Source organism: Paraburkholderia sp. GAS206C (assembly GCF_050435645.1).
In the GTDB taxonomy this organism is placed as follows: Bacteria; Pseudomonadota; Gammaproteobacteria; order Burkholderiales; family Burkholderiaceae; genus Paraburkholderia; species Paraburkholderia phenazinium_B.
Window position 1 is genome coordinate 1 of the sequence record NZ_JBNDKR010000004.1, and the last position, 230,686, is coordinate 230,686.

The following is a 230,686-nucleotide window of genomic DNA, read 5'->3' on the forward strand; positions in this document are numbered from 1 at the left end:
GGTGCTCAAAAGCCCTCTAACATAGATATTTCTGAACCTTAAAACCGGACATTTCTAAAAAGTCCCAACCCCGACATCTGAAAGAAGCCTCGACATTGTATGTAGCAACAATATGAGAATGTCGTGTTTCAGCAAGATACAGATGTCGTGTTTTGCGGCAGGTGCCATGCTGGATGCTTCCGGTCGGACTGCGGGAGCCCAGCATGCGTCAAATCGAACTGGTGACATTGAACATGCGCGAACTCGACCGGTTGAAGGTGGTGCAGGCGATTGTTGAGATGGGACTGAAGCCCGGGCGCGCGGCGGAACGGCTTGGGCTGAGCGTGCGGCAAGTCGAACGCCTGGTGCAGCGCTACCAGGCTGCGGGTGTTGCCGGACTGGTTTCGGGCAAACGCGGTCGAGCGGGCAACCATCAATTGCCGGATGGAATGGCTCGACGCTCGCTGGCCATCAAACCGAATCCCGCAGCTAACGACGCCCTGTTTGCCCACCAGTTCCCACTCGATATCAGGGCAATGTAGGCGTTGCCACATGCCCGTACCTGACAGGGCTTTAGGTACGGGCAAACGCCGCCACACGACAGCGCCGCCGAATTTGCGCTAGAAGAGTCCTAGTCTCGCTCACAGGACAGAATTTTGCGAGGTTGACTGCATAAACACAAATCTGCTGCGTCCATTTTCCAGTCCGTCGTACAGAACTTCCACGCAGACTTCTGTATGCCTCAAATCCTTTGAACCATACACATCGAAATATCTTGCGTAGCCATACATGAATATACGAATCTCTCTCTTTTTAAGCCGCTCAATATCGACCGCCTCGAATTGCTGGGGAACCGACGTGACTAGAGATTCCGGAAATAAAACCCCCTGCTTTACATTAATTTCCGTCCCCTCATACTTAAAACTCGGCTCACCATCTTGGAGCGATATTACCTTATTTGAAGAAAACAAAATTACATCTCGTGCAGGCGTCTTTCCGGTATTCTTCCATCTAAAATTAAATTGCGTGCCATTATGCAGTTGGTTATTACGATCAACCGCATTCTGAAATTCGACCGGTTGTATATCAACAACTGAAACCCAGGCCCGTTCAGCCATCATGTAGGCATCGACTGTATGTTTAGCAGCCTCCGCTGCCAGCTTAGCTGCCAACGCCGATTCGTCTGCTGTTTTTCCTGATGATTTCGCTTCAATCCAGAGCCGCGTGGTCGTTCTGGATAATTGAATCGTATAAATTGCAAGAACAAGAGTAAAAAGGGCAATAGGATCATTGACTAACTTCAGAAGCCACGCATTAAATCCGACAAAACCTGTCTCCGTACCATTTAAATCCGACCCAAGCGGATCTCCATTCGAAATAGACTGTTTGCTTTTTCTTAATCCTTCGACTTCGTGATTGCCGCCTGCAGAGGGAGACGGCGCGGGCTGCCCCTCGACTTTATTGGACTCACCGATTACCGACGCAGGAATATCTTGCGGATCAGCGGAAGCAATATTAGCCAGCAACAATAGGGCAATTAAATATATTTTCACGATTTATAATTTTCCCAGTTGGCGTTAAGCAAAATCATTGATTATTCAGCTGAGTCAATTGTCAGTCGTCCGCGGTGTGGTTCACACCGTCGAAACACCGATACTCGACGTCCGCGATCCCGTCAAGCATTCGCACACCCGCCTCGAAGGGTTCTGACCTAGTAGAACCGAGTCAAAGTGCGCTCAACGAAGCCTTTAACAACGTCGGCAACTTCGCCGTGTCGCCAACCAACTCACGCTCGATATTAAAGCAACGTTGGCTGTCGCGCCGCACCGACTGCGCTGAGCCTTCCGGGTAGTAGTCGACGGAAGCACGCATAAGTCGTTAGACTCGCCTAAGCAACGTTGTCTTGCCCGACCCATTATCCCCATAGAAAATAGCCACATCGTCTACGGTACGAGTCGGAATTCGTAAACCTCCCTTCATGGTTGGTCGTCTGCGTATCCGAGTCATGCAGCAGGCCACCAAGCACCCTATTTCGCCATCCTTCATGCTCACGGTCGTGGTCATCTCGCGCGTGTTCTTCGTCGGCGAGTTATTCACGCCAGTAGTCGTCGGCACGAAGCTCGATATCTGCTCATCGAGCTTGACCTGTATCGCGTCGGCCATCACTGCAGGCTGTACCGCGAAGATCACGCCGGCATCCTGATAATCGACCGACCGGACCGGTGTCCCCGTCGCGCCCAGGTAGCTGATGCTGCCAGGCGTCGGCACCTGTGCCCTTCCTCCTATGACCACCTCGCCGTGATCGGTCACGGCGAGGTGGTCGAGCACAAGCGGCTGGGTCACGCGCGGCAGGTGGCGCAGCGCGATGACCGGCGCGCGACCTCGACCGGACACCCGCTACGCACGATGTCAACGTCCGTTCGGCTCCGAAGTTGCCGTCGATCTTGAGTTCAGTGCGCCGGTCCCTGCCGATCTGATGCACGCCGAAGCCGCGCCGCTGCCTGCCAGCGGTCCGCAAACCGCCAGCCCGTTCCAGGGCTGGCGTCACTCACCCCCACGGATCAGGGTTGGCGTTTGCCGCGGCCACCAGCGGGTTTGCCAGCCGGCTTACGAGAACCCGCTGCTGGCTTGCTGGCGGCTTTGCTGCGTGGCTTCTGCACGCCGAACGGGTTACCGCTGGACAAGCTCGTGCCTTTACCCGCGGCCACACCGCGCTGCGCCGCAGGTTTGTGTTCGTTTTCGCCACTTTGCGGGCGCGGTTTTTTGCCAAACACTGCCATGCCGCCCGGCGCAGCTTGCGGCGCTTTCGGCTTCTTGGGCTTTTTCGGTTTCTTGATGATCTGGCCCGTCGCGCTAGTTTGCGGCACACGGTGTTCGGCTTCAAAACCCGGCTCTTCTTCACGAGGCAGCGTTTGGCGGATCAGCGCTTCAATCGCGGCCAGTTGCGGCGCTTCATCGGCGCACACAAGGGACACCGCCACGCCGCTAGCGCCCGCTCGACCGGTACGGCCAATACGGTGCACATAGTCTTGCGCCACGATCGGCAGATCAACGTTGATCACCAGCGGCAGGTCGTCGATATCCAGCCCGCGCGCAGCCACATCGGTGGCGACCAGCATAGGTACTTCGCCCGTCTTGAAGCGCTCCAACGCACGCAGGCGCGCGGATTGCGGCTTGTCGCCGTGGATGGTGTCGACCGCATAGCCCGCTTCGTCCAGCATGGCCGCGAGGTAATCCACGCCATTGCGGGTTTTGACGAACACCAGCGCGTGCTCCCACTTGTTCTCAGCCACAAGGTGCATGAAAAGGTCAGGCTTGTTCTTTTTATCCACCGGCACCACCCACTGCTTGATCCTGGCGGCCGTGGCATTGGGCGGGCTGACGCTGATATTGACCGGGCCGCGCAGAATGTCCGCCGCCATGGCGCGGATGTCATCGGTAAACGTGGCGGAGAACAGCAGTGTCTGGCGCTGAGCGGGCAAGGCAGCAAAGACAGCGTTGAGTTCACGCGCAAAGCCCAGATCCAGCATGCGGTCGGCTTCATCCAGCACCAGCGTTTGTACTTGATCAAACTGCACTGCGTTCTGGCGATTGAGATCTAGCAAACGGCCTGGCGTGGCAACGAGCACGTCCACGCCTTTGCGCAACTTCATCATCTGCGGGTTGATACTGACGCCGCCGTAGGCGGCCAGAAATCGTAAGTCGAGGCCTTTGCCGTAATCGATAAAGCTTTGCAGCACCTGTTCGGCCAGTTCACGCGTGGGCACCAGCACCAGAACACGTGCGCGGTTGCTGGACACCGCCGGGCCGTGTTGCGCTAGCCGTTGCAACAGCGGCAGCGCAAAACCCGCCGTCTTGCCAGTGCCGGTCTGTGCCGCGGCCATGACGTCCTTGCCACTGAGCACAGCAGGAATCGCCTTGGCCTGCACCGGCGTAGGTGTCTGGTAATTGAGGTCCTGTACATTACGCAGCAAGAGATCGATCAGGCCAAGCGAGGCAAAAGACATCGGCGTATTCCGGGCTAAAGCCGCAATTCTAGCGCGACGAAACCCATTCCTTAACTCGCAATTCACATGCAGCGCCAGCCTCCAAGGTATGCGCCGGCCCATGCGATTCAATCTCAAAGTACGGCAACGCCGGTGCATTGAACACTTCCATCGGAGCGCCATGCAGGTACCGCGCATCAGCAACTACGTCGAAGCTTCGCAGCAGACGACGCGACCGGCCGCGCAACCCCAGCGACTCAAGCCAGTTGCTGCGCGAGCGTCCTGGTTAGTGGCGTAGTGACGTTTCCCGTGTGCCGTGTCGTGACCGACTCGATCAGGACGATCCAGCATTCCTCTTCTGCTACGGGATTGTGCAGCACGCCACGCGGCACGACGTGCATGTTCCCTTGCGCCAGGGGCACCACACGCCCATTCTCATACTCCATGCGCAGATTGCCGCGCACGATATAGAACAGTTCGTCCTCGCCGTCGTGGCTGTGCCATGCAAGCTCGCCACGCACCTTCGCGACCTTGACATATTGGTCGTTGACCTGTGCCACGACCTTCGGCGACCAGAACTCGTGTATCGAATCGAAGGCAGAAAGCAGATCAAAGGATTCGGCAAACAACATCGTGTTCATCTTTTTCATCTCCACATTGGAATGATTGACACCGCGAGCAAAATCGCCATCGATACGTTCAAAAGCCGCCATTGCGCCGGTGTCTTCAATAGCCGTGCAAGCAGCACACCGGCAGCACACCAAAGACACAACGACACGGACGCGGCCAACACGAACGCGCCGCCAAGCAGCGCCGCGAGATGCAGTGGCCCTTCTGCCAACATGGCGAACGACGCCGCTGCCCCCAGCGCCATCGCCCAAGCCTTGGGGTTGAGCAAAAGTAAGCCCGCACCGCCTATGAAGGTAGTCGGCAGTACGACGCCGTCATTCGTCGCAGGCGCCCCGCTACGCGCGATTTTTATCGCCAGCCAGAGCAGATAAGCAGAGCCGATGGTTTTCATGCCGGTCTGCAGGAATGGCGCGGCAAGCAGGATGCCCGCCAGGCCGGCTGCCGCCGCCGCTGCCAACGCGCCGAGCCCTACCGCAATGCCCGCGAGCAGAGGTGTGGAACGGACGAACCCGAAGCGTGCGCCCGACGCAGTCGCGAGCGTTGTCGCGCCGCCCGGTGAAATCGTGGCGACGGTGACGAAGAGGAAGAGCGGTGCGATCGATAGAGCAGACATGGCGATCCCTAAATGAGACCGCAGTGTAGGCAACCGCTGGGCATTAGTGAAACGAAGAATACTGATGCCATCCATTACGGGACATAATGTCTGTATGAACAGGAATCTCGACATCACCCTCGTCCGCACGTTCGTGACGGTGGCCGACACCGGCAGCATGACGGTCGCGGCGAATATCCTTCATCTGACGCAAGGCGCGGTCAGCCAGCAGATCAAGCGGCTGGAGGAAACCTTCGATTGTGTCCTGTTCGAGCGCGACGGGCGCCGGCTCGAACTATCGCCCGTCGGCGAACGTTTTCTCGGCAAGGCGAAGCGCCTGCTCGGCATGAACGACGAGATCTGGGTCGACATGACGGCGCACCCGGTGTACGGCAAGCTCAGGGTTGGCGTTCCGTATGATCTGGTCGGAACGCACTTTCCACCGGTGTTCAAGGCGTTCGGCGAGGCTTATCCGAACGTCGAGGTATCACTGGTGTGCGCCACGTCTCCTGAACTGAGCGACGCAATGGACGTCGGTTCGCTCGATCTCGCGGTCGTAGAGGAAACTGCTGGTGTGGCGAGCGGCGAATGCCTGCGCGTCGAGCAGCTCGTGTGGGTCGGCGCGCGCGGCGGAAACGCGCATCTGAAACGGCCACTGCCTATCTCGATGGTCGCCGATTCCTGTGGCTTCAGGCCGGTGGTGCTGGCGGCACTTCGCGACCAGGGCATCGAATGGCGCACCGTGTTCGAGAGCGGCAACCTCGAGGCCACCACCGCCACCGTACGCAGCGACCTGGCTGTTACCGCATGGCTCGCCTCGACCATCCCCGCCGACCTCGAGATTCTGAGTGGCGACGATGATCTCCCTGGCTTGCCAAACTTTTCGATTAATCTGCGCCTGCCGTCAGTCGTGCCACCTGCTGCGCAGGAGTTTGCGCGGTATGTGCGCGAGCGGTTGGTGCGGATTTCATAATCGACCAACTGAACTTGGGGCAAGTCATCGCCGCAGCAAGCGGCTGCTTACGGAAGCACTTCGTTCGGCGTAGCGCTGAACGAAATGAACCGGGCAATGGACCACTTGCCATCGGGCTGCCGTTTGAAAATGTCCATCCCCGCTTCGGTACTCACGCTCGACTTGCCCCCCTTCTGCGCAGTAAGTGTCCAGAACAGCCGAACTATGGCGATATCCCCGGAAACAATGATCTCGCGAAGATCGGGACTGTCGTAGTGAAGTTGCAACTCAGGTTTTGCCAGCACAGCCTTTAGCCGCCCGCAGAGCGCGTCCCGGCTACCATCAGGCGCCTCGGGAACGGTCGAAATCAGATCGGGGGCGAACAGGTCGCAGACCCCTGCAGCATCGCGAGCGTTGAACGCCTCCGTCCAACGCTGCAGCCGATTCGTGATGGCGGCCGTGTCTGAATCCACGTCCGCGCGAGCTGAAGTCGCCGCGCCGACGGCGGTGAACACGATGGCCATCGCCAGCAGTAATCTGCTCATGGGAGGTCTCCAATCAATCGGTCGCGACGGGCGAATGCAGCAGCAGCTTGCCCGATGACAGGCGAATCACAGTCATTCGCGTGCCGACGTGCAAACCGATGAAAGAATGATGAACCGAAGCGGTTCAGATATTCCTCGCCAATTCCTGAAGCACCGGCGTCACCCCCGACAATGTAAATCAGAACATTCTCGACGGTTACGTTCGCTACCGTCAAACGAGTACTAACCCGAGTGATCAAGAGTCTGCACGCTGCCTTCACTGCGATTGCCCGCGTTCGCAAACCTCAGCCTCATCTCTACCGCACACGCCCTTGCACACCCTCCCCCTGGTGAAACCTTTATCCCCTTAGGGAAAAGCAACAGTACTGCTGAAGACATTGCGCATATCTTCCGGAAATTTGTTTGCGTACGCTGCATTTCGGATCGCTCGTTGGCGACCCTCGCAATGCTCAAACACACACAGAACCGTCTTACACGGCTGAACCCCGAATACAGGAGAACCGAATGGCCGCTTCAACCAGCAGCACGCCTCTGCGCAAGCGCTATACATACGAATGGTATGTGGTATTGATTTGCATGCTTGCGTATGTGTTTTCTTTCGTCGACCGGCAGGTGCTGGCGCTGATGATCGAGCCGATCAAAAGAGACCTGCATTTGAGCGACACGCAGTTCAGCCTTTTGCACGGCTTTGCGTTCTCTCTGTTTTATGCGGTCATGGGCATGCCGCTCGCGTATCTCGCGGACCGCTTCGTGCGCCCGCACATCATCGCAACCGGGATTGCGTTGTGGAGTCTTGCGGCCGCCGCATGCGGGGTCAGCCAGACCTTCGTTCAAATGTTCCTGGCACGCCTAAGCGTGGGAGTGGGCGAAGCAGCGCTATCGCCTGGCACCTATTCGATGTTGAGCGATTACTTTCCTAAAGAGAAGCTCGGACGTGCGGTGGCCATCTATTCGCTCGGCTCGTTTATTGGCGGCGGCATTGCGTTTCTGATCGGCGGCTATGTCATTCATCTGCTCAAACAGGTAACCACCCTGTCCGTGCCCCTGCTTGGTGATATCCACTCATGGCAGCTGACGTTCGTAATTGTCGGCTTGCCTGGTTTTCTGGTGGCGTTGCTCTTTATTCTCACCGTGCGAGATCCGCAACGTAAAGGACTGGTTCAAGACAGCACGGGCCTGGCGAAGCGCGTATCGATGCTGGACTCTCTGCGCTTTATCTGCGAGCACGGCAAAACGTTCGCATGCCACTACCTCGGCTTCTCGTTCTACGCCATGACACTGTATTGCCTGATGAGCTGGACACCCGCATTCTATATGCGCCGCTTTGGACTGTCGCCGGTCGAAGCTGGCTACACGCTCGGCGCGATCCTGTTGATCGCCAATACCACCGGCGTGTTTTGCGGCGGCTGGCTCAACGACTGGCTGATGAAGAAGGGCCGCGCGGATGGGCCGATGCTCGCGGGCACCATCGGCGCAATTGGCATGCTCGTGCCGGCTGTGATGTTCACGCAAGTGAGTAACCTGACGTTATCGCTAGGCTTGCTGGTACTGGCAATGTTCTTCGCCTCGTTCCCAATGCCGACTTCCACCGCCGCGATGCAGACGCTCTCGCCCAATCAGATGCGTGCGCAGATTTCTGCTGTTTTCCTGCTGATTTCCAACCTGATCGCACTGGGGATCGGCACGACACTTGTGGCACTACTGACCGACCAGGTATTCGGTTCGCCGAAAATGGTGGGCATGTCGATGTCGGCCGTCAACCTCATTGCGACGCTGCTCGCAATCGGCCTGCTGTGGCTGGGCTGCAAACAGTTTCGCCTGAGTATTGCCCGCGAAGCCGGCAAGTCAACCGTGGCAAAGGTCAACGAGCCCTTTGCCACAGGCTCAAGGATCACGGCAGATACGCCAGTCTGACGGCACCCCAATGCCGGCCATTCACTTTGACCGGCGAGCTTGCCTCTTTCATCACGACGTTGCTTCCGTTGCCCATCTGTCTTCTATAGGGCATCCAGTTTTCGTCCAGCCTGCTTTCGAAACCTTGTCACTCACTCGCCCCACCCTGCCTAAAGAAATCTTTACGCGGGGTGTTAGTGCTACTTATATGCACAAAATTGACGTGAGACTACATTCAATGCCAGCCCAACATGTATCTCCCTCCTCCCTTCACGTGCCGCAAAATGAACTCGATAGATAGCATCGACCTGAATCTGCTGCGCGTGTTTCACGCCATTGTCGAAGAGCGCAGCCTGACGCAGGCGGGCGAACGGTTGACCCTTTCGCAGCCTGCCATCAGCTATTCATTGGGGCGCTTGCGCACACTCTTCAACGACCCGCTTTTTATCCGTACCCGTTCCGGCATGCAGCCAACCCCTACTGCGCTGGAACTGTCGGAGATCGTCGGGCGCGCTTTGGATACGGTACGCGAAGCCATGCGCCACGCCGAACGGTTCGACCCGGTCATCAGCGCGCGAACCTTTCGTCTTTCCCTATCGGATGCGGGCGAGCTTGCCTATTTACCGCCCATCTGCGAAGCGCTCGGTCAGCGCGCGCCACATATAAAGTTGCAGGTGGGTGCAACGCCCATTGATGAAATCGACGAGGCGATGCGTGCGAACCGGCTCGATTTCGCAATCGGTCATTTGCCGCGCCTTACCGCCACGACAAGCCACCTGACGTTGTTCGAGGAAACCTATGTCTGCATGACGCGTCGGCGGCCGGGCCTGCCTCGTAGCGCGACGCTGACGCCACAGCAGTTCAACGAAGCGGCTCACGTGCGTGTCACGTCGATCGAGCACAGCCACCATAGCGTTAACGACGCGCTTCGTGCCCAGGGCATTCATCCCACGGTGGCACTTGAACTGTCGCGCTTCGCATCGGTGCCGAACGTGCTTGGAGTGACCGATTGGTACGCCACGCTGCCGCGGCGCCTCGCGCATATCTTCAATCGCGACGGGCAGTTCGCTATCTATGAACCACCCGTGCGATTGCCTGGCGCCGCCGTGACGCTGCACTGGCATGCCAATTTTGACAAGGACGAAGGGAATCTGTGGTTACGCCTGTTGATGGCAGAGATCATCGGCAAATTTCAGGCGCTTTGAGTTTCCCATGCATCAATAACCTCGCCGTCTATCAGAAGAGGTGTCGCATCCCCACGCGCACAAGAGTCTGATTGCCATCCGACGATGCTGCGCCCGTGCCGATAATCCACGCTTGCGCCGTAGCAGGGTCGCCGCTTGCGCGCTGATACACCGCGCTGAGGTACACATCGGTACTTTTGGACAACCCATAGTCGAGCGTCAGGTTGAACTGATTCGCCTTGTTGCCATCCAGCACCTGATTCCCCTTCATGTAGTCGTATGAAACTCCGATGCTCGCGAATGTCGTGAGCGGATAGGTCCCGCCGACTTCGAACACATTGATCTGCGCGCCGGTGAACGTGTTCAGCGTGTTCGTGTAGAGCACGTCCGCCCATCCGTCGAGTACTGCAATCCGGCCACCGAAGCCGAAGTTCCGGATGCCGCTGTTGCCGTTGTTGATCGCGGCGTATTTCACCATCGTGTAGGCGGCGTCGATGGAGTACGTACCCTTGATAAAGTCCGCCCCGAAGCTGTAGGCACTGCTGTTGCCAAGCGATCCCGCCACGCCCCCAAACTCATACATCCCGCCGACGGTCAGCCCGTCGATCGACGCCGACTGATAGCGCAATGAATTGTTCAACCGTTGCGCGCCCGCGGTACGATCGAAATCGAAGTCGCCGGTTGGGACCAGTGGTTTTCCCAGCGCCGCGAAAGGACCTTGCCGCAGGTTGTTCATCGACACGAGGGGCAGCTCGGGGCCAAGCCGGTTTTTCGACAGCGAAGTAAACATGTAGTCATACTGATTTCCGGCCGTCAGCGCCCCCCAACTGACGCTTTCCAGGCCCACCCATGATTGACGGCCGAACTCGGTTCCATCGAGCGCACCAGTGCCCATTTCGAACTGCCCTTCAAGCTTGAAGATCGCCTTCAGACCACCGCCAAGATCATCCACACCGGTGATACCGAACAGGTTGGGCGAGAGCATGCCCGTAGCAAGCGAGATGTCGCGGCTTCCGCCTTGATTCGACACCGAGGTGATACCGACATCCATGAGCCCGTACAGGGTGACCGAACTCTGCGCGTGCACTGCAGATGCGCCGCAGGTAGCGCAGAGCGCGCCAAAAAGCAGTTTCTTCATCGAAAAATTCTCCACCTTCAAGTATGTCGGCCTTCAGTGAGGACCGTCTTTAGATTTTTTAGGGCACAGCGCTACATGGGGACTCCCGCCTCGAAACTGTCATTTCAAAGCGGGAATTCTCGGCAGTCTCCTTCAGTACAATCAGCTATCCTTATTAATAATGGAAAAGCGTGATCTGCCGACCCGTCGATCTGGCTCTGCTTGCGTACAACATTGCAGCATCGCTTCAGATTCAAGGTGCACCCAGTGTGGAGGCACCGTATATATCGGTCAAATCGATCGAAAATATTTCAAGTTATTAGGCCGACAGATATCAGGAATGCGGGAGTATTGCGTGTCCCTCCCTGCCGCTTAATATCCATCGCACTTATTTAACAACCAATTTTTAATCGATTTGCCTGATTCACCAGATAGCTCTACGCTTGCCGAACTACCGCATGCAGCGTTGCATGCGGCCTGCTTACTTCTCGCCTCAAGCGCCCAGCAAGACCATGGAAACAACCACACTCAGCGTTCGGGTCGACGCTGTTCACGACGAAGCAAGCGATATCCGCTCGTTTAGCGTCTCGCGTATCGACGGCCTGCCGTTCGATCGCTACGAACCGGGCGCGCATATCGATGTGACGAGCCCTGCCGGCGTCACACGTCAGTACTCGTTGTGCGGCGACCCGGCGCGGCACGATGTGCACACTTTTGCGGTCAAGCGCGAGACGCAGTCGCGAGGGGGTTCCCGCTCGCTGCACGACGACGTCAAGGTCGGTAACGAACTGACGATCGGCGCTCCGCGCAATCTGTTCCAGTTATGTCCCGACGCCGGCGACCATGTGTTGATCGCGGCGGGCATCGGTATCACGCCTTTGCTCAGCATGGCGTATCAGCTAGTCCAGCAGCATGCTCCGTTCGTCCTGCACTACTTCGCACGCAGCGAGCAACACGCCGCCTTTCTGCCCCTCCTGTCGAGCGCACCATTTGCCGGTCACGTGCAGTTTCACTTCGGCGTCGAACGTGACAAACTGGATGCGGTGTTGAGCTCATGTATCGCCGATGCCCGCGAAGGCACGCATCTCTACACTTGCGGGCCCGCGCCGTTCATGGACCGCGTGGTCGAGATCGGCTCAACTCGTCTGAGCGAGGACGCGGTTCATCTGGAACGCTTCGCAGCGCCTGTGGCCGCCGGCAATGTCGAAAGCGGCCTTGACACGTTCGAGGTCAGGATTGCAAGCAGCGGCGCTACCGTGCGTGTCGATGCATCTACGTCGATCGTCGACGCGTTGGCGGAAATCGGCATCGAAGTGGAAACGTCGTGCGGTGAAGGCATCTGCGGCACCTGCATGGTCGACGTCGCGAGCGGCGAGCCGGAGCATCGTGACCATTGTCTTAGCAAAGCGGAGCGCGCAAGCGGCAAGGTGATTTGCTGCTGCGTATCGCGCTCGAAATCGGCGGTACTGGTGCTCGACCTTTGAGTTTTCGATCGACATGACCAATCCACCTGGCCACACCACGCAACCAGGCACGCCGCACGAGTAACGCCACTCTGGCCGCCTATGCAAGCGGCAGCGAGAAACAGCACTCGAGACCGCCTTGCGCGACGGGTTTCGCCCATATCTGACCACCATGCCGCGTCACGATGTTCTTGCACAGCGTCAAGCCGATGCCGTTGCCGCCCACCTTCGACGAAGAAAAGCCGTCGAACAGGCGCCCATGAGCATCGGCAGGCACGCCAGGCCCGCGGTCGATCACCTGCACGAGCGCCTGGGTGCCGTCCTGCAGGGTCGCCAGATGCAACTGGCGGCGCGGCAAAGGCATGTGCGCGAGCGCATCAATGGCGTTAAACGCAAGGTTGAGGATCACTTGTCCGATCAGGATCCGCTCGCAAAACACCGGCAACGGTTCGCTCGCCTGCTCGATGGAGACCGTGACATTGGCATCTTTCGCACGCAACTCGATGAAATACGCAACATCGGCCAGCACCTCGCGCAGATCCGCGTGCGATTCGATCGGCTCACGTTTGACGATATATTCGCGCACGCTCTTGATGATCAGGGCCGCGTGCTCGGCTTGCCGGTCGGCGCTGCGCAATCCCCAGATCGCATCGTCGGGCGGACCCGGCTGCGCGAGACGGCGAATCGCGCCTTCAATGAAATTGCGTATCGCTGCCAGCGGCTGGCTCAGTTCGTGAGCAATCGCGGTCGCCATTTCGCCCAGGGCGTTATAGCGGCCCGCATATTCGAGCATGCGAGCCTCCGTGCGGCGGACCTCCTCGATCTCGACATCGTCGGTAATGTCGCGAAAGTGAATCAGACGGCCGTTGAGATCGTCTTCGATCTCGATGTGCCGGCACGTAATGCGCAACCAGCGAATCGCGCCATCCCGACGCGTAATGCGATAGCGCTGTGGCTCCGATGGCCGCAGGCGGGGCGCATTGTCGAGCTGCGCGATCAGACGGTCGCGGTCCTGTTCGCTGCAATAGTCGAGCACCTCCCCCATTGCGGACTGTTCATCCATGCCGAGCACACGACGCCCCGATTCGCTGATGAACTCCACCCGGCCCTGCAGGGTGAGCACGGCGACGCCTTCGCCGAGATCCTGCATGAATTCGCGCAGCCGAGATTCATAGCGACGCAGTTTCTGGCGCAGTGCCTCTTCGGCGCTGATGTCGCGAAACTGCACCATCACGACGTCGCGCTCGCGCAGCGGCACGTACGTCGCGATCGCTTCCGACAGCATGTCGACGCCGGTTCGCGAGCGGTAACACCACTCGTAGACCTGCGGGCCGTTGGAAATCGAGCGATCCATCGCACCGACACCGATTTCCCGGCGATATTGCGGCGCAGGCCGCGTCATGTCGGGCGCCTTCAGCGGCAGCAACTCGTCAACCGTGAAGCCAAGCGCATCGCAGGCGGCACGATTGGCCCACACAATCGCCTTCGTCCTGGCGTCGTGCAGCAGCACACACAGCGTGAGTGCTTCCAGCAGGCTACGAAAGTCTTCTTCGGCAGGAAAGGTCATGATCCACAGAGCGCACAACAGCGCGGTAGGTGTATGCCGTGAACCATAACATTTCCTTGTGCCGGCACCATCTGAAGATTTCTTTAGGGCGTACGGGGGCGCTACCTAAATGGATGTACTGCGCCCCAATTGAAGCGTGCTTTCTACTTTTCTAGACTGGGTCCATGTTGGCACGGCGCATTCCGCCCGATCTGCACGCCGTGTTTCTAGTTCTGTTTTCACCCGAGTTTGTCATTCGCGACCCAAGGAACCCCTCATGTCCGCCATCGATAGCGCCCTCTCCGACGCTGTGGCCCCGAGTGCCCCTGCCGCACACCCGTTGTCCCCGAAAGACGGTAGACGCACGACTGCCACCGCCTCGTTGCCGCTCGATCAGGTGATCGCCGAGATCGCCGCCCATCGTGAGGAGTTCGAACGCCTGTCGCATGTCCCGCGCGAAGTGATTGCGCTGCTCAAACGGGCCGGTGTGTATCGCGCCGGCACGCCGCAGCGTTTTGGCGGCGATGCGCTGGCGCCCGGCGCTTTCCTGCAGATCATTGAGCGCATCGCGGTAGCCGATGGCTCCACGGCCTGGGTGGCAAGCTTCGGCTCCGCCAATGTATATCTCGCCGCACTCCCACTCGAAACCCAGGCGCAAATCTACGCCGACGGTCCCGATCAGGCGTTCGCGGGCGGTCTGTTTCCGGTGCAACCTGGGCAACCGGTCGAAGGCGGCTGGCGCGTTAATGGCACGTGGAAGTTTGCGAGCGGCTGCAAGGGAGCCGACTGGCTCGGTGTGGGCATCGGCGTGGGCGGCCCCACTGGAGGCAAACCGCGCACGGCCGTATTCCGGCCGCATCAGGTAGACATCGTCGAGAACTGGAATGTGGTCGGCATGCAGGCCACGGGCAGTCACGACCTGCGCGTGACCGACCAGTTCGTACCGGAAGCATGGACCTTCGTGCGCGGAGGCGAGCCCACCGTCGACGAACCGCTCTACCGCTATCCGACGATCGCCTATGCGGCGCAAGTGCTGGCCGTAGTGAATCTGGGCCTTGCGCGCGCGGCGCTTGACGTCGCCAACCAGATGTCGGGCGGCCGCAAGACGACCACTGGTGCACCGCAACTGGCAGATCGCGCTTACTACCGGATCGAGCTGGCCAAGGCGGAAGCGCAGTTGCGCTCGGCTCGCGCGTTCTTCTACGACACGACCGACGACGTGTGGCAGTCGATCCTCGCCGGCAACCCCGTCACCCCCGAACAGGTAAGCCTGCTGCGCCTGTCGGCCACGCACATCGCCCGTGAAGGAGCAGACGTCGTGCATCGCGCCTACCGTCTCGGCGGAACGCCTGCCATCTATCGCACCCATCCGCTACAGCGGCTATTGCGCGACTCGATGGTGGTCACGCAACACGCGTTCTTGGGCGAGGGCAACTTCGACGGAGCAGGTGCGGTGTTCGTCGGCGTGCCGCCGATTCCTGGCTACCTGTAAGCGGTTCCTGCACCACGCGGCGCCATGCGCCGTGTTTCTATCATTTCATCTCTAACGAGGATTAACCCGATGTCGGACAGTCAATTGCTGCCGCTGCGTGTGCTGTTTTGTTGCGGCGTCACGCAAAATTTCTTCGATCTGCCGCGCGAAAAAATCGGTGAGGTCTGGCAGGCCTACGGAAAAATGCTGGCCGCTGTCGAAGCGATGGAAGGCGTCAAGGTGCTCGGCATCATGGATGACGATCGCCTGACGGTCGGCAACGCGGAGAACGCACCGTGGACCTTCTACATCATGGCCGACGTCGCCGACTTCGATACTGCCGTCGCGGTATGCAACCTGTACCGCACGACACCGGTCGGCGAATACAACCTGTGGCGCTACGGCAAAATCGAGGCGCGGGTTGGACGTGCGCTGGCCGTGCCACCGGTTGCCGTGGCTGCCCCGTAAGCCGAGGCCTACGCAATGAAGCGGCATCGTAGTTGCTGTCAACGTGCACGCGTCCCGTACGTTGTGCAGCGCCTTTTCCTGGAGCTGGAAAAATGTCGACCAGAGTAGTCCTTGTCACCGGCGCGGCCGGCGGTCTCGGTGCCGTCATCGCCGCCCGCTTTCATGCCGCGGGCTATCGTGTTGCGATCGGCGACATTGCACACGACGCCGCTCAAGCCCTCGCGCGCGATCTCAGCGCCGACGGCTCGAGCGCCTGTGCACTCGAACTGGACGTCACGTCGAAAGCGGCGTTCGAGGCTGCTCGCGACGCCTTGATAGACCGTTGGGGACGCATCGATGTGCTCGTGAACAACGCGGGTGTCTCGAAGGTCGTCCCCGTGATGGACATCAGCGCCGAGCAGTTCGATCAGGTTATTAACGTTAATCTGCGTAGTGTGCTGTTCGGCTGCCAGGTATTCGGCGCACACTTCGCCAACGTCGGCGCGGGGCGTATCGTGAATGTCGCATCGCTTGCCGGACAGAATGGCGGCTCGGCCACAGGCGCCCACTATGCTGCGGCCAAGGGCGGCGTGCTGACACTCACCAAGGTCTTCGCACGCGACCTCGCCGCAGCCGGGGTCACCGTCAACGCGATCTCGCCGGGCCCAATGGACCTGCCCATCGTGCACCAGAGCGTACCGGCCGACAAACTGGCCGCCGTGATCGGCAATATTCCGGTGGGCAAGCTGGGATCGGCAGATTACGTCGCGGATATCGCAGCGCTGCTCGCGGCCGAAAACGCGTACTTCGCCAACGGCGCGTGCTGGGATGTCAACGGTGGCCTGTTCATGCGATAGACGGGCCTTCCGATGCGGTGTGGCGTGGTGTGGTGTGGTGTGGCGTCGCAGCGCCATAAAACGCCGACGGGCGCGCTCAGCGTTGCTTATCGTCGGCCGGCGCGTCCTGATCCCAGACGGCCATCACATCGCGCACCAGTTGCGCGATCGATGGCGCGCCAACCTTGTCCTTGATGCTTGCGCGGTGCACGTCGACCGTTTTTACGCTAATCGAAAGATCGGCGGCAATGCGCTTGCTGCCTTTCCCTTCGACTACACCACGCAACACCTCCTTCTCGCGAGCAGTCAGTGAGTCGATCCGCCGACGTAACTCGCGGTGTTTCTGGCTTGCATCGTGACGCTGCGTAGCGAGCTTCAATGCACGCTGTACGCGGTCGAGCATCTGCTGGGAGTTGTACGGTTTCTCGACAAAATCGATTGCGCCGTTTTGCAGCGCGCGCACCGACATCGGAATGTCGCCATGCCCACTAACAAAAATGATGGGCAGCGTTGCGCCCTGTCGCTGCAGTTCTGCCTGCACGTCAAAACCGCTAGCCTGCGGCATGCGTACATCGAGCACCAGACAGGCGGCTACTCGCGAATCGAAGTCGCGCAGAAACTCGGCAGGATTGGCGAACCCGACGGAGCGGATACCCACCGACTCCAGAAGCCATGACAGCGATGTGCGCATACCGTTGTCGTCATCGACGATGTACACGATTGGGGTCGGCGAAGTCATTGGCTGGCTCAACGGTTGGAAGGAAAAGCAGAACACCAGAAAAACACTCGCGCCACGTTTGACGCTATTCAATGATAACCAGCGAAAAAGGAGCATGACAGAAATATTCGCGGATCTCTTTGCGCCCGGTGTTCAGGTTGTGCGTCGCACAAGCTTATCCGCTGCACCTCAGATTGCCACCTGGTAAAAGCTTTAGAACACTTAGGGAAGACAGCGAGCGGGATGTCACTCTCACGCATTTTTTTCCGTTCGTGCATCACGTACGCTTGCTGCACTGATGATTAGTTGACCCATACAGTACGCACGGTCCACTCCGTTTCAATCTGCTCGCACGAAGGCTGCTCATGCTGCAAACCGATTTGCCAAACCAGGACGCCGACGCCCGCAAACAGTTTCGTCAGGCCATGGCCCACCTTAGCGCGGCCGTCAATGTGATTACAACTGCCGGCGCGCTCGGACGTTGTGGCATTACGGCGAGCGCCGTGTGCTCCGTGACCGATACGCCGCCCACAATGCTCGTTTGCCTGAACCGTTCGAGCGCGATGCATGCGACTTTCGAAGGCAACGGCAAGGTCTGCGTCAACGTGCTGCCGGCCGAGCATGAGATGCTCGCCAAGCACTTTGCAGGTCAAACGCAGGTGCCGATGGAAGAACGTTTCGGCTGGCCGATCTGGGACGATGGCCTGGCGGGTGTGCCCGTGTTGCGCGACGCGCTCGCGAGCATCCAGGGAAGAATTGTCGAACTGAAAGAGGTCGGCTCGCACTCGGTCATGTTTGTTGAAGCCACCCGGATCTGCGTGCGCGACGACGGAGACGGACTGATCTACTTCGACCGGAGTTTCCACCGCATCAGGCGAGCGCAAGCGGCCTGAGCGGCTTGTCCCCGCCTGACGGTTCGTCTGCCCTTCGCCCTCCCCTAACCGGCTGCTGCCGCAGCCCGCGACATGCACGGAGTAGTTTCAATGCTTGAGTTCACCAGCGTACTAACAAACGACAATGTTCGGTTGAATGTGGTTCAGAGCGGAAACCCGCGCGGGTCAGCCATTGTGTTCATCCACGGCATCTCGCAGTCGTGGATGTCGTGGATCGCCCAGTTGACCGACCCCTCGCTGCGCGCGAAGTACAGGATGGTGGCGTTCGATCTGCGTGGTCACGGGACGTCACAGGGTTCTTACGCGGCGGTGGACGGCGTAAGTGCCCGGCCCGGGGCGCAGATCGATACAGCACACGGCGACGGGCAGCCTGGGAACGCGACTGCGCTGGCAGCGGCCGATCTGCATGCGGTAATCGACGGCCTGGGCCTGAGCGCGCCAACGGTGATTGGCTGGTCCTACGGCGGAACCGTGCTGCAAGACTACATTGCCGCACAAGGTGGGCTGGCTGGCATCGGCAAGGCCGTCCTGCTGGCAACCTCCCCCGTCGTCCTCGCGCCGGGGAATGCCGATGGGGGCGCCGATACCGTGTTTAGCGCCGGCGCCATCACGACGCTGTTGAAAACGACACCGATCAATCCCTATACGGGGGAACTCAACAGTCATACTGACATTGCAGCAGGACTGACCGGCTTCGTCGAACTGTGCTACCAGGACGAGCTATCGCGAGCGGCGCCAGGCGAGGCACAGGTACAAGGTGTCACGGGGTTCAATCTGTTCACTCCCGCGGCAGTACGGCTCGCCATTATTGGCCGCGTGTTCGACCACCGCCCGACGCTTGCAGCCCTGAGCGCAGGCGACAAAGCCCGCATCCGGATCGTTTCGCCACAAGGCGATAAGGTGCTGCAGGCCGCCCGTATCGATCACTACTGGCAGGAAACTGGACTTGCGCTCGACGCTGTGGCTGGCGAGGGTCATCTTTTCCATTGCCGTAATGCTCAGACGTTCAATACCATGGTGGCTTCCTGGGCTGGTTAGCGTTGCTAACTATTTGCGATGCACTTCCGGACCAGGCTCCGCCATGTCGCCAGGAGAAAGGCAACTCACCCTCATTCCTGGGTCGGTCGCCTCTATGTCGCCTACCGGAATCGCTCGGGACGAAACGGATAGGGATCGGCAACAGGCGTTGCGCCAGTCATCATTTCCGCCAGCAGGCGGCCTGACACGGGGCCGAGTGTCAACCCGTGATGGTTGTGGCCAAACGAGAACCAGAGCCCGCGATGACGAGGTGCAGCTCCGATAACCGGCCGCATATCCGGCGTACAGGGACGCAGGCCAAGCCAGGGCGCGTTGTCCAGCCGCTGGCCGAGGCCGAAGATGGGTCGGGCAATTTGCTCCGCCCGACCCAGTTGAATGCCCGTCGGCGCCGCCTCACGTCGGGCGATCTCCACGCCGGTCGTCAACCGCAGGCGTCCTTGCATGGGCGCGATCACGTAGCCTTTCTCCGTGTCGACAAGCGGCACGGAGAGCATCGCCCGGGTGGGCTCGTAATGCATGTGATAACCGCGCTTCGCCCGCAGCGGTATGCGATAACCGAGCGGTGCGAAAATCTTGTCGGACCATGGTCCGAGGGCTACTACAACCTCCCTGGCGCTGACCATGCCTTGCGATGTCTGCACGGTCCATGCGTCGGCCTGCTGGCGCAGCGTGGTCGCCTCGCCGGTCAAAAGCTGGCCGCCACCTTCCTCGAACAGTCGCGCGTAGCCCTTCGTCAACGCGCCGGGGTTGGCAACGCTCGCCGGATCTTGCCAATGCAACGCGCCACTGAATCCCGGTGCGAGACCGCATTCGCGCGCCTGGAGTGCGGCGGCATCGAGCGGCGTCACGCGCAATCCATGGGTACGCGCTTTCGCTTCGGCTACTGCGGATTGCCGTTCAAATTCTGCCTCCGTACGGAATGCCTCGAGCCAGCCGCCGTGATGCACGAGGCTGGCAAGGCCTGCGCGTGCGATCAACGCATCGTGTTCGACGACGCTTCGCCGGATCAACGGAAACATGTCACGCGCAGCAGCTTCGAGGCGGCTCGGGGACGACTCCCACCAGAAGCGCGCGAGCCACGACGCAAACGTCGGCAGCGCCTTATAGTCCCAGTAAAGGTCCGTCGATTGATTGCGCAGATAGCGCAGCAGCGTAGCGGGATGGCGTGGAAAGGCGTACGGGACCACAGACGAACTTTCGATCAGCCCGGCATTGCCGAAGCTGGTCTCCTCACCCGGGCCGCGCCGGTCGACGAGTGCCACGCGGCGTCCGCGATCCTGCAGATGCAGCGCGCTCGACACGCCAACCATTCCGGCTCCCAGCACGATCACATCGAAATCCATACGCCCGCTCCAATGCCATGCCACTCATTACTTCGCGATGATGTCGCGCTTGTGCGTCAACGACAACATCTCCGTGTTCGAGGACATGAAGCATCTCATCGATCGCGCGGTTTCAGGCGCCGGAGTGCTGCCAACTACGTTGCCAACGTTCCTGGCATGGAACGGCGATCCGCCCCGCTCATTGACGGCTCGCCGCTCCAACCTCGAGCAGCGCCAGCGCCGGCCGCACGACTCCCTCCAGCAGCGCACGGTCCGGCCTGGTCCGGGCAAGCACCCGTATGCCGAGATGAACGCCCAGCAGCAACCGCGCAAGATCGTCGGCGGACTGTGCAGTCGAAATCTCGCCGGCCTGCTGGCCGGCGTGCACACAGCGCCGGAAAAACGCTTCTACGGCCACCAGCACGTTGGCGATCGTCGCCTGAAAGCCCGCGTCGTGTGGCGCGACCTCGAGCGCCGAATTCACCAGCAGGCATCCCTTACGATCCCTGTCGCTAACCGAGCGTTCGACAATCTCCCGAAAGAACGCCCTGATGGCATCGAGCGGCGGCAGGTTGACCTCGAATCTCGACACCCGGTCGCCGAAGCTTCTTGCAATGTAGTGTGTCAACGCCCGCTCGAACAACGAGCGTTTGTCCCCAAACGCGTTGTAAAGACTTGCCCCCGTTATTCCCATGCACTGAGCGAGATCCCGCACAGTAGTCGCCTCGTAGCCATAGACCCAGAACTGGTGGGCGGCGGCATCGAGGACCTCATTTTCATCGAATTCCCGTGGTCGAACCATGCTCCCTCCAGCCATCGTGTCGCGTCTCGCCGGTCGCGATTGCAACGTCACATACATTGCGATATTCTAAATCATCCGATCTAAAATAACCTGATGTGATGGCAAAGCTCCTTTGCCATCACACCACAGCCATCACGCATCCATCTGGCGGCCTGAGAACGCAAGGCACAGGAACATCATGACCGTGTACTCCGCAGAGGAGCGTCTGAGAACATTGTTTGTCGCGGGCCTTGCAGGCGACGCATCGCAGTACCGCGCATTCCTGTCCGAACTGACGCGTCACCTGCGAGGCTTTCTTCGCAAGCGGATTCCGCAACTTCACGACGACGTCGAGGATCTCGTCCAGGAAATCCTGCTAGCCGTGCATAATGCACGTCATACGTACCGTCCGGATGAGCCGCTGACCGCGTGGGTCCACGCGATCGCGCGTTATAAACTTATGGATTTCTTCAGAACGCGTGCGCGACGGGAGTCGTTGCACACGCCCCTTGACGAGCACGATGACATTTTCGCCGAGGTCGACGACGAACCGGCCAACGCCCGCCGCGATATCGGGAAACTGCTGGACCACCTGCCGGACAAGCAGCGGCTCTCGATCGTGCACGTCAAGCTGCAAGGACTTTCGGTTGCGGAGGCCTCCCGGTTGACGGGGCTATCGGAGTCGGCCGTCAAGGTCAGCATCCACAGGGGGCTCAAGGCTCTGGCCACATACGTCCGGAGAATCGCATGAGAACGGATGATCTCGTCGGACTGCTCTCGACCGGCATCACGCCCGTAAAACGTGGCACTGCGGGCCGTCGGTTCGGCATCGCCCTGCCGCTCGCCGCTATTGGCGCGACGCTATTGATGGCTACGGTATTTGGCATTCGCCCCGATCTGGGCGCCATCGTCAAAACCGCGATCTTCTGGGAAAAGCTCGCGTTCCCGCTATGCATCGCAATCGGCGCCCTGGTTGCGACCGTGCGGCTGGCACGCCCCGGCGCCAGGATTGGAGCCGGATGGCCTGTCATGGTGACGCCGGTGGTCATCGTCTGGATTGCCGCAATGGTGGTCGTCGTCAGTGCCGCGCCGCAATACCGCTTGCCGGCGATACTCGGGCAGACCTGGCGCACCTGCCCATTCAATATCCTCCTGCTGTCCGTTCCGGGTTTCATCGCCATCTTCTGGGCGGTCAAGGGACTGGCTCCTACCCGGCTACGATTGGCTGCCGCCATCTCTGGCCTGCTGGCGAGCTCGACCGCCACGGTCGCGTACTGCTTTCATTGCCCCGAGATGAGCCCCGCGTTCTGGAGCGTCTGGTACGTGGCCGGCATGCTGCTTCCAGTCGCGCTCGGGGCCGTTCTGGGCCCCAAACTGCTTCGGTGGTAGGCGACGGTAATCGACACCGGGAATGCTCTGCCGGCTCGTTGATCGGGCCGCCTGCTTTCGTCGCACCGTAGCGCCGAATGCAAAAAAATAAATTTTCCCTGTAACCGGACATCTCCAGATCACGAATTAGATGACGTATCCAGCACGGGTACTCCTCTATTTCAACTTCTGGAGAATTTCCATGTCCGCCAAAGCCACTGTCAGCTCCACCCTGCTCGCCGGCGTCGTCGCAAGCCTGCTCGCTTCGGCCGCCCATGCAGCACCGCTCACCAGTGCGGAAGCTAGTGCCGCTGTCGCCGCTCACAAGGAAAAGTGCTACGGCGTCGCCCTGAAAGGTCAGAACGACTGCGCCGCCGGTCCCGGCACCACCTGTCAGGGTACGTCCGCGATGGATTTCCAGGGCAACTCATGGAAGTTCGTTCAGGGCGGCACCTGCACGAATATCCAGGTGCCCGGTGGCGGCCACGGCTCGCTGACTCCGCTGAAGTCCTGATCCTCCCGACCGCAAAAGCCAGCACAGGACAGGAGGCGGCCATGACCGATTTCACCCGAACGACGCATCTCGGACCCGACGGGCGCGGCCGTCCTCCTCATGCACCGGCCGCCGTGCAGCACCTTGTCGGTACCAGTTTCAAGCACGAACATCTTGCCGATATTTTCGCGGACGGACTGAAAGACGGCTTCTTCGAAGTCCACGCAGAAAACTATATGGGGGCTGGCGGTCCGCCGCATCGGCTGCTTGCTGCGATCCGCGAGCACTATCCGCTCTCGATCCACGGTGTGTGCATGTCGATCGGCGGCCCTGGCGCGCTGGATGCGGCTCATCTCGCGCGCTTTCGCGATCTGGTTGTACGCTACGAACCCGCGCTGGTGTCAGAGCACCTCGCATGGTCCTCACATGGCGGCCAGTTTTTTAACGACCTGCTGCCTTTGCCGTACGCAAAAGAAACGCTCGAGCACGTGTGCGAACACATCGAGCAGGTGCAGAACGCGATCAAACGCCCCATCCTTCTTGAGAATCCGTCGACCTATGTCGCTTTCGCGTCGTCGACGATGAGCGAAACCGACTTCATCCGCAGCGTCGTTCAACGCACCGGTTGCGGCTTGCTGTTGGACATCAATAACGTTTTTGTCTCGGCAACCAATCACGGCTTTTCAGCCGCGGCGTATCTCGACGAATTGCCGTTTGATCAGGTGGGCGAAATACATCTGGCCGGACATAGCGAGCAACGCGACGACGAAAACGAACTGCTGCTGATAGATAGCCACGACCGCGCTATTTCTGAGCCCGTCTGGAATCTGTATAGGGATGTCGTATCGCGTACTGGACCAAGGCCGACGCTGATCGAATGGGACAGCAACCTTCCTGCCTGGCCCGTGTTGCGAGATCAGGCCATGACCGTCCGGCAGATCATCGTCGAACACGAGACGTCACTCGCGGAAGCGCCTTGCCATGGAGGTTGAAAATCGTCGGTGCCTCTCGTACGCGTTACCGCCCCCAGTCGGTACGCGGTACATGGGGTATCTGTTGTTCCTCGTACAGCCGGTAGACAAGCTCAAGCATTTCCCGAATGTCGCGCGACTCGTCCAGCGCACGCATGCTCATTATGATTGGTGATACAAGCGTGGGGTCGTCCAGTTCCTTGTAGCTCACGTCGTCACGCTTGAGGCCATATACGCTGCTGGGAACGACAGCAATTCCTTCCCCCGCGGCTACGAGACCCAGTGCAATCTGTAGCTCCCGTACTTCGTATATCCGGCGCGGCTTGAGCGCACGGTCGTGGAAGGCCGAAAGCACCTGGTCTGCATAGCTGGGTCGCGGCGCCTTGGGGAAAATAATCAGCGTCTCGTTGACCAGATCTCCAAGCGCGAGGGCTGGCTTGACGAGAGAAAGTGGATGCCCCTCGGGCAGCGCCACAATCATCTTCTCCTCACGAAGAATCACCCGGCGGATATTCGCATCCTCATGACGGATACGCCCAAATCCGATATCGATTACGCCGTCTTTCAGCGCTCTGAACTGGTCCATCGTCGACATCTCGTGCAGACTGAGTTCGACGGTCGTGTTCTCGTCGCGGAAGCGCCGGATGATTTTCGGCAGCATTCCATACAACGTCGAACCCACAAAACCGACCGAAAGGCTGCGCTCGATGTTGCCCACGCGCCTCGTCATGGATTCCAGTTCGGCTGTCTGAGCCAGCACCTGCACTGCGTGGGAATAGAAGAACTTGCCCGTCTCGGTCAGCTTCAGCGGACGCGAGTTGCGCTCGAATAGCTGCACGCCAAGGATCTCTTCCAGTTGTTGTATCTGACGACTCAGTGGCGGCTGGGCGATATGCAACCGCTGCGCCGCACGCGTGAAATTGCGCTCCTCGGCAACGGCCACGAAATAGCGAAGGTGTCGCAACTCCATCTCTATACCTCCAGGATATAGCCCGATACCCAATCAGTGTTGGACGGTGCCTTTTGGCGTCCATTATTCTGCATTCACAGGGCGTTTCGTAACCCGATTATACCTTTCAGGCATTCTGGGCCACCTTGCATCAAGGGTTAACCCGGCAAAAAACATTCAGGGCAAGGACAACCAGATTGTCCTTCGCCTGGAGCACGCATAGAGGAGCACACATGTCAGCCATCATCGACAAAGCCAGACAGCTGGATGAGCTGCTGCACACCGCTGTTCAGGAGGACAAAGGAAGTGGCGTATTCCGTTGCCGGCGCGACATCTTCACCAACGCCGATCTGTTCGAGCTCGAGATGAAACACATCTTCGAGAACAATTGGGTGTACCTGGCGCACGAAAGCCTGATTCCCAACCACAACGATTACTACACCACGTGGATTGGCCGTCAGCCCGTGGTTGTCACTCGCGACAAGAGCGGTGAACTGCACGCCGTCATCAACGCCTGCGCGCACAAGGGTGCGATGCTGTGCAGACGAAAGCACGGCAATAAAGGCAGCTTCACCTGTCCGTTCCACGGCTGGAGTTTCTCCAATACAGGCAAGCTGCTGAAGGTGAAGGATGCGAAGACCACCGAATATCCGGTGCAATTCAATACCAATGGCTCGCATGACCTGAAAAAAGTCGCTCGTTTTCAGAACTATCGCGGCTTCCTTTTCGGCAGCCTTAACGCGGACGTTTTGCCGCTGGAGGACTACCTCGGAGAGGCCAGGATCATCATCGACCAGATCGTCGACCAGGCGCCAGACGGACTCGAAGTACTGCGCGGCAACTCCTCGTACATCTACGACGGTAACTGGAAGATGCAAATGGAGAACGGCTGTGACGGCTACCACGTCAGCACCGTGCACTGGAACTACGCCGCGACGATGGACCGGCGCAAGGTCGATGGAACCAAGGCAGTGGATGCGAACGGCTGGAGCAAATCGGTAGCGGGCGTGTACGGGTTCGAACACGGCCACATCCTGCTGTGGACCAACACGATGAATCCCGAAGTGCGCCCCGTCTACCAGCATCGCGAAGAAATCGCGGCGCGCATCGGTGAAGCGAAGGCGAAATTCATCGTCGGCCAGACCCGGAACCTGTGCCTGTATCCGAACGTGTTTCTGATGGACCAGTTCAGTACGCAGATTCGCGTAGTGCGCCCGCTCGCCGTGGACAAGACCGAAGTCACCATCTTCTGTTTTGCGCCGAAGGGTGAAAGTGCTGCCGAACGCGCTACGCGGATCCGCCAGTACGAGGACTTCTTCAACGTCACGGGAATGGGCACCGCAGATGACCTCGAAGAATTTCGCGCGTGCCAGGCCGGTTATGCCGGGACCGCTGCGTTGTGGAACGACCTTTCGCGCGGCGCGCCGTTGTGGGTCGACGGCCCGGACGAGAATGCCCGGAGCATGGGTCTCAAGCCGCTTGTTTCAGGCGAGCGTAGTGAGGACGAGGGGCTCTTTGTGTGCCAGCACGAATACTGGGTGCAAGCGATGAACCAGGCACTGAAGAAGGAGCAAGAGGAGGCGCTGACATGAGTTTCGACTACCAGACAATCTGCGCCACCCTGTACCGTGAAGCGCGTCTGCTCGATGACCGTCAGTGGGACGAGTGGCTGGCCTGCTACGCGGAGGACGTTTCCTACTGGATGCCGGCATGGGACGACGACGACCAGCTTACCGATGACCACGAGAGCCAGATCTCACTGATGTATTACCCGGATCGAGGTGGCCTTGAAGACCGCGTGTTCCGCATCAAGACCGAGCGCAGCGGTGCATCGATGCCTGAACCGCGCACCAGCCACAGCGTGACGAATGTGGAAGTGATGGCCGAACGTGGCAATGAAGTCGATGTGCGCTACAACTTCAACACGCTCAATCACCGCTACAAAACCACTGACCATTTTTTCGGCACGATGTTCGTCACCTTGCGAAAGGCCAATGACGACCTGCTGATTTCCAGCAAGAGAATCGTGCTGAAAAACGACTACATCCGCCAGGTGCTCGACATCTATCACGTTTGATTGGCATGTCGGGACGGGTGGGAAATGAAGGAGACAACATGTCCAGCTACAACATTGCCCTGAATTTCGAGGACGGCGTGACCCGTTTCGTGGAATGCAATGCCGGCGAAAAAGTGCTCGATGCGGCCTTTCGCGCGAGGATCAACCTGCCGATGGATTGCTCCGATGGCGTGTGCGGCACCTGCAAGTGCCGCGCCGAAAGCGGCCAATACGATCTGGGCGACGATTATATCGAGGACGCCCTGAGCGACGACGAGAAGAACAGCGGTCTCGTCCTCACCTGCCAGATGGTGCCGCAAGGCGACTGCGTGATTGCGGTACCAGCATCGTCCCATGCCTGCAAGACCGGGCAGAGCCGGTTCGCCGCGACGGTATCGAAGGTCGAGCAGCACAACGATGCTGCCGTCGTTCTCGAACTCGAGGTGGAGGCAACGGCACCGGCATTTCTGCCGGGCCAGTACGTCAATATCGATGTTCCCGGCAGCGGCCTCCATCGTTCGTATTCCTTTTCGTCGGCGCCCGGTGAATCAAGAATCAGTTTTCTGATCAAAAAGATCCCCAATGGCGTGATGAGCACCTGGCTCGAATCGGCACAGCCAGGCAACAAGGTGGAGCTGACCGGGCCGCTTGGCAGTTTCTATCTGCGTGCCGTGCAGCGCCCGTTGTTGTTCCTCGCCGGCGGTACGGGCCTGGCGCCGTTTCTGTCGATGCTGGAAGTGCTGGCGCGCGCCGCTACGCAACAGAAGGTTCACCTCATTTATGGCGCGACGCGGGATCTCGACCTGGTGCAGGTCGATGCCATTGAATCGTACCTGGAAAAGTTGCCGAATTTCACCTACAGCACCGTCGTGGCCAGCACGGACTCGGCCCATCCCCGCAAGGGCTGGGTGACGCAGCACATCCCGGCAGAGGCCTTGAACGATGGCGATGTCGACGTCTACCTGTGTGGGCCACCGCCGATGGTCGATGCAGTCCGCAAGTATTTCGACGACAACGGCATGAAGCCCAACAGCTTCTACTACGAGAAGTTCACGCCGAACGCAGCATCGGGGACCCCATGAGCACGCAACGATTTGCCGGCAAGGTCCTGGTGGTCACCGGTGCAGCACAGGGCATTGGTCGCGCTGTGGCACTTCGTGCGGCCGCCGAGGGCGGCAAGGTGCTGTTCGTCGACCGCGCCGACTTCGTCTGCGAAGTGGCCGCCGAAGCGAACGGCGCTGACACGGCGGGATTCGTTGCCGACCTCGAAACGTATGAGGGCGCCGCATCTGCGATGGCTTTTGCGGCGCGGCAGTTTGGCGGCATCGATATTCTGGTCAACGGTGTCGGTGGTGCGATTCGCATGCGTCCGTTCGCCGAGTTCGAACCCGCACAGATTGACGCGGAAATTCGCCGCTCACTCATGCCGACGCTGTACGCCTGCCATGCTGTGCTGCCTCACCTGCTTACGCGCGGTAGCGGAACCATTGTCAATGTTTCATCGAACGCCACGCGGGGTATCCGCCGCGTGCCGTATTCGGCGGCCAAGGGTGGTGTCAACGCGATGACGCAGTCGCTGGCAATGGAATACGCGGAGCACAACATCCGCGTCGTCGCTACTGCGCCTGGCGGGACCGACGCGCCTCCCCGGCGCGTTCCTCGCAATCTGGCCGGCGACAGCGAGCAGGAAAAAGTCTGGATGGGCGATGCGGTGAAGCAGGTTACCGACTCGACCTTTTTGAAGCGCTACGGCAGCATCGACGAACAGGTCGCGCCCATTCTGTTTCTCGCTTCGGACGAGGCGAGCTATATCACCGGTACGGTGCTGCCGGTCGCGGGCGGCGATACAGGCTGACCGACAGGTGCACTTCCGTCTTCTCTAACGGCACCGGGAATGCTCTGCCGGCTCGTTGATCGGGCCGCCTGCTTTCGTCGCACCGTCGCGCCGTAGCGCCGAATGCAAAAAAATAAATTTTCCCTGTAACCGGACACCTCCAGCGCACGAATTAGATGACGTATCCAGCACGGGTACTCCTCTATTTCAACTTCTGGAGAATTTCCATGTCCGCCAAAGCCACTGTCAGCTCCACCCTGCTCGCCGGCGTCGTCGCAAGCCTGCTCGCTTCGGCCGCCCATGCAGCACCGCTCACCAGTGCGGAAGCTAGCGCCGCTGTCGCCGCTCACAAGGAAAAGTGCTACGGCGTCGCCCTGAAAGGTCAGAACGACTGCGCCGCCGGTCCCGGTACCACCTGTCAGGGTACGTCCGCGATGGATTTCCAGGGCAACTCATGGAAGTTCGTTCAGGGCGGCACCTGCACGAATATCCAGGTGCCCGGTGGCGGCCACGGCTCGCTGACTCCGCTGAAGTCCTGATCCTCCAGACCGCAAAAGCCAGCACAGGACAGGAGGCGGCCATGACCGATTTCACCCGAACGACGCATCTCGGACCCGACGGGCGCGGCCGCCGTCCCCATACGCATGCTACTGCGCAGGAGCTCAGCCATGCAGCCTGAAAACCGTTCGCTCCGGTACGCCGCAGCGTTTGCACCGGGACTGATTGACCCAGCGATCGCGGCGCCTGAAGACCTGGTCGCCGCAGCGGGGAAGCGTGTGGTCAAGCGCTATAACGTCTATCGCAACAACGTGACGGTCAGCCTTATCGATGCACTGGCCGCCGTCTACCCCGCTGTGCAGAGAATTACCGGCGTCGACTTCTTCAGGGCCATGGCCCGTTTCCATATCCGCGCGACGCCTCCCGCTTCGCCGCTACTGTTCGAGTATGGGCGCGACTTTCCTGCGTTCATCGAATCGTACGAATACGCCCGCGAAATGCCGTGGCTTGCAGACACGGCGCGCATCGAGCGCGCGTGGCTGGATGCCTATCACGCGGCCGACCTGCCTGCACTCGCCACCGAGGCGTTCGGCAATATCGAACCCGCGGCGCTGGCCGGGTTGCGTTTCAGGCCGCATCCCGCGGCGCAGATCGTGCGTTCGGTCTATCCCGCTGTCACCATCTTCGCGATGAATCGCACTGAAGGTCCTGTTTCCGCGGTGCATTCGAACGAACCTGAAGATGCGCTCGTGACGCGGCCGGGATACGACGTCATCGTTTCCCGCCTGCCGGCGGGAGGTGCCGCGTTCCTGATCGCCCTTCTCGCGGGCGAGTCACTCGGCGAAGCAGTCGCGTCTGCGTTTGAAGAAGCCCCTTCCTTCGATCTCCATGCCAACCTGGCAGGGATGATCTCGGCGGGCGTATTTTCCGCCGTTCAACTTGGAGATTGACCCAAATGACGTCCGACACCCAACAGGCAAAACCGCCATTTCCAGGTGCGGTGATATCCGCGATTGCCATGGCGAAGAGGTTCATACAACATCTCGCGCAACCGTGGCTCGTGCAGTTCGTGCTTCGGATTGCGCTCGCCGTTCCTTTCTGGAAGTCAGGCATCCTTAAGTGGCACGGCTTCCTGCAACTGAACGACACGGCAATCGACCTGTTCACGCAGGAGTTCCAGTTGCATCTCCCTGGCGGCCCCTATCCGTTTCCCGCCCCTGCGGTTTTTGCGTTCCTGTCGGGCTGCGGCGAGGTAACGTTCCCGGTATTGCTCGTGCTGGGCTTCGGAACCCGGTTCGCCGCCGCCGGCCTGATACTGATGACATGCATCATCGAACTGACCGTCCCGGAAGGCTGGCCGATCCATCTCACGTGGGTGGCCATGGCACTGGCTATTGCCGCCTGGGGACCGGGCCGCATATCCATCGACTATCTGCTGGGTGACAGGTCGTTCAGGCCCTGACCCGAAGTTTTCATCGAATCGTTAGGCTGTTCTCCATTGGACACCATGAGAACTTCAGATCTGATACTCAGGCTGACCGAGCGTCTGACGACGATCGATCCGGACGCCGTTTCGAAACGGCTCAACCGGTCGCTGAGCGTGGGTCTTGCCGGCAGCACGGCTTTGCTAGTGGTCATTTACGGCATCCGCAGCGACATGCCGCAATTGCTGTTGACGACGATGTTCTGGATAAGACTCGCGTTTCCGGTCGCGATACTCATCACCGCGTTGAAACTCGCCGGGCGTCTTGGACACCCCGGCGTACCCGTCAAGCTGGCGTGGTTCGCGGTTGCGCTGCCCTTCGTTGCTGTGCTGCTCGTTGCTTCGTTCATGCTGCTCGCGACTCCGCGCGGCTATCGGCTGGAACTGATGCTGGGCACAACATGGCGAGTCACCACGGCCAATATCGTTCTGCTCTCCTTGCCTCCGCTTGCAGCCGCGATGCACGCCATGAAGGGGCTGGCCCCGACCCGCCTCGCGCTTGCGGGCGCCGGCGCTGGGCTGCTCGCCGGCGCGCAGGGTTCGCTGGTGTATTGCCTTTATTCCTCGGAGATGTCCGTGCCGTTCTGGGGTATCTGGTACGTACTAGGTGTTGTATTAACCGCAGGCATCGGTACTGCATTTGCTCCGTTCTACTTAAGGTGGTAGCCGGGCAAGCCTAAGGGCAGGCCACGCCACAGGAAAGCGGGTCTCGAGATCAATACGGGTTGCACGCGCTGACCGGACAAGGAGTCAACGCCTGTTGCAGCCCATACGCAAAGGATAAATCGTGAAGGCTATTGGTCACCTCAGGATCGGCGTTCGCCTTGGAATCGGATTTGGCGCGACGCTCGCCCTGCTATGCCTCGTAGGCGCGCTTGGACTCGCGCAGGCTTCCCGCATTTACGACGGCACGCAGGAGCTCGCAACCGATCTCCTTCCCAGTGTCCAGCGGCTGGGCGATATCCGGGCGCTCGCCGACGAGGTCCGCCAGGCTTCCCTGAGTTACCTGATCGCCACCAGTTCCGCCGAGCGTCAGTCGCAGCGGTCGAAACACGACGCCGCGCTGAAAGAACTTTCGCAGGTGTGGCCCCAGTACGAGGCGGTGGTCGGCTCTGCCGAGGAACTGCAACTCTCGAACCAGATCAAGGCAGCATGGACCTCCTACCTTGCGCTGGACAAACGGTTAAACGAGTTCTCCGACAGCGGAGATGAACATTTCAGCGACGCCCGCTCATTCGCCGGGGGCGAGTCTTCGAGCGCATTCAGCAAGGTCACCGCACTCATTGCGCAGGATATTGCCCTGAACAGTCAGGGCGCAAGCGACTCCAGCGAGCAGGCTGCGGACGCCTTCCATAACGCCTCGCTGTTTACCGGCGCGCTGACCGGAATAGCGATCCTGTTGAGCCTCGTGATTGCGTTCGTCATTACCCGCTCCATTACGGTTCCCATTGGCTCGTCCGTGAAGATTGCCCAGACGGTCGCGCAAGGCGATCTCACCTCGCAAATCGAAGTGAGCGGCAAGGACGAAACGAGCCAGCTACTGCGAGCGCTCAAACACATGAACGAAAGACTCGCCGAACTGGTAGGCCAGGTGCGTTCGGGCAGTGACAGCATCGCGACGGGCGCTGCGCAAATCGCAGCGGGCAATGCCGATCTGAGCCAGCGGACCGAAGAACAGGCTGCGTCGCTCGAGGAAACCGCAGCAAGCATGGAGGAACTGGCTTCCACCGTCCGGCAAAACACCGAAAGCGCCCGGCAAGGCAACGCACTCGCGGCAAACGCGTCCGATATCGCGCAGCGTGGTGGCGACGTCATGGGCCGAGTAATCGGCACCATGCAGACGATATCGGAAAGCTCGGCCAGGGTGACCGATATCATCGCGGTGATCGAGGGTATCGCCTTTCAGACCAACATCCTCGCGCTCAACGCATCGGTCGAGGCGGCGCGTGCGGGGGACCAGGGGCGCGGTTTTGCTGTCGTCGCTGCAGAAGTGCGGACCCTCGCACAACGAAGTGCCCACGCTGCCAAGGAGATCAAGGAGCTCATTACACACTCGGTCGAGCGTGTGAAGGCCGGTTCGAATCTCGTCAACGAAGCTGGCGCGACCATGGACGAAGTCGTCCGGGCGGTCAAGCGTGTCTCCGACCTGATGGGAGAGATTACGGCGGCATCGCTAGAGCAGGATGCCGGTATCGAACAGGTCAATATCGCCGTGGCTCAGATGGACCAGGTGACGCAGCAGAACGCTGCGCTGGTTGAAGAAGCCTCGGCCGCCGCGCAGTCGGTGTCGGCACAATCCAGCACGCTGCGCGAGGTCGTGTCGATCTTCAGGCTAGGAGCGGAGCCTGCGGTGAACAGCGCGTCGCTCGCGTAGCATCACTCGTCCCGCGTTTGCGCGGTTGGTCCCGAAACTGTATCTACGCCTTCCAGCCTCCACCCAGGGCCTTGTATAGTGTGATCAGATTGCTCAGTTCTGCAAAGCGGTCGTTGACCAGTTGCTGCCTTGCCGTATACAACGTGCGTTCGGCATCCAGCAGGACCAGAAAACTATCGGTCCCCGTGCGATAACGGGCTTGCGCCAGATCGTCGTAGTGCGTCGAAGCCGCCACGTACTCGCGATCCGCCGCCACCTGGTCCACGTAGGTGGCGCGCCCGGCCAGCGCGTTCGCCACTTCCTTGAAGGCAGTCTGAATCGCCTTTTCGTAATTGGCGACTTCGATCTGCGTCTCTATCTTCGCCGCGTCGAGCGTGGCCCGATTGTTCCCGTAATCGAAGATGGGCAGCGTCACCGTAGGTGCGAAGGTCCATGCGCCGGTCGCTGCCTTGAACAGGCCCGACAGCGCGGTGCTGGACGTCCCCGCCGCCGTCGTCAGCTGGATAGATGGAAAGAAAGCCGCGCGGGCCGCGCCTACGTTCGCGTTAGCAGCCTTCAGCGTATGTTCCGCTTCGACGATGTCGGGGCGCCGGGTCAGCAGGTCGGACGGCACACCGGCACTCATAGGCGGCAACTGCGAGGCTTCCAGCGCTTCGCTGTGAAGCAGTCCGTCGGGAATCGGGCAGCCGATCACCGCCACCAGATTGTTGAAGTCCTGCGCCACCGCACGCTGGTCGGCGATCAGGCTCGAACGCACGCTTGCATACTCGGACTCAGCCTGCCGCACATCCTGCATTGAGGCCGTACCGATCCGCTCGCTTTGCAGATTCACCTGATAGGTTTGCCGGTCGGCTTCGGCTGTTGCTGTCGCCACCTCGAGCAGCGATTGATCGGTCAGCCACTGAAAATAATCGGTTGCGACGGTCGCAATCAGGCTGATGCGCGTGCTGGTCTGCGAGGCGTCAGTCGCCAGATATTGCTCGAGCGCCTGATGCTTGAGGCTGCGTAGACGCCCGAAAAAATCGACCTCCCAGGAAGTCTCGCCAAGCGTCACGCTGCTTTCTTTCGTGGTAACGCCGATCTCGCGATAGTTGTCCACCGCTCCTGTTGCATCGATTGTCGGCAGGAGTGCCGAACGAGCGATGCGGTATTGTGCCTCGTATTGGGCCACCTTCAGCGCAGCCACCCGCATGTCGCGATTGTTTTCAAGCGCCAGCGCGATCAGATTCTGCAGCGCGGGATCCTGGAAGAAGGTGTGCCAATCCACGTCTGCTGCGAGAGGCGCAGGGGATTGCGCAGCCACGCCGGCCCCGGAGGCTGACGCACTGGCCGCCACGCCCGCCGCATCCGTCCAGGCCGCCGCCACTGGCGAAGGCGGGCGCAGGTAGTCAGGCTCCAGGGTGCAGGAGCACAGGCTGATGACGCATAACACGCTGCCAAGAATATGCCGCTTCATTGCTCGGTCTCCGCCGGGTTCGTCGTGTCGGGATGCAACTTGCGCTCCTTGAATACCTTGCGCACCAGAATAAAGAAGAGCGGCACGTAAAAGACTGCCAGCAGCGTCGCGCCAAGCATGCCGCCCGTCACTGCCGTGCCGATCGCACGCCGGCTCTCGGCGCCGGCGCCACCGCTGAAAACCAGCGGCAATACACCGAACACGAATGCAATCGAGGTCATCAGGATCGGCTTGACCCGCAAGCGCGCCGCTTCGAGTGCCGCATCCATCAGATCGCGGCCCTGTTCGTGCAGCTCCTTGGCGAATTCGATGATCAGAATTGCATTCTTGGTGGCGAGGCCGATCGTCGTGAGCAGTCCTACCTTGAAGTAAATATCGTTGGGCATGCCCCGCAGCGTCACGGCAAGCACTGCGCCCAATGCGCCGAGCGGCACCACCAGCAGGACCGCGAATGGCATGCCCCAGCTTTCATACAGGCCGGCCAGACACAGGAACACGATCACGATCGAAATGCCGTAGAGATACAGCGACTGCGAGTTGGACAGGACCTCCTGATAGGATTGGCCGGTCCATTCCACGGAAAACCCCTTGGGTAGTTGCGCGGCGATTTTCCCGATCGCCTTCATCGCGTCGCCGGTACTTGCGCCCGGCCCTGTCTGCGCGGTCATTTCCATCGCCAGCATATGGTTGTAGCGCTCGATCTGCGGCGACCCGAAAGTCCAGCGGGTGGTCGAGAAGGCAGAAAACGGCACCATCTGGCCATCGAAATTGCTCGGTCCGGAACCGGAGACCAAAACAGCTCCGTCCGCCGCGGCGGTACGCACATACCATTGCCCGATATCGTCCGGCATCATCCGGTACGGCGCATCAGCCTGCACGAACACGCGCTGGATTCGCCCCGTGTCGATGTAGTTGTTCACGTAGGACGAACCGAAGGCGATTTCGAGCGTGTTGTTGATGTCGGCGATCGACAGACCAAGCGCGCTGGCCTTCTCACGATCGATATCGACATGGAACTGCGGCGTGTCATCCAGTCCGGCCGGATGCGTCATCGCCAGTGCGGAATTTTTTGCGGCGAGACCCATCAACATGTTGCGAGCCTGAAGCAGCCGCTCGTGTCCCAGCCCCGCCCGATCCTCGACCTCGAAATCGAGGCCGCTCTGGTTGCCGAGGCTAGGAATCGCCGGCAGGTTCACAGCAAATACCTGTGCGTCGCGCAAAGAGGCGAAATGGGCATTCGCGCGGTTCAGGATTGCATGCGCCTGCTGATCGGTGCCGTCACGCTGACTCCAGTCCTTCAGGCTGACAAACAGGATCGCATTGTTCTGGCCTTGTCCATTGAAGCTGAATCCATCGATCGCCAGTACCTTGTCGGTGCCTGGTTCATGATGCAGAAAGTAGTCCTCAGCGAGCCTGACCGTGCGGTCCGTCACGGACAGCGGCGTGCCGACCGGCGTCGACACCAGCACCACCACGACCCCTTGATCCTCGTCGGGCAGATAGGATGTGGGCAGCCCGCTCATGAGCCAGGCGAGTGCCGCGACGATCACGACGAAAAGAAACAGGAAGCGCAGCGGACGCGCGAGAAAAGCAGCCAGCCAGCCGCGGTAACGTTCAATGCCATGCTCGATAAAGCGGGCAATCCGCCCGCTGTGAGCGGCATCGCCGGCGCTGACCGGCTTGAGCAGCGTGGCGCATAAGGCGGGCGTCAAGGTGAGCGCCAACAGCAACGAAAGCACCATCGCCGCCACGATCGTGACGGAGAACTGACGGTAAATGCCTCCGGTCGCCCCGGAGAAAAAGGCCATCGGAATGAACACCGCGGTCAGCACGGTCGTGATCCCAATCAGTGCACCGGTGATCTGCTTCATGGCCTTGCGTGTCGCTTCGCGCGGCCCCAGACCTTCTTCGCGCATCATCCGGTCGACGTTCTCGACCACCACGATGGCGTCGTCGACCAGCAAGCCGATCGCCAGCACCACGGCGAACATCGAGAGCACGTTGAGCGACATGCCCGCGACCCAAAGCACGATACAGGTACCAAGCAGCGCAATCGGAATCACTACGGCCGGAATCAGCGTGGTGCGCACACTGCGCAGGAAAACCAGCATGACGAGAAACACGAGGACCACCGATTCGATCAGGGTCTTCATGACGTCCACAATCGAGATCTTCACGAACGGTGTCGTGTCGAACGGGTAGTCGACGTCGACGTCCGCGGGTAGTTGCGGTTTCAGCTCGTCCACGCGTGCGCGCACGGCCGCCGCCACCGCCATCGCGTTGGCGCCTGTGGCCAGCTCGATGGCAAGCGCTGCGGCCGGCCTGCCGCCCATGCGGGACACGATGTCGTAGGTGTCGCCGCCAACCTCGACGCGGGCAACGTCCTTCAACCGCACCTTGGCGCCGCTGCTATTGACGCGCAGCAGGATGTCGCCGAACTGGTCAGCAGTGCGCATCAGGCTCGATGCGGTGATCGTCGCGTTGATCGCCTGGGACGCGGTCGCCGGCGTCCCGCCCAGTTCGCCAACCGAGGTCTCGACGTTCTGGTTGGCGATCGCGGTCGTCACATCGCTCGCCGTCAAACCGAAGCTATGCAGCTTGATCGGGTTCAGCCAGATGCGCATCGCGTGCTGCGGGGAGAACAGGTTCACACCGCCGACGCCGTTGATTTCGGTGATAGGGTCCTGCAACTGACTCGCCAGCAGATTGCCGAGTTCGATCGAGTTTAGCCGTCCACTTCGCGAAGACAGCGACACCACCATCAGGAAACTGCTGCTTGCCTTGGAAATGTTGATGCCCTGCTGCTCGACCACCAGCGGCAACAACGCGGACACCTGGCTCACCTTGTTTTGCACCTGCATCTGCGCGATGTCGGGGTTGGCCCCTGGATCGAGCGTCAGTGAGATCGTGGCCTGGCCCGCATTGCTGCTGGTGGACGACATATAGAGCAGATGGTCGATGCCGCTCAGACTCTGCTCGATCACCTGCGTGACGTTGGCGGCCACCGTATCGGCCGAGGCGCCCGGATAGGTCGCCACGATCTGGATCACGGGAGGCGCGACCGACGGATATTGTTCGATCGGCATCGTGCGCAGCGCCAGCACGCCAGCGATCATGATGACGAGCGCGATGACCCAGGCCAGTACCGGCCTATCGATGAAAAAACGTGCCATTTCGTCCCCGCTTAACTGTGTACGGCTGCACTGCTAGCCGCGGGAGCGTTGGAAGCCTGGGTGTCGGTCACCTTGACCGGCGCGCCATCCTGAAGCTGGTTGGCTCCGCTAATCACCACCCGATCGCCGGCCTTCAGGCCCTGCGAAACGATCCACCGGTCGCCGTAGGCCGTATCGGCCTTGACGGGCGCCTCATAGGCCTTGCCATCGTGACCGGCCACCCAGACCGTCGCCCGGCCGTCCGCGGTCCGCGTGACGGCCAGTTGCGGAACCAGCATCGCCTGCTCATCGACGCCCTCTTCCAGCTCGGCCCGCACGAACATGCCGGGCAACAGTTCGTGCTCCGGATTGGGCACGACCACACGCAGAATGACCGATCCGGTAGTCTGATCGACGGTGATGTCCGAGAAGGCCAGCGTCCCCGGCTGCGGATAGTCGGAACCGTCCTCCATGACGATGTGCACAGTTGCGCCCTGGTTACCCGCCTGCTTCAGACGGCCAGCGTTGAACTCCTTTCGGAGTCTTAACCAGTCGACGCTCGGACGGGTCACGTCGAGATACATACGGTCGATGGTCTGGACCGTGGCGAGCGCCGTAGTTTGCTCCGCGGTGACGAGGGCGCCGGCGGTCACGCTGGACACGCCGATCTGTCCCGAGATCGGACTCGTGATGCGCGTATAGCCGAGATTGATGCGCGCGGATTCGAGCGAGGCTCGATCAGCAAGCACGTCAGCCTGATCTTCGTTGACGACGGCGATGGCGTCGTCGTAATCCTGCTTGCTGACGCCGTTAATCTTGACCAGTTCCGCAAAGCGACTCGACTTCGCCTTCGCGTCCGACAACGTGGCTTCGGCCTTCGCGAGTACACCCCGGGCCTGATCATAGGTGGCCTGATACATCGCCGGATCGATCTGATAGAGCGGCTGGCCAGCCGTTACCTCAGCGCCTTCGGTAAACAGACGCTTTTGCACGATGCCGGAAATCTGCGGACGCACGTCGGCCACATTGAGGGCAGACAGGCGTCCTGACAACTCGGTCCGCTCGACGATTTTTTGCGGCGTCATGACCAGAACGCCGACTTCGGTTGCAGATGCGGCGTCGCCCGCGCCGCCGGCCAGATGTTTGCCGCAGCCACCGAGCGCCAACAGGAGCAGCATCGCAGCGAGGCATGAAGCTGGGCGCAGCGAAACTCGCCCGTACTTGTCAGAACACGCGAAAAGAACCATATCACCTGCTCGCTTTTACTTTCTTTTGACTGAATGAAAAACGACCGGATCCCGATACCCAGGATCCTTTAACCGTTCTCCGCTACCGCGCCGCCTTACTGCCCCAGGACGCCGTGAACCTCGTCGACAAAACTGCGCCATTCCGCCCGCATTTCGAGTAACCGGCGACGGCCGATGCCGGTCAGCGAGTAATACTTGCGCGGCGGTCCCGAGGCCGATTCGACCGTATAGGTCGACACCCACGCCTCGGCCTGCAGACGCCGCATCAACGGATAGATCGTGCCCTCGCCCACCTCCATCGCAAGCGAGAGTGTCGATGCCAGTTCATAGGCGTAACTATCCCCGCGGGCCAGAACAGCCAGCACGCACATATCGAGCGCCCCTTTCTTCAATTGCGTTTTCATCTATGTCCGGAGGAATAATGCATAACAAGGAACCTTGCTATGCATAATACATGAGCCGGGCCGAAACGCCTGTTGCAACTGGGCGTGACAGTATCAGCCTCTATTTGTTTATGCAAGGTACCGATCAAAAATCATGCATACGGTCTGCTTACGGAAGATTAACAAGACTTTCGGGCGATGGCGTATCCGCTCATCCTCTTCCGAGGATGGTTGGGGACGCTAACCATCCCATCCGAAAGTTTTTCTATTTCCTAAGGCAAGATTTGCTCGATAGTCGATGAACGGCAGAGGCGTCATACTCCGTCGTCAAAACACGCCCCACTCAAGGACCAGGCAAATGAATCGACGAGCCGTAAGCCTCATGACGATCACCGCTATTGCATGCACGATCGCGACCGCCAGCCACGCAGCGGACGATCAGAAAGACAGAATAAAAACCGCGGTCGACCACGCCATGGCACCCGTCATCGCGCACAACGGCATTCGCGGCATGGCGGTCGGCATCGTCGATGGCGATGAGCACTACGTGTTCAACTATGGCGTGGCCTCGACGGAGACAGGAAAACCGGTGACGAACGAAACCTTGTTCGAGCTCGGTTCGGTCAGCAAGACGTTGACGGCGACATTAGCGTCGTACGCGCAGGTTCGCGGCTATCTGTCTCTGTCTGACCCGACGAGCAGGTTCCTGCCGTCGCTGCAGAACAGCCCCTTCGGCAACGTGACGCTCCTCAATCTGGGCACGCACACTCCCGGCGGCCTCCCCTTGCAGGTGCCCGACAACATCAGCAACAATGAACAGTTGATGCAGTATTTCAAGGCGTGGCAACCGGCCTACGCGCCTGGTACCCATCGGACTTACGCCAATCCCAGCATCGGAACACTCGGTTTGATCGCGGCAAAAAGCATGGGGCAAGATTTTGACGGGCTGATGCAAGGTCAGCTGTTTCCCGCGCTCGGCATGAAAGACACCTACATCAAGGTACCTGCGGCGAAAATGCCCGACTACGCGCAGGGCTACGCAAAAGATGGCGCACCGATCAGGATGGCGCCAGGCGTGCTGTCTTCTGAGGCATACGGTATCAAGACGACCGCCGCGGACATGAATCGCTTTGTCGAAGCCAACATGAATCTGATTCGTGTGAACGAAAAACTGCAACACGCGATTGCCAATACGCACATTGGCTACTTCAAGGCAGGGCCCATGACACAGGACCTGATCTGGGAACAGTATCCGTACCCGGTCACGCTCGAGTCGCTTCTGTCCGGCAATTCGCCGGCGATGATCTTTAACGCAACGCCGGTTACCGAAATAAAGCCACCGCAAGAACCACAAAACAATGTCTGGATCAACAAAACCGGCTCGACGAACGGCTTTGGAGCCTACATTGCCTTCATTCCGCAGAAGCGACTGGGGATCGTGATTCTCGCCAACAAGAACTTCCCGATTGATGAACGAGTCACCGCCGCATACCGGATTCTCACCTCGCTGGAGAACAGCGAACGTTGAGAGCTTTCGCCGCGGCCTTCTCATCCTGAAGAGATACCATGAATTCACCCATAGCATTCAAGGCGGCTGAGCAAACCATGTGGCGACTAGTGCAGCGCTACACAGGTCGGGTGGGATATCGGCGCGGTGTGAAATCCGAAGGGCTATCGCTGAGTCCGCCGGTCATTGACTGCTCCGGATGGACCACCCTGCTCCTGACGCAGGCCATGCAGGCGGAAAACGAAGCGGCGGCCCGGGCAGTGTTCAGCGCGGACGACATGCTGGCGTTGCATGCCTGGTCGGATCGGATCATCGAGGAGATTGGGACACGCACGGGGTTCATTCTTGAGGCACGCAAGATCACAGCCGACACCTTCCCTCGATACGCCACGATTGGGCTGAAAATGGGTGAGCCCGAGTGGGCAAACAACCATCCCCGCTCACGCGGAATCACCCACATCGTTCAGGTGGTGTGCAGCCCGGAGGACAGTGCACAGTTCGTTTCGGAGTCCTACGGCGGATCCGTCTCTCCGGGGATAAGCCTCACGCCGCTGACGGGGTGGCTTGCTTCATCAGAAAACCATCTCCGGGCCGGCGAAATGTGGGTTGTCGACCCTTTCCGGCTGGCCTCGAAAGCTCAAGGCTGAAAGACAGCGATGTTGTCCTTCAACCACTCCGTCAACGATCGCGGCGCTTTTCCCGTGAGTTCCTCGACCGTCGACGTCGTCTCTCCCAGCACAGACTCGCGGAACATCTGATCAAGGCCCAGCAGCAGATCGACCGCAAAAGGAGGATGCCCCGCTGCGAGCAAGACCTCTCGTTGTTGTGCAGGAGTGCGATTAATGTAGGTAACCGATCTATCGAGCAGGCGCGACAGTTCCTCGGCAACCTGCGCCATGGTCCATGCCCGAGGACCGGTCAGGTGGTACGCGCGCTGCGATTCGGGTTCGATATCTTCCAGCAGGGCAACGCGCGCGACGTCGGCTATGTCGCGCGTATCGATGAAATTCGCACGCCCTTCCTTTGCCGCGCCGCCCCACGAACCGGCGGCCACACCCGCGCCCGCATACTTGAGAAGATAAACAAAAGCACTGGGGCGCAAAACAGTAGACGCTACCGGTTGATGCGCCAGGTGCGCCTCGATCTGCATGTGCCAGGCAAACGGAATCAGTCGGCTGGCGGGCCCAAGGGCGGACAGCTTGACGATATGCCGGACACCCGCGGCAACGGCGGCATCGATCAATGCAATCTCGTTGTCGACCTGCCGGCCCGAGGTGCCTTGCGAGATGAACAACCGGTCGACACCACGCAACGCTTCCCGCAGGGTGTCCGGGCGTTCAAAGTCGACACCAACCGCCGTCGCACCGGCAGGCAATCGTGCGCCATCGGGCTGGCGCGTGAGCGCCACGAGTTCAACCGGATCGGCGGCGAGCAACGTGCTCAACGCCAAACCAACGCGACCTGTGGCCCCGGCAATGGCGATCCGCGGCTTCTGTGTATTCGGGACTGGATGACTGGACATATCGGTGCCTTTTGGAGGTATCATGGAACGAACGATCCAAATATCTTGGAACGATCGTTCCCATAATGGAATGATCGTTCCTGATTGTCAACCTGTTTTGTCAACGAGGACCGAGTGAGCGGAAAACCGCAATATGACGAAGCCGCAGTCATCGACGCGGCACTGGAAGTTTTCTGGCGCCACGGCTATGCGGCTGCGTCGATCAATGATCTTTCGGAAGCCACGGGTCTGTCCCGATCGAGCCTTTATCAACGCTTCCAGGACAAGGACGGCCTGTTCCAGGTGGTGCTTGCGACCTACACGGACCGGGTGCTAAGGAGGATGAATTCGACCGAGGGCAGCACAGGACGCGCTCGCCTCGAAGCATTGCTGCGTGGACTTCTGCCGGGCGTCCGGCAACGCCCTCCGGGCTGCCTGCTGGCGAGGAGTTGTGCCGAACTCGTCGACCTGTCCGAAGCAGGACAACAGGCAGCCGTCGTCGGCATGAACGCGCAGCGCGAGATGTTGGCGAATCTGTTGCGCGAAGCGATCGCGAATGGCGAATTGCAAGCTGACGCGGATGTCGATGCCCTGGCCTGGCACTTTCTCGGTGTTTCCCAGGCAGTGCTTAACCTGCCTCAGGCGGGCGCAAGTACAGACACCCTGGACCGTATGATCGACCTCGCCATGCTGGCGTGGCCGAGCGCGCGTGTAGCCAGAAAGCAAGCCGCAGCTCGAGGCAAAAACAAACCTCGAACAGCGCCTCGCCGACCCAGTTGAACGCAGGGCATTCCAGCGTAAAAAGCTGGCCACCGGTGTGCCTCACAGCACACCGGTGGCCTTCGTCTTTACTACGGCTACGCTAGTTCACGATCGGACATGGCACCCAGCGCCGGATCGCTAGTGCCTGCGGCGGCGCTCTGGTGAGCGAGGCCGCTGCCCATCGCCGGATCGCTGATGCTCGGCCGGCCGGTTTCGACGCGGCCCGCGAAGCGCCGCGTGAAACCGCTCGCAGTGGCCGTGAAGTCGTACCAGCCGCCGAGTGCCGCCATTTCCCAACGCTGCACGGTCGACCGGCGGGGCGGCACGAATAGCGTCTGCGGACGCAGGAACGCGCTCGCATAGGCATTGGCCGCCAGCGTCACCTGCACGTCTTTCGAACCGTTGTTGGTAAAAGTCGCCGACACCGCACCGGTCAGCGCCTCGTAGCCAACCTCGATTTCCACCTGTGCGCCCGTGAGCGCGTTGCCGCTGAACTGGCGCACGAAGCCGTTCGGCCCATACACCCACAGGTTGTAATTGCCGCTCGTGCTGGCGGTCCATGCGCTGTCGTGCAACTGCTTGCCGGCTTCGACGGTATAGCGCCGCGGGATCGTACTGAGATTGTTCTGGTCATAGACATGGAATACCGCGCCCTGCTTGCCGGTATTGCTGAACAACAGCTCGATCGTGCCGTTCGGCGACACGCGCGCGTTGGTGTGCAACTCATAGGGCAGCGCACGCGACGGCCGGAACCCGGGTTCCTGGAACAGCGGCTCGGGGGAGCTCGGCGGCGTGACCGCCGGCAGCGCCTGCTGCGCAGCGTCGAAGGCCGCGGTGTTGGCGGTGCTCGGCAGCCGCGAATAGGTAGAAGCATTCGCGTCCGGACGCCGGAAGTCGAAGCAGCCGGTCAGATCGCCTGTGATCGCGCGGTTCCACGGGCTCACGCTCGATACCGTAATACCGAAGCGCTTCTCCAGGAACATCGCCATCGACGTGTGCGAGAACACTTGCGAATTGACCCAACCGCCGGCGCTCCACGGGGAGATGACGAACATCGGTACGCGTCCGCCCAGGCCCCACGGCCGCACCGAACCGCTGATCGTGTCGGCGGATTCCAGATAGGTCGAATACAGTGCGGGTGTCGTTGCAAAATACTCACCGGCTAGCGGCAGCGTCGAGCCACCCATGACGTTGCCGCTCGCGTCGTAAGACGGCACCGCTGGGCGCAGCGCGTGATCGAAGACGCCGTCTTCCTCGTCGTAGGTGATGAAGAACGCGGTCTGGCTCCAGACGGCCGGATTGGCCGTCAGCGCGTCCAGCACCTGCGAGATGAAATTCGCGCCGTCGCTCGGGAAGTAGCTCGGGTGCTCGGAGACGTTCGGCGTCGGCAGGATCCACGAGACCTGCGGCAGCGAGCCGCTCTTCACGTCGTTCGCGAACGACGTCACAAAATCGGGGCTGCCGGTCATGCCGTTGTTGTAGATGGTCGAGCCCGGCTGTGCAGTACGGAAGCTTTCGAATGCGAGGCAGCCGTGCAGCAGGCCACCCCAGTTGTTGTTCGGATCCTGGTAGATCTTCCACGTCACGCCGGCCTGCTGCAACAGTTCCGGCAGCGTCGGCCACGTGAATGCCGTGCCGCCATAGGTGTACTGATACGGCGGGGTCGTGGCCGAAATCGTGCCCCCGACCGAGCAGCGCACGTTGGTCGCTTCGGCGTTGGCATCGGTCGAATTGATGCCGCTGCTGCCAAGCTGCGGATTGAAGTTCGAGCCAGAGAAAAACGCGATGCGGTTCGGATCGGTCGGCGCGGTCAACTGGCAGTGATACGCGTCGCACAGCGTGAAGGCTTCGGCCAGCGCGAAGTGAAACGGAATATCGGCGCGCTCGTAGTAGCCCATCGAGTACTGCGACTTCCAGTACGGCCAGTGGCCAAATTGCCCCTGGCTCCACGCCGCCTGCCCGGTGCCATAGTCGTGCGGACAGTCGGCCACACCCATCGCGTTCATCGTCGCTGTATTGAGGTGAAACGGCGGGATCACCGTGGTAGTGCTTGCACCAGGCGCTGACGACGCCTCCTGCCACACCGTCTGGCCGTTCGGCAGCGTGACCGGGAAGCGATCGCCAAAACCGCGCACGCCCTTGAGCGTGCCGAAGTAGTGATCGAAGGAGCGGTTCTCCTGCATCAGGATCACCACATGCTTGATGTCCTCGATCGTACCGGAACCATAGTTGGCCGGAATCGCAAGCGCCTTGCGAATCGATGCCGGCAGGATCGTGGTGGCCGCCAGTGCGCCAGCGGTGTTCACCGAGCGGCGCAGAAAGTTGCGGCGGGAGTCGTTGTGCTGGGTGGACGGAGTCGGGGTGTCGTCGTTCTGTTCGATTTCGCTCATCACGTGTCTCGACGTAGTAGGGACGGGCAGCACCCGGCACTCCGGGCCAGCGTGGCTTGCCGGCGGATTACGGGGCGCAGTCAGGACCGGGAGCGCTGTCGTGCTCGACGCTGGGTGGAAAGGCTGCCGCGCCCGATCTCCTGTTCAGGTTACGAGGCCTTCGTGACAGATGAGTGAAGTTTATTTATCGAATATGTTTCCACTTTTGAACATTATTCAATTTTGCTTCCACCGCCCTTCCCTTCAGTAACGCTTCAGCGACAGGACATCGAAGGTGTGGCGAATGGTATCCACGGAGCGCTCGTAATCCGCTAGCGCGAGACAGGCAATCAGCGTGTCGACGATCGCGAGTTGCGCGATCCGGCTTGCCATCGCCTCGGTGCGAAAGTGCGTCTCGCGCGCCATGGTCGTGAGCACGATGTCGGAATACGCGTGGATGGGCGAGCGCCCGAAGTTGGTGATGCAGATCGTGCGCGCGCCCGCTTCCTTCGCCAGCCGGGTGCTGGCAACCGTCTCGTGGGTGGCGCCTGAATGCGAGATGGTCAGCGTGGCAACACTCGAATCGCACAGCGACGCACTCACCGCCTGGATATGCGGGTCGACCGCGACGCGCGCATCGAGACCGATGCGCAGCAGCCGGTAATGCGCGTCCTCGGCGATCGGCGCCGAGCTGCCGACACCGTAGATTTCGACGCGCTTCGCACTGCGAATCGCCATGACGGCCTGCTCGAGCGCATGCACGTCGAGAGTCGCTTCGGTTTCGTGCAACGCCTGGACGTTCGAACTGAAGATCTTCGCAACCACGGCCGCCGTGCTATCGCCGCGCGCCACGTCCTCGTGAATCAGTTGCACCGGCTGCACGATTTCCTGCGCGAGCACGATTTTCAGCTGCAGGAAACCCTTTGCACCGAGCGTCTTGCAGAAACCTACCACGCTGCCTTCGCTCGCGCCGACGCGCTCGGCCACTTCGCTGACCGACATATGCACGACTTCGTGCGGGTATTCGCGGATGAAATCCGCAATGCGCCGGCTCGCGGCGCCATAGGTCGGATAAAGCTGTTCGATGCGCGACAGGATGGCCGACACGGTGATCGCGTCGGCCCGCGCTGCTGGGTTGTTTGCCACACGGTTTCCTTGCAGGGGGCGTCGATAGTGCAAGTATGCCCCCGACAATACAACGCATCACTTCGGGTGGTAGCCGTCGTTTAACGTGCCGATAAACGCGATGATGTCCTGGATATCCTGATCCGTCATCGCAGGCTTGTCGGTCGGCTTGACATCGAATGGCGCGTCGGCGAAGTCGATGTTGGGCTGGTATTGCTTGGGCACATCGTCGAACATCACCACCTTGCCCGACGCATCGTGCGAGTAGATCTTCTCGGGATTGGTATTGCGCAGGTTGTAGAAGTCCATCACGTGCTTCAGGTCGTGATAGACGCCGTTGTGGAAGTAGATGTGGCGTGCTGCACTATTGCGTAGCGTCGGCGTGAGGAACATCGAGCAATACTGCGTTTGCTGCGCCAGATCCTTGCGGATCGGACCGCACAAGCCGATGTCGAAGGCCTTCGGATCGCGGTTCTGCGCCAGCTCAGGGTTGCGCGGTACAGCAAGCGCTTCGTATTGCGTGTCGGTGAAAAGCGGCGGCAGGTTGTCCGCAGTCGGCGCACTCAGGTGGCAGCCGGCGCAGTTGGCCTTCTTCGGATCGTTGAACAGATGCAGGCCTCGCAGTTCCGTTTGCGTCAGACGTGCCTTGCCTTGCAGCCAGTAGTCATACTTGCTGGTGAACGCGTGGAACGACGGTTCCTCGAACTGATAGCGGCCCACTGCGAACATGGCTTCTGCCGTGAAGCGTTGCGGATCCTTGAGGATCTGCGGACCGAAAAGCTTTTCGAATGTTTTGACGTAAGGCGCCTTGGCAAGTTTGGCGGCCACGTCCTCCACGTTTGTATTGGCCATTTCGTTCGGATCGAGCAGCGGTCCGATGGCCTGTTTTTGCAACGTATCGGCACGGCCATCCCAGAACAGGCCGCCCTGCGGCACCATCGCCGGAGCAGCGGGCGCGAGGCCCGCGACCTTGTCCGCACGCTGCACGCCCTTCGCGGCCGAGGCAAGCGCAGCGAAATCGGGCGGCGCCTCGGCATCCGCCGCATCAGGCCCGATGCTGAAAACCGCCTGACGGTACAGGTAGGCGAGCGAAGGCGGCGGACGGTAGCCCGGCCGGTCCAGATGCGGACCGCCCAGCTGCACGGACAGATCGTTTGGCGGTCCGTACGAATGCGCCGGGCTGTGGCACGACGCACACGACTGCTTGCCCGACGCGGACAACGACGTGTCGTAGAAAATCTGCTGGCCAAGTTGGGCGACAGCACTCAGAGGAGCAGACGGCGGCAAAACCAGTTGCACCGGATGCGGGTTCGCGCCGGTGATACCTCCCACGAATTCACCTACGGTGTCGGGCATCTGCTCGGGGTAGGCGAACGCGTAGCCGACCAGGCCCGCGACGGCTAGCAGCACGACCACACATCCTGCCAACAGGGGCCCGCGGCCGCGTGGCCTGCTTTGTCCGGGTGGCTGGGGGGCAATGGTTGATCCGGCTGATGGCGAAGTGGACTGTGGACTCGTAGACATGTGAATGTAGTGAGAAACGCAGAGGTATCAAAAACGCATAGGGCCCGGCCTAAGCCGGGCCTCTCCAAAAACACTCGTCCCGGTAGCGTGAGCTACCGGGACGTGAACCGGCTATAAAGCGTGCCGGCTTATGCTGCTTAGACTGCCGGTGCCACTGAGGATGCGGCCGCCGGCGGCGTGGCAACCTTCGTACCCAGGTTCTGATCGAGGAACAGCGTCGGATTCGGCGTCGTCGTCGAGAAGTTGAACAGGCTCATGATGCTGCCTGCGCTGGCATCGTTCGAACCCTGGCCGATACGCGTACCATTCAACCAGTTGTCTTCGATGAAGCGCACCACCGATGCCTGTGTGATCAGCGTATGGTCGACGTAGTTCGGCTTGGCATACGGCGAGATCACGAGCAACGGAATGCGCGTACCCGGGCCGCAGCGGCCGTTCACTGCACCACCGTTGATACCCACGCCCTGCACCGCGCCCGTCGCGTTACACACACCGGCGCTGACGATCTGGTCGGCACCCGTCACGCTACGTTCGTTGTCCGAGCTATTACCGGCGCTTTCCACCGTGGTGCTGTCGAACGACGAGGTCGTCGGCGTAGCGAACTGGTGGTCGTACCAGCCGTCCGAATCGTCATAGGTAACGATAACGGCGGTGTTCTTCCAGTCCGGCTGCTGCTCGAGGAAGTTCACCACGCTGGTCACGAAGGCCTGCTCGTCGAGCGGATCGGAATTACCTGGGTGCGCATCGGCAATCGAAGGTGCCTTCAGGAAGCTGACCGACGGATAGTTGCCGGCGTTCACAGCGGCAAAGAAGTCGTCCACGTCGTACTGGTGGTGCACCGGCGTCGCCGTGCTATCCAGCGGATCGGTATGACCGATCACCGAAACCGAACTCGGACGCGTGTGCGCCAAGTTCTGCGTGCTCGCGTAGTACTGGAACCACGCATGATGCTGAACGTAATCGGCTTCGTTCGCGCCTAACACGCTCGAGAAGGTCGTCCGCTTGCAGCCCGTCGTACCGTTCGGGTTGACCGTGGTCAGGTTGAACCCGCCCATGAAGCCGCCCCAGGTGATGTTGGCCGAATTCAACAGATCGCCAATGTTCTTCGAGGTCATCGTTGCCGTCGCCGTCGAAGCCGAATCGGCCGCAACTGTACAGGCATCGCCAGTCGGATCCAGGTCACCGATCAGCGTCCAGCCGCCCTGCAGGTCATAGACCACGTTGGACGACGGATTGGCCGACGCGCTGGCCGCTACCACCGCGCCGTTTTTCGTAACCACGGCACCATTGTGCTGGCCCGACACCACGGCGATCGCGCCCGGCGTCGAAGGACCGTACGTGTCCGTGTACATGTTGTCGCTCATCGCGAAGTTCTGCGCGTAGTTCCACAGAGCCGTCACGGTATTGCCGTCGTAGTAACCCATTACGAGGCCGAGCGTGCCGAATTCACCAGTCGTGCCCGTCGCGTTGTTACCCGTGTTGAGCGGGAACAGGTCCATCTTGCCGTTGTCGGAAGCGAGCTGTTCCGCCGTGTAGCCGTGGTTCTGACCTTCCGTGCCGGCCTGGGTACGGTCGAGGCGGAACGGATTGATATTGGTGCCAGCCGGGTTCGCCGTGTTGGAGACCGTGGGATTCGCAGTGAGCAGCGCCGTCGTCAGACCGTTGACCGTCGGCGTGCCGGCTGCCGCGGTGAACGTCGGTTCGCCCGAGGGGTTCGTTGCGTTCGGGTAAGTGCCGAAGTAGTGGTCGAAGGATTCGTTCTCACCGAAGATCACGACGACGTGCTTGATCGGCGTCGCGGTATTCAGTGCATCCTCTGCCGACGGCGCTGGCGTGTTGTGGCTGCTGCTGCCGCAAGCCGCCAGCGTCAGCATCGTCACCGCCAACGAAATCGGCAACAGGGGTTTTCTACGTAACATATGGGGCGCTCCGGATATTCTGCGACGGATCCATCGTTTGGGGATAGGAAGCCGCTTTGTTAAAGGAGTACAGCGTGTTATCAGCTCGATTACGCCGACGCATTGGAGCATTCGAATATGAACGTTTTATAAACGCACTGAAAGATACGTACCCGAAGCGGACGATTGGCTGAAATCACAGGTAATCGGAAGTTCATCGAAAGCATTTTGTATTATTTCGGTTGTGCGAACCGGCTGGGCCTTGATTCACCTGCATCGCACGCACAAGCTGCGTGCACTCGCAAAGGCAACCGGATACAGGGCAGCGGCCCGCTCTTTTTCCAGGCGAGTTTTAGCCTGGTTTATTACGAAATTGTGATCGACAGATCCGGATTAATCGAAGACAGTATTTCGTCAATTCCGTGAATCGCCGGCGCTGGCCGGTCAACGAACGCGCCGCCGCGCGACATGGCATACCGCAGATGAACAACGACCGCTTTCCGGTATCAGTTAAAGGCGTGGCATTCAGCGCGCCCGGCCAGGTCATCCTGCTGCTGAACGAGCGGCAGGAGTGGGAGCTGCCCGGCGGCCGGCTTGAAGTGGGCGAAACTCCCGAGCAGGCCGTTGCCCGGGAGTTCGAAGAAGAGCTGGCGGCAACCGTCACGCCCTGCAGGATTCTCGATAGCTACCTGTTCGAAGTGATCCCCGAGCGCTTTGTATTTATCGTGACGTATGGATGCCGGATCGAAGGGACGTTCTCGCCTTCGATCAGCGAAGAGCATTTGCAGGTGGGGACCTTCGACGTGGATGCATTGCCGGAGCCGCTTCCCTCGGGTTACCGCCGCTCGATTCTTGCGTGGCACGCGCAAATCTAGTTTCAGATCACGTCGACCGGCGCGCGCCACGTTTGCGGACTGCTCCACGACAGACGTTTCAGACGAGCGTGATCCGGGTTCGCGGCACGATGTTTGAACGCATCGCCAATTGCACCACGCGGCGACACTGTCCGGCCGCCGGCATTGAGCCGTCTGACGATTTCGGCAAGCGTGCCGTCGGCCTGCCACTCGTCAAAGCGACGCACGCAGGTCGGGCGTGATGGATACCGGCCGGGCAGCCTGGACCAGCCATGCCCGGTCGATAGTCCCCACAGCACCGCATTGACCACGGTGCGCGGCTCCACTCGCCGTCTTCCTGAGCGCTCGGGCGGCACCACTTCGTTGCAGAACAATCCCTCGATCAGGGCCCATTCGCTGTCGGTCAACTCCTCAAACTGGCTCATGTCGTTTACTCCAGCCAGACGCCGTCGAACCGGTGGCTTCCGAGCGGCGAAAATACGAGCCCTCTCACGCGCTTCGATGCAGGCAACGACACGATCGAATGTGCGATCGGCGTATAAGGCACCTGCTGCTTGAAGATTACCTGGGCCTGCTCATAAAGCGTCGTGCGTACTGCGGTGTCGGAACTCGAGCGCGCCTTGACGATCAAGGCATCGAAGCTGGGATCGCACCACTTCGACACGTTGCTGCCGTGCACCGCATCGCAACCGAGCAAGGTGCCGAGCCAGTTGTCGGGGTCGCCATTGTCGCCCGACCAGCCGTAGAGGATCGCGTCGTGCTCACCGCCCTGCTTCGCGCGGCGATTGTATTCACCCCACTCGTAGCTGACGATTCTGGCGCGCACGCCGATGTTCGCCCAATCCTGCTGGATGAGTTGCGCCATCAACTGCGCATTCGGGTTGTAGGGACGCTGCACCGGCATCGCCCACAGCGAGATGTCGAAACCGTTCGGGAAGCCCGCCTGCGCCAGCAATGTCTTCGCCTTCGCGGGATCGTACGGCGCATCCTTTAACTGTTTGTCGTACGACCATTGGGACGGTGGCATCGGATTGGTCGCGATGGTCGCGTTGCCTGCGAAAACGGCCTTGATAATGGCGGGCTTATCGATCGCCATATCGAGCGCGCGCCGCACTTCGACGCGGTCCAGCGGCGTGTGCTGCGTGTTGTACGCAACAAAGCCTACATTGAAGCCCACGCCTGTAATCAAGGTCAGGTCGGGGTTGCGTTTGATCACCTCCAGATCCGCGGGACGTGGGTACACCGACACCTGGCATTCGCCGCTCGCGAGCTTCTGGGCCCGCACACCTGGGTCGGGCGTAATGGCAAAGATCAGGTGCGCGAGTTTCACGTCTTCCGGGCGCCAATAGTCGGGATTCGCGTCGTAACGGATCAGGGCATCCTTCTGATAGGAACGGAACACGAACGGACCGGTGCCAACCGGCAACTGGTTGATATCGGCCTCGCGATGCGCAGCGCTCAGTTGTGCTGCGTATTGTGCGGACAGAATCGATGCGAAGCTCATCGCGACATTGCGCACGAAGATCACGTCCGGCTGTTTTAGCTGGAAGCGCACCGTGTAGTCGTCCACTTTGTCGATCCGCGCGAGGTTCCTGTCGAAGCCCAGATCGCTGAAATACGGGAAACTCGTCGGATAAGCCCGGCGAAACGGATCGTCGGGATTGAGCATGCGGTTGAAAGTGAACAGCACGTCATCCGCGTCGAAATCGCGAGTGGGCTTGAACCACGCCGTCGTATGAAACTTCACACCATGCCGCAGATGAAACGTGTACGTCCGCTGATCTTCGGACACGTCCCAGCTCGTCGCGAGCGCTGGCTCGAGGTCGAGCGTGCCGGGGCGAAATTCCACCAGTTCGTTGTAGACCGCGCTGCTGCTGGCGTCGAAATCGGTACCGGTTGTGTGCTGGCCCGGGTCGAACCCAGCCGGACTGCCCTCAGTGCAGAACACCAGGGTCTTGCTGCCGGCTGCATACGCCGGCGCGGCAACCGGCAGTGTCGCCGTCAACAGGCTGAATGATGCGATGCAGAGGGATATGGACGCAAGCGCAACGCGCCGCACAGCAAGCGCTGATTTTTTCAAGGAACGGTTGATCATTGATAGGTTGGGTAGAAAACGCTACAGGTACTTCTCGAACAGATATCCCGGCGGCTGGTCCTCACCGAAGTCGTGTGCGGACAGCAAGGTATAGCCATTGGTCTGATACAGCGCAATGGCCTCTGGCTGACGCGGTCCGGTGCTGAGGAACACGCGCGTATAACCCAGACGAACCGCATGCGCCTCCAGTTCGATGAGAATGCGCCGTGCGAGACCCTGACGCCGATGCTTGCGGCTCGCCCAGATGCGTTTGAACTCGGTAGTGCCCGGGTCGGCATGGCGCATGAACGCGCCACCCGCTATGGCCTGCCCGTCTCGCAGCAAAAGCAGGAACGCACCGTACGGCGGCGCGAAAGCCTCCACGGGATAGCGCTCCATCTCTCTCGCGATCTCGTCGGTGTCGATCAGACCCGCGTAACGACTGCTGTATTCGTAGGCGAGCTCTTCGAAAAGAGGACGCGCCAACGGGTCGTTCCCCAAAACATAAATGAGGCGGTCGTCGGGCACGGTGTGAATCTGTGTCGGAACAGTGGCAACGGATGTGGCTTGGGCTTGTGTCATAAGGTCAATCAATCGATACGGCAATATGTGTGGCTGCTACGCCGCGACAGGTTCTCGTGCGGCCTCGGGCCGCCAGCCCAGTTCAGGTGCGATGCGAATCACGAAGTCCTCGAGGATCTGCTGATAGTTCTCAAACGGAAGGTCGTAGGGCAATTCGAGGCGCAGTTCGCGAACCTGTCCAACGACCGGATCTTCAAGCAGGCGCGCGACGATCTCGTCTGCAGTACCAACCAGATCGGGCGCAAACAAGGTGCGGCGCTCGCCATGCGCAGTCAAAGTGCGTGCGTGGCGTCCCTCGGCGAACTCTCGATATCGTTGCCGCGTCCTGGCATCGGCGCCATCGGTCGGCACGATCACGCGGCCCAGCGCGATACGCGGCGAGCGCGCTTCGCGCCAGTGCGAGTGGAACAGTTCGAGCTGGCGCAGCTGCGCTTCGCGGTAATCGTCAGTTCCCTCACCGGTTGTGATGTTGCCGATCAGCAGATTGAAGCCATTGCGGCCGGCCCATTCGATCGAGCGTCGCGAACCGCCGCCATACCAGAGCCGCTCGGTGAGACCCGCCGCATAGGGCGTCACGCGAGGCCGCACGCGGCCCGCCGCCGATTCGATGAAGGTGTCTTCCGCGCCGAGCCATTCACCGGCGAGATTGCGGCGCAGACGCTCGACTCGCGCATGTGAGAAGTCGATCAGTTCGGGATTCGCATCGAAAAGCCGTTCACCGAGCAGGATGCCGTGCGCCGGGGCACCTGCGCTGAGCCCGATGTTGAGGCGGCCGCGCGACAGCACATCGACGGTGGCAAGGTCCTCGGCAAGACGAAATGGATTCTCGTAGCCCATCTGGATGACCGCGGTGCCGAGGCCGATCCGCGTCGTACGCTGGCTGGCAGCCGCGAGGAAAGTCGCCGACGAGGAGACCGCTCGTTCCAGGTGGCGCTGACGCACCCACGCGCTGTCGTAGCCAAGCGCCTCGCCGACGCCAAACAGTTCCAGCGTCCGCTCGAAACCGGCGAGCGGCGCATCGTCGGCATAGTTGCCCGGCGTGAGGAAAGCAAGGTGATCAATGCGGACCGCACACATAAATGCCCTCTCTGGTTGTTCTGGCTAGTAAGCGCCTTCGATCACGCATCCGGAAAGCCGGCAGGATTGGTCTCGGAGTGCTCGACGGCCTCTGTTTGCAGGCCCCAGCGCGCGAGCGCCGCGCGATACTGGCCGCCGCGGATCAGCCCATTGGTCGCCGCCGTCAGCGCCGCCGCAAGGCCACTGCCCTTGCGGCTCGCGATCGCGACGTCCGCGTTGTTCGGCCAGCCCGCGTTGACCGTGCCTACCTGGCGGATCTGTCCTTGCGTCGCGGCCTCATAGGCGAGCGTCGGATCTGGATTGAAGATGGCATCGGCGCGGCCCGACAGCAGCGCCAACCGGTTAGCGGCGCTGTCGTCGTAGTACTGCAGGCTCGCCTCTTTCAGCCCATGTGCGGTGTTCCTCTGATTCCATTCGAGCAGGATCCGCTCCTGGATCGTCCCGGAACTGGTGATGATGCGCAGCCCCGCGATATCCTTCGGTTCACGGATCGACCTGATGGCGCTGTCCGACTTCACATAGAACCCATGCAGACCCAGCCTGTACGTCGTAAAGTCGAACTTCTGCTTGCGTTTCTCGGTGACGCCGACGTTCGAGATCACCGCGTCGTATTTACCTGACGCGAGACCCAGCGGCCAGTCGGGCCACGCGACAGGCACCAGCAGCAGACGCAGGCCGAGCGCATCGGCGACGAGCTGCGCGTAATCGGGATCGGAGCCCACGATGCTACGGGCGTCGGTCGCGTACGTCGCGATAGGCGGATCGAACGGCGCTATCGCCACCGTGAGCACGCCTGGCGTCACGAAGCGATAGCCTGCGAGCAGGCGCTGCGCGTCCAGGTCCCTGGGCGCGCGGATACGCTCTTTCTGCTCCGGGCTGAAGTCGTAAACCTGTGTTGCCGCATACGCTGGTTCGGCAGACCATGCAAACGGCAACGCAGCCAGCGCGGCCATCTCCATCATGAACGTCCGTCGGCCGGTCATCAGTGATCCTAAGCCGTTGTGTTTCATTCGTCGCATACGCTCACAGCACCTTCGAGAGGAATTCACGCGTGCGAGCCTGCGCCGGATCGCCAAGCACGCGCGACGGCGGCCCCGCTTCGACTATGCGTCCACCGTCCATGAATACGATCGTGTCGGCGACCTCGCGCGCGAAGCCAATTTCATGCGTGACAATGATCAGCGTCGTGCCCGAACGTGCAAGCTGGCGGATCACGTCAAGTACCTCGTTGACCAGCTCCGGATCGAGTGCGGACGTCGGCTCGTCAAACAGTAGTACTTTCGGTTTCAGTGCAAGCGCACGCGCAATCGCCACACGTTGTTGCTGACCGCCCGATAGCTGGCGCGGCCATGCATCGGCCTTGTCGCCGAGTCCTACGCGCGCGAGCAGTGTGCGCGCCTCAGCCTGGGCCTGCGCGCGCGGCACACCTGAGGCCAGCGGCGCCTCGATGACGTTGTCGAGCACGCTCAGGTGCGGAAACAGGTTGAAGCTCTGAAACACCATGCCGACATCCGCGCGTCGCCGCTGCAGGATGTCCTTCTCCTTGAGCTCGTAGAGCGTGCGTCCGTCGCGGCGATAGCCGATCAGCTCGCCGTCGATATCAATGAAGCCATCGTCCACGCGTTCGAGGTGGTTGATCGAGCGCAGCAGCGTCGATTTGCCGGAGCCCGACTGACCGAGAATCACGGTGACGCTGCCCGAAGGAAACGCCAGCGAAATGTTATCGAGAACCTTTAGGGTGCCGAAGCTCTTCGAGACATTATGGATGCCCACCTTGCCGCCGATCCGCCGCTGCGCCCAGCCGGCTTTGCCCGCTTCGCTGCTGGATTCGCTGCTGGTTTTTGCCCCAACGCCAGATCGGCTCCCAAGCTCGCCTGCGCTTTCACCAGGTGCAGCGCGCGCATTACGCCACCGGCCGAACAATGCAGTCAACGGCGACAACGCCACCTGCTCGCGCGTCGCACCGCGGGCATAGTACCGTTCGATGTGAACCTGAATCGCCGACAACACCGTGAGGATGATCAGATACCAGATCGTCGCGACCATCAGCAGCGGAATGACTTCCAGATTGCGGTGATAAATGATCTGCACCGTATAGAACAGATCCGGCATCGCGAGGATGTAGACGACGGAGGTGCCTTTCGCGAGACCGATTACATCGTTGAACGCTGTCGGCAGAATGGCGCGCATCGCCTGTGGCAACACGATACGACGCACCTGGCGGCCACCCGGCAGACCCAGCGCCGCACCGGCCTCACGCTGCCCGTGGTCGACGGAGAGAATCCCACCACGGATAGCCTCGGCCGAAAACGCCGCGTGGTTCAGCGTGAGTCCAAGCACGGCCGCGAAAAACGGACTGATCAGATCGGTGGTCGATTCATTCAGTAGTGCAATATGCGTAAACGGAACCCCGATCCAGATCGTCTCGTACAGATAGCCAAGGTTGTTTAACAGCAGCAACAGCACGATCGGCGGGATCGAACGGAATAGCCAGATAAACGCCCACGCACAGCCGGCCAGTAACGGCGAACGCGATACTCGCGCCAGTGCAAGCGGTACCGCGAGCGTGAAGCCGAACAACGCGCCGAGCCCCGTCAGCACCAGCGTACGTCCTAGCCCCTCGAGCACGGGGCCAGCAAAAAACCACTGCGCGAAGACGCCCCAGCCCCAACGCGGATTGCCGAGTACCGAATTCGCCACGATCGCGATCAGCGCGATCGCCAGCACGGTTCCTGCCGTGCGCGCATGGTGCCTTGCGGGAACGATCCGATAGTGCGCGTATTCGGGACCTGCTGCGTCGTCACTTGCGTGGCCTGCGTGAGCCGTGCCGGGAAACCGCTGGGTGGTGTCGCTCATGATTCTGCCCTCCTGCCTCGCGCTACGTCAGTCATGCCGTTTCCGCGGCAGCGTAGCGGCTTTCGCGTCGCGGCAACCCAAGATGATCACGCAGCGTTTGGCCGGCCAGCGTGCGGCTATAGCGGCCACGCGCCTCCAGCGCCGGGATCACATGGCGCACAAAGTCGTCGAAACCTTCGGCCTGCACCGGGAAACCCAGGATGAAACCATCGGACGCACCGGCGTCGAACCAGCGAATCAGTTCGTCCGCGATCTGCTCGCCTGTGCCGATGAATTGCGGCTTCGGTGTCGTCACTTCCAATGCGACCTCGCGCAAGGTCGAGCCATTCTTCTTCGCTTCGGCCTTGATGCGGTCGGTGGTCGAACGGAAGCTGTTTTTGCCGAGGTCACCCAGCTCGGGGAACGGCTCGTCAAGCGGGTATTGAGTGAAGTCGTGATGTTCGAAGAAACGGCCCAGATAGGCGAGCGCCTCCTCTATCGAGATCAGGTCGCGGATCACGCGGTACTTCGCTTCCGCCTCCTCTGCGCTCGCGCCGACGATCGGCCCAATGCCCGGGAAGATCTTGACATCGCTCGCCGCGCGCCCGTGCTCGACTGCGCTCTGCCTCACGCTCTCCGCGAACGCCCGCGTTTCTTCGAGCGATGGCGAATGGGTAAACACCGCATCCGCATACTTGCCGGCAAGCGCAATGCCGGAATCCGATGAGCCTGCCTGGAAAATCACCGGCTGTCCCTGAGGTGAACGCTGGATATTGATCGGGCCCGCCACCTCGAAGAAGCGGCCCTTATGGTTGAGCGTATGCAACTTCTCGCGATCGAAGAAACGTCCGCTCTCGCGGTCGCGCACGAATGCATCGTCATCCCAACTGTCCCATAGTCCCTGCACCGCCTCCAGATATTCGTCGGCGATCTGATAACGCAGTTCGTGATCGGGATGCTCGCCGCCATAGTTCTTCGCGGAGCCTTCGAGCGGCGAGGTCACGACGTTCCATCCCGCGCGTCCGCCGCTAATCAGGTCAAGCGAAGCGAACTGCCGTGCTACCGTAAACGGATGGCTGTACGAAGTCGAGAGCGTGCCCGCCAAACCGATCTTCGAGGTGGCGGTCGCCAGCGCCGACAGGATCGAAATCGGCTCGAAACGGTTCAGGAAATGGGGAATCGACTTCTCGTTGATATAAAGGCCATCGGCTACGAAAGCAAATGCAACGCCGTTGGCCTCCGCCTTCTGCGCGATACCCGTGATGAAATCGAGGTTGACGCTGGCATCGGCGGGGCCAGCCGGATGCTTCCAGGAATTCATATGGCCGCCTGCGCCATGCAGCATGATGCCGAAAGTGAGATTTCGCTGGGTCATGATTGGATCCGGTAAACGAAAATGAGCGTGAATGTAGGAGCGGTCAGACGCGCTCGGCCTGTTCTACAGGGGATAGTGCTTCGAACGAAGCGAGTCGCAGCGCATAGTCCGCTACGGGGGTGTCGATTACGAATTCCTCGATGCCGAAGCGCTCGTGCAATGCGTCGAGTTCCTGATGCACATCGTCTGCGGTACCGGTAACGACGTGCGGATGCAGTTCGTCGAGGCGGTAATCGCTCACGCCGGTTTGCCGCGCGAACTCCGCTGCGGCCTCGGGGCTGGGAAGATTCACGCTCTGCCCTGTGGCGAGCCGCAGTTTGAAAATACGCAATGGACCAACATGACGTTGAGCCTCTGCTTTGGACTCCGCAGCAAACGCGTAGAGCGCGAGCAGCGGCGTACGTCCTGTCGCGTCGCGGTACGTATCAATGGAGCGGCCGATGCTGTCGCTATCGCCGTTAAAGTGACCGGCATAGCAGAATTGCCAGCCGTGTTTCGCGGCAAGCGCAGCACTTTCCGGGCTGCCGCCTAGCAGGATGCCTTGCGGCGCTTCGGGCGGCTGGGGCAACGCGATTGCTCCAGCCAAAGGATGATCGACGTCCACGCCCGCTTTGAGGAACGCGTCCAGTTCGGCGAGCTGATGGGCGAAGTCAGGCTTCTTTGTCTTGTCGTGAAACCATTGAAGCGCGCGCGTCGTCAGCGGCAAGCCGCCCGGCGCCTTGCCGACGCCCAGGTCGACGCGGCCCGGCGCCAGAGACGCGAGCACGCGGAACGCTTCGGCCACCTTAAAAGGGCTGTAATGCTGCAGCATCACGCCACCGGAACCCACGCGGATGCGCGACGTATGCGCGAGCAGATGGGACACCACAATCTCAGGCGCGGAACTGGCGAGCCCTGGCGCGCCATGATGCTCTGCAATCCAGTAACGCTTGTAACCCAACGCTTCCGCACGTTGCGCGAGCCGGACGGTAAAGCGCAGCGCGTCGTGAGCATTCGTTCCGTCGGCAATCGGACTTTTGTCGAGAATTGAAAGGGAATAGGACATATCGATACCTCCCCGCACACTAAAACTTGCGCGGGAACAGAGTTACGGGAAACTTGCCGGGTGACATCCGCTTGTTCCATTATCGCCATCGCAAGCCGATGTCGTTCGAGCAAATTTTGCTATGCATATGATGAATTACGTCAGAACGTGTAGCGGGCACGCAGATAGTAGAAACCGCCGTCCTCGCCGATCGTCGAAGCAAACGCATCGTATTGCGCGCCTTCGAGCTGAGCCTGGTACGGGAGCTTCGACGGATAGACGTTGAACAGGTTGTTCGCCCCCGCCGCTATCTGGAATCGCTTCGTCACGTCGTACCGGACCTCGAGGTCGGTGACGTATCGCGCTGCGTTCTCGAAGTGGATGAACTGCGTCGTCGAGAACGCATTAGGCCCCACGATGTAGGTTTCCTCGCTCGAGGTCGACCCAAAGCGCGTCTCGTGCAGACTCACGCCCCACTTGTCGAGATGCCAGGTGCCGCCGATGATGATCTTGTTCTTCGGCGTCGCCGTGGTCAGCCACGCGATCTGCTGCGCGTTGAGTTCTGGTTGACCATTCGCCCCGTTCGCCACGTGCGTGACCGACGTTGTATTCAGGTTCACACCGAGATCCCAGTCCATCTGTCCATATGCACCAAAGCTGGTGTGCCAGGTGCCGGACAGGTCGAGGCCACGGGTACGCGTACTCGCACCGTTCGTGAAGTAGCTCGCAGACACCGCTGACGCTGGCACCGAACTCGGCACCGACAACCCTGCGGCCTCCATTGCTGCGATCGCCGCCGCGCCAGAGGCCGTGCCGCCTTCGACGATCCGGTTGCGAATGTCGATCTGGTAAGCGTCGATCGTCACATTGAGGTTCTTGACGGGCGTCAGCACGAGGCCGATGTTGTAGTTGGTCGACTCCTCTGGCTTCAATGGCTGCGCGCCGATCAGCTTCGCCGCTGCCGAATTGGCCGCCAGAAGGCCGCTAACCGATGCCGGCGATTCGTTGACGTTGCTGTAGTACTCCTCGGCGAGAGAGGGAGCCCTGAATCCGGTACTGACACTGCCGCGCACTGCAATCTGCGGCGTGAAGTCGTAGCGCGTCGAGATCTTGCCGTTCGTCGTGTCGCCGACATCGCTGTAATGCTCGAAGCGTCCCGCCAGATCGACCGTCCACTTCTGCGTCAGGTGGGTCGAGAGGTCGATATACGTGCCGAGCACGTTGCGTGAGTTGTCGCTGGCGCTAACAGGCGCAAGCCCCGGCAACGCCTGTGCTCCACCTAACAGATAGGAATACTCATCGCCGGGCCCCACGCTGTAGGTCTCACGCCGCTGTTCAAGACCAAACGACACGTTGACCGGTGCCGGCAGCAGCGGCAGTTGGAACGCCCGCGAGAGATCTAGGTTGTTCGTCAGTTGCGTGTTGCTGACGGTGGCAAGGTGGAAACTGGTCGGCGTAAATCCATCCGCCGCGTACAGTGCGGTGTTGGCCGAGTTGACCAGGCCTATGCCTTCATTGTCGCCGCCGTAGGTCGTGCTCAGATCCCAGGACCAGCCGAACAGATTCTGGCCTTTGGCGCCCGCGGTGACGGAATAGTCGTTTTCGTTGACCGTCTCAGTGGGCACGAAGCCGCCGGGATACACCTGCGGCAACACCGAAGGCGGACGATAGTTCTGGTAAGCCTCGGCATCGCGGTGAGCGTAGGTGCCAAAGCCATACAGTTCGACGTCGTCGCCGAGGTAATACCCCGCATTGAAGCCCACTGACTCCCGTGTGCTGGCCGGGTCGCCCTCGATCGGGTTGTAGTAGCCATGCCCCGGCTGGAAGGTTCCGAAATAATCGTCGGGACCGGTGCGGACCGTGTGATTCTGGCGGTCATATTCTGCTGCGAGGTCGAGAAAGCCATGATCGCCGAGATTCAGGCCGATATTGGCGGACTCGCCATTCTTGAAGCCGTCGCCGTCGTAAGTCTGGCCGCTTGTCGTCTGCAGCGAGCCCCCGTGCGAGGCCGACTTCAGGATGATGTTGATCACACCGGCAATCGCGTCCGATCCGTACTGCGCCGAAGCACCGTCACGCAGGATTTCGATGTGATCGATCAGCGCGACCGGGATCATGTCGATATCGACGCCCGTCGAACCCTGGTTGAGACCACCGTCGAGCGCGATATTGGCTGTCGTATGGCGACGCTTGCCATTCACCAGCACGAGCACGTGGTCCGGCGTCAGGCCGTGCAGCGACAGCGCATCGGTCAACTGCGCCGTATCGCCAGCATAGGTCTCGCGCGTAATTGACGGCGACAGTTTGACGAGTGCGTCCCGCAGGTTGTTCTGCCCGGTGGACTGCAACTGCGCGCCGCTGATCACGTCGATCGGGGTCAGGCTCTGGCTCGCCTTTGTACTCGTGCGTGTGCCGGTCACGACGACGGTGTCCTGCTGCACGGTACCGTTAGCGACAGCGTGTTTCGCTGCCGGAGCGGTTTTCTCGGACTGCGCCGCGTTAGGGACTGTTGCCGCGGGCTGGGCTCCGGCCGCGGTCGCTGCGGCATCGCTCGCCTGCGCCGGCGCAGTTGCGCCCTGTGCCCATGCCGCGCCGTTGCATGTAATCGCCAGAACAGCGGCCGAGAGCAACTTTATACGAACTCCGGTGGCGGCCGCGGCAGCCTCATTTTTCCTGTTTTTCTTGCGCATCGAACTGTCCGTTGGTGGTAGGCGAAGACAACGCTCCGCCACACCGGCTGATTTCAGCAGTGCGAGGAGCAATCTATTAGTTCTTAGTAATACTGATGAGATACGGCGAAGAGATAAAGCAGAGCTTCATCCGGGCAGCTCGCGCTGCCTGTCCAAGCTAGCTTTTCGGCAGACCTGGCGGATTTGTCCGGGCCTTGTCGATCGCTTCGGAGCCCAGACTCCAGCGGTCGAGAGCCTGAGTGTATTTCCCGCTGCTAATGAGGTCGTTCAGCAGCAGCGTGAGCGGCGCAGCGAGACCGCTACCCTTGCGGGTGGTAATCGCGACATCGGCCAGGATCGGCCAGCCGCCGCTGATAGTACCCACCGCCCGTATGCCGCCCTTCTGCGCGGCCTCGTAGGCGAGCGCCGAGTTAACGCTCAGAATCACATCGGCACGTCCCGAGCGCAGCGCCACATCGCGCACGGCGATGTCGTCGTAATACTGAACCTGAACCGGCTTCAGACCATGCGCGACATTTTCCTTGTCCCACGCGAGCAGGATCTTTTCCTGGTTCGTTCCAGAATCGGTAATGACACGCAGTCCTGCGACGTCCTTCGGTTCACGGATCACCTTGATCGGGCTCGAATCCGCTACGTAGAACCCGAGCACATCGCGACGATAGGTCGAGAAGTCGAATTTCTCCTTGCGCTCTTCGGTCACGGTCACGTTCGATAAAACTGCATCGACCTTGCCCGACTGCAAGGCAAGCGGCCAGTCTTCCCAGGCAAGCACCACGATTTTCAGCTTGCGGCCGAGGCCGTCAGCCACCAGTTGCGCGAGGTCCGGGTCGAATCCGACCACCGTCTTTTCGTCCGTGGCGTACGCGCCAAGCGGCGGCCACGCGACTGCCATACCGATCACCAGTTCGTCCTTGGAGGCGAACTGAAACGAAGGCGGCACGGCCTTGATCGCCGCCGCATCAGGCGTGGCCCGGACACGATCGTGCTGATCCGGGCTCAGATTGAACGTGCTCGCGGCCCACGCCGCACCGGCCACGCCCAGTGCCAAAGCGAAGAACGTTCCGGCCACTGCCAATAAGACTTTCCGACTTTGCTTCATCACTTGATATGCCTTGTTGAAATAGACGATCTGATCGACGGGCAATACGCGTACTTTCCTACCGGCGGCCGAGCGGCCCAGGGTGGATCAGATCGCGTAGCGAATCGGTGCGGCCCGGCTCCAGCAAATCCTTGCCGAACGGAAGACGAAAATGGATCTCCGGTGCGATCGAACGATCGAACAGGGCTTCGTAGCCGGTATTGGTATAGAGTCCAGCAGCCTCCGGCTGCCGGAAACCGGTAGTCAGATACACCCGGCGATAACCCTGGCGTATCGCCCGCGTTTCGAGCTCCTGAACGACGCGGCGCGCGAGACCCTGACGCCGCTGACTCGCATGGGTCCAGATGCGCTTGAGTTCCGCAGTCGTCGCGTCATAGCGCTTGAAAGCACCGCCGCCGACCGTCTCTCCGTTGCGCAGGATCACAATGAACGCCCCTTCGGGCGGCACGAACAGTTCGGCCGGATAGCGTGCGAGCTCTTCGCTCACCGTGGCAGACCCGGCGGCCCGAAACTCGCTATAGCGGGTGGTGTACTCGACATTCAACGCATCCAGCAAAGGCTGCGCAACGGGATCCAGCAATGTGGTATCGATGATTTCGTATGTCATAGCAGACAGGGGAATCGTGTTTCCCCTTTTTTGTTGAATCTTTTTTCCGTCCGACCTTGATGTCCGTCGAATTAAAAAGAAGATAACAGGCTGCTATTGAGGATCGAACCAAACAATTTACGTATGGTTATTCCAGGGAGTCCATATATATAATTCGCGCTGCATTAACGGATTATTCGATCGAGAATAAAGCGTTAGAATTGCCGCAATATTGGCGGACTATTTATTTCGGATTGCTTTCAAACGGGTTCGGCGAGATGGAATAGACAGTCGCCACGCTCGACTGCGGCCGGCACGCGCTTGCAGACAACCTCGCCCGCTGCCGCGAAGAACGTCGTGACCGGCTCACGCAGCGGCGTATCCGGGAAATGAATGCGTGCCGCGGGCTGGCCGGTCACGACCTGGTCGCCGAGTTCGACGAGCGGCTCGTACACGCCGCGATCGTAGGCATACACGTAATGACGTGAGCCGGACACAGTAAAGAAGCGTGTTTGTGCGGGTGGCCCGTCGGGCACGAGCGGGCCGCTCAGCAGTCCGATGAAACCCAGCAGACTCAGCAGGCCTTGCCGCGCATCGCGCAGCAGCCTGGCCTGCACGGTACCGCCGCCTCCGAGTTCAGTGAGAATGGAGATGGCGCCCTGGCGGCGCGCTGCGGTCGCTGCATGGACGGGATTCGGCCGATGCAAAAACGCTCGCGGTAAGCCGAAAGCGGCGAGCAACGCTTTGAGCCGCTCCTCTTCCTCAGGATCGCGCGGCTCGATGGCCAGCATATTGGCGCCGTCGTAGAGCAGCGAACTGCCGCCCGAATGCACGTCGATCAGATATTGCGAGCGCGCTAGCAGCGTGTGCTCGATGTAATCGGCGATCGCCGCCGTTGGCGAACCTTGGGCATCACCTGGAAAACTGCGGTTCAGATTGCCGCCATCGAGCGGCGAAGTCCTGAGACCCGCCGCAGCGGCCGGAAAATTCGCCATCGGCAGGAAAATCAGTTGACCGCGCACCCACTGAGGCTCGATCTCGCGAATCAGGCTGGAAACGAGTACCTGTCCTTCGTATTCGTCGCCGTGGTTGCCACCCATGAGCAGCACGACGGGGCCATCGCCGTTGCGCACCGACGCGATCGGAATCGGCACCCATCCGTACGCGGAGCGATGCACCGAATAAGGCAGGCGCAGATAACCGACATGACGTCCATCGGCATCGAGATCGACTTCATTGTGGATGGTGCTCATCGGGTTCCCTCGTTGCCTCACGCGGCTCGCGCATGGCGGTTGACCGGTCGTCGAAGTCCCAGATTATCGCGCAACGTGCGGCCCTCGTATTCGCTGCGGAACAGGCCGCGTCGTCTGAGTTCGGGGATCACGAGTTCGACAAAATCGTCCAGCCCGGCCGGCAGGACCGGCGGCATGACGTTGTAACCGTCGGCACCGCCTTTCACGAAGCGATCCTCGAGTTGATCGACAATCTGCGCTGGCGTACCGACGAGTTGCCAGTGCCCTCGGGCACCCGCTACCCGCAGATACAACTGCCGGATCGTCAGATTCTCGCGCCTCGCCAACTCAAGCGTCAACAACTGACGGCTCTTGCTCGCGTTCGTCTCGGGCAATTCGGGGATCGGACCGTCGAGCGGATAGCCCGATAGATCAAAACCGCCCGTCAGCCCTGACACTAGTGCAAGACCCACCTTTGGATCAATCAGCGCCTGCAACTGCTCGAATTTCTCCCGCGCCTCGCTTTCGCTGCGGCCCACGATGGGAAACACGCCAGGCATGATTTTCAGGTCGTCCGGGTGCCGGCCATATTGTGCGAGGCGCCCTTTGACGTCCGAATAGAAATCGATGGCGTCCTCGAGCGTCTGCTGCGCTGTGAAGATAACCTCGGCCGTGCGGGCCGCAAGGTCGCGCCCCGCCTCCGACGATCCAGCCTGCACGACGACCGGATGCCCCTGCGGCGAACGGGCTACATTCAGCGGGCCCCTGACCTGGAAGAAGCGCCCCTTGTGATCAAGGACGTGTCGCCGTTCCGGATCGAAGAAGCGCCCTTGATCCTTGTCGCGCAGGAATGCATCGTCCTCCCAACTGTCCCACAGACCCCCTACTACCTCGGCAAATTCGATTGCGCGCTCGTAGCGCTCCGCGTGATCGAAATGCTTGTCGCGGTTGAAGTTCTTTGCCTCATGCTCATTGGACGAAGTGACCAGGTTCCATCCCGCGCGCCCGCCGCTGATGTGATCGAGCGACGCGAATTTGCGGGCGATGTGGTACGGCTCGTTGAAGCTGGTGGAGGCCGTTGCAACCAGACCCACATGTTCCGTGACGGCCGCCAGCGCGGATAGCAACGTAATCGGTTCGAACTGCGCGACGTAGCTGTGCGCCGTGCGGCTGAGAAACTCCACATTGTCGCCACGCGTACCGACACCATCCGCGAGAAACACCAGATCGAATTTTGCCGCTTCCGCCGCCTGGGCCAGCTTCACGTAGTGCCTGAAATTGACGCCAGCATCGGCCTGCGCTTCGGGATGACGCCATGCTGCGATATGGTGTCCTGAGGGATAGAGAAAAGCGCCGAGGCGCAATTGGCCAGTGCGTTGGGTCATGGTGATGGACGGAGAAAATGAGGAATCGACGGGCGGCCCTAGGCGCTCTTTTGCCAGACACGTCCGTTATCGGGGCGCGCGAGCCCGAGGTGCTCGCGCAGCGTGCGGCCTTCATAGTCGGTGCGAAAAATGCCGCGCTGTTGCAGGAGCGGCACGACGCCATCGGCAAAATCCTGCAGGCCGCCCGGCAGAACGTCGGGCATCAGGTTAAAGCCATCGGCGGCGCCGGCGTTGAACCAATGCTCGATGTCATCGGCGATCTGCTCGGGAGTCCCGACGATCACGCGATGCCCACCGCCGCCCGCAAGCGAACGGATCAGCTCTCGCACCGTATAGCCATGCCGCCGGGCCTGCGCGATGGTTGCGTGAAAGAAGGTATGGTTACCATTGCCGCCACCCGGTAGCGTGAGATTGTCGGGTAGTTGCTCGTCGAGCTTGAGTTTGTCCGCGGGAATGCCTAGTGTGCCGGCGAGGCGCGTCACACTGTAGCTCCAGGGAATCAGATCGACCAGTTCGTCGCGTCGCCGCAAGGCTTCGCTTTCCGTGGCGCCGATAATGGTCGTCAGGCCTGCCAACACCTTCACTGCATTGCGCCCATAGCTTGCTGCGCGGGCCTTTAGCTCGCGGCCATAGGCGAGCGACTCTTCAAACGACTGTGAGGCAGAGAATACTGCTTCAGCATGGCGTGCCGCGAGGTCGCGGCCATCTGGCGATGCTCCGGCCTGCACGAGTACCGGATGCCCCTGCGGCGAGCGCGGCAGGTTCAACGGCCCCTGCACATCGAAATATTTTCCGCGGTGGGCGACGGGATGAACCTTGCCGGTATCGACGAAATGTCCACTGGTTTTATCGCCGATGAACGCGTCGTCTTCCCAGCTATCCCAGAGCGCCTTGACCACCTCGGTGAACTCGGCCGCGCGCGCGTAGCGCTCGGTGTGGTCGGGCACCGCCTCGCGGCCGAAATTGCGCGCCGAGGCCAGGTCGGCTGTCGTGACGACGTTCCAGCCGGCGCGCCCTGCGCTGACGTGATCGAGCGTCGCGAAACGCCGCGCAATGTTATACGGCTCGTTGTAGCTGGTCGATGCCGTTCCGATCACACCGATGCGCGAAGTAGCAGCCGCGATGCTCGCCAGCAGCACCGTCGGTTCGAGCGCGGTGATCGGACGAAAGTTAATCTGATCGGCAATCGACGCGTTATCGGCGAGGAACACGGCATCGAATTTCGCTGCCTCGGCAATCTGCGCGACGCGGACGTAATGACCGACATCGATGAACGCGTGCGGATCCGCCTCCGCGATTCGCCACGCTGACGGGACGAAACCGGAGTGCAGGATATTGATGTTCAGATGCAACTGGCGCGGCGCGCGCCGGCCGGCAGCGTGGCTCATGAGAAAGTCTCCGTAGCGGGATCGTCTTCGCTCGCCTCGCGAGCGCAAGTGCAAGCGGCGTGTAACGCAGCCCCGCAACCGGCTCGACTGCGCGGACCGGTGGAGGGCCCGCCAGACAGCGTCAATGGACCTTCGGGAAGCCGTGACGTTCGGCGAGCAGCGCAAGAATGCGGTTGGTGTCGGTGACGAAACGCTTGCTGCCTAGCGTCTGCGCGTCGTCGGGCACCGGCGCCTCGTCGCCGAGGATCAGCACGGGCAGGCCCTGATGATCCGCATCGAGCGCCTGGATCGCCACCTCGCGTGGACGCGCAAACGGCAAACGCTGGATGTCGAGGCTGGCGCTCTTCGATGGGTCGCTTGCAAGAAGCCCTTCGATGGGCGCGCCATGGGGGCAAATGAAGCGCTCGCCAGGATGCTTCGGATCGGTAAAGCCCGGTTCGAGGAGTAAGAGAAGGTCTCGGCTCATGATGTGCGGCGGATCCATAGGGGATGAGTCGAACGATTCTCAACCCTCGAACGGCATCACGCCACGAATAAATCTGCACAAGGATATGCGGCCAGCAACTTAAGGAAATCAAAACCGATTCGCAAGCAGCTAGAACACCCGTCCCTCGGTCAGATGTGTGGTCACGCCGTTCAGTTCGTAATCGCCGATCACGCGCGCCTTGTGCAGCAGTGGGTTGTGACTGAAAATCGTGCGCAGGTTGCGCCAGTGACGGTCGAAGTTATGCGAGCGCGCCGTGGCCGACGCTCCGCCGACTTCGAACAGACGTTCGCCTGTATAGAGCGCGAGTTTGCTCACGACCAGTTGGGTCTTGGCCGTGGCGAGCGCACCTTCGAGCACCAGTTCTTCGGCATTGCTCACGCCTTTGCGGATCGCGTTCGCCGAGCGGTCCAGCGTGCGCGCATTTTGCTGCACCAGGGCGTCGATTGACAGACTATGCGCTGCGAGGTCGCCGATCACCTGTTGCACGAAACCATCCTCGCGCGCCGAGGGCGCAGGGCTATGCAACACGGGCCGGCCGAACTGCGTCACGTAGCGTCGCGCATCGGCCACGATGTTGCGCACAATCCCGGCAGCCACTGCCACCAGATGCAACTGCCGCAACGCGCCGCCGTGCCGTCCTGCCAGCGTGGTGCTCCCACGTGCAGCGATTTCATGCGTATAGACGCGCACATTGTCGAGCACGAGACCGCCGCTTGCCGTCATGCGCTGGCCCATGCCGTCCCAGTCATCGAGAACCTGCAGACCTTCACGTGTCACCGGAATCACGATCTGCATGGTCTCGTCATTCTCATCCTGCACGTTGATGCGCGCATAGTCGGAAAACGCGGTTCCCGTCGAATAGTATTTGCGACCCGACACGCGATAATGTCCGCCGTCGCGTACCAGTCTGGTGGTGATTTCGCCAGGACGTGCGGTTCCGAGTTCAGTAGATGCTCCGCCAAAGATCGCACCCTTCTGCAGGCGTTCGATCTGAATATCGTTGAACGTGGAGCGCGGCGAGAGCACCAGCGACTCGGTCAGGTCGTAATGAATCCGCAAGGCGTGCGCCACATTGGACTCATGCGCAGCCAGAGTGGTGACGACATGAAACAGGTCTTCCAGCGTCCCGCCTAAACCGCCCCACTCCAGCGGAAGACGCAAGACACCCAGCCCCGACTCGCGAAACAGCGCGAATGCGTCAAACGGCAACTCACGCCTGGTTTCGCGCTGCGCGGCGTCTTCGCCGATCGCTTCAGCCAAAGCCGGCAACGCGGATAAAGCCGCCTGGAGCCGCGACTGTGCGGCGGTGTCGTTGGAGACCTGCATGCCTTCATTCCTTTTTGAAAACGCACGGACCGGGCGTGTCCGGCTGCAAGGCGGCGATCGAAACGATCGAGCCGCGGATTCAGTTTGCCGAAGCAACGGGTCAGTATAGGAATGTGATGCGCAGCGCAGAACCACAGATTTGAGCTATGGATATGCGTGAGTATGGATTGGAGGGCGTTGCAGGTGCCGTCAGCTCGCGTTCGGCGCTTTGGCGTGATCGTCGCCCATGCGTTCAATGAACCGCTCGGCCGCTAACGTGAACGAGTGTTGCCAGATCTGCTCAGCCAAAACGAAATCCTTGTCCTTGATTGCCTTTGCGAGCGCCTCGATCCTCTCGAGCGCGTCCTTCTCGCGATCTGTATAGGTCATGCTCAACAGATTGTTGAAGCGCACCACCTCGGCCGTCAACTCCTCGAAATAGCGCGCGGTCTTCTCCAACTGGCTCGCCTTGACAATAGCGTCCTGAAACTCAAGGTGATTGTTGATCGAGGCGTTCTGGTCCGGCTCCTTGGCAAAGCGCAATGCGTTGCGCGTGAGCCGCTCGAGATCGCGGATGACGCTGCCCGTGAGCAGTTCAGGTTTCGATGCCAGCGCGCGCAGTGCAATCGTCCCTAACGCCGAGCGGATTGCATACACCTCGAGAATGTTTTCCGGATTGATCTCGGCGACGATTGCACCACGGTTGGGCCGTACTTCGACGAAGCCCTCCCGGCTAAGACGCTTCAGCGCCTCCCGCACCGGGTGCCGCGAAACGTTTAGCTGGTCTGTCAACCGGCTTTCAATCAGCCGGGTGCCTGGCGCAAAACGCCCCGAGACGATCGCGTCCCTGATCTGCATCGCGGCATACTCGACGCTATCGAGCGCCACTTTCGGAGCGAGGCCGCCCACCTGTGCCTTTGTTTTCAGAACCACCGCGAGATGCCTTTAAAAAATGTCGATAATCGACATTGTACGGCAGTTCGGCAACAGCGCAGATAGCGAGATTCAACGCCTTCAGGCGCCACGTGGGACGCCAAAAATCAGATCCGACACCGGCGGCCGTATCAACTCCAGCCGCCATCCACCACAAAGCTCTGGGCGCTGCACATGCGGCTGTCGTCGGAGGCGAGCCAAAGCGCCATCCGCGCGATATCGTCCGGCATGACCAGATCCTTGAGGCACTGACGCCGTTGGATTTCGGCCTTGCCTTCGTCTGTGACCCATAGTTCGAGTTGCCGCTTCGTCATCACCCAGCCGGGCACGAGCGTATTCACGCGGATTCCGCGCAGACCGAGATCCCGTGCGAGGCCGCGCGTCAAACCTTCGATAGCCGCTTTGGCCGCAATGTAGATCGGCATCCCGCCAAGTCCTACGCGCCAGCTGAAGGAGCCGACATTGACGATCGACCCGCCGCCGGAGCGGACCATGCCGGGCACGACCGACTGCGCGCAAAAGAACAGGTGCCGCAGATTCAGCGCGATGCGTTCGTCGAAATATTCGACCGAGACGCTTTCCAGGTCGTGCCGCTCATCGTGCGCGGCGTTGTTGACCAGCACCTCGATATCGCCATGCTGTGCGCAATGACCGGCGATCGCGCTCTGCACTGCGGCTATATCGCAAAGATCGACGTGCAAAAACACCGGTTTCCTGTTTTCAGGCGCGTCCAGCTTGTCGAGCAGCCAGCGTGCCGCCGCTTCATCACGTTCGATAAACACAACCCGTGCGCCCTGGCGCCAGAACTGCTCGACGTGCGAGGCACCGATGCCTCCACCGCCGCCTGTCACCAGCACATGGCGATCTACAAGACTGGGATATTGCGCGAATTTCATTGGAAACCCTCCTGTTCAAGCAACACGCCAGGATCAGGCCTTGACGAGCACCTGCCCTTCAAGCCGCTCCTGGCCGATCCGCTCGATCGGACCCAATTCCTTTTCGACCAGCGGTAAAACCTCAGAAACAAACCGTTCCAACGAACGACGGGCCCGTTCGAGCGGCATGCACCCAAACTGGAAATTGCAGGCGTAGTGCGTCGGATTCAGGCGGCGCAGATCCTGGACGATCCGCTCGGCCACCTGTTCTGGAGTGCCAACGACTGTGTTCGCCGCATACTGTTCAATCGTCTGCTCCCCATCGAATGGCTCGTCGCTGATGAAGCTGCCATCCATCGGGAGATCGTTAAAACGAAGGTGGTTGGCCATGCGACCCACATAGCGTGCACGCTCGCCGGCCTCGAGCGCTTCCGCGCGGCTGTCCGTGACATGCACGTACTGCATGATGGCCAACGGCTTCGTCTTCGGATCGACACCGACCACCCGCCAGTTCTGATCGAGCTGATCGACCATCTTGTACAGCACCGGCGAACCGAGCGTACTGGCGGCAAGAAACGGCGTGGCGTTGCTGTTGCGGATTCGCTCCAGCAGCGGAATCTGGCTGCTCGTGACATACACCGGCGGTATCGGGCTCTGCAGAGTCCGCACGGCAAAGGTCGACCTGGGCACCGTGATGTATTTACCTTCGAATTCGACCTCGCCATTGAGCAGCGCGCTCTCGACGACGTTCCAGTACTCCAGGAACATCTCCACTTTTTCCTCGATAGGCAAGCGAAAACGCTCGAATTCGAACTGCTGATAGCCCGTACCGACTCCGATTACCGCGCGCCCTTCCGACTGGATGTCGAGCAGCGCGATCTCCTGGGCAACCCGCACAGGGTTGTAGAGCGGCAATACGATCACCCCCGTACCGAGCTTGATGCGTTTGGTCCAGCCCGCGGCGTAGGACGCCATCATCAGCGGCGACGCACACATCGAATAGTTGCAGAAGTGATGCTCCGCGAACCATGCCGTGTCGAAGCCCAGATGTTCCGCGGCCTGCACCATCGTTTTCGTATCGCTCATCACACCAGCGGCCCCTTGCGGATGATCACGCAGGGTCATGAGGCTGAAAATTCCGAATTTCATCCAACTCTCCAGATTACGTTCCAATCAAAACCGCTACCGTTCATGCTGCTGCGGCTGCGAGCGCCGCCGTAGTGACGTAGGTCCCGTCCTGGTAAATGAGGGGACTGACCTCTTCGGCAAACCGGACCTCTTCGACCTTGCCGATCACGACCACATGGGTCCCATATCTGATGGTCTCTCCGACGCTGCAGAGCAGATTGGCCTGCGCGTCGGTGAGGTAGGGGATACCCAGAGTGTCGCCTTCCCAATGGCCCGCGCCAAAACGCTCCGAACCCTTGAGCTTTCCCCCAAACGCACTCGACACATCCGCATGCGAGCGTTTGAGGACGTTCACATAGAAGCGCCCTTCGGCCATCAGCGGTCCGATCACCGACGACGACGTATTCAGGCACACCACCATCGAGCAGGGCTCCAGTGAGAGCGAGGTAACGGCCGTGGCCGCCATACCGAACCACCCACCGTCGCGAGCGCAACTGATCACGCTGACGCTGGCAGCCAGTCTGCGCATGCATTGACGGAATCCATCGTTAAGCTCGCCGGTACTCATGACATCTCTCCACAGTGGGTCGGTTGTCTTAAATATTGCAGATTATCTACAATCCGTCAACGTGATTCCGGGCCTTGTTGCGGGGCCCGATCGCGAAGTTAGAGGGAAATTCCGCCGTCGATAATGACCGTTTGACCCGTCATCATCCGTGCGCCGAAGCCCAGGTAGGCAATCGTTTCGGCGACGTCCGCCGTGGTTGCCCAGCGCTTGAGCGGCGTCTTTTCGATCGATTCCTTCCTGTGTTCCTCAGTCCAGCCGATCCCCCACGAACTTTCCACTACGCCCGGCGCAACGGCATTCACCCGAACATTGGGCGCAAGCGAACGGGAGAGGTTTTTGGTCAGATTGATCACCGCCGCCTTGGACGCGCTGTAACAGATGCTGCTGCTCACCGAGCCGAACCCGGCAATCGAAGCCGTGTTGACGATCGCACCTTTCGCTTCGGCCAAAGCCTTGGCAGCGAACTTCGAGCAGCGAAACACGCTCATGAGGTTGGTATTCATGATGACCGTCCAGAGATCCTCGGTGACAGAGTCGAGATCGGCGATCGGAATCGGTTTGCTCACGCCCGGTACGCCGGCGTTATTCACGAGAAGATCGAGACGTCCCAATTGTTCGATGGCCGTTCGGACCATCTCTTCCGCGCTACCCGGGTTGCCTACGTCGCCCGGCGCCGCAAACGCCGTGCCGCCGCTTGCCTGAATGCTTTTCACGGCCTCCGGACCACGCGGATCGTTCGGTAGAAAGTTGATAGCCACGGCGGCACCGGAGCGTGCGAGCAGCCTCGCCGTTTCCAGGCCTATGCCCGACGCGGCGCCGGTGACCAGTGCCGCGCGATTTTTAAGGTCAAACGAAATCATGGCGCTCCTTGGTTGTGCAAATGGATGTTGCCGGGCGAATGCACGCCCTTCGTACTTCTGATTGATTACCTTTCGACGGTCGTCACGCTCTCGAATCGCGCTGCAAAAACCGCTGGGTTCTCTCATCGCGAGGACTGCCGAGCACTTCCGCCACCGTCCCAACCTCGCAGACCTGTCCCGAATGGAGAAAGGCGACGCGGTCGCCAGACTGGCGCGCAAACGAAATGTCGTGAGTCACGACGACCATGGTCATGCCTTCGGATTTCAGCAGACGCATCGTGTCGAGCACTTCGCCAACCAGTTCTGGATCCAGTGCCGACGTCACCTCATCGAACAGCATGTACGCCGGTTCCATGGCCAGTGCGCGGGCAATTGCCATACGTTGCTGCTGACCGCCCGACAGCCGCGTTGGCAACAGATCCGCCTTGTCGCCGAGACCCACGTGCTCCAGATGCTTCTTCGCGATCGCGCGGGCGTCGCTACGGCTGCGTTTGGCGACCAGCCGCAGCGCAAGCATGACGTTCTCCAGTGCAGTCAGGTGCGGAAACGCGTTGTACTGCTGAAAGACAATTCCAAGCTTCTGTCGCAGGCGATTCAGGTTGGTGTCCTTCGCATGAACATTGATACCGTCGACCGTGATCGATCCCCCCTGAATCGGCTCCAGCCCATTGATGCACTGAAGCAAGGTCGACTTGCCCGAGCCACTGGCGCCCAACAGGCACAGCAACTCGCCTTTTTTCACGTCCAGATCGATCCCTTTCAGGATCTCGACCTCGCCGAACTTCTTATGGACCGAACGGATTTCGATCATGATGCGATGCCTCTTTGCAAATGAGCGCTGTAACGCGACACGGGATAGCAGATCACGAAATAGAACAGCCCGACCCCAAGTAGCAGCGGCAAGGTTTCATTGGTACGCGAGATGAGTATCTGCGCCGACTTCATAAACTCGACGTATCCGACGACGCTTACCAGCGCCGTATCTCTCGTCAATCCAAGCAGAAGCCCGATCCATGCACTCAGTCCCGTGCGCAGTGCCAGGGGCGCGGAGATATGGAAGAGCGTCTGGAAATACCCCATGCCGAGCGAGCGAGCCGCACGGATGTATGCGTACGGCACCGATCCGAGCGAGCCCCGCACCACTTCGGAGGTCACCACGGTCATGGACGAACTCAGGACAATGATGCTCAACCAGAACGTGCTGAACGCGTTGCCAGACATCGAAAGCGCGCTGTTGACAAGAATCAGCTGAATGAGCAACGGAACGCTGCGCGTGATATCGACGTAAGGAGTGGTGACGACACGGATTCCCGGCGACACATGTCGAAGCCAGCCGAGGACGATGCCTCCGCACGTTCCGATCCCCCCCGCAAGGACCGATACGAGCAGGGTATGGAGCGCCCCGATGAGCAGAAACTGCGCGTCGCTCCAATGAAAGCCCTGATCCGCCAGAATGAACTGCATACGCTAGGTCCTCAAGGCACGGCGAAACACGATCTTCGAGCCGAACTCGATGGCCTTGGCAAGCACGTAGTAGATACCCGCGGTCACCAGGAAGAATTCGAAACTCCGGAACGAGACTGACTGTGCCGCGTTGGCCGCACCGGTCAACTCCCTCAAACCGATCAGCATGCCTAAGGATGAATTCAGCAGTGCCCACACAGCCTGATTGATGAACGCCGGAAACACGTGGCTGAAAACCTGCGGGAAGATCACCTTTCGGTATGCCTGCCACTGGCTCATGCCCAGTGAGCGAGCGGCTCTCAGTTGTTGCGGAGGAACGGCAACCAGGCCCCCGCGGAAGATCTCGGCGAGGTAGCCCGCGTTGTTGAAAGTCAGCGCAATCAGCACCGAGGCGAAACTCGAGATGTTGATGCCGAGGGCGCCGACGCCGAAGTACATCATGTACACCTGAAACAGCGTTGGTGTATTTCTCGCCACCTCGATCCATGCCGACGAAAATTTTCCGGCGACGCCCCGCCCATTCTGTCTTGCAACCGACAGCGGCATGGCCAGCAGCGTTCCGAACAAGACGGAGAGACACGTGATCTCGACTGTCAGCCGCACTCCGCTCAACAGTTCGGGCCATGCATCCCACACGAGAGACCAGTAAAAGGTATAACCAGACACATGTACTCCCAATCAGACGCAGTCCCGACGTGCCGCAATCGCGGGTTCAGTAGTCGACGCCCTTGAGATTGAGCGGTGCCGGCTCGCCCGGCGCGATGTACTTGTTATACAGTTCCTTGTACCGGCCCGATGCCACCTGATTCCAGACAAACAGCTTCACCCACTGCAGAAACTGATAGTCGTCACGCTTGACGGCGATCGAATCCATGTCGGACAGGTCTGCCGTTCCGCCCACGACGAACGTCGGAAACTTTCCGCTCTTCACCAGCAGGTCGGCGGTGGACGCCGAGACCAGGATCGCATCGACCTTTCCCTGCTGGAGCGCCAGATAGGCCTCGGTATCGGAGGCGAAGCCGGTATAGGTCGTCTTCGGGTTCTTCCACTGGGCGATGGACTTGTTCAGAAACTGCTCGGTCGAGGTGCCATTGACGCCGCCCAGAGCGTGTCCCTTCATACTGTCATACGACTGGATGCCTGCGCCTTTCCGGGCCAGCACGACGGTCACGTAATTGATGTACGGCTGGCTGAAGGCCACGCTGATGCCGCGCTGCGCGGTATTCGTGGTCGACGCAATCAGCACGTCGATCCGGTTCGACACCAGCGCCGGGATACGGTCAGGCGACGGCGTTTCGACAATCTCGGCCTCGGCGCCGAGCGCCTTCGCCATATCCTGGCAATACGCCACGTCGAAGCCATCGGGCTTGTTATCGGGCGTCCGGAAACCCGCGGGCGGCGAGTCGAGCATGACGCCGCAGCGCAGTTTCTTCGCCTGGATGACAGAATCCAGCGTCGATCCATAGCCCGGCATCATGAGCGCCGCAAGGCCAAGCGCGACCACCGCGCGGACAACCATACTAACTTTTGACATGTCCTATCCTTTGCTGGGTAAGCAAACCGCTAGTGATCGCGGCGCACTTCACTGGGATTGAGAGGCAAACGCACGACCCGCCACCGCCCGTCCAGACGGTCAACCAGTCAGGCGACACATCTAAATTAAGTAGATTGTCTACAATTGTCAACCAGACAAAAACCCCATGCAGGGGTTCGCCGCGCCTCAGGGCTTTTTAGTTTCAGCCGTTTTCGCCCGAGGCCTTGCAGGCGCGTTCTTCTTCAGTTTGGTCTGGTTATATTCGATCGCGGCACGTACAAGGGCTTTCAGGGCACGGTCGTTAACCTTATCGCCCTCGAGAAAGTCGATCGCCCGTCTCATGTTGCCTTCGAGCCCCGCGTTGAACAGCTTGTCCGGATCCGCCAGATTCGCCCCGTGGGCAAAGGTGACCTTCACCTTCCCTTTGTGGGCATTGGCCACCGCGATCATTCCGTCGCGCGACCACACCGGGCTGCCCATCCACTTCCATTCCTCGATGATCTCCGGGTCCGCCCCAAGGATGCTCTTGCGCACGCTGGCAAAAGTCTTACCGCGCCAATCCGTCAGTCCTGCGATCAGTTCGTCAATGCGTTCCGATGGATTCATTAGCTCTCCATGCCTTCGGTTCCGGTGTCGTCCCGTTCAATCACAATCGTAAATGTAGCGGCTACACTGGAAGATTGTAAGCGAACGCTGGTACGACACCCGTCGCGGCGGCCTGGTCAGATCTGTTCGCTCAGACGAAACACACTCTCCATCGGCTGCCAAGCGGTTTTCTCGGCATGAGGCAAGGGCTGCTGGAAGCTCGCCATCAGCGTCTCCCATTCTTTCACTCGCGCATGCGTGCCCGGCCCGATGACCAGCTGCTCCGGCGCAAATCCGGGATCGGCGTCGATTAGCATGACCAGGCGGTTCTCGCGCCGCCAGATGGTCATGTCATGAATACCCGAAGCCCGAAGATGTTCGAGCACCTCGGGCCAGACCTCCCGGTGATAGCGGTCGTACTCCGCCATCACGGCCGGGTCGTCGCGAAGATCGAGGGCGAGACAGAAGCGCATGCGACACTCCATAACAGGGGCAAACGGCAGGCTACGCGTGTACTCAGGCGTTGACCGGCGTGTCGAGCTCTACGTGCAGACGCTGTTGCGCGCGAATCGCGTCCCAGTCCCAGTCGATACCGATTCCTGGCGACGCCGGCGGTGTGGCATACCCCTGCTCCACCACGATCGAAGTGCCAGTCAACGAGTCCAGCTGAGGAATGTACTCGAGCCAGCTTGCATTGGGTACGGCCGCGCACAAGCTTACGTGCAGCTCCATCAGAAAGTGCGGACAGATCTCAATGTTCATCGCCTCGGCAATATGCGCAACCTTTAGCCACGGCGTAATGCCGCCCACGCGGGCAACATCCGCCTGAACGATCGAGCATGCATCCGCCTTCACATACTCGGCGAACTGCGCCGGGTGGTAAAGCGATTCGCCAACCGCAACCGGCACCGTCGTCGCAGCACACAGACGCCGATGCGCGTCGAGGCTTTCGGCGGGCATCGGCTCCTCCAGCCATGCGAGCCGTAGTGGTTCAAACGCGTGCGCCCGTCGCAGCGCTTCGGCCAGCGTGAATCCCTGATTGGCATCGACCATCAGTTCGAAGCCGTCGCCCACAGCCGAGCGCACGGCAGTCAGGCGCGCGGCGTCCTCCGACACATGCGGGCGCCCTACTTTCAGTTTCGCCCCGCGGAACCCTTCGGCTTGTGCCCGCAGCGTCTGCTCAACCAGCTCGTCTTGCGACAGATGCAGCCAGCCCCCCTCGGTCGTGTAGGTGCGCACACGCTGTTGCGCGCCGCCGGCGGCAATCCACAGCGGCAGGCCCGCCACGCGCGTATTGCGATCCCAAAGCGCCGTATCGACGGCGGCCAGTGCGAGGCCGGTGATCGCACCCACCGCGGTTGCATGCGTATGGAAGAACAGATCGCGCCAGATTGCTTCGTACTCCGCGGGATTGCGGCCTATCAGCCGCGGCACGAGATGATCGTGCAGCAGCGCGACGATCGACGAGCCGCCGGTGCCGATCGTGTACGTATAGCCGGTTCCGCTACTGCCGTCGCTGCACCGAATCGTCACCAGAATGGTTTCCTGCACGACGAACGACTGGATGGCGTCCGTGCGCCGCACTTTCGGCTGCAGGTCGACCTGCCGGATTTCGACGTTTTCGATAACGGTCATGGTAGTTTTATCCTTTGACGCCGCCGAGCGTAAGCCCCGCAATCAGGTGTTTCTGAACAATGAAAGTCAGCACGATGGCCGGAACGATGATGATCACCGCCATCGCGCACATGCCGGCCCAGTCCACCGTGAACTGCGCGGTGAAGTCCATCAGGCCGACGGGGAGTGTTTTGGTATCGGGACTGCGGCACAGTTGCGAGGCCAGCGCGAATTCGTTCCAGCTCGTCAGGAAGGCGAAAATCGCCGCCGACGCCACGCCCGATCGCGCGAGCGGCAGCTCGATATGCCAGAACGCCTGCCAGCGGGTGCAACCGTCTATCTGGGCGGCCTCGGCGAGCTCCGCCGGCACTTCGCGAAAGAAACCGTCGATCAGCCAGACGGTAAACGGCACGTTCATCGCGAGATACACGATGATGACGCCGATGCGCGTATCGAGCAGACCTGTCCACGCCCACAGCATGAAGATCGGCAACGAAAGCGCGATGCCGGGAATGGCCCGTGTGAGCATCAGGACCACGAACAGCGTCTTCTTGTGGCGGAACTCGAAGCGTGCAAACGCATAGCCGCCTAACACGCCGACCACGATCGCGGCGCAGGTGCTCGCCAACGAGATCAGCATCGAATTCACAAAGTACTGACGAATCGGCAGCGAGGCCATTGCACCGAAGCCGAACATGTTGCGGAAGTTGTCGAGCGTATAGCTGCTGGCATCGGAGAGCGGCTGGTTCGACAGGATCGCCACGTTCGAGCGAAATGCGTTGAGCACAACCCACAGGCCGGGCAGGCAGATCACCGCCATCACGATGAAGACGGCGAACCACAACGCGGCCCGCCTGAGCGGCGCCCCTGGCGAGGAAACCCGGTAATCGTGTTCAATAGTCGTGCTCATGATGTTCAGGCGGGTCCCATATGTCTGCGTGCGGCATTTAGCTTGCGGAAGAAGTACAGCGTGAACAGCACGGAAACGAGCACCGACACGTAGCCGATTGCATTCGCGTAGCCCATATGCGAGTCGTCGTAGGCAATACGGCCCACCATCGTCCACAGTAGTTCGGTGCGCCCGCCGGGACCACCGTTCGTCATGATGCGCACAATGTCGTAAGCCCGGCCGACATCGAGCGAGCGGATCGTCATCGCGATGTAGACGAACGGCATCAGATACGGCAGCGTCACATAACGGAAGGTTTGCAGCGGCGTGCAACCGTCGACTTTGGATGCTTCGATCGGATCTTTCGGCAACGCCATCAGCCCGGCAAGCAGGATCACCGCGAAAACGGGTGTCGAGTTCCAGACCTCGGCTGCGACCAGCGAGGCCAGCGCCGAATTCGCATTGACCAGAAAGGGAATCGTGCTTTTCAGGCCGAACAGTGTTTGCAGAAGATGATTGACCACCCCGGTGCTGTCGTTGAGCATGAACTTGAACTGAAAGCCGACCAGCACCGGCGAGAACATCATCGGGAACATCATGATGGTGCGCAAAATACGCTGGCCTTTGGTGACCTCGTTGAGCAGGAGCGCGATGCCGAGGCCCAGCACGAGTTCCAGATTCAAGGCAATCGTCAGGAACAGCACCGTGCGGCCGAATGCGGCCCAGAAATCTTCGTTGGCAAAGGCACGCAGATAGTTGCGCAGACCAATGAAATGCCAGATCGTCTCAGGCTCGATCAGGCGGTAAGCGGTGAAGCTCGTGTAGAGCGAAAACAGCAACGGCAGCACGACAACGACCGCCACGGAGAAAAACGCCGGCAGCAGCAGCTTGAGCGGCAAAGCAATACCCTCATGAGAAACCGGCACGAGAGCGGGTACGGCAGACGAATCTTGAAGGTTGGATCGCATGGTGTCGTGGAGCTGGAAGCAGATCGCCCCGCACGGCGCAGCGTGCATCGTGCGGGTCGTGCGGTGCCTTTATCGCTAGTCGGAGGCGTCCTGCATGATGTCGGAGACCTTCTTCGCCGCGTCGTCGAGCGCCTGCTGGGACGACTTGTCGCCAATCAGCGCCTTCTGCAGCTCAGGCCACAAGGCATTCGAGATTTCGTCCCACTGCTGGATGCGCGGCGGTGTAAAGGCATCCTGACGTGCCGCCGTGCTAAATACGGCGATGGCATTCGCCATGTACGCATCATTCTTCGCCTGGAACTCCTTCACAACGGCCTGCTGCGCATCGACGCGCGACGGAATCGTGCCGAGGCGCGCCTCCACCATCTGCGAATCGAAACTGGTCAGGAATTGGACGAAGCTCGCGGCGACCTCCGGACGATCGCAGCTCTTCGTGATCGAGAAGCTATGCGATCCGGACCAGCCTGGCCGCTTGTTGGCGGCACCGAGCGGCGCCGGCACGACGCCCACATTGCCCGCGATTTTGGAGGTCTTCGGATCGTTGTAGAACGACGCGAAGCCTGGCCAGTCGAGATCCAGCGCCACCTTGCCGGCGGCAAAGTTATTGCCGAGGTCGTCCCAGACGTAGCTCGGCACGCCCTTGGGCACCGCACCAGCCTTGTAGAGATCCACAAACCAGTTGAGTGTCTTGACGCCAATCGGCGAGTTGAACGCGGCACGGTTCTTTGCATCGAGCAACTGTCCGCCATTGGCGATCAGCAGCGAATAGAACGTACCCGTAATCGCTTCGTCCTTGCCGGGAAACTGCGTGCCGTAGAAATTTGGCGCCTTGGTAAAGAACTTGGCCTGCTGGGTGAATTCCGCGTAGGTTTTCGGTGGCGCGAGCGTCTCGCCGAACTGCTTGCTATAGGCGGCCTGGTTGGCCGGATCGCCGTACGCAGTCTTGTCGTAGTACAGCGCTTCGATATCGACCGAGCGCGGAATCTGCACCAGATGTCCATTGATCTCCGAGGCCTTCAGCAGGCTCGGCGAAAACGCGGCCAGATAACTCGCAGGAAAGAGTCCCTTCAGATCACGGAAGATCGGGTACTGGGCGGAAAAATTGGTGTGATTCGACGACACGCAATAGTCGATATGGCCAGATGCGATGTCCTGCTTCAGTTCGCGATCCAGCTCGAAGTGGCTCTTGCGCGAGATGATCTCGACTTTCGCACCAGTCTGCTTTTCCCACAGCGGAATGCGCGTATAGAGCGCCTCGTACTGCACACCGCCGATCAGCTTGACCCGCAGTGTGTAGCCTTTGTATTCGTCGTCGGCATGAGCGAGGCCGGACGCAACGATGCCCGCGAGCGCGAGCACCGAAGCGGCGAGCCTTAACATGGTCGGCATGGTTGGATAGCGCATCATTGTCTCCTCTTTTATGAGTTCCGCCGTGAGACCGCGCGGCTTGCCGGCGGCCAATACTTCATGCGAGCCCCGCGGCGGGACGGCTCGCACTCCTGTTCATCGCAAGCGCCTGCCGCTGGCGCGATCGAATACGAGTACCTTGCCGAGGTCGGCGCGCAGCGCAATCTCGCTGCCGGCGCGCAGATCGGTACGGCCGTTGAGCATCACGCAACAGGTCTGCCCAGCAACCGTGCCGAACAACTCGGTTGCGGCACCCGTGGGCTCGACCACGTCGAGCGCGAACGGCATGCCGTCCTCGCCTGCGAGGCCGAGATGTTCGGGCCGCACGCCGTACACCACCTGCTGGCCGTGCGCGGCATTGACAGGCGGCACCGGCAATGCGAGTTCGCCGACGCGAACGCATGCGCCATCGCCATGCTGTTCATAAACACCGTTGAAGATATTCATCGCCGGCGAGCCGATAAAACCCGCCACGAAGAGATTGTCAGGATCGTCATAGAGCGCGAGCGGCGTGCCGACCTGTTCGATTTCGCCACCGTTGAGCACGACAATGCGATCGGCCATCGTCATGGCCTCGATCTGGTCGTGCGTCACGTAGACCGTGGTCGCGCGCAAGCGCTGGTGCAGCGCCTTGATCTCCGCGCGCATCTGCACGCGCAGCCGCGCATCGAGATTCGACAGCGGCTCGTCGAACAGAAAGACCTTCGGGTCGCGCACGATGGCACGGCCCATCGCCACCCGCTGGCGCTGGCCGCCTGACAGGTGGCGAGGATGTCTGCCGAGCAGCTCCTGCAAACCCAGCAGCGCCGCCGCCTTTTGCGCCCGCGCCGCAATCTCCTTGGCGTCGTGGTTACGCAGCTTGAGCGCAAACGTCAGGTTTTCGAGCACCGTCATGTGCGGATAAAGCGCGTAGTTCTGGAACACCATCGCGACATCGCGATCACGCGGCGGCAGCGCGTTGACGATCTGCCCGTCGATCAGGATGCGCCCGTGCGTAACGCCCTCGAGCCCCGCCAACGCGCGCAGCAAGGTGGATTTGCCGCAGCCGCTCGGCCCGACGAGCACCAGAAACTCGCCGTCCGGTACAGCCAGGTCGATCTGCTTGAGAACCTGAACGGCGCCGAACGACTTGCGCACCTGTTCGAATGCAACGGCTGCCATTCCCCTCGCCTCCACGTGATTGCCATGTCCGCGGCCTGCTGACTGGTGGCCCGGAACACGCTCGTTCCGCGACTCGTTAAATTTTAGGTATGAAAACATATTTCATGTATGAAATTTACTAGGTGTTTTCCCCGTCTGCGGAATGGCCGCCAGGATCGCTCATTTCGCCTTCTCCGGCCCTACAATCCCTCTGGTTATCATGTGCGCCATCTGATCGGGCATCCGTTGGCATTGCGGGAGGAAAATTGAACGACAACGCGACACGCTACTCGGCGCCAGCCCTGGAAAAGGGCCTCGACATCATCGAACTGCTGGTGGGCCACCCCGAGGGCTTATCGCTTGCGGAACTCGCCAAGGAACTGGGCCGCACCACCGCGGAGATCTTCCGCATGGTGGTAACGCTGGAAACGCGCGGTTATCTGCAGGCTGCCGGCGACCGCTACGTGCTGTCGCTCCTGCTGTTTCAATTGGCGCACCGGCATCAACCCGTGCGCTCGCTCGTGTCGACCGCGCTGCCGCTGATGACGCAACTCGCCAAGCAGGCCGGGCAGTCGTTTCATCTGTGCGTGTATCAGAAGGGCCGCGTGTTGATCGTGGCCGGCGTCGAGAGTCCCGAGCGCTGGGGTTTCTCATTGAAGGTGGGAACCTTGATCGGTCTCACCGATACCGCATCGGGGCAGGTGCTGCTGGCGTTCCAGGAAGAGCCGCAGCGCCTCGAGATGCTCGAACTGCATGTGCCGGTGGAAGGCGAGCAGGCCGTGGATCCCCAGCAGTTGACGAAGGACCTGGCGCAGATCCGCAAACACGGTAACGCGCGGATGCCGAGCCGCCAGGTCAAAGGCGTGAAGAACCTCGCCTATCCGGTATTCGGCCGGGATGGGCACGCCATTGCAACGCTAACCTCGCCGTATATCGAGCGGATCGACAACGCCCCTGTACCGTCGATGAGCGAGGTGGGAGAAATGATGAAGCAGGCGGCGCAGACGCTGACCGCGCTGATGGGGTTCAACGTGTACTGGGACGCGTCGACGCAGTAACGCGCATGCGTCAAACGCGGCCCCTGCCACACCCAGCACTAACCGCTCAAGGCGTCGCGCCCCGCTGCGCAAGCGTACTGTCCACCATCGCCTGCGCTTCCTCGACGATGCGCGTCAGATGCTCCTCGCCGAGGAAACTCTCTGCGTAAATCTTGTAGATATCCTCAGTACCTGAAGGACGCGCGGCAAACCAGCCGCTCTGCGTGATCACCTTGATGCCGCCTATGGCTGCGTCGTTACCCGGCGCACGGTCGAGCACCTGCATGATCTTTTCGCCAGCCAGTTCGGTATGCGGAAACTGCGAGGGCGACAACCGTCCCAACAGCGCTCGCTGCGGCGCCGTAGCGGCCGCCTGCACGCGGCGTTCGACCGGCTCACCCAAACGCTGGGTCAGATCCCGGTAGATTTCAGCAGGGTCTCGGCCGGTGCGTGTCGTGATTTCGGCCGAGAGCAGCGCGGGCACGATGCCGTCCTTGTCGGTAGACCACGCCGTGCCGTCGAGCCGCAGGCAACTCGCTCCCGCGCTCTCCTCGCCACCGAACCCCAATGAACCATCGAGCAGGCCGCTAACGAACCATTTGAAGCCAACAGGCACTTCGTAAAGCGTGCGCCCAAGCTTCTCGCTGACCCGATCGATCATCTGACTGCTGACGATGGTTTTGCCCACCGCCGCACGAGTTGGCCAGTGCGGTCGATGCGCGAACAGGTAATCGACGAGCACGGTGAGATATTGATTGGGCGGCATCAGGCCCGCTGCGCGCGTGACGATGCCGTGCCGGTCATGATCCGTGTCGCACGCGAAGGCCACATCGAAGCGGTCCTTCTGGGCGAGCAGCGGCTGCATCGCGTAAGGCGAAGACGGGTCCATGCGAATCCGCCCGTCCCAATCGAGACTCATGAAGTGAAAGGTCGGATCCACTTCATCGTTGAGCACGGTGAGGTTCAGGTGATAGCGATCCGCAATCGGCCCCCAGTAGTGCACACCGGCGCCGCCGAGCGGATCGACGCCGAGGCGGATCGGCGCACCGCGGATCACATCCATGTCGAGCACGTTGACGAGGTCTGCGACGTACGTGTTCAGATAGTCGTGCCGGTGCGTGTGCGACGAGGCCAGTGCCTTCGCCAGCGGCACACGCAGCAGGCCATCGAGACCGGCCTCGAGCAAGCCGTTCGCGGCCTTTTCGATCCAGCCGGTGACACTGCCGTCAGCGGGGCCGCCATTCGGCGGGTTGTATTTGAAGCCGCCGCTATCGGGCGGGTTGTGCGAAGGCGTCACCACGATGCCATCAGCGAGGCCCGCGGTGCGGCCACGGTTATACGTGAGGATTGCGTGGGAAACCGCGGGCGTAGGCGTGTATTCGCCGTTCTGCGCGATCATGACGTCGACGCCATTGGCGGCCAGCACCTCTAGCGCGCTGACGTTGGCGGGTTCGGAGAGCGCATGCGTATCGATGCCGAGAAACAGCGGCCCATCGATCCCCTGCTGCTTGCGGTAATGACAGATGGCCTGCGTAATGGCGAGCACATGCCATTCATTGAAGCTGCGTTCGAACGGCGAGCCACGGTGCCCCGAGGTGCCGAACGAAACGCGTTGTGCGGGGATCTGCGGGTCCGGCGTTTCTGAATAGTACGACGTGACAAGCCGGGGGACATTGACAAGCATTTCATGCGGTGCGAGCTTGCCGGCGAGCGGATTGATGTTCATGGATGCCCTCCCGTTCTTTTGAGTATCTCAGCATACTCTGCCTGGGCAGGAACGGACAACGCTACGCGCTCGCGGCGCGCGCCACCTGCGCGCTGGCGCGGCGCTCAGCCAGCACCGGACGCACCAGACTCCAAATCAGCGCCACGCCCACCAGATCGCCCATGCCCAGCGCCACGAAGAACGGTGCATAGCCGATGGTCATGACGAGCGCGCCCATCACCAGGGTAAAGCCGAGGTTGCCGATACCGGCGCTGAGCGCCGCGAAGCCCGTCACGGTCGCCACCTCATGACGCGGAAACAGATCCGCGGACATTGAAATCACCGTCACCGATAGCGTCTGATGTGCGAAGCCGCCGAGGCACAGCAGGAAGATCGCCATGGCCGGATCCTTCACATAGCCGACGCCTGCCATGGCCGTCATCAGCAGCGCGCCGAACGTGAAGACAACGCGCTTGCCGTTGATGATCGAGAGATTGAAGTGACGGTTCAGAAGGAACGACACGGAGCCGCCCATCAGGCAGCCGACATCGGCTGCAACGAATGGCAGCCACGCGGTCATCGCAATCGCTTTAAGATCGAAGCCGCGCGCCTGATGCAGATACAGCGGCATCCAGAACACCAGGGTGCCCCACACGGGATCGGCAAAGAAGCGCGGCAGCGCGATGCCCCAGAAATTACGCGAGCGGAAAATTTCGCGCAGATTCGGTTTCGAACCGTCTTCGGCAAGACCAAGCGCCTTGCCGTCGACGATATACGCGGCTTCCCGCTCGCTTAGCGCAGAGTGCGCGCTCGGGTGACGATAGAAGGCGATCCACAACACGGCCCAGATAAAGCCGATGCCGCCTGCGATCACGAAGGCAGCTTGCCAGTTGTAGCGCAGGATCGACCACGCGATCAGCGGTGGCGCAGCAATCGCGCCAATCGACGTGCCGATGTTGAACACGCCCGCGGCAATCGCACGTTCGCGCAGCGGGAACCAGAACGCTGCGAGCCGCATGCCGGCCGGAATGAACGACGCCTCGACGAGGCCGAGCATGCCGCGCAAAACAAACAGACCGACCCAGCCAGTGGCAAAGCCGTGCGCCATGCAGATAACGGACCACGCGAGGCCGCACAGCAGAAAGCCAAAACGCAGGCCAATGCGATCCATCAGGTAACCGGTGAGCGGGCCACCCAAGGGGTACATGACGAGAAACGCGCCGGTAATCCAGCCGTACTGACTGGTGGTGATGTGCAGGCTTTGCATGACCGTCGGCGCGGCGATGGCGAGCGAACTGCGCGCCAGATAGTTCATGACCGTGCCCAGTGCCAGCAAGGCGATCATCCACCAGCGTAGCCCTCGTACCTTGATTCCCATGATGGCGTCTCTCTCCACTCGATATGGTTTTTAAAAGCGGCCAACGCACGTCGGTACCGCTCGCCTCGCGGTAGACATCGTATGTCCGTCAACCTGTCGGGATCAAGGAGGAGATCACGGGTGTTTACCCGGTGTTCGGCGCAAAGCCATGATACGACTAGGAAATAAGGCTAGGCATGAGGTCGGGGACGCGCTGAAGCCTATCAGACGCCACACTCAGTTGTACGACAACTAACAGCATAGGATTGCATTCGCGGCCTGCTCCACTCCGTCTCCCGATGTCAAAACCATAAAAAATGCTTAATCGGTCTGGCGATGCCGCGTTACGTCGCCTCACCCATCATGCGTTCAAGGCCCCAGCGTCGCCCACGGGCTGCCCACGACTCGACTCCCTTGCATTTTGAACGGCACCCAATGAACGCCATTGTCCTTGTCGCGTTACGCAGACCTTTGACTTTTGTAGTGATGAGCATCCTGATCGTGCTGTTCGGCGGTATGGCGGTGCTCAGGACCCCGACCGATATTTTTCCGAACATCCGTATTCCGGTGGTGGCTGTGGTCTGGACCTACAACGGTCTGACGCCGCAGGACATGTCCGGCCGCGTGATCTACTACTACGAGCGCTCGCTCACCTCGACCGTCGAGAACATCGAGCATATCGAGAGTCAGTCGCTCTACGGGCGCGGCATCGTCAAGGTGTTCCTGCAACCGGGCACCAACGTCGCCGCAGCACAGGCGCAGATCACCGCGGCCTCGCAGACCGTACTCAAGCAGATGCCCGCTGGCATCACGCCACCGCAGATCCTTTCGTATAACGCCTCCTCAGTGCCGGTGCTGGACCTGCAGGTGTCGGCGGCCGGCATGACTGCGGCGCAGGTCTACGACATGGCATCCAATCTGATCCGCCCGCAACTGGTCGCGGTGCCCGGTGCTGCGATTCCAACGCCGTATGGCGGCGCCTCGCTGAACGTCGAAATCGATCTCGATCAGACCAGGCTGCTCGCGCACGGCTTGTCGGCGGTCGACGTAGCGCACGCGCTCAGCTCGCAGAACGTCGTGTTGCCCGCCGGTGATCAGAAGATCGGCGCACTCGACTTCATGGTCGAAACCAACGCAAGTCCAATCGCCGTTTCCACCTTCAACAACCTGCCGATCAAGACCGTCGACGGCGCCACCGTTTATCTGCGCGACGTGGCCTATGTGCACCGCGGCTCGCCACCGCAGATCAACGCCGTGCTCGTAAAAGGCAAGCAGGCCGTGCTGATCCAGATCCTGAAGAGCGGCGATGCCTCTACGCTCGCGGTCGTCGACGGCATCAAGAAAGCACTGCCAGGCATTATCCGCACGCTGCCGCCCGGCGTGAAAATCACTACGCTCAACGATGCCTCGGGATTTGTGCGCGACTCGGTGGATGAAGTGGTGCAGGAGATGATCACCGCCGCCATCCTGACCGGCCTGACGGTGCTGCTGTTTCTCGGCAGCTGGCGCTCGACGCTGATTGTCGCCACCTCGATCCCGCTCGCCATTTTGTGCTCGGTGCTGGTGCTCTCGTGGCTCGGTCAGACCATCAACGTGATGACGCTCGGTGGTCTGGCGCTAGCCGTGGGGATTCTCGTGGACGACGCGACCGTCATGATCGAGAACATCGACTCGCATCTGGAGGCCGGCGCGGAGCTTGAACCCGGCATCATCGACGCGGCTAACCAGATCGTCGTGCCCACGTTCGTCGCGACACTGTGTATCTGCATCGTCTGGCTGCCGTTGTTCCAGTTGAGCGGCGTGGCCGGTTATCTGTTCCTGCCGCTTGCTGAAGCCATCATCTTCGCGATGATCGCCTCGTTCATCCTCTCGCGTACGCTCGTGCCGACCATGGCAGCCTATCTGCTGCGCGGCCAGGTGGAAGCGCACAAGCACGGGCATGCCCCCAACCCGGGACCGTTCACGCGCTTTCAAAGAGGCTTCGAACACCGCTTCACGCGTTTTCGCAACCAGTACAAGGTTTTGCTGACCGGCATCGTGGCGCACCGGGGACGCTTCATCTCGATCTTCGTGGCGGGCTCGTTCGCTTCGCTCGGCCTGCTCGGCTTTCTCGGCCGCGATTTCTTTCCGAGCATCAAGTCGGGTGAGATCGACATGCATATGCGTGCGCCGGTCGGCACCCGTCTCGAGGAAGCGTCGCGGCTTGCGGTACTCGTGAATGCCTCGATCCGCCAGATCCTGCCCGGCGAAGTCACCAACGTCCTCGACAATTGCGGCCTGCCCGCCAGCGGCATCAACGAGGCCTATAACTCGACGGGGACCATCGGTCCGCAGGATTGCGACATCACGATCAGCCTGAAGAACGACCGCTCGCCCGTCGACGATTACCGGTTCAAGCTGCGGCGTCAGTTGCCGCTACTGTATCCGGGTACCGCTTTCACATTCCTGCCCGGCGACATCACCGCGAAGATTCTCAACTTCGGCTTGCCGGCGCCTATCGACGTACAGGTTGCCGGCCGCGGGCAGGCTGCGAACTTCGCCTACGCGCAGGAACTGGCCGCGCGCATCCGGCGCATTCCTGGCAGCGCGGACGTCAACATCCAGCAGGCGTTCGACGAACCCACGCTGAAGATCGCGGCATCGCGCTCATTCGCTTCGGGGATCGGGCTGACGGAAGCAGATATCGCCAACAACACGCTCGCCACCTTGTCGGGTAGCGGTCAGACGGCGCCGACGTATTGGCTCGACACCTCGAGCGGCGTCTCGCACCTCGTCAACCTGCAGACGCCACAGGATCAGTTGAGCTCGATGAACGATCTGGAGACCATACCAATCGACAAAGGCGATGGCGATCCTAACGACCACGGCGTGCAACTGCTCGGCGCACTCAGTACCATCAGCCAGACCGGCACGCCGTTGCTCGCCTCGCACTTCAGCATCCTGCCCGCCATCGACATCTTCGTGAGCAATCAGCGGCGCGACCTCGGTGCGGTTCACGATGCGGTCGAGAAAGTGGTCGCCGATATGGCCGACCAAGTGCCGCACGGCGCGTCGGTCCACTTGCGTGGCCAGGCCCAAACCATGAGCAGCGCCTATTCGCAGTTGCTGGAAGGACTCGCGCTGTCGATCCTGCTCGTGTATCTCGTCATCGTCGTCAACTTCCAGTCCTGGCTCGACCCGTTCATCATCATCACCGCGTTGCCCGCGGCGCTCGCGGGGATTGTCTGGAGCCTGTTCCTGACGCACACCACGCTGTCGGTGCCGGCGCTCACCGGCGCCATCATGTGCATGGGCACGGCGACCGCCAATTCGATTCTGGTGGTGTCGTTCGCCCGCGAACATTTCGCAGTCCACGGCGACCCTGTCGCGGCCGCTATCGAAGCCGGCTTTGCCCGTATCCGTCCAGTACTGATGACGGCGCTCGCCATGATCATCGGCATGCTGCCGATGTCCTTCAGCAATACCCAGAACGCCCCGCTTGGACGCGCCGTGATCGGCGGCCTGCTGGTCGCCACCTTCGCCACCTTGCTATTCGTACCTTGCGTGTTCGCGCTGCTGCATCGCGACCGGAAGACCCAGACAGACAGGGAACTGCACGCATGAACACCCTTCGAGATATCTCCCTCCCCGGCCGGCCGAAAGTGCGGCTGCTGACCGGCGTGGGCCTGCTGGTCGCGCTCGCCCTCGTGGCGCTCGGCATCGTCCAGCGGCACGACAACCTCGCCGATCTGCGCGACGTCGCCAACGAAGATTCGGTTCCCCCCGTGCAGGTGATGTCGCCGATGCCCGGACCCGCCTCGCGCACCATGACGCTGCCCGGCAACATCCACGCCTGGTACTCGGCGCCGATCTATGCGCAGGTGTCCGGCTATGTGTCGAAGTGGTACAAGGACTACGGTGCGGTGGTCAAGGCGGGCGATCTGCTCGCGACCATCGACGCGCCCGCTGTCGATGAACAATACGAAAGCGCCCAGGCGAATCTCGATGTCGCCCGCACCAACTACAACCTCGCGGCGGTGACGGCCAAACGCTGGACCGCCCTGCAGGGAACGGAGGCCGTCTCGCAGCAGGAAGTGGATGTGCAGGTGGCGAATGCCGCCGCACAGAAGGCCCAGGCACGCGCAGCAGAGCACCAGGTCGCGCGTTTCAAGGTGCTCGAAGGCTTCAAGGCAATCGTTGCCCCGTTCGACGGCGTGGTGACGTCGCGCAACACAGACGTCGGCAACTACGTCAATGCGGCCGGCGGCGACGTCAGCTCACAAGGCGCGGCCGACGAACTGTTCAGCGTCTCCGATATCCACGAGATGCGTGTGTTCGTCTCGGTGCCGCAGGACTATTCCTCGATCCTCAAGCCTGGCCTGACCGCCACGCTCTCGCTGCCGCAGTATCCGGGCCGCAGGTTCGAGGCCACCTTCGACACCACCGCGAATGCCTTCAACCCGCAGACGCGCACGGTCGTAACCGAGTTGCTGGTGAAGAACCCCGATCATCTGATCTGGCCTGGCACGTATGCCGACGTACATTTCGTCATACCATCCGATCCCAACGTGCTGATCATCCCCGAACAGGCCTTGCTGTTTCGCGCGGAAGGCATGCAGGTCGCGCTGGTTGGGGCCGACGACAAGGTTCATCTGCAGGACGTCAAGCTCGGCCTCAACCTCGGGCAGACCGTGCAGGTGGTCTCCGGTCTGACGCGCAGCGACCGCTTGATCGTCAATCCCTCAGCCGGGATTCTCGAAGGCGAAAAGGTGCGAATCGTCACCGGTGCGCCTGGCGTCGCGCTCTCTCCGCAGTTCCACGCCGCCGCCCCTGTCCCCGCCAACCTGAGCGCTGAGCAGCGCGCCAAGATTGAAGCCGCACTTAACGATTCGGGGAAATGATGCGCTGTACTAACCGGCAACCTGGCCGCCAATTTACCCGCCTGTTTGGCCATCGGATTTTCCGCGTGAGGCCGATTGCCTGCCTGGCAATGCTCACCGTTCTTTCGGGCTGCGATCTCGCCCCCACCTATACGCCGCCCAAAATGATCCTGCCGGCCGACTACCGCGGCTCGGGACCGTTTGTCGAAGCGACTCCGCAAGATCAGCTCGCACGCGGCCCATGGTGGCAGATGTTCAACGACCCCGAGCTCGATCGCCTCGAAGCTCAACTCGATGCGGCTAATCCCGATCTGCTGGCCGCGCAGGAAACCTATACCCAGGCGCGGGACGTCGTCGGCGAGGCTCAATCGGGCCTGTTTCCGCAATTGACCTCGCAGGCGTTCGTCAGCCAGAACGGAGAATCCGCGCACACGCTGTTTCATAACAGCACCGGCCTCAATCACGAGCAGTCGAACGGCTACGGCGCCGCAGCCACCTGGGAGCCGGACTTCTGGGACGAGATCCGCAATAGCGCGAAGTCGGCGAAGGCAAGCGCCCAGGCCACGGCGGCGCAAGTCGCGTCAGCCCGGCTTAGCCTCGAGATGGAACTGGCCAGCGATTACATGGCCGCTCATGGCCTCGATACCGAGCATGCGGCGTATCAGCAGGCCATCGCTTCGTATCTCGACGCGGTCAAGATTACGCAGATGCGCTATGCCGGCAAGATTTCCTCAGGCCTTGACGTCGAACGTGCCCAGAATCAGCTCGCTTCGGCACAAGCCATGGATACGGACGTTGAAGCACAACGCGCCGTTCTCGAACATGCGATCGCAGTGTTGAGCGGCGCGAACCCCACCACGTTCAGCTTGCCGGTGCGCACCGACGCTCATATCGCGCTACCGGAGGTGCCGGCCGGCGTGCCCTCGGCTCTGCTGCAACGGCGCCCCGATATCGCTCAGGCCGAGCGCGCCATGGCGGCTGCCAATGCAGCGATCGGCGTCTCGCGAGCGGCTTTCTATCCGAACATTCGCCTCAACGCGATGGGCGGCTTCGAGGACACGGGCTTTGCCTTGGCCTCGCTGCCCAATACGCTGTGGGCAGTGGGTGCGTCCGCCATGCTGCCGCTATTCGAAGGGGGTTTGCGCAAGGCTGAGGTGCAGGCGAGCTGGTCCAGGTTTGCCCAGACCGGCGACAACTACCGGTCGACGGTGCTCACCGCGTTCCGGCAGGTCGAAGACAATCTGGTGCTGACCAGCAAGCTCGCCACCGAGGCGGCCCAACAGCAGGCCGCCCTGCAGGCCGCCTTCAAGGTGCAGAACATCTCCATGAGCCTGTACCGGGATGGTCTGGACAACTACCTGAATGTCACCGTGGCCCAGATTGCGGCACTCACCGCGCAGATTACGGAAGTGCAGGTGCAGACGCGACGGCTGCAGACCGCGGTGGCGCTCACGGGCGCTTTGGGCGGTGGCTGGAGCACGGCTGAGCTCCCCACTGCGGACCAGACCCGGCCGTTCAATCCAGTGAGCCTGAGCACCGCGCCTGGCGATGTGCACGAGCCGCAATAGTCATGGATTTTCCTGGCCAGACCGAGACGATGTGATTTAAATATCTCTTCATTTTCATGCACCCGCTGCGATAAATCGCCCGCTTTATTCTGTATCTAACCGGCAAATACAGCGGCAAATACAGCAGCAAACGCAGCAACAGGCGCAGCACACCTACGTTGTATCGCCGGGCCGCTTAAAGCCATATACGCATGGAGATGAAACGATGAAACTCAAGACGCTTGCCGCATTAGCCGGCGTATTCGTAACCAGCGCAGCGTTTGCGCAAACGACCTCCTCGCAAAACGGCGCTCCCGCTAGCGATTCCAGCAGCGCCATGACGGTCGCTCAGCAACAGCCGCAAGACGGTCAATGGGTGGCGCCGTACGGTCAGCCGGTCGCCGGCAAGACGCGCGCCGAGGTTTATCAGGAACTCGTGCATGCCGAGCAGGATGGGCAACTCGCCTACCTCAACAAGACGGTCTACGCACACCATTAACGACGCTGATGTCCTCTCGCGGTTACGCATCGCGCTGCATCCAACGGGTGCGCCGGTGCGCGCGCACCTCTCTGTAAAACTGGCGGAACCATGAAACTACGAAGCTTGACCATCAAGATCGTGCGGCTAGCTGTTTTTGTCGCGGCTGGCGCGACGCTGTGCGGATGCGCATCGCTGCATCCATCGCCTAACGGACCCGGCGACTGCATGGGACCACCTGACTTCTGCCAGCCGTTCTTTGGCTCATAGACGGCTTGCAGGCGACGCATAGGGCCGCGTAGCGCGGCCCCGGCGACGCATCAACCGTTGATGTTGCCACTACGATTACCGTGCATGCAATCGCGACGGTATTCGACCTGCAGCTTCTTCTCCGCCCGCTCGATTCTGCGCGGATAGTACGGATCGGCCGGGGCGGGCCGATAGCCGACGTCCTCGAGCTCCTTGAGGTTCTGCATGACTTGCGCGTGGGTGAGATCACCCGCCGGTTGCACGAACGGATAATCGTTGCATTCCTGGGGCGTGAGTGTGGGTGCCGCCATTGCAGCGACGCTTGCGGTCATCAGAATGGTGGATGCGATGGCATGAAGATGCAGTTTCATGGTGCCTCCGGACAAGACGGACTATTAAAAGATTCAGGCTTCCCGATTGATAGAGGAGTCTTAACGATCCAGATGCTTCGACTCGTCCATCCACGATTGCCCGATGTCTTCAGAATAGCCCGGTGCCGCGTAAACGCGGACTCATCACCATGAAGATTGCTTCATGCAAACGTCACATTCCCCATCAGTCATTCACTGACAGCACAAGCGTGGGCGCAGGAATATCCTTTGCATCGATTTCCACATTTAACGGCGCCACAGCCGTTCCGATGGCGAAGAACTCGATCACATGGCTCTCCCAGCGATACGACTTCTCGTGGATCATCGTGCCAATCACCCCTTCGGCCTTGGCAGTTTGCGCTTCGATCTGCATGCGCTCGATCGCCAGTTCGCGTGCGCTATAAATAGCCTGGGTGAACTGCTCCAGTTCGACGTTGCGGCCGGCCTGGTTGAACGCTTTCAGCATGCCGCGATGCGCGACGTGATACACGCAACTGCCCATGACGAGCTCGATGGGCCGGTAGCCGGAATTCAGAAGCGTGTAGAAGTCCTGACCTGACAGGTCCGAGGTGAACGGACCGCCGTCGTGAGCGCGAAAGCCTTTGGTGTCGTGATTGTGGACAACGCCTGTGCCGATCGCCACGAACTCCAGGATGTCCGCATCCCACTCGACATGCTTGATCTCGAGGCGCACGCCCACAATGCCGTCTGCGCCCATGCCACGGGCTTCCTCACGCATGCGCGACATCGCCAGCTCGCGAGCGTGGTACATCGCCTGGGACAGCACTTCCAGTTCCTGGTTCTTGTTCCACGAGCCGTACTGGATCCCGACGTGATAGATGCTGCTGCCCACGCACAGGCCGATCGGCTCGAAGCCGGCCTTGCGAACCAGCAGGAACTCGTTGACCGACAGGTCGGAGGTGAACACCGAGGTCGGATGGGCCGCGCTGCGCAGCCCCTGAAGGCGCGCCTTGGCGTTCGCGGGAAGCTGGGCGGTGACGTCTTGCATCGTGTTTTCAGGCATGTTTTTCCCTGAGGAGAAGAAGGTTCAGATACCGTCGCTATAGGCGTTGTGGTGCTCGGAAGTGGAACGCAGGTTGTCGCGCTTGTCGCTCAAGTCGAGCACGAATTCGATTTCGTGAGGTACGGGAACGCCGCGCGGGCAATCGACCACCGTGCCCATCACAATGTGCCGGCCCAGCAGCGGGTTATTCCTCGACTCGCTTTCCAGACGGATCAGCTGGCTAAACTGCAGTTGCGCAAGCACGCCCGAACCCTGGCGAGCCGCGTCTGCGCGAAGATCGGCGTGAGCGTGGCGGCGGATCCGCTCCCAGAACGCCGTGGTCTGCAGCAAAGGCTGGTTGCCCCACCAGCCGCCACCGGTGTCGAGCGGACCGTTGCTCCACTCGAAACGCGCGCCGACGGCAAGGCCCACCGGGATGATGCCCGCCTCCAGCAACTGCATGAATTCCAGCGCCGGTACGGTCGAGATGACGGGCTCGGTGCTCGGCGACAAGCCTTCGATACGCACCGCCGTGCCGACCAGCGAGTAATCCATGCTGTTTTCAAGGTACAGGTCGACGGTCACCATCCTGACGTCGATCACCGCGTTGGCGCCCAGCGCAACTGCTTCCGCCTGCAGGCGCTTGATGGCAGTGCGCCAACCCTGCGCGTGCCCTTCCGTCCACGAAAATCCGTAGTGCATCCAGCACGTTGCCGCGATCGGCGCGAGCATTCTCAGGCCATGGCTGCGTGCCAAGGCCATCTCTGGCGCAGTCAGCGTGGATACCCACGGCAGCGTGCCGCTTTTCGAATCCGCGAGACGCTGGTGCACCATGTTCGGCACGCCGTCAGCGTCGAAGAAATCCGGCGCCGGGCCGCGCGGCGTATTGGAGCTATTGCTGGAACCAAACAGCGAAGTCAGCCAACCCATCGGCATCTCCTGCGTAATTGTTCGAGTGGATCAGAGTGCGGCCAGCAGCTCGGCCATTGCGCGCGCCTTCTCGGTGCGTTCGTGGACCTGCGTCATCAGGCCAGCCATCCACGTGTGAGGATCGATTTCGCGGGTCGACAGCACAACGCCTTTGACCTTCTTTTCGATCTCGGTCGCGAGGTGCCGGCCGTCTCTGAGGCGCATCGTGTAGGTCTCGTTGTCGAACGCCACTGAGACGCCGACAATTTCCTCAGTTTTCCGAAACAAACCGTGCCGGACGCGGTGAACCTGCGAATGGTTCGGCAACGCCTCGGACACGATCAACGCGAAGCGCGAGAGGAAGCCGGCGCGATCGGCTTCGGCGTGGCGCAGCCATGCGGCAGCAAGGTCGAAGCTCAAGGGCGACGTGCCCGCGGCGAGGCCGCCGTCAAGGTCGGATCTGGATTCGGACACGTCACGCTCCCGGCGGCGCGGCGAGCGCCTGGGCCTGCACCCCGCGCATGCCTTCTACGAGCTTGTTGCGCACTTCGATCAGCTTTTGCTCGCGCTCGCGATCTTGCGCGAGAACCTGCTGCTCGATCGCGAGCACTTCTTTCATCGTTTCGATCGACTGGGTTGCCGCTGCCGCCAACGATTCCAGGTTGCGCGGGTCGCCGCCCAGGCTGTGCGCGGCATCGACCGCCGCGTCATGTGCGCCTTGCACCGCGAGCTCGGTGATCCGGCGGGCCGCCTCGTCGAGTTTTTCGCTTTCTTCACCAGCGCGACGCGTGTCGGCCTGCACCACGGCCTGCGCCGCCACGGCCATCAGGCGCGGAATCGTCACCATGATGCCGGTCGTGAGCTTGCTCACTCGCGTCTCGGCCGCCTTGCGGTTGGACGCAATCAACGGAATCAGCGTCGCCGCGGAAATCATCGCTTCGCGAAGATCGCTGATCCTGCCGCGGAAATTGCCCAGCGTGTTGCGGTAGTCCATGGCGATGGCGGCGTCGCCTGCCGTATTGGTGCGCAAGGCCACCTGGCGCAGCTGTTCCGCTTCGCTGACGCCACGCTCCAATGCCAGTTGCATCGCGGCAATGCCGATCGACAGACTGCTGACACCCTGCCGCACTGCTTTCGACTGTTTGTCGAGCTGTTGAATCGTGATCATCAGATCAGCCTTGGCGCGCCGTGCGCGGGCCTCCTCCGCGTCCATCAGACCGAGAAACTGCTTGCGGTTTTCCTGGAACGTTTTGGCCGCGCTGTGCGCCACCTTGCCCAGGCGCCCCAGCTTGCTGAGGAAGCCGACGGCTTTGGGCGCAACTTCACGCGCCTCTTCCTGAAGCTCCTCGATACGCAGGATCTTGATGCCGTCGATCACAGCGGCGGCAATGCGACCGATCTCGCCCGCCTCCCCCACTGTGGTATCGGCGAGCAGGCGGCGTGACGCGAGCGCGAGCGGCTGCAAGGCCGTATCGACGAAGCTTAGCGTGGTCGTGGTGTCGTCGAAGCGGATGCCGTCGGCCAGCTTCTGGGCGATCGCACGTTGTTCCGGCGCCAGCGAGGAGAGGTCGACCAGCCGCTCTGCGGGCGCCATCGGCGTCAGCACCTCGACGGGAAGATGGGAAGTGGCTGTGGCGGGCTCGGGCGCGACCTGCAATGCGCCGGCTTCAGCGGGCTCGTCTGCTGCGTTCAGGAAGGCCGCCAGATCCAGCGGCTGCTCGGTGGGTCTGGACGGATCTTTTGAATTGGGATCGCTCATGGGAAGCCGGACGGTAATTAGGGTGGCGAATGAAGAAGCGCATAAAGAGGCAAATAACGTCCCCGATGGCCCAACAGCATAAACCTGAACCGGTCTGTCGAGAACAGGCTGTTGTGCAATAAATCGCCGGTCGCGCGGGGTCTTGGCGGACCTGTCATGCCGGGGATGCAGGCCGTCGCGCCCCGTCCGCGGTGCCAGCCGCAGCCAGGTGTGGTTGTCCGTGCCCTGGTACGCGTCACGCGTGCTGTGCGCTAAGCATCGTGGATGTAAGCCTTGCGGATCCATTGCGCATCGGTACGATGTACGCGCATGTCTGGGAGCCAGTTCACGGCAGGGGTGGACGGAGGATCGTTAAGGGCGGGTTGCGGCATCGTCTCGTCTTTCTTGAAACGGCGCATAGTCTCGAGGCTATACATATCGAATGCCTCCGCACACCAGACGCCGTCCTGCGGACAAACATTGCCTCGGCTGACAAGCGTGCCCAACGGCACGCGCTCAGCCTTCGCACTTTTGACGGGTGCCACGGGAAGCCCCGTCGCAGCGTCGAGGTTCTTCTCGCGGGCCAGCTTTTCAACCAGCGCATCGGAGGGTTTCTGCGGCGGCACGGCTGCGGCCTGTTCCTTCTCCCACTGGAACGTGCCGTCCCACGGCGGTAGCGGTGCCGGCGGCAGTGGCACGATCTGGTCGACGTCGGGGACTTTCGGGTTCAGGCCTTCGTTGCGGTCGAGGAATTTGCCGATCATTTTGTAGCGGCGCGAGCGTTCGGGATCGTTCTGGACATCGAAATAAAACATATCTCTATTTTCCGGCGTTACCGCAAAGCCATTTTCCAGAGAAAACGCGGCCTGACTGTTTCCCGCCATGACGCCCTGCTGGAAAGCCCTGACTGCTTCGGCGTAGAACTTGTCTACCGCACGACCAATCGCCAGGGAGGTCGCAGCCTTGCCATGCCCCTGGTCTGCTGAGCACCGGTACATCTGCAGCGCAACCTCAGGTGCGGCGTCAATCGGATCCAGTTTCTCCGCGAGGTAATACTGCGCGTCCGGACTGCCCAGATCCGCCGCCTTGCGGAAATAGCGCAAGGCCGTCACGCTATCCTGCTTCAGCCCGTAGCCGAGTTCGAGGTAATGCGCGATGTCGTAGTAGCCGGCCGGCACGCCCTGTTTGACCAGTTGCACTGCCAGGTCTATCGTCTCTTTCGGTGCATCCGGCGAATTAGCCAGCCCCGTCGACACCAGCGCCTGAAGGTTGGTATTGGCCTTGTAATGATCGTGGGCCGCCGCGATCCGGTAATACCGTGCGATATCGTCGAAGTCCTTTGGACCGTCCTGCTTCTGCAGCCAGCGGCCGTATCTGAACAGCTGGTTCGCATCGGGATCGAGCGGCGGCAGATGGTCGGCCTCATGCACACAGGTAAAGGCGAGATTCGCGCGTACGGCGCTCAGGTCAGGTAGCGAAGACAAAGGGTTCACCTTGGTACAGGCGCAGACAAGACTCGCCACCAGGGCGACAAGAATGCCTCGTCTCATGGGTCAATCCTCGTAAGCGTGTTTGAGAGAAGTGCGCAGGAAATCCGCAAGGAACGCCGACGGGGTGGCTTACTGCCCAGGTATCTGGTGTTTCCTGAAATGATCCGGCTCCATTGCTGATACGTAAGCGCCGCACCCACTGCCTTTCTGTCCTTCCGTCCTATGCACGGCGAGCAAAGGCCCAGCACCAGAAACGGTGCACCCGCGCGCTCAGAAGCAAGGGGACGGCCACCGCTCCGCCTATCGCCACAGCCACGAGCACTGGCAAGCCAAGCCCGTCGAACGCGACCAGGCCACCCGCCAAGGCCCCGCCGCCCAGCGCCGACGCGAGCCGGCACGTGTTGGCCCTGAACCGGCGGGGCCCGAGCAGGATCGATGCAATAAAGGCCAGCAGTACACAGCCTTCCACACTAAAGAGGAAAGTGACCAGCTCTTGCATCCAGATCGGCGCATGGATCATTGCCATCATTTTCAATTCCTCCCGTTTATTCGCGGACGCGAAAAGTTTCCACTGACATTGGACGAGCCCGATGTCCTACGCCAGATCAAGGTAAGCCGCCAGGGCCCATGCCCTATCGGACGTGCAGGTGCGCATGCCAGGCAACCAGTCCAGTCCCCGAATGAGACGGGGATTGTCCATGACGAGATGCGGCATCGTTTCGCCCTTGCTGAAACGGCGCGTTGCCTCGAGGCTATCCGGCGCGTCAGCGCCGCCCGATGATGAAATAGCGGGCGGCGCATGTTCGCCCGGACTCACGCCTTTATGCCTCGTCGACGTATGCCTTGAGGCTCCATTCCTCAGTGGTGCGGTATACGCGCATACCGAGCAGCCAGTCCAGACCAGGAATGGGGCGGGGATCCTCCAGGGCGAGTGCCGGCATCGTCTCGCCTTTCCTGAAACGGCGCGTCGCGTCGTAGCTGACCGAAGCAAATCCCCGGACACACCACACGCCGTCCTGCGGGCAGACTTCGCCGGGGCGAACGAGCGTGCCCAGCGGCACGCGGCTCTCCAGTTCCTTTTCGTGCGCGGTCCTGACCCGAAGCCCTGTCGCCGGGTCGAGGCTCTTCTCGCGGGCCAGCCTTTCAACCAGCGCATGGGACGGCTTCTGCGGCGCCACGGCTGCGGCCTGTTCCTTCTCCCACTGGAACGTGCCGTCCCACGACGGTAGTTTCGCCGGCGGCAGTGGCACGATCTGGTCAGCGTCGGGGACTTTCGGGTTCAGACCTTCGTTCCTGTCGAGGAATTTGCCGATCATTTTGTAGCGGCGCGAGCGTTCGGGATCGTTCTGGACAGCAAGGTAATACAGCACCCGGTTTTCTGGAGTTACCGCAAAGCCATTTTCAAGAAACGATGCGGCCTGGCGGCTTCCCGCCATGACGCCCTGCTGGAAAGCCTTGAGTGCTTCTGTGTAGACCTCGTCGTCCATACGACCAATAGCCAGGGAGGTCGCGGCCTTGCCATGCCCCTGATCCGCTGAGCACCGGTACATCTGCAGCGCAACCTCAGGTGCGGCGTCAACCGGGAACAGTTTCTCCGCGAGGTAATACTGCGCGTCCGGACTGCCCAGGTCCGCCGCCTTGCGGAAATAGCGCAAGGCCGTCACGCTATCCTGCTTCAGCCCGTACCCGAGTTCGAGGTAGTGCGCGATGTCGTAGTAGCCACCCGGCACGCCCTGTTTGACCAGTTGCACTGCCAGGTCGATCGTCTCTTTCGGTGCATCCGGCGAATCAGCCAGCCCCGTCGATACCAGCTGCTGAAGGTTGGTATTGGCCTTGTAGTGATCGTGGGCCGCCGCGATCCGGTAATACCGCGCGATATCGCTGAAGTCCTTCGGGCCATCCTGCTTCTGCAGCCAGCGGCCGTATCTGAACAGCTGGTCCGCATCGGGATCGAGCGGCGGCAGGTGGTCGTCCTCGTGTACGCAGGTAAAGGCGAGATTCGCGCGCACGGCGCTCATGCTGGGTAGTGAAGCCAATGGGTTCTCCTTGGTACAGGCGCAGGCGAGGGCCGCCACCAGGGCGGCAAGCATGCCTCGTCTCATGGTTCAATCCTCATAAGTGCGTGTGGGCGAGGTACGCAGGAAACCTACGAGGGACGCGATCGGAGCCCGCTTTGCGCTCTGTCTTTTGGTGTTCCGAGAAATGATGTCGCTCCATTTCAAATACGCTTGCGACACATCATCCTGAGCACCCAGATTGTTCGTATGCAGCGCCCACATCTGTTTGCGCAGTGCGGACGTCAGGCCGCCATGCTCATGGCAGATATTCAGTTCGCTATCCACCTCCATGCTGCGCCGGTTGACATTGGCCGAGCCGTGCGTCGTAAACACGTCGTCGACGATCATCAGCTTCTGGTGGACATAGACGTAATCCCACGCCTTGCCTGCAGGCGTGTCCGGTGCGACCAGGGTGCAGACCAGCACCTTCATCCCCGGCATATCCTGCGGCGGCACCAGCTCTCCCTCCTTCGTCATGCCGTCCGGGCTCACGCTCGCCACCCGCCGTTTCTCCTGCCTCGTCTGCTCCAGCTGCTGCCCGATTTCCGCCTGCCGGAGCTGGCCGCCCTGCAGGTAATTCGCGAGCCCCTGCATCTGCGAGAAACCCGCGCCCTGCATCATCGCGCGCTGGCTGGCCGCCTGTTCGTCAGCAAGCTGCTTCTCCAGCGTCTGCTCCTGCTGCGTAAGCTGGTCGTTCTTCTCCAGTGTCTCGACCCCGGGCATCCGGTCGCCATATCCGAGCGCCGCGAGCATCTGGTAGCTGCTCACTGTCCCGCGGCCGATGCCGTCGTCGTTCGAGTTCGTGACCACGAACAGATACACCTCACCATGCTTCGCCGGGTTGCGCCCCCACTTGATCTGCGCGTTGACGTTCTCCCGCAGCCTGTCGGCCACCGGCATGTAACGGAAATACTGGTTTTCGATGTACACGAATCTCGTCGTGTTGTTCACCGCCTGCAGGTACAGCGACGCGATGTCCTTCGTGCCGTCCTTGCCGTGCTGCGACTGCGTGCGAAGGATCTGCGCCATCACCGGCGTACCGTGATCCGCGCGCAGCTTCAGCCGGCAAGCCAGCGCCGCCCGCGCCTGGGTCAGGTTCTGCCCGGTCGCGTCGTCCCACGCCTCGCAGAAATTCTCGTTCAGGTACTCGAGGACCGGACCCGTCACCTTCGCGGACATGTCCTGCCGCGGATGCAGGCCGTTGCGCCCCATTCGCGGCGCCTGCCGCAGCCAGGTGTGATCGTCCCGGTCCCAGTATTCATCCAGCGTGTTGTGCCCCATCACGAACCCGATGGCCCGCTCGGGAAGCTCGTAGTCGACAAGCACCATCTTCTGGTGATGCGAGGGCTCCGCCGTCATCGCCGCGGTGTTCCGCTCTCTCAGCGTGGGGTCGCCCGCCGGGCCGCTCATCCACGTGCGCCAGGCGATTTCGGCCCGCTCCCTCAGATCGAAATCGCGCGTGGCGAATTCAATGTTTGTCAGCGGCTTTGGCGCGCCCGGCAATGCGTTCAATGCCGTGGTCACCACCGATTTCGCTGCGGGGAACGGATTGACCCTCGTCCCGGCCGACATCCGCGTGACATTGTTCCGGTTGGCCCGCCAGTACCAGAGCTGGTCGAATTCCCGCTGCGCGTGGGTGCGGCCGTCCTGTGCAGCCCCCGCCAGCCCGACTGGCCCGTGATTGCCCGGCATCATGTCTTCCGAGAAGGACGCCACGTGCAGTGAGTCGCTCCAGACCAGCAGCCGGATCCTCATGTGAGGTTTTTCGAGGCCCTTGTATTCGAGCAGTTCACCGATCGACGGCGAACCCGCCGCGTCGCTGCCCCGTCTGAAATACATGGACGGCTGGAAACCCCAGCACAGGATATCGATGCTGTGCTCCGCGTTCCGTATGGCGTCGAACACCGCCGCGAAGGCCGTCTCGCCATTCACCAGCGGCAGGTAGGTGGCCAGCGCGGGGTTGTATTCGGTGCGCTGCACGAACCATGGGGACGTGAGCGTTGCGCTTCGCGTGCAGGAAAGCGCGAGCGGCGTGGTAGCGCTCTGCTGTTTCATGGTCAGGCGTCCGTATCAGGGTTGAGCAGCGGGTTGTAACTGGCGCGGTGTTCGGCACGATCGACAGTACCGGACCTGGCGCCCGGCAGACCTTCATGAAAACGGATGCCCTGATTGGCCAGTGCGCCGTTGACGGCATCACCGCGATAATTCTCTGCAACCGGGATGTCATGCGTCACGCCATTAGCCTGTTGCAGCGTGTACTTATGCGTGGTGGGATGGTGATCGATCTGGATCAGGCCTGTTTCATCGAACACGCCCTGCTTCATCAATGAACCATCAGCAAAAAGCTTGTACGGCATGCCGGTTGGCACGGCCGTCCTTGCCGCCGGAGACCCAGCCGCATCCAGGGTAAGCGGTATGGTCGGCAGACCGGCGAGCGCCGGGTGGTTCCGGTCCAGCGGCATGTTCAGCGACGCCTTGCCCTTCTTCTGCACCGTGATCGTCTTGAGGAACAGATCGCCAGGACCACCGAGGGTGATGCTACCGTCCTTCATCTGGACGAACGCACCACCGCATTCCAGGATGATCTCCTTTGCCGCCGCCAGGTTGACCTTTCCATTGACGCTGGCAAGGTCGAGATCTTTGTCCGCGATGAAAGACATCGGCCCATCTTGCGCCTGAATCTCGACGGGGCCCTTTGCCGCAAAAATCCTGGCACCGAACTTCTGCGCGAACAGCGAAATCTTTTCACCCGCTGCGACCGTGAAGCGTTTCAGCACGCTCCAGTCGGCGTTCTTCCCGGCTACAGCGTTGATGCTGTCCTGCGCCGCAAAGTGCACGCCGCCGGCCGCGACAACAGCCGCCGATGCCGGGGTGCTCATCAGCAGACCCGGCTTCTTCAGCCCGTCGAAATCTTCCATCATCTGCTTCTGCGCATCAGTGTCGGCAGGCTCTGCCTTGGCGCTTTGCGCCGATGCTGCCAGCGCCTTCGCAGTCGCCAGCGCGCTTTCCAGTTGTGCGATGGTTTCCTGCATGTCGAGCTGATTCCCGCTCGCGCCTGGACGGTCATATGCCGTGACCATCATTCCCTTACCTGCACGGCTCACTCCGTAACCGGATGTGCGAAGCTCATAGCCTTCGCCGCGCTTTTCCAGTTTGTTGTCAACCAGGTAGCCGAGATTCAGTTGCGATTTGCCCGAATGCTCCGTGCTGAGCTTGACGCCTTCCTGGCCCGCCCAGTCCTCAAAGCGGATCTTGTTGTTCGCCTGGGTGCGGATCACATTCCGTGAGAGCCAGCGCCGGTCATTCGTCACCAGGTCGCGCGCCTGGCTGTGATGGTGGAACGCAACGATTTCGGGCTTGTCCGGGTCGCCGTCGCGGCAGGTAATCACGGCTTCGGCATCGTCCAGCGCCGGGAAGTGCATGCCGGTTTGCAGCTTGCCCGCGAACGGCTTCGCGAGGCGCAGCGGAACACTTTCTCCGCCGTTGGGCCACGTTTCGAAGTCCGCATCAAAACGCACCGTATAGTGGCCGTTTGCGGTTACGTATGCGTATTTGTAGGAGTCCGGGCTGGTGACGCGTGCGCTGAGCGTGCCGGTCACTTTGGCCCAGGTTTGCGTCTCGAGCCTGAGACGGAAGCGCCGGTCAGCGGGGATTGCCTTGTAGCTGTTCGAGTAGGGCGTATCGCGCGCGCCGCTGTGCGTGACCTCGACAATCAACTGGCCTTTGGGTGCATCGGGCAGAACAAGATCTGTTTCCAGCACGCGCCCCGGCTGCAAGTTCAGCACGTTGCTGTCGCCTTCAAAGACCACCTGCCAGGCGATGGCCGCTTCGTGGCGAAGCTGCGCTTCCCACTTCGCTCCCGCCTGGTCCAGGTGGTGAGTGCCATAAATATAGGACTGGCCGTAAGTGGTGGGATCGCTGGGCGCAACGTTGGACGTGTCGCGCAAACGCTCCCAGGCTTGCTCCGGGTTGTAATCCGCGACCATGAACGACTGCGGCACCGTCGCGGAGTGCGTCTTTATCGCCGTCACCGCCTCGACGCCGCACGCCTCAAGTCCCGCTGCTTCGCGGTACGGCACGACGCGTTGCGGTTCGTCGTAAATGTAATGATCTACGTCGTCCCCGAACACCACCTGGTCGCCGTATTCCGTCTCCTGGATATAGCTGTAGATGCCCGATTTCTCTTGCAGCATGTGGGCATAATTCTGGTCGCTCATGCCGTGCTGCATGCGAAAAGCATGCTTCGGATACTGGCGGCGTAGCCGGAAACTGAACTGGTGCTCAAGCATTCCGTGACCGCGCAACATCTCCGCCAGAATCTCGGGCGTTGAACCATGCTGGAAGATCCTGTTTCGGGTCAATGCTGCCAGCCGCCCGAAATGCGACTGCAACACGACTTCATACTTGACGTAGTCCTTCGTGTTCTGGATCGTTGAGAAGCGCGCGATAAAGCCGGAGAATTTCCGGGGTGGTCCATCGTCCAGCACGATGACAAACGACGCGTCACGGCTCAGGTATTCGGAGCGCGCAAGCTGTTGCGGGTGGGTCAATACGATACGCACCTCGGTCGGTGCACCCATCTTCTCGGTGGCCTCGAACGACACCACAGAGAGCGCCGCCGCGCTGTCCGTACCGGGTACGTCGAGGTGGTACGCCTGTCGCCCCGGTAGGACCTGAAGTGCGCCCTGCAGGTCTGTCATTGGCCTGGCCTCCTTGCGATTGTTTGAGAGGCGCGGCCTGATTCAGCAGGACTACAAAGGTTGGGAGGCCGCGATGCGGAGCTTATTTGGCTCCTAAGGGTTTTTACCCTGCGTGCCATCCCAATTCGTGCGGAAAATTCTGCAAATTGGTCGTTAAAAGTCGAAGCACTATTCGGCGCACCGGGAGGCAGCGGCGGACGCACCCGCGTTGTGAGCGAACAAACCTTCGGCAAGGCGCGACGGGTTTATCTGGCGAACTGTTCGAGCGCGCCCATGTCCGCGCTGATTGCGTTGGCCCAACCTCATATCAATTCGATGTGTTGGCACCGCCAGAGGCAGGTCGCCGCTGGCAGCAGCCGGCCGCGCGTGGGCACGCGTCGCCATGCGATCTGCCTAACTATCCCTCGCGGCGCGCGGGCAAATCGAGTAGCGCCGCCCCTTCCAGGATCTGTGCAGTCGAGCCGTCCCATTCGTCCTGCCGCATCGGTTCCGCGCGGCCACCCAGATGCCGTTCGAGAAACGCCTCGGTGATCGCGTAGAACGAGATATTGTTTTCGGGTCGCGCGAAACCATGCCCTTCATCCGGATACAGAACGTAGGTCACCAGAATACCGTTGGCCTTCATCGCATCCACCATCTGATCGCTCTCAGCCCGCTTGACGCGCGGGTCGTTCGCACCCTGACCGATCAGCAGCGGCCGGCAGATGCGACCGGCACGATGCACCGGCGAGCGCTCGCGCAGTAGCGTCCGGCCCTCCTCCGTCGAAGGGTCTCCAATCGCTCGCACGAACTCCTTGCGGAACGACTCCCAGTAAGGCGGGACGCTCGCCAACAGTGTTTCCAGATTGGACGGCCCGACAATCGCGACCCCGCATGCATACATCTCGGGATTGCGCGTCATGCTCGCGAGCACTGCATATCCACCGTAACTGATGCCCATGATCGCGACACGCGACGGATCTGCGATACCGCTTTCAACGGCCCAGGCTATGGCGTCGAGCAGGTCGTCATCCATGCGACGTCCCCATTCACCGTCCCCAGCATTGACGAAGTGCTTGCCGAACCCCATCGAACTGCGGAAATTCACGCTCAGCACGCTATAGCCGCGGTTAGCCAGCCATTGATGCTCGGGTTCGAAGCCGAAGATGTCCCGGGCCCAGGGGCCACCGTGAACCAGCAACACCAGTGGACCCGCTTGCTGCACGCCGTTGGGACGCGTGAGATACGAAACCAGATCGAAGCCGTCGCGCGAGCGGATTACCACTGGATGCATTGGCGCGAGCGGCGCCGCGCTGAGGACGGGGCGATGTTCGAACAGAACGCGCAGCGACTGGCTCTGCCGGTCATACAGATAAGTCGTGCCAGGCCGCAGATCGGAAATTGCATCGATAAGCCATAGCCGGTTGTCCTCGGTATCTCCTTGCAACCGCCATTCGCCGAGCCCTGCGCCGTTCAGGAAATCAACGTCGGTCTGAATTTTCTGGTCGATCGCGACATAAGTGGAGCGCTCCAGATTGAGCCTGTAAGCCAGCGGCTCAAATGTTTCGGGATCCATAATGAAATTGAAAAGGTCGGCGCGCGAATCGGCCGCCACCACTTCGGTCGTGCCGCTGGCAAGATCGATCCGCGTCAGCGCGGTTGTATTTCGGCCGCGACTGTCGAGCACGAACAGTGCTGAACCGTCGGCACTGAGATGGCCCGGGCCAGATGTCCTGGTCTCTTCCGGCGCAAACCGCATCCATTCGTCCCAGCTACCGTCTGCATTGCGCCTGAGCACCTCCTGGGAGCCGTCGCTCGCGAGGCGAGTGGCAAAGTGCGGGCGGTAATGCTGGTCGACAATAAAACCTGCAAAGCCGGGATTTTCTTCGACGAGCACAAGTTCGCCGGTTGCGAGGTTCAGCGTGTACAGGTCGAAGAACTTTGGGTCACGGCGGTTCATACCCACAAGGATGCGATCGCGGATGGTTCGGCTCACCCTCTCGATCGATACCGTAACGTTTTCGAAAGGCGTCAGGTTGCGGCAGGTGCCAGCATCCAGATCGACTACATGAACATGGAAGTCCTCGTTGCCCTCGACGTCCTGCAGATAGACGATATGACCGTCGTAGGTCCAGAGATGAAACCGTAGACCTCGGTTCGTATCGTTCGTCACCGCGCGGGCGAGTGACAGGTCGTCGAGCGGCGCGACCCAGACATTCAATACGCCGTTGACCGGCGCCAGCCAGGAGAGAAAGCGCCCGTCCGGACTGATCTCGACATCAGTGCGCTCTGGATTGCCGAACAGATCGGCGCGGGGGATGAGAGGAACGTCCGAAGCGGTCGATGTCACCTGGTAGTCTCCTTGCATCGAGTAGGCCGCTGCGCGGATCACGCGGACGGCCTGAAGGAGAATAACCGGAATCGACGCGGTAGAAAACGAGCGAGCAAACGTATGCGATGCATGTGGCATATCGGTCCGATCCGGTATGCGCCAAGGTGCCGTCCGCGCACGACATGTCTCACCGCGTCACTTCAATAGACATCCCGCACATAGCGCTTGTCTCTCGCGAGCCGGTTGACGTATTCGAGCGCCTTCTCATCGCTCATACCGCCATGGCTGACCACGACCGCCTTCAACGCCGCGTCGACATCTTTCGCCATGCGGCTCGCATCGCCGCACACATAGAAATGCGCGCCGGACTCGAGCCATGCCCACAACTCGGCACCGTGTTCGCGCATGCGATCCTGCACATAGATCTTCTCGTGCTGGTCCCGAGAAAAAGCCAGATCGAGCCGCGTCAACAGCCCTTTCGTGCGCATCGTCTCCAGTTCGTCACCGTAATAGAAGTCGGTCGCAGCATGCTGCTCTCCGAAGAACAACCAGTTGCGGCCGGTATCCCCGCGCGCCAGCCGTTCGTGCAGAAAGCCCCTGAACGGTGCGACGCCGGTGCCGGGGCCAACCATGATCATCGGCGTGTCGCCGTCGCACGGCGGGCGGAAATGCGCGGATTTCTGCACGTACACCGGCACGGTGATGTCCCCGGCGCGATCGGCGAGGAAGGTCGAGGACACCCCTTTACGCTGGCGTCGGCCGTTGCTGTAACGGACTGCAGACACGGTCAGATGAACTTCGCCCGCGTGCGCCTTGGGGCTCGACGCAATCGAATAGAGCCGCGGTTGCAAGCGCTTGAGCATGCCGAGCAACTCCGGCGCCGTCAGTGTCACGGGAAACTCGTGCAGCACGTCGGCCAGTTGTTGGCCCCACAACCATTTCTTCAGATCAGCCTTGCGGTCTTCGGCCAGCAATGCGCCGAGCGTGCCGTCGCGACTGCGCGAGGCGATGAAGGCTAGTGCCTCGGAATTCGGCCGGGCAATTTCGTAGTGCTTGCCGAGTGCATCGGCGAGGCGCATATCGCCGATACCGCTGACATTCACCGGCGCATCCGCTGCCAGCCCGCTCAAACCGATCAGTTCATCTACCAGTTCGGGACAGTTGCTCGGCCACACACCGAGCGCGTCGCCGACCTCGTATTCGAGGCCCGAATCGCCGGTCGACAACGAAAAATACCGCGTATCCTTCGACGCACCGTGCTTGTTGAGCCGCAAATTCTTCACGAGGCGCGAGGCGGCGGGATGAGCCTTGGTGGGCAACACGCCGGGTAACACCGAGGGGATCATGCCATCGGCCGGCACCTCGTGTAATGCGGCGTCCTCCTCCTTGATACGCGCGACGATCCGCTCGAGCCATGCATCGGCGGCGGGTTCGAATTCCGTGTCGCAGTCCGTGCGTGGTAGCAGACGCAGCGCGCCCTGCTCGGCGAGGCGCGCATCGAGATTGCGGCCATGACCGCAAAACTGGTCGTAGTTGCGATCGCCGAAGGCCAGCACGGCGTAGCGCACGTTGTCGAGGCGCGGCGCGTTGGCGGCCTTGAGTGCGCTCCAGAAGCTCTCGCCGTTATCTGGCGCATCGCCATCGCCGAACGTGCTCGACATCAGCAGCACGTACTGCGCCCTTGCCAAAGTCGCAACGTCGTAATCGGCCATGCAGGAAGTGCGGATCTCGAAGCCCGACTCCATCAACTGTGTCGCGTAGCGTTCCGTCAACGACTCGATATTGCCCGTCTGCGATGCCCACAGCAGCAGCACCTTTGGACGTGCCCGCGCGATTCGCACAGCGGGGGCAGCGAACGCAGCGTCGGACGAGACGCCAGAAGAGCTATCGGCAAGTCCAGGCGCTGTCGTAACCGCGCGGCTATACAGACCAGCAAGCATCCCGTCGAACCAGAGCCGGGTGGCGGTCGGCAACGGCGCGCTGGCGGGCATCACGGGCACGCCGTCCGCCTGGGCCTGCTGACCCGCGCTCGCGCGCAGGCCATTGATAAAACCGGCCACGTAGGCACGTTGTGCATCGTCGAGCAGCGGCACAGGCATGTCCTGCATGCCGAGCATGGCGGCGAGAGCGTCGATACGGGACATGTCCCCTTCCTTGATCGAACCGGCATCGGCCGCCAGCAGCGGGGCCGCGGCATCCATACCGGAGGAGATAGCGTCGGCGTCATCGGCCGCCGCACTGGGTTCGGGTGCGACGCGGCTCAACGCAACCGCGCAGAACTTGAGTTCCGGTTGCTGTGAGATCGGATCGACCGCATCGTTGGTCACCGCGTTGATGCAGAGGTCTTCGCCGAATACGTCGTTCCAGTGCATCGGCGCAAAGCAGGCACCCGCCTGCACACGATCGGTCACTACGGCGGGCAGTACCGCATGGCCACGACGCGAACGCACTTCGACGCGGTCTTTGGCCTCGATGCCAAGCGCGGCTGCGTCTTCCGGATTGATCTCCACGAAGGGCCTGGGATTGAGCTTGTTCAGCATGGGCACCTTGCCGGTCTTCGTCATGGTGTGCCATTGATGCTGCAGGCGCCCCGTATTCAGGACGATCGGAAACTCCGGCACCGGCATCTCAGCCGGCTCGGTATGCGGCCGCGCGAAGAACACGGCTTTGCCGCTCGCGGTCGGGAAGACCAGCGCCGGACGAACGCCGTCGGACACTTCCCTGAGCGGCTGACTGATGCCATCGTTCAGATAACGCACGGGATTGCGGTCTCTTAACAACCCCGACGCATCCGGCGAACAGGGCCATTGCAGCGGCGACTCACGCAGCCGCGCGTGGCTCGCGCCGCGCAGGTCGTAGCCGGTCTTCGGGTTCGAGGCTCGCGTGATCTCCGCGAACACTTCCTCTGCCGACGCATAGCCGAACGCGTCCGCAAAACCCATTTCGCTGGCCACGCGCGCGATGATCTGCCAGTCGGGCAGCGCCGTGCCCGGCGGGTCGATCGCCTTCTGCATGAGCGTCATGTTGCGCTCGGAGTTGATCATCACGCCTTCCGCCTCAGCCCACAACGCGCCAGGCAAGAGGACGTCGGCATAGCGATTGGTTTCGGTGTCGAGAAACGCGTCCTGAGCGATCACCAGTTCCGCGGCCTGCAATCCGGCAATCACAGTCTGCCGGTTGGCGACGCTTGCGACCGGATTGGTGCAGATAATCCAGCACGCCTTAATATCGCCGTCCGCCATGCGCGAGAACATGTCGATAGTGCCCTGCCCGACTGCCGTCTTTAGGGTCCCAGACGGCACTTGCCACAGGTCCTCGATAAACGCCCGGTCTTCTTCCACCAGCACGGAGCGCTGCCCCGGCAAACCCGGCCCCATGTAGCCCATCTCGCGACCGCCCATTGCATTGGGCTGGCCTGTCAGCGAAAACGGCCCGCTACCGGGGCGGCAGATCTTGCCCGTCGCCAGATGGAGGTTGCAAACGGCGTTGGTGTTCCACGTGCCATGCGTGCTCTGGTTCAGACCCATCGTCCAGCAGCTCATCCACTCCGGTGCTTCGCCTATCCATTGCGCCGCGGTGCGGATATCCGCCTCGGGGATGCCGGTGATAGCCGCGACCTTTTCCGGCGTGTAGTCGTCGAGAAAGGCCGGCATCGCCTCCCAGCCTTCCGTTGCGGTGGCGATGAACTCGAGGTCCGTATGACCGTTCTGATGCAGCAGATACAGCAGGCCGTTCAGCAACGCGAGATCGGTGCCCGGTTTGATCTGCATGAAGAGATCGGCCTTGTCCGCGGTCGTATTGCGGCGCGGATCGACCACGATCAGTCTGGCTCCGGCTTTGACGCGATCCATCATGCGCAGATAGAGGATCGGGTGACAGTCGGCCATGTTGGCGCCGATCACGAAGAACAGATCGGCCTTGTCGAAATCCTCGTACGAGCCCGGCGGACCATCCGCGCCCAGCGAGAGCTTGTAGCCGCTGCCGGCGCTTGCCATGCACAGACGCGAGTTCGATTCGATATTGTTGGTGCCGACAAAGCCCTTCGCGAGCTTGTTGGCGAGGTACTGCGCCTCGATCGACATCTGGCCCGATACGTAGAACGACAGCGCATCGGGGCCATACGTGTCGAGGATTTCGCGCAGACGGCGGCCGGTGTCGGCAATCACCTGGTCGACCGGCAGTGGAATCGGGTCGCCGTTGCGCTCGCGTCGTTCATAGGCGTTTTCGAGGCGTCCGGACTTGCTTAGCGCGACATGGGCCGACGACCCCTTGGTGCACAGCCGGCCGAAATTGGTGGGATGTTCCTTGTCGCCGGCAATCTTGACGACCTGGCCATCCTCGACCTGCAGCACCATTCCGCAGCCGACGCCGCAGTAGGGGCACACCGTCTTGACGCTTGCGCTGCTCATTGCGTGAACGCCCCCGGCCCGATTAGACCGCTACCCATACACGGCCATCCCTGACCTGCGCGGCGAAGGCGCTGACCGAATGCTCGGGCGCTTCGAGACATTCGCCGGTGCGCAGATCGAAGTGCTGCTTGTAGATCGGCGAAGCCACCACGATGCGTTCACCGAGGTTGCCAATCAGTCCACGCGACAGCACCGCCGCCTGCGAACAGGGATCGAAGTTGTCGATGGCATACACCCCAGCCTCGCCGCGCGCGACGTTAAACACCGCCACCTGCCGTCCGGCCACCAGCGCGCAGACGCCGGTATCGGGCACGATGTCGTCGAGCGCGCACACCGGCACCCAGTCAGGCGTATTTCGATCGTTGTTCATCAAGGACTCCTCGAGATGTATGACGCTGGATTCAAACGGTCTCGACGACCACGGGAACTGGAAACTGCCTGGCGGTCTCGCGCTCGGCCGGTGTCGCAGGACGGATCTGGCCGCGTTCCTCGACAAAGGTCACGTTCTCGTCGAGCTTGTCGCTGTTGACGAAATGACGGAAGCGTTTGCGTGTCTCGGGATCGGTCACCGCCTTTTTCCACTCGCATTCGTAGGTATCGATCACGTTCTGCATGTCCGCTTCCAGTTCCGCGGCGAGCCCCAGCTTGTCGTGGACAACGACGTCGATCAGATAGTCGAGGCCGCCTTCGAGGTTGTCGCGCCATACGCTGGTGCGCTGCAGACGGTCGGCCGTGCGAACATAGAACATCAGGAAGCGGTCGATGTAACGCGTGAGCGTTTCGCGATCGAGATCCGCTGCCAGCAGTTCCGCGTGGCGCGGCTTCATGCCGCCGTTGCCGCATACGTAGAGATTCCAGCCCTTCTCGGTGGCGATGATGCCGACGTCCTTGCCTTGCGCCTCCGCACATTCTCGGGTGCAGCCCGACACGCCGAACTTGAGCTTGTGCGGCGAGCGCAGACCCTTGTAGCGGTTTTCCATCGCAACCGCGAGACCGACCGAGTCGCCAACACCATAGCGGCACCACGTCGAGCCCACACACGACTTCACCGTGCGTAACGACTTGCCATAGGCGTGACCCGATTCGAAACCGGCTGCGATCAGTTCTTCCCAGATCAGCGGCAACTGATCGACGCGGGCGCCGAACAGGTCGACGCGCTGGCCGCCAGTGATCTTCGTATAGAGGCCGTATTTCTTCGCCACCTGCCCAACGGCGATGAGTCCCTCTGGCGTGACCTCGCCACCCGGCATGCGCGGCACTACGGAATAGGTGCCGTCGCGCTGGATGTTGGCGAGGTAGTAATCGTTCGAGTCCTGCAGGCTCGCGTGTTCCTTCTTCAGCACGAACTCGTTCCAGCACGAGGCGAGAATGCTGGCGGCGACGGGCTTGCAGATATCGCAGCCCAGACCGTGGCCGTGCTTTTCGAGCAGTGCGCCGAAGCTCTTGATGCGCTCGACGCGCACGATGTGGTGCAGTTCCTGGCGCGAGTACGGGAAGTGCTCGCATACGTGGTTGTTGACCGCCATGCCCTGCTTCTTCATTTCGGCTTTCATCACCTGCGTGACGAGCGGCACGCAACCGCCGCACGAGGTACCGGCACAGGTCGCTGTCTTGAGGGCGCCGATGCCGGTGGCGCCGGCACACACTGCCGCGCAGATTTCGCCCTTGGAGACGTTGTTGCACGAGCAGATCTGCGCGCCTTCGGGCAATGCGTCGACACCGAGCCCGGGCTTCGTCTTGCCGTCGCTGGCGGGCAAAATCAGGAATTCCGGTGCCTCAGGCAGCTCGATGCGGTTCAGCATCATCTGCAGCAGCGTGCCGTATTCGGCCGCATCGCCCACCATCACCGCGCCGAGCAGTTGCTTGCCGCACTCGGATACCACCAGCTTCTTGTAGACCTGCTTGCGCTCGTCGCTGAACTGGTACGAACGGCTGCCCGGCGTCTTGCCGTGCGCGTCGCCGATGCTCGCCACATCCACGCCCATCAGCTTGAGCTTGGTGCTCATGTCCGCGCCTGCAAAGCCGGCCTCGTCGCCGAGCAGTTGCCGTGCCGCGACGCGCGCCATTTCGTAACCCGGCGCGACGAGGCCATACACCATGCCGTTCCACGCGGCGCACTCGCCAATGGCGAAGATGTCGGGGTCGCTGGTCCGGCAGGTGTCGTCGATCGCAATGCCGCCGCGCGGGCCCAGTTCGAGGCCGCATGCGCGTGCGATCTCGTCGCGCGGGCGGATCCCTGCGGAAAACACGATCATGTCGGTGTCGAGATGCGTGCCGTCGGCAAACTGCATGCGGTGCGTGCCCGCTTCGCCGTCGACGATCTCGAGCGTCTGCTTGCCGGTGAGAACCTGCACGCCCAGTTCCTCGATCTTGCTGCGCAGAACCCGGCCGCCGCCGTCGTCCACCTGTACCGCCATCAGGCGCGGTGCAAACTCGACGACGTGTGCCTTCAGCCCCATATCGTGCAGCGCCTTGGCGCATTCGAGCCCGAGCAGGCCGCCGCCCACCACCACCCCGGTCCTGGCGCGCGCACCGCAAGCCTGCATGGCTTCGAGATCTTCTATGGTGCGATAGACGAAGCAGTCCTGACGATCGTTGCCTTTAATTGGCGGCACGAAAGGCGTCGAACCGGTGGCGAGCACCAGTTTGTCGTACGACAGCGTTTCACCGGTCGAGATTGTCACGGTGCGCGCCGCGCGATCGACCGCTACCGCCTTCGCGTTGAGCTTGAGCAGTACGTTCTCGCGTTCGAAGAAGCCGGGCTTGACCAGCGACAGGTCTTCAGCGGACTTGCCCGAGAAGAATTCGGACAGATGCACGCGGTCGTAAGCAGGGCGCGGCTCTTCGCACAGCACGGTGATGTGCAGCGCGCAACGCGCGTCATCCACCAGAGATTCGAGGAGCTTGTGTCCCACCATCCCGTGGCCGACGACCACAACGTTCATGACAGGGGTTTCGTCAGTTTCCAGCTCGGTTCGCGACATGATTTTCGTCCGGCAAATAAAAAAGCGTCCCGTGGATCATCCAGCCGTTCAGCGGTTGAATTCGGGGCAACAACTGTCCATACGTTCCACTTCCCGCTCGCTCACGCACCGCTATCGGCGCGCACACCCGCCGGTGTCGAAAGCGGATTGGCCACCACCAGACCCTCGGCCGGTAGCGCCCATTTGAGCCAACGGGCACGATGCAGCACGACCAGCGCGAAGGCGAGCGCCGAGATCACGCCAAAGGTCGCGAAGCCCATCTGGTAACTGCCCGTGCTTTCCTTGGCCATCCCCATGATGACCGGCAGATAGAAGCCGCCGATCCCGCCGGCCGCGCCAACGATCCCCGACATCAGGCCGGTCTTGCCCTTCCAGCGTTGCGGCACGAGCTGGAAGGTGGCGCCGTTGCCAAGGCCGAAGCACAGATAGGTGACCACCAGCAATGCGATGCCGGCTCCGAGCGGCGGCATCCATGCGGCGAACGCGAAGTCGCACAGCGAAATACCGGCAAGCAGCAACACGAGAGCGCGCACACCGGAGATGCGGTCGGCGATCAGGCCGCCAATCGGACGCACCAGTGCGCCAGTAAACGCGAGCAGCGACATGAAGAGCCCCGCTTCGAGCTTGGGCAACTGATAGAGCGAGACCAGCAGCGTCGTCACGTAAGACGACATGCCGACGAAGCCGCCGAAGGTGATGCTGTAGACGAGCATCACGACCCACGTGTCGCCTTCAGCCAGCACGCTGCGGTAATGCTTCGGCAACACCGCGATGGCAAGCAGCGCACCCAGCACGGGCAGCAGTAATACCCCCGTTTTTCCACCGCCAAAAACACCCGCATGCACGGCTAGAACAAGCGCGATCAGTCCGCCCAGGGTGACGCAGAAACTGCGGAAAGCGCGCGGCGCGCTACCCGTTTTCGCGCCGAGGTCCGTCGCCCAGAAGAACAGCGCGACCGCCGCGAGAGCCAGCAACGGCAGCGCCGCGCCGGCCGCTTTGGCCCACCCGAAGTGGTCCGCGAGACTGGGGAACATGAAGCCGTCGAGCACCGCGCCGATATTGCCCGCGGCGGCGAGGCCGAGCACGAGGCCTTGCACCTTCGGCGGATAGTTGCTGCCTGCCATCGGCAAGGCCACGGCAAAACTTGCGCCGCCTACGCCGAGGAACACGCCGAGCACCAGCAGCGTCACGTAGGACGGCGGCGTCGGCGACAACAGTAGGACAACTGAAGGCAGCGCGGAGAGCGCCACACCAAGCAAGGCGATACGGCGGCCGTCGTAAGCCTGGTACAGGTTGCCGAGCGTCACCCGCAGAATGGCCGCACCCAGCACCGGAACCGCGACGAGGAAGCCCAGTTCCGCGGGCGACATCGCAATGTCCTTGTGAATGAACGGTGCCAACGGGCCAAACATCACCCACACGGTGAACCCGGTATCGAAGTACAGAAAGCACGCTAACAAAGCACGCCAGTTGCCGCTTTTTAGCGAATCCAATAGGTGTTTCATGGGTCTCTCTCGCAGGGTGAAGGCGTTGAAAAATTCGCGGCAAAAAAATGGAGCGCAAAAAAAAAGCGTCCCGAGTGCCCAGTGCGCTCCGATATCTCGGTGGCTTCTGGGTACTCGGGACGCCGTTGTCCCTGTGGGCCGCTTTAGACGGGCAGCCCCTCAAGAGTGCAATACGTTGAGGCCGTCGTTGGCCCCGCTGCGTTGCAATGCAATAGATATGCCATGAGCGCAGCCGCGCTGACGATGCGAACCGCGCCGACGCTCGCGGCCGATGCTTGCGTGATCCTGGCGAAGCGCTGTGGAATAAGGCTGAGCGACGCACCGGTCAAGGACCTTAACCAGTGAATTTGCGCGTGAAAACAGGGGTTTCTTTGCGACCGCGCTCTGCGTTCTCGCGATGAGTCGCGCGCTCTTCCGGCGCAGCATGAATTGAGTTGGTGCAACGTTGTGGTGCGTCGCACCATCTTATTGCACCGCCATGCAGTCCAAATCCCTGGCACGGCGCAAGCAGCAGCACCGATGTAGCGGTAACATCCGTACTCGCGCTTAAGCGAACGCTGCGTAGTGTCGCGTCAAGGCCGGTGTCAAAGCGTTCAGGCCCGCACCTTCCAGAAAGCTGACACCCCGGGCAAACCGCCTGCGCGTTCGAGCGGCCTCGAGAAGCCGCGCGATCCCCATTCTTCTATATAGACGGCATGTCACAGCACCCCAAGACAGTACGGCCCCTGGTCATCGCCGCGGTGATGGCCTCCATGGCAATGGTCGCCATCGAAGCCACCATCGTCTCCACCGCCATGCCGCAGATCGTCACGCAGCTCGGCGGCCTGCATCTCTACAGTTGGGTCTTCTCGTCATTCCTGCTCGCGCAGACCGCGATGACGGTCGTGTTCGGCAAACTCGCGGACCTGTACGGCCGCAAGCCCATTGTCCTGATCGGCATCGTCATCTTTCTGGTGGGTTCGGTGCTCGCGGGCTTTGCGTGGTCGATGCCGGCGATGATCGTGTTCCGCCTGATACAAGGCGTCGGCGCCGGAGCCATCCAGCCCGTCACGCTCACGATCGTCGGCGATCTGTACCCCGCACGCGAACGCGGCAAGATCCAGGGCTACCTCGCGAGCGTCTGGGCCATCGCTGCCGTGATCGGTCCGATGGCCGGTGGCCTGCTGATTCGCGACCTGTCGTGGGCGTGGATCTTCTGGATCAACATTCCGATCGGACTCGCCTCCGCGGCCGGCTTTCTTGCGTTCCTGCACGAACATGAAAGGCATGGGCGCCCGTCCATCGACTTCGCAGGCGCCACCCTCTTCACCGTATCGATCGGCGCGCTGATGATGGGCCTCACCGACGTGGGCAGTTCCAGCGACGCGCTGGTGGCATTCGAATTCGCGCTGTTCGTCGTCTGCGGGGTCCTGTTCGTGTGGCAGGAGCGCCGTGCCGCCGACCCGATGATTTCATTTGCCTTGTGGGGTCACCGGCCGATCGCCGCCTGCAATGTCGCCACGGTGCTGTCGGGCATGGCGCTGATGGGCCTGACCAGTTTTCTGCCGATGTACGTGCAGGGTGTACTGGGCCGCTCGCCGGTGGTCGCCGGCCTCGCCTTGACCATGATCATGCTGGGCTGGCCGAGCGGTGCGACGCTGGCGGCCCGCTCGTTTCATCGGCTCGGCTTGCGGCGCACGCTGATCGGCGGCAGTGTGTTTCTGCCGCTCGGGGGCGTGTTCTTCGCGACGCTGAACCCGGACAGCAGTCCGGTGCTCGCGGGGATCGGCTCGCTGGTAATCGGCTTCGGCATGGGGATTGTCAGCGTCAGCTCGCTGATCCTGATCCAGGAAATCGTCGAGCCGTCGGAACGCGGCAGTGCGACTGCGTCGAATCTGTTCTCGCGCAATCTCGGCAGCACGCTCGGCGCTGCCATGTTCGGCGCGGTGCTGAATTACGGGCTCGCGCATTCATCCACGATCGCCGCCGTGACCGCGGACCAGCTCCGGCAGATTCTCGACTCGGCGCCGGGCAATACTGCAAGTGGCGCGGCCGTGCGGCTCGCGCTCCATCAATCGCTGCATCTGACTTTCACGTCCATTCTGGTCATCACCGTGTTTTCCGTACTCTCGGTGATGCTGGTTCCTGCGATCAAGCTGAGTCAGGCGCGCGCAGCTTCAGCAAATTGAAGCGACGGAAAAGGCCGCATCTTTAAACCATGGCGTCGAGCATGCGCGCAGTAATAACGCGCGCCGAAAATGCACGATTCTCGCGGCTCGGCTAGACTGCAAAAAATCGCCAAATAGAACGGCAGTGCTCATTCCCAGGTGGTTCAGTCAAGCCGCCGCGGGTCTGATGCTTGCTAGCGCAACCAGATTAATGCTCTGACGAATATGCGAACGGATTCTAGAGACAACTCCATCCCGATCGTTGCCACATTGAACACAGTGATTTGCCGCGGCGCGAATATTCAGCCCGCCCGTATGGCTCTAGAATGCCCTTCGTCTTTCAGACAGCGAATTCATCGCGCAAACGGCCGATTGCGCAATTAGCACGAGGCAGGGCCCGTAAAGGGCAACACGTCGACAAGCAGCAGCCATGAGACGATTAACGGCGAGCTTGCAGCGCGTGTCTAAACAATAAACATCTGCCGATAAAACAATTTACTCGAGCGGTCGGAAATCCCAATGCGAACCAGCAAGCAACCTCTGCCAGGAAAACTTTTCCGCGCCTTAGTGTTTTGCGCGCTAACTGTCGGTGCAGCAGCGGCTCATGCCGACGAATTCGGTGTGCAAATTTCCGGAGGCGTCGCGGACCATGATGTAAAAAAAGCCGATCTCGGCTTTGTCTGGGACCCCGGTTTAACCTGGTGGGAAATCGGCGGATATCACTTCACCGTCGTCGGCGAGGCGCACGTCGCCTATTGGGACATCCGGGAATCCGATGCCGCCCACCCCGACATCTGGGAATTCGGTCTGACGCCGGTGTTTCGCTTCATCAAGAGCTCGGGATGGTTCCGGCCGTATATTGAAGGCGGTGTCGGCGTGCGCCTGCTGGACCATGTACGGGAGACGGAGGACCGCACCTTCTCGTCGTCGTTCCAGTTCGCCGATATGATCGGCGTGGGTGCGCAGTTCGGCGGCCACCAGCAATACCAGGCCGGTTTCCGCTTCCAGCATCTGTCGAACGCGGGCCTCGAGCACCCCAACCCTGGCGTCAATTTCAGCGAAATTTACCTGCAATACAACTTCTGAGCAAAATCGCCGTGGCCGCGTTGTGGCCGATAAGCACAAGGTGTTCCTGAATCCGGCCACCGCGTGCTATCGTTGGGTTGCATCTCAGGACGGTTCGCGCACCGTCGGGAACCGAACGCAACTTGTCGTAGCGGGTATCGCCATGAGTGATGTACGCCTCCATCTGAGTCCACGCGACCGCGTGGAACTGCTTTGCTGGCTCACCTGCGGGAGCCTCGGCGCCTATTACCTCAATGAGACCTGGCCGGAACCCTCCTTCCACGTGCAGGCGGCCCACAAGTGGCTCGACCGTCACTTACGGGAAGCTGACTGGCTGAGCGTCGCCAAACTCTCCGCGATGGCGCTGGAGATCGCCGCCCGGCACGCACACTTCGTCGAAGCGGAGTGGGCCCGTGACGCCGTCGAAGAAATCCTCGACACCGACGACCTCGACTTCCAGGCGCGGCTCGTCACCCAGGTGCTGGGCGACTGCCAGTATGCGCTGGCGGACAAGCGCATCGCGGACTGAGCGCAAGCGGACGCTGCCGGCCCGCAGGTTTTCGCGTCACTCGCCGCGGCGCCGACGCAACGGTCGAAGAATTCCATCCGGCCAATGCAGCGCATCGCGCTTATCCTCCTGATTAATCAGGATTACTTTGCATTCGTATGATGCACTGTGTATCACCCTGCGTTGACTCCACCGTCCGGCAAAGCCGTCGTCACTGGCACTCTACGAGTAGAGCCGAACGCCAAACGTTTGCGTAAGGGACCGAAAGGATTTTCTGCGCATCGCGCGCCCTCCTGTCCTCGCACAAGCCCGCCCCGTCTGGGGTTGCGGCATTTATTAAAGTTTATCCCCGCGCTAAAGAAATCGGCAAAAAAGTCGTTATAGACGGGTAAGCGGCAGCAAAATATGCCGCCAGTGAGCGAGTCCGCAGAGACCGCTTGAGCAGGGCCAAACACTCCGCAGGGGAACACATTGAATCAGCAACAGTCGTCAAGGTCGCGGACCGCGGCTCCGGGCGAAGTCATCTTCTCCGAGGGCTATGTCGGGACCTCAGCCCTCTACGTCATTGCCGACGGCAAAGTCGAAATCTCCACACAGTGCGACGAAAAGCGGGTGATTCTCGCAACCCTGGGCAAGGGCGAAATCTTCGGCGAATCGGCGCTACTGCCGTCCGAGCCACGCGGTTCCACCGCAAAGGCGCTCACCTTCTGCCGTTTGACCGTCATCGAAACCAGCGTTGTCGAGGAGGAAATGGAGCGCGTCTCGCCTCTGCTGCGCCATCTGGTACGCACGATGATTCGCCGCACGAGGCGCAAGGACGAATTGCTCGCAACCTATACGCATGCCGACTTCCTGCCCGGTGTCCTCTCCTATGCGCACGTGCTGGCTCTGATGGCCGGCGCCGATACCCAGAGCCGTGCGCGCCGCGCGCCGGGCGAAGAAGTGTCGGTGCCGCTCGCCGAGGTCATCAGGAAGTGCCGCGCAATTGCAGGCCATTCCCGCTTGCACGTAATGGCCATGCTCAAACGGATGGAAAAACTCAATCTGGTGAGCTTCGATGCAGGACGCCCCGAGTACATCGGCAAGGGCGGGGTCGCGAGCGAAGACGGTGCGGCGGGCCGGCATATGGTCAGTTTTGACCCGATCCGCCTCATCGAGCGTGCCCAGCAAGTAGCCGATCACGAACTGGATCTCGCGATCACCGGTGAACTCGAGCTGATCGAACTGTCCGATCTGGAAGCGTTGATTGGTGTCGAAAAGCAGCTGATTCTCAAGAAGCTTTCTCACTCGGAAATCGCTGAGGATATCTTTGCGTTTCGCAAGAGCAAGGTGCTGAACTACGTCGAAGAGCACGGCACGGCCTATTTCTCGAAGCGAAAAATACGTACCCCCAGCCAGCTCGAATCGCTGGGCGATCTCGAGTTTGTCGACCAGCGAACCCTGTTCGACGCCGTGAGCGCGTTCGACACTTACGACCTCGCCAAGCTGCTTGCCACGATGACTGATCAGACGATCGCCGACCGGTTGCTCTCGGTCATGACGCAGGCGCGCCAGAACGAGATTTCGTGGATCATGCGACGCGACATCAAGATCGATCCGCTCGAGATCCCGGATATCGAGCAGCGCTTTATCGAGCTGGTGAAGAGCATCAAATCGCCTTCAGTGAATCCATCGGTCCCGATCGGGTCGCCCATCTAGGCCGCCGCGTGCCATTGAGCCGGTCCAACGCACAATCCTTCAATTGAATTGTCGAGGTCTTGTATGGATTTCCTGACGCTGTGCGGCGCGGTTGTGGGCATCGCGGCCATTGTGCTGGGCTTTGCACTTGAAGGCGGACGGTTTGCATCGCTGTTCCAGCTTGAGGCGCTCGTGATCGTGCTGGGCGGCACGATCGGCGCCGTGATGGTTCAGAACAGTTGGGGCCGCTTTGCCGATGGCGTCAGGCAGCTTCGCTTCGCCTTCATCGCCGCCAAACCGGTCGATCAGGAAAACCTCTCTGTGCTGCTCGAATGGGGACACAAAGCCAAGCTGAACGGCATGCTCGCGTTCGAATCGATGGACCCGGCAGGCATTCATCCGTTTGCCAAACGCGGGCTCGAGCTGATCGCCAATGGCGTTTCCACCGCTGTGATCGAAGACGCTTTGCAACGCGAACTGGATGCCTACGAGCGCAACCACATGGCCGCGGCGCGGATCTGGCTGCAAGCGGGCGGCTACGCACCGACCTTCGGCATCCTCGGCGCCGTGCTAGGCCTGATCCAGGTGACGGGGCACATTCTCGAGCCCGAGAGACTCGGCCAAGGTGTGGCGGTCGCCTTCGTGACGACGCTCTACGGCCTCGCGCTCGCCAACATACTGTTCCTGCCCATCTACGGCAAGATCAAGGCGCAGGTGGATTGCGAACTGCGCTACCGGAAACTGTATTTCGATGGACTGCTTGCCATCTCGCGCCGGGAGTCGCCGCAAACCATCGAGACGCGCCTCACCGGCGACGTGCGCGAGCGCTCAAAAGCATTGCTGGCATAGCACGCATGGCTCTCGCAGGCGAAAAGCACAATCCGAAGCTGGACGATGACGCCGAGGCTCGCCCCGAGCGCTGGCTTCTCTCGTACTCGGATCTTGTCACCACGCTGATGGTGCTGTTTCTGGCGCTGTATGCGATCCAGCTGGCGAAGTACCACGAACTGGAAATCAAGCTTCTCGAATCCGCGCGCAGCGTCAAGAACGACAGGAGCCCTGCCGGCATCGCCGCACATGGCGCGGCGAACGGCCAACAGGAAGCGGTGCGAGCCGGGTTGTTGTCGCTCCTGAGAGCGCTGCGCGACAGAGGCCAGATCAATATCGACGAAGAATCGGGCAGCGTGGAAATCAGCATCAATGCAAAAATCCTGTTTCGCGCGGGCGATGCGCACTTGCTGCCGGACTCGACCAGCGTGCTCGATCAGGTGGCTGCGGCGTTGAAGGGCTACTCCACTCGCAACATCCTGGTAGAAGGTCACACCGACAGTTCACCGATCTCCAACGCCAAATACGAATCCAACTGGGAGCTGTCGTCGGCACGCGCCGGCGCCGTGGTGCGGTTCCTGGTGGATAAAGGTATCGAACCGCAGCGGCTGGCGGCCATCGGCCACTCCGACAATATCCCTCTGTTGCTTGGCGACGACGCGGCCGCTCGCGCAGCAAACCGGCGCGTGACGATACTGGTGCAGTATTAGCTATCCGGCGCCTGTTGCGGCGCCACCGCGCATTTCCACACTTTCCAGGCTCAGACGAAAGCCAGTGCTGCTACGCTATACGTGCAGACACCGCGCGCCGCGCGCGCCATAAGACCTGCCCCGCCACCCGTACGGAGCTTTCATGAGACACCATCGCCCGCGACCACCGAGTTTTCAAGGCGAGCATTCCCATGCCGATCTGCGCGATCTAACCTTGACGTTCGCACCGATCGCCGTGTTCGTGGTGCTGGTGATCACGCTGGTGATCTGGCTGGTGGATCCTGCACCGCCGCATACGATCGTCATGAGCGCCGGCCCGCACGACAGCTCGTTCCTGCAGGCCGCCAACGAATACAAAAAGATTCTCGCCCGTAACGGCATCACGCTGAAGGTTCTGGAATCGGACGGCTCGCTGCAGAACCTGCAACGGCTGCTGGACCCCAAGCAGCATGTGGACGTCGCGCTGGTGCAAGGCGGCGTAACCGATGGGCTCGGGGCCTCCTCGTTGATGTCGCTCGGCAGCGTGTTCTATGACCCGATCGTGGTGTTCTATCGCGGCAGCGGCATTACGCGGCTCGCGCAACTCGAAGGCAAACGCATCGCCGTGGGCCGCGAAGGCAGCGGCACGCGGGTGCTGGCGCTTAACCTGCTGGCCGCGAACGGCATCGTGCCGGGCCAGAACACGACGCTGTTGCCCGCCGACGGGCTGGAAGCCGCCACGAAGCTGGTCTCGGGCGACGCCGATGCCGCGATACTGAACGGCGATTCGGCCACCCGCGCCCTGATGCTGCGGCTATTGCGCGTGCCCGGTATCTCTGTGATGGACTTCGAGGAAGCGAGCGCCTATACGCGGCTCTTTCCGTATCTGGATGAAATCGACCTGCCGCCCGGCGTGCTCGACCTGCGCCACAAAATCCCGAACGACACCATCCATCTGATCAGCCCGACCGTGGAAATCATCGCGCGTACCAGGCTGCACCCCGCCATCTCCGATCTGCTGATCGAAGCTGCGCAGGAGATTCACGGCATGCCCGGCCTTCTGCAGCACGCGGGACAATTTCCGAGCCCGATCCAGCACGAGTATCCGATCAGCGACGACGCGCAGCGCTACTACAAGACCGGCAAGAGCTTTCTCTACCGCAATCTGCCGTTCTGGCTGGCGAGCGTCGGCGATCGCACTCTGGTTCTGCTGCTGCCAGTCGCCGTGCTGCTGTTCCCCGCCATGCGGCTGGTGCCGGCACTGTACCGCTGGCGTGTCCGCTCGCGCATCTATCGCAACTACGGTTCGCTGATCGCAATCGAACGCGAGGCGCTGAAGGATCCGTCGCAGGCCCAACGCGATGCGCTTGTCGAGGAGCTCGACCAGATCGAAGACTCGCTCAACAGCCTGCGCATGCCGCTCGCCTACGCCGATGCGTTTTACGTATTACGCGAGCATGTCGGCTTCGTGCGCTCGCGCCTCGTTCAAGGAAACGCATAGCGGCGAGCTGCACTTCCCTGCTCCGTCACGTTCTGCGAACGCAGGTTAGCGACACCGCGGCGAAAAAAAGTGTATGTTGCCATGTGCCTGCGGAGTCGCTCCGCCAACCCAGCCAGCCCTCGTCTTCGGGAGACCGCAATGATGAACCTCAGCGCGCTGGACCTCTCGCGATTGCAGTTTGCGTTCACGGTATCGTTCCACATCATCTTCCCGGCGATGAGCATCGGCCTTGCCAGCTTCATCGCCGTGCTGGAAGCGGCGTGGCTGAAAAGCGGCAAACCGCACTACAAGGAACTGTGCCTGTACTGGTCGAAGGTCTTCGCGATCGGTTTCGGTATGGGCGTCGTCTCCGGTGTGGTGATGGCGTACCAGTTCGGCACCAACTGGGCCGGCTTTTCGAAATTCGCCGGGCCTATCACCGGACCGCTCCTCACCTACGAGGTGATGACCGCGTTCTTTCTCGAGGCCGGCTTTCTCGGCATCATGCTGTTCGGCTGGGATCGCGTGGGACGCAAGGCGCATTTCGGGGCGACGCTGCTGGTCGCCACCGGCACGCTGATTTCCACCTTCTGGATTCTCGCCTCCAATAGCTGGATGCAGACCCCGCAGGGCTTCACGATCGAGGACGGTCACGTAGTGCCGCAGGACTGGCTGAAGATCATCTTCAACCCCTCGTTCCCCTACCGGCTCGCCCATATGGCGATCGCCGCGTTCATCGTCGGCGCGCTGGTTGTTGCTGCCACCGGCGCGTGGCATCTGTTGCGCGGCCGGCGCGACCCCGCCGTCAAAACCATGTTTTCGATGGCGCTCTGGCTATTGCTGGTGCTCGCGCCGATCCAGGCGCTGGTGGGCGATCAGCATGGCCTGAACACGCGCAAATACCAGCCTGCGAAGATCGCGGCCATCGAAGGTCTATGGGAAACCGAGCACGGCGGAACCGCGCTCAACCTGATCGGCTTTCCGGACATGCAGGCCGAAGTGACCCGCTACGCGATCCAGATTCCGCATCTGGGCAGTCTGATCCTCACACACTCATGGGACGGCGAAATTCGCGGCCTGAAAGAGTTTCCGAAAGAGGACCGGCCGAATTCGTCGATCATCTTCTGGACCTTTCGCGTGATGGCAGGCCTCGGCATGCTGATGATCCTGTTGGCGTTGATCGGACTGGTGCTGCGGCGCCACGGCCGTGTTTACGAAAACCGTCTGTTCCAGCGCATCATGGTGGCCATGGGCCCGGCCGGATTCGTGACGCTGCTTGCCGGCTGGGTGACGACCGAAGCGGGCCGCCAGCCGTGGGTGGTATACGGCGTGCTGCGCACCGCGCAAGCGGTGTCGCCAGTGACCCAGCAGGACGTGAGCGTGTCGCTGATGATCTTCGTGATCGTGTATTGCCTGGTGTTCTGCACGGGCATCTACTACATCCTCAAGCTGCTGCGCATCGGTCCAGCCTACGACGATGCAGGGCCGCGCAATGCGAGCGCCGCCGATACGAACAGCAGCGGCCGGCGGCCGCTCGCCGCAGTCGAATGATGCGCCCGGTGGAGCAGGAACCGGCACCCGTGGCAAACGGCAACATCCCGCGAACCTCTACTCACCTGAAGCGGAGCACAGCATGGACGTGACGACGATCTGGGCCGCGATTATCGCCTTGGGGCTCTTCATGTATGTCGCCCTCGATGGCTTCGATCTCGGCATCGGGATGATTTTCCCGTTCTTCCCCGACGACGGCGAGCGCGACCTGATGATCGCGACCATTGCGCCAGTCTGGGACGGCAACGAAACCTGGCTGGTGCTCGGCGGCGCAGCGCTCTTTGCGGTGTTTCCCGCGGTCTATTCGATCGTGCTCTCGGCGCTGTATCTGCCGATCGTCACGATGCTCGTCTGCCTGATTTTTCGCGGCGTTTCCTTTGAAATCCGCGAGAAGGCAACCCGCACCAAAAACCTCTGGAACCTCGCCTTCATCGCCGGATCGGGTGGGGCGTCGTTTTTTCAGGGCGTCATTCTGGGCGCCTACCTGCAGGGTATTCCGGTGACGAACGGCGTGTTCGCCGGGCCGCCGTTTTTCTGGCTGACACCATTCAGCCTGCTCACCGGCTTTGGCCTGATGGCGACATACGCATTGCTCGGCGCCTGCTGGCTCATCATGAAGACCGAGGGCGACCTGCAACATCGTCTGCACGAGGTCGTGCGTCCCCTCACTTTCGTGCTGCTCGGCTTCATGGTGGTGGTGTCGATCTGGACGCCGCTGACCGACGCGAAAATCGCCGCGCGCTGGTTCGATTCGGGCCTGCTGCATCGCTTGCTGCCGGTGCCGTTTCTCGTCGTGATTACCGCGCTGTTTATGCTCCGCGCGCTAAGACGCCGGCACGACAACACGCCGTTTCTGCTGACGCTGCTGCTGATCCTGCTCGGCTACATTGGCCTGCTCGTGAGCATCTGGCCGTATGCGATACCGTACGCCATCACGCTCCAGGACGCCGCTGCGCCACGCTCGAGTCAGCTCTTCACGCTGGTGGGTGCGGTAATCATTCTGCCGGTGATTCTGATCTACACGACACTCGGATATCACGTGTTCCGCGGCAAGTCTGCGCCGGGTGCGAAGTACCACTAAGCTTTGACAAGGTACGCTGCAATGCGACTTTCCTGGCCCCCGACTACACAAAAGCAGACCGCTTCTTCGCTCGCGCAACCAGGCACGGCGAAACGCCCTGCTCCTACGCGGCTCAAGCGCGTGCTCTGGTTCGTCGCCCTGTGGTGCGCAGGCGTGGCAGGGGCGATGTTGCTCGCGCTGCCATTCCGCCTGTTGATGCAGGCTGCCATGCGCTGAGGCCGGCAACACCGTCAGTACCGTCAGTAGCCTGAGCTGACGCAAAGCGAGCCGTAGCGCTCGGCTCACGCCTCCCGAACGCCTTGCACCCGTTCCTGCAGGAACTGCACAAAGGTGCGCACCTTGCTCGAATGGCGGCGATTCGGCAGGTAAGCCGCGTAGACCGCCGACCGGCCGGCATGCGGATTGATTTCGGCGTCGGCAAACAGGCGCACGAGGCGGCCCGCGCGAATCTCCGCTGCGACCAGCCACTCCGGCAGCAAGGCGATGCCACGGCCCGCGAGCACCGCTTCCAGCAGAATGTCCGGATTGTTGGCAATCATGCGGCCCTCCACTTCGACGCGCACCTCGGTCTCGCCCTGCAGGAACGTCCAGATCTGGCGCGCGGGCCGATAGGTTCCGCCATAGCCGAAGCGCAGGCACTCGTGCGCGGCCAGTTCCTGCGGCTCGGACGGCAGGCCGCAGCGCGCGAAATACGCGGGACTCGCGACCACGAAGCGCGCGTTATCGGCCAGTTTTCTGATGACCAGGTGTTCGTCACGCGACGGCAGGCCGATCCGGACCGCGACATCGATCCGCTCGGCGGCAAGATCGACGTAATAATCGCCGACCACGACGTCGAGCACCATGCGCGGATAGGTGGCGAGAAAGCTCGCCAGATGCGGCGCGAGTTGCAGCCGGCTGTACGCGGTCGGCACGGAAATGCGTAGCACCCCGACTGGCGACGCCCCGCTATCGAAGATGCTGTCGTCGGCCACCGCGAGATCGTCGAGTACCTTGCTGATCTGCTCGACATAGGCCGTACCGGCATCGGTCAGGCTAACGCGCCGCGTGGTGCGGGTCAGCAACGCGGTACCGAGCGAGGCTTCGAGCGCGTCCATCAAACGTGTGACGGACGAAGTGGCAACACCCAGCCGCTGGGCCGCTTTGGAAAAGCCACCCGCCTCGGCCACTTCCAGCAAGGTATTCAAGGCAACCAGCTTGTCCACTTCCCGACCTCCTTCGGTAACGTCGAGGCCGGACCCAAAGGGTACAACTCGACGCCTGGTGTTGCGCTGCACGCAACGCCAGGTTGCTCAATGGACGTATTCTACTCACGGATCGCAACCGATATCCTATGCGGGTTCGTCAATCAGGATTTGCCATGACCTCCAACTCACCCGCCGCCAGCGCAAATGGCGGCACCGTCCAGATGACTCGCGGCCTGACCGCGATGTTCGCCTTCTGCTGCGGCGCGATTGTCGCCAACATCTACTACGCCCAGCCGATCACCGAACTGATCGCACCGGACATCCATATGACGGGCGGCACGGCCAGCCTGATCGTCTCGCTGACGCAGATCGGCTACGCCCTGGGACTGTTCTTCCTCGTCCCGCTCGGCGATCTGCTGGAAAACCGCAAGCTGATGATCACAACGGCGCTCGTCGCCATCGTCAGTCTCGCGCTGGCCGCCGTGACACGTCAGCCGAGCGCGTTTCTGGCGATCTCGCTACTGGTCGGGTTCAGTTCGGTTGCGGTGCAGATCCTGATTCCGTTGGCGGCGCACCTCGCGCCCGACGAAACGCGCGGCCGCGTGGTCGGCAACATCATGAGCGGCCTGCTGCTCGGCATCCTGCTGTCGCGGCCGCTCTCAAGCGTGGTGGCCGGGCATTTCGGCTGGCGCGTCGTATTCGGCGCGGCCGCTGTGGTAATGGCGATCGTGACAACCGTGCTCGCGCTGACGATTCCGCCGCGCCAACCCTCGCACCAGGCGACCTACTTCCAGTTGATCCATTCGCTCGGCGAACTGGTCGCTACCTTGCCGGTGCTGCGTCACCGTGCGCTGTATCAGGGCTTGATGTTCGCTACCTTCAGCCTCTTCTGGACCACCGTGCCGATTGAGCTGACACGTCATTACGGGCTGTCGCAGAACGGCATTGCGCTGTTCGCCCTGGTCGGCGCAATTGGCGCCACCTCCGCGCCGATTGCAGGACGCCTTGCCGATGCGGGCCACTCGGTTAGCGCAACACTGGTCGCGCTGGTGATCGCCGCGCTCGCCTTTACGCCCTCGCTGATTCATCCCGCGTGGGGCGTGGGTGGTCTCGTCGTTACGGGTGTCGTGCTCGACTTCGCCGCGCAGATGAACATGGTGATCGGCCAACGTGCGATCTACGGCCTGCATGCGGCGAGCCGCAACCGTCTGAATGCCCTGTATATGACGAGCATTTTTATCGGCGGCGCGCTCGGCTCGTCGCTCGCGAGCACGCTGTATGAGCACGGCGGCTGGACCTTGACCGCCATCGTCGCGAGCGTGTTTCCGCTGCTCGCGCTGCTGCATTACCTCGCGATCGGCAGGCCGGTCGCGGTCGCAATGGCCTGACTGGCAATCAGCACACCCCGCTTTACCAGGACGAATACAGCGAGCACAGCCTGGACCAGGCACAAGGAATGCTGCGACACCGTGGATGAACACGCCGGAAGCTTCGCTTGCCGGCGCCTCGACGCAAAATCCACCCGGCCCGAAACCAACTACCGGTAACTGCAGGCCAAATCAAGGTAGGATTATCGACTACTCTCAATCCGCCCCGCCGCCAGGAATCCCATGCCAAGCCAACACGCAGCCAGCGTCTCGCTGACTGTATCCCCGCGCCAGTACGCCGTCGCGCGAATCGCACGATGAGCACGCAAGCGCGATTTCCGGTTGTCGGCATCGGCGCCTCTGCGGGCGGTATCGAAGCGCTTGAAGGGTTTTTCCGCGGCATGCCCGAAGAGCCGGAGCTGGCCCTCGTGATCGTTACGCATCTCGGTCCCGCACGCGACAGCCTGTTGTCCGAGATTGTCGGGCGCTATACCACGATGCCGGTGCATGTGGTGGTAGACGGCGAGCCGGTCCAGAAGAATCATGTCTACGTGCTGCCCTCGGACGCCATGCTCGGCGTCGAAAAGGGGCATCTGCGTCTCCATCCGCAAAACGCGTTGCACCGCGAACGCAAACCGATCGACGTGTTTTTCAGCTCGCTCGCTGAAGACCAGGGCGAACTGGCGGTGTGTGTGGTGTTGTCCGGCGGCGACTCGGACGGCACGCTTGGCCTCAAAGCCGTCAAGGAACGCGGCGGCCTGACGATGGCGCAGGTTGCCGACGGCTTTGGGCCGCAACACGCCAACATGCCGGATAGTGCCATCGCCACCGGGCTCGTCGACTACGCGCTGCCAGTCGAGGCAATGGGCAACAAGCTGGCGGAGTTTGCCCGCAGCGCTTACGTGCTGGACGACATTGCGTTCAGCGCCAGCGCCCAGGAAGAGCTGCAAAAGATCGAGCAGGCGCAGGCGGAGATCTACGGCATTTTGCGCGGCCAGATCAGCCACGACTTCAGCGGCTACAAGCTCAAGACCTTCATGCGACGTGTGCAACGGCGTATGCAGGTGGTGCAGATCGGTCATCTGGAAGCGTACGTTGCACACCTGCGCGATCATCAGCAGGAAGTCAACGCGCTGTTTCGCGATCTGCTGATCAACGTGACCAACTTTTTTCGCGACGCCGAAGCGTTCGATGCGCTTGCCGAACTGGTCGTGTCCAGGCTCTTCGAGGCGCGCGGCATCGACGATATCGTGCGCATCTGGGTTCCCGGTTGCGCCACCGGCGAGGAAGTGTATTCGCTCGCCATCCTGCTGCGCGAGCATATGGATCAGCTCGCGGTCGTGCCGCGCGTGCAGATCTTCGCCACCGATATCGACGACCGGGCCCTCGCCGTCGCACGCGCCGCCAGGTATCCGGCCGCGTTGCTCGGCAGTGTCTCGCCCGCACGGCGCCGGCGCTTTTTCATCTCCGACGGCGGCAGCTTCGCAGTGGCCAAGGAAGTGCGCGACCTGTGCATTTTCTCGCCGCACAATGTGATTCGCGACCCGCCCTTCTCCCGTATCGATCTGGTCTCCTGCCGCAACCTGCTGATCTATTTCGGTCTGGACCTGCAAAGCCAGGTGATTCCGACCTTCCACTATGCACTGCGTCCGGACGGTTATCTGTTCCTCGGCGCCTCGGAGAGCGTGAGCCAGTTCGACGATCTGTTCGTGCCGCTCGAGAAAAAACATCGTATCTTCCAGCGCCGCTCGGATGTCATGCCACGCGTGCGTCTGCCGCTCACGGTGTCGGCCTTGCGCCCAGGGCAAACGCACGAACTCACGCCGCGGCGCGTCCAGCCCGGCGGCGCGGCGTTGCGCCAGATGGTCGACACCCAGGTGCTCGAGCGATTTGCCCCGCCCCATGTCGTGGTGAACCGGGAAGGCGATGTCGCCTACTATTCCTCGCGCACCGGCAAGTATCTCGAAGCGGCGCCCGGTGCGCCGACCCGGCAGATTTTCACGATGGCACGCAAAGGCATCCGCCTTGAACTGCGCACGGTGTTTCGCGAAGCAGTGGAATCGGGCCGCACCGTCACACGCGACGGTATTGCGGTCGAGGAAGACGACGGTCGCGTGCAGGTGGTCAGCCTGACGGTGGAGCCGCTTGCCACCCGCTCTGGCGCCGATCCGCTCTATCTGGTCCTGTTCGTCGATCAGGGTCCCGTACTGAGCCGCGAGGAAGCGTTAAACCGCGCGCAAGCCACCACCACCGGCACCGCGCTGCAGATGGAGCGCGAGTTGCGCGAGACGCGCGAGCGCCTGCAATCGATGATCGAGGAATATGAAACGGCGCTCGAAGAGCTGAAGTCGTCGAACGAGGAACTCGTTTCGGTCAACGAAGAACTGCAGTCGACCAACGAGGAGATGGAAGCGTCCAAGGAAGAACTGGTGTCGCTCAACGAAGAGCTGCACACCGTCAATACCGAACTGAACGGCAAGATCGAAGCGCTCGACCGCGCGCGGAGCGACCTGCAGAACCTGTTCGACAGCACTGCGGTCGCCACGGTGTTTCTGGACAACAAGCTGGTGATTCGCAGCTTCACGCCGGCCATGTCCGAGGTGTTCAATATCCGCGCGGCCGACCGCGGCCGGCCCATCACCGATCTGGCGAGCCGCCTGCGGCTCACCGGCTTCGACGAAGCGATCGCCAGGGTTGTGGCCAGCGGCGAGGTTATCGAGCGCCGGGTCGACAGCGACGATCACCATATGCATTACCTTGTACGCCTCGCGCCCTATCGAAACGGCGATGACAAGGCAGAGGGCGTGGTGGTCACCTTCCTGAACGTGACGAGCCTCACGCGCGCCGAGCAGCGCCAGAAGATCCTCGTTGCCGAACTGCAGCATCGCACCCGTAACCTGCTGGCCGTGGTCGAATCGATCGCCATGCAGACGCTCGTCAAAGGTGCACCGCTGGAAGCATTTACCAGCCGGCTGGGCGCACTGGGGCGTCTGCAGGGACTGCTCGGCCAGGCAACCGACGAGCAGATCGAACTCGGCGAGATCGTCCGCATGGAGATCGAGACCATTGCCGGCAGCGCCGCCGAAAACGTCGCCATCTCCGGTCCGACGGTTCCGCTCGGCCTCGAATACGTGCAGAACATCGCTCTCGCAGTTCATGAACTCGCCACCAACGCCGTGAAATACGGCGCGCTGAAGAGCGGCCAGGGCTATCTCGACATCAGTTGGCGTCTGGAGGATCAGCAACAGGACCATTCCTTGCTGGTACTGGAGTGGCGGGAAAGCGGTCTGCCGCAGCCCCCGGAATCGACGCGCCGCGGATACGGGCGGCAGTTGATCGAGCAGGGCCTGCCTTTTTCGCTCCGCGCGAAAGCCGAACTCGTCTTTGGCGAGGATGGCGTTTCGTGCCGGATCGCCATGCCGCTGAGGCCGGAGCGGCGCACGGGTCACACTTGAATCTTTCGGAGACAGCCATGGGACAAAGCGCTGAGCTGCAGGGGCGCCGCATTCTCGTGGTAGAGGATGATTATCTGGTCGCGCAGAGCCTGTGCGCACTGCTCGAGGAAGCGGGCGCCACGATCGTCGGTCCGTTCGGCTGGGCAGACGAAGCGCTGAAGTTTGTCGAAGCCCACCGGGATGCCTTCGACAGTGCCGTGCTCGACGTCGACCTGCATGGCGAGAAGTCCTATCCGATTGCGGACTGGCTGGCCGGACGCGATGTCCGCTTCGTCTTCACCACCGGCTATGGCGCCGATGCGCTCGATCCCGGCTACCTGCGTTATCCGCGCTGCGAAAAACCCTTCGATGTACGAAATCTGTTCGTGGCGCTCACGAGCAGCTAGCCGACGACGCCGGTCGACACGACAGATCGGCTCTTCCGCAGAAGCCTTTCGCATCCCTTACTTCCCCGCCGCTTATTGACAGATCCTTGACGGTGCCTCGCCGCCGCGGTCAGAATGCTGCCTGTCATAGCTTCCGGCCCCGCATCCGCATGTCGCAAATCACGCATAGCCACGATGCCGTACACGAACTGCCCGACGCCTGCCCCAACTGCGATGCGCCGGTGCATGGGCCGTATTGCGCGCAATGCGGCCAGGAAACCGTGCACGAAATGCCCACCTTGCGCGAATTCGCGCATGAGTATCTGCATCATTACGTGGCCGCGGAAGGCAAACTCGTCCCCACCGTCAGGATGCTGCTGCTCAAGCCGGGGCAGCTCACGATCGAATATCTCCAGGGGCGCCGACGCCGCTATGTGAAGCCGCTGTCGCTGTATGTGACGTTCAGTTTTGTGTTTTTTCTGCTGCTGGGCTGGACCACCGTCATGACGCCCACGCCCACCGTTGTGACGCTCGACGATAACCGCACCGTGCCCGCCACTCAGGTCTTCTCCACCCTCGCCGCCTCGGAGACCGATCCGAATGGCAAAGCGGTGCTGGGGTTCCTCGACAGGCACATGAGCTGGATCTTTCAACCCGGCAAGCTCGACGCTTTCAACGACCACGTTCTGCATCGCCTGCCCTATACGGTGTTCGTGCTGATGCCGGTGTTTGCGGCGATGTGCGGGTACGTCTACCGGAAGAGGCGCCAGAACTACGGCATGCATCTGCTATTTACGGTGCACCTGCATGCGTTTATTTTCCTGGTGTTTCTGCTTTGCCTGATTCCCGGTGTGCGGAATTTTGGCGGCTGGGTCATGCTCGTGGTGCTGATCTATCTGATTCTCGCGCTCAAGCGCGTGTACGGCGGTCGCTGGTTGCCGCAAGTGGCGCGAGGCATGCTGTTGTGGACCGGTTATGGGGTGGTCACGGGCCTCGCGCTGACGGTGCTCGCATTCGTCTCGACCGATCTCTGGCACGCGTCCTGAGCGCATGCCAAGCGTCGAGCCCGTTGCACGCGCCGGCATCTAGAAGCCGACGATAAAGCGCGTCCCCGCGGCCAGACGGCTCACGGTCAGCCGCCATTCGTGCGCGACCGCGATTTCCTTGCAGATAGCGAGCCCGAGGCCAGCGCCATCGTGTCTGACGCCGGGCGCCCGCCAGAACCGCTTGAACAGGAAAGGCAGGTGTTCCTCGCGGATACCGGGCCCCGCATCGCTAACCTCGATCGAAGCCGCGCCTATGACAAGCCACACGACGCTATTGGGCGGCGACACGTTGATCGCGTTTTCGACAATGTTTTTCAGCAGGATGAAGAGTGCACTGCGGTCCGCCCACACAGAGGCCGGTGCGCCCGATGAGTCGAGCTCGAGCTTGACCTGCTTCGTATCGGCCTTGCGCCCGAGGTACGCCAGGACGTCGCGTGCCACGTCGACCGTACTCACCTCACCGAACGTGAAATTCTGCGCCTCGCTGACTTCGGCCAGATGCAACAGCTGGCGGACCTGGCGCGCCATCAGATCGATCTCGCGAAGCAGGAGTCCCTTGTCCTCGATACCGGGCTGCAATTCGATCTGACCGCGGATCAGCGTGAGGGGCGTCTGCAGTTCATGCGCCGCCGAAGCGAGAAACTGCTGCTGCACGGTGAAGCCGTTTTCCAGTCTGCCGAGCGCTCCGTTGAACGCCTCGATCAGCGGCTTGATCTCGCTCGGCATGCCTCGCAACGACAGCCGTGTCGTCAGGTTGCGCGGCGTAATCAGCGCAGCTGCACTCGACGCCTCCCGCAGCGGCTTGAGTAGCCGATGCACCGTGACCGTCAACGTCAGGCCGAAAATAATCGCGGCGATGGAGGTGATGATTCGCACGTTGGCGGGAATCTGCCGAACCTTCGTACCGATCATTGCATCGAGAAGACGCGCGCTCGTTGCGATCTGCGCATAGAAATGCGCCGGTCCCTGTCGCAACTGGAGCGTCGTGATGTCGAACGATCTGCCGTCCATCTTTACCTGCTCGATATGGCCGACAGCCGCAGCAAGGTCGCCCGGAACCCAGGCCGGACCGTTCTGCGCGTTCGCCGAGGCGAACAACACGTGGCCCTGCTCGTCGAGTACCCGGTAGTGAATCTCGGTCGGTGCCGCCGAAAAAATCCAGGCTTGCTCCGCGGGCAGATTGACGGAGACGGGACGGCCAGCGCCATCGAAGCGGACGCCGCTTGCGAGCTCCTTCGTGTGCTGAATCAGGTCGTGCCGCCCCAGCATCTGTTCCGGGTAGTGGTTGAACGCATAGGTGACACCCATGGCCAGCACGGTCAGCGTCAGCGCCAGCGCAACGATGCTGGTCACCCATAAGCGCGCGGACAGACTTCGAATCCAGCGATTGAGCATGGTAAAGAGGGTGAACATGATGAGCGGGCCGCCTCAGGACAATGATGGTGTGCCGGTCGACGCGGGCGTCGCCTGCAGCGCGAAGCCCGCACCCCGGATGTTGGCGAGCCGCAGCCTCGTCCCCACCGTCGTCAGCTTCTTGCGCAGCCGGTGTACGGTCACCTCCAGGGCGTTGGGCGTAACGGCTTCGCCGAGGCCCCAGGCCGCATGTTCGAGCGCGGCATGGCGAACGGTCTGGCCGCCGGCTTTTACGAGGCACAGCATGATCTGCAATTCGGCCTGCGCGAGCTGGACCGAGCGGTGCGCGCAGCGCATGGCGTGCTGCTGCGGGTCGACCGTGATATCGGCAAACTCGGCAACCAGCGCCGACAGCGCCGGCGGCCGGCGCATCAGCGTGCGCACGCGCGCCACCAGTTCGCTCATGGCGAACGGCTTGGTCACGTAGTCGTCCGCGCCGCTCTCCAGTCCGTCGACGCGGTCGTGCAGCGCATCGCGCGCGGTCAGCATCAGACAGGGCATCATCTGGCCCGCTGCGCGCAACGTGCGCAGAAAGGCGAGGCCATCGCCGTCCGGCAAACCGCGGTCGACGATCAGCACGTCATAGTCGGCGCGGCTCACGCCGTAGCTCGCCTCGGAGACGGTGTGGAACAGATCGGCCTCGATTCCGGCCGCCGCGAGCGCCTGGCGCACCATCTCCGCGAGGCGCTCGTGGTCTTCGACAATGGCTACCCGGGACATGATGGTGCGCTCATTTGAACTGATAGAGGTAAGCGAGCCGCACCGCAGGAAGGTAACTGCGTCCTACGATGGGGCTGTCGGAGATACCGCTCGTGAAGTGCTTGACGCCCACGTCCAGCACCAGTTTCTGCTGACGCGTGATGCTGTAGTTGACGCGCGTGCCGAGCGATACGTCGTAGGCGGCGGTGCCAGTGTACTCGGGGCGTCCTGCCCGCGCTTCCGACGCTCGCACGCCGTAATAGTAGTTGACGTAGTCGCTGCTGAGCCATTCGACGCCACCATACGGTTGCAGCGAGAACTTGCCGAAATCGAACGACTTGCTGTAGTCGATCTTGGCCCGCTCGCCGCGGTTGCCGCCCAGCAGATAGTCGGCCGACAGCGTGCCGAAGCCGGTCTTCCAGGCGAGCGCCGGGCCGTACCAGAACGTAGGATTGCGATTCTGCATGCCGTTCAGGATGGGCGCGTCGTCGTTCCTGTAGCCATCGGCTAGGGCATAGTCGCCGCGCAAGGCGACGCTCACGTTGTCCCAGGTGCCGATCTTCAGGTCGATCGTGGTGCCGAGGGCATGGATCCATTTGTCGTCGAAGGAAATCAGCGGAATCGGCGTGTATTTGGTGTCGCCGCTTTTGTACGGCGACGCGGCGACGCCGGCTCCTACGCCAAGGCCCCAATGCGTCACGTTGGTGGCGTTGCTCAGGACGGTGAAGCCGGAGTCGTCGGGGCCGGATTGGGCGTCGGGGACGCCCTGTGCCCATGTGCTCGCCGAATACAGCGCCACGGACGCAAACGTCAGCAGCAGAGGATACCTTCGACAAAAAGGTCTTTTCACGGTTGTTCCTAAAGTAGTGGGATCAGGCGGTCTCGACTTTAGGAGCGGGCGACTTACCCGTTACTTACTCAAACAATCAGCGGCTCGTCGATGCGATGCGGTGCGACGCCGCGCTCGCCACGGCGCATAGGCTGGTCCGCGAACGCCCGCAACGACCGGTAGCCGCCGGTAAGTCTTGGGTAAGTCGCGTGCGTGCAGCATGGATGCCCTCGTCCCCTTCTCTATCCGACGGCACGGTCATGCCCCTGAAACCCCGTCTTGCGACCGCGCTGCGTGCCAATCTCCTGCTGTTCGCGGTGTCGATGGGCGCTGCGGCTGTGCCGTGTCTTGGCCTGATCCTGATGTTCGGCATGAGCGAGGCCGGCATGCCGGCGCTGGTCTATCTGGGCGGCATGCTGCTCGGTGCAGGAATGATCACGCTGGTGGTGCGCGTCAACGCAAGGCGTGCGTTCGAAGATGCAGATCTTGCCCGCAAGGTTCAGGTGTATGAAAAGCCGGCTTTCGAAGCGTCGATTGCCGGCGACTGCGCACAACCGTGGCTCGTGCAGTTGCACCTTGAATTGCGGGGGCTGCGGTGCCGGGACTGATTGCGCACTTCTCAGCGCGAGGTGCGGGCGTTTTGCGCCCCTCGTCCTGTTGCAAAGCGTTTTACGGTTATTACCATCTGTTGCCGCTCGCTTGCGCCCGCTCACGCCTGCGCCAGACACCGCGCCCGAAAGCGTCTATTGGCGCGCAATGGGGAAAATTTCAAGCTTCACGCTTTGTTGCATTTGCGTAACTCAAGGGTTCTTTCGCAGCGCTACAGTTAAGCCGTCATCCCCACACGTATGGAGGTCAACATGAAAAGCAAACTCTTGATCAGCCTCGGTCTCGGGGCAGCTATCTTCGGTGTCTCGCAGTTCGCCAATGCGGGTGTCGGTATCGGGATCAACCTGGCGTTGCCGGCGCCGGTTTATGTCGCGCCTGCTCCGGTTTATGCACCGCCGCCTCCGCCGCCTGCTGTCGTAGCCTATCAACCGGTTGTGGCGGCACCTGTTGTCGTTTCGCCGTCGCTGGTTATCGGTTGGCATAGCGGCCAGTACTGGGACGGGCATCGCTGGTGGTCGCGGCATGACTACTATGGGCATCGGCACTGGTAATGGCGCGTGGTTTTAACGCGTGATTGTCCGGTCTTTCGGTTGCCTTTCCCTGATCTGTTCGTGATCCTTTAGTGTCGCCCCTGCGCGGGGCGGCACTTACTTTCGCGCGTCCGACGTCGTTGCGTGGACAGATGCATTTTCTATCCGGAAGAGACAGCAAACTCTAGCCGTCCTGCCCTGAAATGGCGGGCGACATGTGACAAGACGTCAGTCTGCAAGGATGCGATGGTCGTGCAAGCCGTGCTGCGCGTCGAACCCGCGAAATACGGCGCTGACCTGCGGATAATTCGGCTTCGTTGCCAATCTACCCTAGTGCGTTAGATCCGGATTCTGTTCAGTCGCACACGCGCGCAATGACGCCGCGATGGCAGGCTTTTTTATTTTGTCAAAGACATCCGCCATCTGCGCCTGTGCAACCAGATCGCCTTCGCGCGCAGCACGCCAGCGCAACGATTCGATCGTATTGAGCGTGCCGTCGCTATTCGCCCGGACTCACGCCTTTATGTCTCGTCGACGTATGCCTTGAGGCTCCATTCCTCATTGGTGCGGTATACGCGCATACCGAGTAGCCAGTCCAGGCCAGGAATGGGACGGGGATCCTTCAGGGCGAGTGGCGGCATCGTCTCGCCTTTCCTGAAACGGCGCGTCGCGTCGTAGCTGACCGAAGCGAATCCCCGAACACACCACACGCCGTCCTGCGGGCAGACTTCGCCGGGGCGAACAAGCGTGCCTAGCGGCACGCGGCTCTCCAGTTCCTTTTCACGCGCGGTCCTGACCCGAAGCCCTGTCGCCGGGTCGAGGCTCTTCTCACGGGCCAGCCTTTCAACCAGCGCATCGGAGGGTTTCTGCGGCGGCACGGCTGCGGCCTGTTCCTTCTCCCACTGGAACGTGCCGTCCCACGGCGGCAGCGGTGCCGGCGGCAGTGGCACGATCTGGTCGACGTCGGGGACTTTCGGGTTCAGACCTTCGTTCCTGTCGAGGAATTTACGGATCGCTCTGTAGCGACGCGAGCGTTCGGGGTCGTTTGGGACAGCCAGATAATTCAGGCGATCGTCCGGTGGAGGGCCCTTGAAGCCGTCTTCCAGAAACGACGCAGCCATGCTGTTTCCAGCCATGACGCCCTGCTGGAAAGCCCTGACTGCTTCAGCGTAGAACTTGTCTGTCTTGCGGCCAATCGCCAGGGAGGTCGCGGCCTTGCCATGTCCCTGATCCGCTGAGCACCGGTACATCTGCAGCGCAACCTCAGGTGCGGCGTCAATCGGATCCAGTTTCTCTGCGAGGTAATACTGCGCGTCCGGACTGCCCAGGTCCGCTGCCTTGCGGAAATAGCGCAACGCGGTCTCGCTGTTCTGCTTCAGCCCGTACCCGAGTTCGAGGTAATGCGCGATGTCGTAGTAGCCGCCCGGCACGCCCTGTTTCGCCAGTTGCACTGCCAGGTCCACCGTCTCTTTCGGTGCATCCGGAGAATCGGCCAGCCCCGTCGACACCAGCGCCTGAAGGTTGGTGTTGGCCTTGTAGTGATCGTGAGCCGCCGCGATCCGGTAATACCGTGCGATATCGTCGAAGTCCTTCGGGCCGTCCTGCTTCTGCAGCCAGCGGCCGTATCTGAACAGCTGGTCCGCATCGGGATCGAGCGGCGGCAGATGGTCTGCCTCGTGCACGCAGGTAAAGGCGAGATTCGCGCGCACGGCGCTGATGCTAGGTAGTGAAGCCAACGGGTTCACCTTGGTACAGGCACAGACAAGACTCGCCAGCAGGGCGACAAGAACGCCTCGTCTCATGGGTCAATCCTCGTAAGCGTGTTTGAGAGAAGTGCGCAGGAAATCCGCAAGGAACGCCGACGGGGTGGCTTACTGCCCAGGTATCTGCTGTTTCCTGAAATGATCCGGCTCCATTGCTGATACGTATCCGGCACGTCAACGCCGCCCGATAACTAAATAGCGGGCGGCGCATGTTCTCCCGGACTCACGCCTTTATGCCTCGTCGACGTATGCCTTGAGACTCCATTCCTCATTGGTACGGTATACGCGCATACCAAGCAGCCAGTCCAGGCCAGGAATGAGACGGGGATCCTTCAGGGCGAGTGGCGGCATCGTCTCGCCTTTCCTGAAACGGCGCGTCGCGTCGTAGCTGACCGAAGCAAATCCCCGGACACACCACACGCCGTCCTGCGGGCAGACTTCGCCGGGGCGAACGAGCGTGCCCAGCGGCACGCGGCTCTCCAGTTCCTTTTCATGCGCGGTCCTGACCCGAAGCCCTGTCGCCGGGTCGAGGCTCTTCTCGCGGGCCAGTTTTTCAACCAGCGCATCGGAGGGTTTCTGCGGCGGCACGGCTGCGGCCTGTTCCTTCTCCCACTGGAACGTGCCGTCCCACGGCGGTAGTTTCGCCGGCGGCAGTGGCACGATCTGGTCAATGTCGGGGACTTTCGGGTTCAGACCTTCGTTGTCGTCGAGGAATTTACCGATCACTTCATAGCGGTGCGAGCGTTCGGGATCGTTCTGAACAGCAAGGTAATACAGGCGATCATCGGGTGGGGGACCCTTGAAGCCATTTTCCAGAAACGACGCGGCCTGACTGTTTCCCGCCATGATGCCCTGCTGGAAAGCCCTGACTGCTTCAGCGTAGAACTTGTCTGTCTTGCGGCCAATCGCCAGGGAGGTTGCGGCCTTGCCATGTCCCTGATCCGCTGAGCACCGGTACATCTGCAGCGCAACCTCAGGCGCGGCGTCGATCGGGTCCAGTTTCTCCGCGAGGTAATACTGCGCGTCCGGACTGCCCAGATCCGCTGCCTTGCGGAAATAGCGCAACGCGGTCTCGCTGTTCTGCTTCAGCCCGTAGCCGAGTTCGAGGTAATGCGCGATGTCGTAGTAGCCGCCCGGCACGCCCTGTTTGACCAGCTGGATTGCCAGGTCGACCGTCTCTTCCGGTGCATTAGGCGAATCGGCCAGTCCCGTCGACACCAGCGCCTGAAGGTTGGTATTGGCCTTGTAGTGATCGTGGGCCGCCGCGATCCGGTAATACCGCGCGATATCGCTAAAGTCCTTCGGGCCGTCCTGCTTCTGCAGCCAGCGGCCGTATCTGAACAGCTGGTCCGCTGCAGGATCGAGCGGCGGCAGGTGGTCGTCCTCATGCACGCAGGTAAAGGCGAGATTCGCGCGCACGGCGCTCATGCTGGGTAGTGAAGCCAAGGGGTTCTCCTTCGTACAGGCGCAGGCAAGACTCGCCACCAGGGCGATGAGAATGCCTCGTCTCATGGGTCAATCCTCGTAAGTGCGTGTGGGCGAGGTCCGCAGGAAGCCTACGAGGGACGCCATCGGGGCCTGCTTCCTGCTCTGGTTTTTGGTGTTCTGAGAAATGATGTCGCTCCACGCCTTGTACGCTTTTGACACATCATCCTGAGCCCCCCTATTGTTCGTATGCAGCGCCCACATCTGTTTGCGCAGCGCAGACGTCAGGCCGCCATGCTCATGGCAGATATTCAGTTCGCTATCCACCTCCATGCTGCGCCGGTTGACATTGGCCGAGCCGTGCGTCGTAAACACGTCGTCAACGATCATCAGCTTCTGGTGGACATAGACGTAGTCCCACGCCTGACCTGCAGGCGTGTCCGGTGCGACCAGGGTACAGACCAGCACCTTCATCCCCGGCATATCCTGCGGCGGCACCAGTTCTCCCTCCTTCGTCATGCCATCCGGGCTCACGCTCGCCACCCGCCGTTTCTCCTGCCTCGTCTGCTCCAGCTGCTGCCCGATTTCTGCCTGCCGGGTCTGGCCGCCCTGCAGGTAATTCGCGAGCCCCTGCATCTGCGAGAAACCCGCGCCCTGCATCATCGCGCGCTGGCTGGCCGCCTGTTCGTCAGCAAGCTGCTTCTCCAGCGTCTGCTCCTGCTGCGTAAGCTGGTCGTTCTTCTCCAGTGTCTCGACCCCCGGCATCCGGTCGCCATATCCGAGCGCCGCGAGCATCTGGTAGCTGCTCACTGTCCCGCGGCCGATGCCGTCGTCGTTCGAATTCGTGACCACGAACAGATAGACCTCACCATGCTTCGCCGGGTTGCGCCCCCCCTTGATCTGCGCGTTGACGTTCTCCCGCAGCCTGTCGGCCACCGGCATGTAACGGAAATACTGGTTTTCGATGTACACGAATCTCGTCGTGTTGTTCACCGCCTGCAGGTACAGCGACGCGATGTCCTTCGTGCCGTCCTTGCCGTGCTGTGACTGCGTGCGAAGGATCTGCGCCATCACCGGCGTACCGTGATCCGCGCGCAGCTTCAGCCGGCAAGCCAGCGCCGCCCGCGCCTGGGTCAGGTTCTGCCCGGTCGCGTCGTCCCACGCCTCGCAGAAATTCTCGTTCAGGTACTCGAGGACCGGACCCGTCACCTTCGCGGACATGTCCTGCCGCGGATGCAGGCCGTTGCGTCCCATTCGCGGCGCCTGCCGCAGCCAGGTGTGATCGTCCCGGTCCCAGTATTCGTCCAGCGTGTTGTGCCCCATCACGAACCCGATGGCCCGCTCGGGAAGCTCGTAGTCGACAAGCACCATCTTCTGGTGATGCGAGGGTTCCGCCGTCATCGCCGCGGTGTTCCGCTCTCTCAGCGTGGGGTCGCCCGCCGGGCCGCTCATCCATGTGCGCCAGGCGATTTCGGCTCGCTCCCTCAGATCGAAATCGCGCGTGGCGAATTCAATGTTTGCCAGCGGCCTGGGCGCGCCCGGCAACGCGTTCAATGCCGTGGTCACCACTGATTTCGCCGCCGGGAACGGATTGGCCCTCGTCCCGGCCGACATCCGCGTGACATTGTTCCGGTTGGCCCGCCAGTACCAGAGCTGGTCGAATTCCCGCTGCGCGTGGGTGCGGCCGTCCTGTGCAGCCCCCGCCAGCCCGACTGGCCCGTGATTGCCCGGCATCATGTCTTCCGAGAAGGACGCGACGTGCAGTGAGTCGCTCCAGACCAGCAGCCGGATCCTCATGTGAGGTTTTTCGAGGCCCTTGTATTCGAGCAGTTCACCGATCGACGGTGAATCCGCCGCGTCGCTGCCCCGTCTGAAATACATCGACGGCTGGAAACCCCAGCACAGGATATCGATGCTGTGCTCCGCGTTCCGTATGGCGTCGAACACCGCCGCAAAGGCCGTCTCGCCATTCACGAGCGGCAGGTAGGTGGCCAGCGCGGGGTTGTATTCGGTGCGCTGCACGAACCATGGGGACGTGAGCGTTGCGCTTCGCGTGCAGGAAAGCGCGAGCGGCGTGGTAGCGCTCTGCTGTTTCATGGTCAGGCGTCCGTATCAGGGTTGAGCAGCGTGTTGCGCCTGATTCAGCAGGACTGCAAAGATCAGGAGGCCGCGATGCGGAGCTTGTTTAGCTCCTGAAGGTTTTTACCCCGCATGCCATCCCAATTCGTGCGGAAAAGTCTGCAAACTGGTCGTTGAAAGTCGAGGCGCCATTCGGCAGGCTTCGCTCTTGTCCAGCGACACCCGGAAAAGCCGTGCCCACTTCCATCTCGCGTACAAACTCTCCTGGTGCAATGGGGCTTAAGTTGGGAGCATCGCTGCGGGGGCACCTGCTTTCTTCTTCCCCCGTCCCCGCTAACACGCCCCCTACACCCTCGTTGGTTTGCCCTCCGCCTGAAAGGAAGAATCGGTAAACCGCAAGTAACCTCGCCGCGCGGCTTCTCACATAGACTCGGCCTCCAATATTGTTTGGGAGTGCATCCATGTCACCGCCGGTAGCCCTAGCAATTCATTCCCTGCATTCCTTCGAACTGACCGGCGATGGTCAATACCTCATGCTCAAAGGCAATCAGCCCGACAGCATCGCCCTGCACTACTCCGTCATGCATGAACTGCTGGCCGCTATTTCCAATGCTATTGGCTGGTCAGCGCGCGTGCGCGAAAAGAAAGACGACGTCAAGTTCGCCATGCCCTGCGAAGCCTGGGCCGTCGGCAAAGATAAAGGCGAGTCCTCTCATCTGCTTCTCTCGTTTCGTCTCCCCGGCGGCGCCGAGCTCTCGTTTCGCATGCATCGCGCCGACGCGCGGCACATGACCGAAGTGCTTTCGCTCGTAACGGGTCTCGCCAAAGTGGACGGCGTCCGCAGTGCCCGGCTCCAGTAGCGCGGCCATATTCCTCCTTTTGTAGCAAGTTCGCGCTCGCACTTCGGCATCGGCTAATGATGTACCTGCGATCCTCCTATTGTCTGTCTCTCCTGTCAGCACGTATGAACCTTGAAACACTATCGGCCCGCCATGCAAGGGCGCTGACACTGATCGGCCTGAGCGTCACCTCCGTCTCGGCCTTCGCCGTCACACCTTTCGTGGTGCGCGATATCCGGCTCGAAGGCCTCAAGCGGGTCGAACCGAACACCGTTTTCTCCTACCTGAGCATCAAGCAGGGCGACACGTTCACCGACGACAAGGCGTCCGCCGCGATCCGCGCGCTGTACGCAACGGGCTTCTTCAATGACGTCAGGATTTCGACCGAAGGTAACGTCGTCGTCGTGCAGGTGGAGGAACGCCCCGCCATCGGCACGATCGATTTCTCGGGCCTCCATGAATTCGACAAGGACAACCTGAACAAGGCACTAAGCTCGGTCGGCTTGTCGCTCGGCCGCTATTACGACAAGTCGCTGGTCGACCGCGCCGAGCAGGAGCTCAAGCGCCAGTACCTGACCCGCGGCTTCTATGCCGCCGAAGTCACGACCACGGTCACGCCGATCGACCGCGATCGCGTCGGCCTGCTGTTCTCGGTGATCGAAGGTCCGAGCGCGAAGATCCGCCAGGTCAACTTCATCGGCAACAAGGTGTTCAGCGACGGCACGCTGCACGACGAAATGCAGGAGTCCACGCCAAACTGGTTCTCGTGGTACTCCAAGAACGATGTGTACGCAAAAGACAAGCTGACTACCGACCTCGAAAACCTGCGCTCGTATTACCTCGACCGCGGCTACCTCGAGTTCAATATCGATTCGACCCAGGTCTCGCTGTCGCCGGACAAGAAGGACATGTACCTCACGCTCACGCTGCATGAGGGCGAGCCGTACACGATTTCGGGCATCCGTCTGTCCGGCAACCTGCTCGATCGCCAGGCAGAGCTGACGAAACTCGTCAAGATCAAACCGGGCGACCGATTTTCCGCTGCCAAGCTGAAGGCTGCCACGAAGGCCGTGGTCGACAAGCTCGGTGAATACGGTTACGCGTTCGCAACCGTGAACGCGGAGCCGCAGATCGACCAGCAACACCATACAGTCGACCTGACGCTGCAGGTGGATCCGAGCCGCCGCGTGTACGTGCGGAACATCAACATCGTGGGCAACACCCGCACGCGCGACGAAGTGATCCGCCGCGAAATGCGTCAGCTCGAAAGCTCGTGGTTCGATTCGAGCCGCCTTGCGCTGTCGAAAGACCGGATCAACCGTCTCGGCTACTTCACGGATGTCGACGTCACCACCGTGCCAGTCGAAGGCACCGCCGACGAAGTCGACATCGCCGTGAAGGTGACGGAAAAGCCGACCGGCTCCGTTACTCTCGGTCTTGGCTACGGTTCCGGCGAAGGCCCGATCATTTCGGCAGGCGTGTCGCAGGACAACGTGTTCGGTTCGGGTACGAGCCTCGCGGTGAACGTGAATACCGCGACGACGTTCCGTACGCTGACGGTCACACAGGTCGACCCATACTTCACGGTGGACGGCATCAAGCGCATTACCGACGTCTACTACCGCACTAGCGAACCGCTCTACTACTCGAACGTCACCGATACGAGTTTCCGGATCATTACGCTCGGCGCCGACCTGAAGTTCGGCGTGCCGTTCTCCGAGTCGGACATGGTCTACTTCGGCACCGGTATCGAGCAGAACCGTCTGGACGTCGATTCCACCACGCCGCAAAGCTATATCGACTACGTGAACGACTTCGGCCGCGTGTCGAACAACGTGCCGCTGACGCTTGGCTGGTCGCGCGACAATCGCGACAGCGCACTGGTGCCGAGCCGCGGCTACTTCACGCAGTTCAACGCCGAGTACGGCACGCCGATCGCCCGCACCACGTACTACAAGACCGATTTCCAGGCGCAGTATTACTACTCGTTTGCGAAAGGCTTCGTGCTGGGCCTGAACTTCCAGGGCGGTTACGGTAACGGCCTCGGCGGCGAGCCGTACCCGATCTTCAAGAACTACTACGCCGGCGGTATCGGTTCGGTGCGCGGCTATGAGCCGAGTTCGCTGGGTCCGCGCGATGCGACCACGGGCGATCCGATCGGCGGCTCGAAGCTGCTGGTCGGCAATATCGAACTGACCTTCCCGCTGCCGGGCACCGGCTACGACCGCACGCTGCGCATCTTCACGTTCTTCGACGGCGGCAACGTCTGGGGCACCGAAGGCAACAGCACCGGCGCCAACGGTCTGCGCTACAGCTACGGTACCGGCCTCGAATGGATTTCCCCAATCGGCCCGCTCAAGCTCGACTTCGGCTTGCCGCTCATCAAGCACGCCGGCGACCAGTACCAGAAGTTCCAGTTCCAGATCGGCACGTCGTTCTGACGTCCACGCTGTTGCACGATGGATCGCGTGTCTTCGATGCGCGATCCATGGCAATCCTGCCATTTCCACATTTCCGACAAATTGCCTTCATCACATTACATTTGTGCAATGTGAGGACTGCTGCCCTTACGAACAGCCTTTACTATTACGGCCTTTTACACAGCGCCTTCTTCGTAACTCCTCGCAATGTCTTTGTAGGCCGCAGGGCGCGGCAAGCGGGCCTCGGCACATTAAACTCCTGCGCATGGCTATTCAAATTCTGGTTGTCGACGATGACGCCGATCTGCGCGACCTGTTGCGCATCTATCTGGGCGAAGTAGGCTTCGAGGTCTCTGTGCTGCACGACGCGAGTTCGCTCGAGCGTCGGCTCGAACGCGAACGTCCCGATCTGATCGTCCTCGACCTGATGATGTCGGACATTGATGGCCTGACCGCGCTGCGCAAGCTGCGCGCCACCGGAGACGACATTCCGGTCATCATCCTGACGGCGAAGGCCGACCCTGCGGATAGAATCAAAGGCCTCGAACTGGGCGCGGACGATTTTCTCGCCAAGCCGTTCAATCCGCGCGAGTTGCTGGCCCGCGTGCAGGCTGTGCTGCGGCGCCGCACGCAGCCCTCGGCAGCGGCGCCCGAACTGCGCGAGCCGTTTGCCTTCGGCACCTTTACGCTCGACTTTCAGTCGCGCACGCTGATGCAACGTGGCCGCCCGCTGATGCTGGCGGATAGTGTGTTCGCGTTATTGCGCGTGTTCGTCGACAATCCGATGCATGCGCTGACCCGCGAACGCCTGATCGAGTTGCTGCACGGCCCGGAATACGACGGCACCGATCGCGGCATCGATGTGCAGGTGTGGCGCCTGCGCCGCATCCTCGAAGCCGATCCCTCCGCGCCGCGCTTCATTCAGACGGTGCGCGGCCGCGGTTATCTGTTCGTGCCCGAAGGCACGCCGCAGCCAGGGTCTTCATGAGCTGGGACTTTTCGCCGGCTTTTGCTGCCGCCTTCATCAAACAGAAAGAAAGGGATCGTTGGATGGTGACAACGCGCAGTAAACGTGGCACTTTTCCGCAGTTGTGGGAAATCTCTCTTTTTCACCTTGGCCTGCGGCCGCTAACCGGACAATTGAACCGGTTGCGGAAACGGGTACGAGTAGTTCTTTCCGGCCTCGCCCGCGTTGGCCGGGCCAGCCCCATCATCAAACGCAACACCCGTTTCCGGAGATTGATATGAGCGAAGCCGTGTCCACGCAGCCCAAGCGCTCGCGCGTCAGGTTAATCCTGTTCGTGGTCGTAGTGCTGGCGCTGGTCGCGCTCGTGGTTGTGCACATCCTCGGGCAGAAGAAACCCGCCCGAGGCGCCGCCCCGCAAGTGGTGACCGTTGCAACCGCCACCCTCGGCTCGATGCCCGTGACCTTGAGCGAACTGGGCACCGTAACGCCTACCGCAACCGTGACCGTGCTGCCGCAACTGAGCGGCTATCTGACGGAGGTGGGCTATCAGGAAGGCCAGGACGTCAAGAAAGGCCAGTTCCTCGCCCAGATCGATCCGCGTCAGTATGAGATCGACCTGCAGCAGGCTCAGGCGGCGCTCGCGAAGGACAAGGCCTCGCTCGCCCAGGCCCGCTCCGATCTCGCGCGCTTTGAACAGTTGAACGAGCACAAGTCGATCGCCGAGCAGACCTTCGTCGACCAGCAGTTCCTCGTCCAGCAGGATGAGGCCACGGTCAAATCGGATCTGGCGAACATCGCACAATTCGAGCTCGACCTCGCGTACTGCCGTATCACCGCGCCGGTATCCGGACGCGTCGGCCTGCGTCTCGTCGATCCGGGCAACTACGTCACGGCTTCGTCCTCGCCGGGCATCGTGGTCATCACGACGATGAAGCCCACCACAGTGCAGTTCACCGTGCCGCAGGACTCGCTCGCCGCGGTGCTGCAACGCATGGGCACCGGCGCCAGCCTGCCGGTCACCGCCTTCAGCAGCGACAACTCGAAGCAGATCGCGGTCGGCACGCTGTACGCGGCGAGCAACCAGATGGCGACGGCTACCGGAACGGTCACGTTGCGGGCTACCTTCGCCAACGACGACGAAGCGCTGTTCCCGAACGAGTTCGTGAACGTCAAGCTGCTGGTCGATACGATGCAGAACGCCGTACTGGTGCCGACGCCGGCCGTGCAGACCGGCGCGCCTGGCGACTACGTGTATCTCGTGAATGCCAACAACACCGTCTCCGTGCATAAGGTCACGCTCGGACCGAGCGACGGCAAGAACACGGTCATCACGGCGGGGCTGTCGGCCGGCAACATCGTCGTGACGGACGGTACCGACCGGCTGAGCGACGGCGCGCCGATCAAGGCTGCGCCTGCGAGGGCCGCCTCGGGTAGCGCGGCTTCGGGTAGCGCGGCTTCGGGTGCCGCAGCTTCGGGCGCCGCAGCTTCGGATTCGGCAACGGCATCAGACACGGACGCAGACTCGGCCGCGCCAGCGGCTGCCGCGAGCGGCGCGCACGGCCATCACAAGCACGGCCAGGGCGGTGCCTCGGGGGCGAGCGCCGCCTCCGCCGACGCAGCTTCGTAGACGCGGATCCACTCGCCGATGAATATCTCCCGTCTGTTTATTCTTAGACCCGTAGCCACGCTGCTGCTGATGATCGCCATGGTGCTGGTCGGCCTCGTCGCGGTACGCGTGCTGCCGGTCTCTTCGCTGCCTAACGTCGACTATCCGACCATCCAGGTGCAGACCTTCTATCCGGGCGCGAGTCCGGACGTGATGGCCACCACGGTGACCGCGCCACTCGAGGTGCAACTGGGCGAGATTCCCGGCCTGCAGCAGATGACCTCGTACAGTTCGGACGGCGCCTCGGTCATCACGCTGCAGTTCGACCTGTCGCTGAACCTGGACGTCGCCGAGCAGAACGTCCAGCAGGCCATCAACGCGGCCAACAGCTTCCTGCCAAGCGGCCTGCCCGCGCCGCCGACCTACGCCAAGGTCAATCCGGCCGACCAGCCGATCCTGACGCTCGCGGTCACCTCCAGTTCGATGTCGCTGACGCAACTCGAGGACGCCGCCAACAACCGCCTCGGCACCAAGATTTCGGAAGTCTCGGGCGTGGGTGTCGTGACGACCAGCGGCGGCAACGTGCCGGCCATCCGGGTCGAAGCCGACCCGCAGAAGCTGGCCGCTTACGGCCTGAATATCGACGATCTGCGTACCCTCCTCAGCTACGTCAACGTCAGCCAGCCGAAGGGTAATTTCGACGGTCCGGACCTCGACTACACGATCAACGGCAACGACCAGATCTCCGATCCGAAGGACTACCTGAACACGGTAATCGCCTACCAGAACGGCGCGCCGGTGTTCATGCGCGACGTCGCCCGTGTAACCTCGGCCGCCCAGGACGTCGAGCGCGGCGCCTGGTACAACGGGACGCCCGCGATCGTGCTGAACGTGCAGCGCCAGCCGGGCGCCAACGTGATCGCCACCGTCAACCAGATCATGAAGGAGTTGCCGCAGCTCGAATCGACGCTGCCGGCGGGCATGAAGGTCACAGTCGTTTCGGACAGCACGGGCGTGATCCGCTCGTCGGTCTCCGACGCCGCAATCGAACTGATACTCGCCATCGTGCTGGTGGTGGCGGTGATTTTCGTGTTCCTGCGCAACGTGCCGGCCACGCTCATCCCGAGCGTGTCGGTACCGGTTTCGCTGATCGGCACGCTGGCCGTGATGTACCAGCTGAACTACTCGATCGACAATCTCTCGCTGATGGCGCTGATTATTGCCACCGGCTTCGTGGTCGACGATTCGATCGTGATGATCGAGAACATCGTGCGCTATCTCGAGGAGGGTAAAACCCCGCTCGAGGCCGCGCTCGAAGGCGCCGGGCAGATCGGTTTCACGATTCTCTCGCTGACCATCTCGCTGATCGCCGTGCTGATTCCGCTGCTCTTCATGGGCGGCGTGATCGGGCGCCTCTTCAGCGAATTCGCGGTCACGCTCGCGGTCACCATCGTGCTGTCGGCCGTGGTCTCGCTGACAGTCGTGCCGATGCTGTGCGCGCGGCTCTTGCGCGCCCAGGCCGAACGCCATCCGAGCCGCTTCGAGCGGATCAGCGAAGGCCTCTTCGACAAGACGCTCTCTGCCTACGACAAGGGCCTGCGCTGGGTGCTCGATCACCAGTTGCTCACGCTGGTGGTGTTCGTCCTCACCCTCGTGCTGACCGCCGTGCTGTACATCGTGATTCCGAAGGGCCTGTTCCCGGTGCAGGACGTTGGCGTCATCGAGGGCATCAGCGTGGCCGACAACTCGGTGTCCTACAAGGCGATGGTGACGCGCCAGCGCGCGCTCGCCGATCAGCTCCTGAAGGATCCCGACGTGGTCTCCCTCACCTCGTATGTGGGAATCGACGGCACCAACTCCACGCTCAACAACGGTCGCTTCCTGATCAATCTGCGCGACCACGACAAGCGCTCGGACACCGCGCAGGAGATCGCGCGGCGCCTGCAGACGGAAGTCGCCAATGTGCCCGGCATCAAGCTATTTATGCAGCCGGAACAGGATCTGACGCTCGACACGACGGTCTCGCCGAACCAGTACAGCTTCGTGCTGCGTGGACCGAGCCAGCAGGCATTCCAGAAGTACGTGCCTGAACTGATTGCGCGCCTGCAGAAGATTCCGTCGCTCGCCGATGTGCAAAGCGATATGAACACCGACGGCATGAGCGTGAACGTCGAAGTCAACCGGCAACTGGCCGCGCGTTTCGGCATCACGCCGGCGACCATCGACAACGCGCTCTACGACGCGCTGGGTCAACGGATCGTCTCGACCATCTTCCAGCAGTCGGACCAGTACCGCGTGATCCTCGTCGCCAAACCGGAATCGCTGCCTAACGTGGGGTCGCTGGGTAACCTGTACCTGCCGAGCCAGACCAGCAGCAGCGGCCAGGTGCCGTTGTCGGCCATCGCGAAGATCCAGATCGTCAAGTCGCCGCTCGTGATCAGCCATCTGGCGCAGTTCCCGTCCGTCACCATCTCGTTCAACCTCGCGAAGGACGCGTCGTTGAGCACGGCGGTGAAACAGATCCACGAGGCCGAACAGGCGGTCAATCTGCCGCCGTCGATCACCTCGTCGCTGCAGGGCGCGGCGCAGGCGTTCCAGGATTCGCTCTCGAGCGAGGTGTACCTGCTGATCGCCGCGCTGGTGGCCGTGTATATCGTGCTGGGCGTGCTGTACGAGAGCTTCATCCATCCGGTGACGATTCTCTCCACCCTGCCCTCGGCCGGGATCGGTGCGCTGCTCGCCCTGATGATCGCCGGCAGCGATCTCGATGTGATCGGCATCATCGGGATCGTGCTGCTGATCGGTATCGTCAAGAAGAACGCCATCATGATGGTGGACTTCGCACTCGATGCCGAGCGCAACCACGGCAAGCCGCCGCGCGAGGCGATCTTCCAGGCGTCGCTGCTGCGCTTCCGGCCGATCCTGATGACGACGCTCGCCGCCATGCTCGGTGCGCTGCCGATGCTGCTCGGCACCGGCACGGGTTCGGAGCTGCGCCGGCCGCTGGGTCTGGCAATTATCGGCGGCCTCGCCTTGAGCCAGATTCTCACGCTCTTCACCACGCCGGTCATCTATCTGTTCTTCGACCGCATGGCCGAACGCACGCGGCGCTGGCGCAACCGCAACAAGCCGCAAGGTCCAGCTGAAGGTGCGCCTGCAGGTACGGCGGAGGACACGCCTTGAACATCTCGGCGTTATTCATCCAGCGGCCGGTCGCGACCACGCTTCTGGCCATCGCGATCCTGATCGCGGGGGCGCTCGCCTATTTCCGGCTACCGGTCGCGCCGCTGCCGAACATCGCCTTCCCGGTGATCGTGGTACAGGCGCAGATGGCAGGCGCGAGCCCGGAAAACATGGCCTCGACGGTGGCCGAACCGCTCGAGCGGCGGCTGGGCACGATTGCCGACGTCGAAGAGCTGACTTCGATCAGCTATGTCGGCTCGTCGATGATCGTGGTCGAGTTCGGCCTGAACCGCGACATCAACGGTGCGGCGCGCGACGTCGAAGCGGCCATCCAGGCGGCGCGTGCCGACCTGCCTACTACGCTGCGCAGCAATCCGACCTATCGCCAGTACAACCCGGCGGATTCGCCGATCATGGTGCTCGCGCTGACCTCGAACACGCTCACCAAGGCACAGCTTTACGACTCCGCGGATTCGGTGATCCAGCAGCAGCTCTCGCAGGTCAGCGGCGTGGGTCAGATCACGCTGGGCGGCGGTGCGTTGCCATCGGTGCGGGTCGAGTTGCAGCCGGGCAAGCTGAATAGCTACGGCATCGGCCTCGAAGACGTGCGCGCGGCGATTTCCGCGGCGAACGCCGATAGCGCCAAGGGCCACCTCGACGAGGGCGACCAGCGTTACGTCGTGTTGTCCAACGACCAGATTACGAAGGCGGCGCCCTACCGGGACCTTGTCGTCGCCTACCGCAACGGCTCGCCAGTGCTGCTGCGCGACGTCGCCCAGGTGAGGGACTCCAACGAAAATATCCGCAACGCCGGGCTCTACAACGGCAAGTCGGCGGTGCTGGTGATCGTTTATCCGATGCCGGGCAGCAACATCGTCAGTACCGTCGCGCAGATCCGCAACGTCCTGCCCTCGATCGAGGCGACGCTGCCGCACAGCGTCCATGTACAGGTCGCCGTCGACCGTTCGGAGTCCGTCCGGTCCTCGGTGGCCGATACGGAGCGCACGCTGTTTATCGCCGTGCTGCTGGTGGTCGGCGTGGTGTTCATCTTCCTGCAGTCGCCGCGCGCCACGCTGGTGCCGGCGGTGGCGCTGCCGCTGTCGATCGTCGGCACCTTCGGGCCGATGTACCTGCTCGGCTACAGCATCGATAACCTGTCGCTGATGGCGCTCACCATCGGCACCGGCTTCGTGGTCGACGATGCGGTGGTGGTGCTGGAAAACATCACGCGCCACCTCGAAATGGGCCTGAGTCCGAAAGAAGCCGCGCTGAAAGGCAGCGGCGAAGTAGGCTTCACCGTGATCTCGATGAGCCTCTCGCTGATCGCGGTGTTCCTGCCGATCCTGCTGATGCCGGGCATCGTCGGCCTGTTGTTCCACGAGTTCGCGGTGACGCTGTCGATCGCGATCCTGATCTCGCTCGTGATCTCGCTGACGGTCACGCCGGCCATGTGTGCATACGTGCTGAGCCGCAACAACGCCGGCCATTCGCGCGCGCGCTGGGCCGTCTGGATCGAGCGGCAATTCGACCGCTTCAAAAATGCCTACTCGCGTTCGCTCACGGCTGCGCTGGACCACGCACTGCTGGTCATCCTGTTGCTGATCGGCCTGCTCGTGGCTAACGTGTTCCTGCTCAAGCTGCTGCCAGGCACCTTCTTCCCCGAACAGGACACGGGCATTCTGATCGGGCAGATCATCGCCGACCAGAGCATCTCGTTCTCGGCAATGGAGAAGAAGCTTGCCCAGTTGCAGGAGATCGTGCAGAAGGACCCGGCGGTGCAGTCGGTGGCCGGCTTTACCGGCGGCCGTGCGCTGAACACCGCTAACGTGTTCGTCGAGCTCAAGCCGTTAGCGCAGCGCCATGCGACCGCCACCGAGGTGGTCAACCGCCTGCGGCCCAAGCTGAACGCGGTCTCGGGCGCGCGTCTCTTCATGCAGGCCCAGCAGGATCTGCGGATCGGCGGACGGCAGTCGGCCGCGGAATACCAGTACACGCTGACGAGCGAAGACTCCACCGCGCTGTTCGCCTGGACCCCCAAGCTCGTGACCGCACTCAGCAAGATGCGCGGCGAAGTGCTCGACGTGAACTCGGACCTGCAGCAAAACGGCCTGCAGACCTACATCAATTTCAACCGCCCCACGGCGTCGCGTTACGGTTTTGCGCCGAACCAGATCGACAATGTGCTGTATGACGCGTTTGGCCAACGAACCGTCTCGACCATCTACAACGCGCTCAATCAGTACTTCGTGGTGATGGAGGTGGCGCCGGAGTACTGGCAATATCCGCAGACGCTCAACCAGATTTACCTGAGCACGGCCGCGGGTAATGCGACCGGCACCGCGCAAACGCAAATGCCGGGCGGCACCGTCACGGGTGTGACGCAAGCAAGCGCGATCAGCTCCGCGTCGAGCACGTCGAGCACCAACTCGCTGAACTCGAACGCTGAGGCCAACGCGACCACCAACAGCATCTCGAACAGCAAGGGCGGCAGTTCGAGCGGCAGCGCGGACAGCACCGCGGCCGAAACGATGGTGCCGCTGCCCACCATGGTGACCTCCGTCAACAACCATACGTCGACCCAGGTGAACCATCAGAGCGGGCTGGTAGCAGCAACGATCTCGTTCAACCTGCCGCCCGACGGGTCGTTGAGCACGGCGCAGAAGGCGATCGACGAGGCGTCGCGCGAGATCGGCATGCCGGCCAGCATCCACGGTGCATTCGCGGGCGCCGCGCAGGCGTACGCGCAATCGACGGGCACCATCCCGTTGCTGATCGTGGCGGCGCTCGGCGTGGTCTACATCGTGCTCGGTGTGCTCTACGAGAGTTCGATTCACCCGCTCACGATTCTCTCGACATTGCCCTCGGCCGGCATCGGCGCCACGCTCGCGTTGCTGATCTTCGGCACGCCGTTCTCGGTGATCGCGCTGATCGGCATCATCCTGCTGATCGGTATCGTCAAGAAAAACGGCATCATGATGGTGGACGTGGCGATCCAGTTGCAGCGCAAGGAAGGCATGACGGCCAAGGACGCGATTCACGATGCCGCAGTCGTGCGTCTGCGGCCGATCATGATGACCACCTTCGCCGCGGTGCTCGGCGCGGTGCCGCTCGCGATCGGCATCGGCCAGGGCGCGTCGCTGCGCCAACCGCTCGGTATCACGGTGATGGGCGGCCTGATCCTGAGCCAGGTATTTACGCTTTACACGACGCCGGTGATTTACCTGTACCTGGACCGCTTGCGCTCCAGACTGGTCAGGTGGTCTTCCGGACTGCCGTGGAACCGCCAGGCTGAACAGATGGGACCGCCGCGGCAATCGGGGCAAACGGATACGAAGGCATGAAGATGAAGATTTCCTGTAAACCGATCGCCGCTGCGGCGGCCCTGCTGCTTGGCGGCTGCATGGTGGGCCCGGACTATCACCGGCCGCAGGTCAACGTGCCCGCCACCTACAGCGAGCTGCCGGGCTGGACGCAAGCCCAGCCGGCCGACGCCGACGCCCCGAAGGGCGCGTGGTGGACGGGCTTTAACGACCCGCTGCTCAACGAGCTCGAACCGCAGGTCGCGGTCTCCAACCAGACCGTGGCCCAGGACTATGCGAATTATCAGGAGGCGCTGGCCGAAGTGAAGGTGGCGCGCTCGGCGCTTTTCCCGACCATCGGCGTGACCGGGTCGGGCACCCGGCAGCGTGCCTCCGCCGGTTCGACGAGTTCGAGCTTCACCCGCAGTGTGGGCAGCGGCGCGCAGATCGTGAATTCGGGTTCGCTCGAAGGCAACGTGAGCTGGGACCTTGACCTGTGGGGCTCGGTGCGCCGCACGATCGAAGAGAACTCCGCGACCGCCCAGGCGAGCGAGGCGACGCTCGCCAACGCCACGTTGTCCGAGCAGATTGCGCTCGCCACCGCGGTGATCGACCTGCGCACCAGCGATGCCAATATCGATCTGCTGCAAGCCACCGTCAAAGCCTATGAGCACTTTCTGGAAGTGGTCTCCAATCAGGACAGGTACGGCACGGTCGCGCCTTCCGATGTCGTGACCGCGCGCACGCAGCTCGAAAACGCCCGCGCGAGCCTGATCGCGCTCGGCGTCGCGCGGGCCCAGTATGCCCATGCGATTGCCGTGCTGGTCGGCAAGAATCCGGAAGAGCTGAGCATTCCGCATAGCGCCGCGATGCCCACCTTGCCGACGGTTCCGGTCGGCGTCCCTTCGACGATCCTGCAGCGCCGGCCCGATATTGCGACCGCCGAACGCCAGATGGCCGCCGAAAATGCCACGATCGGGATAGCGGTCGCCGCGTACTACCCGACGGTGTCGCTGTCGGCGCTGGACGGCTTTACGCAGTCGCCGCTCGGCGGCTTGTTGCACGTCGCCAATTACGTCTGGTCGCTCGGCGGCAGCGCTACCGAAACGATTTTCGACGGCGGCGAGCGTAGCGGTGAAGTGGCGGCGGCGAAGGCTAACTACCAGGCGGCCGTGGCCAACTACCGCGGCACGGTGCTGACTGCATTCGAAGACGTGGAGAACGATCTGTCCGGCTTGCGGATCCTCGCGGAACAGGCCGACGCGCTGGATACTGCCGTGCGCGACGCGACCCACGGTACGGAGATCGCCTTCAACGAATACCAGGCGGGCACGGTGGATTACACGACGGTGGCCACCGCACAGGCGACCCAGTTGGCTGACCAGCAAACCGCACTGAGCGTGCAGCAGTCGCGTCTGCTCGATGCGGCTTCGCTGATTGGCGACCTCGGCGGCGGCTGGTCGGATAGCCAGCTGCACGATCCGCGCAATCCGGACAAGCTGCAGGCTCAGCCGGCTGCCGCATCGGCGGCATCGGCGCCGGCCGCGCAGACCAGTAGTGCCATCGGCCAGGGGGCTCAACCCGCGGTGCAATGAAGGCCCTGCAATGAAGCGTTTTCAATGAAAGATGGCGCCGCGGTCATATTCAAAAATATGCCGCGGCTGCCACGCCTGGCATCGTGATTGCGGAAGCGAAATGACTGCGCTAATGTGTGATGAGCCATCACGCACATCGAGCCGCCATCATGCAGAAACTGTCCTGTGTCTTAGCCCTGAATCTGACATTCGGCACGCTGGCGATGCTGCCGCTGTCCACGTTTGCCGCGCAGCCGCCATCGGCGCCGCTGCCGCTCGATCAGCTCAGACTCTTTGCCGAAGTATTCGGGCAGATCAAACAGGAATACGTGGAACCGGTCGACGACGACAAGCTCCTGACCGCTGCGATCAAAGGCATGGTGTCGAGCCTCGATCCGCACTCGGCGTATCTCGACAAGACCGACTTCCGCGACCTGCAGGAACAGATCACGGGACGCTTTGCCGGCATCGGCATTGAAAGCGGTGCGGAAGACGGGCTCATCAAGGTCATCTCGCCGATCGAGGACACGCCCGCGTTTCGGGCCGGCATTCGCCCGGGAGACCTGATCACCAACATAGACGACAAGCCGGTCAGCGGCATGACGCCCGATCAGGCGGCGGCACTGATGCGCGGCACGCCAGGCACCAAGGTCACGCTCACGCTCTACCGCAAGAGCGAAGACCGTACATTCCCGCTCACGATTACGCGCGCGATCATCAATCTGCAAAGCGTGAAATCGGGAACGCCGGCGCCCGGCTACGCTTACGTGCGCATTACGAGCTTCCAGGAGCGCACGACCCCCGACCTCGCGGTGAAGCTCGCCGAGATCGCCCGGCAACAACCGAATCTGAAAGGTCTCGTACTCGATCTGCGCAACAACGGTGGTGGGCTCGTGCAAAGCGCGGTCGGTGTAGCGGGTGCCTTTCTGCCACGCGATTCCGTGGTGGTGACGACCAACGGCCAGGTCGAGTATTCGAAGCAGGCTTATCGCGACAGCTACACGTATTACCGCCTGCCGTCCTTCGTGAGCGATCCGCTGCAAAACGAGCCGGCGATCTTCAAGACCGTGCCGATGATCGTGCTGACCAACGCGTACACGGCGTCGGCATCGGAGATCGTGGCGGGCGCGTTGCAGGATGCGCATCGCGCGCTGATTATCGGCAAGACCACTTTCGGCAAGGGCTCGGTGCAAACCTCCGTGCCCTTGACCCAGGACACGGCCTTGCGTCTCACAACCGCTTATTACTACACGCCGAGCGGCCGCTCGATCCAGGACATCGGCATCCGTCCTGACGTGGCCGTCGACCAGTTCGCGGATGGCGATCCCGACGATGCACTCGTGACACGCGAAGCCGATTATCCGAATCATCTGGCCAATATCCAGGACCCGAACGAGAAGAAGGAACTCGAAGCGCGCGCACAGGACCGCCAGGAAGAAGTGCAGATGCTCGAAGAAAAGAGTGACAAGGAAACGCCGGAGCAACGCCAGCACGACCGCGATCGCGCGCCGGTGGAGTTCGGCTCGAGCGGCGACTTCATGCTGCAGCAGGCGCTCAATAAACTGCAGGGCAAACCGGTGCAGGAATCGAAGGCGCTGCTCGAGCGCCGGCTCGCGCAAACCGATATGCCGGCTTCGGCGGCACAACCGGCCGAGCATTGATGCTTCGCGCGCGGTTTGGCCCCGCACGGGGTCGGCCGGACGAATTTCTGGGCGGATTTCCTTGCAAGTTCCCCGGCAAGTTGCAGGGCAAACTCCCACCACACCGCCCATTGTTCGCCCCATCCGTCAAATGAATTCGCCGCGAGCCCGATGATCCCGGGCCGGCGATCCACTACATTGCCTCCAGTCCCATCCTGTTCGCACCCGCGGGAATCGTCCCGCCCGGGCGCGGTTACATGGACCTCTCAAAGGAAGCAATCGTGGCCAAACTCACAGGCAAAGTAGCCGTCGTAACCGGTGCATCGAAAGGTATCGGCGCCGCCATCGCCCAGGCGCTCGCGGCAGAAGGCGCCTCGGTCGTCGTCAACTATGCATCGAGCCAGGCGGGTGCCGACAAGGTCGTCGCCGCGATCACGCAAGCCGGCGGCAAGGCAGTCGCTGTGCGTGGCGACGTCTCGAAGGCAGCGGATGCTCAAGGCATCGTCGATGCAGCCATCGAAACGTATGGACGCCTCGACGTCCTCGTCAACAACTCGGGCGTTTATGATTTCGCACCGGTCGAACAGATCACGGAAGAGCACTTCGACAAGCACTTCAATGTCAACGTGCGCGGGCTGCTGCTGATCACCCAGGCGGCCTCGAAGCATCTCGGCGAAGGTGCCAGCATCGTCAACGTCGGCTCGGTCGTCAGCCGCATCACGCCGCCGGGCAGCGTCGTGTACACGGCCACCAAGGGCGCCGTCGATGCGATCACGGGCGTGCTGGCTCGCGAACTGGGGCCGCGCAAGATTCGCGTCAATTCGGTGAATCCGGGCATGGTGGAAACCGAGGGCACGAAAGACGGCGGCATCATCGCATCCGAAATGGCAACCGCGGTCGTGGCGCAAACGCCGCTCGGGCGTATCGGTCAGCCGGAGGATATCGCGCGGGTGGCCGTGTTCCTGGCGTCGGATGACGCTGGGTGGATCACGGGCGAGACGCTGGTAGCCAGCGGCGGACTGCGCTAAGGCCGTACGGCTCCATCCGAGGCGCCGGCAGTGGCGTGGCAAGCCCATTTGCCGGTCTGAATGCCGCCGCCGCTCACTTCTCGGTAAACTACGTCCTTTTGTTTTGCGGTTCCCCGCTCGCCGATACCCTCGGCCGCGCTGCGGGCCGCCACGTATCGGACAACAGGACGTAGCGATGAAGCGAGCAGTGTTAACGGCGGCGCTGGCAATGTGCCTCGCGCAACCAGCCGCGCAGGCGGTTGCGCAAACAGTGAACGATCAATGTTTTGCCATCGGCGATATTGCCGGGCAAGTCGCCTCGTGGCGCATGCACAAGAAAACGAAAACGCAGGCGCTCGACCAGGCGGCCAAGTATTACCAGGGCAAGGCCGACCAGCAGGCGCTCAACGCCATCATCGAGCGCATCTACGGCCCGGAGGGCCAGTCCATGACGCCCGACCAGGCCAGCATGGTTTTCACGGCCGAATGCGCCAACCATCAGAAAGCCCCATCCGCCAAAGAATAAGCGCCATACCCCTGTCCGATACCGGCCGGCGCTTACCCGCGCCGCCTGTGAGGCTACCCACAATCGGCTAAGATAAGCTTATCTGCAGTCCATCCTCGGCCGCCAGCCTGTTGTCGCGGCCGCTTGCCCCACCCATCAGAGGAACCCAGCATGGCTACATCGAGCTATACCGACACCCGACTCCTGATCAACAACGAGTGGTGCGACGCCGCGAGCGGCAAGACTATCGAAGTCATCAATCCCGCCACCGGCAAGCCGATCGGCAAGGTTGCGCACGCTGGCATCGCCGATCTGGACCGGGCGCTGGAGGCCGCGCAAAAAGGCTTCGCGGCCTGGCGCAAGATTCCCGCCAACGAGCGCGCCAACACCATGCGCAAGGCCGCGGCACTGGTGCGCGAACGCGCTTCGGACATCGCACGCCTGATGACGCAGGAGCAAGGCAAGCCGTTCGCCGAAGCCCGCATCGAAATGCTGTCCGCAGCCGACATCATCGAATGGTTCGCCGATGAAGGCCGCCGCATCTACGGCCGCGTCGTGCCGCCGCGCAATCTGGCGGCCCAGCAACTGGTCCTGAAGGAACCGATCGGCCCGGTAGCGGCTTTCACGCCGTGGAATTTCCCGGTCAATCAGGTCGTGCGCAAGCTGAGCGCCGCCCTGACGAGCGGTTGCTCGTTCCTCGTCAAGGCGCCGGAAGAAACCCCGGCATCGCCAGCCGCGCTGCTGCAGGCGTTCGTCGAAGCCGGCGTGCCTCCGGGCACCGTGGGTCTCGTGTTCGGCGACCCGGCCGAGATTTCCAGCTACCTGATTCCGCATCCGGTGATCCGCAAGGTCACGTTCACGGGTTCGACGCCGGTCGGCAAGCAGCTGGCCGCCCTCGCTGGGCAGCACATGAAGCGCGCCACCATGGAACTGGGCGGTCATGCACCGGTCATCATCGCGGCAGACGCGGACGTCGAACTGGCGGTCAAGGCAGCCGGCGCGGCGAAGTTCCGCAACGCGGGTCAGGTCTGCATCTCGCCGACGCGTTTCCTCGTGCACAACAGCATCCGCGAACAGTTCGAGCAGGCGCTCATCAAGCACGCCGAAAGCCTGAAGCTCGGTGACGGTCTGGTCGAAGGCACGACGCTCGGCCCGCTTGCCAACTCGCGCCGCCTCACGGCCATGGCCAAGGTGCTCGACAACGCCCGCGCTACCGGCGCAACGGTCGCTACTGGCGGCGAGCGCGTCGGCTCGGAAGGCAACTTCTTTGCGCCGACGGTGCTGACCAACGTTTCGCTAGAAGCCGATGTGTTCAATAACGAGCCGTTCGGCCCGGTCGCGGCGATTCGCGGCTTCGATTCGCTCGAAGACGCCATTGCCGAAGCCAACCGCCTGCCGTACGGTCTGGCTGGCTACGCGTTCACCAAGTCGTTCGCCAACGTGCATCTGCTGTCGCAACAGCTTGAAGTCGGCATGTTGTGGATCAACCAGCCCGCCACGCCGACGCCGGAAATGCCGTTCGGCGGCGTGAAGGATTCGGGCTACGGCTCCGAAGGCGGTCCGGAAGCCCTCGAAGCGTATCTGGTGACGAAGTCGGTCACTGTGATGTCGTCCTAAGCGACTCACGCGGCTTCAGCTTCAGCTCCGAAGAGCAACGCGAAGCACGAAGCATAAAATGAAAGTACCAGGCGGCCCCTTCGGGGCCGCTTTTTTTTGTACGACATCTATGCCTGATATTTTTGGAAAGATTAGCTGGAGAAGACACAACTAAAGATATCCTCTGCCAGGTCGTTATGCAGCAGAGAGGCGCGTTCGGGTGTTTTTGGCGAGAGGTAATCGGGCCGAAGGCCAGCGGCGAAAACACCGAAGGTGCGCATAACCTTCGCAAAACACGAACATCAGATCAAGCTTCGTCAGCCCGGCGGCCTGCCTGTCGCCGTTGGACATGACGACGCAGCGGCCGGCGTCGCAGGCATGCGTTGCTCGAATTCGAGCGCGTGATGCCAGGCGGTATCGATTCCGTGTACGCGTTTGAAAAGGACCGATGACATGCGCTGGGCCCCCCTATCCCGCTTGCGGCAGCCGCCACAAGCCGTTAGGACACCGTCGAATTCACAGTGCATGATCTGGCGCGCATGTCGCGTCTTCACCGTGCTTGTGCTGTTCCTGACCGGCTGTCTGCTGGCGGCCGCCCCTGCTACGGCCGCTGCAAGCGTGTTGCGCGTGCTGGCATGGCCCGGCTACGCGGATAGCGATGTCGTGAAAGCCTTCGAGGCCCGCTTCCATACGACGGTTGAAGTGACGCTGGTCGATTCCGACGAAGCCCTGTGGGACAAGATGCATGCGGGCGGCATGCCGCACTACGACGTGCTCGCCGCCAATACCGCGGAAATCCAGCGCTACACCCACGAGCACATGCTCGCGCCGCTCGACCTCGCGCAGCTTCCCAACACGCAGCGGCAACTGCAGCGCTTCCAGCCGCGCGGCGGTATCGAAGGCCTGAGCGTGGCCGGCAAGGTCTACGCCATTCCGTTCACGTACTCGTCGATGGGGCTGATCTACGACCGCAAGCAGATCCCGGTCGCACCGCATTCCATGGCGGAACTGTGGAATCCGCAATACCGCGGCAAGGTGCTCGATTTCAACAGCGCCCAGCACAATTTCTCGTTCACGGCGCTGGCGCTCGGCTATCCCGATCCGTTCCGGCTCACGCCCGCACAAACCCACGACATCGCCCTGAAACTGATCGATCTGCGGCGCAATCTTCTGACGTATTACAACCTGCCCGAAGAAGCGACCGCATTCTTCATCCAGCACAAGGTTGCGCTGATGTTCGGCAACTACGGCACCCAGCAGCTCGCGCAGTTGCGCCGGGCCGGCGCCGATGTGGGCTATGTGATTCCCGACGAAGGCGCCCTCGCCTGGCTCGACTGCTGGGCCATGACGAGCACCGCAGCCGATCGCCCGCTCGCCCTTGCGTGGATCAACTACATGCTCGAACCGGATGTCAGCGGGCTGCTGACGCAGCGCCAGGGCCTCGCCAATACGCTCACACCTTCGCCGGAGAGCAACGCCGATGCGCACCTGATCTGGCTGCGCCCGGTGGACGATATTCAGCAGCGCGAAGCGTTGTGGAGCAAGATCGTTTCGGGCGACCTGCCGGAGCGCTTCAGATGATGCGCCCCGGCCTGACCTTCAAACTGTCGATCCTGCTCGCCTGTATCGGCGTGGTGGCATCCGGCGCGACTGGCTACTATGCGTACCGAGCCAACCGTACGATGCTGGTAAACGAAGCCGAGCAGAATCTCCTGACTTCGACCGAGTTGCTGAGCGAGCGCTTTTCCGTGGCGCTGGGCGACGTGTCGCAGGATGCGCTCGTGCTCGCGACCTTGCCGTCGGCAGCGTCGGTCGCACAATCCGACGACGGCTCGGGCACCAACGATGCTCGCGAACGCCTTGCCACGGTATTCGCCAGCATCATGGCGAATCACCCCGAGTACCTGCAGGTCCGGCTGATCGCGCGTCAGCGCTATGGCCTCGAACTGATCCGCTTCGACCGCGACGCGCAAAGCGCCGTGCGGGTCGCGGCAAAGGGCTTGCAGGAGAAAGGCCAGTTTGCCTATGTATTCGACACGCTCGCGCTGCCGGCGCGCGGCATCTATGTTTCGCCGATCACGGTCAACCACGAGCACGGCGCGCATTCCGCCGAAGGCAAGGCGACGTTGCGCCTCGCCACGCCTGTTGTCGCCGCGGACGGCAAGGCGACCGGCGTCCTCGTGATCGACGTGGATCTCGCGAGCCTGCTCAAGCTGTTGCAGGTCGACTTGCCGCGCGGCTACGAGGTGTATCTCGCCAATGAGTGGGGCGATTTTCTGATGCACCCCGATGCTTCGCAGACCTTCGGTTTCGATCGCGGGCGGCGCATCCTCATGCAGGACAACTTCCCGGTCACGAAACCGCTGTTCGAGCAGTCGAAAAACAGCGTGTCCATGAACGGTCTGCTGCAACCGCATGAGGCAGCGGGCTACGTGTATGCCTTTATCCGCAGACCATTCGGCGTGGCGGACGGCAATCGCTTTATCGTGCTGGGCATCGCCAAGCCGCTCACTGACGTGCTGGCAGGCGCCACGCTGCTTGGCAACAGCATCGTGCGCATGGTGCTGGTGTCGAGCGTGCTCGCCTTTTTGCTGGCCATCCTGTTCGCGCGGGCGCTCACCCAACCGCTGCAGATGCTTGCGCATGCCGCCACGCATTTCTTCGCAGACCATACGATGGGCGCCCTGCCGCTTAGACGCACCGACGAAATCGGCGTGCTCGCGCGCTGCTTCGACCGGATGCGCCGGGAGATCCGTTCGCAACTCGATGTGCTCCATAACAAGCAGCATGAGCTTGTTCATCTCGCCAGTCACGATGCCTTGACCGGCCTGCCCAACCGCCTGCTGTTCACCCAGAAGCTGGAGACCGCGGTCAGCGAAGCCGCCGCTAGCGGCGAGCAACTCGCCGTGCTGTTCGTCGACCTCGATCGCTTCAAGCAGATCAACGACCAGTACGGCCATGCCGTCGGCGACCGCGTGCTCGCCAGCGTCGCGCGGCGCATCCAGCTGGTGTTGTCCGATGGCGATATGGTGGCGCGTCTGGGCGGCGACGAGTTCATCGTGCTGCTCAGGGGTACGCCCTCCACGGACGCCGCGCCCACCATCGCCGGCGACATCATCCGCGCCCTGAACGACCGGCTGCTGATCGATGGACAGTCGATGCTGGTGGGCGCAAGTATCGGCATTAGCCACTATCCGGCCGACGGCACCTCCGCCGCAGCCCTTCTGCTCAACGCCGACGCGGCGATGTACGCCGCCAAATCGGGTGAGACCGCTTCGTGGCTGCACTATCAGGACCTGCTGGAGGCACGCAGACGCGGGACCGCCGCCGAGGCCGACGACGGCGAACGCTCGGACGGCGCGGACAACGCCAACGATGACCGGCTCGCGCCGGGAGTCAGGTAACGCGCACTCCGTCATGTAAGTGTTGCTGGGCCGGCGGTAACGAGACCGCCAACCGCGCTGGCCGATGCTTTCAACTTGACTTGCGACCACATATGAAGGTAGCCTTAGCAGGTACCCTTCGCAGTTATCCGTGCGGCTAAATTCGCGGCCGACCCGGATAGAACGCATCCACGCACCGGCACACTATCCCGCACATGAGCGAATCCTCCCCTGACCCCGAAGCCGCCCGCGCGCTCGCGCTGGCCAGCGAGTTACGCGTGGTCGTCGGCCGGTTGAAGCGCCGGCTGCGCGAACAGTCGCATTTCGGCGACCTGAGCTGGACCCAGGTGCGCGTGCTGTCCCGTCTGGAGAAGGAAGGCCCTGCCACCGTCACCGCTCTGGCGCGGGCCGAGGGCATCCGCCCGCAATCGATGGGCGAAGCGGTTGCCGCGCTGAAGGCGGCAGGCTTCGTCGCCGGCGCCCCCGATCCCGACGACGGACGGCAAACCGTTCTGTCGCTCACCCCGGCCTGCCAGGAAGCAATCCGGACCGGCCGGGCCGCGCGCGAAGACTGGCTGTTTCGCGAGATTCGCGCCAGGCTCGCGCCGGCCGAGCAGGCGCAACTGGCAAGCGCAGTCGAACTGCTCAAACGCCTCGTCGACACCTGATCTGATCCCGTCGCTCGCCGCACGCTCCCAAGGCGCGGCATCGTCCCCCCCTCAAACAGGACTCCATCATGGCTATCACTACGCTCGACCCGAAAACCGCACTCATCGTCATCGATCTGCAAAACGGCATCGTCGGACTTCCCACCGCTCATCCGGCCGGCGAAGTCGTGAAGCAAAGCCGGGTATTGCTCGACGCGTTCCGCGCGCACCGGCTGCCGATCGTGCTCGTCAACGTGGCCGGCGGCGCACCAGGACGCACCGAGCAGGCTCGCCACACGGGCGAGTTTCCCGCCGGCTGGACGGATCTCGTCGCCGAGCTGAACCCGCAACCGGAAGATCATCTCGTCACCAAGCGCACATGGGGCGCGTTCGTGGGCACCGACCTCGAGCAGTATCTCAAGGACAAGGGCGTCACCCAGGTCGTGATGGCCGGCGTGGCGACCTCAATCGGCGTTGAATCGACCGCGCGTCAGGCTTACGAGCTGGGCTTTAACGTCACGCTCGCCGTCGACGCCATGACCGACCTCAGCGCCGAGACCCACCACAACGCGATCACGCGGATTTTCCCGCGCCTCGGCGAGACCGGCACGACGGCGGAAATCGTCGCGCTGCTCGACAAGACCCGCGCATGAACGCGCTTGCCACGCAGGTAACGCACGCGGGTGCACGCTCACGCGGGCCAGGCGCACGCGCGCTTCGGGGATAGTCCGGTGAAAGGTACTTTCCGCTCGCTGAGCGGCTTCAATTACCGGGTCTGGGCCAGCGGAGGACTGATCTCCAACGTGGGTAGCTGGATGCAGCGCACCGCACAAGACTGGCTCGTTCTCACCGAGCTCACGCACAGGAATGCGACTGCGGTGGGCATCGTGATGGCGTTGCAGTTCGGCCCCATGCTGCTCCTGCTGCCGCTGACCGGTTATGCCGCAGACCATCTGGACCGCCGCAAGTTGCTGCTGGTCACCCAGGCAACGATGGCCGGGCTGGCGCTCGGGCTCGGCGTGCTGACGCTGACCGGCCTCGTGCAGTTGTGGCAGGTGTACGTGTTCGCGTTCCTGCTTGGCTGCGTCACTGCGTTCGACTCTCCCGCGCGTCAGACCTTCGTCGCGGAGCTGGTGGGAGAAGAGGATCTGTCGAACGCGGTGGCGCTCAATTCCACCTCCTTCAACGCCGGCCGGATGATCGGGCCGGCGGTCGCCGGCGTGCTGATCGCCTCGGTGGGGACGGGCTGGGTGTTCCTCATCAACGCGGCGTCGTTTGCGGCGGTGCTGTGCTCGCTGAAGATCCTGCGCGTTCACGAACTGCACCATAAGCTGAAGGCGCGCCGCGCGCGTGGGGCTTTCGTCGATGGCTTCCGTTATGTCTGGAGCCGCCCCGACCTCAGAGCGCTGCTGACGATGCTGTTTTTGATCGGCACCTTCGGGCTTAACTTTCCCATATTTATCTCGACCATGTCGGTCACGGCGTTTCATGCCAATGCCAGCCAGTACGGACTCCTGACATCCACCATGGCAATCGGCTCGGTGGCCGGTGCGCTGCTGGCGGCACGCCGCGCGCGCCCGCGCCTCGCGCTGTTATTGGTCAGCGCTGGCCTGTTCGGCTTTGGCTGTACGCTCGCGGCATGCATGCCCACCTACGGGCTGTTCGGCGCCACGCTGGTCGTGATCGGCATGTGTACGCAAACCTTCACCACCTCGACGAATAGCCTCGTGCAACTGTCGACCGAACCCGCCATGCGTGGCCGGGTGGTGGCGATCCTGCTGGCTATCGCACTGGGCGGCACGCCGCTCGGCGCGCCGATCGTCGGCTGGGTGGCAGATCACTTCGGCCCGCGCTGGGCGCTCGGGGTGGGCGCGGCTTCCGGTTTCGGCGCTGCGCTGGTGGGACTGCATTACCTCAGGAAGTACCGCAACCTGCGCGTGCGCTTCGCCGGTGGCCGCATCCATGCGAGCGTGGATGGGATCGAAGCCGCGGGCGGGGGCGCTGCCGCGCCGTCCGCTCATTGACCTCTCGTTGACGCCTCGTTGACCTCTGCAGGCAAGGACGGCGCGTAGCCGGATTCGCGACGCGCCTCGCCTGCTCCGCCTCGCGTCGCACCCGTGGATCAACGGCCCAGATCCGGATGCCGGTTAGTGAGCTCGGTGAACCACTCGGTAAACGCACGCACTCGCGAGCTCATGCGCCGATGCGGATAGACCAGCGAAAGCGGCGTCGAAGGAATCTTGTACCCGGTCAGTATTTCCTGCAGTTCGCCGCGCTCGATCATCTCCGCCACCATGAAACGCGACGGCTGGATAATGCCGTAGCCGAGCACGCCGGCGGTAATGTAGACGGTGCCGTCGTTCACCGCCAAGCCCCCTTCGAGCGTTACCTTGACCACCTCGCCATTCACTTCGTATTCGAACGGAAAAACCTTGCCGCTGCGCGCAGAGACGTAGTTGACGGCGCGATGCCCCTGGAGTTCTTCCAGCGTGGTCGGTATGCCATGCTCGGCGAGATAGGCCGGCGACGCGCAGGTGGTGATACGCGAGTTGCCGATGCGCCGCGCGACGAGGCTCGACTCTTCCAGCGCACCCATACGGATCACGCAATCGACGCCGTCCTGAATCAGATCGATATTGCGATCCGCGAGGCCCAGGCGCACGTCGATCTCGGGATACTGCCGGTAGAAATCGCCGAGCGCCGGCAACAGCAACGCCTTCGCCAGCGTCCCGGAGGTGTCGACGCGAATGGTGCCCGCCGGGCTTTGCCGCTTGTTCGACAGCGACGACTCCGCATCCGAAATCTCCGAGAGAATGCCGACGCAACGTTCGTAGTACAACGCACCATCTTCGGTGACACTGACCTGCCGGGTTGTGCGGTTCAACAGCCGCACACCGACGTGTTCCTCGAGCGCCTGGATCAGGTTGCTGACCGATCCGCGCGGCAGATCGAGCAGCTCAGCTGCCTTTGAAAAGCTGTTGGTCTCGACCACGCGGGTGAAGACTTCCATTGCCTGCAGGCGGTCCATACGGGGGCATCCTCGTCAATCACAGTTAAACAGCAGTTCTTCAGATATAGCACAGACGTTGCGTCAGTCCGCGCAACGGCGCAACAGATCGACCAGCGCGATCGGATCATACGGCTTGCGCAAGGGAATGGCGTTGGGCAACCGCTCCCGTTGTTCGGACGTCAGCACCAGATCGTAGCCGGTCAGAAAGATCACCTGCAAGTGCGGATGATCGCGGCATGCCTCGATCGCCAGATCGACTCCCGACTTGCCAGCCAGGCCGACATCGGTCAGCAGCACGTCGAACGGCCGTTCGCGCAGCACACGCATGGCTTCCACATCGCTTGCGGCCTCGACGATCTGCAGTCCGAATGTCCTGAGCAATTCGGTGGTGCTCAGGCGCACCAGTTCGTCGTCTTCGACGTACAGAATGTTCAAACTACTAATGGCCTTGGCGACGTCGGCGGCGGCGTCGCCACCAGCAGCCGCTCCCGCCTCCTGCACGGCGGCAATGGCTTCGTCGTGCGGCTGCCAGAACTGGTTCCGCAGCACGTGACGCACTTTGCGAGCGAGCGCCTCGTAAGTGTACGGCTTGCTCAGCAACTCGATGCCTTCGTCCAGTCTGCCGGCGTGTACGATTGCGTTGTCCGTGTAGCCCGAGGTAAACAGCACCACGATATCGGGCAAGCGCTCGCGCGCCTTGCGAGCCAGTTCGGTACTGCGCAGCGGCCCCGGCATCACCACGTCCGTAAACAGCAGATTGATCGGCACGCCGCTCTCGACGATCGCCAACGCGCTCTGTGCATCCTTGGCCTTGAGCACCGTATAGCCGAGGTCGCTCAGCATCTCGACCACCGTGCTCCGCACGTCTTCGTCGTCCTCGACTACCAGCACCGTTTCCGCACCGCCCTTCGCCGGCCCCGCATCGATCTGCGTTTCGAGGTCTTCTTCCTGACGCACACGCGGCAGATAGATGCGCACCGTCGTACCGTGACCCGGCTCGCTGTAGATCTTGACGTGACCGCCCGACTGCTTGACGAAGCCGTACACCATGCTGAGCCCGAGACCCGTGCCCTGCCCTTCAGGCTTGGTCGTGAAGAACGGCTCGAAGGCACGCTCGCGCACTTCCGGCGGCATGCCCGAACCGGTGTCGGTGAGCGCGACCATCACATACTGTCCCGGCGTCACCTCGGCATTGCGCTGTGCGTAGGCGTCGTCGAGCGAGGCGTTGCCGGCTTCCATGGTGAGCTTGCCGTGTCCGCGCATCGCATCGCGCGCATTGATAGCGAGGTTGAGCAGCGCGTTTTCGACCTGGAACGGATCGACCAGCGTATTCCACAGACCGCCCGACACCACCGTTTCGATTTCGATGCCGTCGCCGAGCGCGCGGCGGAACATATCGTCGAGACCGCGAATAAAACGGCCGAGATTGACGACTTTCGGCGCGAGCGGCTGGCGCCGCCCGAAGGCCAGCAGCTGCGAGGCCAGATTGGCGCCGCGCGCCACGCCCGCCAGCGCATTGCGCACCCGCTGCTCGGCCTTGTCGACGCCGGCCACATCCTTTGCCAGCAGTTGCAGATTGCCGCCGATCACCTGCAGCAGGTTGTTGAAATCGTGCGCTACGCCGCCGGTCAGCTTGCCGATCGACTCCATCTTCTGCGCCATGCGCAGCGCCTCTTCGGCGTGCTGCAGCGCTTCGGCGTTATCCCTGTCGGCGGTGACATCGCGCCCCACGCCGTGTATACGCTCCGAAGCCGGGTCGAGGGACAAGGTCCACGCCACCCAGCGCCACGCGCCGTCGGCGCGTTTCAGGCGAGATTCGTAACGCACCGGCACGCCTGCGCGGCGCAAACGCTCCAGTTGCGCCGTCACCATTTCGACTTCGTCGGGGTGAAGCAGATTCATGTACGAGTGCGACATCAGCCAGTGCAGCGGATAGCCGAGCGTACTCTGCCACGACGGACTGATGCGTTGCAGCGTGCCGTCGAAACTCGCCACCACCAGCAGATCTTCGCTCAGTTCCCACAGACGGTCGCGATCTGCGACCGCTTCGCTCACGCGGCGCTCCAACGTTTCGTTTAACTCACGCAATGCACCCTCGGCTTTGGTGCGCTCGGCGATTTCCGATTGCGCCGCCTGATAGAGCCGCGCATTGTCGATCGCAATGGCCGCCTGCGCCGCAATACCCACGACGATGCGTTCGGAGCGCGCCTTGAACACACCGGGTTCCGGATGGCCGAACAGCAAACCGCCGATCACTTCACCCGTGCGCGAGATCACCGGCGCGGCGAGGTAGCTGCGCACCGGCAGGTGGCCGGCGGGCATGCCGCGAAACGGCGCATTCCTGCCATAGCGCGGGTCCTGCGTCACATCGTCGACACGCACGATGCCCTCGCCCTTGAAGGTGGTCTCGAACAGGGCGGTAATGCGCGGCATCGGCAAACTGGCGAATGCTTCTTTCGGCGCGCCGGAGAGCGCGTACAGCATGTAGCGGCCACCGTCATCGTCCCGATTAGCCTGGCTGAACTGATCAACCTGCGCTTCGGGTGGCGACTGCACGTTATAGAAAAACGAGCCAAAGGCGGCGCCCGTGAGCTCCGTTGCCGCATCGGTGACGACCTGAACGGCGCGGCCCAGGTCGAGTTCCGCCGCCACGGCTGTGCCGACGCGGTTGAGGATTTCCAGCGTGCGCGACTCTTCGCGCAGATTGCGCTCGGTCTCGCGCCGCAGCCGGGCCAGCTGCAGATTGCCTGCCACGCGCGCGACGAGTTCACGCGCCGAGAAAGGCTTGGTCAGATAGTCGTCGGCGCCGGACTCGAGGCCGCCTAAGCGCGCTTCCTCCCCTGCACGGGCCGAGAGCAGCAGTACCGGCGTTTCGCGCAAGACCGGGTCGCTGCGCAGTTCGCGCAGCAGGCCGAAGCCGTCGAGCCGCGGCATCATCACGTCCGAGACGATCAGATCCGGCAGCGCCGCGCGTGCCACTTCCAGCGCTTCCTCACCGTCGACGGCGAACTGAACCTCATGCCCTGCCTGGCCGAGAATGCGGCGCATGTAGTCTCGCAAATCGGCGTTGTCGTCGACCACCAGCACCCGCGCGGCAACCTGTCCGTCCTGCAAGGGCGCTGACGTTTCGGCGGTCTCCAGCAACGATTGCGGCTCGTCGGTGCCGATCTCGTCCAAATGGTTCGACTCGGGGATCCAGCGCCGCGCGGCATCGACATAAGCGAACGCGTGCCGGCTTAGCGCGGCCGGCGAGGTTGGCGTGGCTTCAGCCGCAGGCACGGCAAGCGGGCCACCGACGGGCGGCAAGACCACCGTAAAGCAGCTGCCCACACCCGGCGTGCTGTCGACCCTGATCGTGCCGCCGTGCAGTTTGACCAGCTCCTGCACCATCGCAAGACCGATGCCGCTGCCTTCGACCGAGCGGCCCGGCGACTCCGCCACCCGGTGAAACCGTTCGAACAGACGTGGGATCTCTTCTGGTGGAATGCCGATGCCGGTATCCGCGACGCTCATCTCGATGCTGCCGTCCCGCCCCTGCCGCAGCGAAACCTTGATCGAACCGGAGAACGTGAATTTGAACGCGTTCGACAGCAGGTTCATCACGACCTTTTCCCACATGTCGCGATCGATCTGCGCAATGATCGGCCCACCACCCACATCCACGCCACGGTCCACTTCGAGTTGCAGCCCAACCGTTTCGATCGCGGAGCGAAACAGCGAGGCGAGTTCAGTCGTGAACGTGGCGATGTCGGTCGGCTGCGGGTTGATCTGAAAACGCCCCGCTTCGATACGGGAAAAATCGAGCAGTGCGTTGACGAGCTTCAGAAGCCGCAGACCGTTGCGATGCGTGATCTCGAGCAGATTGCGGTCGGCCTCGCTGGTTGCATCCTGTTTGGCGAGCAGCTCTTCGAGCGGTCCCAGCATCAAGGTAAGCGGCGTGCGGAATTCGTGGCTGATGTTGGAGAAAAACGTTGTTTTGGCCCGGTCGATTTCGGACAACGCTTCGGCACGCCGGCGTTCTTCTTCGTACGCGTGAGCGTACCCGATGGCAGCGCCGATTTGCCCCGCGAGCAGGTTCAGAAACGCGTGATAGCCCTCGTCCAGCAGGCGGCAGGGGTTCACCGCAACAATCAGGACTGCCGCACGTCCCGTTTCGCCACCGGGCATGATGGGCAACGCGACCGCCTGGGTAGGCTCGAGACTCCATGGGCCGCTGGGTAATCCAGGCCCGAAGCGCCGCGCCAGGTCGCGCACCACCACCGCACCTTGCGTTCGCAGCGCTTCAGCAACGGGCCACGGCGCGTCTTCGGCCGCGCTCATCGATTCCGGCGCAGCGCGATGACCGGGCGCGATACCGCTTGCGCCCGCCAGTGTCACGTCCGCCGAGCCAGGTTCCGCGATGTACAGCAAGGCGAACGGGAGATCGCGCGGATTGCTCCGCAGCGCGCGGGCGCTCAGTTCGCACGCGTCGCGCCACTGCCGTGCATCCGCAGTCGATGCGGCCAGCTCGCGCAGCAGCATCAACTGGCGTTCGCCGATGACGCGCGAGGTATCGTCGCTGTTCGCGCAGATGATGCCGCCGGCCGTGCCGTCGTCGTTCGGAATCGGGCTATACGAGAAGGTGTAGTAGGTCTCCTCCGGGAAGCCGTTGCGCTCCATGATCAGCAGCTTCTGTTCGACGAAGGTACCTTCGGCGCCCGTCAACGCTGTCTCGAGCAGTGGCGCAATGTCGCTCCAGATCTCGTGCCACACGACCGCGGTCGGCTGGCCGAGCGCCACTGGATGCTTGCCGCCGATAATCGACTTGTACGGGTCGTTGTAGAAGTACAGCAGATCGGGGCCCCCACCGATCCAGATCGGCTGGCGCGAGGTGAGCATGATGCGGATCGCGGTCTTCAGGCCCTGCGGCCAGTTTTCAGGCGCGCCGATCGAAGTCGAGGCCCAGTCGTAGGCGCGGATCAGCGCCCCCATCTCCCCGCCGCCGACCAGAAAGGTCGTGGTCAAACCAGCGCGCAATGCGTCGGTCATTGAACTGTCCGGCTTCATTAACGCAATCTCCTCGAGACGGTTGCCCGGTTGGATTGTTGTAGCTGTAATCGGTGGTCCCCAGCGATTCACGGCGGTGCGAAATTGCAATGGCTGCGACCCCGCTGCACGCAGAAATGCTTTCGCAGGATTCTCGCATGCAGAGCGCGTATTTGAGCACCAGAATACGTTTTGAACCACGCATAAACGATGCGCTCGCGGACGGCATGTTCGCACAATGCCGCGCGTGAAGTTTTCCGATACATTGAAGCCGTCCCGCAACGCAGAACGATGCACTCCGCGAGGTAAATCGTGCTGCCTGCCTCATCTGTTCCGGAGCAAAAATGACCACTCAAACCGCCTATTCCGTCACCTCACCGACACGTGCCGAGGTGGATACGCTCACGGGGGCAACGGTTCTCGAATTCGGCACCGACTGGTGCGGCTACTGTCAGGGCGCGCAACCGGTGATCGGCGCAGCCCTCGCGGAGCATCCCGCGGTGCGTCATCTGGAGATCGAGGACGGACCCGGCCGCCCACTCGGGCGATCGTTCAGGGTGAAGCTGTGGCCTACCCTGATTTTTCTTCGCGATGGCGCCGAAGTCGCACGTGTGGTGCGGCCCACCGGGGTCGAGGCGGTTGAGGAAGGATTGAATAGCCTCGTCTGACGCTGGGGCGATTGACATAGTGACGTCATGATGTCACTATGTCCAACATGAAAATCGATCCCGATAGCCCCACGCCGCTATACGCCCAGGTCGAAGCGGTGCTGGCGGCCAGCATCGCAGACGGCACCTATCCGGCCGGCAGCCGCCTGCCGAATGAGGACGGCCTGATCGAGCGCTTCGGCGTGAGCCGCACCACCATCCATAAAACGGTTCAGAACCTGATCAAACGCGGCCTGATCGAAATCCGCCGCGGCAAAGGCACCTTTGTCACCCAGCCCAAAATCACCCAGGAACTGACGGAGCTGAGCGGCTTCGTCGAAGATATGCAGGCGCTTGGCCGTCACCCGAGCGCTCGCGTGCTCGACAAGCAGGTGCTGCCCGCCAGCGACACGGTGGCGCGCCATCTCGCCCTTGCGGCCGGCACGCTGGTGATGCGCATCCAGCGCGTGCGGCTCGCGGACGGCGTGCCCCTCTCGTTCGACGAAACCTGGCTGCCTAAAGACCTTGGCGAGAAAGTGATCGGCAACGATCTGGAGACCGAACCGATCTTCGCCCTGCTCGAGCAGAAATACGACACGCCACTCGTGGAAGCCGAGTACCGGCTCGAGGCTACCTGTGCAAACGAGACCGTGGCGCAGGCACTAGGTGTCGAACCTGGCAGTCCGATCTTTCTGATCGAACGCACCTCGTACGGTGCCGGACATCAACCGGTCGATTACGAACAGCTGCATTACCGCGGCGATCAGATCCAGTTCGTGACGCGGCTTGCCCGCCGCGGCAAACGCGGCTGACGCGCGGGAGACTCCGATGGATACGGGCTTCACGCTGTGGCTCTTTGCGGTATCGCTCGGCGCGAGTGCGCTCGGTGGAATGCTCGGCATGGCGAGCGGCATTTTTATCGTGCCGGTTCTGACCATGTTCGGCCATCTCGACATTCACGTGGCGATCGGCGCGAGCATCGTCTCGGTGATCGCCTGCTCGTGTGGCGGCGCAGCGCCGTTCCTGCGCGAGCGTCTGACCAACGTACGGCTCGCGGTAGTGCTGGAGACCGCCACGACCTTGGGTGCACTGTGCGGCGTGCTGCTGGTCGGGATCGTTCCGGTGTTCGCGCTGTTTATATTGTTTGCGCTGGTTCTGCTCGTATCGGCGCGCCAGATGCTGGTACGACGAAGCGATCCGGTCGCCGGCGCTTCGGTTACCTCTTCAATTGACGCTGCAACCGGCGCTGCGGCGACAGCAGGCTGGACGGCTTCCCTTGCGCTCGATTCGAGCTATCCGGATCGTGCACTCGGCCGCGAGGTCGCCTATCGGGTGCAACGTGTGCCACTGGGCATGCTGCTGATGTACGGCGCGGGTTTGATTTCGGCGCTGCTCGGGATCGGCAGCGGTGTGCTGAAAATCCCCGCCATGGATACGGCGTTGCGCCTGCCGATCAAGGTCTCGTCGGCCACTTCCAACTTCATGATCGGCGTGACGGCGGCTGCAAGCGCCGGCGCCTGGTTTCTGCGCGGCGATATCGTCAGCGCGATTGCCGGACCGGTTGCACTCGGCTCAGTAGCGGGAGCGGTACTCGGCGCAAGGGTGCTGATGCGTCTGTCGAACGACAAGCTGCGGCTGATGTTCGTCGCGATCCTGCTTGTGCTTGCGGTACAGATGCTGTTCGAAGCATTCCACGTCAAAGCCGTGAGCGAGCCGGTATGAGCGACCGTTTGCCGGCTTCGGCCACGGCCTCCCCTGCGACCTTCGCCTCGGTGATGACACCGCTCGAGCGCTGGCTCGCCGCATTGCTAAAAGGCGGCACGTGGATAGCGTCTCTCACGATCGCCGCGGGTTTGCTTCTGCTGTTGCCGGATGTGCACACCGCATTGCACCGGTCGGCGCTGCCGCCAGGCATGTCGCTCGTCACTGCCGGCATTGCGCTGTTTATTCTCCTGCCAGTGCTGCGCCTGATCCTGATGCTCGGCGTGTTTCTGCAGCAACGCGACTATCGCTATAGCGCAATTACCGTGCTAGTTCTGCTGATCGTGGCGGCGGGCTGCGCGGTCGGCGCGCATTGGGCGTAGCCGCCGCTTCGGATCAGTTCGTCAGTGGGTCTGGGCGCTGCCTGCCGAAACCGGCAAGCGGGTCTTCGACGGATGGCCAATACCGCCTTCCTGCAGCCAGTAGCCGAGCCCCATGAAAATCGCGCCGCCCGCCAGGTTGCCGAGCGTGACAAAAATTTCGTTGTGCACAGCACCGGCCAGCGTGATGTTGTCCGGATGCTCACCGATCAGGGCGAGTGCGAACACAAACATATTGGCGACGCTGTGCTCGAAGCCGCTTGCCACGAACGCGAACACGGGCCAGAAAATCAAACCGAGTTTTGCGCCATCGTTATTGGTGCGCGCTGCCATCCAGATAGCGAGGCACACGAGCCAGTTGCACAGCAGGCCCTTGGCGAACAGCGCGAGACCCGGCGCGCTCATCTTCGCGGACACCGCCTTGAAGAAGACTTCCGAGCCATCGGTCAGCAGCACGCCGCCGCCCGCCGCATGCAGAATCGCCGCGAGCACCACCGCACCGATCAGATTGCCGATCCAGCACACCACCCATACCAGCACCATCCCGCCGACACCCGTCTCGCCGCGCAACACAGCAAACGGCATGTACATGGCCGTGCCGGTGAACAGATCCGAGCCGGCGAACACGACGATCGTCAACGCGCAGGCGAACACCGCGCCCATGATCAGATGCACATAAGCCGGATCGACATGCGAGCCGACTGAAAACATCAGGATGTCGCCGAAGCCGATATAGGCCCCGGCCATGGCCGCACCGATCAGAAAAGCGAGCGGCGAGCGCGCGATCGACGACGCCTTGTGCGCGCCGACCTTTGCGAATTTATCGATACTCTCTGCGTACATCACATGTCTCCGCGAATGGGGGATACCCTCCTCAACCGCAGAGGGTGCGTCAAACTGGCGCACATGATAGGACGAGCGAATTCGAGCTCCGTTACGGATGTAACCAGAACGGGCAGGTCTGGCGGGTGGGCCTACTGTGCTCCCGCGGCGACCCGGATTCTGTATCCCTTTTTAGCGCGGCTGCACTAGGACGGGGCAATAGCGGTGGCCGACAAACCTTGCATGCCCATCGCCAGCAGCAAACGCTCTGCGCCGATCCCGAAGCCCGCACCCTCCCGATACGCGCCGCCACCGGCCACCTGTTGTTGCGCGCCGAGTTCGGGACAGCGGATCTCGAAGCCCTCGCCATTCAGGTAGTAGCTCAGGCCCCGCTTCGCAGCGATGTCGAATGCGTAATCGAGTCCCAGCGAATCGAGAAAGCCCGCGCCTATTTCACGGCTGCGCACGAGCGCGCGCTGCGGGTTCGAACACAGGTACTCGAAGCCCAGTTGCACGAATTCGCGGTACCGTCCGGCCTGGGGCCGTTCATAGCGGTAACAGCGAGCCACGTAAAACAGCATGCGTTCCTTGCGGCGTTCGAGCAGTTCCTGACATCGCTCCTGAAAGAGCGCGGTTGCCTCGGGAATCAGGCAACAGGGCCGGCCTTTCTTGTCCGGGAAGGCCCACATCTGGCCAATGATTTCGCTGCCGCCCGCCTTCTGCACGAACGTATCCTGCGACCACAACGCAGGAACGATGGCCTCTTCCGCGCCGGCATCAATGAAGGTAGCTCCGGAAGCGGTTCTCCAGCGCACGGGCTTGCGCCGCTTCTTCACCGACGATAAAACGCGTTCCACGGATCATGGTCATGACTGAACTCCTAAGGATGATGAAATAAAAAAAAGGCGCCATAGGCGCCTTGGTCGTTTTCGCATGAGCGAGGAACTCAGTGGGTTCCAGGCTTCGCTGCTATGAGACGTAACGAACCACGGCGCAACGGACTGCTGCCGTGATGATGGTGCGACCGGAATGGAACGTTACGTGGGCTCATGTACGAGATAGTGACACACGTGTCGCGGTTTGGGAAAGCCCGAGTTGCGCCGACGCTGTCGTCCGGCGCGTCGGACGGTCTGGCTTAGCGTTCCAGATACTCGCGCAGGATTGCGCTCATGCGCCAGCGATGGTCCCGGTCGTGATCGGCGAGCTGCTCGGCCAGACGGTAGACGCCAACCTCATGACCGTCAGTGCGAACTCCGACCCGCTCAAACGACGCGAGCTCGGTGGCTCGCAACTGCTCAATGAGTTTGTGACGCAACGCATTGAATTCCTGGATCGCCTGGTCGCCGTCGCGTGAATGGTAGCCGCGCTCGACCGGCCAGCCGCTGACGTCCATGGGCAGGAGAGTCGGCCGGTCTTCGTTCAGCACGCGCTCGATACGCGGTCCATACAGATCGCTTTCGCAATCTTTCAGATGCCACAGATGCTCGATCAGCGGCGAATTATCCTCGGCAGGCATGCGTACCAGCAGCTCACGCGACATGCCGGCAAACGCCTTTTCCAGAAATACCGGCATCTCGGCAAGCTGATTGAGCAGATGGAGGTGTTGCGTACTGGACATGGGGGCCCCGGAAATCGTTATGTTGTGTGTAGCGCGCCGGCACAGGCGCATCACTTCGTCATGCGTGCCCTTACTGTGTATTCGCTGTCGAGCACCGGATCGAACTCGCCATTCTCGTCGCGCGGCGCATGAAAATCCGCCGACAGCGGCTCGACCGGATAACCGCGGCGCTCCCAGGCATCGAGACCGCCCTTGAGCGCCTGGACATGGTGAATGTTCTTTCGACGCAGCTGCGCGACGATCCGCTTCGCCGTGGCTTCATTCGGGCAGACACAATACACCACGATCGGACGCCCGCGCAGTTTCTCATCGAGTTGCTCTGGCGAATCGAGATCGAGGGCACGCGCGCCCGGTATCCGATACGCTTCCTTCGCCCGCACTTCCGGAGGCCGCGCATCGAAGATAAGCGGTGGCGCGCTTGACTTCATCAGTTCGTCAAGCTGCTCGGGGCTGATGCGAATCTCCGCCAGCCAACGACGAAACTGAAACCGACGCACCCAGCGATAGCCGACAAACAGCACGGCCACCACGGCGAAAACGTCGAACACCGTGGCGCCGTTCTGGCGCACGAGCTGCACGCCTTGCGCGATCCAGTCGTGCAGCGCCGCGCCGCCGACCAGCCAGACACCCGCCCATAACGCCGCGCCCACGATGTCCCAGAACAGGAAAACACGCGCATCGATGCTGGTGGTGCCGAGCAACGGTGCGGCGATCAGGCCGATACCGGGGATGAATTTAGCCAACGCGAGAATCGGCGCGCCGTGGCGCTCCAGGATGTTGCGCGCAAGTCGCACTGCGGCGTCGAACGACAGTGAAAAGCGCACCAGCGAGTTCAGCATCCGTCTGCCACGCAAGCGGCCAGTGGTGAACCACAGGACGTCCGCCAGCACGGTGGCACATACGGCGGCGAAAAACACGCTGGAGTAGGACACTTCGCCGACGGCAGCCATGGTGCCCGCGAGAATCAGCATAGGCGCGGCCGGCACCGGCGCGCCGAGTTGCGTGATCAGCACACTCATGAAAACCACCCACGCGCACAGCGCAGGGGGAATAGCGGTCGGAAGATGCCACACGGTACGGCTCCTGCGGAAAGCGAACGCCCTGAAGAGTGCCGGGAGTGCCAGGCACAGGCGTTTGATATCCGATTCTAATCAAAATCGGCTAACCGCATCGTGCAAGTGCACAAGCCTTTGAGGCGCTAATGGCGCCTCAAAGGCTTAGCGGACCGGCCGCGCCAGCAGATCGTCAAGCAACGCGCCGTACGTCGCCACCAGTTGCCGGTCGTCTGGCAGATAGCGCGCAATCAGGCCGCGCTGCTGTTCGCGGTACCAGGATGCGTGCGCGTCGTGTGTCTCGATCGCCTCCACCACCCGGCGCGCGCCTTCGTCGGCATCGTTGCCTTCGTAGTAGTACCCAAGGTCGCGGCATAGCGAGGCGTTGTGGATCAGCGGGTAACCCTGCCAGCACACTTCAAGGTAAAAGTAGTTCAGCGGATTTTCGAGCTGATGGGAAATGACGATATCGGTGTTTTCGGCCAGAAACACCGGGGTGTCGTGCCGGCCGAGGAATACCGCCTTGTGATCGCGGACGATATCGAGCTGATTCATGAGGGCGATGAAATCGAGGCTTTCCCGCGCGATCTGCTCGGCATTCGTCACCTGCAGCAAGGCGATCCGCTCAGGACACCTGCGATAGGCGAGCTCGGCAATCAACGCCGGGTACAGGCAGAACTTCACTACGTTGATGTTCGGCTCCATCACACTCAGGCGCCGCGCGCCGTCGTGCGGCTGGTACTGACCTGCGTGCAGCAGACCTTCGACGCGCTCATCCAGAAACATCGGACTCCAGACAAACGGCACGACCCGGCCGGACTGCCGGCGCAATACCTCGAAATATGACCGGCTGATATTCGCGACCTGCGGAATGATCCAGATGTCGTCGTAGCGCTGATTGACGAACAGCGTGTCGCCCCACGCCGGCTTGCGGAACAACACCGACTCCATGGCGTGAACATATTCGAAGCCGCAGCAGTACGATACGAGCCGCACGTTGCGTTGCTTCAGGTATTCGGTTTGCGCGGCGTCGACCTGGCCGCCGAGTTCGATCAGCACATCGAGATCGTCTTTCGCCGTCTCGAACGATAGCGTGGGATAGCGGACCTGATCCCACGGCAGCGCAGCGGTAATGGCGACCGCCGTGGTGTTCACGAGCACCACCCGCGCGACCTGCGGACAATGCCGCAGCGCCTCGGCAAGAAACGCGGCATTCTGCTTGATGCCGTTATTCCACAGCGTCTCCGCCTCGTAGTGCAAGCCAATCGTGATGCCAATGCGCAGAGTGCTCATGATGGGATACCCAGATCCTAAGCGGGCGCATAGAGCGCGGCAAGCGCATTGCTGTACGTGCGCACATTGTCGTCGTTCTCGGGATCCAACCCGCGCAGGAACGCGTTTGCTGTCTGGCGGTAAGCACTGAGATGGGTATCGTGCTCGGCGAACGCCCGCTGCAAGGCGTGCCCGCCTTCCAAGCAGTCGAAGTCGTGATAGCGGTATCCACACTCGCCGATCAGATGCGAATTGTGAATCAGTGGATAGCCGCCATACAGTGCCTCGTAGTAGACATAGTTCTGTGCATTTTCCCAGTGATGACTGACCACTACGTCGACATCGCCCGCGACTACCCGGCAAAACGGAAAGCGCCCCTCGAACGAAGTCAAACCGTGCTTCACGATGTCGAGGCTGCGCGCGAAGCCATTGAAGCTCACGTGCTCCTTCAGATGGAACGTGTTGTAAGCCCACACATGTTCGAGCATGTCAGGATTGGAGCGATGCGCCGCCTCGCAGGACAGCAGCGGCACGAAGCTTGTTTTCACCATGCAGATGTTGGGCTCGAAGATGCCCGCGCGCCAGCGCCGCCGTCCTGGCCGATAACCGAAGCTGAGACCCTCAGGCAGGCGCGCCGCTTCGCGCTCGAGCACTAGCGGGCTCCACAGATGAGGCATCACACGCACCGGACAGCGAAACGTACTGGCGTAATATGGCACACAGGTGTTCTCGTACTCGGGCAGCGTCCAGACCTCGTGATACGGCGCAGCTGAAATCAGGAGACCGTGCGGCTGATCGAAGATCATGCGCTCGATGTCGATCACATAGTCGTTGCCCACCCGCATCGAGACGATCTTGCCGCCGCGTTCGCGGAACGCCACCACCCATTCGCGCGCCAGTTGCGCACTCATCTCGATCATCACGTCGAGCGTCGTGGCGGCCTCGTTCATGTCGATGAGCGGCACGGGCGAATCGGCGAGAAAATTCTTCGCATCCTCGGGCCGGCCGTCGCCGCCACCCGCCACGAGGTACGTCGCTTCCACCAACGGCGAGCGCATCAATAGCATCACGAGAAAAATGCAGTTCTGGTAAATGCCGTTTTCCCAGACCGACTGCTCGCCCTTGCGGACGAAGATCGACACGCCGACCCGCAGCTTGCGCGGCAACCCAATTTGAACGGGATCGAGATTCATGAGCGGCTCGCGTGAGGGACAAACGCCGTGTCGCGGCACAGGTGCAGCAGTCGGGCGGCGTACGCGTCGAGGTTCTGCTGGCTGAACGGATTAACGCTTGCGAATACACGCTGCGAGCGGGCCCGGTAATCGTCGAGACTCTCCGCGTGGTCAACCGCGGCGCGCTGCAACTGCGCCGCGCCCTCGCGCGCATCGAAGCCGCGATAGTAATACCCCGCGTCCTTGAGCCACGGCGAGTTGTGCACCAGCGGATAATCGCCGTAGAGCGCGTCGAGGTAGCTGTAATTCTGTTCGTTCTGCCATTGATGCGACACGATGGCATCGGCATGCTGCACCATGAAGCCGACAATATCGTGCCGGCCGTGAAAGGTAGCCTTATGCTGGCGCACAAGATCCAGCGAGTTGGCGAAATACAGCATGGTGGGATGATCTTTCAGGTGCAAGGTGTTGAGCACATGCATCGCCTCCACCATTTTGGCATCCGCGCGATAAGCCTCGTCGCAAACCAGCATTGGAATGCTCGACGTCTTCACCACCGAAATGTTCGGTTCGAAAATTGCCACGCGCAGGCCGCGGCGTTTGGCGCCATCCGCTTCAACGGCTGCCGGCTCATTGTGCATCGTCTCGCGGGCTGCAAAGCCATAGCGCATGCCGAGCGCCTCGACTTCACGCATTCGCTGCCGAACAAACTGAGGATGCCAGATGAACGGCGCCCCGTGCACATCGCAACGATGCAGGAGACGCATCATCGGAGCAAATGCGCTGTCTTTCGGCAGGTGCCAGACCTCGTCGCAGCGATCAGGACGCGGTGCATGAGTGGGTTTCGTAAAGATGGCGGGCTCGGCAAGGCCGACATAAGGCTGGCCGCAGCAGTAGAAGACCACCTTCTTGCCGCGCGCACGCATCAGGTCGAGCCATTCGATATCGAGCGCCCCGCCCATTTCGACGATCACATCTACCTCGTCGCTGGCCTCGTGCGCCCTCATCAGGCGCAGATTGCGTGCTGCCAGGTCCACCTGCGATGGCATCACCCCCTGGTCGCCGACATCGATCAGCACTACCGATTGCACGAACGGCAAGCGCTGAAACAGCTCCGCCAGAAAGATGACGTTCTGCCCCAGGCCGTTCTGCCAGATGTTCTGACCGGTATGGGTAATGACGGAGATGCCGATGCGCATAGTCACATTTAACACATGTTGAAACGGACCCTCACCGTGGGCGAGGATCCGTTGATTCGCTCACCGTGCCGGCGGCGCCCTGGAGAGGCCGGCGCGTCAACGCCGGCGCACGCATCACCAGGAATATCCGACACCGGCGTTGACCAGCACGTGAGCGCCATCCGTTGCGCTGGCTCCCACCTTGACGATGGTGTTTTGCGTAAGCCGCGCACTGGCGCCGATGGCGATGGCACTGTATCCCGCATAGTTACCCACGCCTGCGGCGACCTGGAAGGTCTTGCCCTGTTCCACCTGAGGCAAACCGGCCAGCGCGCCCGCCATGGCGACACCCGAATACGCTGCACGCGCCGTGTCGTTGATATTCTGCTGAACGCCTTGCAGTTGTGCAACGTTTACCGCATCGGTCGGATTGACGCCCGGCGCCACGTTGGTGATGGTCCGCTCATTGCCTGGCGAGCCCACCGATACCGAGTTCGCCTCGCTCGCCACCGAGCCCGCGCCGATCGCCACCGAATTCGGCGCTGACGCTACTGCGTTGGCGCCCACTGCGGACGAACCGGAGCCGGTTGCCTGGGACCCCGAACCCACCGCAACGCTGTTGTTCGAGCTCGCCGTCGAATTGCCGCCGATGGCAACCGACTCCGTACCTGTGGCGCTTGCTGCGCTGCCTGTCGAATTCACGGCGACGTACTTGGAATTCGACGACGACCCTCCTGTTGTCGTGCCTTGCGAGATCTGCGTAACCTGGCCGCCCAGCGTGCCGATTTGCGTTTCGAGTGCAAACAACTGGCTGCCGTTGACCGCGTCGGTGCTGGTCGCGGTAATCGCGCCTGCTGCGATATTGGTCAGAGCAACCGCAGAGGTTGCACCGACACCGCCGAGCGTCACGCTCGTATGCGAAGCGTTGTCGTACAGCACGGCATCGCTTGCTACCGAGGCCACTGCCTGCAACTGGCTTACGTTCACGGCATCGGTCGGCGCGGTGCCGGCGGCGACGCCGGAGAGCTGGCGTGCGCCCGCGGTGCCCGTGAAGTCGACGCTGGTACCACCCGTGTTGGCGCCCACCGTGATGGCGCCGTTGCCCGGCGCGCCGCCTACCTGCTGCACGAGGCCCACGGTGCCGTTCTGGATACCGGTCGAAAGCGCGGTGACGCTGCTGGTGGCGGTGGTGAGGCCGGTAGACAACGACGCGACGTTACTGTTGGTTGTGTTCAGGCCCGTCGACAGCGAAGCAACATTGCTGTTGGTCGTGTTGAGGCCTGTAGACAGGGACGCTACGTTGCTATTGGTCGTGTTCAACCCCGTCGACAGCGAGGCAACGTTGCTGTTTGTGGTAGTGAGTCCGGTAGACAACGACGCGACATTGCTGTTCGTCGTGGTCAGGCCAGTGGACAAGGACACAACGCCGCTCTGTGCCGTGCTCACGCCCGTCGACAGCGAAGTGATGCTCGTCGCGGTCGAGGTGGAGAGCGAACTCAACTGACCGTAGTTCACCGCGTCGGTCGGGTTCACGCCGGCGGCAACGTTGGTCAGCGTCACCGGCGTGGTCGAACCGACACCGCCCAACGTGACCTTGGTATGGCTTGCATCGTCGTACTGGACCGAGTTTGCTACGCCTGTCGACAGCGAGGCTACGTTGCTGTTGGTGGTGGACAGACCCGTCGACAGGGAGTTGATGCCGGTCGAGGTTGAGGTCGAGAGGCTCGCTACGGCACTGTTAGTTGTACTGAGGCCGGTGGACAGCGAGGTAATGCCGGTTGAAGTCGAGCTCGACAGGCTGGCCACGTTGCTGTTCGTCGTGCTGATGCCGGTGGACAACGAACTCAGACCGGTCGAAGTCGACGTGGAAAGACCCGCGACCGTGCTGTTGGTCGTGCTCAGCCCCGTGGACAGCGAACCGACACCCGTCGACAACGATGCAACATTGCTGTTAGTGGTGGACAGGCCCGTCGACAGCGAGGTCACACCACTTTGTGCCGTGCTGATGCCCGTCGAAGTCGAAGTCGACAGCGAAGCCACGCTGCTGTTGGTCGTGCTCAGGCCGGTGGACAGCGAGGTCACACCACTTTGCGCCGTGCTGATGCCTGTCGAGGTCGAAGTCGACAGCGACGCCACGCTGCTGTTGGTCGTGCTCAGGCCGGTGGACAGCGAGGTCACACCACTTTGCGCCGTGCTGATGCCCGTCGAGGTCGAAGTCGACAGCGACGCCACGTTACTGTTGGTCGTGCTCAAACCTGTCGACAGGGAACCCACGCTACTGGTCGTCGAACTCAGCCCGGTCGACAGCGAAGCCACATTGCTGTTGGTCGTGCTCAAGCCCGTGGACAGAGAAGTCACACCACTTTGCGCGGTGCTGATGCCCGTCGAAGTCGAGGTCGACAGCGAAGCCACATTGCTGTTCGTTGTGCTCAAACCCGTGGACAACGAACTCACCGTGCTCCCCACCGAATTCACCTGGCTCGCTACAGAGTAAAGCTCGCTCCCGTTCACCGCGTCGGTACTGGTTGCCGTAATCCGCCCCGCCGCGACGTTCGTGATCTGCCGCTCCGCACCGGATGCGCCGACGCTCACGACGCTGGTGGGCGTCGCGCCAGCAAAACCGCCGAAGGTCGTCGATCCGACCGTCGCGCTGCTGGTAGGGTTCGCGGCGGACGTCACCGAACCGTAGCCCAGTGCGACATCGCCGGGATTATGAGCCACGGCAGCCGGTCCTATTGCAACGCTATTCGTCCCAAGTGCCTGCGAGTCCGCCAGCGTCGAATTGGCATGGAAATACTTGATGCCCTGGCTGTCGATATTGCTCAGCGCTGCATCGACGTTGTTGACCGTGCTGGTCGTACCGTTCGCGTTGTACGTCGTGTACGCGGGCGGGCTGACCGCACCGGTCGACGGGTTATAGGTGGCTCCGCCGCCCAACGCCGACGCCGTGCTGGTACCCAGGGTGTTGACGTTGGTCTGGACGGTGCTCACCCCAGTCGACAAGCTGGCGATGCCGCTGTTCGCAGTCGCGAGCCCGGTCGAGGTCGAAGTCGACAATGCCGTCACGTTGCTGTTCGTCGTGCTCAAACCGGTCGAGAGCGAGCCCACGTTGCTGGTCGTCGTGCTCAAACCGGTCGAGAGCGAGCCCACGCTGCTGGTCGTCGAACTCAGTCCAGTCGACAACGAAGCCACGTTGCTGTTGGTCGTGCTCAAACCTGTCGACAGCGAACCTACGCCGCTTTGCGCGGTGCTGATCCCCGTCGACGTCGAAGTCGACAGCGCCGTCACATTGCTGTTGGTGGTGCTCAACCCGGTCGACAAAGAGGCCACACCGCTTTGCGCCGTGCTGATCCCTGTGGAAGCCGAGGTCGACAAGGTAGTTACATTGCTGTTCGTCGTGCTCAATCCCGTCGACAGACTGGCGTCGCGGCTCACCGCCGTGCTCAGCCCCGTCGACGTCGAAGTCGACAGCGCCGTCACACTGCTGTTGGTGGTGCTCAACCCGGTCGACAACGAGGCCACACCGCTTTGCGCCGTGCTGATCCCCGTGGAAGCCGAGGTCGACAAGGTAGTTACATTGCTGTTCGTAGTGCTTAACCCGGTCGACAGCGAATTCACCCCGCTTTGCGCCGTGCTGATCCCCGTCGACGTCGAAGTGGATAACGAAGCGAGACTGCTCGCCGCCGTGCTCAAACCGGTCGATGTCGAGGTCGACAAACGGGTGATACTGCTCGCCGTGGTACTCATGCCAGTGCTCAACTGCGACACCGTGACCGCATCTTGCGGCGCGGAGCCGTCGGCTACATTCGTGATCCGGCGCAATGCGCTGGCGCTGCCCACCGATACCTCGGAAAGAGGCGCTGCAGTACCCGTCAGATAACCCGTGCCAGTCGGCGCGGCCGTCCCGGTCACGCTGCCTGCGCCGATCGCCACGCTGTTCGCGTAGCTGGCGCTGCTGCCCGTGCCGAGCGCAAGCGACCCGTTGCCAGCGGCGATCGAGTTGTAGCCGATCGCCGACGACGACGTCCCGCTTGAGGTCGCGCCGTCGCCGATCGCAGTTGAATTGTTGCTGCCTGCAGTGGCATACGTCCCGATCGCCGTAGCGCCCGTACCGGTTGCAGTCGATGTCGTGCCGATTGCGGTCGCACTCGCGGCGCTCGCCGTAGCGAATGTGCCGAGCGCCGTGGCCGCCACGCCCGATGCCGTCGCCGCATCGCCGAATGCTGAGGCCTGCGAAGCATTGGCAACCGTACCATTGCCGCCGATGGCGGCAGAGAACGTCGCAGTCGCGCTCGCGCCATTACCGATCGCCACCGCCTGCTGCGCTGCACGGGCACTGTAGCCAACCGCGGTCGCCTGGGTTGCCGAGCCCACCGCGCTCTGCCCCAACGCCACCGACGATGCACCCGCCGCGGTCGCCGACTGTCCCAGGGCAACCCCGCTTGCAGCCGAACTCGTCGCGGCATAGCCGATCGCCACACCGCCCGCCGCCGTCGTCCCCGTGACCGACTGGCCGCCGATAGCAATGGAGTTCTGCCCCTGTGACACGGCCGGCGCTGTAGCGTTGGCGCCGATCGCGACCGATCCCACGCCCGAAGCCGTAGTAAAGCTGCCCGCCGCGGTGGCGTAGCTAGCCGATGATGTGGCGCCTACCCCGAATGCCGTTGCGTTCGCCGCGGTGGCGGACGTGCCGTTATTGCCAATCGCGAGCGTGTTGATCCCGCTGGCGGTGGTCTGGCCGCCGACCGCGGTCGAGTCCTGGCCAGAAGCCGTTGCCTGGGTACCGAGCGCCAACGCATCTCCGAGGTTGGCGGTGGGGTTCGAGGCGTAGGCATTTGAGCCAATCGCAATCGTCGATGCGCCGTTACCGGTCGCCGTGGCGCCCTTGCCCAACGCAATACTTCCGTAAGTTCCCGAACTGGTCGAGGCAGCCGACGCACCCGGCCCTATCGCCACCTGACCCGCGCCCGAGGCGTTGCCCCCGCCAGCCTGGTACTGCGCATGCACGGCGCTGACTCCCAGGCCGGTAGTCAGCAAGACGGCAGTGACAGCTTTCGCAATACCCGATTTATTCGGCTTGCCGCGCGCGGATGAGATTTCCGATGCCGCCACCCACGCACCGAGTGCCTCATTCCAGATACTTCTGTATGACCTGTTCATTTTCGAAACTCTCTCTCAGGTAACGCGCGACACCAACCGGATGCCCTGATATTCAGCAGACAAATTATCCGGACTCAAAGATCAAATCCCGACGCGCATAAAATTGGGATGAGCGGATTCTATGAGCTTCGGTATTGGACGATTGACAAGCAATGCAAATTCAAGCGGCGACATTTGTTAAAAATCGTCAACTCGATACGAGGAAGCTAATCTTCCTATCTTTTAAATCCAAAGGTCCGGGAAATGTCAGCAAGCATCGCGCTAGTTTTGAGACATGCGAACACAATGGAACAGATCGTCCCAAAGCCCCACTACATAGGGCTCTCAGCCAGCCAAATCCTAGAAATATGAATTAGCCGGACTATTAACGACGCGCACCGCAAGGCACTAAATTTCAGGCAGAAGGAATGATATTTTCAGTCAATTCATTCGGCCAGATTCGATAATCATCATATCAATACGGCTCAGATTTCATCAAAAATCATCACCACGACCAGATTAAAAATGAGACAGCACCAACTCAAAAACCAATTTCCTATCTCGCAAATCAGACCAGACACCGTTATGTCTTTTCTGCATTTCTCCATGTTTTCACCATTTAATCCCCATGATTTAACATCATTTAAAACTTAAGCGTCTCCAGCTGTCGATTCTTGACAGTTTTCCGAAACAACCCGCTTTATGCTTGAGTCCATCAAAGCGCCGCCGCGCCCAAACGATGTGCCGGACATGCAGTTCGCAGCGCGCGAATCTGGTTATTGCACTCTGTGTCGAACCGCTCCTTGCCGGTCAATTAACCGACACACGGGCGAGGCATTCGCCTAAGCTCTGCAGGAAGTAGCCCATACAACCCTTGAGGGCCGATTCGAGCTTGCCGCTCACTTTAGAAAGGAATGCCCTGTGGACCGCGTCGGAAGTGCCGCGTTATCCCTGTCGGGCCACGGCGCCGCGAACGAAGCGGCGCCCTCCGGCTCCGACGAAAAACTTGCGCAACGGATTCGCCGAGGCCTGCGGGCGGGCGAGTTCGGCGTTGCGTTCCAGCCGGTTGTGCACGCGCAGAGCCTCAAGCTGCTCAATGTCGAATGCCTGCTGCGCTGGCAGCATCCCGAGTATGGCCTGCTCCTGCCCGAATGCTTCGTGTCGGCCTTCGAAGACAGGGACACCGCGCGCGAGGTCAGCGAATTCATGCTGGAATCGGTGTGCCTGCAACTGGCCGAGATGCGACGGACCGGCCAGGCGTTGCCGGCGGCCGCCATCAATATCCAGCCGTCGCAATTGCTCGATGCAACGCTGGGCAGCACAGTGCGCGCGACAACCCAGCGTCACGGCATCGATCCCACACTCCTCGAGTTCGAACTGGTTGCTACCGAAGACGCGTCGACACTCTTGTCCACGCAGGAATTCACACGCTCGTTGCGGCAACTCGGCGTACGCCTCGCGCTCAACGACTTTGGTTCGGGTTATTCGCCGCTCGCCATGCTGGGCACGGTGCAGATCGACACGGTCAAACTGGCACGCGGATTTCTGACCCGCGTGCCGGCATCGCCGCGTGACTGTGTGGTGATGACCGGTTTGCTCGACATGCTCGACAAGCTCGAGATGCGGGTAGTCGTAGAAGGCGTGGAAAGCGAGGCTCAGCTACGCTGGCTCAGACAACGTCCGAAGGTCTACGTGCAGGGCTATCACGTGGCGCGCCCACAAGCCAGGCTTGCGGATGCGCTCGCGATGAATTGAGCGGCGCGCGCGAAGCAACGCCGCACGCCAGCCAGTTCGGTCAGCTCGATGTGAAGGCGACGTACGGACCCGTGCCGCCACCGGCCGACGCCGTGCCCGTGATCCCATAGTAGACGTGACGTCCGTAGAAGAACGGCATGCCCATGTCGAACACGCTGGTCATGGAAGCGGCCATGTCGTTGAATGCATAGTTCCCCGTAGCAAATAGCGTGTTCGCATTCGCCACGTTGAAATCGACGGTCGCGGTCACGAGATTGGTCCCGGCTATAGAGACGGAACGCGACAGTGTCGTGCTCGGGATGTAGTACTTGAGCGCGCTGCTGCCAATGCTGGAGTCCTGGAAAAACAGGACGCTCGATCCCGAGTCGAAGAAGGCGTTGCTGGTATAGGTGACACCGTTGTACGTCGCGGTAAAGTCTCCGGACAAATCGGTGCCCAGCACGGTCGCGCCGGCTCCCGCCAGCGTGTTGTTGGCCTGCGTGTCGATCCCGAAGACCAGCGTGCCGGTGGACGACACCGCCCCCGTCGAACCGACTGCAGGCATCTCCAGCACCACGCCGTTGTTATCGGCCGCGAAGAACTGCACCGGATTGCCCACCTGTTGCGCGAGCGGCTCGTTGGCCACGCCGCAGCTCGTGCCGCTGCAGGCGTAGTAGGTGCCCGCAGGGCTATTGCTCACGCATTGGCCGCCACAGTCCTGCGGGGCCACACCTACACCGAGAATGCCGTTCGCCCCCAGATCCGTGGGTTGGGCGAGAACCGGCTGCTGCTGGCAAGCGCTCGGCGCGCTAGCCGCCAGCGTCGAATCGGACACCACCTGAATGGGCACGTTCTGGGCCACCTCGCCGGACATCTTGAGGTCGACGTTGCGCACGGTGCCCCATGTATAGCCGCTGCCGAACAACGCGCACTCGGCGATGGTGGCACCCGTCGACGTCTGGGTCTGCGCGTTTAGCGTGTTGAGTGTGCTCGACGGAATCGCCGACGCAAACAGACGCAAGCCGAACGATTCGGTGTCCACCAGCACGTTATCGATCGTCGAGCAGTTAGCGGTTGCGCCGGTGCCCGCCGTGCAGATCGTGACGCTGGCGAGCGGAGAATTTGCCCGATTGAACTGCGTGAACGAAACCACCACGGGAACCGTATTGGCAGCCGTGTTCGCAGTCGGCGTCGCGGTCGGCGTTGCCGAGCTGACGGTGTTCGTCGTGGCCGTCGTACTCGTCGCGGGAGTGGTCGTCGTTGAATTGCTGGTCGTATTGCCGGTCGCCGAAGTCGACGACGAGCCGCCGCCACCGCCGCCGCAGGCGGCAAGGCCAGCCAGCAGCGCCGCGACGAACGCGCGGGCCATGATTTGCTTCATGTTTGTCGTGTTCATTGCAGGTCGTCTGGACTGGTGCCTTGTGGGAGTGCTGCAGGCAGATAGGCCCGGCCCGTGAAATTGCCCATATGTCCGCCGGATTGCACCATCAGGCCGGGCGCCTGCACGGTGGCGGGTCCATGGCCTCCGCCTTGAGCCGCGCGCGCGGCGCTCGCGCCCTGCAGATAGGTTGGAAAGTAGCTGCCGAGCAGGCTGTTGAGCGGCGCCATCTGCGGTCCATGCCAGACGACAGCGAATACGGTGCCGGTTTGTCCGATGTATTCGCGCACGACCGTCCCGCTGGTCAGCGTGGTTTCGTTGACGGTGTACGGCACCGCTGCCGAGCTGACGTGCTGGACCAGGCGAGTCGCCTGGCCCGAACTGCTGGCCGGCCAGGTGGGTGCGCTGCCGAGTTCGGCGTGTGCGGGTATGCCGGCGGCGAGCGCCGTCATGGCGGCTGCCGCGCAAAGCACGCTGGTTTTCATTGGTTCTCCCCGTATGTATTCGTCGCGCGAAGGAGCGTGAATTGACATTCACGGCATCACACAGGGGCAATTATTGTGGGGAGAGCGGGATTTTGATTCGCGGAAAAGAGCCGGAGATAGGGCCCTTTTGCGAGTTTGTCCGGCGAGCCGCGATGCCTTGTCCGTGGCGGCTCAGCGCGGTAATTGTCAAATCCGCGCCGGTGGCGCGCAACAGTATGGCGTCGATGGGCGAACGCCTGCTTTAGCCGCTACGGGTGCGCCTTGGATGCGCCCGCAACGAATCGATTTCGTCGAGCAGATCGAGCACGAGCGCGATGCCCGGCGGATTGATCTCGAGATCGTGCGCGAGGCGGTGGGCGGTGCGCACGCGGCGCAATGCCGTGCCGCTAAAGCGCCACTCTTCAGGGCGCGCGCCTTGCGGCTCGAACGCACCCTCTGCGACCCACAGCGTCACCTCGTCTTGCGAGGCACCGCTCACGCGGCACAACTCGACGAGCGTGAACTCCATCTCTTCATTCACAATCTGACCTTCCAGATAGGTCGTCACGGACTCTTTCATGATGAGCGATCATCCATAAAAATGCGCGCGAGGGTCGAAATTGAACGCCTGCCGCATCACGTCATAGGCGGCTGCGGCACGTTCGGTATCGGCCGGCGGCAAGACGATGTTCAGGACCACGTACAGATCGCCGGGCTGGCTCCCAGGAATGCCTTTACCCTTTAGCCGCAGGCGCCGTCCTCCTTGCGAGCCCTTGGGCACCGTCATTTCGACGGAGCCGTCGGGCGTCGGCACGGTGATCTGTGCACCAAGCGCCGCTTCCCAGGGCGCGACCGGCAAATCGAGCGAGACGTCGCGGCCATCGACGCGAAACCGCGGATGTTCACGAAACGCGATCTCAAGGTACAGGTCGCCCGGCGGACCGCCGCCTATCCCGGGACTGCCCTGCCCGGCAAGCCGCAAATGCTGTCCGGCACGAATGCCCTTGGGAATGGTGACATTCAGCGTGCGCGACTCCAGCGTGACGTGGCCTTGCGGATCGACCACCGGCATCTGCAGCGTGATGCCGCGCTGCGCCCCGTGGTAAGCCTCTTCGAGATCGATCAGTATCTTCGCATGGTGATCCTGGCCGCCCATCGCGGCGGCCGCCCCCTGCCGTTGATGCGCACCGCGCGTGCGGCCAAACATGGCTTCGAAGAAGTCGTCGAGATTAGCTTCGCCGCCCGCCTGATAACCAGCTTCGTCGCCCGCATAACCGCCCGCCTGACTGCCCGCCCCGCGGAACTCGAATCCCTCGTCCCAGTTCGGCGGCGGCTGGAATTCCTGGCCGTTCTGCCACTCGCTGCCCATCCGGTCATAGGCCGCCCGTTTCTCTGGATCCTTGAGCACCTCATACGCCTCGCCGACTTCCTTGAAGCGCTCCTCGCCGTCTGCCTGTTTGCTGACGTCCGGATGATATTTGCGGGCGAGCTTGCGGTAGGCACGCTTGATCTCGTCCTGGGTCGCGCTGCGCTCCACCTCCAGGGTGGCGTAATAGTCCTTGTATTTCATCTGGATAACAGCCCCTTGAAAGTGAGGACGGCTCTGCGTTCAACTGCGGCTGATTTATTACTCTATACGACTCAGGGGAAACGTGTCTGTACCACCTCTGTTTCGGTTCGATCCGCAGCGAATCCTGGAGGCAGGACCGGGCTTTGCTACTCCTTGAGTATCTACACTCGAGGAGCCGATGATGAGCGAAACCAAAGAGCGCAAGCAGCCGAAAGAGACTAAAGAGCCGGGTCTCAAGCATCCGCAACCCGCCAGTCACAGCGACAACGAGAAGAGCAAATTGCCAGAGCGCGATGATGAGTCGCGGAAACAGTCACCGGCCGACCACCCTGGCAAGAAGCCGGGTGAAGGCGAGCCTTCGGTGAGTTGAACGGTTGGTTGGGCTTTGCCGTTTCACGTTGACGTTGGTGTTCTGTCTGCAAGGACCGGCAAAGCGCACGTTAAGGAAAGGGAACGCGTGAGCGCGGGCGCGATGGCCTGCGCTGCGCGGGTTCCGCAGTCTGGACTCTCGCAGTGCTTCGTACTGCTGATTCAACCCGCCTCACTGATGCTCGTGACATAAGCGACATAAGCGGTTTTTCTTCGAAGCTGCGCCGTGATTTGCAAACGCGTATTTGTCGTTTGTCGACGCCCGCGACGCTGACTAGCATCGAGGCTCCACAGTCAGATCAGAGGAGTGTTGCCATGTCCGAGCGTGCCTCGTTCAAGCCGCGGGTCATCGAGCCCGTGGCTATCAATCAGCCCGATGGACTTGGTCTGGCAGTCGAATTGTGGCTGGCGCATCCGGTTGACGGGATCGCTGGTCGTGCCGTTCAGATTCATCTGCGGGGCGATGCGCGCATGGCGCAGGCCGAAGCGTTGCGCGATCTGCTTCATCAATTGGGAACGAACATCGTCGTAGCGTAATGAACAGGGCGCTGAGCGCCGCGCCCCTCGCCCCTCGCCTCACCTTCATCCTGCCTCGCCGTCCCTCGCTCCGCCTTGTCTGGCGGGCTGCACGGGATTATCGGCCGATTCAAAACAGTCATTTCGAGCTATCGATACAAAGATTCGATAGTCGGGGTATACACTGCCTCCATCGACGTTGCAGACACAGCTCACCGCCCCGGTCGCGACGCCATCCTGAACTGAAATTAAAACGTTAATGGAGTCCCATCATGAAGACCAAGATCATTGCTGCTCTGCTGGTTGCTGCTTCCGCTACCCTCGCTGCCCCCGCGTTTGCGAGCGGCTACGGCCCGGCACCGTTCTACCGTCCGACTGTTGGCGCACCTGCTTCGCAACAAGGCCAAAGCGCGCAAACCGTTGCAGCTGAACGTGCCAACGCGAATGACAACAGCTCGTACGGCGGCGTCGCTGAACAAACTTCGCAATCGGGTTCGCGTGAACCGTCGACCGGCGCACGTTCGGTGTTCTTCAGCCATCACTAAGATGGCCGTACCGGTTTAAAGAACGTGCTACAGGCAGTCCATAAATAAATTTCGGAGGTAACACATCATGAAGTCCCTTATTCAAGCTGTTGCTATCGCTGCTGTTCTCGCTACCCCGGTGGCATCGTTTGCGCAATCGAACAGCCAGCCCGTGACGCGAGCACAAGTGCGTGCGGAACTGGTGCAGATCGAGCAGGCAGGCTATTCGCCGGCCCGTGGCCGCGACCCGTACTATCCGGAAGACGTCCAGGCAGCTGAAGCAAAGGTCGCCGCTCAAAATGGTACGGCGCAGGCTGAAACGACGAGTTATGGTCCGAGCGCAAGCGGTACGTCGCAGTCGGGTCAACGCGCTGAGCTAACGGTTAGCCCGTACTCGCCGCCGGTCTACGTTGCGCATTAATCGGGCGGTTGCATGAGATAGAGCCGGGTTGCACCGGCTCACGAATATGAAACAGGCCAGCGTTTGGCGTCCATGTGGGCCTGTTTGCAAAATCATTTCCCCGGACTCCTCCGCTGCCAAATGTCTGGTAGCTTGGCCCAGTGCTTGCGCTGGGCTTTTTTCATGTTCCAGCGCGATCCCGCAAGAATGAGCACGGATGACGCAGAGCTCGCACTATTCGGACCCCGGTTGCGGGACGCGAACTGCCAGAGTTGAAAAGATGTTGGCCAGATCCAGGTAATTCAGCCGGCCCTCGGCGACGTCAACCATGATCTCTTCGAGAGCGGGCGTCCGTTCAACTGAGAACCCTTCTAGAAACAGGTAAACCAGCGCAGACACGAGCGCTGTCCGCTTATTGGCATCGGAGAATGTATGCCCCCTCGCGATCGCTTCGGCGTACAGACCCGCAATCTCGAAAATGTCGTGAAGGCCCTCGTAATGTCGCCGAGATTCTATCCGGCCGAGCGCGCCTTCCAACGCGCCACGATTAGATCCGTGGATACCTGGTTCGTTGCCCAGGATGTAGTCGTGAATCAGCCCAACCAACTCCGGGTCGAGCGTCATCGATTGGCGAGCGCCTGAATCACCTCACGGTGCTGCTCGTATACCTTTTCAACGGCGAGCAATACCGCTTTGCGGCCTTCCACAGTATCCGTCGTTACCGTCACTGTCGGTTCTTGCGTCCGTGCTCGTGCTTTCACTTCGACACCATGGATATTCCCAGTCTTGCCTTTCGGGGTCATGTGGGTTCTCCATTCGATTTGGTTTTGTAAAAAATCTTCGTTCAGGTTTAGCGCTAATTTTACACGCAAGTTTGGGGATTTCCGCAGATCTACAAGCCCCCTTGTTTCGAGACCGCCGAAGTCGGCCAATACACCTCATGCCAGGCGAATCTCTTCCCCAGAGGGTGCGCTAACGCGTTAGGTGCTGCCGGCAGCATGCGCCAATAAAAAGCCAGCCCGAAGGCTGGCTTTTGAACAACGCTCGCATCGGCGAAGCGTCCGCGACAATCAGAGCCTGACTGCCGGCGGCACATACCGGCACTCATAGCGTTTCCTCACCGTACCGTTTTCGTCGACGCTTTCCAGATACACGTCGAACTGCCACAGCCGCGCCATATGCTTGAGCACCTCATCACTGTCGCCAGACAGATGCCGGTTGTCGCTCATGAAATGCCGCAACGTGAGACTGCGGTCGCCGCGTGTATTGACCGACCAGACCTGAATATTCGGCTCGCGGTGATGCATATCGTACTGTCGCGACAGCGCCTGGCGCACATACTGATAGCCGCTGTCATCGTGGATCGCCGAAACTTCCAGCGCGTCGCGCATATCGTCGTCCAGCACAGAGAAGAGCCGCATTTCGCGGATCAGATGCGGTGACAGATACTGCGCCACGAAGCTCTCGTCCTTGAAGTTACGCATCGCGTAGTGCAGCGCCGGCAGCCAGGGGCTTCCGGCCAGTTCCGGGAACCAGCGCCGATCCTCTTCGGTCGGGTTTTCGCAGATGCGGCGAATATCGCTCATCATCGAAAAGCCCAGCGCATACGGATTAATGCCGCTGTAATACGGCTTCGTGACCGGCGGCTGATAGACGACGTTGCTGTGCGAATGGAGGAACTCCATCATGAAGCCGTCTTCCAGCTTGCCCTGGTTGTACAGCGTGTTGAGCAGCGTGTAATGCCAGAACGTCGCCCAGCCTTCGTTCATTACCTGCGTCTGGCGCTGCGGATAGAAATACTGGCCGATCTTGCGCACGATGCGAATGACCTCGCGCTCCCACGGCTCGAGTAACGGTGCATTTTTCTCCGCGAAATACAGCAGATTTTCCTGCGGCTCGGGCGGATAGCGGTCGTCGGTTTCCTCCGGCTCCGGCGTCTGCCTGTTCGGCAGCGTGCGCCACAGCTCGTTTACCTGCGACTGCAGATACGCTTCGCGTTCGCGCCGCGCCGCCGATTCCTTCTGCAACGACAGCTTTTGCGGCCTCTTATACCGGTCCACGCCGTAATTTTGCAGCGCATGGCAGGAGTCGAGCAGTTCCTCCACCCGGTCCATGCCGAACCGCTCCTCGCATTCCGCAATGTAATTCTTCGCGTAAACGAGGTAATCGATGATCGCGTGCGCATCTGTCCACAGCTTGAACAGATAGTTGCCCTTGAAGAACGAGTTATGTCCGTAGGCCGCGTGCGCGATGACGAGAGCCTGCATCGTCATCGTGTTCTCTTCCATCAGATACGCGATGCAGGGGTTTGAATTGATGACGATTTCGTAAGCCAGCCCCATCTGTCCGCGACGGTAGCTTTTTTCGGTGGACAAGAAGTGTTTGCCGAACGACCAGTGCCGGTAGTTCACCGGCATGCCGACGGACGCGTACGCATCCATCATCTGTTCAGCGCTGATGAGTTCGAGCTGGATCGGGTACACGTCCAGCTCATATTGCTCTGCAACACGGGCAATATGGGTGTCGTATTCCTCGATCAGTTCGAAGGTCCAGTCGGACGGGCACGGCAGAGGCCGTCTATCGGCTACGTTCATACGGACTTCCCTTTGCCCCTCTGAGGGCGTTCCGGTGTGTCCCCGTGCAGTTACAGCGTTGTCCAGACCCGCTCCCGCATCAGCAGCCTGCGTTTCGGCCACTGTGGCATCGGCATGCCCGGACTTCTGCTTCGGCACGCCTTTTTTGCGCGCCGGCGGATCGCCGGGCGCCTCATTCCGCAGATGTTTGGTGCTCATGAAGACGCCACCTGCTTTTCAAACAACTCCCGGAAAACAGGGTAGATGTCGGCGGCCGTTTCGACCTTCTTCATCGCCATATGCGGCTGCGACAGCGCGAGTTGCGCATATTCGAGCCACAGGTTCTGCTCTTCGGGCGTTACCTGAATATACGCAAAATAGCGCACCTTCTCGAGAATGTCATCTGAAAGGATCTTACGACACTTGGGCGAATCGTCGGTCCAGTTGTCGCCGTCGGACGCCTGCGCGCCGTAAATGTTCCATTCAGTAGGCGAATAACGCTCCTCCTGGACCTTCTTCATCAGCTCGAGCGCGCTCGATACCACCGTGCCGCCGCTTTCCGTCGAGTGGAAGAACGTATCTTCATCGACCTCTTCGGCACGCGTGTGGTGGCGAATGAACACCACTTCGATGCGTTCGTAATTGCGCTTGAGAAACAGGTACAGCAGGATGAAGAAGCGCTTCGCAAGATCCTTGCGTTGCTCGTCCATTGAACCGGACACATCCATCAGGCAGAACATCACGGCCTGACTCGACGGTTGCGGCTGCTTCACGCGGTTCACGTAACGCAGATCGAACGGGTCGATAAAGGGGATGCGCCAGATGCGTCCACGCAGATGATGGATTTCCTCTTCGAGCGCCTTGATGTCGTCGCGGCGATCTTCGGGGTCAGCCTTCATCTCTTCGAGTTGCCGCTCCATCTCGTGCAACTCATTGACGAGCGGTGCGCCCAGCGCGATGCGCCGGCCGAGCGCGCTGCGCAGCGAACGGACCACGTCGATGTTGTTAGGCGTGCCTTCCGCCGCCCAGCCTGCGCGAATGCTCTTCCAGGTAGGGACCGCCAGCAGATGGGTCTTGACGAGACGCGGCAGTTCGAGATCGTCGAAGAAGTACTGCATGAATTCTTCGCGGCTCAGTTCGAACACGAAGTCGTCCTGACCATCGCCTTCGTTGCTGGCCTGATTGCCGCCGCCACCGCCGCCACCACCCTGGGGACGTGGAATCTTGTCGCCGCGGATATAGTCGGCGTTACCTGGATGCACCATTTCACGCTTGCCGCCGGGGCCATGCCGGAACGACGGTTCGGCAATGTCCTTGCGTGGAATCGTGATGCTCTGGGTGTTCTGGATATCCTTGATACTGCGGTCGCGCACCGCTTCCGAGACGGCACGACGGATATAGCCTTTGACGCGACGCAAGAAGCGCTCGCGGTTTGCAATACTCTTGTTCTTGCCAGCTAACCTGCGGTCGATGATTTGATGAAGCACATCCGGTCTCCCGCTATTTCATTTCGGGTGCGCGAGACGCACGTTGCGTAGCAACGTTATGTCCATGCAACCTGCGCCTCGCAAGGTGCCCGCGCAGTCTCCCTGCGCGGGCGGCACGTGCCAAGTTTCATGAGCAGATCACGATGACTTGCGCACGCGCAGATACCAGTCACACAACAGCCGCACCTGCTTGGGCGTATAGCCCTTTGCGACCATCCGGTTGACGAAGTCTTCGTGCTTGCGCTGTTCCTCTGCCGACCCTTTTGCATTGAACGAAATCACCGGCAACAGTTCCTCCGTATTCGAGAACATCTTCTTCTCGATCACGACGCGCAGCTTCTCATAGCTGATCCACGCCGGATTCTTGCCTGCGTTCGCAGCACGCGCGCGCAGCACGAAGTTGACGATCTCGTTGCGGAAGTCCTTCGGATTGCTAATCCCTGCAGGCTTCTCGATCTTCTCCAGTTCCGCATTCAGCGAGGCACGGTCGAAACTCTCGCCGGTGTCGTGATCGCGGAACTCCTGGTCCTGGATCCAGAAGTCCGCATAAGTCACATAGCGATCGAAAATGTTCTGCCCGTACTCCGAATACGATTCCAGATAAGCGGTCTGAATCTCCTTGCCGATGAACTCTGCGTAGCGCGAGGCCAGTACGTCCTTGATGAAGGACAGGTACTTCTGCTCGGTTTCCGGTGGGAACTGCTCGCGCTCGATCTGCTGTTCGAGCACATACATCAGATGCACCGGATTCGCTGCGACTTCAGTGGTGTCGAAGTTGAACACGCGCGAAAGAATCTTGAACGCGAAGCGCGTCGACACACCCGTCATGCCTTCGTCCACGCCGGCGAAGTCGCGATACTCCTGGTACGACTTGGCCTTCGGATCGGTGTCCTTCAGATTCTCGCCGTCGTAGACCTGCATCTTCGAGAAGAGGCTGGAATTCTCCGGCTCGTGCAGGCGCGTCAATACCGACATCTGCGCCATCATCTTCAGGGTGCCGGGCGCGCACACCGCGCTCGAGAGCGACGAGTTGCGGATCAGCTTCTCGTAGATCTTGATCTCTTCGCCATAGCGCAAGCAATACGGTACCTTTACGACGAAAATCCGGTCGAGCAAGGCCTCATTGTTGCGGTTATTGCGGAACGCCTTCCATTCCGACTCGTTCGAGTGAGCAAGGATCACACCGTCGAACGGGATGGCGCCGAAACCTTCCGTGCCCTTGAAGTTGCCTTCCTGGGTGGCAGTCAGCAACGGGTGCAAGACCTTGATTGGCGCCTTGAACATTTCCACGAATTCGAGCAGGCCCTGATTCGCGAGGCACAGGCCACCGGAGTAGCTGTACGCATCGGCGTCGTCCTGGGCGTATTGCTCGAGCTTGCGGATGTCGACCTTACCCACCAGCGACGAAATATCCTGATTGTTTTCGTCACCCGGCTCGGTCTTGGCGATACCGATCTGCCGCAGGATCGAGGGGTAACGGCGCACGACGCGGAACTTGCGGATGTCGCCGTTATATTCATGCAGCCGTTTGACCGCCCATGGGCTGAGAATGCTCTTTAGATAGCGGCGTGGAATACCGTATTGCTCTTCAAGGATCGGACCGTCTTCGTCGTAGTCGAACAGACCTAGCGGCGACTCGTTGACAGGCGAGCCCTTGATTGCATAGAACGGCACACGCTCCATGAGTTGTTTCAGACGTTCCGCGATCGACGACTTGCCGCCGCCAACCGGGCCAAGCAAATAAAGAATCTGCTTCTTTTCTTCGAGCCCCTGGGCCGAGTGCCGGAAGTACGCAACCACCTGCTCGATCACGTCTTCCATTCCGTAGAACTCACGGAATGCGGGGTATACCTTGATGACCTTGTTCGCGAAGATACGCGACGTGCGCGGATCGTTGCGAGTGTCGATCTGTTCGGGTTCTCCGATTGCCGTCAACATGCGTTCGCCAGCTGTAGCGTACGCGGCGGGATTGTCTTTGCAGAGCGCGAGATACTCCTCGAGCGAGAGCTCATCTTCTCGCGTTTTCTCGAAGCGGGTCGCGAAACTGCTGTAGATATCCATGCTACCTCCTCGCCAAAGTCTAGACCGATGTCGTGCGCGGCGCGCTAATCGGAAACGACATCGCTCGAATTCATCCTAAACCCTTTTAAATTTTTTTTCACGGACTACGTGATGAAAATCGTGCCGTGTTGCCCTACCTACAATCCTCACTTGGAAACGCAGATTCGGTCACCTACAATCTTCGACCACGCTTCGGTCACCGCATCGACCACTGCTTCCGCCACACCCACCAGGATTGCAGACATCTCCACTGCCATGTTGCGCATTGCGTCCTGCACTTCGTCACTACATCTGCGTTACACCGCCAACACACCAGCGCAACACTAAAGCATCGAACCTGCTGCAGTCTACGCGTACAAATTTCATCGTGATGCATGTGTGAAACTTTGCATCTGTCTGCGTTCCTGCTGCCGTTGCGCTACCCGCTATCTGGTCACTTTTCCCCACAACGCGCCGTGCAGCGTTTCCGTGCACATGATTCATGCTGTGTTACATAGTTTGCCTCGCCAATGTGCCGCACGGATTGCTGTTACATGCAGCGCGTCAACCATTCGTCACCGCGGTACGGTTTTCGTTCACAACGAATTGCACCTGTGTGTGCAGCCCTCGACAACCATATGCAATATCCACATCGGCTACATGGTCGGCCGCTGACATAACTGGATGTCGGCGGCGCGTGTTGCCACGTGCATAGGTGTATACGGGGATGGGGAGTGCCTGGATGCGCCCTGGGGTGGCGCCGGCACGGCACGGAATGTGACAGGATCGGCCGCGAGGTGGCCAATGAACGATGCGATACGCGTCAGGTCAGCTCGATCTCGACCTCGCCGAGCCCGTCCAGGTGGCCATGCACGAGGCCGGCACGCTCGACGCGATGGGCGCCGACATAGGAGCCGGTCGTAATGGTCCATTCCGGTTCGATCGTGACGCCCGTAGCGGCGCAATGGTTGACGAACCACACCAGCAATTCGCGCGGATCGCCGACCGGATTGCCGGACGCTTCCGGCACCAGCGACTTGCCGTCGAAGGTCAGTTCCAGCTCGGGCGAGACGAAATCGAAGGTGCGCGCGAAGCCCGGATACGCCACGGGATGTCCTGTCACGAGCGCGCCATTGTTTTGCCCATCGGCCAGTTGCGCGAGCGGGGCAATATCCGGCCACTCGCTAAAGCGGCTATCGACGATTTCGATGGCCGGCAGCACTGCGCCGACCCGCGCAAGCACCTCGTCGCGCGCGTAGGCCTCGCGGCGCGGCGCGATGGACTCGCTGAAGCGAAAAGCGATCTCCAGTTCCAGTAACACGCGGAAAAAACCACTGTGGGCGATGCGGGCGGGCGACTCGAGCACGAGCGAAGCGGGAATCGGAGCACCCGACGCCGCTCCGCCCGGTGCCTTCGCCCCGATTTTCCAGGCGCCGGTGGATTGCCCCAGGCCGGCGATCACGGCCTGCTGGATCGCATAGGCTGTGGCCGCGTCAGGCGGCAGGCTGTCCGGCGGCGGGGCATCGATCAGGCGGTGCTGCCTGCGCGCCTGAACGAGGCGTTGCGCGAGGTCGTGTGGCGTCATGTCGGTCCTTTCTGGCTGGCGCATTGAATGGAATAGGCAGTCGCGCCCGTCAATGTACCGGAACACAAGTCGAACCGGGTCGCTTAGTACGCTGACAATGAAAAAAGAGCACGGTTGCGCACACAACCGTGCTCTTACTGTCCATTTGCTGGGCCTTTGCCCCTTAGAACGTTTCCCAGTCCTTGTCGCTACCGGCTGCTGCAGCCAGCGCAGGCGCTCTGGCTGCCGCCGGTGCTCGCGCTGCCGCCGGGGTTGAGGTAACCGCAGGCGCGGGTGCCGCCAGGGCCACGGCAGCCTTCGGGGAGCTCGAGGCCATCGCCGGGGCCGGCGCAGCCACGGACGCACGTGCCCGGCCGCCTGCAACCGCCTTCCGGACCGCCACCGGCTTCGGCACGGCCCGGCGCGAGGCCGGCTGGACTGCTGGCGCCTTGAAACCGCTCTCTTCAACCTGGAACACAGCGACGGCCGTACGCAGCTTGCCGGCCTGATCTTCGAGCGATTGAGCCGCCGCAGCCGCCTCCTCCACCAGCGCCGCGTTTTGCTGCGTCACTTCGTCCATTTGCGTGACGGCACGCGCAACCTGCTCGATACCGCTGCTCTGCTCTTCGGAAGCGGCCGCAATTTCGCCCATGATGTCCGTGACGCGCTGCACCGCGCCAATGATCTCGGTCATCGTGCGGCCGGCCTGATCGACCAGCGCCGAGCCCGAACGCACGCGCTCCACGGAGTTGTCGATCAGTTCCTTGATTTCCTTCGCGGCCGCCGACGAGCGCTGCGCCAGATTGCGCACCTCGCCCGCCACCACCGCAAAGCCACGCCCCTGCTCGCCGGCGCGGGCGGCCTCGACCGCGGCGTTGAGCGCCAGAATGTTGGTCTGGAAGGCAATGCCCTCGATGATGGAAATAATGTCGGCGATCTTGTTCGAGCTCTGGTTGATGTCGCCCATCGTCCCGACCACCTGCCCGACCACCGCACTGCCCTTATTGGCGATCTCCGAGGCGTTCGCTGCCAGCGAACTCGCCTGGCGGGCGTTATCGGCGTTCTGCTTCACCGTGCTGGTGAGCTGATCCATGCTCGATGCGGTTTCCTGCAGCGCCGAGGCCTGTTCCTCCGTGCGCGAGGACAGATCGAGGTTGCCCGCGGCGATCTGGCGCGTGGCCGTCGCGATCGACTCGCTGCCGCCGCGCACCGAGCGGACCGTCTCGGTAAGGCTGCGCTGCATCCGCGCGACGCCTTCGAGCAGTTGCCCCATTTCATCGCGCGACGCCACGACCACCGGACGGCGCAGGTCGCCTGCAGCGATCGCGTCAAAATGACCGAGTGCCTCGGCAAGCGGGCGGCCGATCGCACGGCTCAACGTCAGATACGAAAATAGCGCCGCCAGCAGACCGGCGATCACCGCGCCGATGCTGACGATGCGAAACATGACAAAGGTGCTCTGGGCGGCGTCGAAGCCTTGCTGGGCCTGGGTGAACTGCAGCTTGCGCAGGGCGTCGTCGGCGACGGCAAGCTGGTTGTATTTGACTTGCAGGTCCTTCGCGCCGGCCACGACCTTCGACTGGTCGGTCCCCGCCACGATCGCGGCAAACGCGTCCATTGACTGATGCAGCGTTTCGCGCTTCGCCGAGACTTCCTGCGCCTCGCGGTCTTCTTCCGCACCGCGCGGCAGATCGGAATATTTCTTCCACCAGGCGTCGGACGTGGTGCGCATCTCCCGCGCCCGCGCTATCGTGGCCGCCACTTCTGGCGTTCCGAACAGGAAGGCGGCCCGGTCGAGCGCCAGCCGTTCGCGCGCCGCATAAAGTTCGGCGTTGCCGATATCGACTGCGCTCGGCATCTGGTTAGCGAAAGTCTCGTGATCGGCGTCGTTGGCGCGGCTCATGCCTGTCAGACCAAGGACGCCGATGATCACCAGCAATGCGGCCAGAAATGCCATCGTCAGGCCGATACGCGCCTTGATGGTGATGCCCTTGTTCAACATGCCTGTTCCCTGTGACGTAACGAAGATGAGGGGGCGTCGGCGGCACCATGTATTCCGCCTTCGCCTGTCCGGCGCCTTCTGGAAACGGCGCTCTACTCTCCGTTTACGGCACCTGGGCCCCAGACTTAAAATATTTATATGGTCTGAAGAATTTGGCGAGCGGGATTTGTATGAATTACAAAATGTCAGAGACGGCCGACAGTGCAGCCTGAATCATCAGGCCGTCACACCGTCACGTCCCGCACCGGCGCCAGCGCCTTCCCAGGCCGCGGTCGATTCGCGCAAGATCAGCCGCGGCGCCAACACCCTCCGGCGCGCCGGAGAATCCTCGGCACCGGCCGCAGTGCCAGTAATGCGCTCGATCAGCGTTTGCGCCGCCATTTCGCCGAGCGCGCGCACGGACTGTCCCACCGTCGAGAGCGCGGGATAGGTGAAGCGGCCCAGCTCGATATCGTCGAAGCCGATGATCGAGCAATCGTGCGGCACGTTGATGCCGCGCTCCGCGGCGGCGCGCAAGGCGCCGATGCCCATCATGTCGTTGCCGGCGAAAATCGCGGTCGGCTGCACCGTGTCGAACAACTGGCTCGACGCGCGATAGCCGCCGGTGCCCGAAAAATCGCTTTCGACAATCGCGCCCGGCGCGATGTCGATGCCGCGTTCGGCCATCGCGCGGATGAAACCGTGCACGCGCATTGCGCTGACAGCCGTGGCAACCGGGCCGGTGATGCAACCGATCTTCACATGCCCGAGTTCGAGCAGATGGCGCGTCGCCAGATAGGCGCCCTTTTCGTGGTCGATCTGCACCAGGTCCGCGGTGAGGCCCTCGATATTGCGGTCCACCACCACCAGCGGCTCGCGCGCATCGGCGAGCGCCTGCGCGAGCACAGCGTCGTCGCCGGCCGAGGCCACGATCAGTCCATCGATACGTTTTTCCTGCAGCACCCGCAAATAGTTACGCTGCTTGGCGGGATCGTCGTCCGAGTTGCAGAAGAACACGCAGTAGCCGTTGCGCGAACAACCGTCTTCGATGCCGCGCGCCAGTTCCGCGAAGTAGGGATTCGTGCTGTTGGGCACCACCAGACCGATCGTCGCAGTGGCGCGCGCCTTCAGTGACCGGGCGACTGCCGAGGGCACATAGTGGAGTTGCCGGATCGCATGTTCGACTTTTGCGCGCACATCGGCCGACACGGGACGCGAGTTGTTCACGACGTGTGAAACCGTCGTGAACGACACGCCTGCCACGGCCGCTACATCCTTGATGGTCGCCATAACCTGTTGCTCTCCTGCCTGTTTTTCCCGCCGGCCGTGCGACCTGCACCGCGCCGGGCGTTTGCCTCAATAACCGATCAACCTGCCGCGCTCACCACCCTAGGCACGCTTGCGCCGGCTCCGATACGTATCCAGCACAACCGCCACGACGATCACCGCGCCGGTGATGATGCGTTTGGTCGGCTCGTTCGCGCCGATCTGCGCAAGCCCCGCCGCCAGCACCGAGATGATCAACACACCGAAGAATGTGCTGATCACCGAACCCCGGCCACCCATCAGGCTCGTACCGCCAATCACAACTGCGGCGATCACCTGCAGCTCGATGCCGTCGCCCGCATTCGGATCGGCGGCTTCGAGCCGGGAAATCTGGAACAGCGCCGCGAGTCCCGACAACGCGCCCATCAGCGCAAACACGATCACCTTGTAAGGGCGCGGATTGACGCCCGCCAGCCTGACTGCTTCCTCATTCGTACCGATGCCCACCAGATAGCGACCGAACACCGTGCGCGTAAGCACCAGATGCGCGATCACCATCACCGCCACCGCAATCAGGAAGGCCGGCGAAATGCCGAACGCGATCGGATTGGACAGCACGTCGAAGGCGTCGCCGATATAGGCGGTGCGCGAGTTCGTCATCTGGTAAGCAACACCGCGTGCCGCTTCGAGCACACCCAGCGAAACGATGAACGACGGAATCCGCCAGCCCACGGTTATTGCACCCGTCAACGTACCGGTCAGCGCCGCGGCTGCCACGCCGAGCAAGGCTGCCGGCAACGGCGGCCAGTGCCATTTCAGCGCCACCACGCTCACTACCGAGGCGCCCAGCGCCAGCACCGAGCCGACCGACAGGTCGATGCCGGCGATGATCAGCACGAACGTCATGCCGACCGCCATCACCACCAGGTCCGGAATCTGGTTGGCGATCGTGCTGAACGTGTCGTACGTCAGAAAGTGCGAACTGAGCACCGAAAACAGCACGATCATCGCCAGCAAGGCGCCCGCCAGCCCCAGGTAATTCGAAAAGCCGAGACGCGTGCCCGCCGGCTTGCCGCTCGCGAGCGGGGCGGACCCGTCGGTCGCGGAAGGCTTTGCCGACGTGCCTGACGCGCCGCCCTGGTTGCCGCCCGGAGGTGCCGGTCGATTCGTCATGACACACTCCCTGCTGCCTTGCCGCGCGTGAGCCCGTCCACTTTGAGCAACGGCGCGCCGATCTTGCGCACGCCCAGAGCTTCGGCTTCAGTGCGCTTCGCGGACGCATACGGCGTGCCGGCGAGGCGCATCGAGCCCGTGGCCGGCAGCACGAGGCCGCCGATGATCGTCGACGACGTGCTCTTACCTGCGCCGTTTTCGCCCGTAAGCGCCAATGCCTCGCCGGCGTGCAGTGTGAGTGCAACATTGGCGAGTACGGGCTCGGCGTAGGTCTTGCCGGTTCCCGTCACAGACAGTACGGCGGGCAGTGCATCGTGGGCAGTCAATTCCATCGCGATCCTGGTTCCGGGGTTGCCTGACGGGACTTCAGACGACAACAGCCGGCTGGAGCCCGCGTTGGGCAACCACGTGTCATGCCGGCTCAAGGCAGGTACTGCGCTGGACTGGCCAACGTTCCCCGACCCGCCGCGACCGCCGACATGACGCTTATCTCTGGAATAACGGCGGCGGCGCGGCTTTCTTGAGCGTTTATTGAATTGATGTAAACCAGCGTCCGAACTGTCCGGCGGACTCGCGCCGAGCCGCGGCGCACTGTCCGCTGAGCCGCTCCTGCTGACGGCTTACTTCGTCACCAGATCGACCGGCGTCTCAACCACCCCGGACAATTCGGATTGCTTCTTGTGCTCGCTCAAGGCCTTGAGCGCGGTGTCGATGCCGAACACGGCCTGCTTGGCCGCGTACTGATCGGCGGTGGCAAGCACACGGCCGTCCTTCAACATTGGCCTGATGGCATCGATATCGTCGTAGCCGACCACGTACACCTTGCCCTGCTTGCCGGCCGCGCGCACGGCCGAGACCGCGCCGATCGCCATGTTGTCGTTACCGCACAGCAGTGCCTTGATGTTCGGATACTCATTGAGCATGGCCGACGCCACCGCGTTGCCCTTGTCGATTTCCCACTCGCCAGACTGCACCGAGTCGATCTTCGCGCCCACCTTCTGCATCGCCGCCTTGAAGCCCGCTGTGCGTTGCTGCGCGTTGGTGGTGGTCGAAACGCCTTCGACGATGCCCACTTCATCTCCAGACTTCAGCTTCTGCGCCAGATAGTCGCCGACCTTCTGCGCGCCCTTGGCGTTGTCGGGACCGACGAACGGCACATTCAGATCCTTCGACTTGAGCACGTCCGGGTCGAGCCGGTTGTCGATATTCACCACGATGATGCCCGCGTCTACCGCTTTCTTGACCACCGGCACCAGCGCCTTCGAATCGGCCGGCGCCAGCACGATCGCATCGACCTTCGACACGATCATCTGCTCGACGATCTGGATCTGTGCTGTCGTATCCGTTTCGTTCTTGATCCCGTTGGTGATCAGATCGAATTCGCCAGGATTGTGCTTCTGATAGTCTTTCGCGCCGTTTTCCATGGTGAGGAAGAACTCATTGGCGAGCGATTTCATGACGAGCGCCACTTTGGGCTTCCTGGCAGCCTGCGCATGAGCAGACGAAAAAGGCAGCGCAACGGAAGCGGTCAGAACGACAGCGGCCGCCAGGACGCGGCGGCGAATGCGTTGATTCATGCAAATCTCCAGGATTTATGGGCTCGCGACGAGCCGCGTTTTTAGCTACACGCAAACGTTTGCGAGGCTCATTTTCAGCGGGGTTGCCGTATGGTGTCAACGGATTGCGGTATTGCGCCGCAAAGTTGTGCCGTCGTTGTCGCAATGACTAAAACTAAACATCCGCCGCGCATCGCATCCGGGGAGGTCTTCAGAGTCTGGTTTCGCATGAGTTTCCCGCTCAGTCCACGCGTGCTGGTGACCCATCGCCCACATTCTGTGGGCGGTGGGTCGTCTATGCTGGACTGATATTGCATGCGATGCAAGCGTTAGCGGCACGCTCCGGCACACCGCTCGACGTTAAAGCCAGCCAGCCTTGCGGAAGCGCCACCACAGGAACATGTCGACGGTGAACATCACGGCGATGCAGATTGGATAACCGTACTTGTAATGCAACTCCGGGATGCTCTGGAAGTTCATGCCGTAAATGCCGGCAATCATCGTGGGCACCGCGAACAGGGCGGCAAAGGAGCCGAGACGCTTGGTGATCTCGCTCTCTGCGAGCGAGATCATGCCGAGATTCACCTGGATCGCGGTCACGACCATCTCGCGGCGCCCGTCGACGATCCGCACGGTCCGCTCGAGATGGTCGTAGATGTCGCGAAAGTACGCCTCCATTCCCGAGCATATCTGTGGAACGCGGCCGCCGGCCAGTTTGCTGATGGCTTCCTGCAACGGCGCCACATGATGCTGCAGACTCACGAGACGGCGTTTGAGCGAATACAGATCCGCGATGATCGCGCGCGATGCGGCGACGTCGTTCTTTTCGAAGATCCGGTCTTCGACCTCTTCGATTTCGGCGCCGAGTTCCTCGAGAATCGGGAAATAGCGGTCGACAATATCGTCGGCCAGCGCGTACAGCACGAAACCGGAGCCTTCCCGGAGCAGTTCCGGTTCGCGCTCGCAACGCGCGCGGACGTCGCTAAAACCGAAGCGGGTCCGGTTGCGCACCGAGAGCACGTAATTCGATCCCACGAATACATCGACCTCGCCGATCAACAGTTCGTGGTCGTCATCCATCTCCACCGTATGCATGACGGCGAAGAGCGACTCGCCGTACTCCTCGATTTTCGGCCGCTGATGACCCAGCAAGGCATCCTCGATTGCGAGATCGTGCAGACCGAACTCCTCTTTCATCACGGCAAGTTCGTCGGGGGAGGCGTCTTTGAGGGCAACCCAGACGAAGCATTCGGGCCGCGCGACATAGTCGCTGATGTCTTCAATCGGAATATCGGCGAGCTTGCGGCCATCCTGGTAGGCCGCGCAATTGATCAGCATGATGTCGATTACCTTGGGAACAGCGGCAGGCTGCGGCGCCGACGCGGCGCTTCACAAGGAAAGTGGCAAACCTGCGCGACTGAATGGGTGATTGGCAGCCGCCATGTTAGCCGTTTTGGCGCTCACGCATGTAAGCGAGTTGTCACCGCAGCGTGGAGCTATCGTAGGGTCACTGGTAGGGTTATTGCGCGACCCGGCGAAGCCCGATGCGGTGGTCGGCGTCGAAGGTGACCGAGGCGCGGTTGGTGTAGCGGGTATCCGCGGTCACGATGAAGCGCAGTTCGACGACCGGATCGAACTGGGTCGACACGGCAATCTTGTGGACGCCGGGGCTCAGATAGAAGACGACATGCTCGCCGTTCAGCAGGTCGGTGACCTGCTCGCCGTCCACGTAGACGAGAGCATCGCGAAAGCGCACGACGAGGTCGCGCGAGCGCTCGCGCCGTACGTCGACTGCGACAAGACCCTGGGTGGCCTCGGTGTAGCCAGATTTGACGATGCGGGATGCGGGGACCGGTTTGAAGGCCACGGGCTCGGCGGGTTCGGAGGCGCATGCGGCGAGCAAGGTCACAAGCATCAGGGCAAGACCTGCGGCTCGCCAGGTGACCAGCGGGTGCTTTGACATGATGCGTCTCCCCTTTTTTTGTCGCTGTGGCGTGTGGTGAATGCCGTTGTTTCCTCATCATAACAACGTGCCGCCATTCCGCCAGCCTGGCCGAACGGCCGATCTCGCGCCCTCTTGCGCGCCATCCGCTTCTTGTTCATGATCGTGCCATACGGGTGATTTATCGCCACACGAACCCCACGCGTCCGGGATCTCGATCAAGGAGACTTCAATGTGGTATTTCAGCTGGATTCTCGGTATCGGCGTGGCGCTGGGCTTTGGGATCATCAACGTAATGTGGCTCGAAGCCAACGGCACGTTCAGCCGCGACGCAGTGCCAGGCGACCCGCTTGCCGCGCCCGCTGACACCTCGACCACGGACAAGCGTTAGTGGCGTATCTGGTTTTCATCTGCGGACATGCGGGCACCGGCAAGACGACACTTGCCAGACGCCTGATCGCACCGTTGATGCGCGCGGCTGGCAGCGCCTTCTGCCTGCTGGACAAAGACACGCTATACGGCGTCTATAGTTCTGCCGCAATGAGCCTGCTCACCCAGGACCCCAACGACCGCGACAGCCCCCTCTTCCTGCAACATTTGCGCGACCCGGAATACCGCGGATTGATCGACACCGCGCGGGACAATCTCGAACTCGGCATCAACGCACTCGTCATCGCTCCGCTGTCACGCGAAATTCGCGAGCGCAAACTGTTCGATCGCGCCTGGCTCGGAGTTGGGGAGGATGTCGAGATTCGCGTGGTCTGGGTGCACACGGAGGAAGAGACCGCGCGTCAGCGAATCCTCGAGCGCGGCGATCCGAACGATGCCTACAAACTCGCGCATTGGGACGAATACCGGCAACGCCGTTTCATCCCGAGTGGCGAGAGTTGCGTAGGCCTGCTCATGTTTGATGCTACTGCGCCGGGCGTAGCGGATTACGACGCGCTGATCGAACGGATTCTGCGCGGATAGCACCGCACGTCACCTCATTCAAGCGCAGATGGAACTAATGAAAAAGGAAAGCGCCCCCAGGTGAACTGGGGGCGCCCTCACCGGCCTTCTGTGCGGCCTTTGCATCCTGAGCTTGCTATCTACTGCCTCTACTGCTCACGGCCCTCGGATGGCCTATGACCTTTCGCCTCAAACCGTCGCCGTTGCGTCGAGCGACTGCCCTTCGTACAGTTGACCAAAGCGGTTAGACAGGAAGTCGCGCAGCGACACCTGCTCCTGACGCACAAACCCGCTTTGCGGCAGCTTCTTTTCGCGGAACAGATCAAGCACTGCGCACATCGCGCCCGCCGTGGTGATCTGGATCGCGCTCATCGGCACGCCGCAAACCGTCTTCGCGAAGATCTTGCGGGTGAACACTTCTTCGACCAGTTGACCATTGCGCATGCCTGTCACCGTGATGAAGACCAGCACGACGTCTTGTGCCGTCGACGGCACCGAACGGCGCATGATCGACTTCAGCGTGTCGCGGTCGCTTGCGAGGCGCAGGTCTTCGAGCAGGAACTTCATCAGTTCGCGGTGCCCCGGATAGCGGACCGACTTGTAGTCGAGCATTTCCACGCGGCCGGCCAGCGTTTCGCACAACGTACCGAGACCGCCGGACGTATTGAAGGCTTCGTATTCGGTGCCGTCGAGCGAGAAGTGCTCGAGGCCTTCGAGCGGCTGCACCCATTGCGTGCGGCTGTCGCGGATCGCTTCGCACGGCTGGCAGTACTCGTTGATCAGACCGTCCACGCTCCACGTCAGGTTGTACTTCAACGCATTGGTCGGGAATTCCGGCAGCGCACCGACGCGCATCTTGACGTCGCGAATTTCCGTGAAGCGGTTCGCCAGTTCATGCGCGGCGATGCCGATAAAACCAGGGGCGAGGCCGCATTGCGGCATGAAAGCGTGGTCGGACTCGTCGGCGATCGCGCGGATCGCGGTGGTGGCGCGCACGTCTTCGGTCAGATCGAAGTAATGGACGCCGGCACCCTTGGCGGCCGTGGCAACGTTTACGGCGAGGTAGTACGGCAGTGCGTTGATCAGCGCGTCGAAGCCTTGCACGGCGGCGCGCAGCGCTGCGGCGTCGGCCGAATCGACACGGCGGGTCGGGATACCCTGCTCGGCGAGCTTGTCGAGCGCCTGCTGATCGCGGTCGAACGCGACGACTTCGTAGTCGCCGGTTTCACGCAGCATATGGGCAATGGTGTGGCCGATCAAACCCGCGCCAACGATGGCAACTTTCATGCGCTTCTCCTTGTTCTGTGTATGCTGTTACCAGCTTCGAAAGTGCGCCGCGCCTGGCGTTGCGCCCGGCGGGCTGAACCCTTGCGACACAGTTTAGGGAGAAGCAAAAACAGTTTATAGACTCAAAGTGCTGCGCTATGACCAGCTATTTCGACGAATTGACGATTGAATACGTCAAATTGACCAGAATACGTAAAAACGGTGTAAACGCGCCGCCCTGACTCACCCGCCAATCATCCCGCGATCGATCTTGCGCGCCAGAATAATCGACGTCGTCGTGCGCTCCACACCTTCGAGCGCGCCGATCTGATCGAGCAGATCGTTGAGCCTGTCCGGCGAATCCGCGCGCAGCCACGCCACATAGTCGAACTCGCCGCTCACCGCGCACAGCAGCTGCACCTCCGGCATCTTGCCGAGGCGTTTCTGCACATCCGGCCCGTGCCTCGGCGCGATGATGATGCCCACATACGCGTAAATGCTCGCGTCGAGTACATCCTGGCCAAGCCGCACGCTATAGCCCGCAATCACGTTGGTGCGTTCGAGCCGCGCAATCCGCGCGATCACGGTGGTGCGCGCCACGCCGAGCTGGCGCGCGAGGTCCGCGACGCTTTCGCGTGCGTTGGCCTGCAGCAGCGCAACGAGGTTACGGTCGAGGTCGTCGAGTTGGTCGAGGCGCGGAGGTCTCATCGATGGCAGTCTTGTTTAAAAGCGTTGAATGGCATGCAGCGGATTATCGCCGCTTACAAGCCCAACCGTTCCATCACAAAGTCAATAAAGCTCGTCAGCTTCGGTGTCGCGCGCCGGTCACGCGGATAAAGCAGATGCACAGGCATGCCCGGCGGCAAATAATCTTCGAGCACCGAAACCAGTTCGCCGCTGGCAATCTCCTTCGCCAGCAGCACTTCCGGCTGCAATACCAGACCGAAGCCGCGCAACGCCGCCACCTTGAGCGCCTGGCCGTTGTTGGCGCGAAACCTTCCCGCTCGCAACGGATTCTCGCCCTCCGCCTCCCCATTCCAGCGCCATGCGCCGTCGCGTCCCCAGTCCAGAAAACCAAGACATTCGTGCTGGGCGAGATCGGCCGGCGTGCGCGGCGTGCCCGCCCGCGCGAGATACTCCGGCGAGGCGCACGCCCGCATCCGGTAAGGCTTCAATGGCCTCGCCACAAAGCTCGAATCTGCTAGAGGCCCAATCCGCACCGCGGCATCGAAACTCTCTTCAACGAGGTCAGTCAGCCGGTTCGACAGGTCGAGTTCGAGACTGACGTCGGGCCATGACGTGAGATAGTCGGTCATCGCCGGCGCGAACACTTCCACGCCGTAAGTGAGCGGCACCGTGACCTTCAGGACGCCGCGCGGCGTCGCCGTCATGGCCTCGGCGAGCGACTCGGCATCCTTCACATCCGCGAGAATGCGCCGACACTGCTCGTAATATTGACGACCAATCTCCGTCAGACTTTGACGACGTGTGGTCCGCGTGAGAAGCCGGGCGGCCAGCCGTGTCTCGAGCGAGCGGATATGCTTGCCGACCATCGCCGACGAAATCTCGTAACGCTCGGCTGCCGCCGTCAGGCTGCCCGCCTCGACCACGGCCACGAAGATCTCCATGCTGACGAATTTGTCCACCCGCTATTTCCTGTTGGTTTCGGTTGTAAGCGTTTGTCGCAACGTAGTCGCATTGTAGGGATATCGTGATACTAATAGCGAGCTTGGCAAAGCGGGCATTCCGACCGGCTCATCATCAAGACGCCCTATGCTTGACCCGCGCCTCGTCCGCGCACTGTCCGCGCTGTAACCGAATACGAACGAACATCAGGAGTTTCGATGAAAAAAGCACTGGTAATCCTGGCTTCCGCGCTCGCCATGAGCGGCGCCTTCGCACAGACCGCAGCACCGGCCTCGGCACCTGCCGCGGCGGCCGCATCAGCGGGCAAGCACGAGCGCAACGTCGAAGATCGCATCGCGTACCTGCACTCGCAGCTCAAGATCACGCCAGCGCAGGACCCGCAGTGGAGCGCGTTTGCCGATGTAATGCGCAGCAACGCGCAAACCATGGGTGATCTGTTCAAGCAGCGTCAGCAGGCGGGCGCCCAGTCGGCTATCGACGACATGAAGCAATACGCGGCAATCGCTCAGGCACACGCCGACGGCATGAAGAAGCTGGTCGACGCGTTCGAACCGCTGTACAACAGCCTCTCGCCGGATCAGAAGAAACTGGCGGATCAGACTTTCCATCAATCGCCGGGCGGCGGCAAGAAGCATAAGTAAAGCTTCGCTGTAGCGGTCCAGAGAAAGCCTGCCCTGAACGGCAGGCTTTCTGTTTTATGCTTCTGGCATCATTCGGCTTTGCGCTCGCCACAAGCGGGCTTTCGAGCCGTACGTGAGCGCGATGTGCGACCTGCAGCAAGCCAGGCCCGGCGGTCCGCACACGGCTTTAACCGCTGTCATCCAGCGTCTTACCTTTTTGGCAACCTGCTTCATGATCGAACTCAAGAACCTCGACCTGCGCTCCGATGCGGCCGCTCAACGTGTCGTCAAGGACGAAACCGTCTCCGTCGAATTTGCCGCGGGCGATGGCGAACTGATGAGCCTCGAAGGCCCGAACCGCTATGTGCGCGGCGATGCGCTGATCACCGGTTCGACCGGCGACCGCTGGGTGGTGTCACGCGATCGTTTCGATGCGAAATATCTGCCCGCCGAGGCTTCGCTCGCTCACGGCGAACCGGGTGCGTACCGCAATCGCCCCGCCGTCGTGCTGGCCCGGCAGATGACCGGGCCGTTTACGCTGGCGCGTTCCGCGGCCGGCGGCGATGTGCTGCGCGGCACGGCCGGCGACTGGGTTATGCAATACTCGCCGGGCGACTACGGCGTCGTGCAGGCGGCACGCTTTGCCAAGGTGTATCGGTTGGCCGAGTAGGCCGCGCGAGCTGGCCGCCCGCTCGCCCCATCACGCGAACTGTTCATCCAGTTCGATCGTTACCTCGCGCGGCACGGCCTCGCCGTTTGCATACTGTTCTTCAAGCGAGCCGATGGTCGCTTCGACATAAGCGCGCAACACCGCAAAACTGCGTCCGCGCTGGCGCACCGGCATGGCCCGATAGCGCGCCAGCACCGCGGGCGACATCACCACGCTCACCGTAATGCGGCGCGCCGCTGCGCCAAAGCGCATCGCGACCCAGTGGACCGCGAGGGTCGGCGTGCCATCCTCGGCCGGACGTTCGATGAACTGCGTCTGCTCGGGAAACAGGTCGCTGATGACGCGCGCCAGTTCTTCCATGTCGGGGCTCGTGCAGACGTATTGGTAGGCTTCCATGTTTGCAGACCGAAGGTTAGGAATTCGCCAGAAAGTTGCCGTAAGAGTTCAGGCAGTACGTGCCGTACGCTGGAACATTTTGACCAGCACAACCGCCACGATGATCGCCAGCAGCGCATACAGGCCATCCACGGCGTAAAGCGGAATGACTCCCACCTGGAACAACGCAGCAGGCAAGCCGACCAACGCGTGTGCGACGATGGCCAGCGGCAGGATCGCGTACCAGCCGGCTCGCACACCGCGCCACATCAACACCGACAGGCCGATCTGAAGCACCAGCGCTGCCACCCGTTCGAGCAGAAAAACCCCCGCCGTCAGCGGCGACAGACTGGCGAGAACCATCTGGATGCGCATCAGCGATTCGTCCGGCAGACTGCCCAGATAGCTGTCGAGCTCGCCGCGGTTCGCCACCACCGCGAAAACGATCCACTGTATCTGCACCAGCACGCCGACTATCCACGCTTCGGCGCCGCCATGTCCGATGCCGTAACCGAGCGCTGTGCTATCGCCGGTCGAGGGCGGCACGACGGTCTTCTTGCGCATCGACACGCGGGCCGACACGGAAGGCCGGGAGGTGGTCGAACTGCTAACCGCCGCATTGGCAACGGACGCTTCGCTCGCCGAATTCGCGAGTGAATTCGGCGCAGCGGCAGCCTTGGCAGCCACGGCCCGCTGCCACATCATCTTCATGGCGATGAACCGCCCCACTTCCTCGCAGACGCCTGCGGCCAGCGCGCCATAGATCACGAACGTGAGCGGATGGGATAGCCAGGCGGCGACGGCTGCATTCTGATGCAGCACATAGCCATTCAGCGCACGCTCGATCACGCTGGCGAACAGCGCGAACACGGCAATGCCAGCGATCGCGTCGCGGGCGTTCAGCCCAAGCGGTACGCGCAGGCGGCGGTACAGGACAATCGGTAAAGCGGCGGCGAACAGCGTCGAAAGTACGAGACAGGTAAGCGTGAGCGGTGCAACAACCATGGGTTTCCTTACGATGACCGGCGCGCACCCGCTGCGCGCCGCAGCCCGAATGATCGCAGATCAGCGCGAAGTTGACTCGCGCACGATCAATTCGCCTGGCAGCAGGCAGTCGCGCACGGCCGTCTGCACGCCGTCGATGCGTTCATGGAGAAACTCCACCGCACGATAGCCGATCTGATAGGTCGGCTGACGGATCGCCGTAATGCCAGCGAATTCGGCCCATTCGGGGTCGTCGATGGATAGCAGCGCAATGCGCTCCTGCCAGCGCATGCCGTAGCGTGCATTCAGATGACGGGCGAGACAGAGCGCGACCGGCCCGTTGGCAGCGAACAGGGCAATGCGAGGCGCCGGTGCTGCGGCGGCTTGAGTGACGTGAGTCGCCCGGGTGGCGCGATCTGGCGCATCAGCCAGCGCACGGTCCAGTTCTTTGTCCAGTTCGGCCAGCGCGCCCTCCACCGCTGCCGCATCGCCGAGCTCCAGCACAACGGTCTGGCCTCGGGCCCGCGACTGAGTGTCTATCGCCGCGCGAAACGCCTCCTCGCGCAAGCGCCGCGAACTGATGCGCTCAAACGGTTGCACGACGAACCAGATATCGTCGAAACCGCGCTCGAGCAGATGACGCGTGCCCAGTTGCACCGCCGCCGTATTGTCGAGCCCGACCAGATCGGCAACGAGACCGTCCACCATGCGATCGACCAGCACCGCGGGAATCCCGCCGTCGCCGACCGGCCGGAGAGTTTCGTCACGCACCCCAAGCGCATTGACGATCACGCCCTCCACGCGATACGTGGTGAGCAGTTGCAGATAGCGCCGCTCCATTTCCACTTCGTTGGCAGCATGGCAGATCAACGGCATGTAGCCGAGCGCATGGCACGCGGCCTCGACGCCCTGCAACACCTCCACCGAATACGGATTGGTGAGGTCCGCGATCAGCATGCCGATCAGCCGGTTGCGGCCGCGCTTCAAACCGCGCGCCATCTGGTTGGGCTGATAGTCGAGCCGCTCGATCGCGGCTTCGATCCGCGCGCGCAACTCCGGCGACAGCACGCTCAGTTCACCATTCAGATAGCGCGAGATGCTGGTCTTGCCGGTGCCGGCCTCGCGGGCCACGTCGCTGATGGTGGCGCGGCGCGGCGCAATGGTGTGCGGGCTGCTCAAGATGCGCTCACTTGCGCAGAACGTCGCGGTTAACGACGTTGCGCGTCAACGTGCCGTCGAGCGCGGCAACGAGGTTCTCGGCGGCGTTCAACGCCATCGCGTGACGCGTCTCGTGGGTCGCCGAACCGATGTGCGGCAACGCCACCACGTTGGGCATCGACAGCAGCGGCGAATCGGCGGGGAGCGGCTCGGTTTCGAACACGTCGAGTCCCGCGCCGTGGATTGTGCCGGCCCGCAGCGCCTCGATCAGCGCGGCTTCGTCGACGGTCGCGCCGCGTGAAGCGTTGATGAGGATCGCGCTCTTCTTCATCGCGCGCAGTTCGGCCGCGCCGATCAGATGTTGCGTCTCCGGAGTCAGTGGCACCTGGAGGCACACGAAATCGGAAGTCGCCAGCAGCTCGGACAGTTCGACACGGCGTGCGCCGTAAGCCTCTTCGGCTTGCGGGTTCGGGTTGCGGTTGGTGTACAGCACCGGCATGTTGAAGCCGAGCGCGGCGCGGCGCGCCACAGCGCCGCCGATCCGTCCGAGGCCGACGATGCCGAGCGTCTTGCCTTGAACCTCGACGCCGTATTGCGCGGGCCCGACACCCGTCTTCCATTGGCCGGCCTTCACCCAGTCGGCAAGCTCGACGACCCGGCGAGCGGTCGCCAGAATCAACGAGAACACCGTGTCTGCAGTCGATTCGGTCAATACATCCGGCGTGTGTGCGAGCACGATACCGCGTTGCGTGAGATCGGCGACATCGAAAGCATCGAATCCAACCGAGATGGTCGAGAGCGCCTTGAGCTTCGTCGCGCCTTCGATCATGGCCGGCGTGATCTTCACGCTGGCACCAATCGCGCCGTCCGCGTCCTTGAGCGCTGCGACGAACGCATCATGCTGCGCGCCGTCGACCTGCACGACCTCGACATGTTGGCGCAGATACGCGAGTACGTCGTCGGGCAACGGCTTGTAGGCAATGATCTTCTTCATCAGCTTATTTTCCTTGCAATGGATTAGCGACGAGTTTGGGAGAGGCAGACGGCTGTGGCTTCACCGTCAACGTCAAAATCGTTGCGGCGACGAGCGCCGCACTCATGAATGCATACGATGCCGCGGGCGTACCGGTCGCACCGTTCAGATAACCGACCACGTACGAGCCGACGAACGACCCTAGCGCCCCCATGCCGTTGATCAACGCCATCGCACCGCCGGCGACATTCTTCGGCAGCAGTTCCGGCACGATCGCGAAGAACGGTCCATACGGCGCATACATGGCTGCGCCGGCGACGACCAGCAAAGCATACGAGATCCAGAAGTGCGTCGAGCCGACCGCGTACGAGGTCGCGAACGCCACCGCGCCGATCAGCAGAAACGGCCAGACGAACTGCTTGCGACGGCCCAGTTTATCCGATGCCCACGATGCAGCGAGCATGGCGATGGTCGCCGCGAGATAGGGAAGCGCCGTCAGCCAGCCGGTTTCCACCATGCCGAGCGTCGAACCGTTTTTCAGAATGGACGGCAGCCACAGCACGAAACCGTACACGCCGATGCTCCAGCAGAAATACTGTGTGGATAGCTTGATCACTGCGGACGAGCGGAACGCTTCGCCATAGTTGCGCACCGGTTTGATCGCGGCCTGTTCGGCGCGCAGGGTCTCGGCGAGCTCGTCCTTTTGCTGCTGCGTGAGCCACGACACCTGAGCCGGCTTGTCCTCGACGATAAACCACCAGCACACGGCCCAGACGATGGCCGGCGCGCCTTCCGCGATGAACATCGGGCGCCAGCCGAACGAATGCACCAGATAGCCGGACACGACCGACATCCACAGCACCGTCACCGGATTGCCGAGAATCAGGAAGGTGTTGGCCCGTGAGCGCTCGCGCTTGGTGAACCAGTTGCTGATAAAAATCAGCATGGCCGGCATCACCGCCGCTTCGACTACGCCCAGCAGGAAGCGGATCGCCATCAGCGAGGGGATATTGCTGACGATCCCGGTCAAGGCTGCGCAAGTGCCCCACAGGATCAGGCTCCAGAACACCAGCTTTTTGACGCTGCGGCGCTCCGCGTAGATCGCGCCGGGGACCTGGAAGAAGAAGTAGCCGAGGAAGAACAGCGCGCCGATCAACGACGCCAGGCCCTTGCTGATGCCGAGATCCTGGTTGATCCCGGCAGCGGACGCGAAGCCGAAATTCGCGCGGTCGAGATAGGCAAGGCTGTAGGTGATGAACACGATCGGCATGATCGTCCACCAGCGGCGAAGCGCAAGCGATGAGGTCATGGATGTCTCCCGTCCCATGCAACATGGTTGCAACCTTAACCCGTTTGGATGGATGTGCCGTGCGCGTGAAGCAGCGTCTCCGGGCATCTTGTTGTTGTGCGCTACAAGTCTTAATGCTTGTACAGGTTCCAGATCAAAGCCAGTAAAGCAGACGGCGCTATTAGACGTTGTCCAGCAAGGCGGCGCCGGGTGTCGTGGCATCGGCCTGTTCGAGCAGGTCGAGCTCGGCGCGGGTCGGCAAGCCTTCGGAATCGCCAATCACCTGAATCGCCAGCGCCCCGATCCGGTTGCCGCGTACCACGGCTTCCGGCAACGGCCGCCCTTCAAGCAAGGCGCCGATCACGCCGACCGCAAAACCATCGCCCGCGCCGACCGTGTCGATCACCTTGGCGACCGGTTGCGCCTCGACCACGCCAGACTCGTCCGCCGTGCGGAAATACGCGCCACGCGCCCCGAGCTTGATGATGACGCCGCGCGCACCCCGCTCCAGATAGAAGCGCGCGATGTCTTCCGGCTTCGAATAGCCGGTAAGGATCTCACCTTCGCCGATGCCAGGCAGCACCCAGTCCGCAAGCTCAGCCAACGCGTTCAAGCCCTCGACCATCGCCGCGCGCGACGCCCAGAGCGTCGGCCGCAGGTTCGGATCGAAGGAGATCGTCTTGCCTGCGGCACGCATTTCTCGCGCCAGCAACAACGCCAGTTTGCGCGACGATTCGGAAATCGCCGGTGCGACGCCCGTCAGATGCAGATGACGCGCCGGCAGCACGTAGAACGGAGCATAGTCGTCCGGAGACAGATGACTGGCCGCCGAGCCCTTGCGAAAGTATTCGATAGCCGGGTCGCTGCCGTCGTCGCTTTTCGACTTGAGCTGAAAGCCGGTGGGATAGCGATCGTCCGTGACGACGCGTTGCTGGTCGACGCCTTCGCGGTGCAAGGTGTCGCGCACGTACTGACCGAACGAATCGTTGCCGACCCGGCTCATCCAGCCCACCTTGAAGCCGAGTCGAGCGAGACCGATCGCCACGTTCAGATCGGCCCCGGCGATCCGTTTGGTGAACTGGCCGACTCCGGCGAGCGGACCCGTTTCAGCAGCGACGAAGAGCGCCATGGCTTCGCCGTAGGTGATGACATCAAGCGTCGGATTCATGCGGTTTCCTAAGAAAGCCGGGACGCCGCGATGACTATTGCAACTATCGCAAAATCATCGGAGTTGCCCTGCTTTGTCCCGATTTCCTGGAAATGGAACCGGTTCCATCCAATTATACCGAAAAAGCATCCGTTGACACGTATTCAATCCGCATCGTCCGAGGTGAGTGCCAGAAAGCGCTCGACCACGCGTGACGGCGCGCTCGCATGGGGAATCAGAATGGAAAAATGCCGCGTCAGCGGTTCCGGGCTGAGCGAGAACAGGCACAGCGCGCCACCCTCATGACGCATCGACATCGCCGAGACGAAGCCGATCCCCATGCCCGCGCGCACCGCCTCCTTCACGCCCTCGACACCGGCGATCTCCAGCGCGACGCGCATCGGCACCCCCGCGCGGGCAAACGCCCGCTCGACAATCTGGCGCACGCCGGAGCCGGCCTCGCGCAGCACAAGAGAATGCGCTCCCAGTGCCGCTAACTCTATCCGACCGGCCGCGGCGCCCCTGTCTCCAGCTACGCCCGCGGCTGCCGTTGCGGTTCCCGCGCCCGCAGCCAATGCAAGCGGATGCGTCCGCGGCATGATCGCCACAATCTCATCCTGCCGCCACGCCTGCACGGCGGTGTCCGGCGGCAAATCGGCACCCACCGGCCCTTCGACCATCGCGATATCGAGCGAGGCCAGCGCACCGACGATCTCAGCGGTATTGCCGTCCGTGGTATGCAGCGTCACGTCCGGATAGCGCCGGTGAAACGCCGCGATCAGATAAGGCAGCAGATAGCTGGCCGGCGTCGTACTCGCGCCGACCCGCAATGTGCCGCTCTCCATGCCGCGCAATGCGTCGCGATAGGCATGCGCCTGCCGCCAGGTGTCGCGCAGGCGTGTCGCATAACTGGCGAGCTGCTCGCCGGCCGGCGTCAGGCGCACGCCACGGCCGTCGCGCTGATACAGCGGTTCGCCGAACTCATCCTGCAATTGACGCAGTTGCCCCGACACCGCGGGCTGCGACAGATGCAAAGCCACCGCGGCTCGACTGATGTTGCGATGCTCGGCGACGGCGGCGAAAGTTATAAGCTGATCGGGGGTCATGGCGCTGAAATATCAGTTCAACAGATAGTTTACGTCATAAATGACGATTTTTCATATCGATATATTCAAACTAGGATTAGCTCGTCCAAGCCAAACGCCCCGAAGGCGAAAATCATGTCTACCGCTCATATTCAGGCCGCTCCCGGCCAGGCGATCTCCACCACCCGCGGACAGCTCAACGGCGTCCTGTTCGTCGCCCTCTTCGCCGCTGCCGTGACCCGGCTTGCCGCGCTGCCCGCCATCGCCGGACTTGGTCTGAGTCCGTTGATCGTCGGTATCGTCGCCGGTGCGCTGTACGGCAACACCATGCGCGACGGCATGCCGGCGAGCTGGGCGGCCGGCGTCAACTTCTCGGCGCGCAAACTGTTGCGCATCGCTGTCGCCTTCTTCGGCCTGCGCGTGAGCCTGCAGGAAATTGCCCAGGTCGGTTTGCCGGGACTGGCGGAATCGGTGCTGATCGTGGTGAGTACGCTGGTCATCGGCACATGGGCCGGCATGAAGCTGATGAAGCTCGACCGCGACACGGCCTTGCTCACCGCCGCCGGCAGCGCCATCTGCGGTGCGGCCGCCGTGCTGGCCTTCGAATCGACGCTGCAGTCGAAGCCGCACAAGAGCGCCATGGCAGTCGGCAGCGTGGTGCTGTTCGGCACCCTGTCGATGTTCCTCTACCCGATCCTGTTCAAGGCCGGCTGGCTGCATCTGGATACCGTCGGCGCGGGGCTGTTCTTCGGCGGCACGATTCATGAGGTGGCACAGGTGGTGGGCGCGGCCAGTAACGTCAGCCCCGAGGCCACGCATATCGCGACCATCGTCAAGATGACGCGCGTGATGCTGCTGGTGCCGGTGCTGCTCGCGATCGGCATGTGGATCAACCGTCCGGGCCGTGCCGGTGCCAGTGCTGCTAGTGCCGCTGGCGGTGCGCAGTCCGGCGCCCAGCACGCCCCGCGCAAGCTGGCGATTCCCTGGTTCGCGCTTGGCTTCCTCGGCTTCGTGGTGCTGAACTCGCTGCACGTGTTGCCCGAAGCCGCCACCCAGACGCTCAACACGCTCGATACGTTCGCGCTGACCATGGCGATGACGGCACTCGGCATCGAAACCCGCATCTCGCAGATCCGCGAGGCCGGTCCGCGAGCGCTGACGACCGGACTGATCCTGTATGTATGGCTGATCGTCGGAGGCCTCGGCATTACCTGGGCCGTCCAGCGTCTGTTTGGTTGATGCGGCTGGCAACGCCACTCGTACCTTGCAGCCAGCCCCGCCGCGTGCGGGGCTTTGCGCATTTCTGCGCACAACGCGGCGCGCTCACACGGCATACTGACTGCCTGAACAGCCGAATGAGGATCGATCGATGAGCTATGAACTCTACTATTGGGATGGCTTGCAGGGTCGCGGAGAATTCGTGCGGCTCGCGCTGGAGGAGGCAGGCGCGGATTACATCGAAGTGGCTCGCGGCGAGGAAGCCGAAGGGCTCGGCACGGCCAGGATGCTGGAGGTGATGAGCAGCAAGCGCGAGGGGCATCCGCCGTTTGCGCCGCCGTTCCTGAAAGACGGCACTCTGCTGATCTCGCAGACCGCCAATATTCTGTTCTACCTCGGCCCGAAGCTCGGTCTGGCGCCTGCCGACGAAGGCCTGCGCTACGTCGCAAACGGCTTGCAACTGACGATCGCCGACGTGGTGACTGAAGTTCACGACACCCATCATCCGCTCGCGAGCGAGCTCTACTACGAAGACCAGAAAGACGCCGCCAAAATCCGCGCCCACGATTTCATCGACAACCGGATTCCGAAGTTCATGCACTACTTCGAGCGCGTGATCCTGCAAAACACGCAGAGCGATGCGCACCTGGTGGGCAACAAGCTGACCTACGTCGATCTGTCGATGTTCCAGTTGATCGACGGGCTGCACTACGCGTTCCCGCGTGCCATGAAGCGTTTCGGCGTGCACTATCCGTTGCTCGCCGGGCTGCACGACGCGGTGGCCGCGCGTCCAAACATTGCCGCCTATCTCGCTTCGGAACGGCGTCTGGCCTACAACGAATCAGGCATCTTCCGACACTACCCGGAACTCGACAAGGCCGCCCGGTGAAAACGCTGACGGCGCGGAGGATGCATCTCGTACAGCGGCGCAAGCGCGCCTTGCGCCCAGCCAAAACCGTCCTCTCGAACGTCTCCCACGACCGTCGCGCAGTGCTATTCTTGCGCGCGGTTCCCCCCCTTTCTCCCTCTATCCTGCTGCCGTCGTGCTTTCATTCCTGCTGAGGCTGCGCACCCGCGCGCAAGACATGTTCCGGCTGTCGGACGCCCATACGATGCTGGTCTGGTCGGTGGTGGTGGGTGTCGCGGGCGCGTTTGCGACGATCGCCTTCCGTGAGGCGATTTCGCTGCTGCAACTGGGCTTCGTCGGCCACTCGGGCAGTTTCGTCCAGATGGCGCGCAGCCTGCCGCTGACCGTGCGCATCTTGCTGCCCGCCGCGGGCGGTCTCATCGCCGGCTTCCTGCTGTTGATCGCACGACGTCACGCCGACAAGAACGTGCACACTGACTATATGGAAGCCGTGGCGATCGGCGACGGCATCGTGCCGGTGCGACTGAGCTTCTGGCGCAGCGTGTCGTCGCTGTTCACCATCTCCAGCGGCGGCTCGATCGGCCGCGAGGGTCCGATGGTGCAACTGGCGGCGCTCAGTGCATCGCTGATCGGCCGCTGGGTGCATTTCGACCCGCCGCGCCTGCGCCTGCTGGTAGCCTGCGGCGCGGCGGCGGGCATCACCTCCGCGTATAGCGCGCCGATTGCGGGCGCCTTCTTCGTGACCGAAATCGTGCTCGGCTCGATGGCGATGGAAAGCTTCGGGCCCGTCGTGGTCGCGGCCGTGGTCGCCAACATCACGATGCGCGAGTTCACCAGCTACCGCCCCCCCTACGAGATGCCGGCGTTTCCGCCGGTGGCGGGCCTCGAAGTCTTGCTGTTCGTCGCGCTCGGCGTGCTGTGTGGCGCCGCGGCTCCGCAGTTTTTGCGCATGCTCGACATCTCCAAGGCAGGCTTTCGCAAGTTGCCCTTGCCGCTGCCGGTGAGGCTGGCGCTGGGTGGCCTGATCGTCGGTGTTCTGTCAGTGTGGTCGCCCGAGGTCTGGGGCAATGGCTATAGCGTCGTCAACTCGATCCTTCATTCACCGTGGACCTGGACGGCGCTCGTCTTCGTGCTGGTGTTCAAGCTGATCGCCACCGCCGCCACTGCCGGCTCGGGTGCAGTGGGCGGCGTGTTCACGCCGACGCTCTTCGTGGGCGCGGTGGTCGGTTCGCTGTTCGGCCTCGGCATGCATGCGCTGTGGCCGAACGGCACGTCGGCGCCCTACGCCTACACCATGGTCGGCATGGGCGCGTTCCTCGCCGGCGCCACGCAGGCACCGTTGATGGCAATCCTGATGATCTTCGAAATGACGCTCAGCTATCAGGTCGTGCTGCCGCTGATGCTGTCGTGCGTG

Annotated in this window: 196 protein-coding genes and 2 pseudogenes (1 of these 198 cut by a window edge); 83 read left to right on the forward strand and 115 right to left on the reverse strand. The window is 61.7% G+C overall.

Annotation, left to right across the window (positions count from 1 at the left end):
* Positions 1-203: 203 nt before the first annotated feature.
* A pseudogene (locus P3T20_RS12215) lies at positions 204-419 on the forward strand (helix-turn-helix domain-containing protein); the annotation flags it as partial.
* Positions 420-620: 201 nt separating this feature from the next.
* On the opposite strand, the gene P3T20_RS12220 reads toward P3T20_RS12215, so the two are convergent.
* The 5 genes from P3T20_RS12220 to P3T20_RS12240 form a co-directional block, all read right to left on the reverse strand.
* Positions 621-1,532 (reverse strand): hypothetical protein, encoded by a 912-nt coding sequence (locus tag P3T20_RS12220; RefSeq protein WP_429286987.1) that lies wholly within the window; start codon positions 1,530-1,532, stop codon positions 621-623.
* Between the two features lie 325 nt (positions 1,533-1,857).
* On the reverse strand, positions 1,858-2,373 hold the full coding sequence (locus tag P3T20_RS12225; protein WP_429286988.1) for a hypothetical protein: 516 nt from the start codon (positions 2,371-2,373) through the stop codon (positions 1,858-1,860).
* A 167-nt stretch (positions 2,374-2,540) separates the two neighbouring features.
* The gene (locus P3T20_RS12230) at positions 2,541-3,986 is read right to left on the reverse strand and encodes a DEAD/DEAH box helicase (protein WP_429286989.1); all 1,446 of its coding nucleotides are present in this window, start codon (positions 3,984-3,986) and stop codon (positions 2,541-2,543) included.
* Positions 3,987-4,222: 236 nt separating this feature from the next.
* Positions 4,223-4,606: a cupin domain-containing protein gene (locus tag P3T20_RS12235; RefSeq protein WP_074266069.1), complete on the reverse strand. Its 384-nt coding sequence runs from the start codon at positions 4,604-4,606 to the stop codon at positions 4,223-4,225.
* Positions 4,607-4,611: 5 nt separating this feature from the next.
* Positions 4,612-5,208 (reverse strand): LysE family translocator, encoded by a 597-nt coding sequence (locus P3T20_RS12240; RefSeq protein ID WP_429287160.1) that lies wholly within the window; start codon positions 5,206-5,208, stop codon positions 4,612-4,614.
* A 94-nt stretch (positions 5,209-5,302) separates the two neighbouring features.
* Here P3T20_RS12240 and P3T20_RS12245 point away from each other — a divergent pair, with 94 nt between their 5' ends.
* The gene (locus P3T20_RS12245; RefSeq protein ID WP_074264557.1) at positions 5,303-6,160 is read left to right on the forward strand and encodes a LysR family transcriptional regulator; all 858 of its coding nucleotides are present in this window, start codon (positions 5,303-5,305) and stop codon (positions 6,158-6,160) included.
* 47 nt (positions 6,161-6,207) lie between these two features.
* On the opposite strand, the gene P3T20_RS12250 is transcribed toward P3T20_RS12245, so the two are convergent.
* A complete protein-coding gene (locus tag P3T20_RS12250) occupies positions 6,208-6,684 on the reverse strand; it encodes a YybH family protein (RefSeq protein WP_074264556.1) in 477 nt (158 codons plus the stop codon).
* 504 nt (positions 6,685-7,188) lie between these two features.
* Here P3T20_RS12250 and P3T20_RS12255 point away from each other — a divergent pair.
* Both P3T20_RS12255 and P3T20_RS12260 read left to right on the forward strand, forming a co-directional pair.
* Positions 7,189-8,598, forward strand: a complete 1,410-nt coding sequence (locus P3T20_RS12255) for a spinster family MFS transporter (RefSeq protein ID WP_429286990.1) — start codon at positions 7,189-7,191, stop codon at positions 8,596-8,598.
* 263 nt (positions 8,599-8,861) lie between these two features.
* A complete protein-coding gene (locus P3T20_RS12260; protein ID WP_074264554.1) occupies positions 8,862-9,782 on the forward strand; it encodes a LysR family transcriptional regulator in 921 nt (306 codons plus the stop codon).
* Positions 9,783-9,813: 31 nt separating this feature from the next.
* On the opposite strand, the gene P3T20_RS12265 is transcribed toward P3T20_RS12260, so the two are convergent.
* Complete coding sequence (locus tag P3T20_RS12265) at positions 9,814-10,899, reverse strand: porin (protein WP_074264553.1); 1,086 nt, start codon at positions 10,897-10,899, stop codon at positions 9,814-9,816.
* 491 nt (positions 10,900-11,390) lie between these two features.
* On the opposite strand from P3T20_RS12265, the gene P3T20_RS12270 reads away from it, so the two are divergent.
* Positions 11,391-12,362, forward strand: a complete 972-nt coding sequence (locus tag P3T20_RS12270; RefSeq protein WP_429286991.1) for a PDR/VanB family oxidoreductase — start codon at positions 11,391-11,393, stop codon at positions 12,360-12,362.
* 79 nt (positions 12,363-12,441) lie between these two features.
* On the opposite strand, the gene P3T20_RS12275 is transcribed toward P3T20_RS12270, so the two are convergent.
* Positions 12,442-13,908: a PAS domain-containing sensor histidine kinase gene (locus tag P3T20_RS12275; protein WP_074266067.1), complete on the reverse strand. Its 1,467-nt coding sequence runs from the start codon at positions 13,906-13,908 to the stop codon at positions 12,442-12,444.
* Between the two features lie 256 nt (positions 13,909-14,164).
* Between P3T20_RS12275 and P3T20_RS12280 the strand changes: the two genes are divergently transcribed.
* From P3T20_RS12280 to P3T20_RS12290, 3 genes are all read left to right on the forward strand, one after another.
* Complete coding sequence (locus tag P3T20_RS12280; RefSeq protein WP_074264552.1) at positions 14,165-15,379, forward strand: acyl-CoA dehydrogenase family protein; 1,215 nt, start codon at positions 14,165-14,167, stop codon at positions 15,377-15,379.
* 69 nt (positions 15,380-15,448) lie between these two features.
* The gene (locus P3T20_RS12285) at positions 15,449-15,826 is read left to right on the forward strand and encodes a hypothetical protein (RefSeq protein WP_074264551.1); all 378 of its coding nucleotides are present in this window, start codon (positions 15,449-15,451) and stop codon (positions 15,824-15,826) included.
* A 92-nt stretch (positions 15,827-15,918) separates the two neighbouring features.
* Positions 15,919-16,662, forward strand: a complete 744-nt coding sequence (locus P3T20_RS12290) for an SDR family NAD(P)-dependent oxidoreductase (protein ID WP_074264550.1) — start codon at positions 15,919-15,921, stop codon at positions 16,660-16,662.
* Between the two features lie 76 nt (positions 16,663-16,738).
* Here P3T20_RS12290 and P3T20_RS12295 read toward each other — a convergent pair whose 3' ends face one another.
* Positions 16,739-17,380: a response regulator transcription factor gene (locus tag P3T20_RS12295; RefSeq protein ID WP_074264549.1), complete on the reverse strand. Its 642-nt coding sequence runs from the start codon at positions 17,378-17,380 to the stop codon at positions 16,739-16,741.
* A 344-nt stretch (positions 17,381-17,724) separates the two neighbouring features.
* Here P3T20_RS12295 and hpaC point away from each other — a divergent pair, with 344 nt between their 5' ends.
* Complete coding sequence (gene hpaC / locus P3T20_RS12300; protein ID WP_074264548.1) at positions 17,725-18,252, forward strand: 4-hydroxyphenylacetate 3-monooxygenase, reductase component; 528 nt, start codon at positions 17,725-17,727, stop codon at positions 18,250-18,252.
* Positions 18,253-18,342: 90 nt separating this feature from the next.
* Positions 18,343-19,290: an alpha/beta fold hydrolase gene (locus P3T20_RS12305; protein WP_074264547.1), complete on the forward strand. Its 948-nt coding sequence runs from the start codon at positions 18,343-18,345 to the stop codon at positions 19,288-19,290.
* Between the two features lie 101 nt (positions 19,291-19,391).
* Here P3T20_RS12305 and P3T20_RS12310 read toward each other — a convergent pair whose 3' ends face one another.
* Both P3T20_RS12310 and P3T20_RS12315 read right to left on the reverse strand, forming a co-directional pair.
* Positions 19,392-20,633, reverse strand: coding sequence for an NAD(P)/FAD-dependent oxidoreductase (locus tag P3T20_RS12310; protein WP_074264546.1), 1,242 nt, complete (start codon positions 20,631-20,633; stop codon positions 19,392-19,394).
* A gap of 178 nt (positions 20,634-20,811) precedes the next feature.
* Positions 20,812-21,414: a TetR/AcrR family transcriptional regulator gene (locus P3T20_RS12315; RefSeq protein WP_074264545.1), complete on the reverse strand. Its 603-nt coding sequence runs from the start codon at positions 21,412-21,414 to the stop codon at positions 20,812-20,814.
* A gap of 178 nt (positions 21,415-21,592) precedes the next feature.
* On the opposite strand from P3T20_RS12315, the gene P3T20_RS12320 reads away from it, so the two are divergent.
* From P3T20_RS12320 to bufB, 4 genes are all read left to right on the forward strand, one after another.
* On the forward strand, positions 21,593-22,144 hold the full coding sequence (locus P3T20_RS12320) for a sigma-70 family RNA polymerase sigma factor (protein WP_074264544.1): 552 nt from the start codon (positions 21,593-21,595) through the stop codon (positions 22,142-22,144).
* Positions 22,141-22,782: a DUF1109 domain-containing protein gene (locus P3T20_RS12325; protein WP_074264543.1), complete on the forward strand. Its 642-nt coding sequence runs from the start codon at positions 22,141-22,143 to the stop codon at positions 22,780-22,782. Before P3T20_RS12320 ends, P3T20_RS12325 begins: the two co-directional genes overlap by 4 nt.
* 181 nt (positions 22,783-22,963) lie before the next feature.
* The gene (locus P3T20_RS12330) at positions 22,964-23,275 is read left to right on the forward strand and encodes a BufA1 family periplasmic bufferin-type metallophore (RefSeq protein WP_074264537.1); all 312 of its coding nucleotides are present in this window, start codon (positions 22,964-22,966) and stop codon (positions 23,273-23,275) included.
* Between the two features lie 41 nt (positions 23,276-23,316).
* Positions 23,317-24,246, forward strand: coding sequence for an MNIO family bufferin maturase (bufB, locus tag P3T20_RS12335; protein WP_083611409.1), 930 nt, complete (start codon positions 23,317-23,319; stop codon positions 24,244-24,246).
* Between the two features lie 25 nt (positions 24,247-24,271).
* Here bufB and P3T20_RS12340 read toward each other — a convergent pair whose 3' ends face one another.
* Positions 24,272-25,195: a LysR family transcriptional regulator gene (locus P3T20_RS12340; protein ID WP_074264542.1), complete on the reverse strand. Its 924-nt coding sequence runs from the start codon at positions 25,193-25,195 to the stop codon at positions 24,272-24,274.
* Between the two features lie 212 nt (positions 25,196-25,407).
* Between P3T20_RS12340 and P3T20_RS12345 the strand changes: the two genes are divergently transcribed.
* From P3T20_RS12345 to P3T20_RS12385, 9 genes are all read left to right on the forward strand, one after another.
* A complete protein-coding gene (locus P3T20_RS12345) occupies positions 25,408-26,766 on the forward strand; it encodes a Rieske 2Fe-2S domain-containing protein (protein WP_429286992.1) in 1,359 nt (452 codons plus the stop codon).
* Entirely contained in the window at positions 26,763-27,251 is a 489-nt protein-coding gene (gene benB, locus P3T20_RS12350) for a benzoate 1,2-dioxygenase small subunit (RefSeq protein WP_429286993.1), read from the forward strand. The genes P3T20_RS12345 and benB overlap by 4 nt, the downstream gene beginning before the upstream one ends.
* Positions 27,252-27,289: 38 nt before the next feature.
* Positions 27,290-28,312 (forward strand): benzoate 1,2-dioxygenase electron transfer component BenC, encoded by a 1,023-nt coding sequence (gene benC, locus P3T20_RS12355; RefSeq protein WP_074264539.1) that lies wholly within the window; start codon positions 27,290-27,292, stop codon positions 28,310-28,312.
* Positions 28,309-29,085: a benzoate diol dehydrogenase BenD gene (gene benD / locus P3T20_RS12360; protein ID WP_074264538.1), complete on the forward strand. Its 777-nt coding sequence runs from the start codon at positions 28,309-28,311 to the stop codon at positions 29,083-29,085. Before benC ends, benD begins: the two co-directional genes overlap by 4 nt.
* Before the next feature lie 206 nt (positions 29,086-29,291).
* Positions 29,292-29,603 (forward strand): BufA1 family periplasmic bufferin-type metallophore, encoded by a 312-nt coding sequence (locus P3T20_RS12365; RefSeq protein WP_074264537.1) that lies wholly within the window; start codon positions 29,292-29,294, stop codon positions 29,601-29,603.
* Between the two features lie 129 nt (positions 29,604-29,732).
* Positions 29,733-30,512, forward strand: coding sequence for a DNA-binding domain-containing protein (locus P3T20_RS12370; RefSeq protein WP_074264536.1), 780 nt, complete (start codon positions 29,733-29,735; stop codon positions 30,510-30,512).
* 68 nt (positions 30,513-30,580) lie between these two features.
* A complete protein-coding gene (locus P3T20_RS12375; RefSeq protein WP_429287161.1) occupies positions 30,581-31,024 on the forward strand; it encodes a DoxX family protein in 444 nt (147 codons plus the stop codon).
* A gap of 45 nt (positions 31,025-31,069) precedes the next feature.
* Complete coding sequence (locus P3T20_RS12380; RefSeq protein WP_074264534.1) at positions 31,070-31,711, forward strand: DUF1109 domain-containing protein; 642 nt, start codon at positions 31,070-31,072, stop codon at positions 31,709-31,711.
* A gap of 121 nt (positions 31,712-31,832) precedes the next feature.
* The gene (locus P3T20_RS12385) at positions 31,833-33,419 is read left to right on the forward strand and encodes a methyl-accepting chemotaxis protein (RefSeq protein WP_074264533.1); all 1,587 of its coding nucleotides are present in this window, start codon (positions 31,833-31,835) and stop codon (positions 33,417-33,419) included.
* Between the two features lie 43 nt (positions 33,420-33,462).
* Here the strand turns inward: P3T20_RS12385 and P3T20_RS12390 are convergent, their stop codons facing one another.
* From P3T20_RS12390 to P3T20_RS12405, 4 genes are all read right to left on the reverse strand, one after another.
* Positions 33,463-34,875 (reverse strand): efflux transporter outer membrane subunit, encoded by a 1,413-nt coding sequence (locus P3T20_RS12390; protein ID WP_074264532.1) that lies wholly within the window; start codon positions 34,873-34,875, stop codon positions 33,463-33,465.
* On the reverse strand, positions 34,872-38,048 hold the full coding sequence (locus tag P3T20_RS12395) for an efflux RND transporter permease subunit (protein WP_074264531.1): 3,177 nt from the start codon (positions 38,046-38,048) through the stop codon (positions 34,872-34,874). The genes P3T20_RS12390 and P3T20_RS12395 overlap by 4 nt, the downstream gene beginning before the upstream one ends.
* Before the next feature lie 11 nt (positions 38,049-38,059).
* Complete coding sequence (locus P3T20_RS12400; RefSeq protein ID WP_254368835.1) at positions 38,060-39,205, reverse strand: efflux RND transporter periplasmic adaptor subunit; 1,146 nt, start codon at positions 39,203-39,205, stop codon at positions 38,060-38,062.
* A 164-nt stretch (positions 39,206-39,369) separates the two neighbouring features.
* Positions 39,370-39,678, reverse strand: a complete 309-nt coding sequence (locus P3T20_RS12405) for a PadR family transcriptional regulator (RefSeq protein ID WP_074264529.1) — start codon at positions 39,676-39,678, stop codon at positions 39,370-39,372.
* Positions 39,679-40,015: 337 nt separating this feature from the next.
* Here P3T20_RS12405 and ampC point away from each other — a divergent pair, with 337 nt between their 5' ends.
* Entirely contained in the window at positions 40,016-41,185 is a 1,170-nt protein-coding gene (ampC, locus tag P3T20_RS12410) for a class C beta-lactamase (RefSeq protein WP_074264528.1), read from the forward strand.
* A gap of 38 nt (positions 41,186-41,223) precedes the next feature.
* The gene (locus P3T20_RS12415; RefSeq protein WP_429286994.1) at positions 41,224-41,811 is read left to right on the forward strand and encodes a hypothetical protein; all 588 of its coding nucleotides are present in this window, start codon (positions 41,224-41,226) and stop codon (positions 41,809-41,811) included.
* Here the strand turns inward: P3T20_RS12415 and P3T20_RS12420 are convergent.
* Complete coding sequence (locus P3T20_RS12420; protein WP_429286995.1) at positions 41,802-42,686, reverse strand: SDR family oxidoreductase; 885 nt, start codon at positions 42,684-42,686, stop codon at positions 41,802-41,804. The two genes, P3T20_RS12415 and P3T20_RS12420, sit on opposite strands and share 10 nt — an antisense overlap.
* Before the next feature lie 114 nt (positions 42,687-42,800).
* On the opposite strand from P3T20_RS12420, the gene P3T20_RS12425 reads away from it, so the two are divergent.
* Positions 42,801-43,445 carry a TetR/AcrR family transcriptional regulator gene (locus tag P3T20_RS12425; protein ID WP_429286996.1) on the forward strand — a complete coding sequence of 215 codons (645 nt, stop codon included), beginning with the start codon at positions 42,801-42,803 and terminating at the stop codon, positions 43,443-43,445.
* Positions 43,446-43,522: 77 nt separating this feature from the next.
* Here the strand turns inward: P3T20_RS12425 and P3T20_RS12430 are convergent, their stop codons facing one another.
* The 4 genes from P3T20_RS12430 to P3T20_RS12445 form a co-directional block, all read right to left on the reverse strand.
* Entirely contained in the window at positions 43,523-45,817 is a 2,295-nt protein-coding gene (locus tag P3T20_RS12430; RefSeq protein ID WP_429286997.1) for a phosphocholine-specific phospholipase C, read from the reverse strand.
* Between the two features lie 243 nt (positions 45,818-46,060).
* The gene (locus P3T20_RS12435; protein WP_429286998.1) at positions 46,061-46,942 is read right to left on the reverse strand and encodes a MurR/RpiR family transcriptional regulator; all 882 of its coding nucleotides are present in this window, start codon (positions 46,940-46,942) and stop codon (positions 46,061-46,063) included.
* A 57-nt stretch (positions 46,943-46,999) separates the two neighbouring features.
* Positions 47,000-48,445: a cytochrome c peroxidase gene (locus P3T20_RS12440; RefSeq protein ID WP_083611408.1), complete on the reverse strand. Its 1,446-nt coding sequence runs from the start codon at positions 48,443-48,445 to the stop codon at positions 47,000-47,002.
* A gap of 137 nt (positions 48,446-48,582) precedes the next feature.
* The gene (locus P3T20_RS12445; RefSeq protein WP_074264523.1) at positions 48,583-50,364 is read right to left on the reverse strand and encodes a phospholipase C; all 1,782 of its coding nucleotides are present in this window, start codon (positions 50,362-50,364) and stop codon (positions 48,583-48,585) included.
* 165 nt (positions 50,365-50,529) lie between these two features.
* On the opposite strand from P3T20_RS12445, the gene P3T20_RS12450 reads away from it, so the two are divergent.
* Together P3T20_RS12450 and P3T20_RS12455 are read left to right on the forward strand one after the other, a co-directional pair.
* On the forward strand, positions 50,530-50,769 hold the full coding sequence (locus tag P3T20_RS12450; RefSeq protein ID WP_143787509.1) for a hypothetical protein: 240 nt from the start codon (positions 50,530-50,532) through the stop codon (positions 50,767-50,769).
* A 56-nt stretch (positions 50,770-50,825) separates the two neighbouring features.
* Positions 50,826-51,218, forward strand: coding sequence for an NUDIX hydrolase (locus P3T20_RS12455; protein WP_074264522.1), 393 nt, complete (start codon positions 50,826-50,828; stop codon positions 51,216-51,218).
* Positions 51,219-51,220: 2 nt separating this feature from the next.
* Here P3T20_RS12455 and P3T20_RS12460 read toward each other — a convergent pair whose 3' ends face one another.
* The 32 genes from P3T20_RS12460 to P3T20_RS12615 form a co-directional block, all read right to left on the reverse strand.
* The gene (locus tag P3T20_RS12460) at positions 51,221-51,622 is read right to left on the reverse strand and encodes an IS5/IS1182 family transposase (RefSeq protein WP_074264521.1); all 402 of its coding nucleotides are present in this window, start codon (positions 51,620-51,622) and stop codon (positions 51,221-51,223) included.
* 5 nt (positions 51,623-51,627) lie between these two features.
* Positions 51,628-53,292, reverse strand: coding sequence for an ABC transporter substrate-binding protein (locus P3T20_RS12465; protein ID WP_074264520.1), 1,665 nt, complete (start codon positions 53,290-53,292; stop codon positions 51,628-51,630).
* 21 nt (positions 53,293-53,313) lie between these two features.
* Positions 53,314-53,757, reverse strand: a complete 444-nt coding sequence (locus P3T20_RS12470; RefSeq protein WP_254368830.1) for a GNAT family N-acetyltransferase — start codon at positions 53,755-53,757, stop codon at positions 53,314-53,316.
* Between the two features lie 132 nt (positions 53,758-53,889).
* Positions 53,890-54,930, reverse strand: a complete 1,041-nt coding sequence (locus P3T20_RS12475) for an LLM class flavin-dependent oxidoreductase (protein ID WP_074264519.1) — start codon at positions 54,928-54,930, stop codon at positions 53,890-53,892.
* Between the two features lie 41 nt (positions 54,931-54,971).
* A complete protein-coding gene (locus P3T20_RS12480; protein WP_074264518.1) occupies positions 54,972-55,913 on the reverse strand; it encodes an ABC transporter substrate-binding protein in 942 nt (313 codons plus the stop codon).
* Positions 55,914-55,953: 40 nt separating this feature from the next.
* Positions 55,954-57,786: an amino acid ABC transporter permease/ATP-binding protein gene (locus tag P3T20_RS12485; protein ID WP_074264517.1), complete on the reverse strand. Its 1,833-nt coding sequence runs from the start codon at positions 57,784-57,786 to the stop codon at positions 55,954-55,956.
* 31 nt (positions 57,787-57,817) lie between these two features.
* On the reverse strand, positions 57,818-59,140 hold the full coding sequence (locus P3T20_RS12490) for an LLM class flavin-dependent oxidoreductase (RefSeq protein WP_074264516.1): 1,323 nt from the start codon (positions 59,138-59,140) through the stop codon (positions 57,818-57,820).
* 43 nt (positions 59,141-59,183) lie between these two features.
* Complete coding sequence (locus tag P3T20_RS12495; RefSeq protein ID WP_074264515.1) at positions 59,184-60,185, reverse strand: LLM class flavin-dependent oxidoreductase; 1,002 nt, start codon at positions 60,183-60,185, stop codon at positions 59,184-59,186.
* A gap of 140 nt (positions 60,186-60,325) precedes the next feature.
* A complete protein-coding gene (locus P3T20_RS12500) occupies positions 60,326-62,854 on the reverse strand; it encodes a TonB-dependent receptor plug domain-containing protein (protein WP_074264514.1) in 2,529 nt (842 codons plus the stop codon).
* A 157-nt stretch (positions 62,855-63,011) separates the two neighbouring features.
* Positions 63,012-63,953, reverse strand: a complete 942-nt coding sequence (locus P3T20_RS12505) for an ABC transporter substrate-binding protein (protein WP_074266062.1) — start codon at positions 63,951-63,953, stop codon at positions 63,012-63,014.
* A gap of 58 nt (positions 63,954-64,011) precedes the next feature.
* On the reverse strand, positions 64,012-64,560 hold the full coding sequence (locus P3T20_RS12510; RefSeq protein WP_074264513.1) for a GNAT family N-acetyltransferase: 549 nt from the start codon (positions 64,558-64,560) through the stop codon (positions 64,012-64,014).
* A 239-nt stretch (positions 64,561-64,799) separates the two neighbouring features.
* A complete protein-coding gene (locus P3T20_RS12515) occupies positions 64,800-65,792 on the reverse strand; it encodes a succinylglutamate desuccinylase/aspartoacylase family protein (RefSeq protein ID WP_074264512.1) in 993 nt (330 codons plus the stop codon).
* A gap of 17 nt (positions 65,793-65,809) precedes the next feature.
* Positions 65,810-67,156 carry an LLM class flavin-dependent oxidoreductase gene (locus P3T20_RS12520; RefSeq protein WP_074264511.1) on the reverse strand — a complete coding sequence of 449 codons (1,347 nt, stop codon included), beginning with the start codon at positions 67,154-67,156 and terminating at the stop codon, positions 65,810-65,812.
* 38 nt (positions 67,157-67,194) lie between these two features.
* Complete coding sequence (locus P3T20_RS12525; RefSeq protein WP_074264510.1) at positions 67,195-68,544, reverse strand: LLM class flavin-dependent oxidoreductase; 1,350 nt, start codon at positions 68,542-68,544, stop codon at positions 67,195-67,197.
* A 121-nt stretch (positions 68,545-68,665) separates the two neighbouring features.
* Complete coding sequence (locus P3T20_RS12530; RefSeq protein WP_074266061.1) at positions 68,666-69,010, reverse strand: DUF3088 domain-containing protein; 345 nt, start codon at positions 69,008-69,010, stop codon at positions 68,666-68,668.
* A 129-nt stretch (positions 69,011-69,139) separates the two neighbouring features.
* Positions 69,140-70,357 carry an acyl-CoA dehydrogenase family protein gene (locus P3T20_RS12535; protein WP_074264509.1) on the reverse strand — a complete coding sequence of 406 codons (1,218 nt, stop codon included), beginning with the start codon at positions 70,355-70,357 and terminating at the stop codon, positions 69,140-69,142.
* 189 nt (positions 70,358-70,546) lie between these two features.
* Positions 70,547-71,269, reverse strand: a complete 723-nt coding sequence (locus tag P3T20_RS12540; RefSeq protein WP_217272807.1) for a GntR family transcriptional regulator — start codon at positions 71,267-71,269, stop codon at positions 70,547-70,549.
* A gap of 131 nt (positions 71,270-71,400) precedes the next feature.
* Positions 71,401-72,165, reverse strand: a complete 765-nt coding sequence (locus tag P3T20_RS12545; protein WP_074264508.1) for an SDR family NAD(P)-dependent oxidoreductase — start codon at positions 72,163-72,165, stop codon at positions 71,401-71,403.
* A gap of 33 nt (positions 72,166-72,198) precedes the next feature.
* Positions 72,199-73,293: an LLM class flavin-dependent oxidoreductase gene (locus P3T20_RS12550; RefSeq protein ID WP_074264507.1), complete on the reverse strand. Its 1,095-nt coding sequence runs from the start codon at positions 73,291-73,293 to the stop codon at positions 72,199-72,201.
* 40 nt (positions 73,294-73,333) lie between these two features.
* On the reverse strand, positions 73,334-73,840 hold the full coding sequence (locus tag P3T20_RS12555; RefSeq protein WP_074264506.1) for a flavin reductase family protein: 507 nt from the start codon (positions 73,838-73,840) through the stop codon (positions 73,334-73,336).
* Between the two features lie 98 nt (positions 73,841-73,938).
* A complete protein-coding gene (locus P3T20_RS12560) occupies positions 73,939-74,700 on the reverse strand; it encodes an SDR family NAD(P)-dependent oxidoreductase (protein ID WP_074264505.1) in 762 nt (253 codons plus the stop codon).
* 82 nt (positions 74,701-74,782) lie between these two features.
* Positions 74,783-75,511 (reverse strand): amino acid ABC transporter ATP-binding protein, encoded by a 729-nt coding sequence (locus tag P3T20_RS12565; protein ID WP_429286999.1) that lies wholly within the window; start codon positions 75,509-75,511, stop codon positions 74,783-74,785.
* A complete protein-coding gene (locus P3T20_RS12570; RefSeq protein WP_429287000.1) occupies positions 75,508-76,164 on the reverse strand; it encodes an amino acid ABC transporter permease in 657 nt (218 codons plus the stop codon). The genes P3T20_RS12565 and P3T20_RS12570 overlap by 4 nt, the downstream gene beginning before the upstream one ends.
* A gap of 3 nt (positions 76,165-76,167) precedes the next feature.
* Complete coding sequence (locus tag P3T20_RS12575) at positions 76,168-76,830, reverse strand: amino acid ABC transporter permease (RefSeq protein ID WP_074264502.1); 663 nt, start codon at positions 76,828-76,830, stop codon at positions 76,168-76,170.
* Positions 76,831-76,876: 46 nt separating this feature from the next.
* Positions 76,877-77,698 carry a transporter substrate-binding domain-containing protein gene (locus P3T20_RS12580; protein ID WP_074264501.1) on the reverse strand — a complete coding sequence of 274 codons (822 nt, stop codon included), beginning with the start codon at positions 77,696-77,698 and terminating at the stop codon, positions 76,877-76,879.
* A gap of 186 nt (positions 77,699-77,884) precedes the next feature.
* Positions 77,885-78,304, reverse strand: a complete 420-nt coding sequence (locus tag P3T20_RS12585) for a DUF1801 domain-containing protein (RefSeq protein ID WP_429287001.1) — start codon at positions 78,302-78,304, stop codon at positions 77,885-77,887.
* A 116-nt stretch (positions 78,305-78,420) separates the two neighbouring features.
* Positions 78,421-78,756: an L-rhamnose mutarotase gene (locus P3T20_RS12590; RefSeq protein WP_429287002.1), complete on the reverse strand. Its 336-nt coding sequence runs from the start codon at positions 78,754-78,756 to the stop codon at positions 78,421-78,423.
* Between the two features lie 43 nt (positions 78,757-78,799).
* Complete coding sequence (locus P3T20_RS12595; protein WP_074264498.1) at positions 78,800-79,918, reverse strand: mandelate racemase/muconate lactonizing enzyme family protein; 1,119 nt, start codon at positions 79,916-79,918, stop codon at positions 78,800-78,802.
* A 7-nt stretch (positions 79,919-79,925) separates the two neighbouring features.
* Positions 79,926-80,807 (reverse strand): carbohydrate ABC transporter permease, encoded by an 882-nt coding sequence (locus P3T20_RS12600; protein WP_429287003.1) that lies wholly within the window; start codon positions 80,805-80,807, stop codon positions 79,926-79,928.
* A 5-nt stretch (positions 80,808-80,812) separates the two neighbouring features.
* Positions 80,813-81,754 (reverse strand): carbohydrate ABC transporter permease, encoded by a 942-nt coding sequence (locus tag P3T20_RS12605; protein ID WP_429287004.1) that lies wholly within the window; start codon positions 81,752-81,754, stop codon positions 80,813-80,815.
* A 75-nt stretch (positions 81,755-81,829) separates the two neighbouring features.
* Complete coding sequence (locus tag P3T20_RS12610; protein ID WP_429287005.1) at positions 81,830-83,161, reverse strand: ABC transporter substrate-binding protein; 1,332 nt, start codon at positions 83,159-83,161, stop codon at positions 81,830-81,832.
* A gap of 96 nt (positions 83,162-83,257) precedes the next feature.
* A complete protein-coding gene (locus P3T20_RS12615) occupies positions 83,258-84,322 on the reverse strand; it encodes an ABC transporter ATP-binding protein (protein ID WP_429287006.1) in 1,065 nt (354 codons plus the stop codon).
* 245 nt (positions 84,323-84,567) lie between these two features.
* Between P3T20_RS12615 and P3T20_RS12620 the strand changes: the two genes are divergently transcribed.
* On the forward strand, positions 84,568-85,359 hold the full coding sequence (locus tag P3T20_RS12620) for an IclR family transcriptional regulator (protein WP_083611406.1): 792 nt from the start codon (positions 84,568-84,570) through the stop codon (positions 85,357-85,359).
* A gap of 46 nt (positions 85,360-85,405) precedes the next feature.
* On the opposite strand, the gene pgm is transcribed toward P3T20_RS12620, so the two are convergent.
* Positions 85,406-87,064 carry a phosphoglucomutase (alpha-D-glucose-1,6-bisphosphate-dependent) gene (gene pgm / locus P3T20_RS12625; protein ID WP_074264495.1) on the reverse strand — a complete coding sequence of 553 codons (1,659 nt, stop codon included), beginning with the start codon at positions 87,062-87,064 and terminating at the stop codon, positions 85,406-85,408.
* Between the two features lie 61 nt (positions 87,065-87,125).
* On the reverse strand, positions 87,126-88,421 hold the full coding sequence (locus P3T20_RS12630) for an MFS transporter (protein WP_074264494.1): 1,296 nt from the start codon (positions 88,419-88,421) through the stop codon (positions 87,126-87,128).
* A gap of 414 nt (positions 88,422-88,835) precedes the next feature.
* Here P3T20_RS12630 and P3T20_RS12635 point away from each other — a divergent pair, with 414 nt between their 5' ends.
* From P3T20_RS12635 to P3T20_RS12655, 5 genes are all read left to right on the forward strand, one after another.
* Positions 88,836-92,003, forward strand: coding sequence for an efflux RND transporter permease subunit (locus tag P3T20_RS12635; RefSeq protein WP_074264493.1), 3,168 nt, complete (start codon positions 88,836-88,838; stop codon positions 92,001-92,003).
* A complete protein-coding gene (locus P3T20_RS12640) occupies positions 92,000-93,280 on the forward strand; it encodes an efflux RND transporter periplasmic adaptor subunit (RefSeq protein ID WP_074264492.1) in 1,281 nt (426 codons plus the stop codon). Before P3T20_RS12635 ends, P3T20_RS12640 begins: the two co-directional genes overlap by 4 nt.
* 89 nt (positions 93,281-93,369) lie before the next feature.
* Positions 93,370-94,827, forward strand: coding sequence for an efflux transporter outer membrane subunit (locus P3T20_RS12645; protein WP_429287007.1), 1,458 nt, complete (start codon positions 93,370-93,372; stop codon positions 94,825-94,827).
* 205 nt (positions 94,828-95,032) lie between these two features.
* Positions 95,033-95,305 (forward strand): DUF4148 domain-containing protein, encoded by a 273-nt coding sequence (locus P3T20_RS12650; RefSeq protein WP_429287008.1) that lies wholly within the window; start codon positions 95,033-95,035, stop codon positions 95,303-95,305.
* A gap of 90 nt (positions 95,306-95,395) precedes the next feature.
* Entirely contained in the window at positions 95,396-95,554 is a 159-nt protein-coding gene (locus P3T20_RS12655) for a hypothetical protein (protein WP_167379385.1), read from the forward strand.
* 50 nt (positions 95,555-95,604) lie between these two features.
* Here the strand turns inward: P3T20_RS12655 and P3T20_RS12660 are convergent, their stop codons facing one another.
* From P3T20_RS12660 to P3T20_RS12735, 16 genes are all read right to left on the reverse strand, one after another.
* The gene (locus tag P3T20_RS12660) at positions 95,605-95,904 is read right to left on the reverse strand and encodes a DUF4148 domain-containing protein (protein ID WP_074264489.1); all 300 of its coding nucleotides are present in this window, start codon (positions 95,902-95,904) and stop codon (positions 95,605-95,607) included.
* A gap of 184 nt (positions 95,905-96,088) precedes the next feature.
* On the reverse strand, positions 96,089-96,928 hold the full coding sequence (locus P3T20_RS12665) for a heavy metal-binding domain-containing protein (protein WP_208297107.1): 840 nt from the start codon (positions 96,926-96,928) through the stop codon (positions 96,089-96,091).
* Between the two features lie 24 nt (positions 96,929-96,952).
* Positions 96,953-97,837, reverse strand: coding sequence for a heavy metal-binding domain-containing protein (locus tag P3T20_RS12670; protein WP_429287009.1), 885 nt, complete (start codon positions 97,835-97,837; stop codon positions 96,953-96,955).
* A gap of 30 nt (positions 97,838-97,867) precedes the next feature.
* Positions 97,868-98,290, reverse strand: coding sequence for a hypothetical protein (locus tag P3T20_RS12675; RefSeq protein ID WP_429287010.1), 423 nt, complete (start codon positions 98,288-98,290; stop codon positions 97,868-97,870).
* A 1-nt stretch (position 98,291) separates the two neighbouring features.
* Positions 98,292-99,860 carry a toxic anion resistance protein gene (locus tag P3T20_RS12680; RefSeq protein WP_429287011.1) on the reverse strand — a complete coding sequence of 523 codons (1,569 nt, stop codon included), beginning with the start codon at positions 99,858-99,860 and terminating at the stop codon, positions 98,292-98,294.
* A complete protein-coding gene (locus tag P3T20_RS12685; RefSeq protein WP_429287012.1) occupies positions 99,827-101,104 on the reverse strand; it encodes a DUF6396 domain-containing protein in 1,278 nt (425 codons plus the stop codon). Before P3T20_RS12685 ends, P3T20_RS12680 begins: the two co-directional genes overlap by 34 nt.
* A gap of 160 nt (positions 101,105-101,264) precedes the next feature.
* Positions 101,265-101,573 carry a hypothetical protein gene (locus P3T20_RS12690; RefSeq protein WP_429287013.1) on the reverse strand — a complete coding sequence of 103 codons (309 nt, stop codon included), beginning with the start codon at positions 101,571-101,573 and terminating at the stop codon, positions 101,265-101,267.
* A gap of 66 nt (positions 101,574-101,639) precedes the next feature.
* Positions 101,640-101,861, reverse strand: coding sequence for a hypothetical protein (locus P3T20_RS12695; protein WP_074264483.1), 222 nt, complete (start codon positions 101,859-101,861; stop codon positions 101,640-101,642).
* 4 nt (positions 101,862-101,865) lie between these two features.
* Positions 101,866-103,146, reverse strand: a complete 1,281-nt coding sequence (locus P3T20_RS12700; protein WP_429287014.1) for an SEL1-like repeat protein — start codon at positions 103,144-103,146, stop codon at positions 101,866-101,868.
* 3 nt (positions 103,147-103,149) lie between these two features.
* The gene (locus P3T20_RS12705) at positions 103,150-105,156 is read right to left on the reverse strand and encodes a phospholipase D-like domain-containing protein (RefSeq protein WP_429287015.1); all 2,007 of its coding nucleotides are present in this window, start codon (positions 105,154-105,156) and stop codon (positions 103,150-103,152) included.
* Between the two features lie 2 nt (positions 105,157-105,158).
* Positions 105,159-107,801: a type VI secretion system Vgr family protein gene (locus P3T20_RS12710; RefSeq protein WP_429287016.1), complete on the reverse strand. Its 2,643-nt coding sequence runs from the start codon at positions 107,799-107,801 to the stop codon at positions 105,159-105,161.
* Between the two features lie 397 nt (positions 107,802-108,198).
* Positions 108,199-110,250, reverse strand: coding sequence for a S9 family peptidase (locus P3T20_RS12715; RefSeq protein WP_429287017.1), 2,052 nt, complete (start codon positions 110,248-110,250; stop codon positions 108,199-108,201).
* 62 nt (positions 110,251-110,312) lie between these two features.
* Positions 110,313-114,521, reverse strand: a complete 4,209-nt coding sequence (locus P3T20_RS12720; RefSeq protein ID WP_429287018.1) for a molybdopterin-dependent oxidoreductase — start codon at positions 114,519-114,521, stop codon at positions 110,313-110,315.
* A 22-nt stretch (positions 114,522-114,543) separates the two neighbouring features.
* On the reverse strand, positions 114,544-114,891 hold the full coding sequence (gene nirD / locus P3T20_RS12725) for a nitrite reductase small subunit NirD (RefSeq protein WP_429287019.1): 348 nt from the start codon (positions 114,889-114,891) through the stop codon (positions 114,544-114,546).
* Positions 114,892-114,922: 31 nt separating this feature from the next.
* A complete protein-coding gene (gene nirB / locus P3T20_RS12730; RefSeq protein ID WP_429287162.1) occupies positions 114,923-117,466 on the reverse strand; it encodes a nitrite reductase large subunit NirB in 2,544 nt (847 codons plus the stop codon).
* 140 nt (positions 117,467-117,606) lie between these two features.
* The gene (locus P3T20_RS12735; RefSeq protein WP_429287020.1) at positions 117,607-119,010 is read right to left on the reverse strand and encodes an MFS transporter; all 1,404 of its coding nucleotides are present in this window, start codon (positions 119,008-119,010) and stop codon (positions 117,607-117,609) included.
* Between the two features lie 222 nt (positions 119,011-119,232).
* Here P3T20_RS12735 and P3T20_RS12740 point away from each other — a divergent pair, with 222 nt between their 5' ends.
* The 11 genes from P3T20_RS12740 (at position 119,233) to P3T20_RS12790 (ending at position 130,252) form a co-directional block, all read left to right on the forward strand.
* On the forward strand, positions 119,233-119,355 hold the full coding sequence (locus P3T20_RS12740) for a hypothetical protein (RefSeq protein ID WP_429287021.1): 123 nt from the start codon (positions 119,233-119,235) through the stop codon (positions 119,353-119,355).
* Positions 119,356-119,705: 350 nt separating this feature from the next.
* Positions 119,706-121,178, forward strand: coding sequence for an MDR family MFS transporter (locus P3T20_RS12745; RefSeq protein ID WP_074264476.1), 1,473 nt, complete (start codon positions 119,706-119,708; stop codon positions 121,176-121,178).
* Between the two features lie 498 nt (positions 121,179-121,676).
* Positions 121,677-122,243, forward strand: coding sequence for an acyloxyacyl hydrolase (locus P3T20_RS12750; protein WP_074264475.1), 567 nt, complete (start codon positions 121,677-121,679; stop codon positions 122,241-122,243).
* 142 nt (positions 122,244-122,385) lie between these two features.
* Positions 122,386-122,751 (forward strand): hypothetical protein, encoded by a 366-nt coding sequence (locus P3T20_RS12755; protein ID WP_074266053.1) that lies wholly within the window; start codon positions 122,386-122,388, stop codon positions 122,749-122,751.
* A gap of 450 nt (positions 122,752-123,201) precedes the next feature.
* Positions 123,202-124,428 (forward strand): Crp/Fnr family transcriptional regulator, encoded by a 1,227-nt coding sequence (locus P3T20_RS12760; RefSeq protein ID WP_074264474.1) that lies wholly within the window; start codon positions 123,202-123,204, stop codon positions 124,426-124,428.
* Positions 124,429-124,491: 63 nt separating this feature from the next.
* Positions 124,492-125,256, forward strand: coding sequence for a flagellar motor protein (locus P3T20_RS12765; RefSeq protein WP_429287022.1), 765 nt, complete (start codon positions 124,492-124,494; stop codon positions 125,254-125,256).
* A gap of 5 nt (positions 125,257-125,261) precedes the next feature.
* Complete coding sequence (locus P3T20_RS12770) at positions 125,262-125,945, forward strand: OmpA family protein (RefSeq protein WP_429287023.1); 684 nt, start codon at positions 125,262-125,264, stop codon at positions 125,943-125,945.
* A gap of 142 nt (positions 125,946-126,087) precedes the next feature.
* Positions 126,088-127,425 (forward strand): TAXI family TRAP transporter solute-binding subunit, encoded by a 1,338-nt coding sequence (locus P3T20_RS12775; protein ID WP_429287024.1) that lies wholly within the window; start codon positions 126,088-126,090, stop codon positions 127,423-127,425.
* A 141-nt stretch (positions 127,426-127,566) separates the two neighbouring features.
* Entirely contained in the window at positions 127,567-128,955 is a 1,389-nt protein-coding gene (locus P3T20_RS12780) for a cytochrome ubiquinol oxidase subunit I (protein WP_074266052.1), read from the forward strand.
* Between the two features lie 82 nt (positions 128,956-129,037).
* Positions 129,038-130,036: a cytochrome d ubiquinol oxidase subunit II gene (gene cydB / locus P3T20_RS12785; protein WP_429287025.1), complete on the forward strand. Its 999-nt coding sequence runs from the start codon at positions 129,038-129,040 to the stop codon at positions 130,034-130,036.
* Positions 130,037-130,057: 21 nt separating this feature from the next.
* A complete protein-coding gene (locus P3T20_RS12790) occupies positions 130,058-130,252 on the forward strand; it encodes a hypothetical protein (RefSeq protein ID WP_429287026.1) in 195 nt (64 codons plus the stop codon).
* A gap of 65 nt (positions 130,253-130,317) precedes the next feature.
* Here the strand turns inward: P3T20_RS12790 and P3T20_RS12795 are convergent, their stop codons facing one another.
* The gene (locus tag P3T20_RS12795; protein ID WP_429287027.1) at positions 130,318-131,241 is read right to left on the reverse strand and encodes a LysR family transcriptional regulator; all 924 of its coding nucleotides are present in this window, start codon (positions 131,239-131,241) and stop codon (positions 130,318-130,320) included.
* Between the two features lie 155 nt (positions 131,242-131,396).
* Here P3T20_RS12795 and P3T20_RS12800 point away from each other — a divergent pair, with 155 nt between their 5' ends.
* From P3T20_RS12800 to P3T20_RS12815, 4 genes are all read left to right on the forward strand, one after another.
* Complete coding sequence (locus P3T20_RS12800; RefSeq protein WP_429287028.1) at positions 131,397-132,611, forward strand: MFS transporter; 1,215 nt, start codon at positions 131,397-131,399, stop codon at positions 132,609-132,611.
* A 296-nt stretch (positions 132,612-132,907) separates the two neighbouring features.
* A complete protein-coding gene (locus P3T20_RS12805; protein ID WP_429287029.1) occupies positions 132,908-136,045 on the forward strand; it encodes a CheR family methyltransferase in 3,138 nt (1,045 codons plus the stop codon).
* A gap of 17 nt (positions 136,046-136,062) precedes the next feature.
* Positions 136,063-136,431, forward strand: coding sequence for a response regulator (locus tag P3T20_RS12810; protein ID WP_074264465.1), 369 nt, complete (start codon positions 136,063-136,065; stop codon positions 136,429-136,431).
* A 149-nt stretch (positions 136,432-136,580) separates the two neighbouring features.
* Positions 136,581-137,456: a DUF3667 domain-containing protein gene (locus P3T20_RS12815; protein ID WP_074264464.1), complete on the forward strand. Its 876-nt coding sequence runs from the start codon at positions 136,581-136,583 to the stop codon at positions 137,454-137,456.
* A 39-nt stretch (positions 137,457-137,495) separates the two neighbouring features.
* Here the strand turns inward: P3T20_RS12815 and P3T20_RS12820 are convergent, their stop codons facing one another.
* From P3T20_RS12820 to P3T20_RS12830, 3 genes are read right to left on the reverse strand one after another with little or no spacing between them, the layout of a single operon-like run.
* Positions 137,496-138,869 (reverse strand): HAMP domain-containing histidine kinase, encoded by a 1,374-nt coding sequence (locus P3T20_RS12820; RefSeq protein ID WP_254368826.1) that lies wholly within the window; start codon positions 138,867-138,869, stop codon positions 137,496-137,498.
* A 15-nt stretch (positions 138,870-138,884) separates the two neighbouring features.
* Positions 138,885-139,589, reverse strand: a complete 705-nt coding sequence (locus P3T20_RS12825; RefSeq protein WP_074264463.1) for a response regulator transcription factor — start codon at positions 139,587-139,589, stop codon at positions 138,885-138,887.
* Positions 139,590-139,599: 10 nt separating this feature from the next.
* The gene (locus tag P3T20_RS12830; protein WP_074264462.1) at positions 139,600-140,418 is read right to left on the reverse strand and encodes a MipA/OmpV family protein; all 819 of its coding nucleotides are present in this window, start codon (positions 140,416-140,418) and stop codon (positions 139,600-139,602) included.
* Positions 140,419-140,657: 239 nt separating this feature from the next.
* Here P3T20_RS12830 and P3T20_RS12835 point away from each other — a divergent pair, with 239 nt between their 5' ends.
* Positions 140,658-141,005: a hypothetical protein gene (locus P3T20_RS12835; protein ID WP_074264461.1), complete on the forward strand. Its 348-nt coding sequence runs from the start codon at positions 140,658-140,660 to the stop codon at positions 141,003-141,005.
* A gap of 252 nt (positions 141,006-141,257) precedes the next feature.
* Positions 141,258-141,557 carry a hypothetical protein gene (locus P3T20_RS12840; RefSeq protein WP_074264460.1) on the forward strand — a complete coding sequence of 100 codons (300 nt, stop codon included), beginning with the start codon at positions 141,258-141,260 and terminating at the stop codon, positions 141,555-141,557.
* 500 nt (positions 141,558-142,057) lie between these two features.
* On the opposite strand, the gene P3T20_RS12845 is transcribed toward P3T20_RS12840, so the two are convergent.
* The 3 genes from P3T20_RS12845 to P3T20_RS12855 all read right to left on the reverse strand — a co-directional run bounded on the left by P3T20_RS12845 (position 142,058) and on the right by P3T20_RS12855 (position 146,821).
* Entirely contained in the window at positions 142,058-143,338 is a 1,281-nt protein-coding gene (locus P3T20_RS12845) for an SEL1-like repeat protein (protein ID WP_254368825.1), read from the reverse strand.
* A 192-nt stretch (positions 143,339-143,530) separates the two neighbouring features.
* Positions 143,531-144,811, reverse strand: coding sequence for an SEL1-like repeat protein (locus P3T20_RS12850; protein ID WP_429287030.1), 1,281 nt, complete (start codon positions 144,809-144,811; stop codon positions 143,531-143,533).
* A gap of 3 nt (positions 144,812-144,814) precedes the next feature.
* Entirely contained in the window at positions 144,815-146,821 is a 2,007-nt protein-coding gene (locus tag P3T20_RS12855; RefSeq protein WP_429287031.1) for a phospholipase D-like domain-containing protein, read from the reverse strand.
* A 443-nt stretch (positions 146,822-147,264) separates the two neighbouring features.
* Here P3T20_RS12855 and P3T20_RS12860 point away from each other — a divergent pair, with 443 nt between their 5' ends.
* From P3T20_RS12860 to P3T20_RS12935, 16 genes are all read left to right on the forward strand, one after another.
* Positions 147,265-147,663, forward strand: a complete 399-nt coding sequence (locus P3T20_RS12860) for a hypothetical protein (RefSeq protein ID WP_074264457.1) — start codon at positions 147,265-147,267, stop codon at positions 147,661-147,663.
* 104 nt (positions 147,664-147,767) lie between these two features.
* On the forward strand, positions 147,768-150,083 hold the full coding sequence (gene bamA / locus P3T20_RS12865) for an outer membrane protein assembly factor BamA (RefSeq protein WP_429287032.1): 2,316 nt from the start codon (positions 147,768-147,770) through the stop codon (positions 150,081-150,083).
* A gap of 244 nt (positions 150,084-150,327) precedes the next feature.
* A complete protein-coding gene (locus tag P3T20_RS12870; protein WP_074264456.1) occupies positions 150,328-151,050 on the forward strand; it encodes a response regulator in 723 nt (240 codons plus the stop codon).
* A 256-nt stretch (positions 151,051-151,306) separates the two neighbouring features.
* Complete coding sequence (locus P3T20_RS12875) at positions 151,307-152,656, forward strand: efflux RND transporter periplasmic adaptor subunit (protein WP_083611402.1); 1,350 nt, start codon at positions 151,307-151,309, stop codon at positions 152,654-152,656.
* 18 nt (positions 152,657-152,674) lie between these two features.
* The gene (locus tag P3T20_RS12880; RefSeq protein WP_074264455.1) at positions 152,675-155,818 is read left to right on the forward strand and encodes an efflux RND transporter permease subunit; all 3,144 of its coding nucleotides are present in this window, start codon (positions 152,675-152,677) and stop codon (positions 155,816-155,818) included.
* Entirely contained in the window at positions 155,815-159,159 is a 3,345-nt protein-coding gene (locus tag P3T20_RS12885) for an efflux RND transporter permease subunit (protein ID WP_074264454.1), read from the forward strand. The genes P3T20_RS12880 and P3T20_RS12885 overlap by 4 nt, the downstream gene beginning before the upstream one ends.
* Positions 159,156-160,712 carry an efflux transporter outer membrane subunit gene (locus tag P3T20_RS12890; protein WP_429287033.1) on the forward strand — a complete coding sequence of 519 codons (1,557 nt, stop codon included), beginning with the start codon at positions 159,156-159,158 and terminating at the stop codon, positions 160,710-160,712. Before P3T20_RS12885 ends, P3T20_RS12890 begins: the two co-directional genes overlap by 4 nt.
* A gap of 149 nt (positions 160,713-160,861) precedes the next feature.
* Complete coding sequence (locus P3T20_RS12895) at positions 160,862-162,352, forward strand: S41 family peptidase (RefSeq protein WP_429287034.1); 1,491 nt, start codon at positions 160,862-160,864, stop codon at positions 162,350-162,352.
* Positions 162,353-162,612: 260 nt separating this feature from the next.
* Positions 162,613-163,359, forward strand: coding sequence for a glucose 1-dehydrogenase (locus P3T20_RS12900; protein ID WP_074266047.1), 747 nt, complete (start codon positions 162,613-162,615; stop codon positions 163,357-163,359).
* Positions 163,360-163,534: 175 nt separating this feature from the next.
* A complete protein-coding gene (locus P3T20_RS12905) occupies positions 163,535-163,864 on the forward strand; it encodes a hypothetical protein (protein ID WP_074264452.1) in 330 nt (109 codons plus the stop codon).
* 150 nt (positions 163,865-164,014) lie between these two features.
* A complete protein-coding gene (locus tag P3T20_RS12910) occupies positions 164,015-165,460 on the forward strand; it encodes an NAD-dependent succinate-semialdehyde dehydrogenase (RefSeq protein ID WP_429287035.1) in 1,446 nt (481 codons plus the stop codon).
* A gap of 504 nt (positions 165,461-165,964) precedes the next feature.
* Positions 165,965-167,020, forward strand: coding sequence for an extracellular solute-binding protein (locus P3T20_RS12915; protein WP_083611401.1), 1,056 nt, complete (start codon positions 165,965-165,967; stop codon positions 167,018-167,020).
* Positions 167,017-168,843, forward strand: coding sequence for a sensor domain-containing diguanylate cyclase (locus tag P3T20_RS12920; protein ID WP_074264450.1), 1,827 nt, complete (start codon positions 167,017-167,019; stop codon positions 168,841-168,843). Before P3T20_RS12915 ends, P3T20_RS12920 begins: the two co-directional genes overlap by 4 nt.
* Positions 168,844-169,037: 194 nt before the next feature.
* Complete coding sequence (locus P3T20_RS12925) at positions 169,038-169,490, forward strand: MarR family winged helix-turn-helix transcriptional regulator (protein WP_074264449.1); 453 nt, start codon at positions 169,038-169,040, stop codon at positions 169,488-169,490.
* Between the two features lie 68 nt (positions 169,491-169,558).
* Entirely contained in the window at positions 169,559-170,122 is a 564-nt protein-coding gene (locus P3T20_RS12930) for an isochorismatase family protein (protein WP_074264448.1), read from the forward strand.
* Positions 170,123-170,200: 78 nt separating this feature from the next.
* Positions 170,201-171,493, forward strand: coding sequence for an MFS transporter (locus P3T20_RS12935; RefSeq protein WP_074266045.1), 1,293 nt, complete (start codon positions 170,201-170,203; stop codon positions 171,491-171,493).
* 98 nt (positions 171,494-171,591) lie between these two features.
* On the opposite strand, the gene P3T20_RS12940 is transcribed toward P3T20_RS12935, so the two are convergent.
* Together P3T20_RS12940 and P3T20_RS12945 are read right to left on the reverse strand one after the other, a co-directional pair.
* On the reverse strand, positions 171,592-172,497 hold the full coding sequence (locus tag P3T20_RS12940; RefSeq protein ID WP_074264447.1) for a LysR family transcriptional regulator: 906 nt from the start codon (positions 172,495-172,497) through the stop codon (positions 171,592-171,594).
* A 63-nt stretch (positions 172,498-172,560) separates the two neighbouring features.
* Positions 172,561-177,525 carry a response regulator gene (locus P3T20_RS12945; protein WP_074264446.1) on the reverse strand — a complete coding sequence of 1,655 codons (4,965 nt, stop codon included), beginning with the start codon at positions 177,523-177,525 and terminating at the stop codon, positions 172,561-172,563.
* 323 nt (positions 177,526-177,848) lie between these two features.
* Between P3T20_RS12945 and P3T20_RS12950 the strand changes: the two genes are divergently transcribed.
* The 4 genes from P3T20_RS12950 to P3T20_RS12965 are packed head-to-tail and all read left to right on the forward strand — an operon-like array spanning position 177,849 to position 180,235.
* A complete protein-coding gene (locus tag P3T20_RS12950; RefSeq protein ID WP_429287036.1) occupies positions 177,849-178,172 on the forward strand; it encodes a thioredoxin family protein in 324 nt (107 codons plus the stop codon).
* A gap of 38 nt (positions 178,173-178,210) precedes the next feature.
* Positions 178,211-178,963 (forward strand): GntR family transcriptional regulator, encoded by a 753-nt coding sequence (locus tag P3T20_RS12955; RefSeq protein WP_217272804.1) that lies wholly within the window; start codon positions 178,211-178,213, stop codon positions 178,961-178,963.
* A 16-nt stretch (positions 178,964-178,979) separates the two neighbouring features.
* Positions 178,980-179,873: a sulfite exporter TauE/SafE family protein gene (locus P3T20_RS12960; RefSeq protein ID WP_429287037.1), complete on the forward strand. Its 894-nt coding sequence runs from the start codon at positions 178,980-178,982 to the stop codon at positions 179,871-179,873.
* On the forward strand, positions 179,870-180,235 hold the full coding sequence (locus tag P3T20_RS12965) for a DUF1634 domain-containing protein (RefSeq protein WP_429287038.1): 366 nt from the start codon (positions 179,870-179,872) through the stop codon (positions 180,233-180,235). Before P3T20_RS12960 ends, P3T20_RS12965 begins: the two co-directional genes overlap by 4 nt.
* Before the next feature lie 21 nt (positions 180,236-180,256).
* Here the strand turns inward: P3T20_RS12965 and P3T20_RS12970 are convergent, their stop codons facing one another.
* The 8 genes from P3T20_RS12970 to P3T20_RS13005 form a co-directional block, all read right to left on the reverse strand.
* Positions 180,257-181,075, reverse strand: a complete 819-nt coding sequence (locus P3T20_RS12970) for a formate/nitrite transporter family protein (protein ID WP_074264443.1) — start codon at positions 181,073-181,075, stop codon at positions 180,257-180,259.
* A 185-nt stretch (positions 181,076-181,260) separates the two neighbouring features.
* Positions 181,261-181,911 carry an ATP phosphoribosyltransferase regulatory subunit gene (locus tag P3T20_RS12975; RefSeq protein WP_217272803.1) on the reverse strand — a complete coding sequence of 217 codons (651 nt, stop codon included), beginning with the start codon at positions 181,909-181,911 and terminating at the stop codon, positions 181,261-181,263.
* Between the two features lie 278 nt (positions 181,912-182,189).
* Positions 182,190-182,672 (reverse strand): DinB family protein, encoded by a 483-nt coding sequence (locus tag P3T20_RS12980; protein WP_429287039.1) that lies wholly within the window; start codon positions 182,670-182,672, stop codon positions 182,190-182,192.
* 50 nt (positions 182,673-182,722) lie between these two features.
* Entirely contained in the window at positions 182,723-183,745 is a 1,023-nt protein-coding gene (locus tag P3T20_RS12985; protein WP_429287040.1) for a DedA family protein/thiosulfate sulfurtransferase GlpE, read from the reverse strand.
* A 144-nt stretch (positions 183,746-183,889) separates the two neighbouring features.
* A complete protein-coding gene (locus P3T20_RS12990; RefSeq protein ID WP_429287041.1) occupies positions 183,890-185,017 on the reverse strand; it encodes a DUF2827 domain-containing protein in 1,128 nt (375 codons plus the stop codon).
* Positions 185,018-185,034: 17 nt separating this feature from the next.
* A complete protein-coding gene (locus tag P3T20_RS12995; RefSeq protein ID WP_429287042.1) occupies positions 185,035-186,189 on the reverse strand; it encodes a DUF2827 domain-containing protein in 1,155 nt (384 codons plus the stop codon).
* Positions 186,186-187,367, reverse strand: coding sequence for a DUF2827 domain-containing protein (locus P3T20_RS13000; RefSeq protein ID WP_429287163.1), 1,182 nt, complete (start codon positions 187,365-187,367; stop codon positions 186,186-186,188). The genes P3T20_RS12995 and P3T20_RS13000 overlap by 4 nt, the downstream gene beginning before the upstream one ends.
* Before the next feature lie 114 nt (positions 187,368-187,481).
* Positions 187,482-192,506 (reverse strand): YadA-like family protein, encoded by a 5,025-nt coding sequence (locus P3T20_RS13005; RefSeq protein ID WP_429287043.1) that lies wholly within the window; start codon positions 192,504-192,506, stop codon positions 187,482-187,484.
* Between the two features lie 900 nt (positions 192,507-193,406).
* Here P3T20_RS13005 and P3T20_RS13010 point away from each other — a divergent pair.
* Positions 193,407-194,240: an EAL domain-containing protein gene (locus P3T20_RS13010; RefSeq protein ID WP_074264436.1), complete on the forward strand. Its 834-nt coding sequence runs from the start codon at positions 193,407-193,409 to the stop codon at positions 194,238-194,240.
* A gap of 40 nt (positions 194,241-194,280) precedes the next feature.
* Here the strand turns inward: P3T20_RS13010 and P3T20_RS13015 are convergent, their stop codons facing one another.
* The 4 genes from P3T20_RS13015 to P3T20_RS13030 form a co-directional block, all read right to left on the reverse strand.
* On the reverse strand, positions 194,281-195,600 hold the full coding sequence (locus P3T20_RS13015; protein WP_429287044.1) for a DUF3443 family protein: 1,320 nt from the start codon (positions 195,598-195,600) through the stop codon (positions 194,281-194,283).
* A gap of 11 nt (positions 195,601-195,611) precedes the next feature.
* On the reverse strand, positions 195,612-196,082 hold the full coding sequence (locus P3T20_RS13020) for a DUF2844 domain-containing protein (RefSeq protein ID WP_074264435.1): 471 nt from the start codon (positions 196,080-196,082) through the stop codon (positions 195,612-195,614).
* Positions 196,083-196,323: 241 nt separating this feature from the next.
* Positions 196,324-196,641, reverse strand: coding sequence for a chaperone modulator CbpM (locus P3T20_RS13025; protein WP_074264434.1), 318 nt, complete (start codon positions 196,639-196,641; stop codon positions 196,324-196,326).
* A 9-nt stretch (positions 196,642-196,650) separates the two neighbouring features.
* On the reverse strand, positions 196,651-197,631 hold the full coding sequence (locus P3T20_RS13030) for a DnaJ C-terminal domain-containing protein (RefSeq protein ID WP_429287045.1): 981 nt from the start codon (positions 197,629-197,631) through the stop codon (positions 196,651-196,653).
* 181 nt (positions 197,632-197,812) lie between these two features.
* Here P3T20_RS13030 and P3T20_RS13035 point away from each other — a divergent pair, with 181 nt between their 5' ends.
* The 4 genes from P3T20_RS13035 (at position 197,813) to P3T20_RS13050 (ending at position 199,461) form a co-directional block, all read left to right on the forward strand.
* Positions 197,813-198,001, forward strand: a complete 189-nt coding sequence (locus P3T20_RS13035) for a hypothetical protein (protein WP_429287164.1) — start codon at positions 197,813-197,815, stop codon at positions 197,999-198,001.
* Between the two features lie 314 nt (positions 198,002-198,315).
* Positions 198,316-198,537, forward strand: a complete 222-nt coding sequence (locus P3T20_RS13040; protein WP_074264431.1) for a hypothetical protein — start codon at positions 198,316-198,318, stop codon at positions 198,535-198,537.
* Positions 198,538-198,788: 251 nt separating this feature from the next.
* Positions 198,789-199,061, forward strand: a complete 273-nt coding sequence (locus tag P3T20_RS13045) for a hypothetical protein (protein WP_429287046.1) — start codon at positions 198,789-198,791, stop codon at positions 199,059-199,061.
* 67 nt (positions 199,062-199,128) lie between these two features.
* Entirely contained in the window at positions 199,129-199,461 is a 333-nt protein-coding gene (locus P3T20_RS13050; protein ID WP_429287047.1) for a DUF4148 domain-containing protein, read from the forward strand.
* Positions 199,462-199,674: 213 nt separating this feature from the next.
* Here P3T20_RS13050 and P3T20_RS13055 read toward each other — a convergent pair whose 3' ends face one another.
* The 13 genes and pseudogenes from P3T20_RS13055 to P3T20_RS13115 all read right to left on the reverse strand — a co-directional run bounded on the left by P3T20_RS13055 (position 199,675) and on the right by P3T20_RS13115 (position 215,043).
* Positions 199,675-200,064: a type II toxin-antitoxin system death-on-curing family toxin gene (locus P3T20_RS13055; RefSeq protein WP_074264428.1), complete on the reverse strand. Its 390-nt coding sequence runs from the start codon at positions 200,062-200,064 to the stop codon at positions 199,675-199,677.
* A complete protein-coding gene (locus P3T20_RS13060) occupies positions 200,061-200,372 on the reverse strand; it encodes a hypothetical protein (RefSeq protein WP_143787502.1) in 312 nt (103 codons plus the stop codon). The genes P3T20_RS13055 and P3T20_RS13060 overlap by 4 nt, the downstream gene beginning before the upstream one ends.
* A 138-nt stretch (positions 200,373-200,510) precedes the next feature.
* Positions 200,511-202,232, reverse strand: a complete 1,722-nt coding sequence (locus P3T20_RS13065; RefSeq protein ID WP_074264426.1) for a SpoVR family protein — start codon at positions 202,230-202,232, stop codon at positions 200,511-200,513.
* Entirely contained in the window at positions 202,229-203,500 is a 1,272-nt protein-coding gene (locus P3T20_RS13070; protein WP_074264425.1) for a YeaH/YhbH family protein, read from the reverse strand. Before P3T20_RS13070 ends, P3T20_RS13065 begins: the two co-directional genes overlap by 4 nt.
* Before the next feature lie 138 nt (positions 203,501-203,638).
* On the reverse strand, positions 203,639-205,561 hold the full coding sequence (locus P3T20_RS13075; RefSeq protein WP_074264424.1) for a PrkA family serine protein kinase: 1,923 nt from the start codon (positions 205,559-205,561) through the stop codon (positions 203,639-203,641).
* 802 nt (positions 205,562-206,363) lie between these two features.
* A complete protein-coding gene (locus P3T20_RS13080) occupies positions 206,364-207,125 on the reverse strand; it encodes a 2-keto-4-pentenoate hydratase (RefSeq protein ID WP_074264423.1) in 762 nt (253 codons plus the stop codon).
* Between the two features lie 163 nt (positions 207,126-207,288).
* Positions 207,289-209,106, reverse strand: coding sequence for a methyl-accepting chemotaxis protein (locus P3T20_RS13085; protein ID WP_429287048.1), 1,818 nt, complete (start codon positions 209,104-209,106; stop codon positions 207,289-207,291).
* Positions 209,107-209,322: 216 nt separating this feature from the next.
* Positions 209,323-210,375: a LacI family DNA-binding transcriptional regulator gene (locus P3T20_RS13090; RefSeq protein WP_074264422.1), complete on the reverse strand. Its 1,053-nt coding sequence runs from the start codon at positions 210,373-210,375 to the stop codon at positions 209,323-209,325.
* Between the two features lie 99 nt (positions 210,376-210,474).
* Positions 210,475-211,524, reverse strand: coding sequence for an ABC transporter permease (locus P3T20_RS13095; RefSeq protein WP_429287049.1), 1,050 nt, complete (start codon positions 211,522-211,524; stop codon positions 210,475-210,477).
* 59 nt (positions 211,525-211,583) lie between these two features.
* A pseudogene (locus tag P3T20_RS13100) lies at positions 211,584-211,856 on the reverse strand (ATP-binding cassette domain-containing protein); the annotation flags it as partial.
* Positions 211,857-212,144: 288 nt separating this feature from the next.
* The gene (locus P3T20_RS13105) at positions 212,145-213,101 is read right to left on the reverse strand and encodes a sugar ABC transporter substrate-binding protein (RefSeq protein WP_429287050.1); all 957 of its coding nucleotides are present in this window, start codon (positions 213,099-213,101) and stop codon (positions 212,145-212,147) included.
* A gap of 339 nt (positions 213,102-213,440) precedes the next feature.
* Positions 213,441-214,418, reverse strand: coding sequence for a magnesium/cobalt transporter CorA (gene corA, locus P3T20_RS13110; protein WP_074264419.1), 978 nt, complete (start codon positions 214,416-214,418; stop codon positions 213,441-213,443).
* A 181-nt stretch (positions 214,419-214,599) separates the two neighbouring features.
* The gene (locus P3T20_RS13115; RefSeq protein ID WP_429287051.1) at positions 214,600-215,043 is read right to left on the reverse strand and encodes a hypothetical protein; all 444 of its coding nucleotides are present in this window, start codon (positions 215,041-215,043) and stop codon (positions 214,600-214,602) included.
* A 211-nt stretch (positions 215,044-215,254) separates the two neighbouring features.
* Between P3T20_RS13115 and cydX the strand changes: the two genes are divergently transcribed.
* Both cydX and P3T20_RS13125 read left to right on the forward strand, forming a co-directional pair.
* Positions 215,255-215,413: a cytochrome bd-I oxidase subunit CydX gene (gene cydX / locus P3T20_RS13120; protein WP_133891719.1), complete on the forward strand. Its 159-nt coding sequence runs from the start codon at positions 215,255-215,257 to the stop codon at positions 215,411-215,413.
* Entirely contained in the window at positions 215,413-215,994 is a 582-nt protein-coding gene (locus P3T20_RS13125; RefSeq protein WP_429287052.1) for an AAA family ATPase, read from the forward strand. Before cydX ends, P3T20_RS13125 begins: the two co-directional genes overlap by 1 nt.
* 168 nt (positions 215,995-216,162) lie before the next feature.
* On the opposite strand, the gene P3T20_RS13130 is transcribed toward P3T20_RS13125, so the two are convergent.
* From P3T20_RS13130 to P3T20_RS13140, 3 genes are all read right to left on the reverse strand, one after another.
* On the reverse strand, positions 216,163-217,260 hold the full coding sequence (locus P3T20_RS13130) for a saccharopine dehydrogenase family protein (RefSeq protein ID WP_074264415.1): 1,098 nt from the start codon (positions 217,258-217,260) through the stop codon (positions 216,163-216,165).
* Positions 217,261-217,482: 222 nt separating this feature from the next.
* Complete coding sequence (locus tag P3T20_RS13135; protein ID WP_074264414.1) at positions 217,483-217,947, reverse strand: Lrp/AsnC family transcriptional regulator; 465 nt, start codon at positions 217,945-217,947, stop codon at positions 217,483-217,485.
* A gap of 53 nt (positions 217,948-218,000) precedes the next feature.
* On the reverse strand, positions 218,001-218,885 hold the full coding sequence (locus P3T20_RS13140) for a LysR family transcriptional regulator (RefSeq protein ID WP_429287053.1): 885 nt from the start codon (positions 218,883-218,885) through the stop codon (positions 218,001-218,003).
* 198 nt (positions 218,886-219,083) lie between these two features.
* On the opposite strand from P3T20_RS13140, the gene P3T20_RS13145 reads away from it, so the two are divergent.
* Entirely contained in the window at positions 219,084-219,527 is a 444-nt protein-coding gene (locus P3T20_RS13145) for a Spy/CpxP family protein refolding chaperone (protein WP_074264412.1), read from the forward strand.
* A 211-nt stretch (positions 219,528-219,738) separates the two neighbouring features.
* Positions 219,739-220,176: a PGDYG domain-containing protein gene (locus P3T20_RS13150; RefSeq protein ID WP_074266038.1), complete on the forward strand. Its 438-nt coding sequence runs from the start codon at positions 219,739-219,741 to the stop codon at positions 220,174-220,176.
* 30 nt (positions 220,177-220,206) lie between these two features.
* Here P3T20_RS13150 and P3T20_RS13155 read toward each other — a convergent pair whose 3' ends face one another.
* From P3T20_RS13155 to P3T20_RS13185, 7 genes are all read right to left on the reverse strand, one after another.
* The gene (locus tag P3T20_RS13155) at positions 220,207-220,572 is read right to left on the reverse strand and encodes a DUF3022 domain-containing protein (RefSeq protein WP_074264411.1); all 366 of its coding nucleotides are present in this window, start codon (positions 220,570-220,572) and stop codon (positions 220,207-220,209) included.
* A gap of 48 nt (positions 220,573-220,620) precedes the next feature.
* Complete coding sequence (locus P3T20_RS13160) at positions 220,621-221,556, reverse strand: YhfC family intramembrane metalloprotease (RefSeq protein ID WP_074264410.1); 936 nt, start codon at positions 221,554-221,556, stop codon at positions 220,621-220,623.
* Between the two features lie 60 nt (positions 221,557-221,616).
* Positions 221,617-222,714 (reverse strand): LacI family DNA-binding transcriptional regulator, encoded by a 1,098-nt coding sequence (locus tag P3T20_RS13165; RefSeq protein ID WP_429287054.1) that lies wholly within the window; start codon positions 222,712-222,714, stop codon positions 221,617-221,619.
* Between the two features lie 7 nt (positions 222,715-222,721).
* Complete coding sequence (locus P3T20_RS13170) at positions 222,722-223,687, reverse strand: 2-hydroxyacid dehydrogenase (RefSeq protein WP_429287055.1); 966 nt, start codon at positions 223,685-223,687, stop codon at positions 222,722-222,724.
* 4 nt (positions 223,688-223,691) lie between these two features.
* Positions 223,692-224,975 (reverse strand): MFS transporter, encoded by a 1,284-nt coding sequence (locus tag P3T20_RS13175; RefSeq protein ID WP_429287056.1) that lies wholly within the window; start codon positions 224,973-224,975, stop codon positions 223,692-223,694.
* Positions 224,976-225,135: 160 nt separating this feature from the next.
* Positions 225,136-226,122 (reverse strand): sugar kinase, encoded by a 987-nt coding sequence (locus tag P3T20_RS13180; protein WP_429287057.1) that lies wholly within the window; start codon positions 226,120-226,122, stop codon positions 225,136-225,138.
* Between the two features lie 143 nt (positions 226,123-226,265).
* The gene (locus P3T20_RS13185; protein WP_429287058.1) at positions 226,266-227,207 is read right to left on the reverse strand and encodes a LysR family transcriptional regulator; all 942 of its coding nucleotides are present in this window, start codon (positions 227,205-227,207) and stop codon (positions 226,266-226,268) included.
* Positions 227,208-227,321: 114 nt separating this feature from the next.
* Between P3T20_RS13185 and P3T20_RS13190 the strand changes: the two genes are divergently transcribed.
* The 3 genes from P3T20_RS13190 to P3T20_RS13200 form a co-directional block, all read left to right on the forward strand.
* Positions 227,322-228,425: a YeiH family protein gene (locus P3T20_RS13190; protein WP_074264404.1), complete on the forward strand. Its 1,104-nt coding sequence runs from the start codon at positions 227,322-227,324 to the stop codon at positions 228,423-228,425.
* A gap of 130 nt (positions 228,426-228,555) precedes the next feature.
* The gene (locus P3T20_RS13195; RefSeq protein WP_074264403.1) at positions 228,556-229,293 is read left to right on the forward strand and encodes a glutathione S-transferase; all 738 of its coding nucleotides are present in this window, start codon (positions 228,556-228,558) and stop codon (positions 229,291-229,293) included.
* Positions 229,294-229,447: 154 nt separating this feature from the next.
* A protein-coding gene (locus P3T20_RS13200; RefSeq protein WP_429287059.1) for a ClcB-like voltage-gated chloride channel protein crosses the window boundary here: on the forward strand, positions 229,448-230,686 show its 5' portion. The gene runs 495 nt beyond the window's last position; 1,239 of the gene's 1,734 nt are visible here — the first part of the coding sequence; it begins with the start codon at positions 229,448-229,450; its stop codon lies off the right edge, out of view.

Bases quoted from the DNA above. Each gene is read 5' to 3' on its own strand.
- P3T20_RS12230 (WP_429286989.1), bottom strand. From the start codon at position 3,986: ATGTCTTTTGCCTCGCTTGGCCTGATCGATCTCTTGCTGCGTAATGTA.
- P3T20_RS12235 (WP_074266069.1), bottom strand. From the start codon at position 4,606: ATGAACACGATGTTGTTTGCCGAATCCTTTGATCTGCTTTCTGCCTTC.
- P3T20_RS12240 (WP_429287160.1), bottom strand. From the start codon at position 5,208: ATGTCTGCTCTATCGATCGCACCGCTCTTCCTCTTCGTCACCGTCGCC.
- P3T20_RS12245 (WP_074264557.1), top strand. From the start codon at position 5,303: ATGAACAGGAATCTCGACATCACCCTCGTCCGCACGTTCGTGACGGTG.
- P3T20_RS12250 (WP_074264556.1), bottom strand. From the start codon at position 6,684: ATGAGCAGATTACTGCTGGCGATGGCCATCGTGTTCACCGCCGTCGGC.
- P3T20_RS12255 (WP_429286990.1), top strand. From the start codon at position 7,189: ATGGCCGCTTCAACCAGCAGCACGCCTCTGCGCAAGCGCTATACATAC.
- P3T20_RS12260 (WP_074264554.1), top strand. From the start codon at position 8,862: ATGAACTCGATAGATAGCATCGACCTGAATCTGCTGCGCGTGTTTCAC.
- P3T20_RS12265 (WP_074264553.1), bottom strand. From the start codon at position 10,899: ATGAAGAAACTGCTTTTTGGCGCGCTCTGCGCTACCTGCGGCGCATCT.
- P3T20_RS12270 (WP_429286991.1), top strand. From the start codon at position 11,391: ATGGAAACAACCACACTCAGCGTTCGGGTCGACGCTGTTCACGACGAA.
- P3T20_RS12275 (WP_074266067.1), bottom strand. From the start codon at position 13,908: ATGACCTTTCCTGCCGAAGAAGACTTTCGTAGCCTGCTGGAAGCACTC.
- P3T20_RS12280 (WP_074264552.1), top strand. From the start codon at position 14,165: ATGTCCGCCATCGATAGCGCCCTCTCCGACGCTGTGGCCCCGAGTGCC.
- P3T20_RS12285 (WP_074264551.1), top strand. From the start codon at position 15,449: ATGTCGGACAGTCAATTGCTGCCGCTGCGTGTGCTGTTTTGTTGCGGC.
- P3T20_RS12290 (WP_074264550.1), top strand. From the start codon at position 15,919: ATGTCGACCAGAGTAGTCCTTGTCACCGGCGCGGCCGGCGGTCTCGGT.
- P3T20_RS12295 (WP_074264549.1), bottom strand. From the start codon at position 17,380: ATGACTTCGCCGACCCCAATCGTGTACATCGTCGATGACGACAACGGT.
- hpaC (WP_074264548.1), top strand. From the start codon at position 17,725: ATGCTGCAAACCGATTTGCCAAACCAGGACGCCGACGCCCGCAAACAG.
- P3T20_RS12305 (WP_074264547.1), top strand. From the start codon at position 18,343: ATGCTTGAGTTCACCAGCGTACTAACAAACGACAATGTTCGGTTGAAT.
- P3T20_RS12310 (WP_074264546.1), bottom strand. From the start codon at position 20,633: ATGGATTTCGATGTGATCGTGCTGGGAGCCGGAATGGTTGGCGTGTCG.
- P3T20_RS12315 (WP_074264545.1), bottom strand. From the start codon at position 21,414: ATGGTTCGACCACGGGAATTCGATGAAAATGAGGTCCTCGATGCCGCC.
- P3T20_RS12320 (WP_074264544.1), top strand. From the start codon at position 21,593: ATGACCGTGTACTCCGCAGAGGAGCGTCTGAGAACATTGTTTGTCGCG.
- P3T20_RS12325 (WP_074264543.1), top strand. From the start codon at position 22,141: ATGAGAACGGATGATCTCGTCGGACTGCTCTCGACCGGCATCACGCCC.
- P3T20_RS12330 (WP_074264537.1), top strand. From the start codon at position 22,964: ATGTCCGCCAAAGCCACTGTCAGCTCCACCCTGCTCGCCGGCGTCGTC.
- bufB (WP_083611409.1), top strand. From the start codon at position 23,317: ATGACCGATTTCACCCGAACGACGCATCTCGGACCCGACGGGCGCGGC.
- P3T20_RS12340 (WP_074264542.1), bottom strand. From the start codon at position 25,195: ATGGAGTTGCGACACCTTCGCTATTTCGTGGCCGTTGCCGAGGAGCGC.
- P3T20_RS12345 (WP_429286992.1), top strand. From the start codon at position 25,408: ATGTCAGCCATCATCGACAAAGCCAGACAGCTGGATGAGCTGCTGCAC.
- benB (WP_429286993.1), top strand. From the start codon at position 26,763: ATGAGTTTCGACTACCAGACAATCTGCGCCACCCTGTACCGTGAAGCG.
- benC (WP_074264539.1), top strand. From the start codon at position 27,290: ATGTCCAGCTACAACATTGCCCTGAATTTCGAGGACGGCGTGACCCGT.
- benD (WP_074264538.1), top strand. From the start codon at position 28,309: ATGAGCACGCAACGATTTGCCGGCAAGGTCCTGGTGGTCACCGGTGCA.
- P3T20_RS12365 (WP_074264537.1), top strand. From the start codon at position 29,292: ATGTCCGCCAAAGCCACTGTCAGCTCCACCCTGCTCGCCGGCGTCGTC.
- P3T20_RS12370 (WP_074264536.1), top strand. From the start codon at position 29,733: ATGCAGCCTGAAAACCGTTCGCTCCGGTACGCCGCAGCGTTTGCACCG.
- P3T20_RS12375 (WP_429287161.1), top strand. From the start codon at position 30,581: ATGGCGAAGAGGTTCATACAACATCTCGCGCAACCGTGGCTCGTGCAG.
- P3T20_RS12380 (WP_074264534.1), top strand. From the start codon at position 31,070: ATGAGAACTTCAGATCTGATACTCAGGCTGACCGAGCGTCTGACGACG.
- P3T20_RS12390 (WP_074264532.1), bottom strand. From the start codon at position 34,875: ATGAAGCGGCATATTCTTGGCAGCGTGTTATGCGTCATCAGCCTGTGC.
- P3T20_RS12395 (WP_074264531.1), bottom strand. From the start codon at position 38,048: ATGGCACGTTTTTTCATCGATAGGCCGGTACTGGCCTGGGTCATCGCG.
- P3T20_RS12400 (WP_254368835.1), bottom strand. From the start codon at position 39,205: ATGCTGCTCCTGTTGGCGCTCGGTGGCTGCGGCAAACATCTGGCCGGC.
- P3T20_RS12405 (WP_074264529.1), bottom strand. From the start codon at position 39,678: ATGAAAACGCAATTGAAGAAAGGGGCGCTCGATATGTGCGTGCTGGCT.
- ampC (WP_074264528.1), top strand. From the start codon at position 40,016: ATGAATCGACGAGCCGTAAGCCTCATGACGATCACCGCTATTGCATGC.
- P3T20_RS12415 (WP_429286994.1), top strand. From the start codon at position 41,224: ATGAATTCACCCATAGCATTCAAGGCGGCTGAGCAAACCATGTGGCGA.
- P3T20_RS12420 (WP_429286995.1), bottom strand. From the start codon at position 42,686: ATGTCCAGTCATCCAGTCCCGAATACACAGAAGCCGCGGATCGCCATT.
- P3T20_RS12430 (WP_429286997.1), bottom strand. From the start codon at position 45,817: ATGAGCGAAATCGAACAGAACGACGACACCCCGACTCCGTCCACCCAG.
- P3T20_RS12440 (WP_083611408.1), bottom strand. From the start codon at position 48,445: ATGTCTACGAGTCCACAGTCCACTTCGCCATCAGCCGGATCAACCATT.
- P3T20_RS12445 (WP_074264523.1), bottom strand. From the start codon at position 50,364: ATGTTACGTAGAAAACCCCTGTTGCCGATTTCGTTGGCGGTGACGATG.
- P3T20_RS12455 (WP_074264522.1), top strand. From the start codon at position 50,826: ATGAACAACGACCGCTTTCCGGTATCAGTTAAAGGCGTGGCATTCAGC.
- P3T20_RS12460 (WP_074264521.1), bottom strand. From the start codon at position 51,622: ATGAGCCAGTTTGAGGAGTTGACCGACAGCGAATGGGCCCTGATCGAG.
- P3T20_RS12465 (WP_074264520.1), bottom strand. From the start codon at position 53,292: ATGATCAACCGTTCCTTGAAAAAATCAGCGCTTGCTGTGCGGCGCGTT.
- P3T20_RS12475 (WP_074264519.1), bottom strand. From the start codon at position 54,930: ATGTGTGCGGTCCGCATTGATCACCTTGCTTTCCTCACGCCGGGCAAC.
- P3T20_RS12480 (WP_074264518.1), bottom strand. From the start codon at position 55,913: ATGACCGGCCGACGGACGTTCATGATGGAGATGGCCGCGCTGGCTGCG.
- P3T20_RS12485 (WP_074264517.1), bottom strand. From the start codon at position 57,786: ATGAGCGACACCACCCAGCGGTTTCCCGGCACGGCTCACGCAGGCCAC.
- P3T20_RS12490 (WP_074264516.1), bottom strand. From the start codon at position 59,140: ATGACCCAGCGAAATCTCACTTTCGGCATCATGCTGCATGGCGCAGGC.
- P3T20_RS12495 (WP_074264515.1), bottom strand. From the start codon at position 60,185: ATGTCCTATTCCCTTTCAATTCTCGACAAAAGTCCGATTGCCGACGGA.
- P3T20_RS12500 (WP_074264514.1), bottom strand. From the start codon at position 62,854: ATGCGCAAGAAAAACAGGAAAAATGAGGCTGCCGCGGCCGCCACCGGA.
- P3T20_RS12505 (WP_074266062.1), bottom strand. From the start codon at position 63,953: ATGAAGCAAAGTCGGAAAGTCTTATTGGCAGTGGCCGGAACGTTCTTC.
- P3T20_RS12510 (WP_074264513.1), bottom strand. From the start codon at position 64,560: ATGACATACGAAATCATCGATACCACATTGCTGGATCCCGTTGCGCAG.
- P3T20_RS12515 (WP_074264512.1), bottom strand. From the start codon at position 65,792: ATGAGCACCATCCACAATGAAGTCGATCTCGATGCCGATGGACGTCAT.
- P3T20_RS12520 (WP_074264511.1), bottom strand. From the start codon at position 67,156: ATGACCCAACGCACTGGCCAATTGCGCCTCGGCGCTTTTCTCTATCCC.
- P3T20_RS12525 (WP_074264510.1), bottom strand. From the start codon at position 68,544: ATGAGCCACGCTGCCGGCCGGCGCGCGCCGCGCCAGTTGCATCTGAAC.
- P3T20_RS12530 (WP_074266061.1), bottom strand. From the start codon at position 69,010: ATGAGCCGAGACCTTCTCTTACTCCTCGAACCGGGCTTTACCGATCCG.
- P3T20_RS12535 (WP_074264509.1), bottom strand. From the start codon at position 70,357: ATGCAGGTCTCCAACGACACCGCCGCACAGTCGCGGCTCCAGGCGGCT.
- P3T20_RS12545 (WP_074264508.1), bottom strand. From the start codon at position 72,165: ATGAAATTCGCGCAATATCCCAGTCTTGTAGATCGCCATGTGCTGGTG.
- P3T20_RS12550 (WP_074264507.1), bottom strand. From the start codon at position 73,293: ATGAAATTCGGAATTTTCAGCCTCATGACCCTGCGTGATCATCCGCAA.
- P3T20_RS12555 (WP_074264506.1), bottom strand. From the start codon at position 73,840: ATGAGTACCGGCGAGCTTAACGATGGATTCCGTCAATGCATGCGCAGA.
- P3T20_RS12560 (WP_074264505.1), bottom strand. From the start codon at position 74,700: ATGATTTCGTTTGACCTTAAAAATCGCGCGGCACTGGTCACCGGCGCC.
- P3T20_RS12565 (WP_429286999.1), bottom strand. From the start codon at position 75,511: ATGATCGAAATCCGTTCGGTCCATAAGAAGTTCGGCGAGGTCGAGATC.
- P3T20_RS12570 (WP_429287000.1), bottom strand. From the start codon at position 76,164: ATGCAGTTCATTCTGGCGGATCAGGGCTTTCATTGGAGCGACGCGCAG.
- P3T20_RS12580 (WP_074264501.1), bottom strand. From the start codon at position 77,698: ATGTCAAAAGTTAGTATGGTTGTCCGCGCGGTGGTCGCGCTTGGCCTT.
- P3T20_RS12585 (WP_429287001.1), bottom strand. From the start codon at position 78,304: ATGAATCCATCGGAACGCATTGACGAACTGATCGCAGGACTGACGGAT.
- P3T20_RS12590 (WP_429287002.1), bottom strand. From the start codon at position 78,756: ATGCGCTTCTGTCTCGCCCTCGATCTTCGCGACGACCCGGCCGTGATG.
- P3T20_RS12595 (WP_074264498.1), bottom strand. From the start codon at position 79,918: ATGACCGTTATCGAAAACGTCGAAATCCGGCAGGTCGACCTGCAGCCG.
- P3T20_RS12600 (WP_429287003.1), bottom strand. From the start codon at position 80,807: ATGAGCACGACTATTGAACACGATTACCGGGTTTCCTCGCCAGGGGCG.
- P3T20_RS12605 (WP_429287004.1), bottom strand. From the start codon at position 81,754: ATGCGATCCAACCTTCAAGATTCGTCTGCCGTACCCGCTCTCGTGCCG.
- P3T20_RS12610 (WP_429287005.1), bottom strand. From the start codon at position 83,161: ATGATGCGCTATCCAACCATGCCGACCATGTTAAGGCTCGCCGCTTCG.
- P3T20_RS12615 (WP_429287006.1), bottom strand. From the start codon at position 84,322: ATGGCAGCCGTTGCATTCGAACAGGTGCGCAAGTCGTTCGGCGCCGTT.
- pgm (WP_074264495.1), bottom strand. From the start codon at position 87,064: ATGAACATCAATCCGCTCGCCGGCAAGCTCGCACCGCATGAAATGCTT.
- P3T20_RS12630 (WP_074264494.1), bottom strand. From the start codon at position 88,421: ATGGGAATCAAGGTACGAGGGCTACGCTGGTGGATGATCGCCTTGCTG.
- P3T20_RS12635 (WP_074264493.1), top strand. From the start codon at position 88,836: ATGAACGCCATTGTCCTTGTCGCGTTACGCAGACCTTTGACTTTTGTA.
- P3T20_RS12640 (WP_074264492.1), top strand. From the start codon at position 92,000: ATGAACACCCTTCGAGATATCTCCCTCCCCGGCCGGCCGAAAGTGCGG.
- P3T20_RS12645 (WP_429287007.1), top strand. From the start codon at position 93,370: ATGCTCACCGTTCTTTCGGGCTGCGATCTCGCCCCCACCTATACGCCG.
- P3T20_RS12650 (WP_429287008.1), top strand. From the start codon at position 95,033: ATGAAACTCAAGACGCTTGCCGCATTAGCCGGCGTATTCGTAACCAGC.
- P3T20_RS12655 (WP_167379385.1), top strand. From the start codon at position 95,396: ATGAAACTACGAAGCTTGACCATCAAGATCGTGCGGCTAGCTGTTTTT.
- P3T20_RS12660 (WP_074264489.1), bottom strand. From the start codon at position 95,904: ATGAAACTGCATCTTCATGCCATCGCATCCACCATTCTGATGACCGCA.
- P3T20_RS12665 (WP_208297107.1), bottom strand. From the start codon at position 96,928: ATGCCTGAAAACACGATGCAAGACGTCACCGCCCAGCTTCCCGCGAAC.
- P3T20_RS12670 (WP_429287009.1), bottom strand. From the start codon at position 97,837: ATGGGTTGGCTGACTTCGCTGTTTGGTTCCAGCAATAGCTCCAATACG.
- P3T20_RS12680 (WP_429287011.1), bottom strand. From the start codon at position 99,860: ATGGATCCGCAAGGCTTACATCCACGATGCTTAGCGCACAGCACGCGT.
- P3T20_RS12685 (WP_429287012.1), bottom strand. From the start codon at position 101,104: ATGAGACGAGGCATTCTTGTCGCCCTGGTGGCGAGTCTTGTCTGCGCC.
- P3T20_RS12690 (WP_429287013.1), bottom strand. From the start codon at position 101,573: ATGATGGCAATGATCCATGCGCCGATCTGGATGCAAGAGCTGGTCACT.
- P3T20_RS12700 (WP_429287014.1), bottom strand. From the start codon at position 103,146: ATGAGACGAGGCATGCTTGCCGCCCTGGTGGCGGCCCTCGCCTGCGCC.
- P3T20_RS12705 (WP_429287015.1), bottom strand. From the start codon at position 105,156: ATGAAACAGCAGAGCGCTACCACGCCGCTCGCGCTTTCCTGCACGCGA.
- P3T20_RS12710 (WP_429287016.1), bottom strand. From the start codon at position 107,801: ATGACAGACCTGCAGGGCGCACTTCAGGTCCTACCGGGGCGACAGGCG.
- P3T20_RS12715 (WP_429287017.1), bottom strand. From the start codon at position 110,250: ATGCCACATGCATCGCATACGTTTGCTCGCTCGTTTTCTACCGCGTCG.
- P3T20_RS12720 (WP_429287018.1), bottom strand. From the start codon at position 114,521: ATGAGCAGCGCAAGCGTCAAGACGGTGTGCCCCTACTGCGGCGTCGGC.
- nirD (WP_429287019.1), bottom strand. From the start codon at position 114,891: ATGAACAACGATCGAAATACGCCTGACTGGGTGCCGGTGTGCGCGCTC.
- nirB (WP_429287162.1), bottom strand. From the start codon at position 117,466: ATGAACGTTGTGGTCGTCGGCCACGGGATGGTGGGACACAAGCTCCTC.
- P3T20_RS12735 (WP_429287020.1), bottom strand. From the start codon at position 119,010: ATGAAACACCTATTGGATTCGCTAAAAAGCGGCAACTGGCGTGCTTTG.
- P3T20_RS12740 (WP_429287021.1), top strand. From the start codon at position 119,233: ATGAGCGCAGCCGCGCTGACGATGCGAACCGCGCCGACGCTCGCGGCC.
- P3T20_RS12745 (WP_074264476.1), top strand. From the start codon at position 119,706: ATGTCACAGCACCCCAAGACAGTACGGCCCCTGGTCATCGCCGCGGTG.
- P3T20_RS12750 (WP_074264475.1), top strand. From the start codon at position 121,677: ATGCGAACCAGCAAGCAACCTCTGCCAGGAAAACTTTTCCGCGCCTTA.
- P3T20_RS12755 (WP_074266053.1), top strand. From the start codon at position 122,386: ATGAGTGATGTACGCCTCCATCTGAGTCCACGCGACCGCGTGGAACTG.
- P3T20_RS12765 (WP_429287022.1), top strand. From the start codon at position 124,492: ATGGATTTCCTGACGCTGTGCGGCGCGGTTGTGGGCATCGCGGCCATT.
- P3T20_RS12770 (WP_429287023.1), top strand. From the start codon at position 125,262: ATGGCTCTCGCAGGCGAAAAGCACAATCCGAAGCTGGACGATGACGCC.
- P3T20_RS12775 (WP_429287024.1), top strand. From the start codon at position 126,088: ATGAGACACCATCGCCCGCGACCACCGAGTTTTCAAGGCGAGCATTCC.
- P3T20_RS12780 (WP_074266052.1), top strand. From the start codon at position 127,567: ATGAACCTCAGCGCGCTGGACCTCTCGCGATTGCAGTTTGCGTTCACG.
- cydB (WP_429287025.1), top strand. From the start codon at position 129,038: ATGGACGTGACGACGATCTGGGCCGCGATTATCGCCTTGGGGCTCTTC.
- P3T20_RS12790 (WP_429287026.1), top strand. From the start codon at position 130,058: ATGCGACTTTCCTGGCCCCCGACTACACAAAAGCAGACCGCTTCTTCG.
- P3T20_RS12800 (WP_429287028.1), top strand. From the start codon at position 131,397: ATGACCTCCAACTCACCCGCCGCCAGCGCAAATGGCGGCACCGTCCAG.
- P3T20_RS12805 (WP_429287029.1), top strand. From the start codon at position 132,908: ATGAGCACGCAAGCGCGATTTCCGGTTGTCGGCATCGGCGCCTCTGCG.
- P3T20_RS12810 (WP_074264465.1), top strand. From the start codon at position 136,063: ATGGGACAAAGCGCTGAGCTGCAGGGGCGCCGCATTCTCGTGGTAGAG.
- P3T20_RS12815 (WP_074264464.1), top strand. From the start codon at position 136,581: ATGTCGCAAATCACGCATAGCCACGATGCCGTACACGAACTGCCCGAC.
- P3T20_RS12820 (WP_254368826.1), bottom strand. From the start codon at position 138,869: ATGTTCACCCTCTTTACCATGCTCAATCGCTGGATTCGAAGTCTGTCC.
- P3T20_RS12825 (WP_074264463.1), bottom strand. From the start codon at position 139,589: ATGTCCCGGGTAGCCATTGTCGAAGACCACGAGCGCCTCGCGGAGATG.
- P3T20_RS12835 (WP_074264461.1), top strand. From the start codon at position 140,658: ATGCCCCTGAAACCCCGTCTTGCGACCGCGCTGCGTGCCAATCTCCTG.
- P3T20_RS12840 (WP_074264460.1), top strand. From the start codon at position 141,258: ATGAAAAGCAAACTCTTGATCAGCCTCGGTCTCGGGGCAGCTATCTTC.
- P3T20_RS12845 (WP_254368825.1), bottom strand. From the start codon at position 143,338: ATGAGACGAGGCGTTCTTGTCGCCCTGCTGGCGAGTCTTGTCTGTGCC.
- P3T20_RS12850 (WP_429287030.1), bottom strand. From the start codon at position 144,811: ATGAGACGAGGCATTCTCATCGCCCTGGTGGCGAGTCTTGCCTGCGCC.
- P3T20_RS12855 (WP_429287031.1), bottom strand. From the start codon at position 146,821: ATGAAACAGCAGAGCGCTACCACGCCGCTCGCGCTTTCCTGCACGCGA.
- P3T20_RS12860 (WP_074264457.1), top strand. From the start codon at position 147,265: ATGTCACCGCCGGTAGCCCTAGCAATTCATTCCCTGCATTCCTTCGAA.
- bamA (WP_429287032.1), top strand. From the start codon at position 147,768: ATGAACCTTGAAACACTATCGGCCCGCCATGCAAGGGCGCTGACACTG.
- P3T20_RS12870 (WP_074264456.1), top strand. From the start codon at position 150,328: ATGGCTATTCAAATTCTGGTTGTCGACGATGACGCCGATCTGCGCGAC.
- P3T20_RS12875 (WP_083611402.1), top strand. From the start codon at position 151,307: ATGAGCGAAGCCGTGTCCACGCAGCCCAAGCGCTCGCGCGTCAGGTTA.
- P3T20_RS12880 (WP_074264455.1), top strand. From the start codon at position 152,675: ATGAATATCTCCCGTCTGTTTATTCTTAGACCCGTAGCCACGCTGCTG.
- P3T20_RS12890 (WP_429287033.1), top strand. From the start codon at position 159,156: ATGAAGATGAAGATTTCCTGTAAACCGATCGCCGCTGCGGCGGCCCTG.
- P3T20_RS12895 (WP_429287034.1), top strand. From the start codon at position 160,862: ATGCAGAAACTGTCCTGTGTCTTAGCCCTGAATCTGACATTCGGCACG.
- P3T20_RS12905 (WP_074264452.1), top strand. From the start codon at position 163,535: ATGAAGCGAGCAGTGTTAACGGCGGCGCTGGCAATGTGCCTCGCGCAA.
- P3T20_RS12910 (WP_429287035.1), top strand. From the start codon at position 164,015: ATGGCTACATCGAGCTATACCGACACCCGACTCCTGATCAACAACGAG.
- P3T20_RS12915 (WP_083611401.1), top strand. From the start codon at position 165,965: ATGATCTGGCGCGCATGTCGCGTCTTCACCGTGCTTGTGCTGTTCCTG.
- P3T20_RS12920 (WP_074264450.1), top strand. From the start codon at position 167,017: ATGATGCGCCCCGGCCTGACCTTCAAACTGTCGATCCTGCTCGCCTGT.
- P3T20_RS12925 (WP_074264449.1), top strand. From the start codon at position 169,038: ATGAGCGAATCCTCCCCTGACCCCGAAGCCGCCCGCGCGCTCGCGCTG.
- P3T20_RS12930 (WP_074264448.1), top strand. From the start codon at position 169,559: ATGGCTATCACTACGCTCGACCCGAAAACCGCACTCATCGTCATCGAT.
- P3T20_RS12940 (WP_074264447.1), bottom strand. From the start codon at position 172,497: ATGGACCGCCTGCAGGCAATGGAAGTCTTCACCCGCGTGGTCGAGACC.
- P3T20_RS12945 (WP_074264446.1), bottom strand. From the start codon at position 177,525: ATGAAGCCGGACAGTTCAATGACCGACGCATTGCGCGCTGGTTTGACC.
- P3T20_RS12950 (WP_429287036.1), top strand. From the start codon at position 177,849: ATGACCACTCAAACCGCCTATTCCGTCACCTCACCGACACGTGCCGAG.
- P3T20_RS12955 (WP_217272804.1), top strand. From the start codon at position 178,211: ATGTCCAACATGAAAATCGATCCCGATAGCCCCACGCCGCTATACGCC.
- P3T20_RS12960 (WP_429287037.1), top strand. From the start codon at position 178,980: ATGGATACGGGCTTCACGCTGTGGCTCTTTGCGGTATCGCTCGGCGCG.
- P3T20_RS12965 (WP_429287038.1), top strand. From the start codon at position 179,870: ATGAGCGACCGTTTGCCGGCTTCGGCCACGGCCTCCCCTGCGACCTTC.
- P3T20_RS12970 (WP_074264443.1), bottom strand. From the start codon at position 181,075: ATGTACGCAGAGAGTATCGATAAATTCGCAAAGGTCGGCGCGCACAAG.
- P3T20_RS12980 (WP_429287039.1), bottom strand. From the start codon at position 182,672: ATGTCCAGTACGCAACACCTCCATCTGCTCAATCAGCTTGCCGAGATG.
- P3T20_RS12990 (WP_429287041.1), bottom strand. From the start codon at position 185,017: ATGAGCACTCTGCGCATTGGCATCACGATTGGCTTGCACTACGAGGCG.
- P3T20_RS12995 (WP_429287042.1), bottom strand. From the start codon at position 186,189: ATGAATCTCGATCCCGTTCAAATTGGGTTGCCGCGCAAGCTGCGGGTC.
- P3T20_RS13000 (WP_429287163.1), bottom strand. From the start codon at position 187,367: ATGCGCATCGGCATCTCCGTCATTACCCATACCGGTCAGAACATCTGG.
- P3T20_RS13005 (WP_429287043.1), bottom strand. From the start codon at position 192,506: ATGAACAGGTCATACAGAAGTATCTGGAATGAGGCACTCGGTGCGTGG.
- P3T20_RS13015 (WP_429287044.1), bottom strand. From the start codon at position 195,600: ATGAAGCAAATCATGGCCCGCGCGTTCGTCGCGGCGCTGCTGGCTGGC.
- P3T20_RS13020 (WP_074264435.1), bottom strand. From the start codon at position 196,082: ATGAAAACCAGCGTGCTTTGCGCGGCAGCCGCCATGACGGCGCTCGCC.
- P3T20_RS13025 (WP_074264434.1), bottom strand. From the start codon at position 196,641: ATGAAAGAGTCCGTGACGACCTATCTGGAAGGTCAGATTGTGAATGAA.
- P3T20_RS13030 (WP_429287045.1), bottom strand. From the start codon at position 197,631: ATGAAATACAAGGACTATTACGCCACCCTGGAGGTGGAGCGCAGCGCG.
- P3T20_RS13035 (WP_429287164.1), top strand. From the start codon at position 197,813: ATGAGCGAAACCAAAGAGCGCAAGCAGCCGAAAGAGACTAAAGAGCCG.
- P3T20_RS13040 (WP_074264431.1), top strand. From the start codon at position 198,316: ATGTCCGAGCGTGCCTCGTTCAAGCCGCGGGTCATCGAGCCCGTGGCT.
- P3T20_RS13045 (WP_429287046.1), top strand. From the start codon at position 198,789: ATGAAGACCAAGATCATTGCTGCTCTGCTGGTTGCTGCTTCCGCTACC.
- P3T20_RS13050 (WP_429287047.1), top strand. From the start codon at position 199,129: ATGAAGTCCCTTATTCAAGCTGTTGCTATCGCTGCTGTTCTCGCTACC.
- P3T20_RS13055 (WP_074264428.1), bottom strand. From the start codon at position 200,064: ATGACGCTCGACCCGGAGTTGGTTGGGCTGATTCACGACTACATCCTG.
- P3T20_RS13065 (WP_074264426.1), bottom strand. From the start codon at position 202,232: ATGAGCACCAAACATCTGCGGAATGAGGCGCCCGGCGATCCGCCGGCG.
- P3T20_RS13075 (WP_074264424.1), bottom strand. From the start codon at position 205,561: ATGGATATCTACAGCAGTTTCGCGACCCGCTTCGAGAAAACGCGAGAA.
- P3T20_RS13080 (WP_074264423.1), bottom strand. From the start codon at position 207,125: ATGACGCCACACGACCTCGCGCAACGCCTCGTTCAGGCGCGCAGGCAG.
- P3T20_RS13085 (WP_429287048.1), bottom strand. From the start codon at position 209,106: ATGTTGAACAAGGGCATCACCATCAAGGCGCGTATCGGCCTGACGATG.
- P3T20_RS13090 (WP_074264422.1), bottom strand. From the start codon at position 210,375: ATGGCGACCATCAAGGATGTAGCGGCCGTGGCAGGCGTGTCGTTCACG.
- P3T20_RS13095 (WP_429287049.1), bottom strand. From the start codon at position 211,524: ATGACGAATCGACCGGCACCTCCGGGCGGCAACCAGGGCGGCGCGTCA.
- P3T20_RS13105 (WP_429287050.1), bottom strand. From the start codon at position 213,101: ATGAATCAACGCATTCGCCGCCGCGTCCTGGCGGCCGCTGTCGTTCTG.
- corA (WP_074264419.1), bottom strand. From the start codon at position 214,418: ATGCTGATCAATTGCGCGGCCTACCAGGATGGCCGCAAGCTCGCCGAT.
- P3T20_RS13115 (WP_429287051.1), bottom strand. From the start codon at position 215,043: ATGTCAAAGCACCCGCTGGTCACCTGGCGAGCCGCAGGTCTTGCCCTG.
- cydX (WP_133891719.1), top strand. From the start codon at position 215,255: ATGTGGTATTTCAGCTGGATTCTCGGTATCGGCGTGGCGCTGGGCTTT.
- P3T20_RS13130 (WP_074264415.1), bottom strand. From the start codon at position 217,260: ATGAAAGTTGCCATCGTTGGCGCGGGTTTGATCGGCCACACCATTGCC.
- P3T20_RS13135 (WP_074264414.1), bottom strand. From the start codon at position 217,947: ATGAGACCTCCGCGCCTCGACCAACTCGACGACCTCGACCGTAACCTC.
- P3T20_RS13145 (WP_074264412.1), top strand. From the start codon at position 219,084: ATGAAAAAAGCACTGGTAATCCTGGCTTCCGCGCTCGCCATGAGCGGC.
- P3T20_RS13150 (WP_074266038.1), top strand. From the start codon at position 219,739: ATGATCGAACTCAAGAACCTCGACCTGCGCTCCGATGCGGCCGCTCAA.
- P3T20_RS13155 (WP_074264411.1), bottom strand. From the start codon at position 220,572: ATGGAAGCCTACCAATACGTCTGCACGAGCCCCGACATGGAAGAACTG.
- P3T20_RS13160 (WP_074264410.1), bottom strand. From the start codon at position 221,556: ATGGTTGTTGCACCGCTCACGCTTACCTGTCTCGTACTTTCGACGCTG.
- P3T20_RS13170 (WP_429287055.1), bottom strand. From the start codon at position 223,687: ATGAAGAAGATCATTGCCTACAAGCCGTTGCCCGACGACGTACTCGCG.
- P3T20_RS13175 (WP_429287056.1), bottom strand. From the start codon at position 224,975: ATGACCTCATCGCTTGCGCTTCGCCGCTGGTGGACGATCATGCCGATC.
- P3T20_RS13180 (WP_429287057.1), bottom strand. From the start codon at position 226,122: ATGAATCCGACGCTTGATGTCATCACCTACGGCGAAGCCATGGCGCTC.
- P3T20_RS13185 (WP_429287058.1), bottom strand. From the start codon at position 227,207: ATGACCCCCGATCAGCTTATAACTTTCGCCGCCGTCGCCGAGCATCGC.
- P3T20_RS13190 (WP_074264404.1), top strand. From the start codon at position 227,322: ATGTCTACCGCTCATATTCAGGCCGCTCCCGGCCAGGCGATCTCCACC.
- P3T20_RS13195 (WP_074264403.1), top strand. From the start codon at position 228,556: ATGAGCTATGAACTCTACTATTGGGATGGCTTGCAGGGTCGCGGAGAA.